Source organism: Alkalibacillus sp. S2W (assembly GCF_046764385.1).
Taxonomy (GTDB): domain Bacteria; phylum Bacillota; class Bacilli; order Bacillales; family Alkalibacillaceae; genus Alkalibacillus; species Alkalibacillus almallahensis.
In genome coordinates, this window is record NZ_CP177234.1 from 633,989 (window position 1) to 864,674 (window position 230,686).

Here is a 230,686-nt window from a genome sequence, read left to right on the forward strand (position 1 = left end):
GGTTACGAAGAAGCGGATAATCGATATTTATTTTTGCTACATGAGGTTGTTAAACGACAGGCCAAGACGATTAGCCAGTGGCAATTAGTCGGCTTTGTACACGGCGTAATGAACACAGATAATATGACGATCAGCGGTGAATCGATCGATTATGGACCGTGTGCATTCATGAATACGTATAATCAGGAAACGGTGTTTAGTTCGATTGATTTTTATGGACGGTATAAGTATGGGAACCAACCGAAAATCGCGGCCTGGAATTTAGCACGCTTTGCAGAGACGTTGTTGCTTTTAATTGGTGATGAGGATGATGAAACGTTAGGCAAAGCAGAAAATGTCGTTCATCAATTTTTTGATTATTACCAGGATGAGTGGATGAAAGGGATGCGCCGTAAGTTAGGCTTACAAACTAGCCAGGCGGGAGATGAAACATTAATAGATGAATTATTAACGTTAATGAAAGACCATGAAGCTGATTTTACGAATACATTCCGTGATTTAACGTTAGGAAAGTTTGATGAGTCGACTTGGTTTGGAACTGAAGATTTTAAAGCCTGGTATCAGAAGTGGCAGGCCCGTTTGGAAAGTGAAGACGCTACTAATGAACAAATTAAAGCCGTTATGAAGCGAGCAAATCCTTCGGTCATACCTCGCAACCATCAAGTTGAAGCAGCGATACAAGCAGCAGATGAAGAGGGCGATTTATCAGTGATGGACGATTTATTACGCGTATTAGCAGATCCTTATGCTTACTCAGAAGCACAAGAAGCTTATACAGATCCACCTGAGGAATCCGATGATGACTTTGTAACGTATTGTGGAACTTAGTAAATAAAACCAGGCAATCGCTAAGGAGATGATTAGCGATTGCCTGGTTTTTAACTTTTGCAGAACATTGTTTAACATTCTAGCTGGATTATTAAACAACCTGATTAACTGTTTAACAAAGTCAGGAGATTGTTTAACAATGTTAGACGTTCAATAATTCTCGGATGTCGTTCTCGGTTAAGTTTTGGAACGTTGTTTCGCCAGGTTGGATCACGTTTTCGATGAGTTCCCGTTTGCGTTGTTGCAATTGGTGAATTTTCTCCTCGATTGTCCCTTTCGTCACTAAGCGGAATACTTGGACGACGTTTTGTTGACCCATGCGGTGAGCACGTCCTGTCGCTTGTTCTTCTACAGCTGGATTCCACCAGAGATCATACAAGATGACGGTGTCTGCACCAGTTAAATTAAGTCCCGTGCCACCTGCTTTAAGTGAAATTAAAAAGATATCTTTCTCGCCTTCATTAAAGCGATTGGCCATATCAATTCGGTCTTTCGAGTGCGTTTGACCGTCTAAATAAAAGGCATCGACGCCCATATCGTCAAGCTTGGTTTGAATAATTTGAAGCATACTTGAAAATTGCGAGAAGATCAGCAAACGCTGATTGCTTGCTCGGGCTGTTTCAACCATTTCTAATAATTGATTGAGCTTTCCTGATTCGCCGTCGTAATCTTCAATGAATAGCGATGGATGACAACATAACTGACGTAAACGAGTTAGTCCAGCTAAAATTTTCATCCGATTCTTTTGAAATTCTTCTGTCGATAATACATTCGCAGCTTCGCTTTGAATTTGTTCTAAATAACCGAGATAGAGTTGCTTCTGTTTCGTTGTTAATTCAGAGTGCTGTACAGTTTCGATTTTATCCGGCAATTCTGTTAGAACATCTTCTTTAAGTCGGCGCAAGATAAACGGACGACTCATTCTTGCGATTTGTTTCTCAGGTAATTGTCGGAATGCCTTTTTAGCTGGAAATAGGCCTGGTAACAACACATCGAAAATCGACCATAATTCATCGAGTGAATTTTCGATCGGTGTGCCGCTTAAAGCAAATCGTCTTTGAGATCGAATCGTACGAATGGCCTTAGCTTGCTTTGTTAAATGATTTTTGATTGCTTGAGCTTCATCTAATATCATCGTTGAAAATGTAAGATCGCGGTATAACGCTTCATCTTGTCGGACAGATGGATATGAGGTCACGATTACGTCATAATGATTGCTTTCTTTTAAGACCTTCTCACGATCACTGGCAGCGCCGTGAGCGATTGCGACACTCATATGTGGTGCGAACTTCTCGAATTCTGCTTGCCAGTTATAGACGAGTGAAGCGGGCGCGACGATAAGCGCAGGCTTACCACGATCATCAGCTGCTCGATCATCTTGTTCAGACACTAAAAACGTGATACTTTGCAGTGTCTTACCAAGTCCCATATCATCCGCTAATATCCCGCCAAAGTGATAACGACTAAGTGATTTCATCCACTGAAAGCCAAACCGCTGATAATCGCGCAAGTCTGCCTGAATGGTCGTTGGCACTTCAGCTTCGAACATTTCAGGTTGCTTAATATCTTGAATGAGTTGCTCAAACGCTTTATTATATTGTGTTTTTAAACCATCAGCAATTTCATCGATTTGTAAACCACGATAAGCTGGCAGTTGAACGGATTCCTTTTCTAAATCATCGGTACTCAAATTTAATTCATTAACAATGGAAGACACTTGTGATAAATGATCGTCATCAAGTGGAACAAAGGCGCCATCAGGTAGACGATAGAATCGCTTCTTCTCCTGAACAGATTGAATCATTTGGCGAATATCATCTGGCTGGATATCCCCGAAGTCAAATTGTACATCTAACAAATTCTCACCAGAATCAAGATCGACTTGAACGGTTGGAGTCTGTAGATCGTCTTTTAAGATGTTTTTGACGGGCTGTGTTGAATAAATGTTGATATCGTCTTGAAATAATGGTAACTGATCATATAAAAATGAGAAGATATCATGGTCATCGTCAAGGTATAGTGTTTGACCATTAAACTTAAATGCTGATTGTTCAATCATATTCATGATTTCTTGTTCTTTGGCAGTATCACGAATTAAAATTTGCTCCGTTTCACCAGGCCCCTCATTAGTTAAAGGGTCAAATGTGTGATCATCATATTGATATTTCAAATTTGCTGTTAACCGATCCTCTGAAAAATCGAGATGCATCGTCGCATGAAGCGGTGGTTGAATCATTTTTTCTGACACTTCTTCAGTTAGTGTGACCTCACCGACTTCTTCTAATTGTGGATAAACTTCAGACATAAATGAGTCTATCTGCTGGTTAGAAACCGAAATAGCAGGTTCAGTTTGTCTAGCTAAGATTTGTTCTATATCCGATAAAGTTCTCATTTTCTGCTGGTCGACAGGATAAAAATAATTGTCGTACTTCACTAAGTCATACTCGTTATAAATCGTAATGTGTTTAAAATTATCAAATCCAAATAAATACTGATTTTCGTCTTGATAAATCTCATATTGAAAAGGTAATTCATCGTTGTGCCAATGGATGTCTTGATAAGATTGGTGCGGATCTTCTAAACGACAAACACAATAAGATAATGCTTCAATCAGTGGTTTAGCAAGAACAGGTGTTACGGTAATGCCTTTTGAATTGGGTGGTGTCTGGAAATGACCATCATAAAAGACATCGTTTCGATATAGTTGCAAAAGCAAATCAATCACGCGCTGATCCTCTTCCGAAAACACGTGTTCACTTGGATCGTATTGAAAGTTAGGCGTGAATTCATGTTCTTCTCCTCGGTCTAAGCTCTCAAGGAATTTACGCATACTTTTAACGACATACAACCGATTTGTTCCAACCTTCATTTCAATCGATAACTTATCATCAAATCTAAGTTGGCGGAAATGCCGTATCGTGAATTCGACTTTTAATGTTTCTCGTTGATGTTTATTTGTCGTTGGTCGATTGGACAGCGCTTGGATCAATTCACTCGAATAATCACGTTTTTGATTGGCTCGTTGTTCTCGCTGACGTAAAAACTGTTCATAGTCAGATTCATGACTTTCTTCTTTTGCGTTTGTATCTTTGGCCATCTTAATTAGAACAGCGGCCACATGTTTGCACGGAGGATTGTCTTCAAAAGCAGGGCAGTTACAACTACAATTCACTGTGCTGTTCTCTATTGCAGCTCTTACTTGATAAATTTTACTTCCTGAGACCCAGGCATGATAAGTATTTTCTTTGGGATTGTGTTTAAAATGGATGATGTTTCCTTGATGGTAATAGTTTAAGCCGCGTGAATATATATGAGACGGGATCTCTTTTTGTATTTCTGATATCGAAAGCATAAGTGTTCATCCTTTGGTTAAATAATGCATATCTTAACTATTCTACCATATATGAGGCTTGAATGTTGAATTGAATCCAAAGATAAAAAGATCACCACCTTAAAAATAACTAGCGGATTTTGAATTTTATTGTTATAGTAAAATAGGACTATGAATTTGGTGCGATGAAATCGTTTACAATGAGGGATGACCATGCTGAAACAACATAAAATCCTAATAGGTAGCATTGTGTGGATAGGGATCTACTTTCTTTTAATTGCTGGTTTATTAGATGATTCAGCAGTAAGACAAATGATAGGACCAATAAGCGTCGCTATTGCTGCAATAGGTGTGTCTTTTTGGTTATTTCGCCAATATTGGTTGCTTACCACGCAAAATCGGTATTTTTGGTTATTATTAAGCTTTGGCATGATGCTGTTTGGTTTAACTAACCTTTATGACGTGATCAGTTTTACGGTACAGTCAACTGACCAATTCACGCTCGCAACTAATTGGTTATGGGCATTCAGTTATTTAGTCTTTTTTATCGCATTGATTTATAAATTGTTAATTCTAACAAGTTACTACACAAGTCAACAGCTCGTCTTTAACATCTTAGTCTTTTTGACTTTTGTTTTAGCATTGGGCTTACATTTTATTATAATGCCTCTATTTGATTTGAGTCAGCAGTCAATTGGGTTTGATAGTATTGAGATCATTTATCCGCTTTTAGATTTGAGCATTCTGGTTACGGCTTTTATATTACTTAATTTGACGTGGCAAACGGAAAATGTGAAGTGGTATAGTATGTTCGGATTGCTTATATTAATCTTAGGGGATTTACTTTACTTTTATTTTGTGACATTAGAAGGTTTTATAGAGACTATCTATATTCAACCTTTGTGGTTATTGGGAGTTGTTTTGATCGGTGTTTCTGGATTTTACGCTCGCGACCATGAAGGCGTTCACTTATCTCAGCATGGTCATCAGTTCTCGTTACAACAAGAAATTCTATCTTACGTCGTCATCTTTATTCTGATAATGTTTGTTTTTTATAGTTATGGTTGGGAGTTAAATAGTCTGAGTTTAGGACTGGCATTTATTCTTGTCATCACGATTATTCGTAATATCTTCTTAATCAGACAAAAATTAAGATTAGTAGCCCAATATCAGTATCTAGCTTACCATGATTATCTAACAGGATTACGGAACCGTTCGAAGTTCAATAAAGATTTAACCCAGTTGGTGAAGCAGGCTGAGCAAAAAGGTGAGCGAATGGGTTTAATTATGATCGATTTAGACAATTTTAAACCCGTTAATGATGATTTCGGTCATCAAATTGGAGATGCATTGTTACAGCGTGTCGTTAAACGGCTCACTCAAGGGCTTCGAGGAGATCAAGGGATACTTTATCGTTTAGGTGGTGATGAATTTATTGTATTAGTACCTCGATTAGAAAATGATGTCGATCACTTAGTGGGTGAGATTTTGAGTCAGTTTGATGCCCCGTTTGATTTGGGTGAAACAGAGCTTCAAATGACGCCGAGTATTGGTGTGAGTATTTATCCAGATGATGGCGAATATGGTGATCTTTTATTGCAACTAGCTGACACGGCTATGTATCAAGTTAAACGAGACGGCAAAAACAATTATTAAATTCACCCATTAATGGATCGTTAATCCTTATACTCTGCAAGTGATTCAGGGACATTGAAAACAAAGAACAAAATGCCAGCTAATAATATCATGCCAGCTTCACTTAATGTAACGAATGCTCGTCGTGGCGTGTTAGAGTGCCAATATTCGAAATGAGCTGTTGTAAGTAATTCGATAATACTATAAGTTACAATTAAACTGATGAAATAATATAAAAAATGTATATTTGAGAGTAGACTAGCTAACGGAAACACAAACAAACCTATAAAAGCAGCTGTTAACCGTATCCATATAATGATTGATCCGTGCCTGTCATTTATTCGATAAGGTCGAAACGGTTTTATTTTTCTTTTAGAAACACCTAAAGTTCGACGCACAATCATTTTTACCGTTTCGGTTAAAACGATGAAAATAGCTATTGCGATAAGAATATATGTGACAACCAAAGTGATCCTCCTAGCGGCAACAATTTTATATTAGTTTAACAATAAACAAAAAAGTAGACCAGCTAAAGTTTAAACTTCAGCTGGTCTATTATATTAGCCAACGTCTTGACTTGTTGTGTAGCTCTGGATCATTGGGGTTAAAGCAGCGCGCTCGGTATCATTCAATGGAATGAGTGGGAGACGGACGCTTCCGACAGGTACTCCGATTTGATTAAGTGCTTCTTTAACGGGAGTTGGACTTGGTGCTGAGAACATCGCGTTCATAAATGGCATGATATAGCCATGCATTTTAGCCGCATAGGCAGTATCACCATTTCGATGTGCGTTTAACATGTCTTGCATTTCATTGCCGAGAATATGCGATGAAACAGATACAACACCAATCCCGCCAACTGCGAATGTAGGCAGTGTTTGGCTGTCCTCACCTGTATAAAGCGTGAAATCATCACTAGTCTGATTAATGATCGTTGTGACTTGATCAAGATCACCACTCGCTTCTTTAATAGAAACAATGTTATCAACTTGTGATAAGCGAACAATCGTATCAGCTGTCATTCCAACGGCACTACGTCCTGGGATATTATAAAGCATCACAGGTGTTTCAATGCTTTCAGCGATTGTGCTGAAGTGTTGGAACATCCCTTCTTGAGAAGGTTTGTTGTAGTAAGGTGTCACGAGCATGACTGCATCGACACCAATGGATTCAGCTTCTTGTGATAACTGGATAGAAGCACGCGTATTATTAGAACCTGTATTGGCAATGACGGGAACGCGGCCATTAACTTCTTCAGTTACAAAACGGAAGAGCTGTAATTTCTCTTCATGTGTTAATGTCGGTGATTCACCTGTCGTACCGGCTACGACCAAGCCGTCAGTACCATTGTTTAGTAAATAATTAATCAATGAACGTGTTGCATCAAAATCAACATCACCATGTTGATCAAATGGGGTTACCATAGCTGTTAATACTTGTCCGAAATTCATCTAATCACACACCTTTTGTTAATATTTTTCCTGTCCTTCTAGGTGTGGAGGACCAAAAAAGCAACAACGAAGCGACTGGGCCCGTTGTTGCTTTAGAACGTCAAAATGTCCTAAGTCAGATAGCCCTCCATATAGTCGCCTATATGACAGCCCTGCACTTCTTTAATGCAGAACCAGCTTCATGATTGTGAGGATCATCAAGCTTCGGCAAATCCCCCTTTCCTCATGCATCGCAAGAGCTCACTCTCCTCAACATAAGTACTTATGGTGTTTGCGCCTCTATCCTTACTTTAAATTCGTTTAAAATAAGAACGTTTAAGTTGTAATTTTACTGTACCAAAGTTCCCGTACTAAAACAAGTTATTTCCCTGAAAACTTAACGCTTTTATGACAAGCGAGCATGGAATAAATGAAATATGTTAAACTTTGAATGATTAGATGACAGTAGAAGGAAATAGGAGGTAGTAAGATGGACCAACACATCGTCTTTTTTGACTTAGATGGGACATTGCTTGATCGTTCTAAAAGTGTACCTGAATCAGCACGACAAGCGGTCCAAACGTTAAAGAATAATGGGCACATCGTCGCGATTGCAACTGGACGTGCTCCGTTTATGTATGAACATGTAAGGAATCAATTAAATATTGATACATATATTAGTTTTAACGGGCAATATGTAGTGTTAGATGGAGACTCAATTTACCGCAATCCACTTAAACCTGAAAGTTTAGAACGTATGGTGAACCAAGCAAATACTAACGATCATCCAATAGTTTACCTCGACCAAGAAGATATGAAAGCCAATGTTCAATCGAGTAGTTATGTGTCTGAGGCGATTGCGACATTGAAACTTGGCCAAATAGCTGATTACGACCCGACGTATAAAGAACGTGATATTTATCAAGGGTTACTGTTTTGTAAAGCGGGAGAAGAGCAAGAGTATGAAGCGGCATACCCTGAGTTTGATTTTCTCCGTTGGCACCCTTATTCAGTTGATGTGATTCCTCAAGGCGGATCAAAAGCAGAAGGGATCCAACATGTGCTAAAGCAAGTTGAATTACCAGAAGATCGCGTCGTTGTCTTTGGTGATTCCTTGAATGACTTAGAAATGTTAGCGCAATTCAAGCACAGTTTTGCCATGGAGGACGGTCACGACCGCGCGAAAGAAACCGCATCATATATAACGCCTGATGCTGATCAAGATGGTATTGAGCAAGGTTTGAAAAAAATGGGCTTGATATAAAAAGGAATCCTTTGGGCTCAATCACATTTAGAAGAAATAACCTAATAAATAGTAAACTTAAGCGCTCAGATACTTTTATGAGCGCTTTTTAATGGTAAGATTCAAACTTCTATAGTATTTAATCAAGCTGAAAACACTTATGAGCATGGGGATGGCGACAATAGCAGCTAATATATACCTTGGTGCCCCGTCTAATGTGAATATCGTAGGGTCATAGAAACTTCTAAAATATAAAACGCCCACTGTCACAGAACTTGGTACCATCGCAAGTAGAAACAAAGAAACCCAATTCTTTATATTTAATTCTGAAAGGTCAACTCTTAAACCAAGAATAGTAACTACAATCCACAAAATGAACATGGATGGGAAGCCAATTAATTCTAAAAGTGATACATTAAGTGGATCATTTAAAAGATTGTTAATAAAGACTAGTGAAAATATGACTATTATAAAATTTATTAAATGTTTGGTATCTTCTTTTGTTGATACGGTCATGACAGAATCGAGTGCTTTAGCATATGTTTCAGGAGATTTACCCAAAATATCTTCAACTGACTTGCCGTCTTTCTCACCTTCGATTAAATGCACCTTTGCCGTTTCCAATAATCCCTCGATTTCTGCATCGGTCTTTCCTTTAGAAATTAAATAACTACGCATTTTTTCTATAAAACGTTCGCCTTCTTTTGAAATCATATTTCCATCCCCTTTCCTTTAAGCACTTTGTTTACACTGCAATTTAACTGTTCCCATCGCTCAATAACTTGCAATACCAAGTATATAAATAAAACAGAAATAACTTGTTATTTAGAATATATTTACATTATATCTATATCAACTTGTAATACAAAACATTAATGCCAAATATTTGGTTGTTTATAAACTTTGTGCTTTGTTTAAAGGCATTTTCCAACTGTAAAACTAGCATCATAAACAACAATCAATTTGGCAGTGATGGTCGTGCAAAAGTAGGGAGAGTTTAAATCTATGTATTCTTAGTATTTGCTTGTTCATTAATGTTTTACATAGCCTTATCAGTAATCACATAGCTTTTTACAAGTGTTGAAATAAATATTTTGAACTGTGCGATTCAGTTCTCACGCCTATGTATTTAATTTATAAATTCAGATAAAAAGAAAATTATGTTAAAATTGTCACAAAAATTGTGAAAGTATGTTCTGGAGTGGTTGTATTTAACAAGTTATTGAGTTGAAAAAGGGGGGGATAAAATGGAGGAAACAGATTGGGATATAGAAGAAGTTAAACATTTAAAAACGAAGCAATTAATCCAAAGCAATCTTGTGATGCTGTTGTTATTCGTGCTGATCGGTTATTTTGCTGAGAACGGAAATATATTCGTCCTTTATGGAATGTTTTGTGTATTATTATGGCTAATAGTAGCTGTCACTTTGTACATCCTAACGACAGGAAAGTTTGTTGGTACAAAGACAAATAGGCGGGTGCAGGAGTTTGATAGAACTCAATTAGGAGAGAAACGTTGGAGGAGAAGGAAAATAATCGAACTTGTTTTCATGAGTCTGTTAAGTGTCATTGTTACAGTTTTGACGTTTGTTGAGGATTATGAAACTGCAATCTTTAACTTTCCTATCGATGCTTTTCCGTTTATGGGTGCTTGGTTAGGCTATAATATAGGAGAAATGATCAGAATACACAATTTGTAAAGGTGATCTGAATACTGGAATAACCCTTGTTCAAGTAACGGGTACTGTCATTGTATATGGAAAATAATGATTACATAAAAAACGCTCAGAATATTTTCTGAGCGTTTTAGTTTGTTATTTATAAAGCGAAGAGAGTGGACGAATTGGTTAATACTTAAGTTGTTGTAGCATTCGCAATCGCTTCATTTAATTGACTAACGATATCATCGCCTTCTTCAATACCGATTGAAATACGAACGACGTAATCATTAATGCCAAGATTTTCGCGTTCTTCTTCTGTTAAAGCTCGATGTGATGTTTTGCTCGGGTAGGACACAGTTGTTTCCACACCAGCTAATGTTGGAGCAATTTTAATCCAACCAAGTGATTTAAAAAATGTCGCTACATCGAGGTTGTGAGCTAATTCAATTGTGACGATCGCACCATTGCCACGAGTTGAAACATTTTCAGGATAATAGACTTGCTTCACACTATCATTTTCCTCGAGATGCGTCGCCACTTGTTTAGCATTGGCTGATTGCTCACGCATACGTAAAGCCAGCGTTTTTGCCCCGCGTTCTGTTAACCACGCCTCAAAAGGACTTAAATTCATGCCTAGCCCGACAACTTTTTTATTAGCAAGAGCGATTAAATCGTTATGTCCTACTAAGACACCTGATGTCACATCACTATGGCCACCAATGTATTTCGTGGCACTATGTACGACTAGATCCACTCCTGATGTATAAGGATTTAATAGATATGGGGTTGCGAATGTATTGTCGACCATTGTTTTTAGATTATGGTTTTTCGCGATTTCTACCAGTATTTTTAAATTTTCGACTCGTAGAAATGGATTTGTAATGGATTCTGTTATTAATAATTTTGTGTTTGATTGAATTGCTTTTTCAATAGCATCAGAAGAGCTGAAGTCGACTAATGTATAGTCGATTCCTAAGCTTGATAATTGTTTGGTAATTAATTGTTGCGTGCCGCCATATAGATCCTGTGCCGCGACAATGTGTTCGCCTGCTTGAATGACGGATAAAATGCCGGCCATAATCGCTGAAATGCCAGAAGAGGACGCGACACCTGCTGGAGCTTGTTCAAGCTGGGCAATGGTTTGGCCTAATTCCGCGGTATTTGGATTATTTTCACGTGTATATAGATAAGGAACCTCGCCCTCATAATACTGTTCGATATGGTCAAGGTCGTGAAACGTAAAGGCTGACGTTTGATAGATTGGCGTTGTTTTCGATGTCGTTGCTTCAGACTGATTAATTTGTTGATGCACGATTTGTGTATGGAATGATTGTTTGGTCATTTGTTTCACCTCGTTGTCGTTATACTATGATTTATAGTATAACCGATACGACTAAGTCGCTGTCAAAAGTTAATCACCGTTACGAATCGTATTGTTAACCATGACATAATCCACTGTTCTTAGTGCTTCGAGAGTTGTGCCACCTGCATAAGAGATCGCTGACTGTAAATCTTCAGTCATGCTTTGTAAAGTGTCTTGTAGAGCGCCTTTATAAGGGACGTGGAGCTTCTTACCTTCGACATTTTTTCGTTCGCCTTTTTGAAATTCAGAAGCAGAACCGAAATAAGTCTTAAAGGTAGTACCTTCTAGAGTAACAAGTTCACCAGGGGATTCATCATGTCCTGCGAAAAGTGATCCAATCATCACCATAGATGCGCCGAAACGAATTGATTTCGCGATATCACCGTGAGTACGGATGCCGCCGTCCGCGATAATCGGTTTGGTTGCCACTTCGGCACACCACTGAATAGCGTTTAATTGCCAGCCCCCTGTACCGAAACCTGTTTTTAACTTCGTGATGCAAGCCTTTCCAGGTCCAATACCAATTTTCGTGGCATCAGCACCTGCTTCTTCTAATTCTTTTACACCCTCAGGCGTGCCGACATTACCCGCGATCACAAAGCTGTTAGGTAATTCGCGTTTAATCGTCTGAACCATATGAATGACTGCGTCTGAATGCCCGTGAGCAACATCAATTGTGATATAGTCTGGTTCGAGTTCTGCAGCAGCTAAATCTTGGATAAGCATGATCTCTTCTTCTTTGACACCAACACTTATAGATGCAATTAGCCCTTGTTGTTTCATCCTTTGCACGAAATTGAAACGACGTTCAGGGTTAAAACGATGCATGATATAGAAGTAATGGTTGTTAGCTAGTTTTTGAGCTAAGTCTTCATCGATTACCGTCTGCATATTGGCTGGTACGGCAGGAAGACGAAACCAGTGTGGACCAAATTGAATAGACGGATCACATTCTTTACGGCTTTGGACAATACATTTATTCGGGATTAATTGAATATCTTCATAATCGAAACATGTGTTCATGATAAATCACTCCTAAAAACGAATGTTTTATAATCTTTGTTGGTTTTTATTCGCTCCAAGTAATACGATAACGGATTGAGTATAATAATTCAATAGGCTTGAGGTAAAAAATGAACTTTATTATAAGTTTAATTAAAATCGTTCGGTTTTTAATCAAAAAACCTACATCTAGTTGAGATGTAGGTTAGTTAGGTTGCCAAATTCTTTCTATTGTAGTATCCGTTTCAGAAATCGTTAATAGATGAACATCTGGATTTGTTAGACGAGAGAAGGCAGCCCCGTAACCGAAATGGTGGAAGAGCAAGGGAATGATACCGCCGTGAGACACAATGGCTGTTGGAGTGTTAGACTCCTTCTTAATATCTTCTATAGCCTCAATCGCACGCTTTCGTTTATTTTCTGGCGAATCAGTTTCGATTGGTGTGAATGAGACATCTTGAAATTGATTGTTTAAATGCGTGAGCCATCGTGAAAATTGTCTCTCATTAATTAATCCTTCGCTAATTCTTCGATCTAGTTCAATCGGATAACCGTGTTCTTGGGCGAAGGGTTCAATCGTATGGACAGCACGTATAAATGGACTGGTTACAATTCGGTCAATCTCGTATTGATTTAAAAATTTTGCTAAACTGTCTGCTTGATGTTCACCTATTGTCGTTAACGGTGCTTCAGGTTCTTGACCAGTCGCTTGTGCATGACGAATGATATAAATATGTTGTGTCATTTGATCACCTCAGTATCTGATTATTTCCCGATGGAGCTAAAGGCTAAACGTTGTGTTGTCATAACAATTATGTAACAATTAAACTATCATTTTTGGATAGAAAGGCGGATATTTGATGTTGCAATGGCAAGAAGAGCGAGTGATTCCTGTCCATATTGACTATGTTTGGGCGTTATTTCAACCAGACCAACTTCAACGAATTATGCCAAATGTCGTGAAGCACGAATTAATTGAAGGTGAGCCTGGTGAAGTAGGAGCAAAATACGAACAATCTTACCAAGAAGGGAAACGTATTGAGACATATATTGTAGAAACAATTAAACATAGCGACCAACCAGATGATAAAAATTGGCGGATTCAGTTTTCGATTGGGAAGGCATTTAAAATCGAAACTGAATATACACTGAAAAAACAAAGTGAGTCAGAGACACTATTTATCTATGAAGGACAAAATGAAGGGACTAATTGGTTCGGAAAGTTGATGATGAAGCTAATGTCTCGAAAAAGTAATGATCAAGTACTGACGACGTTTATGGAACGCGTCGAAGAAGAAGCTAAAAAAGAAGCGGGAGAAGCGTAGTCATTTGGCTACGCTTTTGTATTACCCGATCACTTTTGCCATAAAATTGCGATTACGTGGGCCGTCAAATTCGCAAAAATAGAGCCCTTGCCAGGTGCCTAAGACGAGTTCACCTTGATCAATAATCAGTGTTTGGGCATGGCCAACTGTGCTTGTCTTCATATGTGCAGCTGTATTACCTTCCATATGACGGTCTTGTGAATCATTCCAGGGATAAAGTTCACGGAACCGTCTAAGCATATCCGTTTTGACATCAGGGTCGGCGTTTTCATTCACGGTTAAACCAGCTGTGGTATGCATGGAACTAACAACAATAACGCCGTCTCGTAAGCCAATCTGCTTGATCCATGATCTGATTTCGTTTGTGACATCAATCATTTGGTCATGGTGGTCTGTTTTGAGGTGGAATGTTTTTAACATATTGATTTCTCCTTTAGAAAAAGTTTGATTTTATCTTAACATGAATGAGGGTTAAATGAGGTGAGGTTTGATGACAGGTTTAGTAATTTTATTTGTGATCTTAGGTGTTGTGAGCTTGTTGCTTTATTTAACACCAACATTTTTTGCGGTCAAAAATCAGCATCCGCATCGCACCTTGATTGTCGTTGCTAATCTATTAATTGGATGGACGTTAGTAGCCTGGATTGGTCTACTAGTATGGTCGATGAAACCTGAATGGCAGTTTTAATAGTGCTATTTTTTAATGACAACCTTTGTTAAAGTCCGTTGTCGAGATTGTGATACGCTCCCGGTGGACGCTTTCTGCGGGCACGGCTCGAGCCTCCTCGCCCAAAAAGCGCAGCCTGTGGGGTCTCGAGACTCGTGCTATTCCCGCAGGAGTCGCCACCTTCGCTTCTCACAATTCAACAACTTAGTGCTAGATTAATAGAAAATCAATGCTAAACTTTAACAGAGCCGAACGATAAAAGACATTTGAATAACTTACCAAAAAGCTGTGAAATCCTGTTGTGTCAGGGGTCTGAATGATTCTGAGTGACATCCATAATTTGGATTCCTTAATACCCTTGTCCTGTTGCGAGGTCACCTCCATACTGATAGGCGTTGGGGGTCAACAAAAAGGAGGAAATTTTAAATGTTAAGAACAACAGGATTAACGATCTTAATGATCATGTTGTCAGTGGTGTTTGTTGTCACACCAAGTTCAGCTGATATTGAACGACAGTATGAACAAGTACAATTCAATAATACAAATTGGTTCAATGTTTGGGATTGGTTTAACCAGTATGAGCAGAATCAAAACAATGATCAAACAGGACAACAAGAAAATACTCAACAAGATGAGAGTAATCAACAAGAAACAGAACAAGAACAAGCAAATGATCAAATAGAAGAATCTAATCAAACAGAAAATGAACAAGCTGATCAGTCAACTGAAGGGCATTCTTTCGAAGAACAGGTTGTCAATCTAGTAAATGAAGAAAGAGAGAAACGCGGATTACAGCCTTTAACACTTTCAGGAGAACTAAGTAACGTTGCTCGCGATAAGTCACAAGACATGGCGAATCAAGGTTACTTCAGTCACCAGTCACCGACGTATGGTTCTCCATTTGATATGATGTCAGATTACGGGATCGATTATCGTCGTGCTGGAGAGAATATTGCGCAAGGACAACGCTCTCCAGAGTCTGTTATGCAAGGTTGGATGAATAGTGAAGGGCACCGCGGAAATATTCTAAATAGCCAATTCACGCATATCGGCGTTGGCTATGTAGAATCACAAGGTACCACGTATTGGACACAAATGTTCATTACTAAATAGAAGCTCATAGAATGAGGATGTGCTAATAGGCGCATCCTCTTTAATTTTGAAATAACTTCTCTAAGTTATTTCAAAACTATGCTGATTTATGAGATAAGTTCGATTGATTATTTCATAACTGAGGGGAAATTTGAAATAAATTCAAAATCTCCCTAGGTTCTTTAAAGCGAATGAGTCGTATGCTATAATACTTCTGGAATTGAATACGGGGCATTAGCTCAGTAGGGAGAGCGTCGTGCTGGCAGCGCGAAGGTCATCGGTTCGAGCCCGATATGCTCCATCGACCAACACAAGCCGAACAATTTGGCTTGTGTTTTTTATAACACCACAAATGACTTCCTCGTACTATAGGGAGAATTGATGACAATTCAGCTAGTCTATCATCATCTCGATACCAAGTCCTCCCACTCGTGCATCATTTTTTCGATTTCCCAAGCTTTTCATGTTAATTATAGGAGAAAATAGCGTATAATGTAGTTAGTTACTATACAGAAGGGGCCATAACTATGATTAGAATGTTGTTGGTCGTAGCCATCGTTTTCGGAATTTTATATTTCTTTCCGGTTCAACAGCTCATTACAGATGGGGAAGACCGCGTTACGATAGGTGAAGCAACTGAAGATGCGCAAGAACGCTTTTCGTCGATTGATTTCGAGTCAGTGGCTTTGCAGGTTGTTAATACAGTAGACGATATGGCAGATAGACTAATGAACCTCGATCAAGAGGCGACACCAACGTTTAACCCAAGTCAGATGGAAAACCAAGAAACGACGAATGATATAGATACGGCTGATTTTGAGATTCAGGAATTAGAGGAAGAAGTTCATAAACTTGTGAACGAAAAACGAGCAGAACATGATCTGAATCGCTTAGAATTCTCAGAAGAAGCAAGTGTTGTAGCCCGAGAAAAATCTCGTGATATGGCAGTCAATAATTACTTCGCTCACGAATCGCCGACTTATGGAAGTCCATTTGATATGATGGACGAATTCGGATTAACTTACCGGCAAGCTGGAGAAAACCTAGCGAAAGGTCAGCGTACAGCTGAACAAGTCATGGAAGGTTGGATGAACAGCGAAGGTCACCGTGAGAATATTCTACATGAAGACTTTACTCATATTGGGATTGGGTATGTGAAAGACGGTGGTCAAACTTATTGGACACAAATGTTTGTTGGTAAATAAAGAAGTCGCATCCGTTTAAGGGTGCGACTTCTTTCGTTACCGAGGAATAATCGGTAAAAGGATATGTGAAGGATGTTTATCATCATGATAGATAGTTTGTTTGGCGATTTGAGTTTTGGTCGTATCTTTTAAAGTTGCGCCTGTATTTGGGTTCACATCATACACAGGGAAGTTGCTTGATGAAATTTGGATGCGTATGGCATGCCCTTGTAAAAAGACCTGACTTGTAGCCCAAAGATCAATCTCGAATAAAGTTATATGATTAGCTTTAAAATCAGGATGTTGGTGTGTGGCACGAACAATTCCTTCAGTGACATTGATTGAACGGCCATTTGGCAATACATCAGTTAATTTCACAGTAAAGTCTGTATCAACTGCGTCTGATGATGCGTGAATATAAGCTTTAACAGGTCCTGTTATTTCAAGAGGTTTAGTTAAAGTTTCGCTTGTAAACACAAGCACATCATCGCGTGATTCTATATTTTGTTGATCTAGCGGTCCTGTATTAACATTATGCATTAATAACGTTGGACCACCTTTTGTTGGTACTGGATCTTCTGGGGCGTAATCATATGTTGAATAACTAAAAGTCTCATTTGGATGTTGAAAGTCTAATCCATCATTGGTGACATATAACGGTTTGTAATTCGTTCGATTAAGTGGCCATTCATATTCAGAACGCCATTGATTATCCCCCATAACAAATAATTGAATAGGAGCTTCACGGTCTACTAAATCATTAGAAATTCCTTTTAACCAATAATTAAACCATTCAATATGAAGTGACGTTAGATCGTATTGACCGTTTACCTGGTCATCTGATGCTTTTAATCCGAAATAACGCTCACCGAAAAACGGACTGAAAACACCATGCCCCCAAGGACCGATGATTAATTTTTGATTGTCATTTTGAGGGTGCATTTTAGCATAATTATCAATGGTTTGATTGAGAAAACAATCATACCAACCAGCCAAATGTAGTCCAGGAATATTCACATTCTCAATAGAAAATTGATCCTCATTCTTCATTAGATTATTGTTCATATAACGAACGTATAAATCATATAAAGCTGGGTGCTTCTTAGCAGGAGGCCATGCCTCATATGGTGTATAAGAGTGCCACTGGAAAATTTGCTCTAGATCGTTTAATAGTAATTCTTCTGTTTTTTCGTATTCTGTGTTTGACTGTTTGCGTTTTAAATAATCAGAGGCAACGGAGTCCAATAGCCAAGTTTGTAGCTTGCCTAATTCGACTGCGCCATCTCGATATGAGAACCCATTCGCGATGTCATGTCCTGTAAATGCAGGGAATATTGCTTTTAACGAAGGGGGATTTGTCATCGCAGCAAATAGTTGTGTGAAGCCATAATAAGATAGGCCAAACATACCGACATGACCATTACTATAGGGTAATGAAGCAGCCCATTCAATACTATCATATCCGTCATAGAATTCTTGTTGAAAGGGGTGGAATTCACCTTCAGATGAAAAACGACCTCGTACATCTTGAATAATGACGACATAACCAGCTAATGCTATTTTAATGGGATCAATATAACGATGAGAGAAATTTGGTAGGTTTTTATTATAGGGTAATCGAGTTAAAAGAGCTGGCCACTCACCGTCTTGATTCGGCCGATAGACATTTGCATATAATGTTGTACCATCACGTAATTCACATGGGATGTCACGTTCGATTATGATTTGTTCAGACATCATGTCACTCCTTCATAGAATTTGATAGTAAAAGGTCTGCCTTGTATTAAGGCAGACCAATTTTTATTATTTAATGGGGGAGCTTAGTTACCTAGCATTTCGTCAACTTTATCTTGGTTGTTATCGATCCATTCTTGTGCCACTTCTTCTTCATTTTGCCCGTTTTCGATTTTGACAATCATTTCTTCGACATCTTCGATAGGAATACTCCAGTTAGAAAGGAAGTCGTATACGTCAGAATGATCTTCGGAAACTTGATTGTTCGTAACAACGTGAATAGTTGATGATTCGAAAAATTCACCTGATTCATCTTCAATTACTTTCAGATCAAATTCATTAAACATCGTGTGTGGTCTCCAACCATAGAAAATAACTGGTTCTTCGTTGCTGATTTTACGTTGAGCTTCAGCGATCATACCGCCTTCAGATGAGTTAACTTGTTCGAAATCAAGATTGTTAGCTTCAATAAAGTTATCGATCTCTTCTGTTGCACTTGCACCTTCTTCAATACCGTAGATTTCGTTGCCAAACATGTCTTCCTTGCCTTCAAGATCAGCAGTCGTTTCAATACCTTCAACATATGTTGGAACGACTAGACCTGATGATGCGTCTTCATAACTAATAGATGTACTCTCGATTGAATCTTCATATTCATCAAAGTAGTTTTGATGAACTGGCATCCATGAGTCCATGAATACATCAATGTCACCGCGAGAAAGTCCCATGAAAATTGAACTTACATCAGCTTGTGTCTCCTCAACTGTGTAACCCATATCTTCAATAATTAATTTTGCGATCTTTGTAGGAGGGACGGTACTTGTCCAAGGGGTAACTCCCATTGTAATAGTACCTTTATCTTCTGATGAGCCATTGTCACTACTGCCTTCACCGTTGCTGTCGCCAGATCCGCCACACGCAGCAAGAGCGATTAGAGCGAAAGCTGTTAACGTTATTGATAGTTTCTTCATGAAAAATCTCTCCTTCATAGTTTAATAGTTTTATCTTGTATTTTGGCCGATTCCTTGAGTGATTCGGTCAAGAATAATCGCTAGTACAACAATTCCTAAACCACCGACAAGGCCGAGGCCAATATTAACACGTGAAATAGATGTTAATACTGTTGCTCCTAGTCCAGGAGCGCCGATCATTGAGGCGATTACCGCCATTGATAGGGATAACATAATGGTTTGGTTAACACCTGCCATTATGCTTGGTACTGCAAGTGGTAATTGAACTTTAAATAAAAGCTGTTTCGACGTGGAGCCGAATGCTTTGGATGCTTCGATCACTTCTTTTGGTACGTGTCGAATACCTAGGTTTGTCATACGGACAGCAGGAGGAGCTGCGAAGATAAATGTCGCAATCACTGCTGACACGCCACCTAAACCAAATAGTAAGACGGCTGGAATTAAATAAACGAAACTTGGTAGTGTCTGCATGAAATCCAATGTTGGTCTTACAATTGCTTGAATCTTATTATTCATGGCACTAAAGATGCCGACTGGAATACCGATCACTAATGAAACAAAGGTTGATACAATTACGATCGATAGGGTATTCATCGATTCTTCCCAAATATCGACGGATCCAAGGTAAAGCATGCCAATCAAAGTGAAGAAGGCGAGACCTTTACCTCCTAGTCTCCACGCGATTAAAACCAGGATTAATGTAAATAATTCAGCTGGAATGAACAATAGTGTATTAGTAACGAAATCAACGAAACTATTTAAAACAACACTAATCGATTCAAATGCACTACTGAATGTTGGTAAAAACCATTCATTAACAAATGTATTTGTCCATTGTTCTAACGGAAAGTAGAAATAGTTCATGCTTCAGTCACCTCCTCGTCATGTTCTTTACCTAGAACAAGCCCTGAAAGAATAGAGACGCGTGAAATAATGCCTAGTAGTTTGTTGTCTTCATCGAGGACAACAATCGGGTACTTCGTTTCTACAGCAATCCCGATTAAATCATTCAAAGGTGTATCAGGTGTTGTCTTATGAATATCTTGTTTTAATACATCTTCCATAGGTATGTCTTCTTTGTGTGAGCGGATCGCATCATCAATCGTTAATAAACCTTGAAAACGTTCATCACGGTCGACTACGAAAATACTTGATGCTCCGAACTCTTCCATTTTACGGACAGCAGTGCGTGGTCCGTTTTTATATGTTGTTAATACTTCAGGTCTTCTCATGACTTGTGATGCATCTAATACTTTGGAACGGTCAACATCTTTTACGAAGTTGCTTACGTAATCGTTTGCAGGGTTTTCTAAAATTTCTTCCGATGAACCAATTTGTACAATTTGGCCATCTTTCATAATAGCAATTCGATCACCTAACTTAAGGGCTTCGTCCAAATCATGTGTAATAAATAACACGGTTTTGCCGAGTCGTTTTTGTAAACGAAGTAGTTCATCTTGCATGTCTTTACGAATAAGTGGGTCAAGTGCGCTGAACGCTTCGTCCATTAATAATATGTCCGTATCATTAGCTAAGGCGCGGGCGAGCCCGACACGCTGTTGCATCCCACCACTTAATTCGCTTGGGTAACTGTTTTCGTACCCATTTAGACCAACGTCTACGATCGATTGTTTAGCTTTTTCAATTTGTTCTTCTTTCTCTACACCTTGAATTTCTAAACCGTAAGCAACGTTTCCAATTACAGTACGGTGAGGGAATAGGCCAAAGTTTTGGAAAACCATGCCTAGTTTCTGACGTCGAGCTTCAATCAAGTCTTCTTTATTCATGTTGGTAATTTCTTCATCATCGATATACACTTGACCAGATGTTGGTTCAATCAGACGGTTAACAAGTCTGATGAGTGTTGATTTACCACTACCAGAAAGACCCATGATAACGAATATTTCGCCTTCTTCTACATTGAAGGAAGCTTGGTTTACACCAACAGTATTGCCTGTATCAGCTAAAATTTCGTCTTTTGAATAACCTTGATTTAAGCGTTCTAATCCTTGTTTTGGGTTTTGACCAAAAACTTTTGTAATTTGACTTACAGAAATTTTACTCATAAACATTCTCCTTTATCGAAAGGGAAGAGGAGGGATTATTGTTGACGTTTAATCCCAATCGTTCTTCCGGCTTGTTTCGGTTTGTCTAAATGTTCATGTTCACGCCAAATGGATTGGATATTGGCTTGGACTGGTTCGATAAACGGTGCTGGTTTGCCGGTTGTTTGATCGATTCCCATCAGCATTTGTTCACTTGTTGCAATCAGTTCGTTTTGTTCATTAATCATGGAAAATAACACATGTAATCGTTTAGCGTCATAATCCATTAATTGCACTTCTACGCTTAATGGTTCATTTTCGTGTGCTTCTTTTAAGTAGCAAAGATGGGTTTCGAGTGTGAAAATGGTATAAGCTTCCTGTTCAATAACTTCTTTGTTTAGTCCGATATGGTCCATAAATGCATCCACAGCATGACTGAACATTCGAGCATATTCGGCATCATTCATATGACCGTTGTAATCGACCCATTCTGAATGAACATGATCTTGGTACTTGAATGGTTGCATGATTTCACCTCGCTTAAGGCCAATAATCTTCTACTAAATCAATGAGTTTAACGAGAAATTCATTGCGTTGTCGTTCTAATTCAGCTACGGAACGATCACCAGCGTGCGTTTCACAACCTGCAATGACTCGTTCTTGAAGTTCTTCGGTCAATTCAGGTGCTTCTAATTTAGTCCAAGGTAGTTTTAGGGCAGGACCAAACTGTTCAAGCATATGGCGCATGCCTTCTTGACCACCCGCTAAATGGAAGGTCATGAATGGGCCCATTTGCGCCCAGCGAAGCCCTGCACCGTATGTGATCGCTTTGTCTACTTCCTCAGTTGTAGCAATGCCGTCATTAACTAAATGTAATGCTTCTCGCCATAAAGCTTCCATTAGACGATCAGCTACAAATCCTTCAATTTCTTTTTTTATAATCATTGGTTTCATGCTAGCTGACTCATAGAATGTATAAGCTTGTTGCTCGAATTCTTTTGCTGTTTCTTCACCGCCAACAATTTCAACAAGTGGTAATAGGTAAACAGGGTTAAATGGATGAGCAACAACAAATCGTTCAGGGTATTTCATCTTTTCTTGTAGTTCAGTTGGTTTTATACCTGAAGTGCTTGAACCGATTATGGCAGTTGATTTTGCGAATTGGTCTATTTCTGCCAAAACATGTTGCTTTAGTTCTGTTCGTTCAGGTACATTTTCTTGAATTAAATCCGCATCAAGTACAGCTTCTTCTAAGGAAGAAACAAATGTTAAGCGATCTCGACTGGCATCTTCATGGAGGCCGAGTTGTTCAACGGATTCCCAAGCATTATTTATTGATTGTCGAGCGCGATTTTCCGCACCATCTGCAGGATCAAATGCCACGACATCGAATCCATTAGCGAGAAATCGAGTAATCCAGCCATTACCGATGACACCAGTTCCGATGATTGCGACTTTTCTAGATGTTTGTTCGTTCGACATATGACTTGCCTCCCTATGGTTGTCTTAGGTTGTATTTTTCACGTGCTTCTTGTGGTGTCATGATTTCAATATTGTTTGTTTGAAGTTGTTGGACAGCTTGATCGACGAGTTGTTCATTAGTTGCTAAAACACCTTTTTTCAAGAAGATATTGTCTTCTAATCCAACACGAACATTTCCACCTAGTAGAGCAGCTTGAGTCACCATTGGTAACTGCATTCGTCCAATGCCAAATGCTGACCAATCAGCGTTTTTTGGAATACGACTTTTCATATAGCTGATTGTTTCAACATCTGATGCAGCACCCCAAGGAATGCCTAAACAGAATTGATACATTGGATCACCGTCAATTAGTCCTTCTTGAACGAGTTGATTTGCAAAACGGATATGCCCAGTATCAAAACATTCTAATTCAGGTTTGACGCCACTATCTTTAACAAGCTGGGCTTGTTCTCTTAGCCAATCAGTTGGACTCATATAAATCATGTTGCCGAAGTTTGTACTTCCACAATCAAGCGTGCACATTTCAGGTAATAATTCACCAACTGGTTCATGGCGTTCCTTTGGTGTTTGGATATCAGTGCCATCACCACCAGCAGCTGGTGTATCTAAATTTGGAATAAAATCCCCGCCACCGCCAGAAGTGATATTAATCAAAACATCAGTCTCTGATTCGCGAATGCGATCGACAATTTCACGATAATGATCAATATTATGGCTTATGCCGCCAGTTTCAGGATCACGAGCGTGAACGTGTGCAACTGTTGCACCAGCTTTTGCTGATTCAATCGCAGATTCTGCTATTTCTTTAGGTGTTACAGGGACGTTCGGATTTTTCCCAGTTGTATCGCCAGCACCTGTGACAGCGGAAGTTAACATTACTTTTTGTGCCAATTGAATCCTCCTCTTATATATTGTTCTGTACGTACGACTTATTTACTTTACCGCCCGGACGGTATGAAACTCTGTTTTGTACTTTACCATCTGGACGGTTTTTAATCAACAGCTAATGTTGAATTTTTGAGAATATTGTCGATAGTGAAGTCGAGTGAAGTGTTGATCTGCAAGGGGTTTGGAAGGGGGGAGGAAAATATAAAAAAACCACTGCTAATTAGCAGTGGTCGGTTAAATTGAACGTGAATTATGAATGGTGTTCGGATGAAATATACATGTCTTGGATCCACTTATGAAGTCTTTTATAAACTTCTTTCTTCTGTTCTGGGTCGATTTGATAAGTTTCGAATAGTTCTGATAACCAAATGCCATCAGTGGCTAAACGAATAATTGTAGCATCAATTGGGTCTAATCCGTCATTCTCAATGTTGGTTTGCCATTCTTCATAGGCATCATGAAGAGGTTCTAATAATTCGGGTTTTACAGCTTTTGCTGCTAGTAGACCAGAATGCATTTCTTTATTCGGATAGCCTTGATTAAAAGTGACATTTAAGAAAGCGCGAGTCCATTTGCCTTTATCGAGCGGATCATCTTCGACGTTTTGGGCTATTTTGGTGCGGTAGTTATTAGCTAAGTGATCCACCATCCCTTGAACTAAGGCTTCTTTTGAAGGGTAGTGATAAAGAAGGCCGCCTTTACTAATGCCTGCTTCTTTTGCTACGGATTCAAGTGTTAAGTTAAAAATCCCTTTGTCATCAACAATCCGCGATGCCGCGTTCAAAATTTCAATCTTTCTAGAGTTTTTCCCCATAGCATCATCCCTTTTTGGTAAATAGCTTTATCCCTTTCAATACTATACTATCTGGACGGTTTGGTTTCAATTATTTAGGATAAATTTTTAATATTTCATTTGGAAATTATAAGAATTTATAGTTTTCCACCCCTATATTAACTAAATCTCTGATAAAGTTTAGTATTAAATTTGAAAGGTTTAACACTGGGCTATAGCAAATGTATCTTTAAAAGTTATTTGAAACTATTTAGGGTCTTGAGATGCATTCAACTTCAATAAATCAATTATTGAGAATTGTTCATGGTGTAAGTTTTCTTTGGCCGGGCCTTCAATCACTTCACCTTTACATGTGAAACGTGAACCATGACAAGGGCAATCCCAAGTATTTTCGGCACTATTCCAATTCACTTCGCATCCTGCATGCGTGCAAGTAGTATCGACTATATAAAGTTGATCAGAATCGGCTTTATAAACCCCTTTACGTTGGCCGTGCAATAACATGGTCGTTGCCTGACCAGGATTTAATGACTCTAAATCCCCTTTAGGATGACTTAATTTATCTTTGAGCAAGTGTTTCGTTACATCTGTGTTTTCTTTAATGAACGATGTTAACCCTTTAGTCACACTGGATCTGGAAGGTGAAAAGATATTTTGTTTAGGGTCTGGTTTGTTTAATACATCATCAGTCATCATCTTAGCAGCTGCTGTACCATTAGTCATGCCCCATTTCCGGTAACCAGTCGCTAATAATATATGAGGTTGTTCTTTTGAAACTGGACCGATATAAGGAATTTTATCCACGGTAACAAGGTCTTGAGTCGACCATTGATAATCAATGGGTTGTTTGGAAAAAATGGCTTTAGCATCCCGTTTTAACGCCTCATAATGCGTTGACATATCTTCTCCTTGTCCTACCTTATGACCCTCACCACCAAACAAGATGTATGACTGGTCATTGATTGTGGTTTCTCTAATTGAACGTTTAGGTGAATCGATATTTAAATACATACCACCTGGGTAAGGATCTGCTGTTGGAAAAGCGATCACGTATGATTTCTCAGCATGAAGCCGAGTTGAAAACAATTTATTTTCGGTATAAAAAGGGAAGTGCGTACAAATGAGAATTCGATCGGCTGTTAATTGCGTATTGTCCTCCATAATCACAGATTTTTCTTCGATCGTCCGACCTGCTGTATGCTCGTATAATTTAGTACTCCCTTGATCCAACCGTTGTATTAAATAACTTAAGTAAGCAGTCGGATTGAATTGCCACTGATCTTTCATTATTAAAGCCTTCTCAATTTCTAAATTAAATGGAATACTATCCGCTAATTGACTATTGATGTTAAGTCGGTCATAAGCCTCGAATTCCTTTTCAATTTTGGCGACTCCTTCTGTTGATTCAGTGTAGAGATAGGCATCGTGTTGTTGTAAGTCACAATTAATTTGTTCATCTTGAATAAGTGACTGAATAAGCTGCATGGCTTCGAGGTTAGCTTCGTAATAATGTCTTGATGTTTGGTAATTGTAGCTGTTGATCAATTGATCATATATTAAACCATGCTGTGCGGTGATTTTGGCTGTGGTATGTAGTGTTGTCCCGTTTAAAAGACGTCCTTGATCTACGAGGGTGACTTGCTTACCTGCTTTTTGGAGTAAATAAGCGGCCGTAATACCCGTGATGCCTCCGCCAACAATAGCGACTTCTGTTGATTCATCTTGAGAGAGGGGAGGGTATTGTTTTAAGCTACGAGTTTGATTCCATATGGGTTCATGATTCTGTGCGTTCATAAAGTCAATCCTTTCACGAGTGTAATTCTATATACTCATTAAGGTTGTCGAAAATGTGTCAATATATACTTGTTTGTGAAATTTATCGAAAGATGTCAAAAACTTTTAAACTACTTATACACTCCAAATGGTAGCGAATACATAGATTTTATTTTACAATAGGTAGTAATAACTATTAGAATGTAGTCTGGTTTGTTATGGCTAGCTATTGTTTAGTTTGTTGGAGGATTTATATGCTAGATAAACAGCTCTTAAATCAAGTGGTTCAAAGTGGCTTCGACAATTTAATATTCTTGATGCGTGTGGAGGGTCATAACCTATTCTATTACGAAATGGTTAATGATCTAGCTAAAGAGAAAACAGGCATTACTGACAAAGATATAGGTAAAGAATTGCAAGAAGTTCTATCTGAAGAGCATTATTATAAAATGTACCCTGAGTATGTAAAAGCAGTGGAAATGAATGAAAAAGTAGTATATGAGGATTACTTCCATTCGACTAGTTACAATGAATTAATTAGCGAAACAACATTAATGCCATTAGTGAATGAAGATGGTCAGTGTACTCACATTCTTGCTTCTGTGCGTGATATTACGGATTATCGTCATGCTGAGTTAGCGAAGGAACAGTCCAAACGTCATATTCAATTAAGTGAACAACGCTATAAATCATTGTTCGCTGATAATAGTGATGCGATTGTTTCAATAGATCTACAAGGTACGATGTTAGAAATGAATCAAGCCTTTGAACAATTGACGGGTTATCATAGAGGGGAATTATTAGGGAAGCCATCAACTATTATTACGGACGAAGAACAACGTAAATATGGATTTGCGGCGTTCGAAAGAGTGTTAGAGAAACAGGCTCAATCTTTTGAGTTAAACACGAATTTTAATGGTTATCAACTAGATTTAGATATTAAAATGACACCAATTATTGTGGAAGAAGAAGTTGTTGGAGTTTATGTGATCCTAAAAGATATCACAGAACAAAGACATGCCGAGCGGACTCTAATGAAGAATCAAGAACGTTTCCAATTAATTGCTGAAAGTTCTCATGATTTAATTACGCTTGTAGACGATTATGGCATTATTCAATATGCATCCCCATCGTACAGAACCATTTTAGGTTATTCTGAAGATCAATTTATTGGAGAATCTCTTTTGCATAAATTGCATGAAGAAGACGGTAGTCGTATTCTAAACGCCTTTGATCATGCTAAACGAACGGCTCAACCAATTGCGATGGATTTCCGTCAGCAACATATAAACGGAGAATGGTTGTGGTTCGAGTTACAGGCTAAGCCGATATTTGATGAATATGGTCATTTTTATCAAATGGTCGTAGTCACCCGAAATATTTCCGAACGTAAAGCCTATGAAGACGAATTGAAATCATTTGCTTATCATGATCCGTTGACTAATTTGCCTAACCGTCGTAAATTTAAACAGAAAATACTTGATTACTTAAATGAAGACCGTCGCGGGGAACAATTTGCTGTTCTCATGTTTGATATTGACGATTTTAAACCTATCAATGATACACATGGACACGATTTTGGTGATGAAGTGATTAAGGAGTTTGGCAGGCGGATTGAGTCCAATTTACGAGATGGTGATTTAGTAGCCCGAATGGGTGGAGACGAATTTATAGCATTACTTACAGGGCTTCACTCAGAAGATGATGTCATACAGGTTGTTAGACGGATTCAAGTTACACTGGAAGAGGATTGGTATATAGATCATAAGATTATCAATTTAACAACAAGTATAGGGATTGTTTTTCCAAATCATGATCAAATTACTGATGAAGATTTAATCAAAATGGCTGATAACGCGTTATATGGAGCGAAAGCACTTGGGAAAGATACGTATCAATTAATGACGGTAGACTAATTAGAGACGGTTTAAACCGTCTTTTCTTTTTTAATGCTATAATGGCAACAAGAAAGGGGAAATGGAGAATGCTTTGGATTACGTTGTTATTGTTAGCTGTGTTATTCGTCATTGCCTTAGTCATGACGCTTCAAGTGGCGAAACAGCAAAATCGTGAAATAGAGAGTCGTGAACAACGAGGCATGACAGCTGAAGATGAGATTCAACAATCCCAACAATATGAGACAGAATCTCTAAGGAAGAACATCCCCAATTTAATTAAAATTTATATTGGTTTATTCGTGATTGTACTTGGCTTCATCGTTACTATTTTAATTATTTTGTAAATTGTAACATTTGTCATATATAATTAATTTTTGTGTAACCACAATGTTGATCAACACGTGTTATATTACTAATAAAGCTCGTAAATATCTCCCTATAAAAATAAGCAAGCGATACGGATCCGTGTCGCTTGCTTATTTTTTCGTTTTACGTTTACTTTTTTGAGGGCCACTTATTTTTTGATTAAGTAACTTCATTAAGTCGGCATGCTCTCGTTTGGATACGAGGATGTATAAAAAGTCGCCTGCTTTAATCTCGGTATCACCATATGGTGTGACGAGATCATCGCCTCTTACAATAGCTGCAATTGAAGCCTTTTGGGGAAAATCAATCTCATGTAATTTATAACCGACGATCGCATTATCACGGTTCGTTTGGAATTGCACCATTTCAGCGTTTGCCTTAGCAATTGAAACAAGTTCGATTGAATGGTGTGGTGTGTCTTTTTTAGGTCCCATCAAGCCAAGTTTTTCTGCTACGTAAGATATGGTAGACCCTTGTACTAACGCCGATGTTAAGACAACGAAGAATATGATATTAAAAAATTCATCTGCTCCATTAATTCCAGCCACAATCGGAAATGTCGCTAAAACAATCGGTACAGCCCCGCGTAAACCTGCCCATGATAGGAATAGCCTTTCACGGAATTTGTAATTGAGCCAGATAGTTGAGATGAACACAGCAATAGGTCTTGCGATAAAAATAAGTACGAATGAAATGGCTAGACCTGCGAAAATATTACTTGGGTGAAAGACTTGTTCTGGAAAAGATAAAAGTCCTAAGATGATAAACATCATGATTTGAGCGGTCCAAGCAATTCCTTCATTAAATTGAAAAATAGAATAGCGATAAGTAAGCTCAGAGTTACCAATCACAAGTGCTGCGACGTAAACAGCAAGAAAACCACTTGAATCAATGACTGAAGCAGTACTATAGGTTATTAATGCAAATGCAATCGCTAAGACGGGATAAAGGCCTCCTGATTCTAAATTGATTCGATTAATAGCTAATGAACCTAATTTACCAAACACAAGACCTAAAGCGAGCCCTATTCCCATTTGCCAAAAGAAAGAGGGGATCATTAACCATAGGCTGGTGCTTTCATTGGTAATTAATTCAATGAACATGAGGGTTAAGAAAATCGCCATTGGGTCGTTTGTACCTGACTCTGCCTCGAGTGTCGCACCCATTTTAGCTTTAATATTTCGTTCTTTTAATGTCGCAAATACGGCAGCAGCATCTGTTGAGCCTACGATTGCCCCGAATAGAAAGGCCTCAAGCCAAGAAACGTCGAGTACAAAGTAAACAGATACCCCTGTTAGCATCGCTGTCGCAAGTACACCTAATGTGGCAAGGGAAATGGATGAAAATGCTACTGAGCGGACTGTAGCCCACTTCGTTTGTAGACCACCTTCAAATAAAATAATAATAAGTGCAAGAATACCGATGAGTTGTGCCATTTCTACATCATCGAAATAAATAATACCCAAACCATCACTACCAATAATCATTCCAACAGCAATAAAGAGAACGAGTGACGGGAGGCCTAAACGGCTAGAGAATTTAGCAGCAATAATACCACTAAGAAGCAATAATGCAACGAGGAAAATAACGCTGTCATTACCGAAAGATTGTAAGAACATCGCCTACCCCCTTTGATTACTAATATAATTTTATCACAAATGTGACATTTTATCGTGAGATGTGCTGTGGATATGAGGAAGCTCTTATATTGTAAACATCTGTACGAGTATTCATGTGTATTTAAGCAATTTTGAACCTATGATAAGAGAGAATGAGGTGAGTTTATATTTAGGCTTTGTTAAAGCCCGTTGTTGAAATTGTGATCCGCTCTCGGTGGACGCTTTCCGCGGGCACGGCTCGAGCCTCCTCGGCAACTGAAGGAACTTCGGCTAAGTGCCGGACGTCAATCACAAACGCCGAAGTGACCCACATCTTGTGGGCCTCTGGGGGTCTCGAGACACGTGCTATTCCCGCAGGAGTCGCCACCTTCGCTTCTCACAATTCAACAACTCAGTGTTACATCAGTTGAAAATGAACACTAAACTTTAACAGAGCCTATATTTAAAAAAAAGAGTCATTTGAAATGTTAAAGCTATTGATTAGATAAATAAATCCCCACAAAAATCATTTTGTAGGGATTGTAAAGCGTTTATCTATTTGCTTTTTGTAATTTGTGAATCATTTGTAGTGATTTACCAGTTCCAACTGCAACACATTCAAGTGGATTTTCAGCAATGTGAACGGGAACATCAACTTCGCTTGATAACCACTCAGACATGCCATTTAACAAAGCGCCACCGCCAGTTACAGTAATACCTTGGTCGACAATATCACCGCTTAATTCAGGTGGGCAATTCTCAAGTGTTGCTTTAATGGCTTGTAAAATGTTTTCGAGTGGTTCACGAATAGCTGATTGAATTTCATGTGAATCCAATGTCACAGTCTTAGGCAGTCCTGCGACTAGATCACGTCCACGGACCTCAATAATAACAGGTTCGTGTTCAACGAGAGCATATCCAATTTCTGTTTTAATGTTTTCAGCCGTTCGTTCACCAATAAGCACATTATATTGTTTACGAACATATTGAATAATCGCTGAGTCAATATGGTCACCGCCCACGCGAATGGACTGTGCAGAAACGACACCACCGAAAGAAATAATGGCGACCTCACTTGTGCCCCCACCAATATCAACAACAACACTTGAGATTGGTTCGTCTACTGGTAGACCTGCTCCAATAGCTGCTGCGAGTGGTTCTTCAATGATATGGACTTGTTTTGCCCCGTATTCTTTAATCGCATTTTCAATTGCACGACGCTCAACGGAAGTTGATCCGGTTGGTGCACAAACAATGACATTCGGTTTACGCATCGACATACCTAGTTTTTTACTAACTTTTTTCAACATTTCACTTAACATTTGTGATGTGACTTCATAATCCGCAATCACACCATCTTTTAAAGGGCGAATTGATGTAATATTGGCAGGTGTTTTACCAATCATATCTTTCGCTTCATGTCCCACTGCTAAAACGTTACCAGTTTGTGAATCAACGGCAACAACAGATGGTTCATTAAAGACGACGCCTTTGCTTTTACTATATATTAACAGGTTTGCAGTTCCTAAGTCGATTCCTATTTCTGCGTTTGCAAACATGATGATGCCTCCATCTCTATTTTTAATCTATCTATACATTTCGTAAGTGTATCATGATTTATGAACCTGTGCGTTTAAGAAATTTTGACAAAAAAATTACAGAGGCTCTGACCTCTGTAACATTTTACTTTTGCTTGCTTTGTAACACGTTTGCAAGTGTAGATGCGTCATATTTCTCTATTTTACGACCTTCATAATTACTAATGCCTAATTTCTTAAGCTCAGATACGTACCAACCTTTTGTGCCTACGTACATGATCAAGCCCTCCTTCTTCACGTTAAAAGTATGCAGAGATAATTCTACCATCAAATCTTTACAGACAAAAGAGTTAACCGTAGAATTTATTAGGTATTGTGTCGATTGATTCGTTATAATGAAAACAAATCAAACACCAAAATAAACTATAACACGAATTCACGTCGATGAAAATAATAAAGTTTAGAAAGGTTAATGTTATGTCACATCGTTCACTTAAAGACGTGCAAACCCGTCTTGAAACGCTTCAAACTTACGAATTAGATGAAGGGGAATTTGAAGCGAAGCAGGAAGAAGCCAAGACTTATAATCAGCCCCAAGATCAACTTGTTGCTGGTTACCATAAATTACTTGCTGAAGTATCAAAGCAGATGGACCAAATGGACAATCATATGGGAATGTCACCGACTTGTTTTATGGGTTGTGCGTTTTGCTGCTATTTTCCGATAATCGTCACGCGACTAGAAGCGGATTTACTAAAAACAGCAATCGATCAAATGGAACCGGAGCGTCGAGATCATATTAAAGCGCATTTGAAGCAGTATTTCGACACGTATCAAGATAAGTTAGCACATGTCGAATCACTTGATTTCGACGATGAACAGTTTAAATTTGATTACCGTAAACAATGGTTACCTTGTCCTCTATTAGATACTGAAACGAATATATGTCTCGCCTATGAATCACGACCACTTCCTTGTCGTACGTATGTGAATTATATGGATCCGAAAATTTGCGAACACAATCTTGTGCCAGAAGAAACGGTAAGCTTCGAATTTCTTTACCAAGATTATATGGGCAATTTAAATGAACTAGCTCAGGACATTGCGACAGAGTGCGACGGCGTCATTGATTATCCAGATGATATTTTTGAATATAATCTTCTACCAGTATTTTTAAGAGAATGGGTTGAAGAATTTTCTTAATTAAAGGTTGCTCAACGTTTCAACTAGTTTCAGTCGATTGTCATCAACAGGCTTAACTTGCGTGTCTGTTAGCCATAATGCTGACATTCCTAATTGAAGAGCTGGGGCGATTTCGTTCATAAAATTATCGCCAATCGAAATAGCGTTCTCTGGTGCAACTTGATAGCGATGTAATACATCTTCAAAAATTGCTTTACTATAAACGGGTTTTTTCGCACTTGGAATTAATTCTGTAAAATACTCTTCAAGTTCAAGAAACTCCAATAATCGTTGAGCGTCAACTTCATCACTGTTCGTACAAACAATCAGGGTATAATCATTCACAATGGAAGCTAGATAATCTTTTAATCCTGGTGTTTGTTGTAGGAATCCATCAAGTTCGGACATTTGTTTCTTAGTCTTGTTATAAGAATCTTGGATTGTGTCAGGAGATAGCCCAAAATGGCGTGCGATGGCGTAAGGTGGCCACCAGCCGTCACCAATTGGTACCCAATTGAAGAAGTCGAACTCTTTAGCTGGAATATATTCTGGCGCGTCGCTTACGGTAACGAGATTGTCATTCCAGTCTTTCGCCTCGGTTAATTCGGCGGTAAATGGGTCCCATGTCCAAATCAAGTCACGTTTTCCGTCATAGACTTTCCCGATTTGTAAAGGGTGATGTCCATTTAACACTTGTTCATAAATGGTTTCGAATTGTTGTTGTTCTGTTGTGTTTAAGTAAGCTTTAAGATTATTGGTATGTAGTCGAAAATGTTCTCGCCCTTCATAAAGTGTGCCATCAAGGTCGAAAATCATTAAATTATGTTGTTCGATAAATGCACGGTTCATAGGGTCACCTCATTCAATGATTTAGTATCATTCTATCATAGTATTCTAACATCAACTTAAGTCGATCTATAATTTTTCATGGATGGAGTGACGAAAAGGTTTAAGGTATACGATAAAAGGTTATTATATTAGAATATAAGACAATAAGATATTGTAGGTGATGAAGATTTGATTAAGGTATTATTTATTTGTTTAGGTAATATTTGTCGGTCGCCAATGGCTGAAGCCGTTTTTGCGAATTTAGTAAGTCAAAAGGGGTTAGATGAACATTTCGTCGTTGATTCAGCTGGTACTAGTGATTATCATATTGGTGAACCACCACATAAGGAGACGTTAGAGCAGCTCAAGCTACATGGTATCAATGCCAATGGCTTAACGGGAAGACAACTGAATGAAGATGATTATGTTCATTTTGACTACATGATTGTGATGGACGAAAGCAACTTAAATAATGTCAAATTAAGACATAATGGATCAAGCAAGCCAACCATCAAGAAATTACTAGATTACTTACCAGAAGAAGGTATTCAGGATGTCCCTGATCCTTATTTTGAAGGTGGGTTCGATTATACGTATGATTTAGTTTCAAGGTCCTGCAAGCATTTATTAGATGATATACTAGCAGAAAAAGATCTTTAAAATTCTAGGAGGTTATTTAGATGCGATTATGGCAAAAAGGGATTGTAATTGGAGCACTAACAGGATTTTTATTAAGTTTAATTCAAAAAGATGAACGTCAGCACGTCTTAGATCGTTCGAAGCAAGCAACAGGTAAAATGAAACAAGTTTACCAGCATCCTTCTGACTCCGTTAGACAATTACGTATGAAGTTGAATAATATTATGGTCAATATGGATAAATTCGTTCAACAATTAGATCAAGTTGAACAAAAGATTGACGAGCGAATTGAAGACAAAAACGAACAGTAGGTGACGTGGGTGGTTTTTGAGAAGACGTTTTGGAAAGAGTTGTTTCGACATTTTCAAGATGATGAGATTCCAACGTTAGCAGCAAGCCTAGCTTATTTCTTTCTACTGTCTTTATTACCGTTTTTAATTTTCTTATTAACGTTACTAGGTTTTTTGCCCATTAATGAACAGCAAGTGTTCGATTTAGTCGATTCATATCTTCCAGGAGATACGATGTCACTAGTGAATAGCAATATTAATCAATTAATGGAAGACCAAAACGGCGGCTTATTATCGCTCGGTATCATTGGTACGATTTGGTCTGCTTCAATTGGAGTTAATGGCTTAATGCGCGCGTTCAATCGAGCATATGAAATAGAAGAGGAGCGTTCTTTTTTCGTAGCGCGAGGATTATCAATCGTATTAACGATTTTACTCGTTTTAGCTATTGCGGTTGCTTTAGCATTGCCGATTTTTGGCCGGTTAATTGGGGAATATATTTTTTCTTTCTTAGGTGCTTCGGAGGCATTTTTAGCCACATGGGAAGCTTTTCGCTGGGTTGTATCGGCACTCATGATGATTTTCGTCTTAACGTTGTTATATATGCTAGCACCTAATGTAAGGGTTAAAATCAGACATGCACTGCCTGGTGCTATAGTTGCTATGTTAGGTTGGCAATTAGTTTCGTTAGGATTTTCTTATTATGTGACTAATTTTGCTGCTTACTCGGCTACTTATGGGAGTTTAGCTGGTGTGATTATTTTAATGATCTGGCTATTTTTATCAGGCATGATGATCTTAATTGGTGGCGAAGTTAATGCGATTTTAAATATTCATAAACGGCGGTTTTTATTTCGTTAATCACAAGAATCCCTCGGTTTATTTATCTGAAACCGAGGGATTTGTTTTATGTTGATGATTTTTTAGCGAAAAAAGTGTGAGCGATCATGAAGATGAATATTAGGCTGACAAACAAGACAATCACATAGAAAAAGCTGAATTGCGGGAAGTAGTCGATAAAACTACCACCCAATAAAGGCCCAGCAATACTGCCAAAACTGAACATGACACCACATAAGATATTCCCAGCTGGTAACAATGTGTTAGGCAGTAAATCGGTCATATAAGAAACCCCTAATGAATAAAGCGAGCCGACTAACATACCAGCAATGGCGAAACTTATGATCAACCCAACCACGGACTGCTCAAAAAAGGTAGCTCCAATAAAGGTGATGCTCCCCCCAATAAGTACGCTCTTTAATACAATAGGTCGACCGATACGATCGCTCAACATACCAAGCGGAATTTGTGAAACGATGCTCCCTGCAGCGAAAAATGGAATGATATAGGAAATGGTTGAAACGTCATGACCAAGTCGCATCGCGTAAACTGGAAAATTACTATGCAAGGTCGTTTCTAAAAAGCCATATGTAAACGGAGCTAACAAAGCGATCCAGGCATATTTCATAGCATCCTGAAAACGTTTGGTCGTATTAGTAGTTGTCACTTGTACATCACCATCAGATTCAGGTAACTCATTCTTCACCCAGAACATGAATGACCAGACGATGACACATAAAAGAGAACTTGCGATAAACGGAAGCGCTGGATTAATTTCAACTAAAGGCGTCATGAGTGGTCCGATTGTAAACCCTAAACCGAATGATAATCCGTATATGGCAATTGACCGACCTCGTTTAAATTCTGGAGTAGTCGTTGTAATCCATGTTTGTGTTCCGAAGTGTAAAATATTATCTCCTACACCAACGAGCAATCGCAAAATAAACCAGAACCAAATCGATTCCCAAATCGTGAAGAAAAAGATCGATGAAAAGACGAGCGCCCCACCTGCTAAAATCATCGGTTTATAGCCATACTTGCGAAGTGGTGGTTCTAGAAATGGTGAAATAATTAAGATACCAATATATAATGCAGTTGCGTGTAAACCATTAAGCGTTGATGAGACACCTTCACTTTCAAGTAAAACAGAAATAAGCGGGAGTAACATCCCTTGCGAAAAGCCGGAAATACCAACTAACCCAACAAGGACAGCAAAACGTTGACGTGTTGACATGAGAGAACCTCCCCCCCCAAAACAAGATGGTGTTATTGTATCGTAACATCGTGTTAAAATAAAAGTCGGACAAACAAGTAAAAGGAGTGTGCTAAGATGAAATTTAATGTAACAGATGAACATATTACGACTGATTTACCGTATGAACAAATGACGATTTCTGGCGATGAAGATGAAGGTTTTCGACCATTCCAACTCATGGTATCATCATTAGCGGGTTGTAGTGCGCTTGTTTATAAACGTATTTTAGGCAAACAGAAGGTCGATTATGATGAAATGACGATTGAGGCGGATGTAGAACGTAGTGAAGATGCCGTGAATAAAATCGAAAAAGTTCACTTACACTTTAAAGTAGTCGGAAGTGATTTAAACGAAGACAAACTACAAAAAAGTCTAGAAACAGCTTCTAAGAACTGCTCAATGGTTCAATCTGTCGTTCCAACGATTGAAGTCAATGAGACAGTTGAAGCGATTGAGAAGGAGTCGTAACATGACAGACGAGAATCATCTAGAATCAGTGAAAGCAAGGTTACAGCACTTGCTTGATCAAATTGAAACAGCAGATCCTGAACAACTGACTGTTGAGGACGTCGATCGCTATTTAAGCTTGTTGAATGAAATGGAAGACAAACTAAAGCAATAAAATAATCAACTCCCGCATAAATTTTTTATGAGAGGGGGTTGATTTTTTAATTAGCATATTTTATTGTGATAAAGTGTTAATGAAATAAAAGAAAGGGAGAACGAAACGATGGCTATTGCAGTTATAATATCTGTTATATTAATGAGTGTTTTAAGTTTATTAAAAGTCAATGTGTTATTGGCAATTATCATTTCTGCCATGTCAGCTGGTTTGATAGCTGGATTACCATTCACAGAAATTGTATCGATCTTTACATCGAATATGGGCGGTAGTGCTAATACAGCTCTAAGTTATGTGTTACTTGGTGGATTTGCGATTGCAATCTCGTTAACTGGAATTACGAAAGGACTTGTTCAAGGGTTGCGGAGCGTGATGTCTGGGCAACGTGTTGCTTTAATGGTTCTAATCGCTTTAATTGCATCCTTATCACAAAACGTGGTGCCAGTGCACATCGCCTTTATTCCAATTCTAATTCCGCCATTGCTTGCGTTATTTGATCGAATGCAAATTGACCGACGTGGTGTTGCAACGGCATTAACGTTTGGTTTGAAAGCGCCGTATATTACACTGCCATTCGGATTTGGACTTATTTTCCAGGGTATTGTTCGTGATAATATGGCCGAAAACGGAATTGATATCACTCTAGGTAGTGTTACTCAAGCCATGATTGTGCCTGGTTCAGGTATGCTTCTTGGTTTAATTATTGCACTCGCTATTACGTACCGGAAAAAGCGTGATTACAGTCAAATTGAGCCAAAAGGGCAACCTAGTGACATAGAAGATGATGATACACCGTTTAAATTTGAGTTAAAGCATGCGATGACGATTATCGCAATTTTAGCTGCTTTGGGTGTGCAATTTGTTACAGAAGAAATGGTATTAGGTGCTTTAACTGGCTTAGTCTTAATGTTCTTACTTGTTGCTGTACCATATCGTCAAATTGAGAACGTCATGAGTCGTGGTATAAGTATGATGGGGATGATTGCCTTTATTATGCTTGCGGCATCAGGCTTTGCTGGTGTATTAGAGGAAACAGGTTCAGTTGAAGCATTAGTTGATGCGTCATCTGGCATGTTAGAAGGTAACCCTTGGATTATTGCAACAGTTTTATTACTCGTCGGGCTTTTCATTACGATGGGGATTGGAACGTCATTCGGTACGATCCCAATTTTAGCTGTTTTATATGTACCGATTGCGACAGCTGCTGGCTTCTCTCCGCTTGCGATTGCGGTCTTAATAGGTACCGCTGGTGCATTAGGTGACGCAGGTAGCCCAGCATCAGACAGTACACTTGGTCCAACAGCAGGACTGAATATGGATGGTAAACATGATCACATTTGGGATACATGTGTACCAACCTTCTTACACTTCAATATTCCGATTTTCATCTTCGGCCTAATTGGTGCTGTGATGCTATAAATCATGTGACCTCCCCTTTTTGGTAAAGGGGAGGTTTTAAATTGTTAAACAATCCCCTCACTTTGTCTCATAATTGAGCATCTTTGTTTAACATTATAGCCCAATTATTAAACAATATTAGCGGATTGTTTAACAATTGAGGTTTTGGTTGAAGTGCGGTGAAACCTTCCAATTATAATTTTCGTTAAATCATGGCAAAATAATAATAGCATGCAACAATTGGGAGGAAATTTCATGAAAAAAATAACACTGATCATAATTAGTTTGATCTTATGGTCACCACTTATTCAAGCAGAAGAAATATCAAATGAATCGTATGGTTATGGTTATAAAAAACAATATAACGAAGAGCCACCTGATTTAGGTTTTTATGGTCCTTTGATTGAAAAGTACAATGGATTTTACATGGGCGATGATTCTGATAAAACCATATATTTAACATTCGATAGTGGCTATGAGTTAGGTTATATGGAACAGATGCTGGATGTATTAGAAGACAAACAAGTTCCTGCTACGTTTTTCCTATCAGGTCATTATATTGATGACCAGCCTGAATTAGTCGAACGAATGGTGAACGACGGACATATAATCGGGAATCACTCAGATGACCACCTCGACTATACGAAAGCGAGCGAAGAGGAAATACGACAAGATTTAAAACGGTTAGATGATAAAATTAAAGAAACGACTGATCAACAACATGTCACGTATTTCCGACCAGCTAAAGGTGTTTTTAGTGAAAGAACCTTAAAGTTAACCGATGAACTTGGTTATACGAATATCTTTTGGTCGGTCTCGTTAGTTGATTGGGAAGAAAGTCAGCAAAGTAGTTGGCAACAAGCCCTAGATGATGTACTGAAACAGGTTCATCCAGGTGCTATTATGCTGATGCATACGGTCACAGAAGATAATGCTGAAGCACTCAGTCATTTGATTGATGAATTACGGGAACGAGGTTACCAATTTGAATCACTTAATGATCTCGTCTGGCAAAAATACGTACCTTTTGGATAGTCTTAATTTTTTGCGAAAAGGGTAAGTAAAGTTGTAAACTGTATGTATTGAAGCAACCACACAATAAAGGGAGAGGTCATGATGTGGAAAGAGTACTACCATGCAGCGGGGTTATATGATTTTGATTATTCACTGCAACGTTTAAATATGGATCCTCTTATTAACGTAAATTTACGCGAACGATGGGTAGATGTACCCGTCAGACTGGAAAATGGGGATCAGTGTGTTGTTCGTGTTAAAGGAGAAGGGACAACAGAAAAACCGGTCTTTTCTGTTATGTCTGATTATGATGAAGAACAAGATGTCATCTTTGAACATATCCGTAATTTATTTCAGTGGGACCGTGATTTACAAGATGTAGTCGATTTCTTTGAAGATACACGATTAGCGAGATTGTTTTTCGTTCATCCTGGGACACCAATTGTCCGTGATTTTGCTTTGTATGATTCGCTTATGAAAGTAATTATCCATCAACAACTGAATATGAAATTTGCTTATACACTTTCAACGCGATTCGTACAGAAATTTGGTGAAAAGATGGATGGCGCTTGGTTTTATCCGACACCTGAAAAAGTTGCGCAACTGGATTATCAAGACTTAACGGATCTTCAATTCAGTCAACGAAAAGCTGAATACGTGATTGATACGTCACGCGCGATTGTGAATGGTGAATTGGACTTACCAGGAATGGCGAAGATGACCAACCAAGAGGTGATGAAATCGCTTGGAAAAGTACGTGGCATTGGCCCGTGGACTGTCCAAAACTGGTTACTATTCGCACTCGGACGCGAAGATCTCTTCCCAGCTGCTGATATTGGCATTCAGAATGCACTTAAACACGCTTGGAAACGAGAGGAAAAACCGAAGAAAGCAGAAATTGAAGCGGCTGCTGAAGAATGGTCACCATACCGTAGTTATGCAGCGTTGACGCTTTGGCGGAGTATTGAAGGTTAACCTAAGTAAAAGCCAGGTAACAAACGTTACCTGGCTTAAATTATTTAATAGTCAACTTCATCTAATGAAACAGAAGTATCAGACCCATTGCTATCTTCGCCAGAATTTGGTGGTTCTATGCCATCGCATTCTGGAATCAAGTTTGGTTGGGCTCCATAATTAACATTATTACTGTCTGGGTTTGTAGAGATGTCGCCATTTGCGTTTTCAATAACTAAATCACCACCTGCCATATTTATGCTACCGTCAACTGTGTTTAAATAATTGACTGCACTTTGTGTTCTGTTGTGTTTAATCGTTAAATCATTATTTGCTGTAACTGTTGAACCGTCTAATAGAATTCCGTTTTTTAGTAATGTATCATCACCAAAAATGACGGGTCCTTTTTCGTTAAAGAATAAATCATCAGACACGGTATAATGATTCACTTTATATCCACCTTTATAATTAGTTCTATCTTTTAAGCGGACATTTCCACAAGCTAGAAATTCACTATTTGGGTTATTGCCACTTGTTAATGCACCTTCAAAATGTGCATTCCTTTTAATGAAAACTTGAGACAGTCCAGTCATATCCAAAGAATCAAATTTGGCTTGTCCTTCAACAGTGAGCGTATCATTATTTCCGAATGAAAGATTGTTATTAACATAAAGGTCATTAAAGGTTGGACTACATTTGATTGATCCACCATCATTGAGAATGACAGATTGACCATTTTCAATGCAATTTTTCTTTTTGAGATCTACTGATTCATTGATGACCTGGTCTGGGTTTTCAGGCTTATTAGGTACGGTATTACTTTCTTCATCCCATCCTTCGAGGCTGTCTGGTCCTTCACTTCCCATTGAAACACTGAATCTCAATGTTAATGATTGACTAACATCTCCGTCGTAACCACCTACTGTCATCATCAAGACTTCTTGCCCGCCTGTATTTTCTACGGTAAAACCTTCATCAATCATGTATTCTACATCTGGTCGATCTTCGTCGATGGTCACTTGACTAATTTGATCTGTTAAATGATTTTCTAAATTATTTAAAGTGCTTCGATCTGTTGAGAATTCATTTTCTTCAATGTATTGTGCTATTTCTTTTTCTATAAACGTTGCGCCCATTTCAGCAACATGTGTTGCTCGGTAATTCGTTTCGATAATTTCATTTTGGTTTGCGGTCGATAAAACGCTGTTCATCATGACAGTAGCAAAAAACATCATAAAGACAATTGTTAGGAGAACGACGACTAAGATCGCGCCACGTTCTTGATTAATATAACGAGTCATGAATCGTCACCTCCCGCTTGGATTCGAGAAATAGATGAATTTACTTCTAACGGATTAAACCGATCATTTCCTTGTTGTCGTACGACCACGGTAATATCGAAACTCGTTTCTTCAGTAGGGTCAATTGTTTTTGAATCATTTAATGGAATCGAGTCAATAGTAATCTCATATTGAAAGGGTTCACCATTAAACGAAACCGAGGACACCTCATCATTGGTGGGGTTAAGTGAGATTTGAGAGTTATTTGTTTGGTTAATTGTATAAGTTGAACCTGATTGATGCACAGTTGTAATTTGAAATAATAAGCGATTAACATCTGTCTGAGCTTTTGATCTTAGTTCGGACTGTTCATAGTTGTTTAGTGACTGTGATAATATAGAGAAAACAAGACTTCCGACAATAAACGTCAAAACAATGACTGCTAAGACTTCAATGAGTGTAAAACCACGTCGATTATTCATTGTTTGTCACCTCAACATAGGTATAGGTATGTGCAACACGACGGTCATCCTCATTTAGTAGATTAATCGTTACTTTTAAAAGATTATTAGTCTCAGTTTCTTCTTTAATTTCGATTGTTGCGAAAAAGTCGTTATTTGCTACAATTTGTCCGTTATTTTCGACTGATGTTAAATCTAGACTATCAAAAGACTCATAATATCCTGTATCATTAGAGGAAAAGGTTAACTGCTTAACATCTTCTCGTACAATATTAATCAAATTAGATGCTTGAACTTCTTCTTCAGTAACATTTTGCATAGAAGACGTCTGGGTGAACATTGAGAAAAAACCAATAAGAATTAGTGATAATATAACAAGCGCACCAAGTACTTCAACAAGAGAAACCCCGTCACGTTGTTTTAAGATAGTTTTAAGCATTTAGACACATTCCTCGATTTTTGTCATTAGGACTTATATAATATGAATGATAAACGATTGAAGACTACTATGACAATAATTTTGATAAATCATGAATGTTAGTTAATAGAAAGGACGTTATCTGTGCCACGTAAACAAAGGTTACGTATAGGTGAATTGTTAAAACAAGAAGGCTTTATCAATGATCAACAACTGAGCCAAGCACTTGAAGAAAAATCGCCTGATCAAAAATTAGGAGATAAGTTGATTCAGGAAAGTTACATAACAGAGTTGCAATTGATCGAAGTCTTGCAACAGCAACTGGATATCTCACATGAACGTTTGAATAACTATCCATTTGACCGATCTATTTTAAATCTAGTGCCTAAGCAGTTTGCGATTGATAACAGTGTGATTCCTCTTAAACGTGATGGTAATCAGTTGTATGTCGCCACGGCTGACCCACTTGATTATTTCGTGATTAATAACTTAAGACTGCAAACAGGTTTTAAGATTGAGCCAGTAATTGCGATTAAAGATGAAATTCGTCAAAGCATCATGAAAATGTATGAACGTGAAGATTTTACAGATGAATTTGCCGAGCAAGCACCTAAAGAACAACGTCAAGATTTGTCATTAGAAGAGGAATCTTCGCCGGTTGTTAAGTTAATGAATCAACTGATTCAACAAGCCGTTGTTGAAGGAGCAAGTGATATTCACGTTGATCCACAAGAAGAACAAGTCGTTGTACGATTACGAGTTGATGGTGCTTTAAGACATGAACAATTTTTGGCTAAAAGTGTCCAGTCCTCACTAACGACACGTATTAAAATTATGGCTAATCTAGATATTACACAACAAAAAATTCCTCAGGATGGACGAATTAAACGGTTAGTCGAAGGGCGCGATGTTGATTTACGTGTCAGTACCTTACCAACGATATTCGGCGAAAAAGTAGTCATCCGTGTCCTTGATACGATGTCGGTTTCGAATCGAATGGATCAAATCGGCTTCGAACCGGATAATTTAAACAAGTTCCGCACGATGATTGAAAAGCCATATGGCATTGTCCTTTTAACAGGTCCTACCGGCTCTGGTAAGACGTCGACTATGTACGCAGCACTCACGCACTTAAACGAAGAAGAATCGAACCTAATTACATTGGAGGATCCTGTAGAGTATGAGTTAGAAGGTGTTAACCAAATTCAGGTCAATTCCAATGTTGGTTTAACATTTGCTTCTGGCTTACGGTCCATTTTACGTCAAGATCCCGACATTATCATGGTCGGTGAAATTCGTGATGGCGAAACAGCGAATATGGCTGTACGAGCGTCGATTACAGGCCACCTTGTTCTGAGTACCCTTCATACAAACGATTCAACTGGTGCGATTAATCGTCTCGTCAATATGGATGTGGAAATGTTTCTAGTTGGAACTTCGGTAAATGGGATTGTAGCACAACGACTCGTTCGAATGATTTGTCAGGACTGTGAAACCACACGACCAACCAGCCAGTTAGAGCGAGATGTGTTTAATCGTTATGGTATTGATTTAGATGAGGTGAAAAAAGGTAGTGGCTGTGCTACGTGTAATAATACAGGCTACCGCGGCCGGACAGCCATTCATGAAGTGTTGTTAATTGATGAGGTTATACGGGAAGCAATTTTAGATGGCAAAACCAAAATTGAAATCGAACGAATTGCGAAACAGCAAGGGTTCACACGATTGTTCGAGGATGGATTACGGAAGGTTGAACGCGGTGAAACAACATTAGAAGAGGTTTATCGTGTTGCCTCAGAGTAATAGAGTGATGGGGGAATCATAATGGCTTCTTTTAAATATGAAGCCGTTGATTATAACGGTGAGCATCGAAAAGGTAAGCTTGATGCGTATAATGCAGAGTTGGCTAAAGCCCGTTTACGCGATGAAGGGTTGCGCATAGAAATAATTGAAGAAATCCCAAGCACGATTTGGAATAAGGACATTTATTTTGGAAGTCCAGTGAAAAATCGAGATTTTGTTGTGTTTCTACAACAATTCGCTGCCTTGTTAAAAGCAGGCTTAACGATTGTAAAATCTTTAAGTATTTTACGTGAGCAAACAAAGCAGAAATATTTAAAAGAAGCATTATATTATATCGAAATTGATATGCGCCAAGGGAACTCCTTAACAGCTGCGTTGAAAAAGCATCCGCATATTTTCTCCAATATCTTTATCAATATGGTCCATAGTGGTGAAAGCAGTGGATCATTACAAGCAACATTAGAAAAACTAGCAAGCTATTATCAAAAACAATATAAAACCAAGCAAAAGATTCAATCGACTTTTGCTTATCCAGCAACTGTATTTGTCGTAGCTATTGTGGTTGTTATATTCCTAATGATCTATGTCGTTCCGGAGTTTGTCACCATGTTTGAACAGTTTGATGCTGAACTTCCATTGATCACGCAATTTGTTTTAGGAACTAGTGACTTTATGACTAGTTATTGGCACATACTTATGTTATTATCGATTTTAGTCATATTAATGTTTATATTGCTGTTTAAACGGGAACATAGTCGATATAAAATCGATTATTACTTATTGAAATTTCCAGTTTTTGGGACTTTAGTAACAAAGTCTAATATGGCACAAATGTCTCGAACACTGAGCTCATTATTGTATAATGAAGTGCCAATTATCCAAGCCCTTGAATTAACACAACAGACTATTCGAAATCGTGTTATACGAGAAACACTAGACGAAGCACAAAACACACTAAAAAAAGGGCAATCGATTGTGACCCCAATGCGAGACCATTGGGCGTTTCCATACTTAGTGACACAAATGATTGAAGTCGGAGAGCAAACGAATGCTTTACCTGACATGCTTGAACAAGTCGCAGACTTCTATGAAGAAGATGTGGACACTGCGACAGAACAATTTAAGTCATTACTAGAGCCTGTCTTAATCGTATCTTTATCGTTAATCGTTGGAGTCGTTGTACTAGCTATTGTGATTCCAATGTTTGATTTATTTAACCAAATTAATTAGGGAAAAGGGAGAGTTTTATTGATGTTAAAACGCATCTTAAAGAATCAGAAAGGTATTACACTAGTTGAATTACTAGCTGTGATTGTTATTTTAGGTATTATTGCACTTATTGCTGTGCCTGCGATTGCTAATGTTATTGAGGATTCACGTTATGATTCTGTGAAATCAACTGCAATTAACGTGATTGAAGCGGGAGAGTTGTATGCGACGACTAATGATGTGGACTCTGTAAGTCTTTCAGATCTAGAAGCTGATGGATATATTGACTTGTCCGGGTATGGTTATGGTAACGATGATGAGGTAGTTGTTTCTGCGTCAAATTCAACGATTGATGCAACAATCGATAACGAAGGTGACGTTTCAGTTTCATTTAATAATGCTACAGTACAAGATATTAACTCAACAGATGCTTCAGCATTAAGAAATGGTAATGTTAGTGCAATTGGTTCAGGAGCAGATACATCAGGAAGTAGTAATTAAAAGCGCGGTCTAACCGCGCTTTTTTACCATAACAAACTCTCAATCTATTAAATCATACAGGACTGATGACAGGTGATTTGGATAACACTTTACATATTTGTTTTAGGCCTTGTATTAGGCTCGTTTTATAATGTGGTTGGTATGCGTGTGGCTGATGGTGAATCGATTGTGACGCCCAGGTCGCATTGCCCGAGATGTGGTCATGTACTTAAAAGTTATGAACTTATCCCCGTATTATCTTATTTATTTCAAAAAGGTCAATGCCGACAATGTGGCGTGAAGATTTCACCTGTTTATCCGTTTTTTGAAGTGTTAACAGGTGGATTGTTCGTTTACGCTTTTTTTCATATTGGTTTTCACATTGAACTTTTTTTAGCGTGGTTACTCATTAGCTTGCTGATCATTATTACGATTAGTGATTGGTATAAGCAGTTGATCCCTGATCGTGTATTAATTGCATTTGCTATCATCATTTTGGCGTGGCGAATCTGGATGCCAACTGAACCTTGGTATGATAGTTATTTGGCAGCATTACTAGGGTTTGGTTTATTGCTACTTATTGCGATTGTCAGTCGCGGTGGCATGGGTGGCGGTGATATTAAATTATTTGCGGTGTTAGGGCTTTTTTTAGGTGTTCAAAAGACATTACTGACTTTGATGCTTGCCTCAGTTATTGGCACAGTGATTGGCTTAGTTTTAATGGGATTAGGTCGTGTGAAAAAAGGAAAACCAATTCCTTTTGGTCCGTTCATTGCGTCAGGGGCTTTAGTAGCTTATTTTTATGGTGATCCATTAATCAATTGGTATTTATCTTTAATGTTATAGGTGGATGAAATATATGACTAAGAAACAAATCGTTAATCTTGAGATTAGAGATTATGTGATTCGTTATACAGAAAATCGTCGAGATAAAACTCAAGTCGAGCGGATGGGGGAACATTATATTCCAGCGGGCATCATTAGAGGTGGCGTCATTGAAGATCGTGAGCAATTTGAACGCGTGTTAAAAACATGTGTAAAAAAATGGCGTTTAAAACGAAAAACAGTTCGTCTCATTATGCCAGATTCACTCGTTTTTATTCGCCGCGAAGTGTTATCACTTAACATTGCCAAAAATGAAATCCGGAATCATATTCAGTTTCATTTAGGGGATACGATCCATTTGCCTTTTGATGAATCCGTTTTTGAGACAGTTTATATTCAAGAATTAGAAGATGGACATGAAATTAGTTTAATCTCGACTGATCGCTCGATTGCGAATCAATACACTCAAACTTTAAATGATTTAGGCATGCGTGTGGAATCCATCGATATTTCACCACTGAGCTTTTATCGGGTTCTCTATAGTCACAGTGTTGTTTCGAATGAAGATCATCTATTATTAATTAATTATAATGTGGATCAAGTCACATTTAGCGCTTTTCGTTTTCATACGCCGATTTTCTTGCAAGAATTTGATTTAGATTCCAGTGACCAAACAATTGATCAACTAGGTCCTACATTGTCGAAGGAAGATTTTCATGAAGAGACTGTGATGGATGAATTGGAAGATTTGATTATAGAAGTCGAACGAGTTGAACGTTTTTATCAATATATGATTCAAAACTATGAACAGCAGTTTACGCAGATTGCAATCACTGGTGACCATCCTTATTTAGAGGACATTATGGTGACGCTTGAAGAGAGGTTTGAGACACCTGTTGTAACAATTCAAGATGAACAAGTCGTCGGACCTAAAGGGATGACAGTGGCTTCACGTTTTCATATGGTCTATGGCATGGCATTAAAAGGTGGTCTATAATGTTACCTGATATTGACTTACGACCCAAAAAAGAAAAAAAGAATCGCACTGGATTATTTCCGATCATCTTCATACTCGTGGTGACATTGATGGTTGTAGGTGGATTTGGTTATTGGACTTGGACGCTGGAGCAAGATAACGCTTCATTAGAACAAGCATTACAACAACAAAAGCAACAAAATGACGCGTTTCAGTCTGAATTAGAAGGTGATGAGTCCGAACAACAGTCTGAGCAAGTGGAACCATTAGTGACACAAATGGGAGCAGCTATTGTTGAAATGGAGCCCATTATGAAGACGATTACGGGTTATATCCCTCGTAATGGTGATTTAATAGCGTTTAATGAACAAGAAGGTGTCATTGAATTAACAGTTCAGACTGAATCAAATGAAAACGCAGTAGCATATTATCAGGATTTAAGTGGGGTTGAGTCGTTCCATGATGTCATGATTCGAACCATTGATTATATGGAATCAGAAGATTATTATTTAACGAATTATACAGTGTACCTCCAAGCGGAAGAGGAGGAAAACGATGACGAAGCAGAATAAGCGGATGATCTTAGTCGGAATAGCAGTCTTGTTATTGGCTGCTGGTGCATTCTACTATTATGTTATTTTCGACTTACAACAGACGAATCAGGAATTATCAGATGATCTAGATTTTGAAGAACGACGGCAAACTGCACTTAGTGATTCACTAGAGAATCAGGAAGCAGAGGAAGACGTAAATGTCGATACATTGCGCGATCAATTGCCAGAGTCACTAAATGAAAATGGTGTCATTCGTTTATTAAATGATGCAAGTGGTGCCACCAATACTACGATTGAAACAATAAACTTTGTACAAGATGATCGAGTTTCAGCGAATGAATGGTTCAGCGACGTGAGCTCGGAAGAAATGATTGACGTTTTATCAATTGAATTGAGTGGGACATCGGGTTCCCATCAATTGTTTCAGCAGTTCATTAATAGAATCGAACAAGACGCGAGATTAGCGCAATTAAATAATGTGCAACTCCAGCAAAATGAAGGGGACTACACGTTTCAAGTGACGATGACAGTTTTTGCTTATCCGCTTGAAGAAGAATAAGAAGGCTTTCGCTACGAATTTGGGCGAAAGCCTTTTATTTGGTAGCATAATTAACATTTCCACCTAGTTATTTAACAGTTCTTTTAGATTGTCTAACATTCTCGTTGGATTATCGAACAAAGGCGGCACATTGTTTAACAATGCGCCGATTTTGTTTAACAATGTTAGTGCATTTCCTGTCTTTTGAGCAGGATAATGGATAACCATAATAATAGAAGACTGATGATGATGGCGATTCCTGTACTGAAATAAAGGTCCGTTTCGATTTCACCTGAGAAAATGTAGGTGCCAATATAATCTGAAATTAACATCGGGCTCCAAGTAATGACATGATCAAAAATAGACGTGAGGGCATTTAATACAACGACTGTAAAAATAGATAGAAATGCCACAAGCCCAGGCGATGTTAGACAACTGTTAAAGACCATCACGATGCTTAAAATAAGCATGAAATAAAATATATAAAAGATCGCGCTAGTCAACAATTGAGTAAAGGCAAGATCTCCAAATAAAACGGTGACATAATACCAGCCTGTAATGAGTGCCAAGATGATCGACACGCTTAGGAGTGTCATCATAGCTGTGAATTTAGCTGTCATATAATGGCTATAACGAACAGGCTTAGATAAGATTAGCTCATAAACCCCCGTACTGAGTTCTCGTGAAATCAGTCCCATTGATATGACAACAGCTATTAAGACACCTAACATATTCAATTGACTAAAACTCATGATCATAGCTTCACCAACGGAAGGGGTTGGGATATCAATCGTAGCCCCTTCTGGAACATTACCAGCTGATTCTAATATAATGGGCATAAAATAAGCAGTTAAAGGGTCCATGACGGCGAATAAGATAAAGACAATAGGAACCCAAATCCACTTGAAATGGCGCCAATGGTCGAGCATTTCTTTCTTGTAAATGGTTTGCCATTGCATTATTCAGTCACCGCCTTTATGAATATATCTTCAAGTGAGGCAGATAGGACTTCGAATTTCGTCAAATTCCAACCTTCTGATTGAATCACCTCTAGTAATTGTGCCCTTGCTTCATTGACGTCATGAACGGTGATAGCGAATCCAGCATTCTCCCGTTTAATATTAAATACTGAATTAATCTCTTTTAGACGTTCTTCAATAAATTTAGGCTCGTCTTGAAACGCTAGATAAATGGTTTTCGTTTCTTGTTGACTATGTATCTCTTGAATTGCGCCTTGTTTTAGAAGTTTACCATGGTTTAAAAGTAAAATATCATCACTAACCTCTTCCGCATCGTTTAAAATATGAGTTGAAAAAAGAATAGTTGCATCCTTTTTCAGTTCTCGGATTAGATTGAGTACCTCACGGCGACCAATCGGGTCCAATGATGAAACGGGTTCATCTAGAATAATTAATTGGGGATCGTGCATTAGTGCTTGTGCAATCCCAAGTCGCTGCTTCATGCCACCTGAATATTTCCCAATCCGTTTCTGTTTATCATCGCCTAGTCTGACAAGGTCAAGCAGTTCATGTGCCTTTGCTTTAGCCTCGTTTTTGGATAGAAAAGCAAGTTTACCTACATAAATTAAGAACTCTTCTCCAGTCATCCAATTATGAAAGATAGGATACTGTGGTAAATAGCCAACATAGTGACGAATATCCTTCGTAAACTGTTCTTCGTCAAATCGAATATTACCCTGACTGGGTTTAATAAAGCCAGCTAACATACGAAGTGTTGTGGTTTTACCAGCACCGTTTGGGCCGAGTAAAGCCACACATTTTCCAGGTTCTAATGTAAATGATAAATCATCGACAACTGTATGACCTTGAAATGTTTTCGTAAGATGGTTCGCAGACATAATCGACATTATTTACCCCTTCCTTCCCACGATAAAATAAATAATCGGCCCAGCGAGATTTCCGAATATAATAATCAAGATCCATACCCATTTGGGCCCTCGTGTTGCCTCGACACGACGCAGATCAATTAGGGCAACAATGATTAAGATTAGTTGTAAAATCACTAATGGCAGAATTAACTGTATGATCAAATCGTCCAAAAGAATCTCCCCTTTTAGTTCCATTATAACCGATAATGCTGAAATTTTTTCAATATTATTGGCAATTAATATAAAAAACCTTCCTACTCCAAAGTAAGAAGGTTATCATTTATGCTTCTAATTCACTAATTTCAGCTTGATGTTGATCATTTAAGTAGAACATAAAGGCCTCTTTATAGACTGCGAACAGGTCATATTCTTTCTCCCCTTGGTTAATCCGTTCATAAACTTGAGGATACGTGTCATTCGCTTGAGTAGCATAGCCTAATTTATGGACCGCTTTGATGGACCGGTGATTGATTTTATTCACCTTCAAAAAGACCACTTCTATATCACATTGTAAGAATACTTCCGATAAAAATAACTCTTTCGCATATTGATTATATCCTTGGCCGAAGAAGGGTTTACCTACCCAAGTAGCCAAAAATCCTTTTCCGTCCTCAATATCGTAAAGTGAAATAGCACCAACTGGCGACTCGAATTCATCTAAAATCGTACGAGAAATTAATTCACCGTTTTCTTCACGTTGATTCATTTGATTAATAAAAAAGTAATATTCCTCGGTGGACTTTGCGGTTTCCCGTACAAAAGGTTTAACAGCTTCATCATTCAAAAGTGGAAAAAGTGTTGGCACATCATGTAATTCACGTTTTTTAAGCATAAAAAATACCCCCTAAACAGCATAGTTTACGAGGGTGATGCTTACGACAGGTGTAGGCAGTGGGTGCGATCACCCTCGAATTTTTATTAATTGCACATCTTAATCAAGAAGTTGCATTCAATGCACATAAACAAAAATCCGGGGTGGGAATCGAACCCACTAGAACCACTCATATTCGAGCAGTGGCGCACCATTTGCCTTCCCTTTACTTTGACTAAACAAATTTTACAACAGGTTTGCCATTTTGCATATAGGTATTTATCATTTTTTGAAAAAATTTTTTGATCATTCTTCAGTTTATTGATAGATCTCCTCTAAAGCTTCTTTTAGAGTTGGAAAATGGAAGGTATAACCTGATTCAAGGAGGACTTTTGGATAAACGTATTGCCCTTCTAATAACAGTGTACTCATGTCACCCAATGCTGTTCGAATAGCGAATGATGGTGCAGGGATCCAATGTGGGCGTTTTAACGCTTGACCAAGCACTTTTCCAAATTCCTTATTACGTTTCGGATTAGGAGCAGTAAAGTTAACAGGGCCTTTAATATCACTGTGTTCAATCACCCAGTCGTAGCCTTTAACCACATCGTAAATGTGAATCCAAGACATCCATTGTTCACCTGAACCAAGCGGACCACCAGCGAATAATTGATACGGTAAGGCCATCTTCGGTAGCGCACCATCATGACCATCTAATATGAGTCCAAAACGTGTTTTAATCACACGAATATCTAGCGATTTAGCTTCGTCAGCTTCTTTCTCCCACATATCACATACTTCAGCGAGAAAATCATTTCCGGGTTGTTGAGTCTGTTCAGTAAAAATATCCGTTTCTGATGTGCCATAATAGCCGACAGCTGAAGCATTAACAAATGTGTGGGGAGGCTGTTGCATCGCTCCCATGATTCGAATGAGCTCACGTGTTGTTGTCATACGGCTTTCTAAGATACGTTCTTTTCTTTCCTCAGTCCATCGTCCACTGTTCAATGATTCACCAGCTAAATTAATAAAAACATCAGCATAGCCGATTTCAAGTTCTGGTTGACCATTTGGTGTTAACCATTCGATGTAGTGGATGTTATGATCTGACTGATACTTATTAGGATTACGCGTCAAAATAATAATTTCATCGTCTTTTGAGCTGAAATGATCGACGAGATGTTGCCCTACAAAGCCTGTTCCGCCTGCGATTACAATTTTCAAACGGATGTACCTCCTTTGAATCGTGTATTATAATAGGTGTAGTAAAACGTTAGGGGTGACCTGTCTGATGGTCAAGATAAGTAAAATTACGCAACAAAAAAAGCATCAAGATCGCTTCAATATTTTTATTGAACGACAAGGCAGTGAAGTTTTTGCTTTTGGTGTCCATGAAGATCTATTAGTTCGCTATGCCTTGAGAAAAGGGATGGAACTATCAGATGATGACATGAACGAAATCCAAAAACAAGATGCCATGTACAGGTACTATACCCTGTCTATCAATTATTTAAGCTACCGAATGCGTGCAAAATCAGAAATCAGTGATTATTTAACCAAAAAAGAAGCGAGCCAACAAGATATTGACTATGTTTTAAATCGATTAGAACAAGAGGGCCTTGTTGATGATATGGCATTTGCCGAAGTTTATGTGCGTTCAAAAATGAACACTTCATCAAGTGGTCCTAATAAAATTAGACAAGAGCTTAAACAGAAGAAATTGACCGAGGAGCAAATTGAACAAGGATTATCCCAATACTCCCAGGAAGATGAAGTCGACAAATTAGTCAATTTGATTAATAAAAAAATGCAATCCAATTCAAAGAAATCATTTCGAGAACAACTTAACCAAGCTAAACAAGCCATGATGCAAAAAGGTTTTACGCGTGAAGCAATAGATCTTGCTGTTCAATCAATTGATTTGTCAGCTGATGAAGATGACGAAAAAGCAGCTGTTTACTACCAAGGTGAAAAGGCTTGGCGGAAATATGCACGCAAACATGAAGGCTATACACTTGAACAAAAAGTCAAAGCATCCTTATTTCAAAAAGGCTTTCAAGGTGAGCACGTTCAACAATTTATTGAAGAAAAAAAGCAGGAAGAGTCGTCATAACTCTCCCTGCTTTACTTTATTCAACGTGGATTTCAGCACGGCCATCATCTTTTTCAACAATTTGCTTTGCATAATCATCAGGTGAAGGAAGGACTGATGGATCGTCAATATAGTCGCTGTCATCCCAGAATGGTGTGTTCATGCCCCCCATATAAACAGCTGAAATAGCGATGTTTTCGTCAGCTAATTCTTTTTGTAAGCTTTCTGTAAAACCACGCTGAGCGAATTTACTGGCGCAATAAGCTGATTCTTGAACTTTACCGTAAAGACCAGCTGTTGAAATGATATTTAATATACGACCGTTCGCTTGAATAACGTGATCTAATAAATGTTTGGTCGTATAGATTAAACCATTCACATTAACGTTAACCATTGTGTCAATTTCCTGTTTTTCGAGGTCGTCGATGGTATTAAAGAATCCGATACCTGCATTATTAATCAATAAGTCAATCGGTCCAACTTGTTTAGCAAGAGATTGGACTGAATTCCAATCAGTAATATCGGCAGTTAATGTTTCAGCTTGTCCGCCTTGCTTTTCAATTTGTTCTTTTGTATCAGCTAATTTATTTTCAGTACGTCCGACTAAATAGATCGAATATCCTTGTTTAGCGTAGCGTAAGGCTAAAGCCTGTCCTAAGCCAGAGCCGCCCCCCGTAATAAGTGCTTTCTTCATGATCATGCCTCCTTGATTCATAAGTATTTTTATTATGCCTTGAATTTGATAAGATGTAAATGAAGTTGAAAGGAGAATTATGATGCAACGTCGCTATAGTCAATATACAGTTCAGCAATTGCGTGAAGAAATTGCTGACTTAACAGAAAAAGCACAGAAAGCTGAACAACTTGGGATGGTCAATGAATACGCCGTCCATCAACGGAAAATCGTGATGGCTAAATCATACATGCTGAACCCACGTGAATATCGTCGTGGCCAAGTTTATGAAATCAATGGCTCACCATCGGAAAAATTTGAGATTGCTTATATGAATGGCGTTTTTGCTTGGGGCACAAGAAAAACAAAACAGGACGAAATTGTAAACGAAGAAGAAGCTCTCCCAATCGCACTCTTAATCGATCGGTTAGATTAAATATTCAAACTGATGACCTATAATTGGTTGTCAGTTTTTTTCTGGGGAAATAGTGTTGGGTAAGATGGGAATTGTGCGAGATTAACGGTTAATTGAGCGAGCTATAATATATTTGTGTGACTTTGGTTAATAATTGAGCGGGAAGCTGATGTAAATGTGCGAATTAGAGGATTATTGTGCTAAAGCGTTTGTAATTGAGCGACCCTTCTAACAAACCGAAAAAAACCAGCCAAAATTACTTTGGCTGGTTCATATTAAGTCAGTGATTCAAGTTTTTTCTGTAATTTCTCTTCGGAATAAATCCAACCCGTATAAGATGTTAAAATATTATAGAACTTATCTAACGTGACGACAGCGACGAATGGATAATGGCCGTCTGTGCGATAGCGTAAATCGATAAAGCGAATTTCAGTATAATCATCATGACGTTCAATCTCATACCGATAAACGGGTGAGAAATTTCTAAACGATTTAACGTTATCATCTTGAAAGGCTGCATTCATTTCAGTTGAATCTGGGAAATCCCGTTTTTTAAAGGTGTCCTTGATGTCGATATGACCGTGATCATAATCGGCAACAAAATAAAATTTAGGTGTCTCAATAACAACACGCCATTCATTATGTCTAATAGTAGGCTGTGTGATGATTTTCGTCGCACTTGGGAAATGCTTCTGTAAAATATCGGTGATTTCTTTTTTATCAAGAAATCGTTTAATATAGTATAAGAAAACAACAAAGAATATTGCCCCATAGGTAATGACAGGGTCCGCTCCTAGTAACCAGGCAATGGCTCCAGCTGAAAATAAGCCAAATATATACGGATCAAATGTACTGATCCAGCCAAGCGCTATCCATTTATTCACAAAAGGCTTTAACGCTTGAGTTCCATATGCATTAAATATATCGACAAACACATGAAGTATGACGGATAATAAAATCCAACCCCAAAGATGGCTGAATGATGCATCTTGGAAGATTAGAAATAATGGTAACGATACAATCAAACTCCATAATAAAACAGCTAATGGAGAATGCGATGATCCACGGTGATGGCGTATATATGTGGCATTATCTTTAAATTTAAAAAATGTATCAAAATCAGGAGCATGTGAACCAATGATGGCCCCAATAAAAACGGCGTGAAATAGCTCGGGGTTTTGTTCAACGGCGGGGTCGATTGTAGCCAACCCACCGATGGCGACGCCCATAGTGATGTGGGTTGCCGTATCCAATGGTTTATACCTCCTTAGAATAAGTTAGGTGATAAGTATGTCTAATAAATCCTCTATATCCATACCCGTTTTATTTGATGGTCAAGCATTCAGAAATGATTTGATTAACTGGTACTACGATCAGAAGCGGGATTTACCTTGGCGCCGAACACAAGATCCTTATCATATTTGGGTGTCAGAAATTATGTTACAGCAGACACAGGTCGACACAGTTATCCCTTATTTTAAACATTTCATGAATCATTATCCGACTGTGTATGAACTGGCTCATGCAGACCAACAAGATGTATTAAAGGCGTGGGAAGGGTTAGGTTATTACTCACGTGCCCGCAACCTTCATGATGCTGTAAAAGAAGTAGTGTCTACATATAACGGGCAAGTACCAAGTGATAAAAAAGAATTAAAAAAATTAAAAGGCGTCGGTTCTTATACGCAAGGTGCGATTTTAAGTATTGCGTTTAATCAACCAGAACCTGCAGTTGATGGCAATGTTATGCGTGTGATGTCACGTGTTTTAGAGATTGATGAAGATATTGCTAAGCCGAAAACAAAAACGGTATTTGAAGATATAATTCGTGACATTATTTCAGAGGAAGATCCTTCAGCTTTTAATCAAGGATTAATGGAATTAGGAGCATTAATTTGCCAACCTAAAAACCCGAGATGTGATCAGTGTCCTGTCCAATCACATTGCCAAGCCTTTGCTAAAGGAATCCAAACTGAACTTCCTGTTAAAACAAAGGCGAAAAAACAAAAACAGGAAACTTACTTTACTCTTATTTTACGTGATAACACGGGAAATTATTTGATCGAAAAACGACCTGATGATGGATTGTTAGCCGGTCTTTGGCAATTTCCATTATATTCTCAAGAAAAATTTACTGAAACATCATTAATTAATTGGTTTAAAGAACATTACGGTGTATCAATTACGTTAACATCTCATCTTGGACGAGTTAAACATGTGTTTTCACATGTTATATGGGAAGTCGACATTTTAGAGGCTGAAATCATTGATCAAGACCGTCCGAATTTAAATGGTGAATGGGTTGATGATGAGTTAATTAGAACTTATCCATTACCGAATGTACAACAAAAGGTGCTCAATAAGCTGATTTGAAATTAGATTTTTTTGGAAATGATATTTTGGATAACACACCGCTATTTTGGTTAGATTAATCAATGCGGAGGTGATATCAATGGCTAAGAAGAACCAACGTCAAGCGCAGCAACAACCAAACCAGCAAGCTGCGCAAACTAACGCACAACAAGTTAAGCAACAAAACCAACAATCTCAGCAAGCTCAACAAGGTCAATTTCAGCAAGAATTTGCTTCTGAGACAGACGCACAAGAAGTGAAGCGTCAAAATCAGCAATCTCAACAAAAGAAACAGCAGCAAAATCAGCAAAACCAAAAAAACCAATAATGACATGATTTAATCATGCATCATGTGGGAAGAAGCACTCCTGGTATATGGAGTGCTTCTTCTTTATTTTCACGCAACATAATCGAATTCAGTCGATTGATATGGTACAATGTCGATATTGGAATGACGTTGTCAATGAAAGTTAATAAAGAAGGAAGGGTTAGCGATGATGATTCCTGAAGACGGAGATGAAATCGAAATTCGCAGCTATAAACATAACGGCTCATTGCACCGTGTTTGGGAAAAAACAATCGTTTTACATAGCGATGAAACAACCTTAATCGGTGGCAACGATCGTGTGAAAGTGACTGAAAGTGATGGTCGCACGTGGCGAACGCGTGAGCCTGCTATAACTTATTTCACAACAGATTATTGGTTTAATATCATTTCCATGATGCGACAAGATGGCATTTATTATTATTGTAATATCAGTTCACCATATGTGGTCGATCATGAAGCGTTGAAATATATTGATTATGATTTAGATATTAAAGTATTTGCTGATGGCTCTTATAAGATTTTAGATGAAGATGAATATGATATTCACCGTAAGAAAATGAATTATCCTGATGTTTTACAACAAATCTTGTATAAACAATTGCAGATATTAGAACAATGGGTACAAGGAAGAAAAGGGCCTTTCGATGCGGCGTTTGTGGAAAAATGGTATGATTATTATCGTAGAAATTACAAGTAATCAGTGAAATAACAATCGTAACGTAGAACGCTTGTCCTATGACAAGTGTCTTTTATTTGTTAGGCAACGAAAGAAGGTGACAAGAAATTGGATAGTATTAAACGTTATTTGCAGTTTGTAAAGCCTTATAAATGGAAAATAGCGTTAACCATATTAGTCGGTATTTTAAAGTTTGGTATACCTTTAATTATGCCGCTGATCACGATGTATGTGATTGATGATATTTTACGTGCAGATGATTTAACAACAGCCGAGCAAATAGACAAATTGGTTTGGATTATGGGAATTGCTTTCTTTGTCTTTTTAGTTTTACGTCCGCCGATCGAATATTTCCGACAATATTTAGCGCAGTATGTGAGTAGTAAAATTTTATATGACATTCGTGATCATTTATTCGACCATATACAACGTTTAAGTTTGAAATTTTATTCAAAAACTAAAACGGGTGAAATTATTTCACGTGTGATTCATGACGTAGAGCAGACCAAAACATTTGTGGTAACAGGTCTAATGAATATTTGGCTTGATATGGGAACGATATTAATTGCGCTTGGTATTATGACCTACCTTGATCCTCTATTAACGCTTACAGCTATTGTGTTATTCCCGGTTTATGGTTTTTCAGTGAAGTATTTTTATTCTAGACTGCGAGAGTTAACCCGTGATCGTTCACAGGCGTTAGCTGAAGTACAAGGACACTTACACGAGCGTGTGCAGGGGATGCCAGTTATTCGTGGTTTTGCCTTAGAGGATCATGCTCAAAATGAATTTGACGAACATAACGGAAAATATTTAGATCGAGCGCTGCGATTTACGAACTGGAACGCTAAATCATACGCCGTCACTCATACAATTACGGATTTAGCGCCATTAGTTGTCTTAGGATTAGGTGGTTATTTTGTGTTAGAAGGCGCTGTAACGATTGGTGTTATGGTCGCGTTTGTTCAGTATATGCAACGTGTGTATAATCCACTGCGTCGTCTAGTGAATAGCATGACTCAACTTACACAAGCACACGCTTCAATGGACCGTGTCTTTGAGTTTATGGACGAAGAATATGACATAGTCGACCGACCAAATGCTAAAAAATTGGAATCGGTTCATGGTGACGTCACGTTTGAAAATGTATCATTTAAGTATGATGATGAAGAGGAATTAGTTCTTAAAAATGTTGATCTATCGGTTAAGAAAGGTGAGACCGTTGCACTTGTAGGAATGAGTGGGGGCGGTAAGTCAACGCTTGTTAGTTTGATCCCTCGTTTTTATGATGTGGTCGATGGCGCGGTTAAAATCGATGGTTATGATGTCCGCGATCTTCAAGCTCGTTCATTACGTGATAAAATCGGAATGGTTTTACAAGATAGTATTCTTTTCAGTGATTCGATTGAAATGAATATCCGCATGGGAAATCCAGATGCGACAAATGAAGAGGTTATTCAAGCGGCTAAAGCTGCCAATGCGCATGAGTTTATCATGGAATTTCCAAATGGCTATAATACATTAGTTGGTGAGCGCGGAGTGAAATTGTCTGGTGGTCAAAAGCAACGTGTCGCTATTGCACGTGTCTTCTTGAAAAATCCACCATTATTAATTTTAGACGAAGCAACCTCAGCACTTGATTTAGAAAGTGAACACTTGATTCAAGAAGCGATGGCAACATTATCTGATAGTCGGACTACCTTTGTTGTGGCTCACCGCTTATCGACGATCACACATGCTGACCGAATCATTTTAATGAACGATGGAGAAATCAAAGAAGAAGGAACACACGAAGAATTAATGCAACAACGAGGTTTATATTATAATTTATTTACTGTACAAGAATTAGACCAGCATGAAGTAAATCATGTTTGATTAGAAGGACCTGACTATATGATCATATAGTCAGGTTTTTTAAATATTTATCTTACGCAAAGAGCCTACCTTAAGTTAGTTAACTACCTTCGTATCAAAGCGTAATTTTTAGAAAAATATGGATAAAGTAATGAATGAATAATGATTCATAGCCATTTTTATGTTAAAGTATTTTTGTAATATAATTAGTCTGAAAAATATGATGATTGTGACAAGGAGGGTTCATGATGGCAATTGAACAAGAGATACATAAAATTAAAGAACAAATTGGTCAGGTAATCATGGGTAAGGATGAGACGATTGAGTTATTAATGAACGCATTTTTAAACCAAGGACATGTGCTCTTAGAAAGTGTGCCTGGTACTGGTAAAACGATGCTCGCAAAAGCCCTAGCGAAATCAGTTGAGGGTGATTTTCAACGAATTCAATTCACGCCAGATGTCTTACCATCAGATGTGACAGGGATACAGTATTTTAATCCGAAAGATCAGCAGTTTGAAATGCGTGTGGGACCTGTTTTAACAAATGTGCTATTAGCTGATGAAATCAACCGTGCTACACCGCGTACGCAATCATCTTTACTTGAAGTAATGGAAGAAAAGCAAGTGACGATTGATGGCGAAACGGTCAATATTCCACAACCGTTTATCGTAATCGCTACGCAAAACCCCGTGGAATCACAGCAAGGGACATTTGATTTACCGGAAGCGCAAATGGATCGTTTTTTCATGAAATTGGACCTTGGTTATCCTTCGTTTGCAGATGAAAAACGGATGATGCGTGAGCATAAAGAGACGAATCCACTCGATGCGTTACAAGCGATTTTAACAAATGATATGTTAACAAAGTTTCAAGAAGAGGTGAAAGCCATTCACGTTTCTGAAGATGTTGAAGCGTATATTCTTTCAATCGTTCGCGCGACACGCGAGCATCAAGATATCGACGTTGGGGTGAGTCCACGTGGAACTTTAGCCTTCATGCGTGCTGCACAAGGTCGTGCGGTCATTCAAGGACGGAATTATGTTACACCTGATGATGTCAAAACGATGGCACCTTATGCGTTACCGCACCGTTTAGTCTTAAGTTTAGACGGAGCAACCTTAAAGTCACAGGATGAGGTGTTACGTGAAGCGTTAGAAACAGTAGAAGTACCAGCTGAATATGGAGTTACATCGTCATGACGTTTCAAAAGTATTCGCAGGATAACAAAACTTTCCCGACACTTGTCTTGATTGGGACGTTTATATTATTTGCTGCTTTTTTTATTAGTTTCGAGCAAATATATATGCTTGTGTTGTTAGCTATTTTAGTTATGTTGCTATATGGCATGAGCGTATTTTATGAAAAACATGTTGATGATTATCTAAGTATTGAATTTCCTCGTACTAATATTAGGCATTATCAGGGCGATCAAGGAGAATTAGAGGTCACGATTGAACAGAAAGGTATATTACCTCTATTTAACGCTATATTAACGGTTGAAATGGATGATATTGTTCATTTTGAAGGAGGACGTCATGTTCGTAGACGTTACGCAACAACTTTTCAACAGGCATTTAATCTGATGTTCTGGGAAAAGCGAACATTTAAAATTCCTTATTCAACGGAAAAACGTGGTGTTGCACGAATTCATCATGTAGAAATCAAAACACCTAATATGTTTGGGTTTGGCTCAATCTTTATGCGAAGTCTAACAAGATTTAAACAGGAAGTTATCGTTTATCCTAAAAAGTCAGCTGTTGCTAATATCGATTTAATGGCCCCGAAGCGGATGGGTTATCACCGTGCGAATCATTCCTTGTTTGATGATCATACCTTGCCAGTTGGTACAAGAGACTATGAACCGGGTGATGCATTTAATCGTATTCATTGGAAAGCATCTGCTAAGGAAGGAAATCTTCAAACCAAAGTCTTCGAGAAAGCAAGTCAAATTTCTTGGTGTTTTTTAGTCAATATACATGACGAATATGGTCGCGGTGTTCATGAAAACATTGAGCATTTGCTGGAAAAAACGGCTTATATGATGCATTACGCGACAACGCATCAGATTCCTTATCGATTATTTATCAATGTTTCATCGATTGATCAAATTCCTTTCATGCACTTACTTGAAGGAGAAGGGCAGAAACATTATCAACGATCACTTGAACTTCTGGCTCGTTTGAAGTTACTGACATTCACGGCTAAGTATGAACGCTTGTTGCATTTTGTTGATAAACATGAATCACCACCTGCCTATATCATTCATGTTGGTCATGTTAGAGCTTCTCAACTCGCCTATTTAAAACGGTTTGAAAGAAGAGGTTCTGCCCTATACTTCTTAAACGAAGAAGGGCTTCATAAGACGTACCAAGGGGAGGTGGCGATGCATGGCTGATTTCTCCTTGAAGTATTTGCGTTGGTATCAATATGTATTAGAACTATTTCCATTATGGCTAGTGTTAGCCTACAACTACATTGCACGGCAAATTTACCCACCATTAATCGAATTTTTAATTATAGCACTTGTGATTGCGCCGTTATGTGCTATTGTTTTAAATAAAATGGGCGGTCATAAAGCGGTTTATGCAGCTTTTCCGATTTTGCTTGCGATCAGTTTTATGTTTGGTTTCCATATTATTTTGGCAATTATTTTAGCTGGTTTTTTAACGATTAGAATGGAAAATCGTTATATTAAGCCTGATCAGGATAATGAAGCAGTTGTGTTAGTCATCACATTTTTATTAGCGATTGTAACTTATATGGTACAAGCTTCAACGTCTGATGGCTTTTCGGCCTATTATTTAGGTTTATTTGTCGTCCAAGTCTTCGTGTGGTTGGCAGGTCGCTTAGGTTACTTTTACATGCGTGATGAACAGACCAGGAGCGAGGCAACGAAGAAGAAGTTATTAGTCATTTTAGCGAGTTTAGGAACGTTGGGTGGTCTGACTTGGTTAAGTTATACCTTGTTTCCATATATTAAATTTGTCATCAACACGGTTATTTATTGGGCATTGTATGCTTTTTCTTGGGCGGTAAGCCCTTTACTCAACTTTGTCGGCGGAATAAATATCGAGCCGCCTGAAGTTGAAGATGAAAATAATGGTGCTCCACCTACTGAATTTGGTGAAATGGAATCTGCTCAGGATTCTTCCGTTGCTGCGGTAGTCTTTGATTATTTGACTTATGTTGTCATAGGAGCAATGATCGTGGCTGCGATCATAGGTTATATCATGTACCGTCGAAAATTATTGGCACATCAGGATCAAATCCGTCATCAATATGATGAGCAAGTCGATAAAGAAAAAATCAATCATCGCAAATGGTTCAAGCGTAAAGAAAAAATTTCGCCACCTGAACATGAGATTCGTCGAGCTTATTTTGATTTAGAAAAATGGGCAGCTAAACATGACCTAGGCCGATATCAATTTGAGACGACATATGAGTGGTTGAACCGGTTAGAAATAGCTCAAGAAATCGATTATGCGACTATTCGTGAATATGAACAAGTTCGCTATGGTGATGTTCAGGATGTAGGAGGAGATTTAAAACAATTCAAGCAAAAGCTAGAAGGCTTAAAGGGGACTATGAAACAACGATTTATCGATGAAAATTGAGGTGACAGTAAATTTATTAAATAAATAAGGTGATTAATGAGATAAGTGCATGCACTTATCTCATTAATGGATCTGATTATCTAGTAACTAAGCATGATAATCCGAATTCAAAAAACCGCTTAGCTGATTATTCCTATAATCAGCTAAGCGGTTTTAATTTTAGTTATGTGAACTAGTTTGGTAACTACTCAACAAACGTTTAAGTCGTAATAATTCGTGATGATAATCCATTAGAGTAGAAGCTAGGGGTAATAGTTTCAAGCGGTCTTCGTCGTCTTCCTCATAGACCGTGAGAAGTTGGTCGACGAGCGCTGGTATATCAGGCTCTGAGATTTTTTCTAATGGATCGGTTTCTTTTTTACGAATTCTTCCTAAATACATCAGGATCAGTTTTTCATGTGTGTGTAATGTCTTGTCGACTTCTTCAATAACTTGTTCATTAATCTTTCTAGGGATGTTCTCAATATCATCATCCATACGATGTAAAGTATTTAGAACCTGAAATGATTTATTTGAAGTATGAATTAATTGTCGAAATAAAACAAGTTTCCGAGCGCGCTCGTACCAGCGTTTTTGTGAATACGTACGTTCTTCCGAAAATAAATTATAGGTCTGCTCAACACTGGATAAATCATTCCCTAGACGATTAATCTCTTTCTTAAGTGCAGGTTGGTCAGATAAGTGACGCGTTGTCACACGGATCCATTGTAAAATATCGGATGTTGTATGATTGATATCCTCAAATAATTTGGTTTCGTATTTTGGTGGTAAAAACGCTAAGTTAACTAAGAATGCAGACAGAATTCCAATGGAGATCGAACTGAATCGGACACCTGCGAATTCAAAGAAAGGCATTTGCGTTGTATCCATAATCGCAATAACTGCGATGATCGCAATGAATGTTGTGTCTTCTTTCATTCGTAATTGAATACAGATAGCGATCACAGTTACGATTGCAAAGCCAATGATAAACGGTTCATTACCAACTGTTAAAACAAGAATAATACCTAATGCGACACCAAGAATATTGGCTTGAATTTGTTCAACAATCGTCTGGATTGATCGATAGATTGACGGTTGAATGGAGGAAACGGCAGCAATAGCAGCAGCGAATAAGCCAGCTTCTAAGCCGAAAGCTAGTGACACGTAAAAAGCAACTGCTGTAGCAACGCCTGTTTTAAATGCTCTTGCACCCACGCGCATGATTTAATCTTCCTTTCTAACTATGAGCTAATATACGGTTGAGTTTAATATTGTAATGTATGTGCTGAGAAGATAAACCTATCATAACAAAAAAAGAGCTCCCGCAACATATACCGGGAGCTGAAATCTGGTAAAACCAGAAAGGAAGGGAGTTTCATAACATCATGTTCCTTAGATAAGGGATGATCAAAAAATTCTGAATTATCTATATTTTAGCATATTAAGTTTAAATAACAACCGTTTTTTGAATATTTTTTAAATTAATATTTTCTAAGATCTAAATGGATTTCTGTGCCATTTGTTTAAATGATTTTTCGACAGCTATTAAGGTTTGGTCGATGTCATCGTCAGTGTGAGCTGTTGTTAAGAACCAGGCTTCGAATTTAGATGGTGCGAGGTTTATGCCTTGTTCGAGCATCAGATGGAAAAACTTTGCAAATTGTTCACCGTTCGTTGCTTCAGCTTCATCGTAGTTCGTGATGTCGTGTTCAGAGAAATAGACCGTTAGCATACCTTTAAGACGATTGATTTTCACTGGAAGTCCATACGATTCGGCATGTTTTAAAATGCCGTTTTCGAGTTTTTCGCCAAGTCTGTCCATTTCGTCATAAACATCGTCTTGTTGTAAGACTTCTAAGCAAGCAATCCCTGCAGCCATAGACGCAGGATTTCCTGACATGGTACCAGCTTGGTAAGCTGGGCCGAGTGGTGCCACTTGTTCCATAATATCAACACGGCCACCATATGCTCCGATTGGCAAGCCACCACCGATGATTTTGCCCATCGCCGTCATATCAGCTTCTACACCTGTCATTTCTTGCGCACTACCATAATGGAAACGGAAGGCGGATATGACTTCATCAAAAATTAACAAGCTACCATTATCATGTGTTAAAGCCTTAACCGATTCTAAAAATCCTGGTTTCGGTTCAACTAAGCCGAAATTTCCGACAATCGGTTCAATTAATACAGCTGCAATATCATCACCATACGTTTCGAGTGCCTGTTTTAGAGATTCTGTTTCATTGAAAGGAACCGTAATGACTTCTTCAGCAATATTACGGGTAACACCAGCTGAATCAGGGCTTCCTAATGTAGAGGGGCCTGAACCAGCAGCAACTAAAACAAGATCAGAATGGCCGTGATAGCAACCAGAAAATTTAATGATTTTGCGACGGTTAGTATAGGCCCTCGCAACTCGAATCGTGGTCATGACTGCTTCAGTTCCTGAGTTTACAAATCTGACTTTTTCTAATGAGGGAATAGCGCTGGTTAACATACGGGCAAATTGATTTTCGAGTTTTGTTGGTGTGCCATACAAGACACCATTTTCTGCAGCGTGTTGAATCGCTTGAGTAATATGTGGATGTGCGTGCCCTGTGATAATTGGGCCGTATGCTCCTAAATAATCAATATAATGATTCCCATCTACATCGGTGAAATGAGCACCCTTACCATGGTCCATAAAAACAGGTGTGCCACCACCAACACCTTTAAATGCTCTGGATGGTGAGTTAACACCGCCGACGATTAAATCTTCTGCTTCTTGGTATAATTGTTCTGATGTTGTTCGATTCATTTTAGTGCCTCCAACTTCCATATTCTATAAGTATTTTATCATATAAACCGTGTATCGTTTCATGGTTTGTCCTTTTGTATCATATGAATAATTAAGCCAAACGTAAAGAGAGGTGTGAATCATTCATCTCGTTACATTAGTTCTTGTCATGACGATTTTATCAAGTAGTCTATATACGTTTATGCGTTATTATCAAGATATGCGGGGATCTTTTTCACGCGAGTTATTCTCTGCTTTTATTGCATTGTATGTCATTTTAATGCTCAGTTTTGCGTTAATCTATTTTAGTTTGGCTGAAATCGGGTATACCTTATTACAAGGAGAGTTGTTACAAGTAGGTTCAGTCATCGAACGGTTTTTTCACGCGATTTATTTTAGTGGAGTGACCTTGATGACCATTGGTTATGGGGATATCACGCCAGTTGGAATTGGACGAGCGATTGCTTTGGTCGAGGCATTTATTGGCTTTTTGCTCCCGGCAGCTTTCTTTTATAAGTTGTTTCGTTAGGGAGTACAAATGTGAAAAAATCAAGAAAATCATGAATTTGATTTGTCATGAGCCAAATTATTCGGTAATCTAAAAGTAAAAGTTCTTGTAGGAGGAATGGAAAGATGTCAGCAGAGGTTGGTCAGTCAGCACCTGATTTTACCTTGCCAGCCAATCATGGTGAACAAGTCTCGTTATCAGATTTTAGAGGAAAGAATGTTGTGTTGTATTTTTATCCGAAAGATATGACACCGGGTTGCACGACAGAAGCGTGTGATTTCCGAGATCGTTATGAACACTTTCAGGATTTAAACACAGTCATTCTAGGTGTGAGTCCTGACCCACTGGACCGTCATGAGAAATTTATTCAAAAACATGACTTACCGTTTGTTTTATTATCAGACGAGCAAAATGAAGCCGCTAAGAAATATGATGTATACAAGCTTAAGAAAAACTTTGGCAAAGAATATTATGGAATTGAACGGTCAACATTCATCATTGACCCAGAAGGAAATATCGTTAAAGAATGGCGCAAAGTGCGTGTTAAGAACCACGTAGAAGAAGCTATGCAATATATTGAAGAAAATTTAACTTAAATCAACCAGAGGAAGGAACAGCTTAGATAGTTGTTCCTTCTGTTCTACATAAGGAGAGAACGATGGTGAATGTACTAACGACATGTAAAGTGAAATCGAGTATTAAAACGCATTTCGAAGAACAGTTTCCTGATATTTATTTTAATTGGCAGGAATCGATTGATGAAGCAAGACCCCATTTATCTGAAGCGGATATTCTGATCACATACGGCGAAGATTTAAGTGCTGATGATATTGTAAAAGCTGAGCGTCTGTCTTGGATCATGGTGATTTCAGCTGGCTTGGATAAAATGCCGTTTGATCAAATTGAAGCACAAGGAATCAAGGTCACTAACGCCCGAGGAATTCATGCCATTCCAATGGCGGAATATGTGATAGCTATGATTCTGCAGGTGAGTCGACAAGCGAAAACACTAATGGAACTTGAAGAAGACCATAAGTGGGACCGTTCTATAAAAATGACAGAAATCACTGGTGGAACGATGTTAATTGTAGGAACAGGAGCAATTGGTCAAGAAGTTGCAAGGTTAGCCAAAGCTTTCCGTATGAAAACGATAGGAATATCACAAAGTGGTCAACTGAAAGATCATTTTGATGAGTGCCATCCAAATGAATCGTTGCACGATTACTTGCCTGAAGCGGATTATGTCATTGGAATATTACCTGCAACAGTAGAAACGCATCATTACTTTGATTCAGAAGAATTTAGCGCGATGAACGAAACGGCTATCTTTTTAAATATGGGGCGTGGGCAAACAGTTAATGAAACAGCTATTGTTCAGTCACTAAAAGACGGGGATTTCTATCATGCCGTGTTAGATGTGTTTGAGGAAGAGCCTTTAGATGATCAGTCACTGCTTTGGGATTTAGAACAATGTACGGTCACACCTCACTTATCAGGAATTTCAAGACATTATCAATCACGTGCTTTTGATATTTTTGAAACGAATTTGAAGTCATATTTAGAAACGGGTCAACTTGTTGAAAACGTGATTGACCCAGACAGGGGGTATTAAGATGCGCATTTACACAAGATCAGGGGATAAGGGTGAAACGTCATTAATTTATGGTAAACGGGTTAAGAAGTATGATATTCGCGTCGAAGCATATGGTACTTGTGATGAGGCCAACTCAATGGTTGGAATTGCGAGAAGTCATTTGACTGAAGCATCGTTTGAAGGTCGAGAAGGTGTGATTGATGCACTACATCAAGTACAAACAATTCTTTTCCATGTTGGAGCTGAGCTTGCAACGCCAAGAGGTAAAGAGGTCATGTGGCAGCTTAAGCAGGAGCATATTGACATTCTTGAAAAACAGATTGATGAGTGGGATCAAGCGTTAGAACCACTTAATAATTTCATTTTACCTTCAGGCCATCCAAGTGCAGCGGCCTTACATTCAGCTCGTACAATTGTTAGAAGAGCAGAAAGAGTTGTCGTGTCTCTGGAAGATGAGTTAGAGAATCAACTAGTGGTCCAATATTTAAATCGATTATCAGATTTCCTGTTCGTAGCAGCTCGGTATGTCAATCAAGCTATGGGTGGGGAAGAATTACCACTTAAGACGGATGTTTAAGCTAATTGCTCTGTTAAAGTTTAGTGCTGATTTTTAATTGATATAGCACTGAGTTGTTGAATTGTGAGAAGCGTAGGTGGCGACTCCTGTGGGAGAAGCACGCGTCTCGAGACCCCGCAGGCCACGCGTTTGGGCCGAGGAGGCTCGAGCCGTGCCCCTGCATAGAAAACACTGTGAAAAACGAACGTAGTGAGATTGAACAGATGTTGCACTTGTGCCCTATGGGTAAAAGCGTCCACCGATAGCGGATCACAATATCAACAACGGACTTCACCAAAGTTAAGCTAATCAAAAGACGATTAAATTGACAAAAACAAACCGACCGTTTTACACTAATTATAAGAATTCTAAAGTAATAATATTATTTTGTTGGAAAGAGAGGTGCATGACGGTGACTGAAGAAAGAATGCAAGAAGCATTAACAACATTAAAATCATCAGGTGTGCGCATTACGCCACAACGTCATGCAGTGCTGGAATATCTCATGCACTCAATGAATCATCCAACTGCGGACGAGATTTATAAAGCACTTGAAAGCAAATTTCCTAACATGAGTGTTGCAACGGTTTATAATAATTTACGTGTCTTTTTAGATATTGGCTTAGTCCGTGAGTTAACTTACGGCGATTCATCTAGCCGATTTGATTGTAATATGTCAGACCATTACCATATTATTTGTAACTCATGTGGGAAGATTGAAGACTTCCATTATCCGTCATTAGACGAAGTCGAGCAGTTAGCAGAACAAGTGACAGGCTTCAATGTGACGGATCACCGTATGGAAGTTTACGGAACATGTGATGCATGCCAAGCAGAAGTGAGTCACTAAATAACAAGGATTTTAGTCGGTCTATAGGAATAGGCCGATTTTTTTGTGTCTAAAAAGAACAGGAGAACTGTAATGATCTCAGCTCTCCTGTTCTTTTTGATATTGTTTAGAATTGTATTTCTCATCAAACTCTTTACCTTCAAGGTCTTTATCTAAGGTGAGTGGTTCTTTACAAAACATACAAGCGTCAACGCGCCCTAACATTTTCGTCTGCTTGCCACATGATGGACATTCGACTGGAACAGCTCGTGTTGAAAGCATCCCAATCCAGAAATAAATAACGGTACTCAAACCGATTGCAAGTACACCTAATATCATAAATGAAAGCATAAGCCATTCGGTATCACGGAAAAACAACCCAATATACATGATGATCATGCCTGCAAAAACTAACCCTAACGCAATGGACCGTATTTTATTGATCTTATTACTATATTTTAATCCCACTCGTTTCACTCCTTCGTCGAATCATATTTATAACCATTATAAATGAAATGATGATTCTTTTCATATTGTAAGTTTTCATATAGTACAAGTATAGCATTATTTTTTGACACATCTGTGAATGAACAAGGAATTTGCTTAGTTTTGTCGAATTAAAGTATACAAGGAAATTCGAGGAGGAGCAGAGGATGGAAAATGTTTTAAGACCTATTTATCAAGAACGAGCTAGTCATGCGAATACTTTAGGGATATTAATGCTTCAAAAAAACGACAGTCATCTTTCAGTGACGGATCAATTTGATTGTATTTTATTAGTGATAGTGAAAGAAGCCCAAGACCCATGGTATGTGAAGCATTATGAATTTAATGATCAGCAAAAAGCAGCCATGCATGTTGTTTCAGAAACATTATTACATGAATGGATTGACACGAGTGGTTATCGAAAGATTGTTGAATGGTTGACGAAAGGATCTATTATCTATGATCGCAATGACTATGTTTCTGAGTTGAAGAACATGTTACGCGATTTCCCTGAACAAAGTCGCAAACTTCGAAAAGTCATTGAATTTGCTAAACTCGTCCGTTCTTACCGAGAATGCAAGGAACTCTTTGAAACAAAACACTATTTAGATGCCAATAGTTTAATGATCCGGTCACTACATTATTTGGCACGCTTAACCGTTATTGAAAAAGGCTTTCATCCTGAAAATATGGTATGGAACCAAGTTCAACGCATTGATTCTGAAGTTTACAAATTGTATCGGGAATTAATAGATGGTGACGAACCAGTGGAAAAACGGATACAGCTTATGATTCTGGCGAGTGATTTTGCGATTCATTCAAGAGCAGAACAAAGTGTAAAACATTTATTGGATGTCATGCGTCAAAGTAATGAACCATGGACTTTTGGTGATTTGAAACTACATCCTGAGGTTAGTCACTATGCTTTAGACTTATCAATCTTATTAGAATACTTAGTAGAAAGAGGTATTGTTGAAACTCACTTACTTAAAACGAAAGGAAAGCAAGTTTTTCATCGTTGTTACCATGTTGCAGAAAAAGGTGATTAATAAAGGTTGAGTTTTTCGAAAATAATGATATTGAAGAAGTATGAATAAAGTTATTGACGGTAGATGAACCCCCGTGCTATATTAATAAACGTCGCATTAACAACCGAATGATTCCGAGTTAATGATTCGTAGTTGTTATTTGCGATTATGTATTGACGTTTCTAATTTCAGTTGATACATTAATAAAGTCGCTTTTTAAAGAGAAGCGAAATCATTTGATTAAAATAACTATTGACTAATGATGTTTATAGTTGGTATATTAATTAATGTCGCTTTGAAAGCAAAATCGATTTAAACAATCGATTAAAAAGATTAATAAAAAGTTGTTGACTTTCGGTTTTTAACTTGGTATATTAGTCATTGTCGCTTTCGAACGCGACACACATCGAACCTTGAAAACTGAACAAAATAGCCTGTCGTCAATTCGTTTTTCTTCTTATTTGTTAATAGGAAGAAAGCGGAGACGAAATTAAGAAACAATAAGCCAAATCAAACACTTTAATTGGAGAGTTTGATCCTGGCTCAGGACGAACGCTGGCGGCGTGCCTAATACATGCAAGTCGAGCGCGGGAAGCGAGCTGAAGCCCTTCGGGGTGGACGCTCGTGGAACGAGCGGCGGACGGGTGAGTAACACGTGGGCAACCTACCTGTGAGACGGGGATAACTCCGGGAAACCGGGGCTAATACCGGATAACGCATCGAACCGCATGGTTCGATGATCAAAGATGGCTTCTAGCTATCACTCACAGATGGGCCCGCGGCGCATTAGTTAGTTGGTGAGGTAACGGCTCACCAAGGCGACGATGCGTAGCCGACCTGAGAGGGTGATCGGCCACACTGGGACTGAGACACGGCCCAGACTCCTACGGGAGGCAGCAGTAGGGAATCATCCGCAATGGACGCAAGTCTGACGGTGCAACGCCGCGTGAGCGATGAAGGTCTTCGGATCGTAAAGCTCTGTTGTGAGGGAAGAACAAGTGCCGTTCGAATAGGGCGGCACCTTGACGGTACCTCACCAGAAAGCCCCGGCTAACTACGTGCCAGCAGCCGCGGTAATACGTAGGGGGCAAGCGTTGTCCGGAATTATTGGGCGTAAAGCGCGCGCAGGCGGTTCCTTAAGTCTGATGTGAAAGGCCACAGCTCAACTGTGGAGGGCCATTGGAAACTGGGGAACTTGAGGACAGAAGAGGAGAGCGGAATTCCACGTGTAGCGGTGAAATGCGTAGATATGTGGAGGAACACCAGTGGCGAAGGCGGCTCTCTGGTCTGTAACTGACGCTGAGGCGCGAAAGCATGGGTAGCGAACAGGATTAGATACCCTGGTAGTCCATGCCGTAAACGTTGAGTGCTAGGTGTTAGGGGGTCCAACCCTTAGTGCTGCAGTTAACGCAATAAGCACTCCGCCTGGGGAGTACGGCCGCAAGGCTGAAACTCAAAGGAATTGACGGGGGCCTGCACAAGCGGTGGAGCATGTGGTTTAATTCGACGCAACGCGAAGAACCTTACCAGGTCTTGACATCTTCGGACAGCCCAAGAGATTGGGTCTTCCCTTCGGGGACCGAATGACAGGTGGTGCATGGTTGTCGTCAGCTCGTGTCGTGAGATGTTGGGTTAAGTCCCGTAACGAGCGTAACCCCTGATCTTAGTTGCCAGCATTCAGTTGGGCACTCTAGGATGACTGCCGGTGACAAACCGGAGGAAGGCGGGGATGACGTCAAATCATCATGCCCCTTATGACCTGGGCTACACACGTGCTACAATGGATGGTACAAAGGGAAGCCAAACCGCGAGGTCGAGCTAATCCCATAAAGCCATTCTCAGTTCGGATTGTAGGCTGCAACTCGCCTGCATGAAGCCGGAATCGCTAGTAATCGTGGATCAGAATGCCGCGGTGAATACGTTCCCAGGCCTTGTACACACCGCCCGTCACACCACGAGAGTTGGCAACACCCGAAGTCGGTGGGGTAACCTTCACGGAGCCAGCCGCCGAAGGTGGGGCCAATGATTGGGGTGAAGTCGTAACAAGGTAGCCGTATCGGAAGGTGCGGCTGGATCACCTCCTTTCTAAGGAATATAGGAGGCGACAGTGCTATTTTGTTTAGTTTTGAAGGATCGATGATCCTTTGAAAAGTACCTTGAAAACTAGATAAGATGAGATACCAAAGCATCGAAAAGCAAGTAAAGACACAAGCGTCTTTTCACGCATAACTTGATGGTTCGCCATGGAGTTAAGAGTTAGTTAAGTGAACAAGGGCGCACGGTGGATGCCTTGGCACTAGGAGTCGAAGAAGGACGGGACAAACACCGATATGCCTCGGCGAGCAGTAAGTAAGCGTCGACCCGGGGATGTCCGAATGGGGAAACCCACGACCCGTAATGGGGTCGTATCCATGGCTGAATACATAGGTCATGGAAGACAACTCAGGGAACTGAAACATCTCAGTACCTGAAGGAAGAGAAAGCAACCGCGATTTCCTGAGTAGCGGCGAGCGAAACGGAAACAGCCCAAACCAAGGCGCATGCGTCTTGGGGTTGTAGGACACGCCATACGGAGTGATCAAGATACACGGTAGATGAAGCAACCTGGAACGGTTCGCCAGAGACGGTAAAAGCCCGGTAATCGAAACGGTGTATCCTCCGGCGTGGATCCTGAGTACGACGGAACACGTGTTATTCCGTCGGAATCCGGGAGGACCATCTCCCAAGGCTAAATACTCCCTAGTGACCGATAGTGAACCAGTACCGTGAGGGAAAGGTGAAAAGCACCCCGGAAGGGGAGTGAAATAGAACCTGAAACTGTGTGCCTACAAGTAGTCGAAGCCCGTTAATGGGTGACGGCGTGCCTTTTGTAGAATGAACCGGCGAGTTACGAGGACGAGCAAGGTTAAAGAGCAGATCTGGAGCCGCAGCGAAAGCGAGTCTGAACAGGGCGTATCAGTTCGTCATCGTAGACCCGAAACTGTGTGATCTACCCATGTCCAGGGTGAAGGTCAGGTAACACTGACTGGAGGCCCGAACCCACGTATGTTGAAAAATGCGGGGATGAGGTGTGGGTAGCGGTGAAATGCCAATCGAACACAGAGATAGCTGGTTCTCTCCGAAATAGCTTTAGGGCTAGCCTCAACGTAGCGAGTCTTGGAGGTAGAGCACTGATTGGACTAGGGGCCCCTATCGGGTTACCGAATTCAGTCAAACTCCGAATGCCAATGACTTACCGTTGGGAGTCAGACTATGGGTGATAAGGTTCATAGTCGAAAGGGAAACAGCCCAGACCGCCAGCTAAGGTCCCTAAGTATGTGTTAAGTGGGAAAGGATGTGACGTTGCTCAGACAACCAGGATGTTAGCTTAGAAGCAGCTATCATTTAAAGAGTGCGTAATAGCTCACTGGTCGAGTGACGTTGCGCCGAAAATTTACCGGGGCTAAACACATCACCGAAGCTGCGGATTGTCCGCAGGACAATGGTAGGAGAGCGTTCTAAGGGCTTAGAAGTCAGACCGTGAGGACTGGTGGAGCGCTTAGAAGTGAGGATGCCGGTATGAGTAGCGAAAAAGAAGTGAGAATCTTCTTCACCGTAAGCCTAAGGTTTCCTGAGGAAGGCTCGTCCGCTCAGGGTAAGTCGGGACCTAAGCCGAGGCCGAAAGGCGTAGGCGATGGCCAACAGGTTGAAATTCCTGTACCACCTCCTTTCCGTTCGAACGACGGGGAGACGCAGGAGGATAAGGGAAGCGTGCCACCGGATGTGCACGCCCAAGCAGAGAGTGTGATGGATAGGCAAATCCGTCCATCGGACGCATGATCTGTGATGGGGAGGGAACATAAGTACCGAAGTCCCGGATTTCACACTGCCTAGAAAAGCCTCTAGTGAGGAAAGAGGTGCCCGTACCGCAAACCGACACAGGTAGGCGAGGAGAGTATCCTAAGGTGATCGGGAGAACTCTCGTTAAGGAACTCGGCAAAATGACCCCGTAACCTCGGGAGAAGGGGTGCTCATCTAGGCTACGGCCTAGGGAGCCGCAGTGAAAAGGCCCAAGCGACTGTTTATCAAAAACACAGGTCTCTGCGAAGCCGTAAGGCGAAGTATAGGGGCTGACACCTGCCCGGTGCTGGAAGGTTAAGGGGATGCGTTCGTCCTTCGGGACAAAGCGTTGAACCGAAGCCCCAGTAAACGGCGGCCGTAACTATAACGGTCCTAAGGTAGCGAAATTCCTTGTCGGGTAAGTTCCGACCCGCACGAAAGGTGCAACGACTTGGGCACTGTCTCAACGAGAGACCCGGTGAAATTATACTATGCGTGAAAATGCGCATTACCCGCGACAAGACGGAAAGACCCCGTGGAGCTTTACTGTAGCCTGATATTGAATGTTGGTACAGCTTGTACAGGATAGGTGGGAGCCTAAGATGCCGGAGCGCAAGCTTCGGCGGAGGCGCCGGTGGGATACCACCCTGGCTGTACGGACATTCTAACCCCGAGCCGTGATCCGGTTCGGAGACAGTGTCAGGTGGGCAGTTTGACTGGGGCGGTCGCCTCCCAAAGAGTAACGGAGGCGCCCAAAGGTTCCCTCAGAATGGTTGGAAATCATTCGCAGAGTGTAAAGGCAGAAGGGAGCTTGACTGCGAGACTTACAAGTCGAGCAGGGACGAAAGTCGGGCTTAGTGATCCGGCGGTTCCGCATGGAAGGGCCGTCGCTCAACGGATAAAAGCTACCCCGGGGATAACAGGCTTATCTCCCCCAAGAGTCCACATCGACGGGGAGGTTTGGCACCTCGATGTCGGCTCATCGCATCCTGGGGCTGTAGTCGGTCCCAAGGGTTGGGCTGTTCGCCCATTAAAGCGGTACGCGAGCTGGGTTCAGAACGTCGTGAGACAGTTCGGTCCCTATCTGTCGTGGGCGTTGGAAATTTGAGAGGAGCTGTCCTTAGTACGAGAGGACCGGGATGGACACACCGCTGGTGTACCAGTTGTTCCACCAGGAGCACTGCTGGGTAGCTACGTGTGGTCGGGATAAGTGCTGAAAGCATCTAAGCATGAAGCCCCCCTCAAGATGAGATTTCCCATTGCCTCGAGCAAGTAAGATCCCTCAGAGACGATGAGGTTGATAGGTCCGAGGTGGAAGCGTGGTGACACGTGGAGCTGACGGATACTAATCGATCGAGGACTTAACTAACGGTTAAGACGCCTGGTCGACGTTGCACGGTATCATCTTATCTAGTTTTGAGGGTACTTGTACCCTTTTTAAGAGGAATTAAATTTCATTTTAACCTTGAAATTTTCTTCGAAGGTGAATATAATTAAACATGTCGCCATGAAGTTGGTACATAATTATTTGTCCGGTGATTATGGCAGAGAGGTCACACCTGTTCCCATGCCGAACACAGCAGTTAAGCTCTCTAGCGCCGATGGTAGTTGGGGTTCTTCCCCTGCGAGAGTAGGACGTCGCCGGGCTGATCAATTCTCCTTCAAGGACAGTTGAAAATATTCCAGCGTAGCTCAGAGGTAGAGCAATCGGCTGTTAACCGATTGGTCGCAGGTTCGAATCCTGCCGCTGGAGCCATTTTTTTGGAGAGCTGTCCGAGTGGTCGAAGGAGCACGATTGGAAATCGTGTAGGCCGCTACCGCGGTCTCGAGGGTTCGAATCCCTCGCTCTCCGCCATTAATTATACGGCCCGTTGGTCAAGCGGTTAAGACACCGCTCTTTCACGGCGGTAACACGGGTTCGAGTCCCGTACGGGTCATTCCTGATCGGAGGATTAGCTCAGTTGGGAGAGCACTTGCCTTACAAGCAAGGGGTCGGTGGTTCGAGCCCGCCATCCTCCACCATTGAAATTATTAGTTGACTTTCATTTTAAAAAATCGTAAACTAATAAACGTGTCATCTTTCTAAACTTAATCTGTTTTCAATATGAAAAGCAGACAATATCGCGGGGTGGAGCAGTCTGGTAGCTCGTCGGGCTCATAACCCGGAGGTCGTAGGTTCAAATCCTACCCCCGCAACCAAAAGGTCCGGTAGTTCAGATGGTTAGAATGCCTGCCTGTCACGCAGGAGGTCGCGGGTTCGAGTCCCGTCCGGACCGCCATTTTAAAATTTAAATAGTAGTACATATGGCTCGGTAGCTCAGTCGGTAGAGCAACGGACTGAAAATCCGTGTGTCGGCGGTTCGAATCCGTCCCGAGCCACCATTTGTTTTGGAGGGGTAGCGAAGTTGGCCAAACGCGGCGGACTGTAAATCCGCTCTCTCAGAGTTCGGCGGTTCGAATCCGTCCCCCTCCACCACTTATAGGGGTATAGTTTAATGGTAAAACGAAGGTCTCCAAAACCTTTGATGTGGGTTCGATTCCTACTACCCCTGCCATATGGCGGTCGTGGCGAAGAGGTTAACGCACCGGATTGTGGCTCCGGCACTCGAGGGTTCGAATCCCTCCGGTCGCCCCATTTGACATTGGGCCATGGCCAAGCGGTAAGGCAACGGCTTTTGGTGCCGTCATGCGTAGGTTCGAATCCTACTGGCCCAGCCACTAGCGGAAGTAGTTCAGCGGTAGAACACCACCTTGCCAAGGTGGGGGTCGCGGGTTCGAATCCCGTCTTCCGCTCCATTTTTTTAAGTTTAGACTTCTCGAATAATCCGCTTTAGATGGCGGCATAGCCAAGTGGTAAGGCAGAGGTCTGCAAAACCTTTATCACCGGTTCGAATCCGGTTGCCGCCTCCAAAAATTTTTATATGATTACATAAGCCAAGTTGGTAGACAATCTGTTTATCAGCTTTTTTTTATTATAAATTTACTTTTATCTTTTGTTAGGAATTCGATAATGATCTAAGTACGTATTTTAACTATTATTGTTCTAACGTAATTTGTAACGAGATGAGTTTATTTTTAAAAATGCTTAATAAATAAAGTGCTAAAAATCTCTTGTGTTTTAAATGATTATTAGTTAAACTCTATATATAGTTGTTTTTATTTAATTTAAAACTACATATTGTATTCAGCTTATACGGATGCCTTTATGAGGCTTAATAGGGAATTTGGTGAGAATCCAAAACTGCCCCCGCAACTGTAAACGTGGATGAAATGGGTTTGCCACTTTATAAGATTAGTTAATGCTGCTTATAAGGGAAGGCCCATAGTAAAGTGAAGCGTAAGTCAGGAGACCTGTCTGTATGAGCCGAGTTACATTGTCTTCGGGGTGAAAGAGAATGGAACGACACAGGTGATTACAGGTAGGCTAAGAATCCTACTATTGTCATATAGGTCGTTTTATTCGCTTTCAACCTCGTTGGAAGCGAATTTTTTTGTTTAGGGAGGCGTGACAGAATGGATACAGTAACTAAAGTAGTAACGAAAGTGGTCACAGGACAAAATCAGGAAACATTTTTAGAAGAGCGTTTACGGGGGTTTATTGAACGCGTTACAAAGGGGTACGATCATTTAGACGTAGAGCTTTACGAAGACAAAGTGTTGACGGCTATTGGTAGCAAGGACGAAGTGACAAAAGCTCAAATAACAAATGAATTATTATTGCGGGGCCTTGATTTAATTAGCCCAGAGGAACCTGACTGGACTTTTGTGTGTGCCAATATTTACTTAGAACAGTTATACAAAGAAGCAGGACAAAACAGAGAATACGAGGCGAGAGAGCGTTATGGTTCTTATTATGACTTACAACATGTATTAACTCAAAAACAAATTTACAGTGGTGATATTTTAACGTCATATACGGCTGAAGAACTGAAGCAAGCTGAGAATATGATTGATCCAGAACGAGATCGTTACTTTACGTATATAGGATTGAGAACATTGGCTGATCGTTATTTGGCAACGGATCATGAAGGACGCGTTTATGAATTGCCTCAAGAACGCTTTATGACGATTGCATTGACGTTAATGATGAATGAGCCGGAATCGAAACGTATGGAATGGGTTGAAGAAGCGTATTGGGCTTTGAGCAATCTTTATATGACCGTTGCAACACCAACATTAGCAAATGCAGGTAAATCATATGGTCAATTGTCTAGCTGTTTTATCGATACCGTTGATGATAGTTTGCAAGGGATTTATGATTCGAATACGGATATAGCGAACCTATCGAAAAATGGTGGCGGCATAGGTGTTTATCTGGGCAAGATTCGTTCACACGGTAGTTCGATTAAAGGCTTTAAAGGTGTTTCAAGTGGTGTGATGCCATGGATGAAGCAATTAAATAACACGGCAGTTAGTGTTGATCAACTCGGTCAACGACAGGGTGCTATTGCGGTTTATTTGGATATCTGGCATCAGGATATATTTAAGTTTTTAGATGCGAAACTAAATAATGGTGACGAACGTCAACGTACGCATGATTTGTTTACAGGTGTGACATTGCCTGATCTTTTCATGGAGAAAGTGGAGGCACGTGAAAATTGGTACTTGTTTGATCCGCATGAAGTTCGAGATGTGATGGGCTTTAGTTTAGAAGATTATTATGATGAAGAACAAGGTGCTGGGTCATTTAGAGAGAAATATGAAGCGTGTGTGAACCATCCTGATTTAACAAAAGAGACGGTTCCTGCGATTGATGTGATGAAACGGATTATGGTGAGTCAATTAGAAACAGGGACACCTTATATGTTTTACCGTGATGAGGCAAACAGGCAAAATCCGAATAGTCACGCTGGCATGATTTATTGCTCGAACCTTTGTACTGAGATCATGCAGAATCAAAGTGCAACGACCGTCGATGAGCAACATACTGAAGACGGGAAAATCGTTGTGACGAAATCGCCTGGAGACTTTGTTGTTTGTAATTTATCGAGTATCAACTTAGGTAAAGCAGTCCCTGCAGATGTTCTTGAGCGTTTGATTCCGATTCAAGTCCGTATGTTAGATAATGTGATTGATTTGAACAATATTCCTGTGTTGCAGGCACAAATGACGAATCAGAAATATCGTGCTGTCGGATTAGGGACGTTTGGGTATCATCATTTACTCGCTCTAAACAAAATTGCTTGGGAGTCTGAAGAAGCCGTGCAGTTTGCGGATGAGTTATATGAGAAGATTGCCTATTTAACGATTCAAGCAAGTATGGAGTTAGCGCAAGAGAAGGGGGCTTACCCATTGTTTGAAGGTTCAAAATGGCATGATGGACGTTATTTTGACAATAAAGATTATACGGGTGATGCATGGAATAAGTTGAAACAGGACGTGCAGACATATGGTCTTAGAAATGGCTATTTAATGGCTGTCGCACCGAATTCAAGTACGAGTATTATTGCAGGTAGCACGGCAAGCATTGATCCGATTTTTAAAAAGTTTTATTCCGAAGAAAAGAAAGACTACAAGATTCCGGTTACGGCACCTGATCTAAGTCCGAAGACAGTTTGGTATTATAAATCAGCTTATGATATCGACCATCAATGGACGATTGAGCAAAACGCCAAACGACAAAAACATATTGATCAATCGATTTCGTTTAATTTCTATGTACGAAATACGATTAAAGCGAAAGAATTGCTCGATTTGCATATGTCAGCTTGGAAATCAGGTTTTAAAACGACGTACTATACACGCTCGACCTCTTCAGACATTGAAGATTGCGTAAGCTGTGAGTCATAAAGGAGGCTAATCATGGAAAAAACTATGCATGAACGACAATTATATGATCTTAATGCACCCAATAAGTCAACAGGGATTATTAATGGTGAGAGTTCCAATGTGCTTAATTGGGATGACGTACGGTTTAAATGGGCTTATCCTATGTATAAAAACATGCTAGCTAACTTCTGGACGCCATTTGAAATCAATATGTCGAATGATCAGAAACAGTGGCCTGAATTAACTGAAGATGAACGTGAATCATTTAAAAAGATTATTGGGTTATTGGCGTTTTTAGATTCTGTACAAACAGATTATTCTGCAAAAGTCGCAGATTTTTTAACCGATTCAAGCTTGGCAGCGCTCATGCAAGTGTTATCGTTTCAAGAAGTCGTTCACAACCAGTCCTATTCGTATGTCCTGTCATCACTAGTGGACAAACAAGAACAGGATGAGATCTTCGAGTATTGGAAGCATGATGAGATCCTAATCGAACGGAATCAATTTATTGCCGATGGATATGAACGGTTCGTTAAAGAGAAGTCACCACAAGCATTTTTAGAATCGGTCGTATATGATGTCGTCTTAGAAGGATTGTTTTTCTACGCAGGGTTCGCGTTTTTCTATAATTTAGCTCGTAATCAAAAGATGGTATCAACGAGCACGATGATCAACTACATTAATCGTGATGAATTATTACATGTGAATTTGTTTGCTCATATTTTTAAAGAAACGTTAAACGAAAATCCAGAACTGAATACAGATGAAAACCTACAATTCGTGACGGATACATTTCGCGAGGCGGCAGCACTTGAGGTGAAGTGGGGCGAACATATTATAGGTAATAAAATCGACGGAATCAATATGGATGAATTAGAACAATACATTCAATATACAGCGAATAAACGGTGTAAGTTAATGGGTGTACCTGTTCCATTTCCGGATGTGCAAGATAACCCGCTTAAGTGGATCAAAGCTTATAAAGATGCCGATGAAGGCAAGTCCGATTTCTTTGAGCAAAAATCCCGTCAATACACAAAAGTGTCGGATGATAATGGATTTGATGAATTGTAAATTTGAGTACTTTTAGTACCTTGACAAACAAGCTGATTCGTCATATTATGGTTAATGCACGTGAAAAACGTGTCCATGCCAGTGTGGCGGAATTGGCAGACGCGCGTGACTCAAAATCACGTTCCTACTTGGAGTGCCGGTTCGAGCCCGGCCACTGGTATTATAGAACTCGCAAATGTTGATTAATCAATGTTTGCGAGTTTTTATTTTAACTATCAATCAAACCGTTCACCCCAATAACGGGGTGAGCTGTTTAATATCGATAAGCACTAGCACATGTATTAGCTTGTGGTTCGTAATAACAGTGCTCTTTGTATCGTCCGGTAATTGGTTGACCGAACCATGTAGGCGGGCATTCGCCATAAGGGTTAAAGTACCAAAGTGCATATTTAGCAGGTTGTTGTCTCCAGTACTCGATAACTTGCCTTGCTAATCTTTTCTCTGCTTCTCTTGCTGATTGATAAAATAAATTACCCTCTTGCACGGCTTCAAAAGAATAATTTCCACCTTGAATTTGGAAAATCACGTCACGTATCGATCTCAAATCTTCAAAATCCAGACAATTAGCCCGTGTTCGATTTATAATAACATTTCCGACCATTAGCATACCTAATCGGCCTTCACCTACAGCTTCCGCCCTCATTAATCGGGCAATTAAATCAACGTCTTTTTCGGTATAAGCTACTCTTGCCACACATATCACCTCTTAAGGATTTTATGAATAAAAGTTTGAAGATATGAATCTTGAAATAAAAAATTAGTTGTCGAATTAGAGATTTTAAATAGCTACTATTAGTTATTGGTGTTGAGATATGTTCATTTGTGGTCTTAAGTATCCCGATAAGTAATCATTGGGGGAATTCACCATTAAAAGACTCCTATTTTTCTCCAGTTACTTTATGGTCGTGTCGAACGGTTAATGTAAGCATCACAATATTAAATACGATAGAAATTAATGCGCTAGCTATGTGTAGTCCAATAATTAAGTTGAGCTTCTTATCCAAGGTATAAGCACTCCTTTTATTTGTTTGCTGTTAGTCTTATCTTGTATTAGTAAATTTATTATTAGAAATATACGTTTTAAGTTTCTGTTTCAAAGTACAGCAGCCTCGTTTTACCGGAAGTATTAACTGTTTTTAGATCAACTTTGATTCCTTTCATTAATTTCTCTTCGACCGTAAAGTTCATTTAATTAGTTTTTTAGTAAATGATGTACAATATCATCAATTTTGACATGTTCAAAAAGTATATATTAATATATGAATATATACTAATATTCATTACAGAAGGGGTGAAGCCCTAATGACTGACGATCAACATATTAACCTAAATCATAAAGCTTTAGACGAAGAGACACTTTTTGTCGTGTCACAAACATTTAAAGCGCTTGGTGATCCGACAAGAATTCAGATTCTTCATTTGTTGTTTAACAAGGAATATTCGGTGAATGGTATTGCCAATGCGTTGGACCTTAAGCAAGCAACGGTCTCGCATCAGCTTCGAGTTTTAAAAAATTTACGCTTAGTTAAATATCGCCGAGAAGGTACAACACTATATTATTCTCATGATGATGAACACGTGATGAAAATGTTAGAACAAACGATTGAGCATGCTAGTCATAATTAAGTTTGTCCGAAGTTTGATCTGGAGGTATTGAAATGGGACACGATCATGATCATACACATGGCGCTAATAAAAAAGCTTTATTAATTAGTTTCTTAATCACGACAGGGTTTATGATTTTAGAAGCGATCGGTGGCTTTATCACTAATAGTCTTGCTTTATTATCTGACGCTGGTCATATGTTGAGTGATTCTATATCACTTGGTGTTGGTTTATTGGCGTTTACGTTTGGTGAAAAAGTAGCTGATTATAGTAAAACATTTGGCTACAAACGGTTTGAAATATTAGCAGCTGTTTTTAATGGTATAACCTTAGTATTGATTGCGTTTTATATCTTTTATGAAGCTTATGGGCGTTTTGTGAACCCACCTGACGTTGCATCAACAGGTATGTTAATCATTGCGATCATAGGGTTATTTGTTAATATATTAGTCGCTTGGATTTTGATGAAGCAAGGTGACACGGAAGAGAATTTAAATTTACGAGCAGCATTTCTTCATGTCTTAGGGGATTTATTAGGCTCTGTAGGAGCTATTATAGCTGCGTTATTAATCATTTTCTTTAATTGGGGCTGGGCAGATCCTATTGCGAGTGTGATCGTTGCTGTCTTGGTCTTAATTAGTGGCATAAGAGTGACGCGTGAATCGATTCATGTCCTTATGGAAGGCAAACCTAAAAATGTTGATTTAGATGAGGTTGTTCGTATCATCAAAGAAATTGAGGGCGTCCAAAATATTCACGACCTGCATGTTTGGAGTATTACAAGTGGTAAAAATGCGCTATCGTCTCATGTCGTCGTTGAAGGTGATTTATCGATTAGTGAATGTCAATCACTACTTCGACAAATCGAACGTCAATTAGAACAGCAAAATATCGGTCACGTGACCATTCAGTTAGAAAATGATGATCATCCTCATAATGATTCGTTAATGTGCCAACTTGATTCGAATTCTCATGAACATAGCCATCATCATGACTACTAAGATAATTCTTTGGAGTGGATAAAAATGTTTGATTTGTTTATATCGTTAAGCCCAGCTATGCAGGCATTAATTGCAACGTTATTTACGTGGGGGATGACTGCTTTAGGAGCTGCGCTTGTATTTACTAAGAAAACGATGAGCCAAAAATTACTCGACGGCATGTTAGGCTTTGCTGGTGGTGTCATGATTGCCGCCAGCTTTTGGTCGTTACTGGCACCTGCTATTGATATGGCTGAATCCGATGCTATGCCAGCATGGGTCGCTGCTGCGTCAGGTTTTCTAACGGGCGCCTTTTTCCTATGGGGCATTAATAAATTGATTCCGCATTTGCATCCTAATACGTCAATGACAGATGCAGAAGGGTTGAATCCTAGTAAAAGAAAGCGAAGCACCTTGTTAATTTTAGCGATCACCCTTCACAATATTCCAGAGGGCTTAGCTATTGGCGTGTCTTTTGGAGCGGTGGCAGGTGGTTTTGATTCCACATCGCTAGCGGGTGCTGTGACGTTAGCGCTCGGAATTGGAATTCAGAACTTTCCAGAGGGAACAGCCGTCTCCATGCCACTTCGTCGTGAAGGGATGTCACGCAGAAGAAGTTTCATGTATGGACAGTTTTCCGGCATGGTTGAACCAATATCAGCTGTTGTCGGTGTGTTAGCGGTGACGATTATGGAGCCGTTATTACCATTTGCTCTTAGTTTTGCAGCAGGTGCAATGATATTCGTCGTCGCTGAAGAAGTAATCCCAGGTTCGCATGAGAACGGACATAAAGATTTAGCATCATTGAGTTTAATTGTCGGTTTTACGATTATGATGATGTTAGATGTGGCGCTTGGATAATGTATGATTTGTTTAAAACAAACTTTTAAAATAATTTATTGATTAATCATTCGGTTTTTGTTACATTGTAATTATCGAAAGAGAAAACAATTGACGTTCTTAATCAATTAACGAACTTTATCAAAATTTAATAATGATTCGATCTATATGTTTTTCATATAATAGCGGGGATATGGCCTGCGAGTTTCTACCAGTTTACCGTAAATAAACTGACTATGAAAAGCAGTACAGGGTGTAGACTATCTATGTTGATTCGTGGATCAGTGTCGTTAATACAGCTCGTCGTACATGCTTTTCAGATGAAAAGTATGTGTGGCGAGCTTTTTATTATGATTAGAAAATCAAGAAGGGATGGGGTCTGTTTGGAACAATTAAATGAAGCGAACGATGTGCTTTCTAAGGATGAAGAAGAGGAGAACACTTCAACAGGAAAGTCGTTATTTCTTGGGTTACAACATGTATTGGCAATGGACTTGTTTATTCCACCTATCATTTTAGCAGGACTATTGTCGTTATCAGTTGGTGATACCGCCTTACTAATTCAAATGACATTTTTAGCGTGTGGGATTGCAACATTAATTCAGGCAGGTTTTGCGATGAAGTTACCCGTTATGCAAGGGCCATCGTTTGTGCCGTTGAGTGCTTTAGCTGCTATCGGTACCACTTCAGGTATTGGAGCTATGATCGGAAGTTTAATGCCAGGCGCTTTATTGATTGCTTTATTAGGCAAGCCACTTAAATTGTTTAGTAAAGTGGTCATGAAATTTATTCCACCAATTGTGGCAGGAACGGTGATTGTTGTCGTTGGTATTTCGCTGATGCCAAGTGCGATCAACTCGATATACAGCGCAGAGGGAAGCTTTAACGTGAATTTCTTTATCGCCTTTTTAACAGCTGCCATATTGATTGGAAGTATGTATATCGGAGAAAAAACAGCTTCCCGGTTTAAGTTTATAAAATTAATATCGGTTATTTTATCGCTTGGGATTGGAACAATGACGGCTTCATTCTTTGGATTAGTCGACTTTTCTTCAGTTGCTTCATCATCATGGTTCGCATTGCCGAGCGTGTTTGCATTAGGAACGCCAACATTTGAACTGGATGCGATTCTAATCATGATGCTAATTTATGTCATTGTTGTGATTGAAACAACGGGCACATGGTTTACTGTTAGCGAAGTGTCAGATCAAGAGCTAGATGATAAACGGCTTAATGGAGGTGCTTTTGGCGAAGGATTAGGTTGTTTCGTCGGATCGTTCTTTGGTGGTACACCAGTAACGGGTTACTCTTCGAATGCGGGAATTATTGCAATTACAGGTGTTCGTAATCGTAAACCAATCCTAGCTGGCGGTATGATTTTAGTTGCTTTAGGCATGATGCCGAAATTTATGAATGTGATTGCTAGTATTCCTGGTGTCGTTATTAATGGGGTGTTTGCAATCTTATGCGTTGTCATTATGATGAACGGCTTTAAAGTCATTAAACATTCACCATTTACTGAACGGAATATGATCGTCATTGGTGTACCCGTGATGATGGCTATGTTTGCGGTGCTCATTCCAGCTGAGGTGTCGAATTCGCTTCCGAATATCGTCATGTATATCGTGTCGTCTGGTACAGCGGTTGGCGCCATTAGTGCGCTCGTTTTAAATATTGTGTTGCCAGAAAAATCGGATGATCAAGTGATGACAACAGAAAGGGAGATGAATTATGCGACAAGATAAATTATGGAATCAGTGGCATCCTGTATGTAAAGCAGATGAAGTGGCAGATGAACCGAAGCAAGTGCATGTATTAGGCGAACCTGTTGTGTTGTTTCGCAATGAGAAAGGCGTGCATGCCTTTAAAGATTTATGTGTACATAGGGGTGCGTCACTATCGCTTGGGAGTGTCGTTGATGGGCGATTAGTATGCGCTTATCATGCGTGGGAATATGAATCTTCTGGCGCTTGCGTCAAAATTCCAGCACTCCCATGTGAGCGTCCAATTCCTAAAAAGGCAAAAGCAGTCGTTTATCATTGCCAGATACACTTAGGTCTGATATGGGTTTGTTTAGGTGATAAGCCAGAAGCAATAGCAGATTTTCCTGAGTATCATTTAGAGGATCATCGTACAGTGATTTGTGGTCCTTATGATGTAAAAGCGAATGCGCCAAGAATTATTGAAAATTTCCTTGATGTGTCTCATTTAATGTTTGTGCATGAAGGGATGTTAGGTGATGCTGATCATGCTGAAGTCGTTGATTATGACGTGAATTTTGTGGATGGTCGATTTATCACGAGTAAGATTCCCGTTTATCAACCAGATGCAGATGGACGTGGACAAGGTGGTTATACGGATTATGTTTATGAAATTTTAACCCCAACGGTTGCTCAGTTTACGAAAACGACGGAAGGCTTGGATGAGGCCCTGACGATTTTTACAGCTGTGAATCAATTGGATGATGAGCAATGCCAGGTGTTCATGTTATTAACACGTAATTATGAGCTTGATCAACCAGATGAACCATACCGTGACTTTCAAGACACGATTTTTTATCAGGATTTAGATATTGTGGAAAGTCAAAAGCCAGAGTTGCTCCCGTTAGATTTACAAGCTGAAATGCATTTGAAATCAGATGCACTCACGATTGCGTATCGTCGTTGGTTAGATGAATTGGGTATTGAAAACGGCACGATGCCGAAGGACTTGTCACAGTAATAACGATTTAGTTAGGATGTTTGAGTAATGCCGAATTGGTATTACTCTTTTTTGTTATTTTTAACGTTAAGTTGGGTAACACTAAGTTCAGCCTTATTTTACAACGGATTGGAGTGTTTATAGAAATGGCAGTAGATAATCAGAATGCCCGGTTAACCGCTTCAGAAATCACGAACTTATGGACAACTTATATGAACGATAGTGGGGCGATTTGCCAATTAAAGTTTTTTGAAGAAAAATGTGAGGATGAGGATATTAAAACAGTGGTGGATTTTATAATGAACTTAGCCACTTAAGTCATAAAAAACGCCATGTGAATTTCATGTTATATTGAAGTTAACCACAACACTCAATAAAGGAATGAAATCACATGACGCCATTTAATGATAACATGCCCCGCACTAAGGGCAAACACTTAAGCGCGGATGAACGGTCAAAAATCCAAGTGTTAAAGCAGGAAGGCTATTCTCACCGTCAAATCGCCAAAGTATTAGGCTGTGCGCCGCAAACAATCAATAATGAGATTAAACGGGGTTCGGTGACGCAAGCAAGAGAACAGAAACAAAATGGCAAAACATACCGCTATACGCATCCCGTTTATTTCCCAGATGTCGGCCAACGTCAGTACGAAGAAAATCGGTTAAACTGCGGGCGTATACCGAAATGGGTTGGTATCCCTACATTCATAGAATGGGCGGATACCAAGATGCTTCAGGACGGATGGTCTCCAGACGCTGTCGTCGGTTATTTGAAAGTCCATTTTCCGTATGCCCAAGCCTTACTACCGTGCACTACCACACTCTATCATTGGATCAACATCGGCATTATGCGGACGAAGAATATTGACCTGCTTGAGAAAGTCAGTCGCGCACCTAGAAAGACCGGGCGGCACGGTAAAGAAAATAAGCGCAAGTTAGGTACTTCCATTGAAGAGCGGCCGAAACATATTGAAGACAGAGCAGAGTTCGGACACTGGGAAATTGATACGGTACTGGGCGTTAAAGGTGAAGATGATGAGGTATTACTCACCTTGGCCGAGCGTAAAACACGGTTTGAATGCGTTATTAAAGTCGACCGAAAGGATGCATCATCGATTTCAAAAGCCGTTCAGTCACTGGCCGAGCGAACCGGCACAGACATGCGCGCCATGTTTAAAACCATCACGTCAGATAACGGGTCGGAGTTCAGCACGTTAGAAACGGATTTAAAAGAAACGACCCAAGTCTATTTTAGTCATCCCTATGCATCTTATGAACGCGGCACCAGCGAAAATCAGCACAAATTGATTCGACGGTTTATACCGAAAAGTCACCCCATCAGTCAAGTGAGTCAGCAACAAACCTTACGCGTACAAACGTGGATGAATACCTATCCGCGGAAACAGCTCAATTATCGCACGCCACAGGAAGCACTCATGACAGAGGTCAAGGCAATAGCTTAGATAGTTGTGACATTTCGCTCCCCCCTAGGGGGGAGAGCGTCAACTCTCTTCATCTATTCACAATCTCCCCATAGCAGGGGCTGGCCCAGTGGCTAACTTGTACTTGAAATTTAGGATATTAAAACAGTTATTCAACAAGCCATCACATTATCTGAAAGCCATATTGATAAGATAACCGAGATCTTTAACCAAGAAAATTATCCGATTCCTCATGGTTTTAAGATAGAAGAGGACGTGGATCTTACCGCAACTCGATTATTTACGGACTCATTTGTCTTAAATTATCTTGAGCAATTAGGAATACTTGGTCTCAATACTTACAGTATGAGCTTGCCTTATTCACCTCGGGAAGATGTGTATAACTTTTTTAGTAACTGCCTCCAAGAATCAGATCAATTATTGCGACAGGCAACGGACTTGCTAATGGAGAAAGGTATATTTAATAGAGGATCTTATCTACCAGTTCCTGAAGGTATAGATTTCGTCCAAAAACAAAGCTTTCTTACAGGATACTTTGGTAATAAACGACCGCTTACAGGCCCTGAGATCACAAACTTAGAAGGGAATTACAAAAGAAATGCCTTAGGTACAGCTATCTTAATTGGTTTTAGCCAAGTTGCGAATAGCAAGGAAGTAAGAGAGTACTGCCTACGCGGCAAAGAGATCGCAAAGAAACATTGCGAGATATTTGGTTCAGTATTGGGTGACAATGATATCGATATTCCACCGACATCAGAGACTGAAGTGACCGACTCGACGACGTATACATTTTCAGATAAATTAATGATGTTTTATACGACGTCATTAATTGCGATCAGTGTCGGGTACTACGGGGCAAGTATGTCGATGAGCCCGAGAAGAGATGTAGCTGTTCACTATGATCGTTTAATTCATGAAACATTGTTATACGCTGAGGATGGGGCTAATATCATGATTAAACATGGTTGGTTAGAAGAGCCACCTAGAGCACTAGATCGCGAGGAATTAGCGAAGAAGAAATAAGACACTTAAGTCAGGACTTCATAAATTTAAATGGGCCGGAAACTAATATTGGTTTCTGGCCCATTCATTTTGGGGATTAAATTCACCTGTGTTCAGTACGCTTTTTGTCATAAGTAATTTGAGATAAAACAATACCTACTAAAATGAGAGTTGATCCTGTAATCACACCAATCGTCAATTGCTCATTCAGTAATAAACTACTTAAGATTAAGCCGAACATTGGAACTAACAATGTCGAGATTGTGGCTGTCACCATATCGACTGTACTCATGATGACATACCACACAGTAAAACATAATGCCGAAGCAAGTACGCCTGTGAATAGTATGTAATATATACTTTCGGTGTTAAAAATAATCGGTTGACCAGATTCCATGACAAGTGTCGCGATGAAAATACCGAGTACACCGAATAGCATCTGAAAGGCTGACGATTGAAGTTTGGGAAGGTCAGACACATTTAATCGGTAATAAATATTTGCGACTCCCCATGAAATGGCACTAATAATAATTAATAACTCTCCAATAATGACTTCAATATTTTGTCCGAGCCAAATATCCCACCCCAGAATTGTTAGTAGACCAAGCATACCTGAAATGAGGCCTGCTATTTTCCATCTTGATAAGTGTTCTCCTAATAATTTCACCGCGAGTAAACTACTCCACAAGGGCATGGAATAAAGAAGGACGGATGATTTTCCCGCATCTACAAACATTAATGCAAACATGACCAATGTAAATACAACCGTTGTTTGTAAGAATCCGATGATGATTAAGTGTTTAATATAACGTTTGGGAGGTAGTCCTAAGCGAGCGATCCATACAAAGAATAGTAATGTTAAGGCCCCCGTACCGAAACGAAAAGATGAAAATGTAAAGGGCCCCATATAATCAAGCGACGCTTTCATTAAGACCCATGCATAACCCCAAATGAGAGTGATCGCAATAATGAGCCCCCATACACTTCCTTTATTAAGTGAAATACCTGGTTGTTTTGTCTGTTCATCCCTGTCCATGGTCTGCCTCCAAAGGTAAGTTACTTATTATCGTAACATAACAATAGACAGGTTGCTGATTGAATTGATAAGTTGGTTCGTCAGGCCTGCTTCTGTAAGTCAACATACATCTTCTGATAGACTTCTGACTCAGCTTTTAAACCTTTTTCAAGATAAGTTTTCGACAACCATTTTAATGGTTTAGAGTCATCTGGCCTTAATTCAGATGCCATGCTAAAGCAATCAAGTGCTTGATCCCATTGTTTGAATTCAAAATACAACTCGCCTAGTGATTGAACATGGTCCAAGTCGTTATATAGCGTATAAATACGGTCAAATTTGGCTAAGACGTTTGAATCCGGATTTAAATCACGGAATGGTTCTAACCAATTATGCAGTTCATTTATATTATATTGACCGAGCAAGTTGCTTACGAAAGGGTATAATAATCTGTCTGCTTCTTGAGGGCTAAATTCGATTAATTTAATCAATAGTCGTTGTAATCCTTGGGGATGCGCAGTTAAGTTGTTATCTGTTTGCCGAGTGATGATCTCTGTCAGTTGTTTTGCATCTTGAGCATTTAAATCAAGATCATGCTTCAAAACGATACTGGATAATTGGTTGAGATGGCCAAATTCGATACATTTTTTAAGTAAACGGTTTTGGAGAGGATTGAATGAATTGAAACTAGCCAATTCATCATAAAGTTTTAATAAGTCTTCATCAGATAACGCCTTAGGAAAGTTCTTTTCGAAAGTTTTTAAAATAGCTTCTGTTGGGGCGGTTTTCAATTGATGATACTGAATCATTGTTAACTCGATTAATCGATCTTCAGCTTTAAGGTGGTCCATGTAGTAATTGAAATAGTGCTCAGGTTCATTGAACATAATTTTTTCCGATTCAATGACATCGTGTTGGAACAGTTTCTCATTTTGGTCTTGGTACATCGTAAAATACTTTTTGAAAATACGGTCGTTTATTAATGATTTAACAAAGCTATGGTTAGGGGTGAAATCTTTCATAATTTGAATCGTTTGATAAGCGGAAAATAGGTGGCCTTCACGTCGGTCTTCATAAAACATAGATTTAAGATGGTCGAAAAGTTGTTGTTTTTTAATAAATGATTCAAACATGGTGAGGATGTACGCTTGATCATGCTTTGAGTATTTGTCGTTGAGTTTTCGAAGTAGCTGTTGGTTATTAATCATTTTCATAGTAGGATTCGCGCTTAGAAAAGCTTTAATGAATGGGTGAGGTGCGTGATGGACGTGACCGTAGCTGAAGGCTTTTGCGGTAAAGGAAAACCGTTTAAGAGTCGAGGTTGTTTTGGCAGTAATAAACTTTCCTTTATAGAAAAACAAATAATAAAACTGTTGTGTACTGTCTATAGCTTCGATGATTTGCGCACGGGCATAATTCGTCAGTCGTAACGCATTCAGTGTGACAGGGTGTTGTTTGTGATTGTAAATCGTTATGGGCTGTTCAATCATTATGAAACCCTCCTTGTTATTTTTAGCATATCATAATTTTATTTTATTGAGTATATGTATGCCACATGATATTATCAGAATAATTAAAAATAATTACTAAAGGGTTGATTTTAATTAAAAAAATCATGAAAGTTGTCGTGATTGTTGCTCTGTCATCTGCGGGGATTTATTTAATGATTGCGCACGGCTTAACGCTTTTAGGGCCAGTTCAAGAACCAAAAGATCAAGCATCAGACTTAAACTTTAATCAAATTGAAGTATCAGATGATCAAGTGCCCGAATTAGAAACATATGAAACGCGTGACGATACCGAATTATCCTATCGGCATTATTCATCCGAGGCTGATCAAGTGCTTATTCTTTTGCATGGATCTGGCTATCACAGTCGCTATTTGGCTCCACTTGCCAATCATTTGGCTGAAGCGGGTGTCGCTACGGTTTATACGCCAAATTTCAGGGGGCATGGACCAAATCCTGAAAATCGTGGGCAAGTAAATTATATTGGGCAACTTGAAGACGACTTAGATGATTTAATTGATGAAGTGAAAGTAGAATATCCTGACAGTAAAATCATTCTGGGTGGTCATTCGAGCGGGGGTGGCACGGTTATCCGTTATGCTGGTGGTGACTCTGCACATGACCTTGCGGGATATTTGCTGATAGCTCCTTATATTCATCATGATTCAGATGTATATAAAAGTGAAAGTGAATGGGCAAATATTAGTTTACCGCGTATGATTGGTCTTTCGATGTTGAATCAAGTAGGGTTATCTTATTTGAATGGGCAATCCGTGATTTCATTCAATATGCCTGAAACCTATAGAGATGGCACAGAAACGTTGAGGTATGACTATCGTCTGCAAACATCAATGCATCCACGTTCAGATTATCAGTCTGATATTGACGGATTGGATGAAGATACGCTCGTTGTTGCAGGTTCAGATGATCAATCCTTTCATACAAACGCCTATGAAGATGTTTTTGCTTCAAATGATTTAGTTGATGTGAGTATCTTAGATGGCTTATCTCATTTTGGTGTTCTTCGCGATCAAGAAGCGCAAGAGTTAATGGGCGAATGGTTAGTTGAGTAATTAATTGTGGTTGATTAAAATTACTAAGCGTTAATTCATCATAAACTGTTATAAACGACCAAAACACGTGTTGATCATCAAATCTGGTATTGATGCAGCATGTGTTTTTTAGTTCATGATCGGAAAGATTCTATATTAATACTGATTCCTTTTGATATACTAACTACAAACAATGATAAATGGGGAGAAAACATGTTTAACCATCAATCAGAACATAGTGACTACTTTAGAGAATCATTACCACAATCAATAAGCAAGGAAATTTTGCGGAAGATCATGAAAGGGGAACTCGTTTCTGGTGATAAAATTGTTGAAGAAAACATAGCATCAGAGTTGGAAACGAGTCGTGCTCCTGTGCGTGAAGCTTTATATTTGTTACAAGTGAACGGCATCGTCGATCGTATTCCACGAAAGGGAACGATTGTAAAATCATTTACACGTGATGATATTTCAGATTATGTAGAGGTCATGGTTCACATTATCCAATACGGTATTGTTGCCGTTTCGAGAGTATGGAATGACGCTCATAGTGAAAAATGGCATCAGTTATATGAGGATGTGCTGACGTATTATGGACGCCAAGATTTGATTCATTATCAGCATAGTGCTGAATTGATGCTCAGGTATGTAATGTATTTAGCAGATAACAAGGCCTTGATGCGATTTTACGAAGAGGCAAATCAAATCCTTAACGTATTCGCCCAAGTCCAGTGGAATCAAGAAACAATGGTTCAATTTCATAAGCAATTTGCTAAGTTTGTGGAAGCTTTGGCTGAAGCAAATTTTGAGGAAGCCAAACAATTTGCTAGATATGCATTGAAAGAGGGGGAAGTTTAACAATGTTGTGAGTTTATTTCATAATCTCATAACATTGTTAGACAAATCGATAACTTTATCTCACAAAGCGCTCAGATTGTTTAACAATTTGAGCGCTTTGTTTAATAATCTAGGACGATCTAGCGATATTTTAAAATTCAAAATTGTCGACAATATACAAGCGTTTTTGTTAAAGTAGAATTTTAACTGATTACAAGAATGCTAAGCTAACTTTTAAAAGCAAAAAGGAGAGGTGTCTTATGCAAGGGAAAACAGTTTTAATTACAGGCGGAGCTGGTGGCATTGGTATGGAAACAGCCAAGGCTTTTTTAGATGATGGAGCTAATGTTGCACTAGTCGATATTAGTGCTGATGCCTTGAAAAATGCGAAGGACAAGCTAAATCAGCCGGATAAAATTTTAACGATTGAAGCGGATGTTACCAATGAAGCTGAAGTGAAGCAGTATGTCGATGAAACTGTTGAAACTTATGGATCAGTTGACGTGTTCTTTAATAATGCTGCTGTTGCTGGACCTGCAACGCCAATTAAAGAGCTCGAAAAGGATACGTTCGAACAGATTATGGGCATCAACACAACAGGTGTCTTTCTAGGAATGAAACATGTCATTCAACAAATGGAGAAACAAGGCTATGGTGCAATTATTAACGCAGCATCGAATGCGGCTTATATTGGTTCTGCGAATATGGTCGGATATATTGCGTCGAAACATGCTGTTGCTGGTATGACGAAGACAGCTGCCTTAGAAGAGGCAAGCCATGGTATACGTATCAATGCGGTGGCCCCAGCAGCAATCGACACGAATATGCTGACAGGCATCCAAGAAAACTTGAGTCCAGAAGATCCAAATGCTGCGGCAGAGGCGATTAAACAAGCCATTCCAGTCGGTCGTTTTGGTACGCCAAAAGATGTCTCAGCTGTTGTTAAATTCTTAGCATCAGATGAGGCAGCCTTTGTGACAGGTTCACTTTACAATGTAGACGGTGGTATGCAAGCTGATTAATTAGAGCATTTTTATAAGCTTCTCATGGGAATCTCATCCTATGAGAAGCTTTTTTATGGTCAAAATAATTCATGCTGGTTTATGCTAGAGGTAGGCTAATCATTAAAGGGAGTGACAGCATGATTCCTATTAGTATATTAGATTATTCACCGATTTTTGAAGGCTCAAATGTTCGTGAAGCCTTATTACATACAGAAGAGCTCGCCCAGTTAGCTGATACATTAGGCTTTAAACGCTATTGGGTCGCGGAACATCACCATGTTTTCTCTGTCGCAGGAAGCACACCAGAGATGTTAATGATGCAGTTAGCAGCGAAAACTGATCGAATTCGACTTGGCTCAGGTGGCATCATGTTACCCCATTATAGCCCTTATAAAGTTGCTGAGAACTTCCGCATGCTAGAAGCATTTCATCCGAATCGGATTGATTTAGGGATTGGCCGTTCGCCAGGATTTCCAATGGTTAATCGTGCTCTAAATGAGGAGCGAGGCCACCGGGTATCTTTTGATCAACAAGTGAAAGATCTTTATAAATATTTAACTGATGACTTGCAAGAAGACCACCGATTTTCGGAATTAATAGCAACACCACAAGTCGATACCATGCCCGAAATATGGTTACTCGGTCGTGGCGGCCGTAGTTCTCGAGTCGCGGCAGATCTTGGGGCAAGCTATGCCTTTGCTCATTTTGCACCGTCTTCAAAAGCAAACGGTCGTGATATAACCGATGATTACCGACAACGTTTTAAAGCGTCCTCGGTACAAAAACACCCGTACGTCATGGCAGCCGTGTTTGTGGTTATTGCCAATACTGAGGAAGAGGCTGAGACATTAGCTCAAACCTTTGATTTATGGGTGTTAGCAGTTGAAACTGAGGACCAGCCACCTTATATGCCATCAGTCGAAACTGTCGTAGAACGCGGGTTCACGCAAAAAGAGGTAGAACGCATTCAAGAGAACCGTGATCGCGTTGTGATTGGAACGCCTGAACAAGTTAAAGAAGGACTAAACACGCTAGCTCAAAAAGATAATGCTGATGAATTGCTTGTGATCCCTCAATTCTATGGTGAAAACAACCGTAAACAAGCGCTCGAGTTGCTAGCAGATGTATGGTTTTAAACTTGACTCTCACAGTTTTAGCCAATGCTAAGATAAAATTAATTCAATGATCTATAAAAAGGTTAATGTTTTATTTCGAAGACATTTAAATTCATAACTAAGACTATAAAAACACCCCTACTAATAACAGAAAGGGGTGATATGACATTGATGGATTTTCAATTAAGCTTTTTGTTTATTAAGTTTTACAATAATTGTTATGACATTACCTAAAAAGACAGAAGCCATCCAGGTAGCAATTAAAATTTCTACTTGATCGATCGTTGGATCAACCAAAGTGAAGAAAAACGCTTGAAAAATGAATCCGACCATCGTAATAAAGAGTGCTACTTGTGAAGCGCTAGTCAGTATTTCTTGCCCTCTTTCATCTTTTCCCTGGCTAGCAACAAAGAATATGTAATAGATAAAACTTATTGATATTATTAAATATAATACTAAATTCAAAATAGTCATTTAAGGTGGATTTTATAATGAACTTAGCCACTTAAGTCATAAAAAACGCCATGTGAATTTCATGTTATATTGAAGTTAACCACAACACTCAATAAAGGAATGAAATCACATGACGCCATTTAATGATAACATGCCCCGCACTAAGGGCAAACACTTAAGCGCGGATGAACGGTCAAAAATCCAAGTGTTAAAGCAGGAAGGCTATTCTCACCGTCAAATCGCCAAAGTATTAGGCTGTGCGCCGCAAACAATCAATAATGAGATTAAACGGGGTTCGGTGACGCAAGCAAGAGAACAGAAACAAAATGGCAAAACATACCGCTATACGCATCCCGTTTATTTCCCAGATGTCGGCCAACGTCAGTACGAAGAAAATCGGTTAAACTGCGGGCGTATACCGAAATGGGTTGGTATCCCTACATTCATAGAATGGGCGGATACCAAGATGCTTCAGGACGGATGGTCTCCAGACGCTGTCGTCGGTTATTTGAAAGTCCATTTTCCGTATGCCCAAGCCTTACTACCGTGCACTACCACACTCTATCATTGGATCAACATCGGCATTATGCGGACGAAGAATATTGACCTGCTTGAGAAAGTCAGTCGCGCACCTAGAAAGACCGGGCGGCACGGTAAAGAAAATAAGCGCAAGTTAGGTACTTCCATTGAAGAGCGGCCGAAACATATTGAAGACAGAGCAGAGTTCGGACACTGGGAAATTGATACGGTACTGGGCGTTAAAGGTGAAGATGATGAGGTATTACTCACCTTGGCCGAGCGTAAAACACGGTTTGAATGCGTTATTAAAGTCGACCGAAAGGATGCATCATCGATTTCAAAAGCCGTTCAGTCACTGGCCGAGCGAACCGGCACAGACATGCGCGCCATGTTTAAAACCATCACGTCAGATAACGGGTCGGAGTTCAGCACGTTAGAAACGGATTTAAAAGAAACGACCCAAGTCTATTTTAGTCATCCCTATGCATCTTATGAACGCGGCACCAGCGAAAATCAGCACAAATTGATTCGACGGTTTATACCGAAAAGTCACCCCATCAGTCAAGTGAGTCAGCAACAAACCTTACGCGTACAAACGTGGATGAATACCTATCCGCGGAAACAGCTCAATTATCGCACGCCACAGGAAGCACTCATGACAGAGGTCAAGGCAATAGCTTAGATAGTTGTGACATTTCGCTCCCCCCTAGGGGGGAGAGCGTCAACTCTCTTCATCTATTCACAATCTCCCCATAGCAGGGGCTGGCCCAGTGGCTAACTTGTACTTGAAATTTAGGAATAGTCATTTAACCTTATTCCTCCTTATTCATAATAGGTGAATATTTCATTTATTTCTTTACCAAACAACTTTGATATTTTGAAAGCTAATATTAAAGAGGGACTATATTTATTTGCTTCCAGTGAGTGAACTGTTTGCCTTGTAACTCCTAGTTGTTCAGCAACATATTTTTGTGTCCATTTATTTTCGGCTCTTAATACAACTATATTATTAACAAGAATTTCCGATTTGTTTTTCAAATAATACTCCTTTCATTCATTATTTGATGTTAATTTATTTTGTTTAATTTCAAACTAAATGCAACACTCTCCACATGTTGAAATTATTGATGAACACTAAAAATTTTTAAAGTAAGTAAAAAAAACTTTACATATGTAATATAATTTTTACATAGTTATTTGTCAATACAAAATCAATAATGATTGGTATTAATTTGAATAAGTGTTTGAAATATACGGTAAATATCTATAAAAAGGTCAATGGTTATTGATATTTCTCAATAAATAACTCGATTTCTTTCCAAGCTTCTTGGCTTTCTGGAATTTCAGGGTGACTAATATAAAAATTATGAAATAAACCTTCGTATTCAATGAATTGTACTGTTGTTCCTGCAGCTTTTGCTTTGTCATAGATGGTCTGGCTATCGCTTAACAATAACTCTTCACGACCTGTTTGAATCAAAATAGGAGGAAATTGATCGTAATCTCCGTAAGCAGGGGATAAATATGGATCAGTTAAATCGTGATCCCCTGCATAAATGACCGGAACTGGGAATTCCGGCGCGGTTTCTGGGTTAGGCGATCCGAATAGCGCATCATCTTGAATCTTGGTTTCATATGAATCCCCATTTGCTGCTAAATCAGTCCATGGTGAAGCCAATATGAACATGCTTGGTAACGCTTGATCTTGATTACGCAGTTTTAAGCCCATCGCTAAGGCAAGCCCGCCACCAGCTGAATCGCCTACTACGACAATATCATCAACATCATAACCTTGATTGATTAACCATCTATAGCCTTCCATGGCATCATTTAAAGCAGCAGGGTGCTCGTGTTCAGGTGCTGTACGATAATCGAGTGAGAATACATCAGCATCGTTGTAAACATTGGAATAACGAACGGCTGTCTCATTGTATCGATTTGAAAAAGGGTTAATATAAGCGCCACCATGCAATTGATAGACAACATGATCTGATGAGCTCTCGTTATGCGATAATAGGTATCCTTTTGATTGTGACAGTTGGATTTGTTCATTTTCGTAAGTCTTAGGTGGATCCCAACTTTGAAAATTATAGGGTAGAGAATTAAATGTTCGTCTTTCATTCGTCAGTCTTTGTTCTATGAAATAGTTGAATTTTGTAGTTTCATTAATAAAGTGTCCTTGAAAGGAAACAGATAAATCAGGTCTGCCATAAACTAGAGTCAGGGTTAGGACCAAAATTGAAGCAATCCAAATCAGGACATTTTTACTGGTTGAAAAACGTTTATAAACCCAAGCAATAACAGCAATAGATAAAGCTAAAATTATATAGCTGAACCAGTGATGATCTAAGGTGATAAAAAGAAATAAAAATGCTAGAAATAGGCTGGTTAATAAAATATAGAAAATAATGTTTTTAACTGTATGGGTACGAAACCGTGTCAAAATATCACCGCATTTCAATCAAAATATGATCTACAAGTTAATAGAAATAATTACTTTATACGATCGTGAAATTCAAATTATAGGTAAATGTTCTTTCAAAATAAAAAAAGCGTTATGATAAAATATATCATGCAGTCATCATAGCATAGGAGTGAACGCATTGAACAAAAAAGATGTCGCAAACGTACGCAAACAATTCAAAGCTGATAATGATCGCTTAACGATTCATGAAATTTTTAATGTGTATATTATGAAAGAAACAAACGAAATCTATCATCACCAAAGCATGCCGTTTGAGATGCTTGAAGCCGAACAGCAAGAATTGTTCTATCAAAACTTCAAAAAAGTATTAACAGGTCAACTCGACGAGAAATTATTTGAGTTGAAATTTAAACGAGACGTCGAAAATAGTAGTCAGCTCATTCTTCACCAAGGTCTATTAGCACAGGAAACAGATGCTTGGAAGGCTGATATGTTGAAGCTTGTTGAGAAGATGTTAAGTGGAGACCCTTATGACGTAGATATTGTGGTGACATTTATCAAAGCAGAATTCCGTGATCCGTCTAAACAAGTGAGTGAGGAGGCGAAAGAGAGCAGCCACGATAAGATGTACGCTCATCCGTTCATTTTATGTAGCGTTAACAAAACACAAGATCCGAAAAAAGAATTGCTTTTTGATTACGTTGAGAAAGAGTTTAAATATAATATCGTGGTCGATCCGGTTATTAATTTACAAGCACCGATTTCAGGCTTCTTATTTCCGGCCATAACAGATAATGCGAGTGATGTTAATCATGTGCTTTACTCTACTGGTAAAGCGAACGCATTAAATGAACATTTTATCGATGACGTGTTAAATGCGGAAGAAGCAGTGACAGCTGAAGAGGACAAAGCTGTCTTTGAAGAGGTTCTCAAGCGTGTCGCTGGTGAACAAATTAATACTCGGACTCTATCGAACGTATATGAAGAAGTGAATCGCGTCGTTGAAGAACACGAGGAAGAGGAAGCCCCGACTTTGGATTACAAAGATATAGGTCAAGTCTTTGAAAACAGTGGGGTGAAAGAAGCTAATCCTGAAAAAGTACAGGAAGCATTTAAGTCGATTATCGATGACGAGTCGTATGAACTGAAGGCAAGTAGTGTTGTACCGAAATCAAATTCAAAATCGATTAAAATTAAAACAAAAGTGGCGGATATTGCCTTGAAGCCAGAAGACCTTAAATATGTGCGCCAAACGATTGTCGGTGGCAAACTCAATTTAATGATTGAAGTTGAGGAGAATACCGTTGTTGAAGGCTTCGAAATGATTCCTGAGGCATTGATGCAGAAGGCCGAGGATGAGCAATAAGATTTAAGTGAGTCATGATCAATTGGCTTAAGAAAAAGGGAAAACCACGTAACCAATTTAGAACTGGTTACGTGGTTTTATTTATTTATCTATGCTTAATAACTTCGCATTAATCGCTACGATGACGGTACTTAAGCTCATTAAGACGGCACCAACTGCTGGACTTAGTAGGATACCAATCGGAGCTAAGATACCTGCTGCGAGCGGGATAGCTACAATGTTATAGCCTGCAGCCCACCATAAGTTTTGGACCATTTTGCGATACGTTTTACGTGATAAATTAAATAGTGAAACGACATCATTTGGATTGCTTTGGACTAAGACAATATCCGCTGATTCCATCGCAACATCTGTACCAGCGCCAATCGCGATCCCTACATCAGCTGTGGCTAAAGCTGGTGCATCGTTAATGCCATCACCTGTCATAGCGACGCGTTTGGATTTTTGTTGAATTGTTTTAATATATTCTGCTTTATCATCTGGTAATACTTCAGCATAAACTTTATCGATCCCGATTTGGTTCGCTACCCAGTGAGCAACTCGTTCGTGATCACCTGTTAACATGACAACTTCGATGCCGTTGTCATGTAGCTGTTGAACGGCTTCTTTTGCTTCATCTTTGATGATATCAGCAAGGGCAATCATGCCAATTAAGGTATCGTCTGCTATAACAGAAACGACCGTCTTACCTTGATCAGATAGTTGTTGTAATCTGTCATCATCATAATCTATGTCATGTTCTTCTAAATATTTTGGACTGACGATTTTAACTTGTTGTCCGTTAACTGTTCCTTCGATTCCTTCACCAGTTTTGGCTTGGAAATCTTGCGCGTCTTCGAGTGATAGATCTTTTGATTGAGCATAGTCAACAATGCCTCGTGCAAGTGGATGCTCTGATTGTTGTTCAAGACTTGCGGCTAATTGAATTAATTGGTCTTCGCTATAATTTTCTTGTGGTAAAATATCTGTTACCCCGAATTCGCCTTTTGTTAGAGTGCCTGTTTTATCAAAGACAACGGTATCAACACCACGTGCGTTTTCGAAGTTTATGCGATTGCGGATCAACAGTCCTTGTTTAGCTGATAACGATGTCGATACAGCGACGACTAATGGTGAAGCTAGACCGAGGGCGTGCGGACATGTAATAACCATAACCGTCACCATTCGTTCTAATGAATGATCGAAAGGGTAACCAAAACTTAACCAGATGACCAAAGTGATTACACCTGATAGAACAGCAATATAGAATAACCATTTAGCCGCACGATCGGTGAAATCTTGTGCTTTTGACCGAGATTGTTGAGCTTCTTGGACGAGATTGATGACTTGTGATAAATAAGAGTCCTGTCCAGTTTTTTCAACAGAAATCGTTAAGGAACCTTCTTGAGCAATGGAACCACCGATTACTTCATCGTTTTCATGCTTTTCAATTGGAACAGACTCACCCGTAAGCATGGATTCATCGATACTTGATTGTCCTTTAACAATTGTGCCGTCAACCGGAATTTTTTCACCAGGTCTGACTAGAACATGGTCGCCAGCTTGTAGTGAATCAATCTCAACTTCCTCAGTTTCACCGTTGTCATGAACTTTAGTGGCTTTATTAGGCATTAATTTAACGAGTTCTTCTAAGGCATTAGAAGCGCCCATTACTGAACGCATTTCGATCCAGTGGCCTAGTAACATTATGTCAATGAGCGTTGCTAACTCCCAGAAAAACTGGCCACCTTCAAGGCCGAAGACAGTTAGAGAGCTATAGACATAGGCGACCGTGATCGCTAAGGCGATGAGCGTCATCATGCCTGGATTCTTCTGTTTAAGTTCATCGACGGAGCCGGTTAAAAATGGCCAATCCCCGTAGAAGAAGATGGCTGTTGCTAAAACAAAAATAATATATGAACTAAAAGGGATCTCCCAATTCACACCAATAAATGACTGGATCATAGGTGAAAGTATTAAGATAGGAATCGTGATAATAATAGAAATCCAAAGACGTTGTTTAAAATCTTGTACCATCTGTTCGTGATGGTTGTGATGATTTTCATGGTTATCGTGGTTGTGTTCTCCGTGATGCTCGCTATGATTGTGTTCCATAGAATCCCTCCTTTTAGAATGCGTTAATATTCACATTCACTACTAGTTATTTGCTTAAACATAAGACCCTATGATGAGAGGTGATCATAGAGGAGGAGAGATGTTATTTTATGTGTTTAATGGTGGATCAGGTTGTTTTAAATATTGGCTCTTTTAAAGTTTAGTGTTGTTTTTCAAATGGTGTAGCACTGAGTTGTTGAATTGTGAGGAGCGAAGGTGGTGACTCCTGGTCGACTAAGTTCGGTCACGTCCTGTGACCAACGTCGACATTAGGCCGTCCTGGCCTTCACAGGAACAGCACGAGTCTCGAGACCCCCAGAGGCCCACAAGATGTGGGTCACTTCGGCGTTTGTGATTGACGTCCGGCACTTAGCCGAAGTTCCTTTAGTTGCCGAGGAGGCTCGAGCCGTGCCTGCGGAAAGCGTCCACCGGCAGCGGATCACAATATCAACAACGGACTTTAATAGAGCCTAAATATTAAAAGCCTTTAATCGGCGAATAACCTGAGAAATTGGTAATCCCATCACGTTATAGTAGTCCCCGTGAATCCGCTTCACAAAACGGGCGCCAATACTTTGAATGCCGTAAGCTCCAGCCTTATCATAGGGTTCGTCTGTGTCGATATACCATAAGATTTCTTCTTCAGATAAGGGCCAGAATTCGACTTCTGTTCGTTCAACGAATAGATCCTCTTGATTAGCAGAGCGGAGCATGACTCCTGTGAAAACAGCGTGTGATTGTCCACTTAATTGCTTCATCATTTGATAGGCATCATCACGAGTGTTCGGCTTTTCAAAGATTTGATCATCAAAGCCAACGACTGTATCAGCTGATAAAATGATTTCCTGATCGTTTTCAATTGGAATGTGGCGTCCTTTGATGTTGGCCAGTTGCTCAACTTTTTCAACGGGATTAGGTGTCTTAATCACAGATTCATCAACATCGGGTTTCCGAATTGTAAATGGCTGCTCAACTTGTTGTAATATCGCTTGTCGCCTTGGGGATGATGACCCTAAAATTAAATCGCCCATGATTTGATGCTCCTTTTTTGGGTGTAGAGTTTGCAGTATGGTGAAACTATAACATATCATAGATATAGAAACATGACGCAGAGGAAGCGATCGAATGAAACAAGAAACGATTAGAGTGTTAGACGTTGATGTGTATTGTGAATATGAATGGCATAATAAGCCTGTGATGATCTTGATTCATGGTTTTTTATCTTCAACTTATTCATTTAGCGCCATCACGCCCGAGTTATCAAAACATTATTCCATTTTGGCGCTTGATCTGCCTGGCTTTGGTCAAAGCGAAAAGTCGGAAACATTTGAGTATTCATTTAAGCAGTATCGTCAGTTGATTGTTGCGGTGATGGATCATTTTGATATTAACCGTGCTCATTTAGTGGGTCATTCAATGGGAGGTCAAGTGGCATTAAGTGTTGCCAAGGCCTCACCAGATCGAGTTAACACATTGATGTTGCTGTGTAGCTCAGGCTATTTAAAACGGGCCAAAACATGGTTGCGTTATAGTTCCTATATGCCATTCTTTTATCGATTTGTTTATCGATATTTTAAACGAAAAGATGTACGAAACGTTTTGGAAAAAGTATTGTATCGGCATGAATTAATTACCGATGAAATGATGGATACTTATACGAAGCCGCTTCTCGATATTAATTTTCATAAATCTTTAACACGGTTACTAAGGCAGCGAGAAGGCGATTTGTCTACAGAAGAGCTACAACAAATAACAGTCCCCTCATTGTTGATTTGGGGACGTGAAGATGAGATTGTGCCACTAAAAATTGGTGAGCGATTAGCGGATGATTTGCCGAATGCCCAATTAGAAGTGTTTGATGAAGCGGGTCATTTAGTAGCTGATGAACGACCGAATGATGTTATTAAGGCGATGAATCAATTTATTGAAAATCAACAAGCCGGAGCGACGTCTTCTAAGTGACGTGACTCCGGCTTAAATTATGTGGAATTTTGTTGATTGTTGGTATGAAGTTAATTTAATAAATCAGCGCCTATCAAGCATTTGCCCGTTTAAAGCTCAATGTAGCGATAGCGACGACAATCACAGTAAAAGCTAAAATAAATAAGATTTCTTCAAATACAGTGACCTGACGTCCAAACAAAGTGAGGTTCAACCCCATTGTTTCGCGCACGGTCATTGATAATTGGTCGATATCGATCATAATCTTTTTCATGACGTCGACGCCATATGTAACTGGGTTAAGTTTGACGACAACATCGAGCCAACCTGGCATACCGCTAATCGGGAATAGCGCACCGGATAAGAACACCATCGGTAGGACAACGATATTCACGATTAATTGAAAGCCTTGTGTAGAATTAATCACACTGGCAAATAACAGCCCGATTCCTGATAAAGCAGCGCCAAGTAAGAACATAAACGGAATGACCTGGATTATTGACATAAAATCATAACTCAGGCCGAGAAGCGGAATGAGTGCAAATAACATAATACCTTGAATAGTCGAAACGGTTGCAGCACCAGCCATTTTGCCGACTGCGATACTAACACGCGAAATCGGTGATACTAAAATTTCCTTCATATAACCGAAGTCTTTATCTTCAATAACTGACATTGCGGAAAAGACGGATGTCATCAGTAATGTCATTGATACGATTCCTGGAAAAACAAATTGGACATAATTAAAACTTTCATCGACATCAATATTCTGAGTCATCATCGTTTCCATTGTGCCACTCAGGCCGCCACCGAAGATGAGTAAAAATAAGATCGGCATTGTAAACGACCCGAATAATCGAGCTCTATCACGGAAAAATTTGATTAAATCACGTTGCCATATGGCCATAATACCTTCCATATTGTGTCACTCCTATTCTTCGCCTGTTTGAATATTGCGTCCTGTAAAAGCTAAAAAGACGTCATTTAATGTGGGTTTGCGAATATTTAATTTAGTAATGGGAATATCAAGCGTTTTAATAAAGTCTGAAATAAATGCATCACTACTTTCGACTTTAAGGTGGATGGTGTCACCGCTAACCGTTACATCAGCGCCGGTTACTTTTTCTTGGATTTCTTCGATTGCTTGATCATTATCTTCAGTCGAAAGCTCAATTAAGTCGCCACCTAATTCATCTTTTAATACTGTTGGTGAATCCATCGCGATAATCTCGCCTTGGTCCATAATGGCAATGCGATCACTAACTTCAGCTTCATCTAAATAATGTGTCGTTAAGAACATCGTGATGCCTTCTTGTTCTTTTAATTTCAGAATGTATTTCCATAAATGAGCTCTCGTATTAGGATCTAGTCCAACAGTTGGTTCGTCTAGAAATAAGACTTTCGGATAGTGTAATAAACCACGTGCGATTTCTAAGCGTCGTTTCATTCCACCAGAAAATTCTTCGACTCGTTGGTTTTGAACCTCCACTAAATCAACAATTTGTAAGACTTCTTGAATCCGGGAGTGGCGTTTTTCCTTTGGAACATTGTAAAATCGACAATGAAGTTTTAAATTTTCGTTCGCGGTTAATTTCTCATCGAGCGTATTTTCTTGAAAGATAATCCCGATACTACCGCGAACTTCGTCTTTTTGTTTATGGACATCATAGCCGTTAATGATGACAGAGCCTGATGTTGGTGGTAGCATGGTACAAATCATATTAATCGTTGTACTTTTACCAGCACCATTAGGGCCTAGAAAGCCAAAAATTTCTCCTTCTTTAACGTCGAAATTAATGCCTTTAACGGCGTTAACATTTTTATATGTTTTAACGAGATCATTTACTTGAATGACTGAATTCATCGTTATCCCCCTTTGTCACAGATAGTTATGTTATAATAACTATCAATTATTATCAGCTTAAATGATGAGAATGTCAAATTGTTATGAAAAGTTTAAGGAGGTTAACTACATGAGTGGGTCAACAAACGACCTTGTAGATCAAGTATTAACGGCATTGCCCTATATACCGAAAAAAATCTTCGGCCCTTATCATCTTTTAGAAACAGAGGATTTACATCCATCGCATTTCCATATCTTGCATACAGTTGAACAATTTGGACAGGTTCAAATGTCTGAGATTGCTCGCAGTTTATCCATTAATAAATCAAACTTAACGCCGCTAATCCAAAAATTAATAAGTCATGATTTGATTCAAAAGGAGAAATCAGAGCTTGATCGTCGTGTAACGTATGTGTACTTAACAGACAAAGGCGAAACGTTTCTATCGGTACAAAAACGTCGCTTAGAGGCAGTTGTTGAAGAACGGCTATCCACACTGTCACAAGATGACCAACGACAATTAAAAGAAGCCTTTCAATCGATCAGTAAGATCTTATCAACACTCGATTAGTGTGCATGAACCCTTCTTCTAGAGTGACAATAATGGATATAGTCATTAGAGGAGTGGTGGAATGCCATATATCAAGTATCGAAATCAAAAATTGTATTATCGGAGCCAAGGGAAGGGTGAAACGATCGTTTTTATTCATTGTCCAGTGTTTCCGAGTCCTGTCTTTAAAGGGCAAATAGATAGCTTATCGAATCAATATCAAGTCGTTGGAATGGATTTGCGCGGGCACGGTAGAAGTCAGTCAAGTAGCGAACCATGGGATTTTACTGATATATGTCATGATCTTATCGAATTGATTGAAACCAAAGTGCAGAAGCGAGTTTGGTTGGTGGCTTATTCAGCAGGGTGTAGCATTGCGTTTGAACTAGCGCTCACAAGACCTGATTTAGTTAAAGGATTAATCCAAATTGGTGCTGTCGATTGTGTTAACACTTTGATCTTATCAACACTTGTTAAAGGTGGTATGGCTCTCGCTAAGCGGGGATGGTCTAATTCAATTGCTTTCTTTGGCACATTTAGTAATACGAAAAATCCATTGATCGCTGTTCCGTTGATATCATCTGCTTTTCGAACAAATTCACGAGATGCCTATTATTTTTACCGTGCTTATTTGACCTACCAATGTCAACAACGATTGTTTCAGTTAGATCAACCAACTGTGTTAATTTATGGTGAACATGATAAACTGCTCAGTCGTCATGGTGCATCGATTGCTTCGAAAATGCCGAACTGTTCGATTCGCATGGTTCAACATGGCAGGCACCAACTGCCAGGCAATCAAATCAATAAAGTTAATCAGATCATAGATCAGTTTATTAAGTCGCATTAGAAATGGGGGATAACACGTGAAAGAAGTCGTTACAGCTAAGGATCGGTGGATGGTGCTAATCGGTTATGTTTTACCTATTGTTTTTCCATTAACCTTATTTAATATTGTCGTAACAGTTGTGTATTGGTATGTAGCGCCGTATCAATCGCCTTTTTTTGATCACCATATGCGCGAGAATATTAATGCACAAATTTCTTACCAGATATATCTGCTCCTTAGTTTTGGGTTGTTTTTATTACTTGGGTGGATCGGTTCCATGAACTTAAATTGGTTACCCGATTTAGCCCATCTATCAATTCCATTGTTTGCGATGGGGCTTGTAGGAATTATTTTTATCATTATTATAGCATGGTGGGTTGTCTTTGTTATTGCGATGATCGCTGCTATTGCTAAGAAATATTTTCGTTTTCCTCTAATCATTCGTTTTATCAAGTAAATCCATAAGCATTTCACAAAACAAATAACCAAACGTTTGATACACTAACTGAGGTAGAGGAGAGGTTTAGAGTGTTTAAAACATTTTGGCAAGCCTTATGACCAGCACAAAAACTTGCATTCCTGGGAGGAATCATATTTGTGGTTGGTACGATTATTACGAATTATTTAAACTAGCCGATTTGGTGATATGCCAATCGGTTATTTTACTGTGGGAACCTTAAGGAGGAATAGTATGGGGAATATCAAGATCGGGATTAAAGAGAATGTTTTGCTTTTCAGCATTTTTGTTGTGATGAATTTCTTTGTCGGTGCCATGGTCGGGGTTGAACGAACGGTCTTACCGATTATTGGTGAAGAGCAATTTGGATTGGCTTCAACGAGTGCAGCATTATCCTTTATTGTAAGCTTTGGCTTTTCGAAGGCGATTATTAACTACTTTGCCGGAGCTATTGCTGATCGGTTTGGACGGAAGCGTGCACTAATTGTAGGTTGGATCGTTGGCTTGTTTGTACCCATTTTAATTATTGTCGCTCACGCGTGGTGGGTGATTGTCGTTGCCAATATTTTATTAGGCATTAATCAAGGGCTCGCTTGGTCGATGTTAGTCAATATGAAAATTGATGTCGCCAAATCGACTCAAAGGGGCACAGCCGTCGGGTTAAATGAATTTGCCGGTTACTCAGGCGTGGCTGTTTTCGCAGCACTTTCAGGTTATATTGCACAAAATGTTTCACTACGTCCGGAACCGTTTTTCTTGGGAATCGTGATCGTGTTAATTGGACTTATTTTATCTATATTTGTTAAAGATACCGAGCCATTTATCCAGGAGCAAATGAAGGCGGCTTCTAATAATGGTCAAGAGAAGCGCAAGTCAGCAGGGGAAATTTTTGCTCTATCAACTTGGCGCGATAAAAATTTATCTAACTTCAGTTTCTCTGGTTTAACAACAAATTTAAAAGATGGCATGGCCTGGGGCTTATTCCCGTTATATTTTGCAACGGTAGGTCTTAGTGTCAGTGAGATCGGCATTATCGTAGCGGTTTACCCAGCAGCATGGGGGATCTTTCAGTTATTCACAGGTGCTCTTAGTGATAAATGGGGACGTAAACGTTTAATTGCTTTAGGTATGTATTTACAAGCCTTGTCTCTATGGATGATTCTTTTAGTTGATGGATTTGCCTTGTGGTTTATAGCAGCTGGTTTACTTGGGTTAGGGACAGCGATGGTTTACCCGACGTTACAAGCTGCGATCAGTGATGTTGCCGCACCAAGTTGGCGAGCATCATCAATGGGTGTCTATCGTTTTTGGCGAGACACTGGGTATGCTTTCGGAGCGTTATTAGCGGGCTTATTTGCCGATATGCTTGATGTGTCATGGGCGATTGGCCTTGTTGCTTTGATGCCCTTTATAGCAGGAATCTTAGCCCAGTTCACAATGGATGAAACATTACAAACTGAATAAACACAAGTGATCTTATGCATGGGATTGACATAATCGGAAAAGCTATCCGTGATGAATCATGACGGATGGAGGTTTATAAATGTCAATTAGTCATGCCAAATTAACAGCTCCTGAACTATCACAATTGTGGGAGGACTGTCTAAGTGATTCTTTAATCTTATGTAAATTAAGACACTTTGAGAAACATGTTGAGGACGAGGATATTGCAGCTGTTATTCAAACTAAAATTGAAAAAACACTACAACACATGGCGTTGATCGAGGAAAAGTTTCATGAAATCGGATATCCGATTCCCGTTGGTTTTAATGAAAATGAAGATGTAGATGTCAAAGCTGAGCGCTTATTTACGGATCATTATATGTTAGAGTTTTTAAGGCAGCTCGGACACATTAGTATGGAGGCTTATGGTGCGGCAATTGCTTTTTCTACACGTTCAGATATGCGTCAATTTTTTTTAGAGCGTTTGCAAGATGCACAACAGTTAAGTGATGAAGCGACTAACTTAGGTGTTGCTAAAGGTTATGTCTCGTTACCACCATCTTTACCGATCCCACCTAAACCAGATTTTGTGAAAAAGAAAAGCTTCCTGACGGGTTGGTTTGGTGAGCGACGACCTGTGACAGGACGCGAAATCACCTTTTTATTTTCGAACATACAACGTAATGCACTAGGGGTAGCCACGATGATGGGATTTGCCCAAACGACAAACTCCAAAACATTGCAACGTTACTTTCAACGAGGGAAAGATATAGCCAATAAACATATCGAAATTTTCTCGTCTATTTTGAAAGAAAATGATTTGCCTATTCCGATTACATGGGATACTGAGGTGACTGATCAGACATCTTTTGTTTTTTCAGATAAGTTGATGCTTTATCAAACAATAGTTTTAAATAGTTTAGGTTTGGGTTATTACGGGTTGAGTATGGCCAATAGTCCGCGACATGATTTAGGCGTTCATTATACACGGTTAATGGCTGAAATTGCACAATTTACTGAGGACGGAACAGAGCTGATGATAGATCATGGCTGGTTAGAGCAACCTCCTCAAGCAGCAGACCGTAGGCAATTAATGAACGAGTAAAGGCTTTATGAATAAAAATAAACGCGTCGAGGCAATTGTATGGAGTATTGCTCTACCTGGATTTGCTCAATTACTCAACCATCATTATATTAAAGGGATTTTTTTCGTGCTCTTAGAAATCATCATTAATGTGCAAGCGAACTTTAATCATATTATTATTCCGAGTTTTCATGGTGAGATTGAGGCAGCGATTGAAATGACTGATTATCAATGGATTATGTTTTATCCTTGTTTATACATGTTCGCGATGTGGGATGCTTATAAATCGGCTGGTGGAGGCGATAAACCCTATGCTTATATTCCCTTCGCTCTAGCAGCATTTGTTGGTACAGTAGGGGTGATTATATCGCCCATTTTCCAAATTGCGAGTATTGCGTTAGGACCGATCTGGTGCGGCATTCTTTTTCATATCATAGGGTTTATAGTAGGAGTTTGGCTTATGAAACAATTAAGACAAAAGCTACCACTAGACGAAGAAACAGTCGAGTTATAATTAACCCGACTGTTTCTTTTTACGTCGTTTGAACCAAATAAAGCCTCCAACAATTAATAAAGGAATTAAAATGGGAGATGTACCTGCAATAAATACGACAAGATAAGATCCTAATTGAATAAGCGTATTGATCGTACTCATAAAGACTTGTTGTGTTCGTTCAAAAGTGTTCAGAGATTTTTCGTTTTCAATGTTAGGGATGTTAACCTTCTTCTCTTCAATTTGAATGGTAACAGTAGCATAGGCGCTGTGGTTTTCTAAGTATTCCATTTGGCCTTTTAATTGTTCAATTTCTTCCTGTACATTTGCTAAGTCGTTTGAGATCTCTAATAGACTTTCGGTGTCATTGGATTCTTCTAAAAAGTCTAATAAGCGTTGTTCGACTGTTTCTTTTGACTTTAACCGAGATTCTAAATCAACATATTGCTCCGTAACATCTTCGCCTTGTGTCGATTTCTCCACGATATGAATGTTTTCACTGTCTAATTGATTCATAAAATCTTGAAAGGACTCTTGAGGTACTCTCGCTCGTATATGGCCTGAGCGATGCTCTTCATCTTGGTTACGAGTCGATGATTCGACGATATAACCATTTAGGTTCTCTATTTTGTTCGTGAGTTGGTTATGAGCTTCGTCATAGTTGGGAACTTCAATTGAAAGCCGTCCCGTGTAAATGACCATGCGATCGGAGTTTGAGTCCTGTGCTTCATCAGTTGATGGTTCTGATTCAGATGATTGGGTTTCACTTTGTTCAGTCATTTCTGTTTGCTCTTGTGAACCAGCTTCTTGTTGTACATCAGCTGCATCATTGTTGCTCAATTTTTGATTGGATTTTGAATCATCATTAGAACATGCACTTAATATAATAGCGCATACCATAATTAATATAACAATATATTGACGCATGAACAGAAGACCCCCTGTTTTTGTAAGTGCTACATTAGACGTCTTAATTCCGAAGATGTTACAAAAGTATATGTATGATTGAAGAAAAGAATTATCGGGAATAAATGATTCATAACGATTTGTAAGGGTGAATGCTTGTGGAACGTGTATCGATCTGGAAAGTAACCATTGTATTAACCGCTATTTTAGCTTTGTTGTGGCTTAATTATGTTGTTATTGACATCACCCCAACTGAAATTCGACAGATGATTTATCAAGCTGGATGGTTAGCACCCGTTGCTTATCTTGTTATTTATAGCATTCGTCCATTAGTTTTATTTCCAGCGTCGATTTTTTCAATGGTTGGTGGTTTAGCGTTTGGCGTGTTATTCGGTGGGTTTCTAGCTTTAACTGGCGCTACATTAAGTGCAGTAGTGGCCTTTTTAGTGACGAGGAAATTTGGCCACAAGGCTGTCCAATTTAAGGAAAAAGATAAAATCGAACAATATCGTCAGAAGTTCGAAAGCAAAGGGTTTCTGTATATTTTAATGTTACGCTTAGTACCAGTGATCAACTTTGATTTCATTAGTTATACAGCAGGATTGGCTCGAGTGTCACTTAAAGACTTTGTTAGAGCGACTGTTATTGGCATTATTCCTGGTACAATCGTTCACAGTTTCGTCGGTGCAAGCATTGCAGAAGGAAGCTCAACAAAATTGATTATTGCTGGAACTTTATTGGTTATCATGCTCCTTATTCCAGTTATCTGGAACCAACAACTCTTACAAATGATCGAACGAATGAAAACGAATTAATGGACTAGGAGGATATGAAGATGAATCAACTAAAATCATTACTTCAAAAAATCGACCAAAAAAGCTATAAAGGTTACAAAGATGTTCAAGGAAGTTACCCATTTGACGACTACACATTATATTTAGATTATGCCCAAGGTGACCCGTTTGCAACGCCGTCTAAAATTCGTTTGTTTATAAGTAATCAAAGACAGTCTGTTCCTCAAAAATGGCTTGATTCCAAACGTCGTCGTGTGTATGTGGAAGATTATTTGGCACGCATCGTTAACCAAGCTGTCTTAAATAATAAAATAACGATCAACGGAAGCGGTAAGAGTGGCATGATCGCAATTGATGCTCCAGACCAAGAGATATTAGAACGAACGGCTGTATCTGTAACTGAACAAGGTATTACGGTCTGTTTATCGGTTGGCTTACCAGCAAATGGCCGCAAAATTAATGGCAAAGAAGCAGAAAAACTCTTCTTCCAAGCCTTGCCTAAAATTATGTCTGATTCCGTATTATCGTTAGATCATAATCGTCTTGACCATTCACTAGAATTAGCTGACCAACATGAAGCTATTCGTGACAAGATGAATGAAGAAGGTTGGATTGCTTTCGTCGCAAATGGCTCTGTTTTACCAAGAGCGAGCGGGATTAGTTCTAAACCGTTAAAACAAGCGGTTCCATTTGAAAGCCCGAAAGAAAATGAAGTATCATTTTCGATTCCACACCGTCATGAGCCAATCTCAGGTATGGCGATTAAAGAAGGTATTACCTTAATAGTGGGTGGTGGCTATCATGGTAAAAGTACACTGCTCGAAGCGCTTGAGCTTGGCGTCTATGATCATATTGCAGGAGACGGTCGAGAGTACGTATTAACTAACCGTGATGCTGTAAAAATCCGTGCTGAAGATGGTCGCAGTGTTTCTAATGTCTCGATTGCGCCATTTATAAATAATTTACCAAACGGAACAGACACGCAAGCATTTTCAACCGAAAATGCAAGTGGAAGTACTTCGCAAGCGACTAATGTGATGGAAGCATTAGAAGCAGGCGCTTCAACATTATTAATTGATGAAGACACAAGCGCGACGAACTTCATGATACGTGATGAACGGATGCAACAGCTTGTCGCACCTGATCAAGAGCCAATCACCCCATTTGTTCATAAAGTAAAACAATTACGAGATGAGCGTAATGTGTCAACTGTCCTTGTCATGGGGGGTTCTGGTGATTATTTTGACGTGGCTGATGATGTGATTATGATGGATCACTACCACCCGATTAATGTTACTGAACGTGCACGCCAAATTGCCAGGGGGGATCCTAAAGCTTATGGACAAGCCGATGTGTTCGGCGAATGGTCTCATCGTACCGTAAAAACTCAATCGCTAGCCAAGCCAATTGGTCCAAAAGGTAAGGTCCAAGCTAAAGAAAAAACAACCATTATGTTAGGAAAACAAGTTGTTGATTTAGCGCTTGTAGAACAATTAGTCGATGATTCCCAAACAAGAATGATCGCAAATATGTTAAAATATATGGCGGTTAAATACGAAAATGACACACCGAAAACAGTGGCAACATGGTTAGATGCTTTAGAGCAAGCAATGGATGAAGAAGGGCTAAGCTTCACTCAAGGTAAACGCCGATATGAACACCCTGGAGATCTAGCTCGTCCACGTCGCTTTGAAATAGCAGCAGCACTTAATCGTATTCGCCACTTACAAACGCGTTAAGTTAAATAGAAAGGAGGGGTTGTGTTGGATATTAACCAGCTTAAACAAGAATTAAAGGACTATTGTAATGAAATTAATGTTCAGAAGATCGGTTTTGCATCAGCTGAGACCTTTGACACATTAAAACAACGATTGATCACACAACAAACGTTGCAATATCACTCTGGTTTTGAAAAAGGTTCTGTTGAAGAACGCACAACCCCGACATTATTACAACCCAAAGCCAAATCAATTATTGCGATTGCACTTGCATACCCGTCCAAGCTGCATGATGCACCTAAGAATCAAAAGGGAGCACGTCGAGGCCAGTTTGCACGAGCTTCATGGGGGCGTGATTATCATGATGTATTACGCGAGAAGTTAAAGTTAATTGGTGAATTCTTAGAAGCCCGAGTTGACGATGTGACGTATACTTCGATGGTTGATACAGGTGAGTTACATGACCGAGCGGTTGCTGAGCGAGCTGGCATTGGTTTTACCGGTAAGAACTCGACGCTAATTACAGTAGAGTATGGATCTTATGTTTATTTAGGGGAAATGATTACAAACATTCCGTTTGAACCAGATGAACCAATAGAAGAGGGATGTGGCGACTGTAATATATGTGTCGACACTTGTCCGACTGGTGCTTTAGTTCAAGGTGGACAATTAAATGCCAGTCAATGTATTGCTTATCAAACCCTCACGAAAGATTACTTAGGTGATGAATTCCGTTCGAAAATTGGTAATCGCCTATATGGATGTGATACTTGCCAAGTCGTTTGTCCGAAAAATAAAGGTGTCGATTTTCACGTTCATCCTGAATTTGAACCAGATCCTGAACGAGTTAAGCCGAAGTTAGAGCCATTACTTACCATGTCTAATCGTGAATTTAAAGACACATTCGGTGAGATGGCTGGTTCATGGCGTGGCAAGAAACCTATTCAACGTAATGCCATCATCGCTCTAGCTAATTATAAGGAAACATCAGCAGTCGATACATTGAATCATGTCATGCATCAAGACCCTCGACCAATGATCCGTGGAACAGCTGGCTGGGCAATCGGGGAAATTGGTCGTGAGGATAGTCAGACTCTTCTATTAAACGCCTTAGAACATGAAACAGATGAGGGTGCACGCTATGAAATGAATAAAGGCTTGGAGCTATTGACTGAAAAGGTGGGGGAATAGATGACCATTTATGTGACAGAATATCAATCACCTGTTGGTCCATTATTTATTGGCGGAACTGAAGATGCGTTATATTGGGTGAAATACGGTACAGAACATGACTTAAGAGATCGCTTCGACCGTTGGTTAAACCAACATTTCGGAAATGAAACATTTGTATCTAATGCCGAGATGCTAAGCGATGTTACAGATCAATTGGATCAATATTTCCATGGGGATTTAACGGACTTTGATTTGAATTTTGCTTTTCACGGTACAACGTTTCAACAAGAAGTCTGGCAAGCTTTATTAACAATCCCTTATGGCGAAACATGGTCCTATCTTGATATTGCCCAAGCAATCGGCCGTCCTAAAGCTGTACGAGCAGTAGGTGGTGCAGTCAATCGTAATCCATTTACGGTCGTTGTTCCTTGTCATCGTGTCATCGGCAAAGACGGTTCACTTGTAGGATATGGTGGAGGTTTAGATAAAAAGAAAACATTATTATCAATCGAAATGGATTCAGACTCAACATCGCTTCATAATATGCTATAATAAGCCATGTTTGAATCATTTTAATAGCTGAGGTGGAAAAACAGTGGGTATACATGTTGTTTTATATCAACCAGAAATTCCTGCTAATACTGGTAATATTGCTCGAACTGTACTAGCAACAAAAGGATCGCTTCATTTAATACGTCCTTTAGGTTTTTCGACGGATGATAAGATGCTAAGGCGTGCAGGATTAGATTATTGGCATGATGTCGATATTCGATATTATGAATCTTTGGAAGAACTGTATCAATCGTATCCAGAAGGCTCTTATTATTACATCGAGAATTTTGGAGAGAAATATTATTCAGACTTTGATTATAGTAATCAAGACGAAGACATCTTTTTTGTATTTGGTCGTGAGACAGACGGGATTCCGCATGCGTTACTTGAAGGTAAAGAAGATCGATGCTTGCGTGTCCATATGACAGAGCATGTACGATCGCTTAATTTATCAAATACAGCGGCAATTATCGTTTATGAAGCCTTACGTCAACAAGGTTTTCCGCATGTCCATTAAAAAGCACGCATTGGAATTCCAATGCGTGCTTTTTGATATTAGTTTAGACGTTTTATTTGCGTGGTTCACCTGGTGTTGCATCATATCCAGCAGCAAACATAGACACTAAGAACGTCACACAAATGGTCATAATAATAGGTGCATCCATGGAGAGTCCTCCTTTATGAAATTCACGTTTGTACAATCATTATAACTTAAAACTTAAATGTTGTGAATGAATAAATCATTTGTTCAAAAAAAGTTCTTGTTCCGTCAATCGTATAATATCCTTAACCACTCGAATAAATTATAGCAAAAACGGGTGGAGGGGATTCTGTGTCAGAATTAACATTAGCTCAATATGTTGATTTAATTAAAAATAAAAAAATAAAGCCTTTAATAGCACATGAGCGTCTTTACCGTGCGTTCATGTGGGGACAGGAAAGAGGAATGTTTTCTCACTTAATTGGGATGGAACATATTCTTGAAGAATTTGAACAACGATTTTTATTACCAGCCGCTAAAGGTTATGATACACAGAAACGACTATGGTTATTCGTTGGTCCTCCAGGAAGTGGGAAGTCGACCTTTGTCCAAACATTAAAACAAGTTCTTATTGAATTTTCGAAAACAGATGAGGGAGCAATTTATCGTTTGAAAGGTTGCCCCATGCAAGAAAATCCTTTGTGGGCATTGCCTAAGAATGAACGAACGAGCATAAAAGAAGAAATCGGGTTAACTATACGTGGGACGCTTTCACCCTATAATCAACAACGACTTGAACGGGATTATCAAAGCGATTGGCGTCAAATGCCTGTAGAACGGTTTGAACTTTCAGAGCAAGAACGATTAGGGATTGGAGCCTTTATGCCGGGTGATTGGTATACGCAAGACTTATCAGATTTATTGGGTGATATCGACTATGCGAAGGTCACACAATATGGTACATCATCTGATCCCCGCGCTTACCGTTATGATGGAGAAATTCAAGCAGCTAATCAAGGGTTATTAGAATTGCATGAAGTATTGAAGTGTCGTCATGATTTGCTTTATCCTTTCCTAACTTTAGCTGAGCAATCAATTTATAAAGTATCCCGACAAGCGATGATATTTAGTGACTTGGTCATGATCGGGCATTCCACTTTATCTGATTGGCGAACATTCGCTGAGGACGAGAGGAATCACAGCCTTTTAAAACGGATGAGCGTATTATTTGTTCCATATAACTTAAACCTACAACAAGAAATCACGCACTATAAGCATTACATACATCATGGAGATCAAGATCAATTTGCTCCGAAAGCCATTGAATGTGTCGCGTTAACTGTTATTTTATCTCGATTTCAGTACAGTGAGAATCGACATATTTATCAAGAAATAGCTAAATTGAAGTCAGGAGAGGCTCTTTCTTTTCAAAAAGATGACGGTCTAGATGGTCTTGATACGCGTCTCATTTACCGTGTGCTGGATCGATGTATCTCCGTGGATGGTAAAATTACTGTACAAGAGCTGTTAAAGGAACTTCGTCTTCAAATTGAAGATGATTTAACCATATCTGAAGCCTCTAAAGCCTGGTATGATCATTTAATTACTTGTGTCCTTAATGATTTCAAAACTGAATTAATTCATCGATTTGAAACTGAAATCATCAATGATTATCAACAGGAACTAAATGACATAGTCGAAAAAGCTAGCCAGTCACCTGAACTATTAAAGCAATGGTTCGGTTTATCTAATGATGTGATCGCTAGTTTTGAAAATCAATGCAACGTAATACAAGAACAAAATCTTTTCACTAATTTAGATTCAGAATATCAAAAACTATTTCAACAAAAACTAATGCAAAATGTGCTACACATTTTAAATGATGAAGATCAGTTAAGAATGGCATTAGCAAAATATTTAGAGGCAATTGAAGATGGACGATATTCACCATATTTTTCAGAATTGATAAAGTTGGTGAATGAGCGTTATATTATTCATAGGTAGATTAATACATTAGAACATGTCGAAACTAATCACTTCATTGTAATTTTTCATGCGCTAACCTTTTCTATTCAACAATTTTCATATATACTAATTGAAGGTATATGATGTTTTGACATGGGACACTACTGAACAGTTTGTTTTGCCTTAGAATAGGGTATTATAAGAGGTAGATGTTCTTTATAAAACGACAATAAACTTGAAATCAATTTTCTAGAAAGTGATGGGGGTAGTAAATAGTGGCAATCCAAGGGTCTAACGACAATGTTTGGCATGCTTTTCATGGGCCTAACATGGGTTATGTGGAAGAACAGTATGAGTTATTTCTAGATGACCCTGATGCAGTTGATGAATCATTGCGTCAAATGTTCGAACAATATGGTGCTCCTGATTGGATGGAATCGAGTAACGTACAGACTTCAAGTGGAGGTCAATCCAGCATCAATGACTTGAAGAAGTTAACATCAGCGATGAAGTTAGTTGATGCGATTCGACGTCATGGACACTTAGAAGCAGACATATTTCCAGTTGGAAAACAAGATGATCGTGCGACACCATTAGTTGATCCAAAAACATATGACTTAACAGAAGCTGACTTAAAGCAAATGGACGCCAAAGTGTTAATCGCCAATGTACCAAGTCATGTCAACACGGCTTGGGATTTGATTCAACATTTGAGATCCCGCTATTCAGGCACAGCTTCATTTGAATTCAACCATATCCCAGATGATGATGAACGGGAATGGTTATATAATCATGTAGAAAATGGCGCGATTGACGTCTCGTTAAGCGATGATTATAAGAAAGATTTATTGAAACAACTAGCTGAAGTAGAAGGATTCGAACAATTCTTAGGTAAGACATTTGTGGGTCAGAAACGTTTTTCCATTGAAGGTATAGACGTTATGGTCCCGATGATTGACCGATTAGTGAAGAACGGCAATCAAGATTCGGTTGAACATATCCTTATGGGCATGGCTCACCGTGGTCGTTTAAATGTCTTAGCTCATATTCTCGGAAAGCCATACGAGAAGATCTTTTCGGAATTTGCACATTCACCTGATAAAGAATTGGTTCCTTCTGAAGGATCTACAGGTATCAATTATGGATGGACAGGTGACGTAAAATATCACTTTGGTGCTGATCGTGAATATGGTGATGAGAACTCGACTAAAGTGACATTAGCACATAATCCTTCTCATTTAGAGTTTGTTAATCCTGTAGTTGAAGGTTATACGCGAGCTGTACAAGACAATCGCCATGAAGCGGGTTATGCTGAGCCTAATTTCGATAAGGCATTTACTATCCAAATTCACGGTGATGCAGCTTTCATTGGTGAAGGTGTCGTTGCGGAAACACTTAATATGTCACAATTAGATGGTTATGAAACAGGTGGTTCAATCCATATTATTGCGAACAACTTATTAGGTTTTACGACAAACCATAAAGACGGCCGTTCACCGAAATATGCGAGTGACCTGGCAAAAGGTTTTGAAATGCCAATTGTTCACGTCAATGCTGATGATCCAGAAGCATGTATGTCAGCGATTGAACTAGCGTATCAATACCGTAAGAAATTCCAAAAAGATGTCATCATCGATCTAGTTGGTTATCGTCGTTTTGGTCATAATGAAATGGATGAGCCACGCGGAACTCAACCTAATCTATATCGTGAAATTGACAATCATAAAACAGCTTATGAGTTGTATGCTGAGACTTTAACAAATGACCAAATTATTGGTGAAGAAGATGGCAAACCCTATAAGGATCAAGTGTTAGAAAGTCTGCGTGAAACTTATAACAGTATGAAAGAAAATGAAGACGTTGAACACACGATTCCGGATATACCGGAAGAAGTCGTGAATGGTTTAGACAAGATTGAAACAGCTGTTGATGAATCAACGCTTAAGAAATTAAATGAAGATATGCTTAAGCGACCAGAAGGGTTTAATGGCTTTAAGAAATTAGAGAAAATCCTAAAACGTCGCGAAAATGCATTTGAAGAAGGCGAAAAAGTTGATTGGGCCTTAGGTGAAGCCTTAGCTTATGCGTCGATTTTAAATGATGGCACACCAATTCGTATGACAGGTCAAGATACACAACGTGGTACTTTCGCCCATCGTCATGCTGTCCTGCACGATACAGAAAAACAAGAAACTTACAGCCCGTTCCATGGTTTAGAAGATGTAGATCGAGCATTCAGCATTTATAACAGTCCATTAAATGAGACAGGCGTATTAGGATTTGAATATGGTTATAGTGTTCAATCAGATGAAACACTTGTCCTTTGGGAAGCACAATTCGGTGACTTTGCTAATGCTGCGCAAGTGATTTTTGATCAATTTATCGCATCTGGTCGAGCAAAATGGGGACAAATTGCAAGTTTAGTGATGCTCCTGCCTCATGGTTATGAAGGCCAAGGTCCAGAACACTCAAGTGCGCGTTTAGAGCGTTTCTTGCAATTATCAGCTGAAAATAACTGGACAGTGGCTAACGTGACATCAGCCGGACAGTTTTTCCACTTACTACGTCGTCAAGCAGCGATTGTAGGTACGGAAGCTGCTCGTCCACTCGTTGTCATGTCACCGAAGAGTTTATTACGTAATCAACGAGTTGCTGTTGATCACGAAGAGCTTTCGGAAGGTAAGTTTAAGCATATTCTAGAACAGCATAATACAGGTGAGGACCCTGAAGCTGTTAAACGATTAGTTCTTGGTAGCGGTAAGGTGATGGTGGAATTAGAAGAAGAGATGGAGAAACGTGATCCGTCTGATGCGATTCACTTTGCAAGGGTTGAACAGATTTATCCGTTCCCTGAAAAAGAACTGCAAGAACTACTTAAGACGTATAAGAACGTAGAAGAGATTGTTTGGCTACAAGAAGAGCCGAAGAATATGGGTAGCTGGGATTTCGTTAAAGAACGAATTCAAGATATAAAGAAAGTTAAGCAGAAGCTTCATTATGTAGGTCGTCCACATCGTTCCTCTCCAGCTGTGGGTGATCCGAATGTATCGAAAGCAGAACAAAGTCGCATTTTGAATGAAGCGTTGAAGCTAGATTAAAGGAGGAGAATGACGTGAAGGAAATTATTGTTCCAGAGCTTGCCGAATCAATTACTGAAGGTACGGTAGCTGAGTGGTTAGTCCAAAAAGGTGATCAAGTCCAAAAAGGTGACGCAGTCCTTGAATTAGAAACAGATAAAGTAAACGTTGAAGTTAACGCAGACACAGCAGGTGTGATCGCTGAATTACTTGTTGAAGAAGGCGATGACGTTGAAGTTGGTGACGCGATTGCGAAAGTAGACGAAAACGGTGAAGCTTCCGCAAGCTCTGATGATGGTTCAGAAGCTAAGTCTAAAGAAGATGACAAGGCAGAAGAATCGAAATCAGAATCTAAAGAAGAAACAAAGCAAGAAGCAAATGAAGTAAGCGAACAAGCACAGGAAGAAACATCACAACAAGATGCTGAACAACCTGTTGCTTCACCAGCGACACGTAAGCGTGCTCGTGAGTTAGGCATTGACTTAAACGAGATCAAGCCGAAAGATCCAGTTGGTCGCATCTCGAAAGAAGACGTAGAAGCGGCAGCAAAAGAAAAATCTGAAGGTAGTAAGAAACAAGAAGGTAAGAAAGAAAGCAAGAAAGACGATAAATCAGCTGAGAAGACAGAATTTGAAAAACCAGTTGATCGTGTGAAAATGTCACGTCGTCGTCAAACAATTGCGAAGCGTCTTGTTGAAGCGCAAGAACAATCCGCAATGTTAACGACATTCAACGAAGTCGATATGACAAATATTATGAATTTACGTAAAGAACGTAAAGACGAATTCGAACAGAAGCACGGCATTAAGCTTGGTTTCATGTCATTCTTTACGAAAGCCGTTATCGGTGCGCTTAAAGAATTCCCATTACTTAATGCGGAAATTCAAGGTGACGAAATCGTCATGAAGAAATTCTATGACATCGGTATGGCTGTATCGACTGAAGAAGGTCTTGTCGTACCAGTTGTTCGCGATGCTGATCGTTTAAGCTTCGCAGGCATTGAAGGTCAAATTATGGATGTGGCTAAGAAAGCACGTGACGGCCAACTATCCATGGGTGACCTACAAGGTGGTTCATTCACCATTACTAACGGTGGTATTTTCGGTTCATTACTATCAACGCCAATCCTAAACACACCACAAGTTGGTATTTTAGGTATGCATAAGATTGAAAAACGTCCGAAGGTTATGCCAGATGACAGTATTCAAGTACGTCCAATGATGTATCTTGCGGTATCATATGATCACCGCATTGTTGACGGTCGTGAAGCTGTGCAGTTCTTAGACCGCGTGAAACAAATGGTTGAAGACCCGTATGACTTATTACTAGAAGGTTAATGAATAACCAATACGCACCCTCGCATAAATTGTTGCGAGGGTGTTTTTTTTATGTAAAAGAGGTGATAAATGATTCATTATCATAGCCGTTATTACATTCATGGTCATACGGATTGGCAGCTAATTGAACAAAATCATGAAAGAGGTAATCAAAGTGCGCAACCATTAAATGTTGATGCTCCCTTATCAGAACAAGATTTAATCCAATTTATGGGTTCTAATAAACGAAAATCACAATATACTTATCGAACCAATAAACGTCAAACTTGGCTTAAGCATTTCCGTACATCGAAACCTCTTCCAAACTGCAAAATGCGACAACCGATTAAAATTAAACAAACAGATGTTAGATCCGTGCTAATGATTGATAGTTCTCGTTCTATGCGGCAAGGGAATATATTGGAGTGGATAGATCATCGTGATTTCACAAAGTACCATCATATCTTTCTTCATCGGGAAAATCTTTATCCGTATCCACATGAAGGGTTAACCGAGAAACACTTAGAAGGAGGTACTTCGTTTATAAAGCCTGTTCAGATGTTGACCACTGTGGCTAAACAGTGTAACTTATTAGTCCATTTAGATCACGTAACAGACGGTCATGTTGGCGAAGCAGAGCAGACGAGGTTAAATGATGCTCTTGTTAAACCTATTTTATCTTACCGACAAATCAAGCCATAAGATAAATTGTCGCATTATTCAACAATGATTTGAGCAAATAATCTAAAATTTACTAAAAAGATGCAAAAAACAAAAGTTTTCGAGAAAATTTAGGTCTATATGATTGCGTTTTCATAAACTACTTGATAAAATGCAATAGCATAACTGTTAATTATTTATTTTTATAGGGGGAACAGAAATGGATATAATTTTAGGTTTGATAGCTATTTTAGCTGTCATTGGACTGGCTATGCTAATGTCCAATAATCGTGGTAAGATTCCATTCAAAGGAATCGGTATCATGATTCTATTGCAACTTTTAGTTACATGGTTCATGTTCCAGACAGAGATTGGTCAAAACATTATCACGGGTATTGCAGATGTCTTTAATAAGTTGATTGAATTTGGTACATACGGTGTTAACTTTGTCGTTGGTGGTATTCAAGTTGGAGAAAACGGTGTCTTCTTCTTTGACGTTCTTTTAATTATTATATTCTTTGCAACGATCTTATCAGTTTTAACGTACCTCAAAGTGTTACCGTTACTTATTAAGTATATAGGCGGTGCGCTTTCATTCTTAACTGGTTTACCGAAGATCGAATCATTTACAGCGGTAAACAGTATGTTCTTTGGACAGTCTGAAGCGTTAATCGCGGTTCAATCGCAGTTCCATCGAATTACAGAAAATCGCTTGTATATCGTATCAGCTTCTGCGATGGGGTCTGTATCAGCATCAATCATTGGTGCCTATATGCAAATGCTTCCAGAGCAATATGTTTTAGTAGCTATTCCGCTTAACATGTTCAGTGCTCTAATCGTTGCTTCAATCATCGCACCACCAGTTGTGGAAGATGAAGATGATGATGTTGATATTGATGACGTAAGTGGAGCAAAAAGTATATTTGAAGCGATGGCAAATGGTGCCCTTGATGGTGGTAAAATTGCCTTAATCGTTGCGACAATGTTAATTGCATTCCTAGCATCGTTAGAATTAGTGAACTATATTGTTGGTGTAGTAATCCCTGTTGAAGGGGCATCACTAGAAGCAGGTTTAGGTTACCTATTACTACCATTAACATTTCTAATGGGTATTAACCCAGGTGAACTAGTTGATGCTGGTAGTATCATGGGTCTGAAAATTGTCACGAACGAATTCGTTGCAATGTTAGAACTAGTTGACATGCAAGGTCAGTTCTCTGAAAAGACAATGGGTATCGTATCTGTATTCTTAACAAGCTTTGCAAACTTTGGTTCAATCGGTATCATTGCCGGTACTGTTGCTGGTATTGATTCTGAAAAAGGTAAGACTGTTTCTCGTTTCGGTCTTAAACTATTAACGGGTGCGACGCTAGCATCAATCCTTTCAGCAACAATCGCTGGTTTATTCCTATAAACCTATCAATATTGAAAAGATCCATCTTCACATGATGTGAAGATGGATCTTTTTTGATTGAATTAAGATTGTTTAACAGTCTCTGCGGAATGTTTCACAATCTTGAAGGAATGTTTAACAAACTTGATCAAATGTCTAACAATCTAAGTGGATTGTTAGACAATTACAGTTTGGGAGCTATATTTGTTGTTTTTGGTCGTACCGTCTAAACATATAAAACAAGCGCACAATTAGAATCATAGCACCAACAGCTAATCCAACAATCAATCCCACCCAGTATCCGAATGCATCGAGTGATGTCCACACAGACATGGCAATTCCAGACGGTAGACCAATCACCCAGAATGAGATAAACGCGATGACTAAGGTTACGTTCACATCTTTATAGCCACGCAGTGCGCCTTGGATAGGTGTCCCAAAGCCGTCTGAAATTTGAAAGAAGACAGCAAAGATCAGAAATTGCTGCATTAAGCTAATGACTTCAGGATGATCACTGTAAAGCTGAGCCACTTCTTCTCGTAAGAAAAAGATAAAAGCACCACTGATTAAGGCAACCGTCAATCCAGAACTAATACCCATCAAACTATATTGTTTAGCATCATTCATGCGCCTGCCACCGACTTCAAAACCGACAGCAATCGTAAGAGCCATAGCTATGGCTAGAGGCAGCATGTAAAAGATCGTCGCATAGTTCATTGCGGCTTGGTGGGCTGCTACGGTATATGTATCATAGCGACTAATCATTAACGTCACAGCCGCAAAAATGCTTGTTTCAAAGAAAATCGTAAAACCAATTGGCACGCCAATCTTCAGCTGTTCCTTCCATGCAGTAAGTGAAGGCTTAATCCAATTACGAAACACTTGATATCGCCTGAACGGCAACACACGATGAATAATCATCACGGCCACAATAGATGAAATCATATAAGATAAAGCGGATGCGATCCCTGCACCAATTCCACCCATTTCAGGCATACCAAACTCACCGAAAATAAACATATAATTAAACAACGCATTGAGTGGTAGGGCTAATAATATAATGAACATAGAGATTTTCGTCTGGCCTAATGCATCGATAAACGATCGTAATAAGTTAAATGAGAATAAGAAGATCATCCCACAGCCTAAGGCGACTAAATAATATTTCGCAATATGCTGAACCTCAGCTTCTAAACTGAGTAATCCCAGCACAGGATCTAAAAATATCACTCCTGTCAGAAAGATAATAATGGACATTCCAGCTGCTAAATATAACCCTTGTTTGACTTTGTATGGAATCCTCTCCTTATCACCAGCACCTAATAATTGAGCGGTAATCGGTGAAATGGCAATTAAGATTCCATTAGTGCCTGTTAAGATCGGCACCCAAAGTGAAGAGCCAACCGCAACGCCAGCTAAGTCTTCTGCTGATGCTTGACCAGCCATGATTGTATCGAAAACATTCATAAAATAAATACCGACTTGCGTAATTAGTATCGGAATTAAAATGCGAATGAACAGTTTGAATTTATCTGAAATCGAGTCTGTCGGATACATTTTTTGCTCCTTCCTATACTCGTTGGCGTAAATCTTTGCTAATATGTCATTATAGCGTATATTGTGTGATGTGAATAGAAAGGACGTTTGCATAATGAGTAAAACTGAAACAATTGTATTTACAGGTGGCGGGACAGCAGGCCATGTCGTCGTTAATTTAGCCTTAATGCCTGAGTTTATTGAAGAGGGATATGACATTCATTATATTGGCTCTTATGAAGGGATTGAACGAGAGCTGATTGAGGGCATGGATGGTGTCACATATCATGGAATCGCAACTGGAAAGCTACGCCGCTACATGTCATTAGAAAATATGAAAGACCCATTTCGTGTCTTAAAAGGGTTATTTCAAGCACGCCAATTATTAAAAAAATTAAAACCGAAAATGGTGTTCTCTAAAGGTGGATTTGTTTCGGTACCCGTGGTTATGGCATCTCGGTTAACAGGTGTACCGTCAATCATTCATGAATCAGATTATACACCAGGGCTTGCGAATAAAATTGCGAGTAATTTCGCGAAGTATGTGTTAACGACGTTTCCTGAAACGGATCGCCATTTACCAGAAAAGAAAACGGTTAACATTGGAGCCATTGTGCGAAATGAATTGTTCGAAGGTGATCCAGATAAGGCAGCTCAATTTACAGGGTTAAACAAAGATCAACCAACTTTACTCGTAATGGGAGGTAGTGCTGGTGCACAAAGTATTAATCAAGCTGTGCGTGATGCCCTTCCCCAACTATTAAAACATTACCAAGTGGTCCATTTATGTGGTAAAGGTAAGTATGATGAACAAGTGAAACAGCCAGGTTATGTGCAATATGAGTATGTAACTGATGAATTAAAAGACTTACTAGCCATGTCAGATCTCGTTGTTTCTCGTGCTGGAGCCAACTCAATCTTTGAATTCTTAGCACTAAGAAAGCCAATGGTGCTCATTCCTTTATCGAAGCAAGCCAGTCGTGGTGACCAATTACTTAATGCTGAATCCTTTAAAAAGCGTGGCTATGCCGATGTGTTAGAAGATGAGTCAGTTAATGATTCAACTTTAACCGAAGCTGTTGACCAACTGTATTCACAAAAAGAACACTATCACGATAACATGACGTCCTATCAGCCAAAACAGACAAAAGAAGACGTAATTAACATGATCAAGCGTACGATGAAATAAATAAAAAATGAGGTTGTGACAAAAGTATCATCAGCTAGGCAAAAGACAAATGTTTGAAAAAGTATAGGTAAGCAGTAATGAAGCGGAATCAAAACATGTAGACGCCTGCGGGAACAGCACGCGTCTCGAGACCCCGCAAGCCCCGCTTTTGGGCTGAGGAGGCTCGAGCCGTGCCCGCGGCAAGCGAAGTGTTTTGATGGAGCGTGGTTCAAGCAGAAAACTCTAACGATTTATTTTTCAATTAAATCGTTAGAGTTTTACTTTGTATTATTAATTTTTGTCCCAGCGCCATTTATTTTATTGAACAATACCAAATCGTTTAATTTCAGTTGAAACATTATAGTTAACTTCGATATTAGGAAACAAATCCTGCCACTGGTCACGAGTTAATTCTTCACCACGAGTTCGGTTATTATATTTTACGCCAAATCCAAAGACATCAGCGTTAACTTCTTGGGATTTTTTTACGACACTTTCTATTTTTTCTTCTATTTTTTTATTGACTTCATCCTCTAATTTTCTTAATGGTGCAGTTTGGTCTAAGTTCATTCGTTGAGACTTTTCAATAATACGACCATGTATATTCACATCTACTTCATAAGTTAAATTTTCAACATTTGTTAAGTTTATTCTGGAATTGTTCTTGAGTTGATCAATGACAACATACATTTTATCTCTTCGACTATCACCTTGGTATTCTTTAATAAAATCTTGAAAAGGTTCTGTTTCTAATTCTAAGTTGAGTCGTCCTTCATTGAATTCGTCTCTTAGTAATCTAACAAAAAAGACCTCTTTCATTGAGTAGTTACCGACATGGACATCACCCTGCATTATGCCGATTTCTTCAATTGCTGCTTTATTTTGCTGTATAGAAATGATTGGAACTAAAGGTTCTTGTCCGACTTGAGAATAATCTCTCATAAATTCATGGAATTTACTGCTCACAATCTTTTCGTCAAGGACGGCTGTATCAACAAGGCGGTTTAAATAGACACCTATATTGGGTGCCTCTTCATAATTAGAAGCAGCTAGTATATCGCGCGCAGGTTCTTCGGAGATTGTGACATAAAGCATATCAGATATTGCTGCGTCTCGTTCAATTGTGTCTAAGTAAGGAAAAACCCCCTGTTCAGCAATAGATGGGCCGAATAGTAACGTTTGTATTTTACCGTTTACGATTTTATAACCTGATTTTTTATTAGCATTCGATTGGACCATATTGAAAGTTTTACCAGTACTGTGAATGATTTGTGACGCATTAGTTATATCGGGATTGAATTGATATAAGACGGTAGTCCCTTCTAATACTTTTTCGTCATTTTCATCAAATCCGTAAGCTGATACAACGCCTAATTGTTCAATAACATCTTTTGAATGACTGCAACTTGGTATGATTATCATAGATAGTAAGCCGACGATTAAAAGGGTGATTTTACGATTGTTTTGCATGCTGTTTGGCTCCTTTCCGTCGGTAATACATGGCAAACGGAACCAATAGTATCGGAAAGACAAAACCGAAAATAGCACCAGCTTGACCGACATAATTCGTAAAGAAATTAACATTATATCGACTATCAAAGAAATATTGAGCAATAAAAGCTAAGGAACATACAATAATCATGTAATAATTCTCCTTGCCGCCGAAAACGCGTTTAGCACCCATACTTGTCATCCAACAAAATAAAATGAGGTTCGATAATATAATGATCATCCACAAAGCAACTGTAACAATATCAAAACGCTCAAACATAGGGAACGAAATAATTTTAATAGTGGATAGCAGAGGCCATATCTTGTCTTCTAGTTGATTATTGCTATAAAAACCAATTGAAACAAATGTAATAAAGAGAACTGATAAAATTGTGAGTGACATCGCTAATTGACTATATCGATGAACTTTATTTTTGTCTTTTAAATATGGATATAAAAACCAAAGCAGTTCAAACCCGATGATTGTATAAGAAGTCTTGAGCGCACCACTCATTAGCTCACGTGGTGATGCTTCAAACATCGGTAGGTAGTTATCATATTGAATATAGGTAATAGGTTCAATGAGTAACCCAAACATCCAAGCTGATCCAAAAAAGAACACAATACATGCCCCAACCGCCACTCTTACACCACCTAATACAGCATATAAGACGAGTGAGAGTAAGCAAAGTGAGATAAACCACGAAGACATGTCAGGGAAAATAAATGCGTGAACAAATTCAATATAGTTAACTAAGACGCTGATAAACAATAAAAAGAAATATATGACAAACAAAAATGTTATGAGTTTTCCGAGCCATTTTCCAAAAAATTGACCTAGAATTCCATGCAAATCTTGACCATCAAAACTTCTTAACACGTATACAATACAGGCGATTGCAATATGCAGGGCAATAGCAGCAATTATTATGGAAATAAAGCTATCTCGGCCAGCTTCAAGAAATACAACGCGTGGATGTCCAGCAATACCAACACCTATTTGCATCGTGTGTAAAACGATAACTAAATAAATAGCTTTAAGTTTTTTATGATCAGGAATATTGAGATTTTCTGGCATAATAGCACCTATTCTAATTAGTTTATCGTCATGAGAATTGTGGTATTAGCGATTGGGTTTTTTGAAACGACGGATTTTTTTGGGACGATTTGAATACGCTCGTTTGTAACTCCATAGAAAAGGTAAACGAATAAATGAGTTATCTAAGTCACGAGGTTGAAATGGATATATTGGAACAAAATAAGGAAAATTTAAAGAACGCTGCCTAATTAAATGAATCGTAATGAACGCAAAACTGAACATGATCCCAAGGAATCCCCAAAATCCAGCTAATATAATAAGTGGAAAGCGAAGAATACGTATAGCTGATCCCATTAAGTAGCTGGGTGCTGTAAATGATGCCAGAGCACTCAGTGCCACTATAATGATTAAGATATTACTTGTGAAACCAGCTTGAACGACTGCCTGTCCGACGACAATACCACCTACAATACCCATTGTTTGACCAACTTTTGTGGGAAGCCTGGCCCCGGCTTCGCGAATTAATTCAATTAGGAATTCCAGTATCAACGCTTCTAACAAGGGTGGAAATGGAACACGTGACCTAGAATGTCCGAGTGAGACGAGTAAAGCATCAGGAATGATTTCATAATGATAAGTCAAGGCTGCTACATACAAAGGTGTTAGAGTAATTGATAAAAACATACCTACAAGACGCATTAAGCGAATAAATGAACCCATATTCCATCTTGTATAAATGTCTTCTGTTGTTTGAAAGAAACTAAGAAATGAAACGGGTGCTATGACAGCTGAAGGACTCTTATCAACAAGTAATCCGACACGTCCTTCTTTCAAAGAATAACAAAAACGATCAGGTAATTCTGTGACAAGAAATTGCGGGAATATCGAATAAGAATTATCTTCAACATATTGTGTTAAGGCTGATGAATCTAAAACATCGTCGACTTGTAAAGAATTCAATCTACTCCGCATTTCTTGTACGGCTTCATCATTTGCGATATCAGATAAATATATTAGTCTTACTTCACTTGGAATCTTATCGCCAATGATGAATTTTTCGGCGGTCAGTGTCTTCGTATCTAGTCGTTTATGAATGAAGTTCATATTCACATCAATCGAATCAGAGAATGAGATCTGTGGACCGAAGATAAGTGATTCTGTTTCAGCCTTAGCTGGCTTCCGTTGATCAATTCTTGGAACAGGAATGACAATACAGTGTTTTTCTTTCTCTATGTAGACACATACATAGCCTTCGAGTAGTGCCCCACCGATTTCATCTAAAGTTTTCAATTCCATGATATCAGTAACAGGAACTTCACTTTCGATTGTTTGGTAATCTAATTGTTTGGCACCTTGAACTTTAGAGGTGATATGGTTATAGACTTCTTCTTCTCTGACTAAGTAATCCATATAAATAATCAGTGCTTTTTTTCCCTCAACATTAACTGTTTTACTAGCTAAGTCAGGTGAGGAGTTGAAGAAGTCAGTGAATAAGTCTTGTTGTAATGTTTCGATTTTACATGGAAAATAGCTCGACTGACGAAATCGACGTTTCATATTGAACTCCCTTACATATCTGTTTAGCGTTAGTATGTGATGAATTGCTAGAAATATGTACACACTAAAGTGCAAATAGATGCATGAGGTGTGACGAAGTATGAGTATGCAATTAATTGAAGTTTATATACCAAAGGAACAATACGATAACGTCAAACCAGCGTTAAACGGTTTTTCACAACAAAGTGTGTGGAAAGCGTATGAATTAGAAAATCGCATCCTATTACGAATGATTGTAGATGATGATGAAGTAGAGGATGTCTTAGATTATTTAGAAGCGGTATCAACCCTTTATGATGGCTTTGAAACGATTCTTTTTCCTGTGAACACTTATATCTCAAGGGAAACAATTGAGGAACGTGATAATCCTGATGAACAACAAGAAGATGATGAAGATGATCAAGGTAAATTATTACGTGCCAGCAGGCAAGAGTTGATGCACACGATTGAGAAGAAAAGTCAATTCACGATGAACTACGTGTTATTAATTGTATTCTCAGCCATGGTTGCAACGGGTGGATTTATTAATGACAGTGAAGCAGTCGTTATTGGGGCTATGGCTATTGCACCTTTAATTGGCCCTGCGATCTCGGTATCATTTGCAGCGGTGTTAGGTGATGTTTTTCGTTTGTGGCGCGCATTTGTGACGTTATTATTTGGTTTTATTATGATAGTGCTAATTGCTGCAGGGTTTGGTTTTTTATTTGAAGCTGGTACTCAGACAACGCAGTATACATCACGGACAGTTGTTTCATTAGCAGATGTGATTATCGCGCTTGCTTCTGGTGCGGCTGGTGCACTGGCTTTATTAAATCGTGTTTCAAGTGGGATGGTCGGTGTCATGGTAGCTGTCGCATTACTGCCACCGACAGTGACGTTTGGGATTTCAATTGGTCAGACATTGTGGATTGATACGTACTGGTCATTTTTACTTATTATGACGAACGTCACTTGTATCTTTTTAAGTGGGATCATTATTTTCTTCCTAAGTGGCATTCGTCCGATGAAGTGGAAGGAAGAAGTGACGATTAATGTATCACGGCTCCTCTCATTTATTGTAGTTGGTGTTATCTTTATCACGCTATTAGTTGTGTTGTTTTTAAGCATGTAAACAGTTTGTAATCGCATTGTTATACATGTGAGCAGATATATTTGATATAATCCAAGACAGTATACCTTGCGTCACAATTGGTTAGGCGATATGCTTAAAGTCAATACGTTAAGCAATCGAGGGATATTTATGCAAGATGACGATAAACGACTCGAAACAGAAGATGAATCTGATTTATATGAAGACTTGAATGAAGATGAGATTAAAGAATTATTAAATAAAAAACGATATACTGAAAAAGAACATGAACCTAAAACAAAACGTAAACGACGAATTCCTAAATGGTTTTTTTGGCTCATTGCGTTGTTTATGGTGATTAATATATTCGCTACCTTACCCGTGATGGTGTCTATTCCAGCCATTGATTTTTTGAAAACCTCGGCACAATTATTAGCTGATGATGAAGTGCAATCTTACCGAGAAGCAATTGCAACCATTGATGCTGGGGATAGTCGCGGAACGGGTTTTGCTTTTGCGGATGGTCAAAAAGTACTGACAAATGACCATGTGATTGAAGGCCATCAGCGTCTACAAATTTATTTCAAAGAAGACGGTCCTTATGGCGCGTCTGTGCAAGAACGTTATCCAGAGCTAGATTTAGCGGTCTTAGACTTACATGAGGAAACGCGAAGTGATACTTTGCCGTTAGCTGGTGAAACAAATTATACCCGAGGTGAGCCTTTTTATTTTATCGGTAGTCCACTTGGATTCAGTGGCATTGCAAACGAAGGTGAAATTATTGGTGAAACGTCTTCAGAGGACATTGAATCACCAGTGCTCATGTTAGATGCGCCGATCTATAGCGGGAATAGTGGAAGTCCAGTCATTAATCAATCCGGTGAGGTTGTGGCTGTTATATTTGCCACTAGACAAGATGATGAACGAGGACGAGTTGGACTTGCTATTCCAATTGAAGCCTTTCATGAAATGAATGAATAATAAGTCCCCAAAAAATGGTGGACAATTACGAAAATATATAATAGTTGGGGGTGATGAGGGGTGTTACAACGTCTAAAAAAGACAGAAGACGTTCCCCTCGAAGAACAGGTGTTATCTGTTCAGCATGGGGATGAAGAAACCCGTCATCATCTGTTATCGAGTTATCAGCCGTTTATCGCCAAATGTGTATCCAACGTGTGTAAACGTTACATTGACCAGGAACAAGATGATGAATTTAGTATCGGCCTTATTGCATTTAATGAAGCGATGGATACTTATTCTAAGGACAAAGGAAGCTCTTTTTTAACGTTTGCGAAATTAGTCATCTCCAGAAAAGTGATCGATTTTATTCGCCAACAAACCGATCATTTTCATTCCGTATCACTTGATCAGGTAGAAGACGATGATGAATCGCAAACGGCTGAATGGCGTATATCACAAGTATCCAAAGATGAATACGCCAAAACACAAGACAATTGGTACAGACAAATCGAAATACAAGAGTATAATGAGCGACTTAAGGAGTTTAAGCTCTCATTTGCGGAATTAGCAGATTTCTCACCGAAACATGTGGATGCGAGGCAATCAGCACAGGAAGTGGCGCGTTATGTTTATGAAGATGAAGCATTACGTCAATATGTCCTCGATAAAAAACGACTCCCCATTAAACAAATAGAACCACATGTTTCAGTGAGTAAAAAAACAATTGAACGAAATCGCAAGTATATTTTGGCTGTATTTGTCTTGCTGTGTGAAGACTTTACGTATTTGAAAGAATACGTTCAGGGGGTGAGTTAGTGAAAGGCATAGTTGTTGAACGAAAGAAGCGTTATGCGATTGTAATGACCGCTGAAGGTGGTTTTTATAAAACAAAAATCGATTCAAGTCATGCAATTGGTGAAGAAGTTCAGTTCACACCTTTAAATGAGCAATCAGGGTTGTGGTCAATATTACGTTCGTATGTATCATCACCCCAACTTAAAGCGGCTGCCGCAATCCTGTTGTGTTTAGCTATTATTTCTCCATTATTATCGTGGACGAACGGTTCATCAGAGACATATGCTTACGTCAACATCGATATTAACCCAAGTTTTTCATTTGAAGTAAATGATTCATATCAAATTATAAACGCCCAAGCTTTAAACGAAGACGGATCTGAGTTGTTGTCAGAAATGGGTGATTTACAAGGTGAATCATTACAAGAAATCTCCACTTCAATTGTGACATTAAGCCAAGAGAAAGGTTACTTAGATGTTGAACGTAATATATTATTAGGAGTTAATTATGCGAGTAATCAATCCAATAATAATGATACTTACTTAGAGTCATTATCTAATGACTTAGCAAAGGAATTTAATCAAGATTACGAGTTTGCTTGGTTTGAAGTGCCAGATGAAATTCGTGAGCAAGCCGAACAAGAAGGTACTTCTATGAATATTCTCTTTGCTTATAACCAGCTGATGAACCAAAATTCAGCTGAAACTGGTCAAGATTCTGATCAAACTGAATCATCCAATAATAATGAAGAGTCCAGTGATGGAAATCATGAATCTGATGAACAAACCAACGTTAATGCTTCATCATCTGAGAAACAAGATTCTAATCAAAAACAATCTTTGAACGAAAAGTTTAAGAAATTCTTTGAACGAATGAATCGTGATGAGCTCCCGCCAGGTTTACGAGACAAATTCACAGATACTCAATCTGAGGGAAATGAACAAAAAGATCCATCGAAGGAAACACAGAATAAGGGAAGTCAAAAATCAGATGGCCACCCTGTTTTCAGAGATGATGGGCCACCAGGTCAAAGCAAGAAGGAAGAAGACTCCCAAAAGAATAAGGGTAAGGAAAAATCAGATAGTCATCCAGTGTTCGGAGATGACGGCCCACCTGGGCATAATAAAGACGAGAATGAATCTAAGAACAAACAAAATACATCTGATCAACAAGACCGAGAAAGAGATTCGAATGATGAGAAATCAGATGAAGAAAGAAAAGACCAAAAAAAAGATAACAAGTCAAAAAAGTCAGATGATCATCCAGTGTTCGGAGATGATGGCCCGCCTGGACAAAATAAAAACAAAGATGAATCAGAAGAAAAAGAACAATCATCAGAAGACCGTGATCGAGAGTCGGATGAAAAAGAATCAGATCAAGAAGATAGCGAAGAAGATGGTCACCCCGTGTTTGGGGATGACGGGCCACCAGGTCAAAACAAAGATGAAGATTAATGGTTAACAGTGCGTCTAAAGGCGTACTGTTTTTGTTTTAGCTATTCTTAACGCAGCTTGTTAAACATAGTATAATGAAACTATTCTATAACAAATAAGGATGATTTGATGGCAATAAAACAGTGGCTATATGATACATTCTGGAACAAAACTTGGAAGAAGATTGCCTTAAGTCTGACCATAATTCTAATTGTTACGGTTATAACCATTGTTATGTGGGCCTATCAACATCCTTTAACGAATTATATTGAAGCAGAACAAGAAACACTTGACCAAATAGAGGACCATTTTTGGATTGATCAACCAATTCGTTCATCTATTAATAATCAACTAGCATCAGACCCCTCGATCACTAATTTTGAAATTGGCTTAGTGGGGTCATCTAGTTCAAGTCAGTACCAGACCATGACTAGTTTGCTTATGTCTACCACAATGTCTGCTGAACGGAAAATGAACCCCAACATCCCCCATGCTCAATATGACTGGGATATTTCTACACTTGGCCTTAATTGGTTAGAGGGCTCGGTTTATCAAGATGAACAATTAACAGTACTTAATATAACGGATTGGCTCGATTATGCTGTAGGCTTTGATGAAACAAACGTGTCTTACATTCCAACACTTTATAATCAAAACAAATCTTCTAGTGATGAGGGAGAAAGAACGGGTCTTAGTAGTGTTCAAATATTTATGGAATTTCTTCAAGAGTTAGAGGTTGAAGAAACGGCATTAAATCATCAAGAGAACCAAATTGACCTGACATTAAGCGAATCACAAGCGAATGAAGTGTGGCAGCAAGTGGTCACAAACAGTGATTTACAACAAGAACAATTAAAATCATTTCAAGTCGATGGTGAGATGGTGTATACAGCAACGTATGAAGATGATTTTGTTTCGGATAGAACATGGGAAACGACGGTAGTTAATGGTGAGCAAGTGTATGATGTTCAAGTTTCCATACAATCTAATTCTTCAAATGGTGGTATGGTGGTTGATGGGCAAGTTCTCGTTACAAATGAAGAAAGGGACACTATATTAGACATCCGACTTGATGCTTCTAGTGATGAACTGTTAGATGGGCAAATTAAAAGTGAGCAAACCTTAATCATAGACTATCCTATATCGGAATTTGCTGAGGGTATTCGGCTGGATTGGCAAACTAACGCTACATCTGATGAAAGTGAAACAAGTTTTGAAGTGAAATTGGCTAATAATGAAGTCTCACAACTGGCAAGTGGTCAGTTGGTCAATCAGTATAGTAAAACTGACGAGACCTCGACACATGATACAGAATTATCCGTGTCCATTGAGGATCAAGACGCAATCAATCAAGAACTCCCTTTTAAAGATTGGGAACTATCGATTGATCGAGGGCATCAATTCTCTGAAGAAGTTAATATTCAATCTGTTGATCGAGGTCAAGTAGAGATGTTCGAACCAGACATGCTAAAAGAATGGGAGAAGACGTTAAAGGATTTAACGGAAAATCCAGAGCAATTGTTTGAGGATCAATTAGAATTGCCGTTTTAATGAGAGAGGGGGAAGGCGATTATGATTTGGCATTACTTAATTTGGGAATGGAAGCGTGTGTTAAAATCGCCTATCCTATGCTTAACTGTTCTATTATTTCCATTACTCATTCTTTCGGTGGTTGGTTTAATTATTTATCACACCGCACAATCTGAAATAGATGATGTAGAACTCGTGGTTATTGATGAAGATGATACATTTGAAACGAATGCGCTTATAGAACAATTAGCTAGTGATGATTCATTGAATGATTACATAACATTTCAAAAAGAAACAGGTGCAGTCGAATCATATCTAAATAACGAAAATGTAGCTGCCGTTTTGCATGTGCCTGAAGGTTTTACAGAACAATTGCGACAGGGTCACAATCAGCCTATTAATGTCCATTTAAATCAAGGACAACCCTTCTCCTCTAGATTGGCACAATTACTTTTAGAAAGTGGCGAAGACTATATCACAGCAGCGCAAAGTGGCGTCAATACAGTATTACATTTTAGTGATGTCCATGATCGACAGGTCTTGATTCAAGACATGACCCTTCATTTTACCTGGTTAACCTTAGGTCGAAATCAATTGTTTGATGAACAATATTTATCGGATCATTCCGTCTTGTCTTGGCAAGAACAAGGCTATATTGCAATGAAAGCCTCAGTGCTTCTTATGATGTTTTTATTCTTCGTCTTAGTTTTTAGACCTAGACATTTTCAAATTGTACAGAATCGTTTTCGATTATTAGGTTTCACCTCATTTAAGCAGGGGATTAGCCAAGCCCTGTTTTATAGTTCGTTTATGTTTCTGTACATAGTAGTTTTAGTTGGTATCACGACTTTAAGGATGGATTTCAATCCGATTTATGTGAGTATCCAATGGTTATTAATCATGATGATTATGGTATTTATTTATTTAATCGTTGAGAAGATATGGCGAACAGCGACAGTTGTTCTCATGTTGAGTGCGTCGTTTAATATCATTCTGTTAGTGATGTCAGGTGTCTTGTTACCTGCTGCATACTTACCGAGTTACTTAAGAGTGGAAGGGTTACAGATTGTGCAACATAGTTTTTACACATTGTTCAACAGTCATGATGTTCCATTTAAAGAATGGAGCTTGTTATTAGGTTTGGTAGTAGGGTTAGTGATCGTGCTGTGGTTATTAACTTATAAAAGGGGTGAGCGACTATGATGATTGTTAAATCAATGCTCTGGCGTCGTTCCACCTTGTTGACACTTTTAGGTCTACCACTACTTATTTTGATTGTTATTCTTCCTTTTGTTGAAAAGACGACAGAGAACACTCAAGTCAGAATTGATGTCGTTGATCCTTATAATCAGTCTTATGTCGAACAGATGGTTAATCGATTGAATGATCGTGAATCCTTCGCATTGAACTTAAGGGATCAATTAAATTTAAGTCAGCTAGAACGTGGTGATGTTGAAGCAATTTTTGTCGTCGAAAATCAGTTACAGGAGAAGGTTGAAAAAGGTGAAACCGAGAATTTGCTGACATGGTATCGGCATGAGCATAGTCTAGTTGATGGCTTATTTAAAGAGTATTTTGCTTCTACACTAATGGAAGACATTGTTCGTTCTGAAGCGGCTAATATCGTAACAGACGAGACGGAAATGGCAACGTGGGATGAAGTTTATCAATACGGGAATCAATTCTTTCGACCTGAGCCATTGTTTCAAATGAACTTCACGACATATGAATCCAATGTAAGTAAATTTGAAGATTCATCAAACTGGCCGATTGCGTTAGTTTGGGCATACCTCGTGTTAATTATTGTTTATTTTTCCTCATGGTTATATGAATGGCGAAATAGAGGTGTCTTCGAGCGATTAGCTGTATTTTCTCGTGGTAAACTTCGTTTGCATTTAACTTGGGTTAACGTTGTATTAAGCACGATTTTAATTACTTTAGTAGGTTTCGTGGGAATTAATGAATGGTTAAGTTTAATTGCTTTAGACCGTAGTCAATATGGGATTTTGGCATTGGTCAGTGTATTATCTTTAATCATCATTTGGTTGTTTAGTCTTATTATTCATTCACGTCACGTTTTAGTAGCTATAACAACGATTTATACAGTAATAAGTGTGGCATTAGTGTTGCTGGTCGAATGGGATATGCTAACCTTTCAAAATTGGTATCTTATTTGGCTTCCATTTTGGTTGGTAAGTTGAGGTGTTTAGATGTTGGTATTAAATAATGTGACTTATAAAAGAAAAAAGAATGAATTGATCAAAAATATATCAGGTGAGATTAATCAGGGTGAATGTATTAGTTTGTTTGGACCGAATGGTGCGGGTAAATCTACATTACTAAAGCTAATGGCTGGTTTAGAAACGCCAAGTTCTGGTACATGCGAAAATAAGAGTCAGGAAAAGGTTACAATAGGTTATGTGCCGCAACAGTTAGCTCTATTTGAGCACATGACTGTTCGAGATCATTTAACTTATTACCAGAAGATGACAAAACAGACTAATCAACACTATGTAAATGAAATGATCGATGTCTTGGGTTTAAAAGACATACTTGATTACCAAGTGCAAACATTAAGTGGTGGAATGGCACGTAAATTGAATTTAGCTGTTGGTTTAATTCATGAACCTCAGCTTATCCTATTAGATGAAGCTTTTGTTGGTGTTGATTTAGCGACTAAACACGATATGCTGACGTGGTTACATCAATTAAATGAACAAGGCTCAACGATTGTCTTGATTAGCCATGATTGGCATGTGATTGAGCACATTGCCCAAACGATGTGGGTTTTAGATGATGGAGAACTTATTGATCGCTTTCCTATTTCTCAAGTTGATCTAAAACAAAGAGAATACAGTCGTTATGCTGGTTCTGATTTACGAAAAATGTTTGCCTTACGTAAGTAGAAATAAATGGAATTAACTCATCAGCATAATGTTAGCTTCTTATTTCCATACTAACGATTGAATAAGTTGGAAAGGAGGCTGATTTTATGCGACGGATGTTTGTACTTTCGTTTGTTCTGTTGTTTACGCTTTTAGCAGCATGTCAGGGTGATGACACGGGTATGATGGATAATGACGGGCAAACAGATTATCAACAAACAAGAGAGAATGAAGCTTTAGATCGTAATCAGAGAGAAGAACCAATGGATGTAAACGATACAGAAAATGACTACAATCGTCAAAATCAAATCAATCGAACAGAACAAAACAATCGAAATGGAATGAATCAAAATAATAATCAAAACCGTTTCGATGTAGCAGAGGATGCGGCAGAAGAAGTAGCTAGTCAGGTTGAAGAAGTAGATCGTGCTTATGTTATGACTGGCGATACTAATGCATATGTAGCAGTTGTCATGAATAATAATAATCGTGAAGAGGTCAGTGATGAAGTTAAGAAAAAGGTTTCTGACGTTGTTCAATCGGAGAAATCAGATTTAGATAATGTTTATGTATCTGCTAATGCTGATTTCTTTGACACGGTTAATGATTATGTTGAACGTGCTGATGAAGGCGATCCAGTTGAAGGATTCTTTGAAGAATTTAACTCTATGTTAGATCGCGTTTTTCCGAATTTAGAACGATAATGACGCAAAAGATGGAGCTCAGTCTTGCTCCATCTTTTTATTTGGAAATTTTTGTTTAAGTCCGTTGTTGCTATTGTGATCCGCTGTCGGTGGACGCTTTCCGCGGGCACGGCTCGAGCCTCCTCGGAAGGAAAGCACTTCCTGCGGGGTCTCGAGACACGTGCTATTCCCGCAGGAGTCGCCACCTTCGCTCCTCACAATTCAACAACTAAGAGCTAAGTCATATAATCAACAACACTAAACTTTAACAGGCCTATGGGAAAGAAGGGATTATTTGCAAATGGTGGATCATGAATGGTTGGAAGCAGCAGTCGATCTTGGTCTGTCACCTCAACCATTTCATATTGAAACGGTATCTTCGGCTTCATTAGATGAATTGCAACAAAAAGGTTACGCCAAAAGACTGACATTACATAAACCTTCTCATGCATCAACTGAAGTGACCGAATTGTTTGATATTGTCGATCAAACGGTTTATATACGTGATAACCAACCAGAACACATCAAAATACTGATTACCGCACATTGCTTAGCGCATGCAGATTTTATAAATCAAAACCATTATATAGTCACCATGATACAAGCATTTAAAGAACAATATCCTGTCATGCGACGACAATTTGAACAAGCAAGAGAAAAACTAAGTGATTATGATTTCTTATCGTTAAATTGTTCTTTATACGATTTATATCAATTCCTACATATTCGTGATGAAGACGTCGAATGGATTCTAACTAACATGCATTTGAATGAGCCACTTGTGAAGTTATGGCGTGTATTTAATTTTGAGAATAGCTTATTTAGAACGATAGGCCAAACAAGTCTCATGAATGAAGGTTGGGCTACCTTGTATGAGCGTCTTTTATTAAGACATAATCATTCATACACCCCTGCCGTAGAAAAGGTAGTCAATGAAAAGAATCGCCCGTATCCTACTGGTATTAATTTATATCGTTTAGGTGAGCAATTATGGGAGGAAGTTGATGAAGGTCTGCGGTTTAGAATACGCTCAATAGCGACTGACTCATCTTTTTTAGAGCGATTTTACTCACCAAACATTCACTATAATGATCTTATATCAATCCTTCATCCCAGTCTAAAAGAAGTAAGAAATAACTATCCGTTTGTTAAACAACAACTTCTAGCAACAACTCGTTATCAAGGAAAATTGCGAGTTGAGTTAGATCGTGAATCTACATTAAATACTAATGAAGTCACTTTTCGCTACCCAAAAGAACAGTATCATGACATTAAAGTTCGAACAGTCATTCAGTCGTTAGAAGCGTTATTAAAACACCGTGTTTATATTAAACCAATTTAATGGTCATTCACTAAGACTAATAGCCTGTGGTTAATGATTGGATTTTAAGAAAAAATGCTCATAAAACATTGTCAATTAGACCCCCCTATGCTAATCTTAAGAAAGAATTGTCGAATTTAGAAAATTCATCATTCAATGAACTTTTGGATTATTAAAGATTATCGGCTAAATGATTGATGGGTAGGAAACTAAAAAAGGGGGCGTTACAATGGGGAAGTTACAAAATTGGCGAGAAAAATTACCTAAGATAGGAAGGCGACGACCAAAAGCAGAACGTGAAACGGAAAGGGATATACATAAAAGAAAAGTTTTTTCTAATTTATCAATTGGTAAGAAGTATGGTTTAGTCCTTATTTTTACTTTATTACTGTTTACTATTGCTTCAGGGATTGTTTTTATGCAAGCTTACAATTCCGATCAGACTATTAATGAACAGGTAGGATTAAGTGAAGCAGCTATTGAAGTAGGTGAAATGGAATCCCTATTTCGAGGGAAAGATATTAGAATTAGTGATTATGTGATGTTGAAAACCAATGACCATATTAATGAATATCGTAGTATGAACGAAGAATTTGTGACTATAGCTGAAGATGTTGGAAATCGTCTAGGTTCTGAACAGCAAAGCCTTCTAGATCAAATCTTAACGAACAATGAAGAAATTACGAAAATTGTTGAAGAAGAAATTGTTTATGCTATTGGTGAACGTGACGAACAAGCAGCATTAGGTGGTCGTTCAAAAGTTGAATCTATTCGTACTGAAACGACTGGGATGATTGACGAACTTCGTCAAATGGTGATTAATGATTTTAGCGCTTCAGCTGATGATACGCGCTCAGCTATGCTTGAGATTCAAACAGTTTTAGTAACGGGGATTATTGTTGCTACAATTATTGCTATAATAGCACTAGTCTTAATTAGTCGAAATGTTAATAAAAATATACACTCTGTTGTTGAAGTCGCTGATCAAATTTCAGAAGGTGATTTATCGGTTGAAGATGTGCAATATCAAGGAAATGATGAACTAGGAAGACTAGCATCGTCGATTAATACGATGAAATCGAATTTACGTAAAATCATTTCAAGTGTTTCCACTGCTTCTGAATCCGTGACAAATAAAGGGGAAGCTATGACAGCATCTGCTCGAGAAGTTAGCGAGGGTAGTGAACAAATCGCTTCAACTATGCAGGAACTTTCGTCTGGGACTGAAACCCAAGCCCAAAGTGCTTCTGCATTATCGGAAATGATGGAACAATTAGTACGGAAAGTACAGACTTCATATGACGGTGGTGAACATGTTTCACACGCTTCAGAAGAAGTGTTAGAGATGACACAAGAGGGTCGAACGATGATGAGTGAGTCGGTTACTCAAATGAGTCAAATCCATCATATTGTTGAAGATGCTGTCGAGAAAGTCAAAGGTTTGGATCGACAATCAAACGAAATTTCTAAATTAGTCCAAGTGATTGAGGATATTGCTGATCAAACTAATCTTCTTGCATTGAATGCAGCGATTGAAGCGGCACGTGCAGGTGAACATGGGAAAGGTTTTGCAGTTGTTGCTGATGAAGTCCGTAAATTAGCTGAGCAAGTCAGCCATTCTGTCGGTGATATCACAGGTATTGTTGGCTCTATACAAACAGAATCGAAACAAGTCACTCAGTCATTAGAATCGGGTTATCAAGAAGTCGAACAAGGCTCAGAGCAAATCAAACACACAGAGCAGACCTTTATTCAAATCAACGACGCTATTAATAATGTCGTGAGTCAAATTCAAGAGATTACGTCTAACTTAAAAGATGTATTAAATGATAGCCAAGAGATGAATAAGTCAGTCGAAGAGATTGCATCGATCTCAGAAGAATCAGCTGCTGGTGTGGAACAGACAGCATCATCAGTTGAAGAAACGAATAGTTCAATGGAAGAAATATCTCGGGCCGCAGATGATTTAACGAAATTAGCAGAAGACTTAAATAGCCAAGTCCAACAATTCAAGCTATAATAGGAGGAGAGACTGAAAATTCAGTCTCTCCTTTCTAACATTTTAAAGCGAGGTGATGGTGTGCGACTCGTATCGATCTGTCCCAGCAATACGGAGATCTTAGCGTATTTAGAAGCAACTGATCAATTAGTGGGTGTTGATGATGATAGTGATTGGCCTGAAGTTGTCAATGAATTACCTAGAGTAGGTAGAGATTTAAACATTGATATAGAAGCGGTCCGTGCATTGGAGCCTGATTTAGTATTGGCTTCATTAAGTGTACCTGGTATGGAACGCAATATCCAGAAACTAGATGAGGCTCAAATTCCTTATATTATTCTCGATCCTAATTCATTAGACGAAATTGCACAGGATTTACTGACAGTAGGGAAGGAAATAGGAAAAGAGGCTAAAGCACAAGCAGTTTACGACCAATTTAAGTCCCACTTAGACAAATATCGAGCCATTTCCCGGGAAATAAAATATCCGAAAGCGTTATATTGGGAATGGTGGCCGAAACCATTATTCACACCAGGCAAACTAAACTGGCTATCTTACATAAGTGAATTAGCGGGTGGTTATAACGTTTTCAAAGATTATGATCAGGCGAGTGTACAAGTAGAATGGGAAGAGGTATTAGAGCGAGATCCTGATGTCATTTGTATGGTATGGGTTGGTGTTCAAGAAGCTAAGATGAACCCAGCGATTATAAAAAAACGGGAACAAGCTAATACCTTATCAGCGATTCAAAACGAGAATATTCATGTGTTGGAGGAATATTTATATTGCAGGCCATCACCACGATTAATAGAAGGTTTAGAGAAAATTGCCTACTTATTACATCCGACCCATTATCCCAAACCAACTACAGATTAAGATGAGAGCAGGTGTCAACATGGGGGAAACATCAATGATGACAGATGAGGGAGTTGAACAATCAAAACTACTAGCGATTAAGCGAGGTTCTTTTGCTGGTTTTCCTATCTTTTTAGGTTATTTACCCATTGCGATTGCTTATGGCGTCTTAGCACAACAATCTGGTTTAACAACATTTGAGACTACGATGATGAGTGTTTTAGTCTTCGCAGGGGCAGCGCAATTCATGGCAGCAAATATGTTTGCTCAAGGGGCTATGCTCGTACAAATTGTCGTTGCGACATTCGTTTTGAATTTTCGTCATTTCATTATGAGCATGTCTTTTATTAATAAGATTCGAGAATTTCCGATGCGATGGAAATTTGGATTAACACTAGGTTTAACAGATGAAACATTTGCCGTATCATCCTTAAATGGTCATGAAGCTAAAAAAGAACATAGTACTTTTTATTTTTTAGCTTTAATTTTAACAGCTTACATAGGATGGGTGTTTGGAAGCTTTTTAGGAGCTATATTAGGTGATGCTTTACCTGCAACATTAAGTGATAGTATGGGGATCGCTTTATACGCAATGTTTATAGGATTGTTAGTGCCATCGATTAAAAAAGAATGGCGTGTTGGGATCATTGCAGTAGCTGCAATGTGTGTTAATTATGTTTTAATGAATATACTTGCAGTTGAAGTAGGCTGGGCTATTGTCATTTCAACGATCTTAGCAAGTTTACTTGGAATTGTCGTTATGAAGGAGGATGAGGCATGATTATAGCAACAATTATAGGTATGGCGATTGTGACGATGGTGCCTCGTTTTATTCCGGCTTTTATTATGGAGAAGGTTCAACTTCGTCCTTGGCTCAATCGTTGGTTAAATGCGATTCCATTTGCAGCATTAGGGGCTTTGATTTTTCCTAGTATTCTAACGGTAATACCAGACCAGCCTTGGATTGGTTTAGCGGGAGGTTTAATAGCTGTTGTTATTGCATTATTTAATGTAAATGTTATCTTTGCAGTGTTAGGTGCAATTGCGACCGTATTTTTATTGACTTTTTAAAAAAGAGTGAGGGATACTCATGAACATAAGACGAGCACGTGTTGAAGATGCTGAACAAATAGCAAAGGTTCATGAACAAACATGGATTGAAACATATCAACCGATCATTGAACAAGATGATTTGCAACAAATAACATCATTTGAGTACCGTAAGATTATGTGGGAGACCGCATTACAAACGAATCATCACGTATTTGTTTTAGAAACGTTATATGAAGAGATTGTAGGCTTTATTGCAGGAGGTAAAGTAAGGACAGATTACTTAGAAGTTGAAGGAGAAATTTATAATATATACGTGTTACCTGATTATCAAGGTGGTGGCTATGGAAAAGAACTACTACGTACTTTCGTAGAGGAATGTGAGACGATCGGCTATCAATCGCTACTCGTGTGGATCCTAACCGATAACCCGAATGGAGAATTTTATGTGCGATTGGGTGCGCGGCCTATGGAGGCAGAAAACGTGACGATTGGAAAGGGTACCTATGAAGAAACGGCTTATGGGTGGTATGATCTCCAGAAGTTAAAGCAACTTTTGGCATCTTCACATTCTAAGTCTTGAATTTTATGCTCATAATAAGATTTAATATTAAACCGTGAGAACAATTTAATAAAATTGCTAAAACTTACTAGTCCTAAGCTAGTAAGTTTTTTTAGTTTGCCTGGCATGGGTGAGCTCTAACGGGTGAAAGTCCTGAGTGCGACCTGGTAGTGGTAAGCACATAGTCGAAGGCAAGGGTGTCCATGGTGACATGGAATCTGAAGGAAGCCCTAGACAAATCTCTGGTCTGACGAATAGAAACTATATAAGAGGCAACGTATGAGGATAAGACTGCTAAAGAAGTTGAAGTCCTATAACTACTCATATCATGCGGTGTAAATATAGCAGATAGATGGAGAGAAAGAGCTCGCACCTTAACCAGGGAGGTCTCATTATCTACATCAAAGACTTGTAGTGATATAAGTTTGGATGATGAGAAGTCAGCTGAAGCCGTAGTAGTGAAGACATCTAACGAAAGTTAGAAAGAGCGAAGGGCTGAACAATTTTATGGTTACGGAAATCTCGATTGGAAGAGGAAAAAGACCACTGGCATACCGCGTTAAAGTGGATACCATCTTTACGAGAAAGAAAGGAAGTAACAAGCATGTACGATGAAAAACTGTTGGACTTGATTCTTAGGAAAGATAATCTTGACGAGGCACAAAAACGCGTCATTAAAAACAAAGGTGCTGCTGGTGTGGATGGCATGACGATTCAAGAGTTGCCATCATATATGGTGGAAAATCAAAAGAATATCATCCGCCAAATCAAACGAAGAGAGTATCAACCAGCACCAGTCAAAAGGGTTGAGATTCCTAAAGATAATGGGGGAGTTCGCCTACTAGGCATTCCAACTGTGGTTGATCGGGTTATTCAACAAGCAATAACACAAGTTCTAACTTCCAAGTTTAACCCACAATTTCATGAACATAGTTATGGGTTTAGACCAGGACGAAACGCTGAAATGGCGATACGTCAGTCACTTGAATTTATGAATGAAGGTTACGAATGGGTGGTGGATATAGACCTTGAACGTTTCTTTGATACGGTCAATCATGACCGTCTTATGAACCTTATTTCGAGAACGGTGAAAGATGGCGATGTGATCTCACTCATTAGAAAATTTCTAGTAAGTGGGGTGCAATTAGATGAAGGGTATAAGGAGACCATCATAGGAACACCACAAGGTGGCAATCTATCCCCGTTGTTAAGTAACATTATGTTGAACGAGTTAGACCAAGAACTCGACAATCGAGGCCTTCGCTTCGTTAGATACGCTGATGATTGTATCATTATGGTCAAAAGCGAGATGTCCGCGAATCGCGTTATGCGCTCGGTATCAACATTTATCGAAGAGAAGCTTGGCCTGACCGTCAACACAACGAAATCAAAAGTAACCAAACCCAATAACCCTGATTTGAAGTTTCTTGGTTTTGGCTTCTTTATAGATTACCAAAGTCATGAGTATAAAGCAAAGCCACATCAGACATCCATCGAAACGTTCAAATATAAACTGAAACAGTTAACCAAAAGAAATTGGAGTGTTGATACGAAGTATCAAGTGGAACGGATTAACCAACTCATAAGAGGTTGGGTTAATTACTTTAGGATAGGTTATATGAAAAGCCTTTTGGACCGTGTTGACTCCCATACGAGGATTCGCCTAAGAGCGTGCATATGGACAAAGTGGAAAACACCTAAGAACAGGAGAAAGAATCTAATTAAATTAGGCATGAGTAAATACAATGCTTACAGAAACAGCTATACAAGTAAAGGTGCGGTTCGCACCGCTTACTCCTGGATTCTTACAACCACAATAACCAACAAGAGACTAGCCCAATTCGGGCTAGTCTCCTCTGCACAACATTATAAGAAAGTACGTGTTTAAATAAAATTGAACCGCCGTATACGGAACCGTACGTACGGTGGTGTGAGAGGTCGGAGGTTAATCACCTCCTCCTACTCGATTGTGAAATTAAAAATTATATATAAAAAATTGCATAAATTTTCTTACAACCCCCAACAATGATTGGTCGAATTTCGTAATGTATAAGTAATAATACATAGAAAGGATGATTACATGAAAATGAAATCTTTTGTCTACTCATTATCAGCCGCAACGCTAACGGGAGCTCTCTTTCTATCTCCAATCGGCACATTTGCGAACGAAGGTGTAGATGATTCTGAAACAACTGAACAAGAGCAGGATGAGCAAGAGGAAGAAAAGGCAATTGAAGAGCAATTATTTACTTATTACACACAATTATCTGAGGAATTGTCAAAAGCCATCGAGAATGAAGACACTGAATTAGCTCAAGACATTTTAGCTTGGTCAGTAGAAGAACTCGAATCTGCTTATGAAGCTTATGAATCAGGCGATCTTGAAACAGCGCAGACAAAACTAGATGAAGTTTTAGCTGTATTAGAGGAAGCAAGACAAGCAGACGAATCTGAAGAATCAGATGAAACAGACAATGAAGAAGGCACAGAAGAAGAGGAAGAAGACGACGAATCATCTGAGGAAGAAGAGCAAGAAGAAGGTGATGAGGAAGAATCTTCTGATGAAGAACAAGTTGGACAAAATGTATTGTCTCTAGCAACAGCAATGGAAGATAAGAAGAACCCAGTTGCTAAAGCGGCCCTAAAACGTAATATTGAGCGTTCTTTAGAGCGTTTAGAATCGAAATATGATGACGATCGTTTAGCATCATTATACGAGTCATTAAATGAAATTACTGATGAATTTGCAGAAGATAACAGTGAACAAGATGAATCAACTGATAATGAAGAAGAAAATAACCAAGAAGGCTCAACTGAAGAAGAGCAAAACAACGATGAAGGCACAACAGAAGATAAACAGAACGATGATGGAACTGAAGATGATGAAGAAAATGAAGAAGTAGCTCAAGAAGAAAAGAATAAATCAGATGAAGAACAAGACGAAACAAAAGATGACGTCACACAAAATCAATTAGTGGAAACAAATGATGAAAAAGAAGAACAAAAAGAAGAAAAAGGTAAACAAGGACCGCCAGAATTTGTGAAAGAAAAGAAAGAAAAAGCTTCAGAAAACAAAGCCCAAGAAAAATCAAAAGGTAAGGGCAAAGCTAAAGGCAAAGGCAATGGTAAAGGCGGACCGAACGGCAAATAATTGCGGATCACTTTGCTAGGCAAAGTATCTATATAACACCTCTCTCCCAATAAACTAGGCCCTGACGTTCTTAAACGTCAGGGTCTTGTTTTAGATAAAAAATTTGGTTAAAACCTAACACACGAAAAGAAAATTTGAATAAATTACATTAAAGGTTCAGAAAATTGTTGCAATTATCTTAATAATTTAGGATAATAGAAAAAAGGAGTAAGGGGGAAGGGGCCATGAAAAAACAAGTTACCTCTTATGTACTCGTGAAAAATCAGTTTCCAAGTGAGACTACATTCAAAGCGCGTCGTGACATTCCTTATGAGGTTAAGTTGGCATCACGTTTATTCTTAGATGAAATAACTTATACCTTTAACAAACAACGTCTCGAAGAACAAATCAATGATGCGCTTGACACTGGCGATGTTCAGTCATTCATTGAACTTAGCCAACAGTATGGTAAATATGTAAAATAAGCTGAAATGGACTCAGAAGCTGCCTGATTTTAGGCAGCTTTTTATTGTGAAATGAGTACGAATTTGTATGACGTATGTTAAAATTGTGTCGTAAATCATCAAAACTTAACAATGTAAAAAACATTGAAGAGTGATTTGAATTTGGCTCTGCTTTAATTTAGTGTTGATGTTTAAATGATGTAGCGCTTAGTTGTTGAATTGTGAGGAGCGAAGGTGGCGACTCCTGTGGGAACAGCACGTGTCTCGAGACCCCGCAGGCCACGCTTTTCGGCCGAGGAGACTCGAGCCGTGCCCACGGAAAGCGTCCACCGAAAGCGGAGCACAATATCAACAACGGACTTTAACAAAGCTTAGAATTTAAAAAGAAAATGATAGGGGAATGATTGTGAAACGTATTATAGGCATCTTTGGTATGGTATGCATCATTGGTGCGATGAGTGCATGTCAAACAGAATCCGAAGTGAAATCAGGACAAGAAGTAGAAGCAAGTGAAGAAGCCTTAGAGAACAAATCTAATATTGAATTATCGGGTGATGATGAAACAAATGAAGCTAATAATGATGAAGGATCAAATGAAACTACTGACGAACAAGAATCAAATGATACAAATGATGGAGGTGTGACAGTAGTTGATGAACCGACGGCGATGGATGTTATTGTTAATAAGCAACGAAAATTACCAGAGGGTTATCAACCACCTGATTTAACAACACCAAATGTTGAATTTCATGTTGTGAATAATGAGCGCAAATATATGCGAGCTGAGGCCGCTAAAGCACTAGAAGATTTTTTCCAAGCAGCTGAACAGCAAGGTCATCAATTAGTTGGCATTTCAGGCTATCGTTCTCAACAAACACAAGCTGCAGTATTCGCTTCTAATGTTGATCGAAATGGTCGTGAACATGCCCTGCAATATTCCGCTCAACCAGGTCATAGTGAACATCAGACAGGATTAACCATGGATATTTCAACAGCACAAAATGATTACGCTCTTACAGAATCATTTGGTAACACAGCAGCTGGACAGTGGGTGGCAGAGAATGCGCATAAATATGGTTTTGTCATTCGTTATCCTGAAGGAAAGAGTGATATAACAGGCTATGGTTATGAACCTTGGCACTTACGTTATTTCGGTGAATCAATTGCAACAGAAATTCACGAGACGGGTGTGACAGTGGAAGAGTATTATGGTTTAGTTGAGTAAATCGTTTAAATTCACAGTAAAAATGCTTATAATAAATAGTGGTTATGTTCGTAAATTTAAAGGAGGATCTAATCATGGAATATCGTATTGAACACGATACATTAGGTGAAATGAAAGTACCAGCCGATAAGTATTGGGGAGCACAGACGCAGCGTAGTTTACAAAATTTCCCGATTGGTAATGAAACAATGCCAAAGGAAATTATTGAGGGTTTTGCTGTTCTTAAAAAGAGTGCTGCTCGGGCGAATGAATCACTTGGTTTATTAGATCAGGATAAGGCAGATGCTATTGCACATGCTGCTGATCGTGTATTAGCAGGGGAATTATTTGACCATTTCCCACTTGTTGTGTGGCAAACAGGTAGTGGAACACAATCGAATATGAATATGAACGAAGTGTTAGCTTATGTAGGGAATGAGTGGTTAGAACAACAAGGAAAAGATACACGTCTACATCCGAATGATGACGTCAATAAATCACAAAGTTCTAATGATACGTATCCGACTGCACTACATATCGCAGCCGTTAAAAAGGTTGAAGATCATGTATTACCAGCTTTAGTACAGATGAAAAACACATTAAAAGAAAAATCTGATGCATTTTATGACATTGTGAAAATTGGTCGTACGCATTTACAAGATGCAACACCACTAACTTTAGGCCAAGAAATTAGTGGTTGGCATCGTATGTTAGAGAAAACAGAATCTATGATCAATGATTCATTAAAATATGTACGTGAAATTGCATTGGGTGGTACAGCTGTTGGGACAGGCATTAATGCTCATCCTGATTTTGCAGAAGTCGTTGCTGGTAAAATCAATGACGAAACAAATGGCGAATTCATCTCAGCACCGAATAAATTCCATTCTTTAACGAGTCATGACGAACTTGTGCATACACATGGAGCGCTTAAAGGTTTAGCAGCTGATGTGATGAAGATTGCTAATGATGTGCGCTGGCTTGCTAGTGGCCCGCGCTGTGGTATAGGTGAAATTGAGATTCCAGCGAATGAACCAGGAAGCTCAATTATGCCGGGTAAAGTTAATCCAACACAGAGTGAAGCGATTACAATGGTTGCAACACATGTCATGGGTAATGACGCTGCCATTGGTGTTGCCGCAAGCCAAGGTAACTTTGAGCTTAACGTTTTCAAACCTATGATTGCTTATAACTTCTTGCAATCTTGTCAACTTCTTGGTGACAGCATGAAGTCATTTGACGAGCGCTGTTTAGTAGGACTAGAACCGAATGAAAAAGAAATTAATAAAAATGTTAACGATTCACTTATGCTAGTGACCGCATTGAATCCTCATATTGGTTATGAGAACGCAGCAAAAATTGCCAAACATGCTCATGAGCACGATCAAACGTTGCGTGAAGCGGCGGAAGATACAGGATTGCTCTCGGGTGAGGAATTTGATCGCCTTGTTAATCCTAAGGAAATGACAAAACCTAACGCAAAATAACAAGATTTACCGTTATAATTGAGAGCCTCCTGTTTACAATAAAGGTTACACAGGAGGTGAACAACATGGCGCAAAACAACAATTCAAATCAACTCGTTGTACCTGGTGTTTCACAAGCTTTAGATCAAATGAAAACGGAAATCTCTCAAGAATTTGGTGTACAGCTTGGACCAGATTCAACGTCACGTTCAAACGGCTCTGTTGGCGGTGAAATCACAAAACGCCTAGTTCAAATGGCTGAACAACAAATGGGCGGCGGACCACAAGCCTAGCCATGAGAAGCGGATTGAATAAGATGAGGAGGGTCTTACTAAAATAAGACCCTCCTTTTCTATTGTGATAACGAATAGCACAATTAAAAGCCTGATAATCAGAGGGAAATATATACTTATACAGCGATTTTAGTTGATATACGGCGAAAACTGGCCTTATACGGCGATTTTAAGATGATATACAGCGAAAATCTGGGTTAATACAGCGAATTACAAAGTATATACGGCGAATACGAAAATCGGGTGAAAATCATAAAATTGAGCTAGGCCGCGGCCTAGCTCTCATTATCATCTGCTTTTGCAAATGGTTTATTATTTCGACGAATGTCGTGAGATTGTTCAATTTGACTTTGGCCATCTTTAGGATTGACCTGACCACCAGCTAACCCTTCACTTAACATACGTTCGACATCTAAATCGAATTCGCTTCGTGGATCTTTTTCTCGGTTGTTCTTAGATGCCATCTAATACCCTCCTTTATCGTTTAGGTTAACCTGATACAAAAAAATCATGTGTGTAAAATCGCAATGCTAAACCAAATATGCTACAGTGTGTAAAGTGAGATTTGTTATGAAAGCTGGTGATGATATGACAGTACTTTTAGTGCTAATGATGATAGTTGTAGGCGCATTAATAGGTGGGATGACGAATCATTTAGCGATTAAAATGTTATTTAAACCATATAAGGCGAAATATATTGGCCGTTTTCAATTACCATTTACGCCAGGATTAATTCCGAAACGCCAAGAAGAGTTAGCTGAACAACTGGGCTATTTAGTAACATCACATTTAGTGACACAAGACGCTTTAAAAGAAAAGTTAGTCAATCCATCGTTCAATCAACAAGTGACGGAAGCTGTATCTCTTAAATATGATGAATGGTGTGAATCTGAAAAACGTACGATCGACCTTCTAAATAATGTGAAATCAGACTGGTCAGCGGAGCAAATTGAGGCCAATTTAACGAAGAAGATTGCTGAACAAATACGCCACATTTATGACCGTGAACAAACGAAGACTTTGCATGAAGTATTACCTGATCAACTTACGCAAACAATCGATGATTCTTTGCCTGAAGCAACACGATATATATTAGATCAAGTCGACCAATACGTGAATAGTCGAGAAGGTCAAAGAAAATTGTCTGAAGCTGGCTCTAGTTTCCTACAAAGTCAAGGTTTCCTGGGGAATATGGTGTCGAATTATTTAGGTGAAGAAGGTCTTGTTGAGAAAATAACACCTGCGATTAATCAATTCATCCGTTCAGATGATACACATGAGACGGTGGAAACCATGCTTAGAGCCGAATGGCATAAATGGCAACATCTTGATCTTGCAAGTATGCGACACAAGTTATTGCATGATCAGATTGAAGATAAAATGGCAAGCTTTATCGTCAATGAATTAGACATTAGGAAATACTTACATGAACCTGTTTCAACCTGGTTAAAGACATTCGAATATCAGGCAAAACACGATATCATCCCTAACCTCGTCACGCTCATGCTTAATCAAATAGCTGATCATCTTGAAACCATTATGAAGCAAATCGATTTAAGTCAAATGGTAGAAAAGCAAGTCAGTCAATTTGATGTGAAACGCTTGGAAAAAATGGTCTTAGATATTTCAAGACGTGAATTAAAGATGATCACGTATTTAGGAGCTTTACTGGGTGGTACAATCGGTTTAGTACAAGGGTTGATTGTGATTTTTGTCGGATAATTGAGTTTTGACTATACATGAGGATGAATCTCTGTTAAAGTAGGGTTCGAATATGTGCAAAGTTTCTAGGAGGTATATTGTGTCAAATATTTATGATTTAGCTTACGATTTAGAAAAAGGACTTCGCGAAAGTGAAGAATTCCAAGCGCTAAAAGAAGCGTATGAGAAAGTAATGAACGATCCAACAACGAAGCAAATGTTCGATAACTTCCGTGATACACAGCTTGAATTGCAACAAAAGCAAGCACAAGGTGAAGAAATCACACAAGAAGAAGTTGAGAAAGCTCAACAAGTTGTTGAACTTGTTCAACAAAATGAAGATATTTCTAAGCTTATGGAAGAAGAGCAGCGCCTTAATACATTAATTGGCGATGTAAGTAAGATTATTACGAAACCGTTAGAAGAACTTTACGGCGAAGATGAACAACAACAATAAATATTGATAGGCTGTCGCAGATGCGGCAGCCTCTTTTTGTCTTATCGGTGAAATAACACTAGACGTCCATCTGGTGATACACAACGATGAGTCGTGTCTTGATAGCCGTGTTCAGCTAGACGCTCTTTACCAATCTTTGATGCTTCCTCATCATTTTGCGCTTCAATTGTATCGTCTAATAAGTTCTCTCCCTTTTGTGAAAAAACCGTTAAAAAATAAGTCTTCATGTTTGTCCTCCTCAAATATAGTTAGGCTACTTTAACTATATGGAATTTCAGGAGTTTTGTAAATAGTCTGACGCCTTAAACATTTGATAGTTATCGAACGTGCATTCGCTTTTATCTTTTGGTAAAATACATAATAAGGAGGATCACGATGAAACAGCCGATTCGATTTATACATACAGCCGATTTACATTTAGACAGCCCTTTTAAAGGGATGCGTGAAGTACCAGAAAATATCTTATATGATGTGCAGAACGCGACGTTAAAAGCGTTCGAACGTTTGATTGACCTCGCCATTCATGAACAAGTTGATTTTGTAGTAATTGTTGGCGATCTATTTGATGTTCAGTCCGCTTCTTTAAAATCACTTGTGACGCTAAAACGAGGGTTATCACAACTAAATGAGTACGGAATTAACGTTTTCATCAGTTTTGGTAATCATGATTATGGTATGATGCGCAAAGTGGACTTAACACTGCCTGAAAACACCTATGTTTTCCCAAGTGAAGAAGTGACAGTGACAACATTCAAAAAAGGGGAAACCGAAGCACATTTATATGGATTCAGCTATGAATCAAGAGCCGTAAGAGAACCCAAAGTACATGAATACGAGCGAATTGACAGGCCAGGTTATCATATTGCGACTTTACACGGGAGTTTAAAATCGAATGAAGAGCACGATCAATACGCGCCGTTTCAGTTGGAAGAATTGAAGGCAAAATCATTTGATTATTGGGCGCTCGGTCATATTCATAAGCGTGAACTATTAGCTCAAAGACCTTATATCGTCTATCCAGGTAATATCCAAGGTCGTCATATGAAGGAAACAGGGGAGAAAGGTTGTTATGTTGTGGAATTAACGGAGCAACAAACTAATCTTTCCTTCCATTCATTACATGATGTGCTTTTTTTAGATGAACAAACGACCGCCTCATCAAGTGATAAAATCGACGATCTTGTCAAAGTGCTGGCTGATTATAAGGATCAATTAAGACATCAACATGGCAAGGTTTGGCTACGTCTTCAAGTCATTGTGCCAGATGTTCTTCAAGGCTATGAAATAGAGTTGTTACAGTGGCTAAATGAGCAGGAAAATCAAGTTAACGACTGGGTTTGGTTAACGCATTTAGAGTTAAAAACGAGTGTTTCCTACGATCGTAATCAGCTTAAACAATCGAATCAATTTGTCGGTGAAGTGATAAAATTATCAGATGAACATGATAAAAACCATGTGACGACTTATTTAACCGATTTACTTCAACATCGCCAGTTCAAAGATCATATCGGAACATTTAGTGATGAGGAACTATCAGATATTCAAGACCAAGCAGAACAATTAGTCATCAATCAATTACTGAATGATAGAAGGGATTAATGTGTGGATAAAGCAATTAGAAGTGGTGTCATTTGGGAAATGGCATCAAAAAACGATCGATTTAACAAGTGGATTTAATTATTTATACGGTACTAACGAGTCAGGTAAATCATCACTACGATCATTTATCACGTATATCTTATTTGGATTATCAGCTTCTGAGCGTGAACAATATACGTCATTATTGGATGGGCAACTAGGTGGTCGGCTCATTTTAACAGATGGAGTAAAAAAATACACGATTGAGCGATTTTCTCATCGTAATCGAGGTAAGAGAGTAGGGTATTTAGCTGGGGAAATCGTTCAGGATAAAGAAATCGAGCGGTTATTGAATCATGTCGATCATTATATTTATCAAGCCATTTTTTCTTTTCAGGATCGTGATCTCGAAGCCATTCGACATCAACAATCAGATGATATTGGAAAAGTCCTATTCAATTTAGGCTTAACAGGTTCTGAGGATATTGTTGAGATTGAACAAGGCTTAACGAAAGAGAGCGATAAACTGTTCAAGAAACAAGGTCGCAAACCTCCTATTAACCAAGCTTTGCAGCAATTAAAGGCTATTAATGAAGAAATTGAGAAAGCACAAATAAAAGAACAAGAACACGCTACACTTTATCAAGAAGCCAAACAATTGGAATTAGATATCCAAACATTAAAACATGAAGATGAACAGTTAAATCAACAAATCAAAGACTATCAACAATTGCTTCAAGTATCTTCTTCCATTGATCGTGTTCAATTACTTGATCAGGAAATGGCATCATTGCTTAATCATTCACATTTGTCCCAAGATGTCATTGATCGATATGAGGATGTTAAAGCGAAACGTCAAACCTATGATGATCGCGCTCGAGCGATTATGGCTAAGATGAGTGAAGCGAAAGAAGAACGCAATCGGCTAATGGCTCAATCAAAAAAAGCCCATTTTCCATTCACACTTGATGAGATTCAAGCTTGGACGGTGGAATGGGAACATAAGAAACAGCAATATGATGATTTATCTAACCAAATTCAGTCAAAGCGTTCACAATTACAAAAACTGAATTTGCCAGTTGATGAAACTGAATTAAGATCATTATCCATTAGTGATTATACGAAACAAACATGGTCACGAATTGCTTATGACTTACATGCGAATGCAGAAAAATTAAGTGATTTAGAACGTCGTAAACGAATAAAATTAGATGAATTGAGATCATTAGAATCTAAGCAGCAAGATAATCAAAAGAGATTACTGACAGAAGAGGAACGTGCCGCGACCTCACGGAAACTTGAGCACGTTAACCAACAGATTTTTGTCGATCAAAGTGGTGCCTCACGTGGTAGCTCTTCACGTAATCATCAATCATCTTTAGAACAGTCGTCATTTATGATAGGTAAATGGTTGGCTCTTGCTTTAGCGGTTGGGTTTGTTTTAGCTGGTGTCATGGGTTGGATGAATGTTTTTAGTTATGTGTATGCTGGCATCAGTGGCATAGCATTTTATGCCCTACACAATCGATTGCAACGAACTAATGGTCAAGAGGCAAGTCAATCAGATAACTCAGAAAAGGTTTCTTTAGAACAAGAAAAAAGCGAATTACAACGTATCATAGAGAATGATGATCAGCTTATCAATGATAATCGCGATCTTCAAACCAAAATCGATTACGTGAACAGTGAATTACGTCAAGTTGAAAGCGAACGATTGTCGATTGAAGAAATCATTGATGATCTAGAATTCAAACAAAACCAAGAAATTAATCAACATTCATGGCTAGAACGCTATGAACTCGAGCAATGGGAAGATATTGCCCAACAATTGATTAATGCCAAACATATATTGAGTGATATCGATCAATTAGTTGACTCGCAGCAAACGGTCGAATCCTCGCTCGACTATATCAAGGAACAAATGCAACGCTTTTTATCTTATTATGTGAATGATTTGAATTGGCGTGACGACCAAGCTGGCTTATCATTAGTGCGTGAATATTTAAATCAAGAACGTGATATAACAAATCAAATAGATCAGCATCATCATTGGTTAGAAGAATTAGAGAAGCAATTACAAGAGTTAAAAGACGAATATGCCCCGTATGAACAAGCAATGGAGGATATGTTGTCGGAAATTGATGTAGAAAATGAAGCGGAGTTAGAAGATGTCATTCAGGCGTTTGCCACTTATCGAGAGAAAGACCAGAAGAGGACCGAAGCATACGAAGCTGTTAAACAATTATTCGGTGACAGTACAGACGAGGTGATTGCTCAGTCTTATAACTGGGATCACTTACAAGAGTCGCTTCAGGACAATCGACATCGAAAAGAGACAGGAGAGGCACAGTTAGAGGACAAACGACAACGACTAGCTGATTGTACGGCACATATTAGGCAAATAGAAGAAGATGGACGTTTATCTGACCTTATTCATAAGCGATCCAAAATTGAAGATGAAATTAAAACATTGTCAAAACAATGGGCAGCTTTAAAAGTAGCTAAAGGACTTATTCAAGATACAAAGTCAAAGTATCAATACGATTACTTACCTCATGTATTGACTCAAACCTCTCAATTATTTAATAAGTTGACTCAAGAAATCTATCAAACCGTTCGATTTTCCCAAGAGGAATCGTTAATGGTAAAGCGATATGATGATGTATGGTTTGATGTGAGGCAATTGTCAGACGGGACTGCTGATCAACTCTATGTTGCTTTAAGGTTCGCTTTAAATGAGTCTTTAAGAGATACCAAAGCATTTCCGTTTATATTGGATGATGCGTTTGTCCATTTTGATCATGAACGCAAACAAGAAATGATGAGGATCCTATCCCAACAAGCAAAGAAACAACAAATTATTTATTTTTCATTTGAAGAGGGACCATCATCTACACCTTATCATGTGATACATTTAAATTAGCGAAGAAGATAATAGTTTAATAAAAGGAGTGCGATGATATGACACAAGGCGTAGCTAACCGAGAAGTTGGAGATCAATTTGAAGGTTACTTATTAATTAAATCCGTTGATAAAGGAGTTGCGAGTAATGGCAAACCCTTTTTAACGATTGTGTTTCGGGACTTAAGTGGTGAAATCGAGGCAAAATTGTGGGAAGCAGCGAAAGAAGACGAAGAAACGTTTCTTGCGGAATCAATCGTTCATGTGCAAGGTGAGATTCGTCAATTTCGCGGGAAGCATCAATTGAATATACGCCAAATTCGTCTGGCTAATGAGATGGATGGTGTTAAAGTAGAAGACTTTATCGAGAAAGCACCCGTCGATTTGGAGGAAATGAAAGATTATTTAACACAAACCATCTTTGCATTGGAAAACCCTAATATTCAACGGATCGTCAGACAGATTTTGAAAAAGTATAACGACGATGTGTTTGTTTACCCAGCTGCAACAAAGAATCATCACGAATATGCTTCTGGACTGATGCACCATGTTATTAGCATGCTTAAAATCGCTCAATCACTCAAGACGCTCTATCCTGATTTAAATATGGATTTATTGTATGCGGGTATTATTTTACACGATATCGGTAAAGTCAAAGAGCTATCCTCACCAGCTTCACCATCTTATACACTTGAAGGTAAAATGCTTGGTCATATTTCAATGATGGTCGAAGAAATTAAAGTGACGGCTCAAGAATTAGGGATCGAAGGTGAAGAAGTGATGCTACTACAACATCTCGTTTTAAGCCACCACGGTAAAAATGAATGGGGAAGCCCGAAAACGCCGATTGTTCGTGAAGCTGAAATATTGCACCAAATTGATATGATTGATGCTAAGATGAACATGATGAATCGGGCACTTGAAAAAGTGGAACCTGGTGAATTTACTGACCGTATTTTTCCAATGGAGAACCGTCAATTTTATAAGCCAACAATTTAGGTATATAAAAAGTTCCGAAACAGCTTTTAGACATGTTTCGGAACTTTTCTGTGTTAACTATATTATTCGTCTTCACTTTCGTTTTCTGAATCAAAGATATGGTCTAAGTCATCGTCTTGTATGGACACATCAGCTTCATTCATCACGTCATCAATAATTGAATTGAGTTCATCTTGTGAGACTTGAGAAGCTAATAATGACTCTCGAATTTGACTTTCCATGTTTTCGAAGGAATCTAATTCCACATCGGCTTCGCGCTTGTCCTCAACTAGAATGACATGCCAACCATGCTGTGTTTCGACAGGCTCACTAATTTCACCTACATCTAGTGAGAAGGCTGCGCGTTCAAATGGTAATACCATGTCACCGCCAGTGAAATAGCCAAGGTCACCACCTGAGCTGGCAGAACCATCAGTTGAGTATTCTTCAGCAAGAGCTTCGAATTCTTGACCATCTTCATATTTTTGAATGACTTCTTCTGCAGTGCTTTTGTCCTCAACTAAAATGTGGCGCGCTTTTACTTCTTGTTGCATATTTTCATAACGCATGCGCACATCTTCATCTGAAACATCTAGGTCATCCGTTGCTGCTTTGAATTCAAGCTGACTCATATAAAAGTCGTTACGGAAATCTTCTTCATTTTCATAACCTTGTTGAGCTAGGAATTGTTCGAATTGAGGCCCTAATTGCGATTTGAATTCTTCTATATCTTGGTCAATCTCTTCTTGAGACACGTCGTATTGCGATTCAAGAACCATTTCTTTCGTAATTTGCTCTAAGACTTCCTCGCCGTGACGCTCCTTCAATTCATTATAGAACTCGTCCTTTGTGATATTACCTGTTTCAGATTCTACAACTACTTCCTCCTCTGATTGACAGGCAGTAATAAATAAAATACTTGCTAAGAGTAGTACGATCAGTTTTTTCAACTCTGATTCCCCCATTTTTCTATATGTACAATCATAACTATACCATAAATATTTTAAAGTGGCATTAATCAAATTGACACATGCCTATTCGTTTGAGCTTTCACAACCATACAATAAGATAGATATGGATTAGGGGGTGAAAAAATGAGTTATGGAAAAGATTATTACAGCGGATTTTCTTTAATTGTTGTGTTGTTCATTTTACTCATCATTGTGGGCGCCGCTTGGTTCTAAAAAACTCACAAAAAAGGTTGATCTTCATTTGAAGATCAACCTTTTTTTATAGAAAATTCACTTCATAGTAAGATGAGATGAGTAAGACAAGCATTGAAATGTTAATCATACGATAAACTTTAACGCTTTTTTCGTTAGACATCTCAGATTTTGTACAGAATTTCTGGGTCATAGTATTAAATGCGTAAAAAATAAACAACGCAAATGGTACATAAAACAGTAGCAATGTTTCCCCCTCCTAATGACTTACGATCATACTACGCTTGTGGAGACTGAACGAGAATATCATAATTGTGTTTTGACTTTTCTACAATACATTGTTTTGGTGCTCTAATAAAGAATGATAACATTAACCAATCTGTAAGGGAAATACCCAGATGAATTGCAGTAAATACAATCAAGATTGGATAAAATGTCGGTAATACGATTGCGCCAGCTAACAATGGTAATGTCAATACAATGGTAGGTGCTAACATCATAATAATGGATGTGCGTTTCGATAAACTTGAACGCATCTTAAATTTTAACATTGGTATATAGCGGTATTTAAAATACCATTTTAACGTAAATTCCTTACTCGTAAAGGTAAGTGGAAATGCGTGAGCTAATTTATGCAAAATAGGTAATGTTAATAGCCCTAACAAAACTTGCCAAAGCGCGGGTTCATGTAACGACACATTATGGTGAATAATCGAAAATGGAACAAATAGGACTATAAATGACATAATACTGAAAAAAACCGATAAGATTTTCAGTCGATTATGGCCGAATTCTCTTGAAATGTTGATCGTTTTCCAACAAGTCATGATAGGGCCTCCTTTATCATTGAATTTAGGCGTTGCGTTGCCTTGTAACGTCTATTACAAGGGTGATAATACGCCTTACAAAGAAAAAATTCAACCCTTTTGACAAAAAAATTACACCTTCTTAATATTCCGCTTTAATACTTGCGATGGAGCGGTCTAAAATGTCTAGATATTCTTCGCCATAAATCTCTTTCACAATAGCTTCTAACTCTTGGAATTCGGGAAATCTACCATATAAATCTTTTAAAGGTAATGAAGCTTGCATAACGGTGTTTTTATCAGTTCCTTGAGCATGCGCTTCCATTGTTTCTTCAAAAAGACGTTTGCCAGACTCTGTTAACTCAATATACGTATTTCGTTTATCTTCTTCTCGCTTTGAAAATGTTAGGAGCTCACGTTCTTCAAGCTTTTTGGAGAAATTAAAAGCTGTAGACACATGCATAATCCCGAACTTAGATATTTCAGAAATGCTTGCGCCATCTAAATGATAACAAATCCATAGTATATGATGTTCGTTTAAGTTTAAGTCGAATGGCTTTACCCAGTTTTGCCAATCTTTTTCGATTTGCTTCCAAACAGCTTTCGTTAACTGTGCCATTTTGTGTGAATAAAGAATAGCTTCTTGTAATGAATAATTTTGTTCACTCACGACAACGCCCCCTTTTTATTGGTATTAAAGTATATCTTTATAGCTTACCCGAAATAACTCATGGAGTAACGCTATTTAATGATAAAGTTTAAATTATGACTCAAGTGTATATAACTTGAGTTTTGTTATAGTTTAACATAATATAAAGAAAACGAGTTGTAGGAATTTTTTAACACCTAACAACTCGCTGTAAAGATTATTTAGTATTCTTTATGTAAATCGTTAAAAACATCTTCTAGTGCATCATGAAATTTCAAGGCTTCTTGTAATTTTAGATTGGTTTGTTTATTTTGAGCTGAATCATTACAGAATTGCTTTTCAATTTGCTCCAAATTAGATTTTTGCTTAGCAATGGCTTCAAGCCAACGGTTAACATAAGCGTTCATAAACTTCTCATAGAGATCCTTTTCAGCTTGGTATAAGTCTTTTCGAACACCTTTTTTCCAAACACGTTCTACTAGGTTGAAGTTCAGCAAGGTGTGAATGGCATTACTCATAGCAGTTTTACTTTTTCCAAGAGCATTTTTCATATCATCCAACGTCATCGGCTCTTCACTTAAGTAGAGAATAACAAATAATTGTGATTCTGTTGTGTTTAAGGAAAACATTTCTAACGTTTTCGAAAACTCGCTAATCATATTGTAATGAAAAGCTTCAAGTGCTTCGTCCCTTTCTTGTGTACGCATACCAATAAGCCTCCTTAGGACTTCTGGTTTTAATTTACACTACTTTCTTACAAAAACAAACCAGTAAAATAGATAGTATTTGCTAGTATAAGAGAGAAAAATTTAGTATTTCGTCTGATAAGTTTGTTCAGTTTTAACTTTACGGACTAAATAGAGCTATGTCGCTTTATGTCCAAGTTGAGTTTTTTTGTCGAAAGTAATATAGTTAGAAGAGTGATTGTTACAAAGTGATTACAACATAAGTTATATGATTAAAGTGATTGAGGAAGAGAGAGGTGTAAACTAGTGCCGATTAAAGTCGAAAATTTATCGAAGATTTTCGGTAAGAGAACAAAAGAGGCAACGAAATTATTAGACGAAGGTTACTCCAAAGAAGAGGTCCTCGATAAAACTGGTTGTACTGTCGGTGTTAACCGAGCAACTTTTGAGGTAGAAGAAGGAGAAGTCTTCGTAATCATGGGTCTTTCAGGTAGTGGTAAGTCGACATTAGTACGACTTTTAAATCGCTTGATTGAACCGACAGAAGGTAGCGTTGAAATCGACGGACAAAATCTAGCTACCATGAATAAAGAAGATTTACGTGAAATCCGTCGTACGAAAATGAGTATGGTATTCCAACGTTTTGCTTTATTCCCATTTAGATCTGTGCGTGAAAACGCAGAATTTGGCCTAGAAATTCAAGGTATGGATAAAGAAGAACGTTCTAAAAAAGCTGAAGAAGCACTTGAACTTGTTGGTCTAGGCGGTTATGTTGAACAGTTGCCAAGCCAATTATCAGGTGGTATGCAACAACGTGTAGGTCTTGCACGTGCTTTAGCGAATGATCCAGAAGTTCTTCTAATGGATGAGGCATTCTCAGCATTAGACCCACTTATTCGTAAAGACATGCAAGATGAGCTACTAGATCTACAAGAAAAAATGCAGAAAACGATTGTCTTTATTACACACGACTTAGACGAAGCGTTACGTATTGGTGATCGTATTGCATTAATGAAAGACGGTTCGATTGTTCAAATTGGTTCTCCAGAAGAAATTCTGACTAACCCAGCGAACGATTACGTTGAGAAGTTCGTAGAAGACGTCGACCGTTCAAAAGTTTTAACAGCAGAACATATTATGAAACGTCCTGAGACTGTTGACTATGATAAACATGGTCCACGTGTTGCGCTAGAAAGAATGCGTGAACAAGGGCTTTCATCGATCTTTGTAACAGACCGTTCTCGTAATCTTAAAGGTTATGTAACAGCGGATGAAGCACGTCAAGCACGTGAAGATGGTGTTCAGAAACTTAGTGAAATTATGAAAACTGAGGTTCCATCTGTCGATAAAGAAACACAAATTAATGAGATTTTTAATATTATTCACGATTCACCCGTACCAGTCGCCGTGACAGAAGACGGAAAACTTCGCGGTATTATCGTACGTGGTGCTGTAATCGCAGCATTAGCTGATGGAAATGAGGTGGACGCAGACGATGCTTGATAATATACCACAAATACCAGTAGCAAAATGGATAGACCTTGGAGTAGACAAAATTACAGATTGGTTTTCATTTATTTTCGACCCTGTTCAAGAAGGGTTTGGGTGGTTGCTTGATACATCTGCTGAATATCTAAGCATGGTACCACCGATTATAATTATTATTCTTATTGCACTTATTGCCTTTTTCTTATCAGGCAAGAAGTTTGGTTTAGCAGCATTTTCAATTGTTGGTTTGATTTTTATTCATAACCAAGAACTTTGGGAGCAACTTATGTATACCTTCACATTAGTCTTCTATGCCAGTTTAATTTCTGTCATAGTTGGTATTCCTTTCGGGATTCTAATGTCGAAGAGTAACATAGCTCAAAATATAATTACACCGGTACTTGACTTCATGCAGACAATGCCGGCATTCGTTTACTTAATTCCGGCCGTTGCCTTCTTTGGTATCGGAATGGTTCCAGGTGTGTTTGCATCATTCGTATTCGCAACACCACCTGTTGTTCGTTTTACAAACTTAGGTATCCGCCAAGTTTCAGACGAATTAGTAGAGGCTTCAGACGCTTTCGGTACAACTGGAAGTCAGAAGCTCTTTAAAGTTGAATTACCAATGGCGAAAACAACGATTATGGCTGGTGTGAACCAGACTGTGATGTTATCACTATCAATGGTTGTTATCGCTTCGATGATCGGTGCGCCAGGCTTAGGCCGTGACGTACTATCTGCACTGCAACGTGCTGAAGCAGGAACAGGATTCGTTGCCGGTTTCGGTATCGTAATCCTTGCGATTATCATCGATCGCTTTACCCAAAGCTTAAATAAGGGTAAATAAATTAAGGAAGCTCTTCTCTCCTGTAATGGGAGAGGAGTTCCAATATATTATATTAAGGTAAAGGGGAGTTGTTTTAACATGTTAAAAGGAACATGGAAAAGCTTAGGCCTTGTAGCTATGCTTGCGTTAATCATGGTGATTGCCGCTTGTGGTAGTAGCGATGAAGGTTCTGGCTCAGATTCAGAAGGAAATGGTGAAGACACAGAACAATCAGAAGATAGCGGCTCAGATTCAGAAGGTTCAAGTGAATCTGGCGACATCACTCACGAAGGTGAAATTGAGCTAGTTTACGTTGAGTGGGCAACAGAGATTGCATCAACTCACGTAATTGGTAAAGTATTAGAAGATCTAGGTTATGATGTTACATTAACTCCACTAGATAACGCTGTTATGTGGCAGTCAGTTGCAAGTGGAGACGCTGATGGTATGGTAGCTGCTTGGTTACCAAATACTCACGGTAATCTTTACGAAGAGCATTCAGATTCAATGGTAGAACTTGGCCCTAACTTTGAAGGTGCTAAAATTGGTGCTGTTGTACCTGAATATGTGGAAGCAGACTCATTAGAAAACCTAGGTGAGTATGGTGATGAGTTTAATGAAACATTCACTGGTATCGAACCAGGTGCTGGTGTTGTACAAGCTACAGAAGATGCAGTGGAAACTTATGAAGGCTTAGATGGCTGGTCAGTCCAAACTTCTTCTTCTGGTGCAATGGCTACATCATTACAAGAAGCATATGAAAACGAAGAGCCAATTGTTGTAACAGGTTGGTCTCCACACTGGAAATTCGCAGAAATGGATCTTAAATATCTAGAAGATCCTGAAGGCGTTTATGGTGATGCTGAAACAATCGAAACAATGGTTCGTGAAGGCCTAGAAGAAGATATGCCGGGTGCTTACCAAGTACTTGACAACTTCAAATGGGGCGAAGAGAAGTTCAACTCAGTTATGTCTGAGATTCAAGCAGGAACTAGCCCTGAAGATGCAGCGGCTAACTTCGTTGAAAACAATCAAGAGTTAGTTGATGAATGGACTACAATGGAGTAATTTACTCACAATAAAGGAGACTCTAACATACATGAACTTTAAAAAGGGAATGTTAATGTTAGTAGCATCCCTGGTCCTCACGCTTGTTGCGTGTGGATCAGATGATGCTTCTAGCGACGAAAATTCTAATGAAGGTGTCAATTACAGTGAAGAAGTAGAGCATACCATTATCGGGATTGAACCTGGTGCTGGTATTACGGTTACAACAGAAAAAGCAATTGAAGAATATGATAGCTTATCAGGCTGGAATTTAGAAGCGTCATCAACAGCTGCAATGATTACAGAATTAGAAGAGGCAATCAATGCAGAGGAACCAATCGTTGTTACTGGTTGGAATCCGCATTGGATGTTTGCTCAATTTCCAGATATGAAGTATTTAGAAGATCCTAAAGGGGTTTACGGTGAAGCTGAAAACATCGTAACTCTAGCACGTCAAGGATTGGAAAGTGATCATCCAGAAGCATTTAAATTGATCGATCAATTTAAGTGGTCAGTTGAAGATATGGAGCAAATTATGTATGACGCAAACCAGAATGATGAAGAAATCAGTACTGTTGCTGAAAAGTGGATAGAAGACAATGAAGATAAAGTATCTGAATGGACAGATGGCGTTGGTGAAGGTGATGGTTCGACTATTACCCTTGCATCAACACCATGGGATTCAGAACGTGCTTCTTCAAGTGTTTTAAAAATTGTTCTTGAGCAACAAGGGTTCGAAGTTGATGTAACACCTGTAGATCCTTCAATTGTGTTTGAATCAGTTGCGAACGGTGATGCTGATGCAACAGCAGCAGCTTGGTTGCCATTCACGCATGCTGATTTCTACGAAAGTGTTAAAGATGATGTAGTCGATTTAGGTCCGAACTTAGAAGGTGCTAAAATCGGTCTTGTCGTTCCGAGTTATATGGATATAGATTCTATTGAAGATTTGGAAGCAGCTGAATAATTGGATGACATTAGAATGATTGATATTTTGCTCTCTCTAACTTCGGTTAGGGAGAGTTTTTTTGTACACAATGAAGCAAAATAAAAACCTGCTCACCAAATGGTGAGCAGGTTAACAATCATGTCTGATTAGCATTTTGTTCTTTCATCTTTTCCTCTAATTCTTTAATACCTTCTTCGATCTGACGAAGGTGTTCTTGAAGATTTTCTTGATGGGGTTCAACCGTTGATTTCCAACTTTCGACGGATGTTTTAATATCTTGAGATAGGTCTTTAAGAAGTTCTGCACCTTCTTTAGATGTCTGTGTTAGTTGTTCTTTAAGGTCAATTCCATTTTCCTTCAATTCCTGTGTGATTTCACGTAACCGTTCACTTTGCTCTTTGACACGTAAGCGCATATCACTGCCTGAGGAAGGTGTTGTTAATAGAGAGACAGATGCTCCAATCAATCCTCCTGTAAATACACCTAAAATTAATGACTTACTGTTTGGCATTGCGATTTCTCCTTTCGTCATCTACTGCTATTATATATGATATTCCCTGTCTACTTGCGCAATAATCTCTCTTATATCTCGTTTGAAATGGATTGTGCAATGTTTTGAAGTTGTTCTGGCGTGTAGTCATCACCGTGTGTCTGCCATTTAGATTTAAATCCGTCTGATTCATCGTAGCGTGGAATTAAATGAAGATGAACATGGAAAACACTTTGATCAGCAAATGAACCATTGTTATTAAGCATATTTAAGCCTTGTGGATTGAAGGCTGAACGGATTCCTCGAGCAATTTTAGGAACCGCTTTAAACAATTTAGCCGCTGTATCTTCATCTAAATCAAAGACATCTTCACAGTGTTTCTTTGGGATGACGAGTGTGTGTCCCTCTGTTACTTGGCTAATGTCTAAAAAAGCGTATACATCATCGTCTTCATAAATTTTGGCAGATGGAATCTCACCATCGAGAATTTTACAAAAAATGCAATCTGACATGGTCATCCTCCTAAGAAATATTCTTTCTTTTATTGTAACGTAAACATGTGTCGAATGTAAGAATAAACCGTCTAAACTAGTGAATTGTCTCAAAATTTTGGTATGATAGGGAAAGAGTTAGAGAAAAGAGGGATGGTATGAGTGACTTATTACAAATTGACGGACTTGTAGGTGGATATACACAACAAAATGTATTACACGATATTTCGTTTTCGGTTAAACAGGGCGAAGTAGTTGGTTTAATCGGATTGAACGGAGCAGGTAAAAGTACCACAATTAAACATATAATCGGTTTAATGAATCCGAAACAAGGTTCGATCACGATTAATGGTAAACAAATGAATGAAGATTTAGAAGCCTATCGTCAGGAGTTTGCTTATATTCCAGAAATGCCGATGCTTTATGAAGAATTAACATTAGAAGAACATTTACGTTTAACCGCAATGGCTTATGGTTTGGATGAGGAAACATATAATAGTCGAACTGAATGGTTGTTAAAAGAATTTCATTTAGATAAAAAGCGAAAATGGTTCCCTGTTCATTTCTCAAAAGGGATGCGCCAAAAAGTGATGATTATGTGTGCATTTTTAGTGGAACCATCACTTTATATTGTGGACGAGCCATTTGTTGGTTTAGATCCATTAGCGATTCAGTCTTATTTAGATACGATGGAAGAGATGAAAGGGCGCGGGGCAGGTGTACTTATGTCTACGCATATTCTGGCAACAGCCGAGAAGTACTGCGACCGATTTGTCATTATTCACCATGGTAAGATTAGAGCTTATGGTACATTAGATGAGTTAAGAACTGAATTCAACATGCCTGGATCAAGCTTGGATGATATTTATGTGCAATTAACAAAGGACGATGCTTAATATGGATACCAATCAGTTATGGAAAGAGCGGTTTCAGTCTCATATCAAAATGGTCAGCCGTTATATGCGATTAATTTTTAATGATCATCTAGCGTTTGCGATGATTTTCTTTGTGGCTGCCTTCGCATACTTTTACCAGGCATGGCTAGAAACAGTACCCGATACGTTTCCGGTTGAATGGATTGTTGTTGGGATAGTCGGGGCATTATTAACATACAGTCCAGTGCGAACATTTTTTAAAGAAGCGGATACCGTGTTTCTATTACCAGTTGAAAATAAACTGAAACCGTATGTTAGAAATGCGGTCATCTATAGTTTTGTCATGCAAAGCTATTGGATTGCGATTGCGTTATTTGCGTTAGCGCCATTGTATTTGCAGATTTATGATCATGTCAGTGCGAGCTATATCTTGGTGATGATCGTTTTTGCGTTAATGGTGAAAGTGGGCAACTTGTTTGCTACTTGGTTTATGCAAAAAACGCGAGATATGCGATATCATTATTTTGATATGGCGATACGATTCATTATTAATGCATTTATTATGTACTTCTTAGCATTAGGCGTGCCGTATTATGCGTTAATTGGAGCACTTTTAATGGTTGGTGTTTGTTTTCTAAACTACCATAATCTTTATAAAGGATTTACGCTGCCTTGGGATCGATTAATCGATCAAGAAGATGCGAAATTGCAATTTTTCTATCGGATTGCAAATATGTCGACAGATGTACCAGATTTAAAACGGAAACCGAAGAAGCGTCACGGTTTAGTTCGACTGATTACTGGTCGCATGCCGATTAGCCGAAAAGAAACATTCAAGTATTTATATGCGATTACGTTTATCCGCAGTGGTGATTATTTCGGAATGTATCTGAGGTTGGTCGCTTTAGCGTTGTTTTTCGTGTTCTGGGTGCCAGCATTTTGGGGCAAAGTGTTGTTTGCGGTGTTATTCTTGTTCATGTCAGGTTTTCAGTTTATCGCGATCTACAATCATCACCGAACAGTGGAGTGGTTGAGATTGTACCCAGTTGCGGTTGATGTGCGGCGTAAAGCGGTTCATCAGTTGATTTTAGTTATTATGGTTGTTCAAGTTGTGATCACGACGATCGGATTTGTGTGGGCCAGTGATTGGGTGAATGCACTAATTTACTTAAGTATTGCCGCAGCGTTTACCGTACTATTTGAAGCTTTTTATGTGCGTGGACGAATTCCAGCGTTTAAGGGGTAAAGAAAGGAAAAGCATGTCCCAAGGGGATGTGCTTTTTTTATAGTAAATTTTAAAAAATACCAAACGATTTCTAAATTTCATCGTCTAATGCTTAGAAAGAGGTTGAAAAGGGGGAAGTAGGGCTTGCGTGATCGAACAGAAGATGAACAGTTTATTGCTGTGGTGCAAGCATATCGTCAAGATTTATATCGAACGGCTTATGCTTTTTTGAAATCTGAAGAAGCAGCACTTGAGGCACTGCAAGAAGTGACCTATCGAGCTTATAAAAAACGTAAACAAATTCGCCAGTCTAACTATACTAAAACATGGCTGATTCGTGTGATGATCAATTATTGCCAAGATGTTTTGAGGAAACAGACTAGAAAACCGACAATGGCCTATTATGATGAAATGACAGATGGATCAAAAGACTTCTCCGAGACGTTATTGTTAGACTGGGCGATTCAAGAATTGCGTGAAGATGAGCAAACCTTAATTTTCTTAAAATACTTTCACGGATATACATATGAAGAATTGGCTAAGCATTATGAGGTAGCTGAGGGTACACTGAAATCCCGAATCCATGTTTGTTTAGATAAATTAAGAGAGTTGTTAAATGAGAAGAAAGGGGGACGTCATGATGGCTGATCTCGAAAAAAAGTTAAATGATTGGGCAAATGAAACCGTAGATGAATGGCCTTCAGATGAACGATTGAATCAGTCAATTGCAGATGGGTTGAAAATAAAAAAGAAACGTCATCAACGCCTAAAGCGAACGTGGCGTTCTACTATAGTAGCTGCAGTTGTGATGTTTATGTTTGTGATTGGCGTTAACACATCACCTGTTTTTGCTGAACAAGTCTCTAAAGTGCCAGGTTTCGAACATTTAGTTGAGTTAGTTAAATGGGATAAAGGTCGACAAGCAGCTTTATCAGAAGGTTATTATGAAGAAATAGATCGATCAGTTGATTATGGAGACGTGACATTAACGATTGATGGAGTCATTCGTGATCAATATGGTATGGTTGTTTACCATACAATTGAAACAGAGGAGCCAATAGAAAGGTTGAATTTTTCGGATGTATCCATTAAACGTCAAAATGGCGAGGGTTTACCAGTAAGTTCCCTTGGTTTTGGTATGCCTTCTCAAAGCGAGACGAATTCGTATACGCATGAAACGGAGATATTTTTTAACGAACCAGTTAAGGATACAAAATTTGTGATAGAAGGCAAGGTCAAAGGGCGAGGATTGAATAAATCATTTATGATCTCATTCGAAGCAGAGAATAAAGCTGAACCAGTTCACTATGACGTCGATCAACCTTTTCAAGTTGGAAGCGAACAGTATCGAATTTCGGAAGTGATCGTGAATCCTCTTCGCACAGAAGTAAAAGTAGAGGTTCCTGAAAACCCTGAATGGGCGCTATTAAATTTCGAAGACCTTCGACTAATTAATGAGGAAGGTGAAGTGTGGGCAAGTATTCGAAATGGTGTGACTGGAACTGGCAGTTGGCGATCAAATGAATATGACGTTTTTTCTGTATTTTTGCAAAGTCATTATTTTGAACCGAATGATTCTCTGACATTATTATTTAATGAGTTGCAAGCTGTACCTATTGAAAATTCATATATTAAATTGGATTTAGCAAATGAGGAAATTTTGCACGATCCATTAGGTCAATTTGAGGCTGTAGAGAGATCGGGGAATGGTTTTAGAATGACAATCAAGGATCCTGAAGAACGATTTGGTTTTGGTCCATTCGGCCAGGTTCATGCTGAGAATGGTGATAAGATTGATAGTTCAGGGCAGTATATGCGTATGGAAGAAGAAAAACGAATACTTGGGAAAAAATTAGATCAAAATGTGTCAGCAGATATGAATCCAATCAAAGTTGAATTAAACTATTACCCGAATTGGATTCAAGAATCAACACGAATTGAGATTAAATAAGAGGAGAAAAGCTTCCGAGTGGTTCTAAGGGGTTCCGTTTTCTTGGAGAAAATTGCAAAACACATGAATAAACACAATATTTTTTAAAGCATAAAACACAAACATTAACATCATTGACCTGATAGGGTTTTATACCTATCAGGTCTTTATTTAGCACCCTTTTTCACATTGTATTTTTAGGTTTTTATCAAAACTAAAATTTTTTAGTAAGTATATATTGGTTGAAAAATTGGCTGTGATTTTGGGTGTGAATTACCATGTGATTTTAATAGTTTTTTTATACAGTTTAATGTAAGGAGTCACTACTAATTTCCCATATTTTTCTACATAAACATTAAAATGTGGTAAGGTTAAATTATTAGTTATTCAACTAACGGGCAGGTTAGTTGAATAAGGGTAGCAATAACACGAACGTTAGTTTATTAAGGTATTTACATGCTAAAAGAACTTAGAAAAAATAAAGTGTACCGTATAGAGTAAACACTTTGAAAAAAGGATGGCTTTATGTGTAACGGGTTCCGTTGTGAGGTGCAAAACAGTATAATTTACGTATGATATAGCATGTGAAGTTGAAGAAATGAATGAAGACATACAACAAATTATTGACGAGTTGTTAAGAGAACACGAAGATGAAATTGAAATACTAAGCCTCAGTTTAATTAAGGGGGCGATTATTAAAAAGGAAGTAGATACAATGAAAAAGAAAGTAATTTTTTCCTCTGTAATAATTGTTACATTGGTTTTAACGACATTGGGAGTTATTAAATACATAGATTTCAACAAAACTTGGGCAGTAGAATCATTTAATTTAAATGATAACGATTTTCCCCTTAAAGAGGAAAAAGCAATTAGAATTGCCGAACGATACACAGAGGGGTACTTAAGAACAAAGTTTAGTAGTGGGGTTGATGAATCCCCTTGGGACCCAGTTCCGGGTATTAAATGGTCTAATGATGAACATGAAGATATCGATGTAGTTCAAGATGAAGGGAACTATTTTAAAATTGAATTTCGTCATAGAGGAGACTTCTGTAAACAATTATTTATTAATATTGAAAAGGAGTCTGGTAATATTCTTAAAAAGGAAAGTGGCGATAGTGGTTCTAAAGCTTGTGAATAAGAAATCAAACTATAGCTCAGGCAATATAGTTTTTCTTATTTCATTAACGGGGGTGTTATTTGAAGAAGAAGCATCGCTATTAGTATTATTTAAAAATATAAATCATATTACAAAAGAGGTGCGAAAAGCATCTCTTTTTTGTTGTTATTTTTGGTCTATTTTATACATAAATCAAAGTGAAAAAACCGCTGTGATTTAGTTTGTGAATTAAACTTTTCTCCAAAGTAACGGAACCCCTTAGACTGAGTCGGAAGCTTTTCTCTTGTGCAATAAAGTAATGAGATTAATACCTCTATTTATGAAATAAGTCTGCTTACTTTTGAAATAACTGCACTCTTTTTTGAGATAAGTTGAGCATTAATGAAATAACTCGTTTGAGTTATTTCATTAATGGAGCGAATAATGAGATTAATAGGACTTTTGCCCATTAATGCGTTCACATGCTGATGTTCACAAAGTAGGACAGGAGTGTTAAAATCATTTGGGTTATCATAGAGAAAGAAGGGACAGCATCATGGTCGGACAGAAAAAGAAATCTGAACTATCCATAGTCGAACAAATTTTATACATTATAGTCGGATCCGTTATTGTTGCGTTTGCCTATAATGGTTTCTTATTACCGAATTACGTTGCAGCAGGTGGCGTTAGTGGTATTAGTACATTACTTGAAGCGCTATTCGGACTTGAGCCTGCCTATGTTATTTGGGGTATTAATATCCCGCTTTTATTCGTTGCTTACTATTTCCTTGGTAAAGGCTCTGCATTTCGTTCATTGACAGGATCTATTGCTTTACCATTTTTCGTTTATCTATCTCGAAATATGGCACCGTTTGTGGATGATCCGTTATTAGCGGCGCTTTTCGGTGGATTAGGTGTCGGCGTTGGTTTAGGGATTGTCTTTTTAGGCGATGCATCAACTGGCGGGACAGCCTTGGGTGCACAGCTCATTAATAAGTACACGAACTTATCGCTTGGTGCAAGTATTGCTATGATTGATGGCTTGATTGTCTTGTCTGCGATTATCGTATTTGATATCGAACTTGGTTTGTATGCTTTAATGGGCGTATACGTCACCAGTAAGGCGATTGACCTGGTTCAAACTGGCTTTAATAAAACGAAAACAACGCTCATTATTTCGAATGAATATGTTGATGTTCAAGAAGCAATCTATACACGAGTGGACCGCGGCGTTACGCGTTTGGCAGCACAAGGTGGTTTTACAGAGGTGGAACGCCCTGTCTTAATGTGTGTCGTTAATCAATCAGAAATGGCTATGCTAAAACGAGCGGTGAAAGATGTCGATCCTGAAGCGTTTGTCATCGTAACGGACTCAGCGGAAGTATTGGGTCGCGGATTTTATGATCCCGCTTAATGTGATCGTTTAAAGCATTCGGGTGGGTTGCTACAATTTTCGTCAAAATACAAAAGTGTGATAAGATTAATCTTGAACTTATCTATATTATTCGAGGGAGCGTTTTAGGATGCAAAAGAACGCTGGATTAGCAGCTGTTTTATCATTTTTATTTTCTGGTTTAGGTCAGGTATATAATGGTGAAATCGGAAAAGGCGTCATCTTCATGGTGGCTTATGCGATTTCTGCTTTATTAATAATTGTTATCATTGGCTTTATTACAACGCCAATTATCTGGATTTGGGGCATGATCGATGCACACAAATCAGCCGAACGGATTAATCGTAGGTACGAATCAGAACAACGTATTTCATAATTTAAAAGTTTTTTTATTAGGCGGCTCATTTTGTGAGTCGTCTTTTTATTTAATAGAAATTGGTTTGATCGAAATATGATTGAATGGAGCGACATTAAGCAATAAATGATCGAATAAAAAAGCCTAGCTTTTTATAAGCTAGGCGAACATGTATAGGTTTATGATTGGTGATCTTCTTGATAGCGTTTGACGCCATGAACAAGTGCTTTAGCAGCAGTTGGTAAGGCGCGCTCATCAAAATTGAATTTCGGATGATGGTGTGGATAATCATGGCCTTCGATATTCGCTCCTGTAAAGAAGAAGGCGCCTGGGCGTTCTTCTAAGTAATAAGCGAAATCTTCGCCACCCATGACGGGATCGACTGCTTCAGATTCAGTGACGCCAGGAATGTCTGTCGCATCGTCAATATAATATGATGCTTCATTTTCGTGGTTCACAACTGGTGGGTAGCCTTTCACGTAATCGAGCTCATAGCTAGCCCCGAAGCTTGTAGCGATTCCGTCTAAAATATTGTGCATCTCTTGAATGATATCGTCTTGTACCGATTTATCCAAAATACGGACAGTTCCAGTTAGAGACGTCGTATCAGGAATGACGTTAAATGCATTACCGCCTTCAATTTTACCAATACTTAAGACAGCAGGTTGAAGTGGGTTGATGCGACGACTAACAATTTGTTGTAATTCTACTATTGCTTGGCCTGCCATTGCGACGGGATCTTTGGTTTGGTGTGGCATTGCGCCGTGGCCACCTTTACCTTGGAATGTGACTGTAAATCGATCAGCCCCAGCCATAAATGCTCCATATGTCGCTTCGATTTTGTTCAGCTTACTTGTTGCCCATAAATGGGTGCCAAATACAGCATCAACACCTTCTAGTGCACCATCGTCAATCATTGGCTTAGCACCACCTGGAGCGAATTCTTCAGCAGGTTGGTGTAAAAAGACGAGTGTACCAGGGATTTCATCTTGGAATTCGAGTGCCGCTTCAGCAACTGCAAGTAATGAAGCTGTGTGGCCGTCATGTCCACATGCGTGCATCACGCCGTCGACTGTTGATTTATAAGGGACTTCATTTTCCTCGTGTATTGGTAAAGCGTCGAAATCAGCGCGTAGTGCCACTGTTTTACCTGGTTTGCCGCCTTCTAATGTCGCGACTAAACCATAACCTCCAATATTGTCTTGATAAGGTATACCTAACTGGTCATAACGATTTTTAATAAATTGAGCTGTTTCTTTTTCTTCAAATGACAACTCAGGATGTTGGTGAAGGTAACGACGATCTTCTACCATTTGGTCGTACATTTGATCAAGTTTTTCGTAAAATTGTTCCCACATATCATTAGCTCCCTTCTCTCTGAACGTTAAAGCTATTATAACAGATTTTTCGTGACACGTAATAAGTTTTTAGCATGAAAAAAGGCAACTCCCTTATAAAAGGAAGTTGCCTTTGATTCCAACACGACTTATTTGAAACTTGGATCATCTAAAAGACGTTGAATGTCTTCTTTATGCTTCGTTTCATCTGAAATCATATCTTCTAATTTAACAGCTAATTCAGTGTAACCGAGTTGATCAGCTTGCTTCTTGCGTTCTTCATAGCGGTCGATCGTATCTTTCTCAGCAGCTAATGCATCTTCCAACATAGGTTTAACATCTTCATATCGTTTAACTTCAGCTGGGGATGTGGTTGGATCGCCACCTAGAATTTTAATTTTCTCTGATAAGTATAAAGCGTGACCTGCTTCATCCTGAACCTCAGCTTCGAAAAACGGTTTTAAAACTTCACGGTATAAACCAGATACAACTGCTGCATTGTAAGTATAACGAATCATCGCACCATATTCTTCTGCTAAGTCTTTGTTTAAACCATCAATTAACTTTTGTACATCTTGTTCCATTATTGATCACCCTTCCTTTGTGAGTATCTATAATTACAATACCCGAATAATATTTTTATTAAACAAGCTAGTTAAACCTGAACGTAAATCTTTTGTCGAAATTCGTCCACTATAATATAATAGTGTAGGGTTTTACCGAACTGAACAGAATAATAATTGAGGTGGCATTATGGCCGTTATGAATAAATTAAACCATTTCCTTGGTAAATGGCGTTACCTGGTTTATGGTGTGGTTCTCTTAGTGTTGTTAAGTTTGTTTGGTTACTTGGCCATTGTGCTAGGAGGTCGATTTGTTGTAGATGAAGAACATTTCGTTTTCGATGAATCGACGGTCTTAACAACCGAAAACGGAGAAGACATTATAAAATTATATGATGAAAATAGAACCTATGTCCCGCTGGATACGATGCCTGATCATGTGACTGAGGCCTTTTTAGCAATTGAAGATCACCGTTTCTATGATCATAATGGTGTTGATTTTTGGGCAGTAGGCCGTGCTGTTTGGCGTGACATAGCAACCATGAGTAAAGCAGAAGGTGCGAGCACAATCACGCAACAGCTTGTTAAAAATGTGTCCCTTACGAATGACCAGACTTGGATGCGTAAGACAAAAGAAGTCATGGGTGCGATTTATCTCGAACGACAACGGACAAAAGATGAAATATTAGAGTACTACTTAAATGAAATCTATTTCGGTAATGGCATTCATGGGATTGAAGAAGCGGCTCAAGCCTTTTATTCGAAATCTGTATCAGAATTAACCTTATCAGAAGGGGCAACACTTGCTGCGATGCCCAAAGCGCCTAATTATTACGATCCTAGTGAACATCCAGAGCGAGTTGAAGAACGTCGGGACGTTGTACTGAGTCAAATGGAGAATCATGGTATGCTTCAAGCAGAAGAAATGCGGCAAGCGCAAGGTCGTACGCTCGGTCTTGATGTAGGCGATACGGAATCAAAACCTGCCTCCAATAGTTACGTTGATCTCGTTCTGGACGAATTAGAACATGATTATCATTTGTCACGGGATGAAATATATACAGGTGGATATGAGATTACAGTTGGATTAGATCCTAGCATGCAAGAAACCGTGCATAGCCGCATGCAACAAGAGGACTATTTTCAGGGTTCTACTGATCAGGTAGAAGGTGCGACTGTTTTAGTCGATCAAACTAATGCTGTGATTCGAGCGGCTGTTGGTGGACGTGACCGTGAACAGGGTGATTTGAATCGTGTGCAAGTGAGGCGACAACCTGGTTCGACGTTTAAACCACTTGCTGTTTACGGGCCAGCTTTAGAAGAGAGTTTATACCATCCCTATAGTTTAATCCCTGATGAACAGAGAGATTATGATGGTTATAGTCCTGAAAATGTGGATGGTCAATATGCTGGTGAAGTGACGATCTATGATGCGTTAGTTCAATCGAAAAATGCACCAGCTGTTGCACTGTTAGATGAGCTTGGTATTACTCAAGGATTGTCTTATCTCGAGGACATTGGCTATTCAATTGAAGATAATGGCTTATCTGTTGCGCTTGGAGGTTTAGAGAAAGGTTTAACACCAATTGAATTGGCAGGCTTATATCGAAGCTTTGCTAATGAAGGGAGATATATTGAGCCTTACACCATTCTAGAAGTTAAGAATCGTCACGGTGAAATTATGGAGGCGCCAGATCGAAACAGCCAACAATTATTCTCACCACAGACGTCATGGAATCTAACGAGAATGCTTGAAGCTGTTGTAGAAGATGGGACGGCTAGTGGTGGTCAGTTTAACAAAGATTTAGCTGGTAAGACGGGCTCTACCCAGCATCCGCATGTGTCTGGTGGTGTAAAAGATGCCTGGTTTGTCGGATTTAATCCTGATTATGCCGTGGCAAGTTGGATTGGTTATGATGTCAGTAATGAAGAGAACTACTTAACAGCTGGTAGTCAGCTTGCTGTGTCATTGGTTGATGGTGTGATGTCTGACTTGGACCAATCGCATGACCTGACAGCATCATTCACGGTGCCTGAAGGTGTAGATGATTTAGAAGGCCCGATTCGACTGCCTCAAATTGATGACCTAGAAGCAAGTGTGTCTCTAGGGTTTTTGAGTGGTGTAGATGTCCAATTAACTTGGACTCATGACGATGATCGGGTGCGATTTGACGTATATCGCGTAAAAGGAGATCAGGTTGAAAAGATAGGTTCAGTCACAGGGGAAAATACCTATCAAGTCAATGATACCCAAATGTTTAACAATCCGTCATATTACGTGGTACCTGTGAACCCTTTAAACGGTTCAGAAGGCGACCCGTCTAACCGTGATCAAGCGTTCTAGATCAGAGTGAGGCAAATTGATGACAATTCAGTGCTGTTACTATACACACTGCGAAAATTGATTTATATTGTAACTAGATGGAATAATGAAGGGTGAGTCGAATGACGGAGTTCAACGATACGATTTTAAAAGCTTATCATGGTGAAAAAACGGACTACACGCCGTTATGGTTTATGCGCCAAGCGGGACGTTCGCAGCCAGAATACCGTAAACTGAAAGAAAAGTATTCTCTATTTGAAATTACGCATCAACCCGAATTGTGTGCGTATGTGACAGAACTGCCAGTGATCAACTACAACACAGACGCGGCTATTCTCTATAAAGATATCATGTCGCCACTTCCTCCAATGGGTGTTGATGTCGAAATTAAAAAAGGTGTCGGACCGGTGATTTATAATCCGATCCAATCGAAAATGGATGTCGACAAGTTAGATGATCTAAACCCAGAAGAAGATGTGTCATATGTTTTAGAAACGATTCGGATTTTGACGGAAGAGAAGTTGAATGTGCCGTTAATCGGCTTTAGTGGTGCACCGTTTACGTTAGCAAGCTATATGATTGAAGGCGGTCCGTCGAAACAGTACAATAAGACAAAGGCGATGATGTACGGGGATCCCGAGACATGGTTCGCATTAATGGACAAGCTTGGCGATATGATTATCACATATACGAAAGCACAGATCGCTTCAGGCGCTAAAGGTATTCAAATCTTTGATTCATGGGTCGGTGCTGTTAGTGCACAAGATTACCGCGTCTTTATTAAGCCAGTGATGGAGAAGATCTTTAATGCGCTAAAAGAAGAAGATGTGCCGACGATTTTATTCGGAATCGGCGCGAATCATTTGTTGCTTGAGTTTAATAGTCTACCATGTACGACAGTTGGCTTAGATTGGCGTACATCGATTACAGAAGCGCGTGATATGGGAATCACAAGTTCGCTTCAAGGAAACTTAGATCCAGCTGTGTTATTAGCAGATTGGGACGTCATCGAAAAGAGGACGAAAGCCATTTTAGATCAAGGAAAAGATATTCCAGGCTATGTGTTTAATCTAGGACATGGCGTTTTTCCAGAAGTGGATCCAGAAACGCTGAAACGCTTAGCGGCGTTTGTCCATGACTATACTTCAAAGTAAGAGGAGTTGAATGAATGATGGCAGAGAAAACAGTAGGACTACTCGTCATGGCGTATGGTACGCCTTACAAAGAAGAGGACTTAGAACGTTATTACACACATATTCGTAAAGGGAAGCGCCCGACCGATGAGATGATTGAAGATCTCCGTAGTCGTTATGAAGAGATTGGTGGCATTTCTCCATTGGCACGTATTACACGTGAACAAGGTGAATCGTTAGAAGCGAAACTGAATGCCGAACAAGATGATGTTGAATTCAAACTTTATCTCGGACTGAAACATATTGATCCGTTTATTGAAGACGCGGTTCAACAAATGGCAGAAGACGGCATTGATGAAGCAGTTAGTATTGTATTAGCGCCGCATTATTCGACGTTTAGTATTAAGTCTTATAATGGCCGAGCCCAAGAAGAAGCAGACAAGCATGGGATTCAGTTGACATCAGTTGTCGACTGGTACGATGAGCCTGGCTATATCGAATTTTGGGTTGAACAGATCAATAAAGTATACGGTCAAATGACAGAAGAAGAACGTCATAACGCATGCTTAATCGTCTCAGCGCATAGCTTGCCAACGAAGATTATCCAAGAAGGTGACCCTTATCCTGAGCAATTACAACGCACAGCGGATCTAATTGCTGAAGGTGCAGGCATCCAGGATTATGAAATTGGTTGGCAAAGTGAGGGGAATACGCCAGATCCATGGTTAGGCCCTGATGTGCAAGATCTAACACGCGATTTATTTGAACAAAAAGGATATACAACATTTGTTTACGCCCCTGTAGGTTTCGTAGCTGATCACTTAGAAGTGTTATATGACAATGACATCGAGTGTAAACAGGTATGTGATGAGGTAGGTGCATCCTATTATCGTCCAGAAATGCCAAATGCCAATCCGAAGTTTATTAACACACTATCTAAAGTCGTTCTCGATACGATGAAAGGGTAATGTCTTATGGCAGAGCGCAAACAAATTGCGATTATAGGCGGCGGGATAACGGGATTAACCGCCGCTTACTATTTGCAGAAGAATAATGTGGAAGCTGATGTCACACTGTTTGAAGCGTCTGATCAATTAGGTGGCAAAATTTCAACTATTGAACGTGATGGTTTTACGATTGAGCGTGGCCCGGATTCATTTTTAGAACGGAAAAAGACAGCGAAAACGTTAGCACAAGATTTAGGGTTAGGCGATCGACTCATTCGAAGCGCGACAGGAAAAGCGTTTATTTTATCTCAAGATGAGTTGCATCCCATGCCAGCTGGAGCTGTTATGGGTGTTCCTACGGATATGAAGACGTTCATGCAGTCAACGTTGTTTACGGCTTCAGGTAAATTGAATGCCTTAAAGGATTTCGTTACGAGTAGAACTGAGGTGGACGGCGATATTTCTGTTGGACACTTTTTCCGCCGCCGATTAGGTGATCAAGTGGTTGATCGTTTGATTCATCCACTGATTTCAGGAATTTATGCGGGCAATATTGATAATCTAAGCTTGAAAGCAACGTTCCCACATTTCTTACAGACGGAACAGAAATACGGCAGCTTGATTCGTGGCTTACAAAAAACAACGCCAAGCCAGCAAACGTCTGGCAAGAAACAAGGGATGTTTTTAACATTGGATGGCGGTTTGCAGACACTTGTGAACGGTTTGGCGGATGCGCTTGAGTGTGAGGTGCGGACGTCGACCCCGATAGAAAATGTGTCGAGGCAGGATGGTCGATATGTGATTGATGTTGAGGGAGAAGAGGATTCTTTTGAAGCGGATTATGTGATTGCGACAACCCCTCATGAAGTCACAGCTCAGATGTTTGCTGATGTGTCGTTTATGGACGATTTCCAACAGACGAAGAACACGTCAGTTGCGAATGTGGCGATCGCGTTTGACGAAGAGTCAGTGAAGAATTTGCCTGACGGAACAGGTTTTGTTGTGTCACGTAAAGAAGGCTACCGAATTACAGCATGTACATGGACGCATAAGAAGTGGCCACACACAACACCAGAAGGTTCGGTTCTCTTACGTGCTTATGTTGGAAAACCTGGTGATGAAGAGGTTCTTGAATTATCAGATGATGAAATTGCTGATTTAGTTATTGAAGATTTGAAGAAGATCATGACAATCGAAGGGGAACCTCGTTTTCATATCGTGACGCGCTGGTACAATGCGATGCCACAGTATACAGTTGGCCATTTAGATCGCGTCAAAAAACTAGAAACACAGCTAGACAATGAGTTGCCAGGCGTGTTTGTTATTGGCAATACCTATCGAGGCGTAGGATTACCTGATTGTATGGACCAAGCGATTCGTACAGTTAAAACAATCGAAACACTCGAATCCTAGCTTGGCTTGTTAATTTATTAAATCAGTTGAATTTATTAGATCATTCAACTGATTTATGAGATAAATGATGAGTAATTAAATAACTTCGGGAAGTTATTTAATTAATGGCTTGATTTTTGAAATAAATAGAGGCATTTATTTCAAAAGTTAAGCGTAAGCCCCTTATAACACATAAAAAAGTGCTCTAACGTGAATTAGAGCACTTTTTTAATAGATGGTTGCAGTTGGGTTACGAAATCGGGTCACATTTCTCACATTTGTTTGTGTAGCAATCAGCCTGTTCGTTCATGTCCCGTTTACAGACAGTACATTGCTTTTTCGGTAGGTTACGGAAAAATTGGACAGGTGACATTAACATGAAACGACCTCCTCAAGATTTTGAGTTTTTAGACAATTTCTTTATACTTATACTATACTGTATTAATACAGATTTGTGAACCGTATATCTGTTATATAACGAAAAATAGGAGGAAATACCTATATGAAATGGACGGCCATTGGAACTTGGGGAGCCTATCCTGAGGCAGAAAGTGCGACATCATGCTATTTAGTTGAAAAAGATGGTTTTTCAGTCGTCATTGACATGGGAAGTGGTGCGTTATCAAGACTGCAACAGTATATAACAGTAAATGAAATAGATGCGATTGTTATATCACATTTTCATCATGATCATGTGGCAGACATTGGTTCATTCCAATATGCCTGTCTTGTTAATGAACAGATCGGAACATTGAATGGACCCGTTCCAATCTATGCTGCTGCAGATGGTGATACAGATTTCGATGTGTTAGACCACGTAGCGACAGCTGGGCGTGGATACGATCCGAATAAACCATTACATCTCGGGCCGTTTACCTTTAAGTTTATGAAAACAAAACATCCTAAAACGTGTTATGCCATGCGCGTGACAGATGGTGAAACAACAGTTGTCTATACGGCTGACACAGCTTTTTTCCCTGAATTAACTGGCTTTGCGAAAGACGCTGACTTACTGATTGCGGAAAGCAGTTTTTACGACGGGATGGATGGGAGTGGTCCAGGCCATATGACGAGTACAGAATGTGGCAGATTAGCTGAGGATGCTGAGGTGAGAAGACTTTGGCTCACCCATTTACCCCATTTCGGGAAGTTAGCGGATTTGGTAAGTGAGGCTAAGACAGTTTATAATGGCGAGGTCGAGCTAGCGCGTGAAGGGTTATGTTTTAATTTGCGAAGATAGGCGAATTTGCTTATACTTTTAATAGATATATAAAATGAAGGGAGCTTCACCATGTTATATTTTATCGATAACCAAGGTAATAACGATCCTTATTTGAATTTAGCGATTGAAGAGTACGCTCTAAAACATTTGAACATTGATGATGATCAACAATATTTATTGTTTTACACGAATAGTCCTTCGATTATTATTGGTAAAAACCAAAACACAATCGAGGAGATTAACACTGATTTCGTCGACGAGCATGATATTACAGTCGTCCGTCGCCTATCAGGTGGTGGCGCCGTTTATCATGATTTAGGAAACATAAGTTTTAGCTTCTTAGCAAAAGACGAGGGCGATAATTTTACCAACTTCAAGAAGTTTACTCAGCCAGTAGTGGACGCGCTTCAACAACTTGGAGTTAATGCCGAATTGTCCGGTCGTAATGACATTACAGTAGATGGTCGGAAAATTTCAGGTAACGCTCAGTTTACGACGAAAGGGCGCATGTTTAGCCACGGAACGCTCTTATTTGATTCTGAAATTGAAAAAGTGGTTCGTTCATTACGCGTGAAATCCGAGAAAATCCGTTCTAAAGGAATTAAGTCGATCCGTAGTCGTGTAGCGAATATCTCGGAATTTCTTGAAGACGATATAACGCTTGAAGACTTTAGACAATTGCTATTGAAATATATCTTTGATGTAGAAGATTTGAATGACGTACCAGAGTACAAGTTGACAGAAGATGATTGGGCTAAGATCCGTGAGATTTCAGAAGCACGTTATCAGCGTTGGGACTGGAATTACGGAAAATCACCTGCATTTAACATCCAGCATACAAAACGTGTGGAAGGTGTCGGCTCGTATGATGTCCGTTTAGACGTGAAGAAAGGCGTTATTCAGGATGTAAATATCTTTGGTGACTTCTTTGGAATTGGTGAAGTGAGCGAAGTAGAAGATGCCCTTAAAGGCGTTCGCTATGACCGCGCGGCGATTGAAGAAGCGTTACGTGACATCGATGTTCAGCATTATTTAGGTAAAATTCCAGACGAAGAATTTATGGCATTAGTTTATTAAGATTAAATGGTAGGAAAACCCCGCCAGCGCACTGGCGGGGTTTTCGATTATATAAGATTGTTAGACAATGTTAAGACATTGTCTAACAATCGGTCCAATTAACCATTATGAGTGGTGGTTCATCGCGTCTTGCTTTGTTTCGTGAACGGTGCCACGTGGGTGTTCAGGTGGAGCATAAATCGAATACAATTTAAGTGGTGAACGTCCAATATTTGTTAAGTTATGCCATTTGCCAGCCGGAATAAAAATGGCATCATTGTCACGAACTTCGCGTTCGAAATTCGGTCGGTCTCGGTGGTCGCCCATTTGAACTAGGCCGCGTCCACCTTCAATGCGAACAAATTGGTCATGGTTTTGGTGACGTTCTAAGCCAATATCATCCCCTGGTGCAATGCTCATCAGGGTCAATTGTAAATACTCACCCGTCCATAGTGCCCGTCGGTAATAAGGATTCATCATTGTCGCGCGTTCTATATTGACGACATATGGATTTGGTCCGTAGTCAACACGGTCTTGTGGCGGTTGCCAACCTCCGCCTGGTTGATTATTCCAGCCTGATCCCCATCCTTGTTGATTTGGGCCGCCCCAGTCTTGCTGGTTGAATCGAAAATCATAATAATTCGGGTCAAAATACATATTATGCTAAACTCCTTTCTAGATCGTCTCTTGTTTAACCTATGCACATGTCTTGGCGAAAGGGATAGAAATTGGAGAGAATAGGCGAGTGTAGCAGTGGTGATTTGGCGAGGAGAAGCATGTTATGTGACAAAGTTACTCTTTTATTTAACAAATAATCGATATTGTTTAACATTTATGATAGATTGTTTGACACAGTTCTAAGATTATCAAACAAAGTTGCAAGATTGTCTAACAATCTTGTTGAGGAGGAGGTGTTATGATGAGTGGACAAAAACGTGAAGCGATTAAACCAGGAGCTAAGGTCGACATCGTCTTAAAACAGGATCAACGTTCAGGCAAATTAACCCGCGGTGTGGTAAAAGATCTTTTAACCAAATCAGCATCCCATCCACACGGGATAAAAGTTCGTTTAGAAGACGGCCAAGTCGGGCGAGTAAAAAACATCATCACAGATTAGTTTTAACTTGCTTAGATAACCGAAATAATTTATAATAAATTCAGACAATTTAATGAATGATTATTCATTAAACATTGTGCCCAAGATTGAAAGGGCTTACATATCTAAGGGAGGTTGCAAGATGAATTTAAGTGATCAACTATCATTAACCGCAAAAGATCATCTATCGAAACCGGCTTATATTTTCAATGGGGAAGCGACAGACTACAAGACATTAGAGGGTTCTGTGACGAAATTCGCCTCAAGTCTTGAATCTCTAGGCTACCAAAAAGGAGACCACGTCGCGCTAGTCGTCGGCAACACACCTCATTTCGTGATTGGCTTATACGGTGCGCTCCGCCTCGGGTTAACTGTCGTCCCAGTGAATCCACTTTATACAGGGAATGAACTATCTTATATTTTGAATAATGGTGATGTTAAAGGGGTTATCACGCTTGATGTCTTGCTTGAAAAATTTGAAGCAATCGATGACCAACTGAACATCAAAGATTATATTGTCGGAGAAACCGATCCACAACTTAGAGATCGCCAGTCACCACTAGAAAATAAAATGCACTCTTTCATGAATCTCGTGCAATCAGGCAGTTTAGAATTCAATCGTCCAACGTTAGACGATGATGATACCGCCGTCATTCTTTATACGTCAGGGACAACGGGCAAGCCTAAAGGCGCAATGCTCACACATAAAAACTTATACTCAAACGCAAAGGATACAGGCAACTACCTTAAAATTGACGAAAATGACCGCGTGATCGCAGCATTACCGATGTTCCACGTGTTCTGTCTAACCGTTGCACTGAACGCACCATTAGTCAGCGGTTCAACAGTATTAATTGTGCCTCAGTTCTCACCAGAAACAGTGTTTAACATCACGCGTGAGCATAGTGCAACTGTGTTTGCTGGGGTGCCGACGATGTACAACTATTTACTCCAATATCCTAATGAAGATGAAAAAGACTTCTCAAATATCCGTCTCTGCATCTCGGGTGGTGCATCGATGCCTGTCGCATTATTAGAGAAGTTCGAACAACATTTCGACGTGCAAGTGTCAGAAGGTTATGGTTTATCTGAAGCTTCACCCGTGACAGCATTTAACCCACTTGATCGTCCACGCAAAGCTGGTTCAATCGGCACGGATATTACAAATGTGACGAATAAAGTCGTCGATCAAAATGGTGAAGAAGTGCCCCGTGGAGAAGTCGGTGAACTTGTTGTACAAGGGCCTAACGTCATGAAAGGTTATTACAAGATGCCTGAAGAAACACAAGCCTCGATCAAAGATGGTTGGCTTTACACAGGAGACATGGCACAACAAGATGATGAAGGGTATTTCTATATTGTTGACCGCAAAAAAGATCTAATCTTAGTCGGCGGTTATAATGTCTATCCGCGTGAAGTCGAAGAGGTGCTCTACAGTCATGACAATATTACCGAGGTCGCTGTAATCGGTGTTCCAGATGAGAACTTAGGAGAAGCGGTTGTCGCCTTTGTTGTCTCAAATAATCCAGAACTAACCGAAGCAGAATTACGTGAATTAAGCGAGGCCCAACTTGCTAAATACAAACAACCGAAACAAATTAACTTCTTAGATGAATTACCAAAAAATACAACCGGTAAAATTTTAAGACGAAGCTTACGTGACCACGTCGCAACAAATTAATAAAGGAAGCGTTTACACGGATTCTCTGGCTAATCAAGCTAGAGAATCTTTTTTATATTAAGGGTTGATTTTCCCCAGGCGCTCTCATATAATGATAAACAATATTCCGAAAATCTTTAACACATCAAAGCGTGTATGCAAAAAAGGGGAGAGCTAATTTATGAAGCGTTTATTGTTAATGGTAGTGATGGTCAGCACCTTAAGTTTAATTGTCGCGTGTGGTGGCGACAGTGAGTCAAACAGTGACTCAAGTGATAGTGAATCGAATGGAGGTAGCTCTGAAGAAAGTTCAGGTAACAGTGGCGTATCGGAAGAAGAAGCCGATTATGTTGTCGGGGTCTCACAAATTGTTGAGCACCCGTCACTCGACCGAGCAACAGAAGGGTTCCAAGATGCACTTGATGAAGCAGGCTTAAAAGTATCATACGATGTATCCTTAGCTCAAGGCGATAATCAAAACGCGCAACTGATCGCTGAACAATTTGTCAGTGATGAAGTTGATTTAATCTTCGGCAATTCCACACCGAGCGCCCAATCAGCCGTCAATGAAACAAGTGATATTCCGATTGTTTTCACATCTGTAACCGATCCAGTTGGTTCAGAGTTAGTCGAGTCGATGGATAATCCAGGAGGTAATGTGACAGGTACAGCCGATTCCCATCCAGAATCTGTTCCGAAAACAGTTGAGCTTATTAAAGACATGGGCAACGAATCAATTGGCCTTATTTATAACTCGGGTGAACAAAACTCCGTAACACAAGTTGAAAACGTGAAAAGTGTTGCAAGCGAGCATGATCTCACAACAGAAGAAGCAACGGTTTCCTCCTCATCAGAAGTCATGCAAGCCGCTCAATCATTAGCAGGAGATGTTGATACGTTCTTAATCGTGACAGATAACACGGTCGTTAGCGCACTAGAGTCCGTCTTATCCGTCGCACAAGAAAATGACGTTCCTGTATTTGCAAGTGAACTAGATTCTGTATCACGCGGGGCGTTTGCTGGATTTGGTTTCGATTATTACGATATCGGTTATGAAGCAGGCGAAAAAGCCGTTAAAATTTTACAAGATGACGCCAACCCTGGTGACATCGAAGCCAATTATCCACAAAATCTCATGCTCCACATTAACGAAGATGCTGCAAGCGAAATGGGCGTAGAGTTAACAGATGACTTAGAAGAACGAGCAGCGGAGATTGTGTCAACGGAAGAAGGTGAGTAAGTCATGTTACAAGCATTATACGGTGCAGTTGAATCAGGATTAATTTACGCGTTAATGGCATTAGGTGTCTATATATCCTTTCGATTGCTTGATTTTCCAGACTTAACGGTGGATGGCTCCTTTGTGACAGGGGGAGCTGTAACCTCAGTCATGGTCGTGAGTGGTGTCGATCCATTTACCGCGACTTTAGCTGGCGCAGCGGTCGGTTTTGTCGTCGGTTGTATTACGGGGATTCTGCACACGAAAGGCAATATTAATCCGTTATTAGCGGGTATTTTGATGATGGTCGCCCTTTATTCGATTAACTTGCGGATTATGGGTCAGCCGAATATACCACTTTTAAATGAAACGACTGTATTTACGGTGGTGGAAAATTGGTGGCAAGCACTCAACTTGCAAGGAATCGTCATGGCACCGTTTGAAGCGCTTGGCATTGCCGCTTACGTTCCGAGTTCATTAGATGTGCTTGTTGCTGCAACCATTCTTATGGTCATTGTGAAAAAATTACTCGATTTCTTCTTACGTACAGAAGCGGGTACGACATTGCGCGCAACAGGTGATAACCAGACAATGGTACGCAGTTTCTCAGCAAATACGAACGTCTATATTGTCGTTGGCATGGGCGTATCTAACATGCTTGTCGCCTTCAGTGGATCGATGGTAGTCCAACATAACGGATTCGCAGACATCAACTTAGGCGTAGGTATGATCATTATTGGTCTTGCTTCTGTGATTATTGGTGAAGTGCTCTTTAGTTTTGGCTCGGATAAAATTGTTCGTACGACACTTGCAGTCATCTTAGGTGCCATTGTATACCGCATGATTTATGCGATTGCTCTTCAAGTTGATTTCTTAGAGGCAAGTGATATGAAACTCATTACAGCACTAATTGTTGTCGCAGCGCTCGTCGTCCCGAATTGGCTCGGTCAAACGAATGCGAAACAGCAATATAAAAAATCGAAAGCAAACGCAGCAAAACAAGAAGCACGTCAAGCTGATGCGGAAGGGGAGAGAGGCCATGTTACAGCTCAATCAGATTCATAAAACGTTCTACCCGAATACGCCAGATGAACGCCAAGCGCTCGTCGATTTGCATCAAGAACTTTCAGGCGGTGATGTCGTCACAATTATCGGCAGTAACGGGGCTGGTAAATCGACACTGTTAAACACGATCGCTGGCTCGATTGTGCCTGATGAAGGCGATGTCGTCATTGACGGAAACGACGTCACGAGGCTTTCCGAACAGAAGCGCGCAGCCTATATCGGCCGCGTCTTCCAAGATCCGAAAGCAGGCACAGCACCAGGCATGACAATTGAGGAAAACATGATGATTTCACTCGGCCGCACGAAACGACGCAGTCTATTCCGTGGCGTGACAAAACAACTACGCCAACAATTTCGCGAGCACTTAGCGACACTCGAAATCGGTCTCGAAAATCGTTTGAACACGAAAGTCGGCTTATTATCTGGTGGTGAGCGACAAGCGTTGTCACTCTTAATGGCAACCTTTACCGAACCAAAGATTCTCCTTCTCGATGAACACACAGCAGCGCTTGACCCGTCGAAAGAAGAATTGATTTTACGCTTAACCCGCGATTTAGTCGAACACCATCAACTGACGACCGTCATGGTCACACACCAAATGGAGCAAGCGATCGCATTCGGCAATCGCCTCTGGATGATGGATGAAGGCAAAGTCATTTTCGAAGCCAATGACGAGGCGAAACAAGACCTAACAGTAGAAGACCTCCTCGATCAGTTCCAAGCGATTCGCGGCAAGAAAATGGCAAACGATCGTGCGTTGTTAACGAAATAGGAAATATGAACGTCCGGCTAGGGTTAGTCGGGCGTTTTTCATGTTTCAGACCGAAATGATTCATCAAATTTTAATCAATTGTTGATTTTTAGCTCACCAAGTGATTTACTATCTATATAGAATCAGAGGAGGTGAGGGGGTTGTTTTCTAAAATATTTAAGATTACCCAACTATCAACTATAAGATTAATCGTTCTATTTTATGGATTTGCAGTGCTGTTAGCTATGGCAGTATTAGCGCTCCCCATCTTTCAAAATGAAGGTGTTAATTTATCTTTCATCGATTTACTATTTACGGCAGTTAGTGCTATCAGTGTTACTGGATTAACAGTGGTCTCAACTGCAGAAACCTTTAATGCTGCAGGTAGTATTGCTTTGGCCTTCTTATTACAATTTGGTGGCATTGGAATAATGACACTTAGTACTTTAATTTGGGTCTTGTTTAAAAAGAAAATTGGGATTAAAGGCAGAGAGCTAATCAAGATCGATCAAAATAGAGCCACATTAGGCGGCCTAGTAAATTTACTATTAAATGTGTTTAAAATTATCTTAATTATTGAACTTATTGGTACAGTTGTATTAGGCACATATTTCTTGCAGTATTTTGATACATGGCAAGAAGCCTTCTTACAAGGTTTTTTTGGATCAGTTAGTGCTACGACTAATGCCGGTTTTGATATCACAGGTTCCTCGCTAATACCATTTGCAAACGATTACTTTGTACAGTTTGTGAATATGTTGTTAATTATTTTGGGGGCAATAGGTTTTCCTGTCTTAATAGAAGTGCGCGATTTATTATTAAGTAAAAAAGAAGACGTTAATCCAAAGTACAACTTTTCGCTATTTACTAAAATAACGACGGCTACTTTTTTAGCTTTAGTCCTAATAGGTTGGGTCTTAATAATATATTTAGAGAGAAATGGGACATTTTTCAGTGATAAAGCTTGGCATGAGGTTCTATTTTATGGTTTGTTTCAAAGTATCACAACAAGAAGTGCCGGACTATCGACCATGGATGTAAGTGAATTTACCGACTCAACTTTGACGATGATTTCTGCACTCATGTTTATCGGTGCTTCTCCGAGTAGTGTTGGAGGAGGTATTAGAACAACAACATTTGCTCTTATGCTCATTGCTATATTTAATTATGCTAAAGGACGACAATCGATAAAAGTATTTGGTCGGGAAATTGATAATATCGATGTCATGCGCTCATTCGTGGTTATCAATACAGCGACTATCTTATGTTTGTTTGCTGTTATTACACTTGCTCAAATTGAAGATTTTTTATTACTACCTATCGTTTTTGAAGTTTCATCTGCTTTTGGAACAACTGGCTTATCAATGGGAATCACTGCAGATTTAAGTACTGCAGGTAAATGCATTATTATCTTCTTAATGTTTGTTGGTAGGATTGGCATATTTTCATTTTTATTTTTACTAAGAGGTAAAGTAACAAAAGACAGATATCATTATCCAAAAGAAAGAATTACGATTGGGTGATAAGTGATTAAGTCATAGTCCTTCTAATTAAAGCAATGAATAAGAATTGATTTTACGCTTAACCCGCGATTTAGTCGAGCGCCATCAACTGACAACCGTCATGGTCACACACCAAATGGAGCAAGCGATCGCATTCGGCAATCGCCTCTGAATCAGTTCCAAGCCATTCGAGGCAAGAAAATGACCAACGATCGTGCATTGTTAACGAAATAAGAAATGTGAACGTCCGACTAGGGTTAGTCGGGCGTTTTTTGATGTGTTTTTTCTTTAAAAGATGTGTTAATGAAGAAAAGGGGAAGAAGAGGTGTCTTGAGGCCTTTATCATTGGAAATGTATCATAGAATTATCACTAATTATAAATCCTCTTTAGATGCGAGTATTAGGTATAGAATTTAATTTTCGAATAGTGAAAAATTTAAGATTATCAAAAATTGAAAATTATGTTAGGATTTGTTTCAAAGTAATGACTGTTTTAGATGAGAGGATGATTTAAATTGATTCCAAAAAGTTTAAGAAAAATTGGGTTTTATGTTAGCCCTGCTATAAGTTTAATTGCTATTCTGGTCGGTTTTGTTATAATAATTGCTTTTGTTTACTTGTATAACACAAGGTCTGACTTAGGAGTTCAATATTATGTGGTATTAATCCTTTTAGAATTTTGGACGATCAATATGTCATTAAAACACTGGGGAGATGGATTTAAAAAGTTAAAAAGATATAAAAGACATGCAAGGCGGGTGAAAGCAGCAAGGGAGCATGGACGTTAAGGTTTTTTTAATGTTTTTATGAACAGTCACGCTCTATGTCTCTATTAGAAAACTTTCACATAGGTTATGCATCTTTCTCGTTATTTTGCCATTTTACATAATTGTAAATTAAGTCTATGATCACTGCACAAAAGAAAACAATGCCAATAATTAAATATACTTTAGATGCTAAATTAGTTGACCAATATAAAAAAAGTAATAAAATGCAAGCAAAAGGAAGCATCCACAGATTTCGTATAAACCTTCTTCTGTAAGTTAATTTATGATAAATAAAAACAAAACCTTTATCTTGCTTATCTACATCCTTATACATGTGTGACATCACTAAGCTAACAATTAAAGATACTGAAACAATGATAATAAAGGTTACAATATTCATACGATTCCCCTTCCATTATAATCATTCGGGTCAAATATTAATTAAACAGGAGGTGTTAAACAATGGGAAAAACTGAAGGAATAGAGAGCAGGCGTGATTTCTTGGTTTTGTCTGTTCTTATTTATTTTATATCTGTTTCAGAACTACTGGGTCATTTTTGGTTACTTCTTATAAGTGGGACAATAGCCATTTATTTAATTGGATATGTTTGGAACCCATTTAATGAAGAGGAAAATACCCATGATTCTATTACTGGATTGATTTCATTGTTCTTATTAATGGCTTCTGCTATTCAGGGCAAATCTTTTTTATTTATTTCAAGTCTGATTATAACAGTTTTTATGCTTAATTTTGTGTGGAGTATATCAAGAAAAGGAAATAAATCTTTTAAGATATCATTGAACGGATTGTTAGCGATCCTTTTTATAACTGTTGTTGCAACTATATACAGAGCTTTGGTTTAATAATGAAGATGTTGAAAAGGACCATTGGAAGCAGTTCAGCTTTGGGTTACACTATCATGGTTGATCGTTGTAAAAACTTCCCCTTCGTTTTATAATAGATTTAGAATAAAACGTCGAGGAGTGTCTGATTATGACTGATGAACAAATGAACACCATCATGCAAGCGATTAAAGAGTTATCTGATGGACAAAAGGAACTATCTGATAATCAAAATGAATTATTTAAGGGCCAAAAACAACTAATTGATAACCAAAAGGAAATCAATGATCGATTAACACGAATAGAAGAAAAAATGGAATTTATTCAGCACAAGTTAATTGAGCATGATGAACAAATTTATACGCTACGAAAAAAGCATATAACTTCTCAATAATAAATCTATAAAATAATCCACCAATTATTCAGCATGTTTTATCCAAAGACGCTCGTTTAGTCAGACGGTAATATTTCGTTTACTAATACATGAAGTTGTTCCTCGCTAAGCTCTCCTAAATAGTGACTTTCCATTGAACCATCAGGATTTATAAAATAGGTAGTCGGTAAATTCATAACCATATAATCTTCCATGACTTGTCCATCATTTAATAAAATAGGAAAATCAATCTCAGGAAAACCTTCCAAAAAATCTGTGATTGTATCTTCTGATTCATCTACATTGATGGCGATAACCACTAAACCATCTTCTTTATATCGTTCATATACTTTTTGAATTGCGGGCATCTCGTTTCGGCATGGCTTGCACCAACTAGCCCAAAAGTTCACGACTACACCTTTACCTTGCAGTTCGTTTAACTCTAGTGAACCATCATCAAGTTTATTTAGCTTAAAATTTGGAGCTGAATCTTCGTCGAATTCAGAGTTAGTGTGGCCTTCTGTTATTTCTGCGGGTGATGTTGAATCAAATACTTCGAAATGGTCTATGATGACGATTGCCAAAGCAGAAATGAGTGCTATAGAAATTATAATTTGTAATACCCTCTTCATAATTTGTTCCCCTTATTTTTCAAAATAAAAAAGGTAATCTACTATCTAAGCATACTGTTTCCGCTCTCATTTGATGAATTTAAAATCAAGATTTCACTAAATCCTCTTGGTTCTCCCTTTGATTCTGTGTCTTTTTAATTTTGATGAAGATCAAGATTAGAATAACAATCATGATTAGATTGATAAATATGCTGATATTTTCAAACGAGAATAGTGGGTATGGGTTGTTAACTATAATAAAAATTTCGCTGATTAAACCAATAGGGGCGAAGATTAACCCTGCTATTATTAATTTTTCAATGTAATCTAAAAAACTCATATAAATTCTCCTTTCCATTGGGAGTGTTAATAATCAATCCAATCTTCATATAATTCCCTTGATAACGTTATATTCTTCAAGTTCAAAGTACCATCATATTCAATAATCTATGAGGGATTTTTATCTTTTTTATAATCCGATATAGATGAATATAGAACATATGGTATTAGACCGAACACTACAATAATTTGTATGGGTCCCAGGAAAGATAGCCCCTCATTCCAAAGACCAATTATAAGCCAACCAATACCCCATAAAGAAAAAATAATTGAAGCAAATAAATCATAGTGGAGATTTTTGTCCGTTTTTTTATTAACGATTACTATAGTTGTTAAAAGAATTAGCGTAATAAGTAATAACCAAGAATAAGTGTCCATTATTTATGAATCCTCCTTTATTAACAATAGCCTCAGCATGCTCAGTTTCAGGTGCCTTAGTGACTATATCCATTGACGCCCCTCCCTAGGTTTCAGTCTTCAATCTTACTGAACTGTGATAATAAAAAATGAACGTTAGAGCTATTGTTAATAATAGTGATCCACCAAAGATATAAACGCCACCCCAGTAAGTAGACATGCCTGTTACAGTCCATACTTGATAAGGAATGAAAATGATCAGAGTGACGATAAACGTTCCCCATAGCATAGATATGATATTCTGTTTAGCTTCTTTTAGTACAGAAAATCCGTCAGTATAATTGATTTTAGAAAGTTGCCTCGTTGCGATTAATAATAAAGTGATTGCGGCGATAAGCAAGACATAATCCATTCACTGTACCCCCGATTAACATTCTTCTTACACCATTTTTACATTTTTTTCCTTTAAGTCCAGTCCTTATTATAAAAACAACCCATAGCCTATAGTACCTAATATAAGTATTAACAGAATAACCAGCGTTACTTTCCAGTTTAAACCACCGACCAAATCCACCAGACTTCCAAATTCAGCTCTCTCTGATGAATCTTTCAAATTACCAAGGGGATTACCTTGCCATTCATCTTGTCTTATTCGTTCTCTTCTTTCTTCTGGTGTTTCTTTGTCTTCTTTCATTTCGCACACTCCATTCAATGAGATATAAATTTATACATATGATTCTTCCACTTAATGATTGTTTGAAATAAATTTTCCAAAGAGTAATAGATGTAAATATAACAGTGAAGCTATGATGCCGAATACAAAAATATTAAATGTTGTACTTGAAAGCCCTGTAGATGATAAGCCAATAAACAGCATGACATTACAAACGATTCCGCCAAACAGATATAAGGTCACTGAGAAGATGTATTGATACGATTGAATACGTTGAATAAGATGGTCTGCAACGATCGAAAAGGGTGTGCCAAATATGAGACAAATAGTGGCTGTCACTAAGAAATAGCCCCAAAAATATTCCCAAACATTTCCGAATGCCGATAAACTGATCGAAAAAATAATAGCTGTTACTAGACCAACAGTGACTCTTTTTAAGATTTTCACCATTAACACGCCTCTTCTAAAAGTTACCGACATTTTAACATAAAATAACAATTAATAAGCTTCATTATTAAAATCTATGCGCTAAAAATTGTAGAAGAAGCAGTTTCGTTTACATACCTATAGGGGGTATGATACTCTTAGTTTAGATAAGGTGGTGACGATATGAGTCAAACTGAAACATTGCAGTCAATAGAAGAGGTTAGAGCGTTTGTCGCGGAGAACGATAATGCGTTGTTATTTATATCGAGCCAAGGGTGTAGTGTGTGTTCAGCGTTATGGCCGCGCATACAAGACGAATTAGAAACGTATGACAATATCGCCCTCGGGTATGTCGACGTGGATGAGGTAAAAGAAGTATCAGGCGAATATCTCGTCTTTACGGCCCCGATTACGTTGGTGTTCCAAGATCAAAAAGAAGTGATGCGTGAAGATCGCTTTATGCGAATGGAAGCGTTTAGCGAAAAGATGGACTTGATGTTAACGTAAAAAATTTTAACCATTTAAATACTATACGGGGGTATAGTAAAAGGAAGGATGTTTATCAAATGAGCGAATATTTACATGACGAACCTGTTGTACCGCGAACGGATGATGAAAAAGAAAAGCTTATGAACCGTCTGAAGCGAATCGAAGGGCAAGTGCGCGGTATTCAAAATATAGTCGAAGAAGATCGCTATTGTGTCGATATATTAGTCCAAATTAGCGCGATTCAATCAGCGCTTAAAAACGTCGGTTTCTCCGTCACCGAACGTCATATTAACCACTGTGTGACTGATGCGATTCAAAAAGGGGAAGGCGACGAGACGATTCAAGAGTTAATGGACGTCTTAAAACAGTTTTCGAAGTAAGGAGGGACAACTATGAGTGAGAAAGAACATGCAGATTTAACCGTGACAGGGATGACGTGTGCAGCTTGTTCGACGCGTGTTGAAAAAGTCCTCAATAAAATGGACGGTGTTGATGCGCAAGTGAACTTAACGACGGAAAAAGCAGCGGTCGATTATGACCCTGAACAAACGTCGATGGATGATATTACGAATAAAATCGAAAAAGTCGGCTATGGCGTGCTAAAAGAAGAAGCGGACCTCGATGTGTACGGCATGACGTGTGCAGCTTGTTCGAGCCGGATTGAAAAAGTGTTAAATAAACAAAACGGTGTTGAGACAGCGAGTGTGAATTTAACGACAGAATCTGCGTCGATCCAATACAATCCAGGTATCATTGATCCAGATACGTTAATCGAAAAGATCCAAAAGCTCGGCTATGACGCTGCCCCGAAAGCGGAAGCTGAGGAGAAAGAATCGTACAAAGAACAAGAACTCAACAAACAGAAGACGAAGTTAATCGTATCAGCAGCGTTGTCAGCGCCATTACTCCTGACGATGTTTGTGCATTTATTTAACATGTCGATTCCAGCGATTTTTATGAATCCATGGTTTCAGTTTGCCTTAGCGACACCCGTTCAATTTGTGATTGGCTGGCAGTTTTACGTCGGTGCGTATAAAAACTTACGTAACGGCGGGGCGAACATGGATGTGCTTGTTGCGTTAGGTACGAGTGCGGCTTACTTTTACAGTTTATCAGAAGGGATTCGCACGATCGGCAATCCTGGTTATGATCCGCATTTGTATTATGAAGCGAGCGCCGTCATTATTACGCTCATTTTATTCGGTAAATATTTAGAAACGCGTGCGAAAACGCAAACGACAAACGCGTTGTCGTCGTTATTGAGCTTGCAGGCGAAAGAAGCACGTGTTTTACGTAACGGCGAGGAAGTGATGACGCCAGTAGAAGATGTGGTTGTTGGCGATCATCTGATTGTGAAACCAGGTGAGAAGATACCCGTAGACGGTACGGTCGTCAGCGGCTCGACGTCGATTGACGAATCGATGATTACAGGTGAATCGATGCCCGTTGAAAAAGAGACGGATTCGACCGTGATCGGTTCGACGATCAACCAAAACGGTGTGATTGAAATGGAAGCGACGAAGGTTGGTAAAGATACCGCTCTTGCGTCGATCGTCAAAGTCGTTGAAGATGCACAAGGGTCAAAAGCGCCGATTCAACGTTTAGCTGACGTTATTTCCGGCTATTTCGTACCGATTGTCGTCGGGATTGCCGTGGTCACGTTTATCACGTGGATCACACTTGTTCAACCTGGTCAGCTCGAACCAGCACTCGTGGCGGCGATTGCGGTGTTAGTGATTGCGTGTCCATGTGCGCTAGGCCTTGCGACACCGACGTCTATTATGGTCGGGACAGGGAAAGCTGCTGAAAATGGTATTTTATTCAAAGGTGGCGAACATTTAGAGCGCACGCATGAACTCGACACCATCGTACTTGATAAAACGGGTACGATTACGAAAGGGAAGCCTGAAGTAACAACATTTACAGGTGACCACGAGACGTTACAGTTACTCGCAAGTGCCGAGAAAGGCTCTGAGCACCCGCTCGCCCAAGCGATTGTGGCATATGCGACAGAAGAAGAGGTCATGTTAAGCGACACTGAACAATTTCAAGCTGTGCCTGGGCATGGCATTGAAGCAACAGTGTCAAACAAAACCATTCTTGTCGGTAATCGCAAACTGATGCAAGATCATAGCGTCGTAATTGGTGATGCTGAACAAACGTTAATCGAAATGGAAGAAGCGGGTGAGACCGCGATGTTGATCGCCGTAGACGGAGAATACCGTGGTATCGTCTCTGTGGCGGACACGATTAAAGAAACGGCCCCTGACGCGATTAAAGCATTACAATACCAAGGGTTAACGGTAATGATGCTGACAGGTGATAACGAGCGTACGGCTCGAGCGATTGCGAAACAAGTTGGCATTGACGACACGATTTCTGAAGTCCTGCCAGAAGATAAAGCAGAAAAAGTGAAAGAACTCCAACTTCAAGGTCACAAAGTCGCGATGGTTGGCGATGGGGTGAACGACGCACCAGCCCTTGCGATTGCGGATATCGGAATTGCGATCGGTACCGGAACCGAAGTTGCGATTGAAGCGGCCGACATTACGATTTTAGGCGGCGAATTGCAGCTGATTCCGAAAGCGATCAAGATCAGTCATGCGACGATCCGCAACATTCGCCAAAACCTATTCTGGGCATTCGGCTATAACACGGCAGGTATTCCTGTCGCAGCGATCGGTCTCCTTGCTCCCTGGGTTGCAGGCGCTGCCATGGCATTAAGCTCGGTTAGTGTTGTGACGAATTCGCTAAGACTTAAACGTTCTAAGATATAAGATACACCCCGTTCAGCTTCAGCTGAACGGGTTTCTTTTAGTGGTTTGAATTTATGAGATAAATGGATGAATTTATTTCATAAGTTCATCCATTTATTTAATAAGTAGCGGAACTAATTTAAAAAGTGAGCGCTGCGCATAGAATAAAAAGGAATTGAATTTAACTGAAAAGTATGTCATTTTATAATAACAAAAGACACACGCACAGGAGGGGATAAGGTTGGACCATGCGAAAACGATTGCGTCCTATATTGATGCTAAACAGGATCAGTTCATTCAAATGAGTGATGATTTATGGGCATTCGCGGAAACGGCTTTCGAAGAAGTCGAGTCTGCCCATTATATTGCAAGTAGCCTTGAACAAGAAGGATTCACTGTGACACGAGGGATTGCAGGCATGTCGACTGCGTTTGTCGCAGAATACGGATCAGGGGAACCCGTTGTCGCATTTCTAGGCGAATATGACGCGTTAGAAGGGTTAAGCCAAGAACGCGGGGCGACAGAACACCAGCCGATCGTACAAGGTGGCAGTGGCCATGGCTGTGGTCATAATTTACTCGGAACAGGCTCTTATGCGGCGGCGATTGCGGTTAAAACGTATATGGAAGAACACGGTTTAGAAGGAACCGTCCGTTATTACGGTTGCCCTGCAGAAGAAAGCGGGGACGGGAAAGCTTTTATGGTAAAAGAAGGCGTGTTTGATGATGTCGATTTTGCGCTCTGTTGGCACCCCGCCCCAGTAAATTCAGTGTTACGCCTTAATGTGCTAGCCGTCCAACAAGTATTTTTCCGGTTTAAAGGACAATCCGCGCACGCTGCGGCGAGTCCACACTTAGGTCGAAGCGCGCTCGATGCCGTCGAACTCATGAACGTTGGCGTCAATTACTTACGCGAACATATCGTCCAGAACGCGCGTCTACATTACGCCGTAACGAATACAGGTGGAAATGCACCGAATGTGGTGCAATCTGAAGCGGAAGTACTTTATCTCGTTCGCGCCAGTAATGTCAAAGAAGCACATGACATTTTCGAACGCGTGAAAAATGTCGCAGAAGGTGCCGCGCAAATGACCGAAACCGAAGTCGAAGTCCATTTTGACAGTGGATCGAGCGACCTTGTTCGAAACGACACACTCGATGATGCGATTCAAGCAAGTCTAGATACGATCGAACCACCGACTTACTCAGAAGACGAAAGAACCTTTGCCGAAACGATTCGCAGCACCCTATCAGAAGCCGAGCAAAACACATACTGGGCAAATGACTTAGACGGCCATACCCTTACCGATTTCATCGTCGACCGCAAACAAATTCACGAACAAACCGGATCAACCGATGTCGCTGACGTCAGCTGGGTCACCCCAACCACTCAATGCCTAACAACCTGCTTCGTCAACGGCACATCACTCCACTCCTGGCAAGCCGTTTCACAAGGTGGTACATCTATCGGCCACAAAGGCATGTTGTACGCCGGCAAAATTATGGCCGCCGCTGCGATTGATGTAATGCAAGATAAAACGAAACTAGAGAGAGCGAAGGAAGAGCTACAACAAAGAACCGCGAAACAAGGGTATATCTCGCCAATTGGTGATGGTGCTAAGCCTGGGCCAGTGATCTAAAATGAACCGACCTAATGGGAGTTAGGTCGGTTTTGTCATTGTTAAGGTCCACCATTAAAACTTATTAGTGGTGGATTTTATAATGAACTTAGCCACTTAAGTCATAAAAAACGCCATGTGAATTTCATGTTATATTGAAGTTAACCACAACACTCAATAAAGGAATGAAATCACATGACGCCATTTAATGATAACATGCCCCGCACTAAGGGCAAACACTTAAGCGCGGATGAACGGTCAAAAATCCAAGTGTTAAAGCAGGAAGGCTATTCTCACCGTCAAATCGCCAAAGTATTAGGCTGTGCGCCGCAAACAATCAATAATGAGATTAAACGGGGTTCGGTGACGCAAGCAAGAGAACAGAAACAAAATGGCAAAACATACCGCTATACGCATCCCGTTTATTTCCCAGATGTCGGCCAACGTCAGTACGAAGAAAATCGGTTAAACTGCGGGCGTATACCGAAATGGGTTGGTATCCCTACATTCATAGAATGGGCGGATACCAAGATGCTTCAGGACGGATGGTCTCCAGACGCTGTCGTCGGTTATTTGAAAGTCCATTTTCCGTATGCCCAAGCCTTACTACCGTGCACTACCACACTCTATCATTGGATCAACATCGGCATTATGCGGACGAAGAATATTGACCTGCTTGAGAAAGTCAGTCGCGCACCTAGAAAGACCGGGCGGCACGGTAAAGAAAATAAGCGCAAGTTAGGTACTTCCATTGAAGAGCGGCCGAAACATATTGAAGACAGAGCAGAGTTCGGACACTGGGAAATTGATACGGTACTGGGCGTTAAAGGTGAAGATGATGAGGTATTACTCACCTTGGCCGAGCGTAAAACACGGTTTGAATGCGTTATTAAAGTCGACCGAAAGGATGCATCATCGATTTCAAAAGCCGTTCAGTCACTGGCCGAGCGAACCGGCACAGACATGCGCGCCATGTTTAAAACCATCACGTCAGATAACGGGTCGGAGTTCAGCACGTTAGAAACGGATTTAAAAGAAACGACCCAAGTCTATTTTAGTCATCCCTATGCATCTTATGAACGCGGCACCAGCGAAAATCAGCACAAATTGATTCGACGGTTTATACCGAAAAGTCACCCCATCAGTCAAGTGAGTCAGCAACAAACCTTACGCGTACAAACGTGGATGAATACCTATCCGCGGAAACAGCTCAATTATCGCACGCCACAGGAAGCACTCATGACAGAGGTCAAGGCAATAGCTTAGATAGTTGTGACATTTCGCTCCCCCCTAGGGGGGAGAGCGTCAACTCTCTTCATCTATTCACAATCTCCCCATAGCAGGGGCTGGCCCAGTGGCTAACTTGTACTTGAAATTTAGGAAAACTTATTAGTTTCATTAACTAGGTAATCAACGACACTTTAGGTGATTTTATCTATTAAAGGCTTTAACCACTTAACTAGAAATTTTCATTAAACTTTAAAAAATGAGCATTATTGTTTAAACAATCTCTAAATTTACTAAACAAATGACTACAAATTAGGTCATTTTTGAACAAATTGCGATTTTACTTTTGAAAGTAATTTAACTAATATAAATATAAATTTATATTAGGGAGAGGTTCATGTGAGAATTGAAGAAGAAGCTCGAGTAAGCACTAAAACGATGGCGGTATTACCTTATGAGTTTTCAGAAGGTATTTATGGTTCTTATGTTGTTGATCAAGATGATGAATTTTATAGTTATTCGACACCCAAGCAATTAATAAATGAAGCCTGTCATTACTATTTTTGTAGTTTAAAAGGCCGTCTTGAAGGGACAAGGAAAGTGTTCGGTATTAATAGAAAACTTCCTATCGTCATTGAACCATCATGTAATATGTATTTTATGCCGACAACGTCACCGCTTTCACATGACTGTGCTTGGATTTCGCATGGTTATGTGGAAAGCTTGGAAAGACTATCGACTAAAGAAACGTGTATTAAGTTTAACGGAGGCAAGGCGTTAACCGTTCCATATTCTTATAATTCATTAAATAATCAACTGTTTAGAACTGCTCAGTATCGGCATATGATTACTGATCGTTTGTCAAAACCATCTCTATAAACAGTTAAAAAGTAACAAAAACCGTGTGATAATCATATAATTGATCTATCACACGGTTTTATTATTTAATCGTAATCCCATTCAAATACCTTCTTACTTCTCCATCAATTTTTTCTTCATCATACAACTCATCATACATCACCGTCTCAAATACTAACCCATGGATAAAGATTGTTAATGTATTCGCGGCTTCATCGATTGATTCGTCCTCACTTAAGTACCCATTCTCACTCAGCATGGTCACAATCTCTTTGGCAAAGCTGTAGTTGACTTCGCGGGATTTGTTTTTGGCTTCATGGTAGTCGGGGTTCATGGTGGCCATGATGGAGAATTTCATCCAGATATCGTTTTCCATGCGTTCTTCTTCGGTGCTGGCTTGGACGATTTGTTTGATCATACGGACGGCGTTGTCGAAGACGCTTTCGTCGTTATGTTGGTCGATTTCATCCATGCGGGCTTTGAACCGACTGTAAATCTCTTCGATTGCATCAATATAAATATCCCCTTGTTTCGGGAAGAAGTGCTGGACAGATCCAAGTGATAGGTCAGCTTCTTTGGCGATTTCTCGTAGTGTTGCTTTCTCGAAGCCAGAGCGGTGTACGATGCGGAACATCGCTTCTATAATATGATCTTTTCGTTCGGTGTGATCGATTTTTTTTGGCATTGAAAAACGCTCCTTGCTTTTTTAAGTCAAACGTATTATAATAAATTTAGGTCAGTTGACTTAAATAAAAGGCGGTGATGGTATGGAAAATGTAATCCTTCAAGTGTTGTTTGTGTTCTTTGTTAGTATGGTACCGTTTTTGGAAGTAGCTTTAACTGTCCCAATGGGGATTATCGTCTTTGACTTTTCACCACTCGTAACGCTCACAATCGCTGTGCTCGGTAATGCGGTCAGTGTGCTAATCTTTATCTTTTTCGGATCGACCATTAAAGCTGGTTTCCATAAACTGAAACAAAAATGGCGGAAACGCGAAACGACTTCGGCTGCGGTCAATCCTAAAATAAAAGCGACCTTCGAACGTTACGGTGCACTTGGCGTTTGTTTCGTCTCGTCACTCCTGTTTAGTAGCCAGGTCGGTGCGAGTACCGTTGCGACATTCGGCATATCGAAACGCAAAATATTCGTCTGGACGAATCTTGGTATGATGACCTTAGCTGTCACTATGGCAACCTTGTCCGTCTTTGCTGAAGAATTCGTCGTCACCATCGTCAACTTATCATAAATTATAGAAGAAAAGCGGATGGAAAACAATGTTCGGCCATATAAAAACGCTCAGACTCGCTCTGAGCGTTTTACATATAATGAGATTAATCTTCGTTAGGTAGCAAGACGACTTTGCCGAGTTTGCCTGATTCTTTAAAATAAACTTGAGCATCTTGCGCTTCTTCTAATGGAAAGGTTCGATCTATAACAGGTTTGATTTGGCCATCTGAAATCGCCTGAAGCATCCGTCGGTATTCGTCTCTTCTCCCTAAGACGGAACCGTACATCGTAATATGTTTTAAATATAGCGTTCGAAAATCTAGGTTCGTCGTTTGACCACCAGCAGATCCTGATATGCAGAATTTGCCGCCCTTCTTGAGTGCCTCGAGCGACGTTGAGAATAAAGGATCCCCCACCACATCTAATACCGAATCAATCGGTCCACCATTGCTGTCTATAATGTCATCAACAAGGCGATCGGATCGATAAGAAAGAACATGAGTAGCGCCTAACGCCTTCATCTCATCGGCTAAACGTAAATCTCCTACAATCGCAATCACCTTAGCAGAGAACACGTTCGCAGCGATTTGAACGTTCAAAGAGCCAACGCCGCCATTAGCACCTGTCACCATGATGGTTTCGCCAGGTTGAATGTCGAGTTGTTCGTTCATATGCCATGCGGTTAAACCACTCACTGAAAACACCGCACTTTCCGTATAGTCAGGTAGTGGCATGTTAAAACATAATTCCGCTGGCCACACGACATATTCCGCATACCCACCATCATACTCTGATCCGATGAAAGACATATCATTAGCGATATGTTCAGATCCATCGTCGCCACTCGATGTGAAAGGGAAGAGAACGACATCTTTTCCGTTCATAGACGAATCAACAGCATCCCCGATATCGACGATTGTTCCCGCTATATCAGAACCTGGTATCCGAGGGAATTGCACGCCTTCAGGTCGCCAACCTGATGCTGAACCAGCCCCATAAGCTCCTTCTCGCATCCAGATTTCGGTATTATTTATGGCGCAAGCTTTGATTTTTACTAATACTTCATTCGCTTTTGGTATTGGCACATCTTTCGTTACGGTTTGTAGTTGCTCAATCCCACCATATCCCGTCACTTGTACAGCCCTCATTATTGAACGCCTCCTTACACACTAGTATCATGTTTAGTATTGATGAATGAAAGCGAATTATGTGTGAAGGATAACTGATAACCCTCGGCTTCGAGTCAGTACGTTGGATAAGCAATTTAGGATTTAAGTACAAACATTTAAATTGTGAGCGATGACTTGTCTAGCACTCTGCTCTTCATTATTTATTGTTATATCAATTTTTATTTGCTTCATAAGTACCATTCACACAAAAGTATTGAAGGACTGCAAATGATGTATTTTGCAAGAGAAAAATACATAGTTTTGCAATCAAAAATACATAAGATTGCCAGCCCTTTTTCGCTATTCTTGATTAGATAGTGCGTGCTTCACTCTAAAGCTATCTCCAGTGAAGTTTAGTACATGCGCATGGTGGATCACGCGATCCACTAAGGCAGCTGTTAAACGTGAATCTGAAAATATCCGGTTCCATTGACTAAATTCTAAATTGGACGTGATCATTAAGCTTTTTTGTTCATACCACTCAGAGATGAGTTGAAATAACAGCTCTGCTCCTTCTTTTCCGAATGGAATGTATCCCATTTCATCTAATACGATTAAATCAACCGTTTTAAACTTGTTCCTAAAGTTTCGTAATTTTCCGTCTTGCCACGCTCTATCTAATTGATCAACGAGATCTGAAACACGGAAGAATCGGACCTCAAAACCATTTCGACAAGCCTCCCGGCCTAACGCTGTTGCTAGATGGGTTTTACCTGTTCCTGGTGCTCCTGTTAAGATGACATTTTCGACGCGTTTGATAAAACTGAGGGAAATCAGTTCATCTTTATCTAATTGTTGAGGAAAATGGATATGGCTTCCCCAATGATAATCATCCAGTTCTTTAACATGTAAGAACTTCGCCTTCTTCATTAAGCGGTCCGCTCTGGCTTCCTCCCTTAAAGCGAATTCCTTTTCAAATAGCTCTTTTAAAAATTGCTCTTTTGTTTCAAATGGTATTGATTCATAAACGTCTGCTACATACGCTAATCTTAGTGACTTGCACATGGCTTTAATATCCCGCGTCATGTTGACTCACCCCTTGGAATGTTTTGATCATAAAGGCTCCAGTCAACATCATATGGATGGTCGTCGTGTTCAGGTTGTAGATCGTTATCTATTAAGTCATAAAATTGATCATTAATTTGTTCCATATCATGTTGGGCCAATTGATGAATCAACCAACGCAGCCTTTCTTTTCTTAAACGATGATCCTCAATCCGGATATATTCAAATATTCGAACCGGCAAGTATGGTTGGTAACGTGAATACTCTATGGCTCTTGGCTTATCCAGCCAAGAGGATAGAATACCTTGCCAAGGAATTTGTCTTCTTTTATGCATATACGGTCTAACATCTTTCATAAGGATCTCTCCGTTAGGAGATGTGACTTTAAATTGATCCCAATAAAGCACTAATCGAACTTGTCCAAAATTATAGCTCTTAGGTACATGTACTTTGACTTGGTCGACCACAATTTCCCCATATTTATTAGCTTTCACCCATTTTTCTTTAAATATCGGATAATCTTGATCAGGAAGATGAAGCATGTGTTGATGTTCATCTTGATAAAGGTCTTCAATTGTTTGTTGTTTTACATAATGTTGGCGTTGGCGATCTTGTGTCAGTTGGTCCTCCAACCAGTCTGTGAGTTGTTCATATGACGTCATGACAGGTGCAGGTGTTGTGAAATTATATCGAATATAACCAACTTTATTTTCGACATGACCTTTTTCATGGCCACTATAGGGATTACAAGCTTGAATCTCACAACCATAATATGCTGAAAATTGATGGAGTTCATGGGTGAATTCAACTTCCTGATGGCGTCCCCTAGGTTTAATAACAGCTGCTTTTAAATTATCAATTCTTAGCACTCTAGGAACGGCTCCCATTTGTTTAAAAATAGTTTCTAGCCCTTTTAAGAAACATTCTTGGTTTTCACTTGGTAACGGAACACAAAAAGTTGCGTTGCTATAAGGTAAACTAAGGGACAAACCATGAACATCGACATATTGACCATCTTTAACAGCTTCTAACAAGCCAAAATCAACTTGCGCTTCACCTGGAGGATGTTGTAACCTTTCGTACCCCTTATCCTTCGTGGAATCATCGTTGATCTTTCCTTCACGCCAGTCTTTAATAAAATGGCAAACGGTACGATATGAGCCTTCAAAGCCAATGGCTTGTAATTGTGCAAAAATAGCTTTATTCGTACGACGCTTTTTGTAAGGTAGTTTATAATCTTCTATAAGCCAATCCGATACGATCTCACCCCATCCTTCTTCATGCATCATGCCTTGTTTGGGTTGCACGTTTTCTTGAGGCACCCAATCCTTATCGGCGTACTTTTTAGCTGTACGCCAATTAATACCAAGCATTTCAGCGATTGAATTGACGGATTTTGATTTTTGATTTCGTAAAACTTTGATACAATTAATTTCAGACATTGCCAGCATTCCTTTCAACCTCCACTGTTTAATTGATTCGACACCAATAACAGTAGTGGTATTTGATTGGGCTGGCAAGTCTTTTTTTTTGATTGCAGTGTTGTGTACTTTTTAGTTGCAAACTTCTGTACTTTTATTTTGCATTACACAACAGTGACGATTTAGCAGCTGGCTTTAAATATATAAAGAATTCTTTAGTGCCTAAAATGATTTTCTCAATTGTGTTCGTTAATATTGCTATGGCTATTATGACGACAAATCTTCCTGCATTTTCTCTATTAAAAGGGGATGGACTAGAAGCAGTTTACGGTACTTATTTAGCATCAATGTCCCTTGGTATTATGGTGGGAACGATGATTACACCGAAGTTGAAAGATATAGATTTTGGGAAACTGATAATATTTGCATACTTCGGGACAGGGATTGTTTGGATTGGAACAGCTATATTACCGATGGTGGTATCCATTCCGTTATTTAGTATTGGAGCAATTTCAATTGGTGTACTTAATATATGTGTATTTTCTTCGATTCAAAAGCAAGTGGAAACCGAGTACATTGGAAGAGTGATTACTCTGATGACAAGTGCAGCCTCTTTAGGTATACCTTTAGGAGGATTAATTGGTGGTGTATTAGGTGACGTTTTTACACCTATTATTCCAGTATTAATATGCGGAGTTTCCATGATCATATTTAGTATAATGTGGGGCAGTAGCACAGTGTTACGTAAATTACCTAGCATTGATCATGTTAACTTATTTAGAAGTAGTGAAACAAAATAGATTGGTAAAGAAAAACTACCTTGCTTTGCCAAGCAAGGTAGTCAGAACGAAAACACCAAAGATTAATCACAACCTACACCTTGTAGCGTTTCGGTTGCTCAGCAGGATGTTCGCAGCATCCTGCTTTTTTAGTTTATGCGTGTCTAGAACGTTGTATACGTATTTTCTTATCTAATAAAAATATACTGTTTCTTTGATTTATTGTCAATATATAAGGGAAGAACACTTTGATAATGAGTCTAAAATAACCTCACGATGAAAATAATCAAAAATTGTTTAATTAGTTAACCGTTATTATTTCTCCATCGCTCATTTTCACCACTCTGTCTGTATACTCTAACATTTCTTCTTCATGTGTAACGATTAATGTCATCATTTCTAAAGAGTGTGTTAATTCTTGAATTAACTGCATGATATCGTTTGATTTTTTGGAATCTAGACTTGCAGTCGGCTCATCCGCAAAAAGTACTTTTGGTCTATGAATGATGGCGCGAGCCACAGCTATTCGTTGTTTCTCACCACCTGATAGTGAAGCAGGGTAGGCGCTTTGACGATGAGTCATTTCAACTTTTTCTAATACATTTTTTATTTCGTTTTGTTTATCGTATTTACTTCCTTTTACTTCAGCTATATCTAACATCAAAGAAAGTTGTTCTTCGACGGTTAAAAAAGGAACGAGATGAGATTGTTGAAAAACAAAACCGTATTGCTGAGCTCTAATTTTTCTTATTTGTTCAGGCTTTAATTCTACTAAGTTTTGATGGTCGAATATGATGCGTCCTTTCGATAAGGGTTGAAGGCTTGCTGCTATTGAAAGGATTGTACTTTTTCCTGAGCCAGAAGAACCTATCAGTGCCGTTACTTCTCCTTTGTTGAGTGTTAAGTTAACTCCTTTTAATACTTCTTCTTCTACTTCCCCGTTCATAAATGATTTTCTCACTTGTTCTAATTGTAATTGACTCATAGTTAAGCCTCCCCTTGTTGTATTGCTTGTAATGGATCAATTCTTTTAATTTGAATTCCTGATAGAGTCGCTCCCATAAATCCTACGACAATGAATAAGATTGATAGTTGTATAGTTGAAGTTAGTGGTAAACTATATGGCATAGAAGTAGGTGCTATGGATTGAAACACTTGGCTCAATAAGGCAGAACTAATAAGTGCACTTACTGTAATTATCCCCATCTGAGTCCATATCATGGTATATAGAGTATTTGTGCGAATACCTAAGGCTTTAAGAATTCCATACATCCCCAATTTCTGGACATTCATCATATAAAAGAATATAGCAAATAACATGCCACTAATAATTATTAAAAACCATACAATCATATTAAGAGTCATTTGCTCTGCTTGGTAGCTCGGTATAGTGTTTAAAAATTCACTATTACTGTATGCATTTAAACCATCAATGTCTTTATTAGAGATAGGACTAAAGACGATCTGAAATGCTTGGGTTCTAAACAGGTTATTAAAATCGTTTTGGTTGATTAATACGACTGGCGAATGATTAAATCTCGCATCATCTACAAAACCGGCGACTTCAAAACTGTTTTCAGACTGTCGGAAGGATAACTGGTCTCCAGCCTTTATCCCTTCCTTTTTTAATGAATGGTCAAGAACAATCTCTCCATTATCTATATTTTGATAATACTTGTTATCAGTATAAGTCATGAGTGAGACGTTTTTTTGTTTATTTGAATCAATCTTTAAATTTCCCATTTGAAGCGAAAATGCGAAAGAGTCTCCGCCATTTTCTAACAACTGCATCTGTTTCTTTTCATCTATACGCGATTGTGCGTAGGAATTATTAGAATCCTCGGCCATATAAAACGTTCCATCCGGGAAATTTTTTATCAAAGACATGTTATCCTGAGATAGCCCATTCGCTAAACCCGATATGATAAATGTCAATAAACTAATAAGTAATATAATAGACCCTACTATAGAAAACTTCGCTTTATTGTTCTTTATTTCTTTCCAAGCTAAAATCACTATGATCATCCCTCTCAAAAAAACCTTTTGTTTTACTTACTGATTATGATAAATCAGCTAAGTGAACAAAAGGTTAATAAAATATTACAATCGTGGAAAGATGATTTTAAATGTTGTGCCTTTCTCTAATTGACTATAAATATAGATGTTCCCTTCATGTAGTTCGATAACTTCTTTAACTATGGATAAACCTAATCCTGTACCTTGGTTTGTCCTAGTTCTGGCTGAGTCACCACGGTAGAAACGGTCAAAGATTTGACTTTGCTCATTTGACTTAATCCCTACTCCTGAATCAGTAAATTCAATTGCTAACTGATTGTTTGTTTTTTCCGCCTTAATTTCAATAGATCCACCAGGTTCATTATATTTGATGGCATTAGTCAATAAGTTTTCCCAAACCGTATATAACAGATCAGGGTTTCCTTTTACTGTTATATCTTCAAGAGAGTAGGTCAAGGACAATTCATTCTCATTTATAAGCCAATAGTATTTATGAAGAAGACTTTGTATTTGTTCAGAAATATTAATCTCCTTTATAGAATACGTGTGACTGTTTGGTTCAAGTGATGATAATGTCAATAACTGTTTAGATAATATGGACATTCTTTCTGTTTCCTCTTGAATCACTTCTAAATATGAGTTTTTCTCTTCATCAGACAATGTACTATTTTTCAAGAGACGACTGTATCCTTGAATGTTTAATAATGGGGTTTGAATATCATGTGAAACATTGGATACAAATGATTTTCTAACTTCATCTAAGTCTTCGAGTCGTGAAGTCATGTCCTTGAAGTTTTGTGCTAATTGGCCAATCTCATCATTTCTATGAATATCTAGGTTAACATTAAATCCATTTTCGCCTATTTCATTTGTTGCATGAGATAATTGACGCACAGGACGTATAAGAATAGCTGCCCAAATTAAAACAGCTATCAAGCTAAGTATAAATATAGCTAAAGCCATCCAACCTAACAAAATGTGGAGTTCATTGAATAAAAGTTTAATGTTGGGTCTCAAGAAAAGTGCGTATTGTGTACCATTATGACGAAAAGGTACTCCTACAGAGTTTTGTAATTCGTTTGCGAAGAACCCTGTTACAAAAGTGCCTTTAGGAAAATCTCTCATTCCATGATAAGAATCACCATTGAGTACTTTTTCTATTGCTTTTGTTGGTAAATTCTTTTCATCAAATTGCCCTCCATAAAATTCTTTGTCCCCTTGTTGGTTCACGACTAGCAATTGATAACCAGTTGAAGCAGTGTGTGTAAAAAACTGGTTAAGATCATCTTGAGTCTCAGCGTAATTTGCTATACCAGTGACAATCTCCATGTTCTTTGAATCGTTCTCAGGCTTTAAGCTATTTTGGTAATAACTATTCGCAATGAAAAATCCTATAAGTGAACTAGCAATCATGATAAGCAGAGTGATAAATAAAAATTTAGTATATAAAGATTTCATCATGAAGCCACCTCTAATTTATACCCAACCCCACGAACCGTTATGATTTCTATGGTTGATGTAACCTTTTCTAACCTTTGTCTGATTCTTTTTATATGAACATTTACAGTTCTTTCGTCACCTTCAAACTCAAGCCCCCAAATATTTTCAATTAAGTAATCTCGATTAAATACTTGGTTAGGTCGTGAAGCTAATAATGCTAATAACTCAAATTCCTTTAAAGGCATGATCATACGTTGATTGCCAATTTGTACTTCATAGTTTCTTTTATCAATTTTTACATCATTTATTTGGATCACATCATTACTGAGGTTGTTGTATCTTCTTAGAACTGCTTGAATCCGAAATACGAGTTCTTTTGGTTCAAATGGTTTGACGACATAATCATCTGTACCCGAAATGTATCCTTTTTCTTTGTCGTGTAACTCCCCCTTTGCCGTGAGTAATATGACAGGAATATGATACATATTTTTGATTTTTTGAGTCAGTGTGAACCCGTCCATTTTTGGCATCATCACATCTACTATCGCAAGGTCTATGGGAGTTTGTTCAAAAATATCCAATGCTTCAAAACCATCTATTGCTTTGTAGGTAAAAAAACCAGAATCTTTTAAAGTCACCTCTACAAGATTGAGTATATAAGGATCGTCGTCAATAATTAAGATATTAGTCATTGTGATCACCCTTTCTATTCCATATTAAATATAGGTTCTATTGGACTATCTTACAGCCTAAAAGTGAACAGAAGATTAATTAGAAAGTAAAAATTATCACAGTAAATGATTAAATCTTACCAAAAATATGGCTCTTCACTATTAATTGTAGTTTTTTCTCCCTCTAACGACAAATTCCTTTAAAACAACTGAGATTGATGAAGTTGATGAGTTTTTATCGACAAACAATCCTGCATGGAGAGAGTGATAGTGTAACTGAATAGTCATTTAATTGATATTTTTTGAACGGAGGTTTAATAAGTTGATACATAAAATAGTGTGGGAGCATTTAGAAGACTTTGAAATGGTGTATATATCTGTTCCGAGTTTAGAAGCCTCTAAAGTAGAGCAAAGTTATACTATCTACAGCGTAATGGAAACATTGGGGAGTTCCTGTATCCAAGTTACGGCTTTGAATCAATTATTTACGTGGATGATAATGGATTTGTTACGTTTTATCCTGAATTATTTGAACGCAGATTTAAGCTTGAAACGTAATTTTTCCATCATATTTAATCAGATCATGTTTTATATGAAAAGTGAAGTGAAAAAAATGAACCAACATTGGACGAATATTTATTACCACCTACATTATCCACATGATGAGAAGATAACGCACCAAGTGATTCGTATTCTTCAGCATGTGCAAAAACAGCCTAATGTAGGGGTTAATGATATAGCAAATTATATTAATGTGTCACAGAATACCGCTTCAGAACATGTTAAACGAATGATCGATAAAGGCCTTTTGAAGAAAAGCAGGAGTCAATCGGACGAACGGAAAGTGATACTCTGTTTAACTGAGAAGGGAGAAGAAGTTTTGTTTAGAAATACGAGTCTAGACGAGGAGAAATTGAATCATATTTTTAAGTCATTAAGCACTGAAGAGAAGGAATTGATTACAGAAGCATTTGAAATTTTAGGGGAGAGATCAAAGCAATGTTTGTCGTCATGAAGATATTAGTATCTGCTATAGCAATTGGTATTGTTTCAGAGATTGCAAAAAGGTTTCCTGTATATGGTGGCATTATTGCTGCATTACCGTTAGTCAGTTTGTTAAGCATTTTTTGGCTCTACTTACAAGGAGAAGGGAATACAACGCTTGGTAAATTTGCCTTAGGTGTACTTTGGGGTTTTCCTGCAACCGCAGTTTTATTATTAATTCTCTATTTGTCTTTAAAGCAATCATTACCACTTGCTGTGTCTTTTGGACTGGGGGTAGCAGGGTGGGGAATCTTTTTACTTATTCAAGATGTTGTGATTAAAAATTGGAATGTGTTTTAAGTGAGAAAATTAATAATCAATTCACTGGTAGTTAATGTTAATGTGGTTCACCACAACTTGTAGTGATAAACCAATATATAAAGATACATTATCATCAATCTGATGGTATAATTTAGAAAAATTTAGATAGGGTGTTGATAATGCTAAAAAGAAAGTTCGGAAATCGTTCAGAGTGGAAAAGGATTATTAAAAGTAAATATTCACAGTCTTATCTTAATACTAAAGAATTTAAGGGTTACATAACTTTATTAAATACAATACAAGTAACAGAACCGTTATCGGTAAGCTATGGAGAAAAAAAGGTGAAAATTGTTGATGATGGCTATATGTGGCTTCAACAATTTCCCTTAGAGAAAAACCATGCTGTAACTACAATGTTTAATGTGAATGGCGAGATCGTTCAATGGTATATTGATATATGCCTAGGTAATGGAATAGAAAATGGGATTCCATGGATGGATGATTTGTTTTTAGATCTTGTTCTATTACCATCTGGAGAGATCATTGATAAGGATGCCGACGAGCTTGAGGATGCTTTATCAAAAGGAGTTATTGATAAAAACCTTTATGATTTAGCTTGGAATGAAGCGGGTGCCATTAAAAGTTTAGTGAGAACAGGTGAATTTGACTTGATAAAATTGTCGAACAGTCACAGGGACTTCTTATTTAGTACTTTAAAATAGCTATTATTCGGTTTAAGAATAAACTAGTGAAGTAGAGGAGAGGTTTTGGATAAACTATTGGCAAGGATATTCACAAATTTCAACATCTACTAGTACTTATGGTAGAAATAATATGTTCGTTAGATTAATAGATCAATTTTTAAAAATATATCCAATCACCTTTAAGTTTAGTGATTTAAGGAGAGATCAACATGGAAATAAGAGAATTATATCCAAATGATGCTGAAGAGTACCTGACTATAAGGCTCGAAGCATTAAAAAATAACCCGAGCGCTTTTGCATCAAGTTATGAAGAGGAAAAGAATGTTTATGCAGAAAAATACAAAAGTAGTTTTAATAACAAATCAAGCGCGATTACTTTTGGTGCTTATGAAGAATCACAACTTGTTGGTGTTGTGACATTAGTAAAGGAGCAACCATTGAAGTTGAGTCATAGAGCGAATATTGTAGCGATGTATATTAAACCAGAAAAACGAGGTTATGGAATTGGAAAAGCTCTTGTTTTAAGTGTGATTGAACAAACAAAAAACATAGGTGGTATTGAACAAATTTATCTAACAGTTGTAACAACGAATGTTCCAGCTAAAAAAATGTACGCTTCTTGTGGATTCGAAGTATTTGGAATAGATAGAAGAGCATTAAAGGTTGATCATACATATTATGATGAGGAGCATATGGTATTGTATTTATAAAGATGTTATTCAACACCAAAACAAAGGGGATTTTAAAGTGATCGAGACTATCACAAAGTGTAGGAACGGATTAGGGGTTCGTATACCTCATGACATTGCTCATCAACATGGCCTAACAAATGGTTCAAATGTAACGATTAGAGCTACTGAAACTGGTATTGTCATAGAGCCTGTAGACAAAGACCTATCATTAGATGACATGTTAAGCCAAATTAATGACTCTAATCGTCACGATGAAATTGATTTTGGTAATCAAGGGAAGGAATTATTATAAACATGGAAAATCCAAGTAAAGATGATCTTATTTATATAAATTTCAATCCACAAGCTGAGACAAGACCAGCCATTGTATTATCACCAGAAACGTTCAACAAAGAAACAGGTTTTGCTATTGTCTGTCCAATCACAAACCAACAAAAAGGTTATCCGTTTGAAGTCACTATTCCAGATGATCAAGAAACAATAACAGGTGTTGTGTTAACTGATCAAGTTAAAAGTTTAGATTGGAAGGCAAGAAATATTAAAGTGATTGAACAAACGAAACCTCATGTTGTGAACAAGTGTATCAGTAACATACGCAAGATCCTTCCTTTAGAAGATTAACAATAATAAAATGAAGTCCACTGTATCACTCTTCTTTGTCATCGCGTTAAAACGTATTCACTACTTCTGCTTCATAACCAATCGATGCTTTTTGCATAGCTTCAACCATATCTACCCAATCATTTGTCTTAACCATTTTATTTAAATAATAGTGTGAGTATTCAGGTGTCGTTATTCCTGTCCAAGTTTGGTCTGTATCGACACTTCTGTTATTAAGGTATTCCTCATCAATAAGATCAGCGTCCAATCCTTCGATATGATTAAATACTGCTTCTTTCCATTCTTTATTAATGTCGTTCATGAGCTCAAGTTTTGATTGTTCATCTTGGGTTAATTCTCTAACATCATTATCCGTGTTCGATTTATTCAAATCATTCTCTATATAGCGGGCGAATTCATAAGCCATAAATGTTGGAAAGGGACTGTTATTATAACTGTAACTCATCTCTTGTTTATCTAATCTATCTAACCATTGAACAGCCAAATCAACGACTGTATCCCCAGACTCGTGCATGACTTGATAGTTTTCCTGTAAAATCACGATTTGTTTTTGCGTGATTTCTTCTTCATCTAATATTCGGTTTAAATAATAATCATTAATTGCGATGGTTGAAGCGAGTTTTAGGGTGTTATTGTATAGGATTTCGGAAGTATAATTGTCGTAGTTAGATTTCACGGTTGTGATATTGTACGAGTAAATACTCAAAGCAAGGATTGTGACAATTAGAGCGGTAGTGATTAAGTTTTTTCTTAGTATTTTTAAAAAGGAGCTCACCATTGTGGTATCACCGCTTTCTATTGGGGTGTTATGATCTACATTAAAGTGAAATTATTTCCATTATTAAGGATTAGTATATCAATAAATAGAAATGTCAAAAAGCCTTAATGATAGTCTTGTTACACGACAATCTGAACTTTAATTGGTTTTTTTATATGAAATTGTAGACTGATTTGTAGAGCAAATCGTAATTATAATTGCAAAGTAAAATATGGGGAATTAAAGATGTTTGTTTTTTCATGGTAAAATGAGCCCAAGAATGATATTCAATAATCTGACCGGATAGTAGAGAATAAGAACAGTAATATAAATATGATTCTCAAAGGAGGATATTATGCAAAATAAAATTTTACTAAGTATTATTGCTTTTGTGGTCCTATTCATCGTTATTGGTTGTTCATCTGGTGAAGAAGCATTGAATCTTGAAGGCGTTACTGGAGAAATTGTAGAAATTAATGATGGTTCATTTCTAATTCAAGGTGATGGTAAAAAAGTGGATTTAAAATATGCCAACGATACCGTTTTTGAAGGTAAAAGTCGTAATGAATTAGACATTGGTGATCAAGTAAACACCTGGTATAAAGGTGAGGCTCTAGATTCTAGCCCAATACAAGCAACTGCTTCAAAAATTGAATATATTAAATAGACATTATTGCTGCATTACCGTTAGTCAGTTTGTTAAGTATTTTTTGGCTCTACTTACAAGGAGAAGAGAATACAACGCTTGGTAAGTTTGCCTTAGGTGTGCTTTGGGGTTTCCCAGCAACCGCAGTTTTACTATTAATTCTCTATTTGTCTTTAAAGTAATCATTACCACTTGCCGTGTCATTTGGACTAGGTGTAGCAGGATGGGCAATTTTTTTATTTATTCAAGATGTTGTGATTAAAAATTGGAATGCGCTTTAAATGATAGAATTAATCATCATTATGAGATAAACTAGTTTAATAAAATATTAAATGATTGAGTGAAATTGCATTTAAGGTGCTTTTAGTTGGTAATCATCTAGATTAGGAAAAATTCAAATTATTTATACACAATGATCAACTTAGATAATAGTGAAAAAGAGACTTTCAATCATTTGAAAAGAAAAGGTATGAGATAACTTTAGTGATAAATTTAGCAAAATAGCGGGAGTCTTTTATGAAAGAGAATTTCGAAAATTGATGTATAATTGCATCTAGAAAAGTTTGGAATTATTGTTTCAGATATAATAAGAAAAACTATTGAAAGAATAGGAAGTTTAAAGGTTAATAAAAGTCAATTCCCAGATTATATAATAGTATAGAAGTATTTCATAAAACATAATATTAGGCGAAAAAATTGTTATCCATCAGCGTTTATTTTAGGTAATAATCCAGCAACACTCCTGATATAATTAATACAAAACCAGTTATAAAATGTACTTTTTTTTCACTAATTTTAGTCCTCTCAAAAATCATAATAAACAATAAAATTGAGCCTATAAATTGAATCGATGACAATAAATAACCACCGTCGTGTAAGTATAACCAGCCAAATCTCTGATAAATACCTGACAACAATCCAATGGTGATAATAAATAATGGGATTCGTAATTTCATAAGTATTTTCCTCCGAAAATAAAATTATTTCTGGGTATAAGTCTATACGAAATTTTAATTTTTATGTTTAATCATATTCTGTATGTCTAACAGTGTACACAACTTTTTGAGCATCAACATAGTCTAGGTTTAACTGTGTTCTAAGTTCGTAGTTAAGTACTACTATTGCAACTCCATTTGTACCGATTCCATTCAGAGTATAATCACCTTTAGCTCTAGCAAATGATCCTGAAGAAGTTGCATTTTTCTTAACAATGCTTGTGCTAGCAGGACTGATCGAATATGGGAAAATTGATCCAGTTCCTGACTTAGAGGTGCTTGTAATTTCAATACCACTTCGACTAAGTTCATAGTTAGTATTTAGTTGGAAAACAGGGTCGGGGTATAATGCTGCGTAAAAAGTACTTGTATGCACATTTCTATAACTTCCAAAATAGTTTCTAATTAGTGGTTGCACTACATCTTCTGGTTTATCAAGCTTTATAATTTCAGAAGTTGTTTTAAAAAAACTCCCATCATCCATAACCACTATATTTTCATCGACTACTCCAGATTCCGTTGAAGAAATAGTTACATCTCGAGAACCTTCATTTGCCTCTTTTAACTTTTTAGATACTTTCTCTTCATTAGTAACATCTAAGCTACTTAGGTACTCTGAAAATAATTGAGGATTATTATCAAATAGTTCCTTGTACTTTTGAACTAAATCTAATTCACCAATCTTTTCTTCTTTACCTTCTTCAACTAATTCTAGCATCTGACTTTGCATTAGTTGAATCTCTTCTTCATCATAATCACTGGATTTTTCCTCTGCATTCACTGAAATTCCAATTAATATGACTATCGATAGTAACAAAAACGAAAAAACGAATTTTCTCATAGCGCATTCCCCCATTATTTTATTTACCTAGCAAATAATTCCATACAATAATAAACGATACTATAGTTACAGGTAAAGTATGGTATTAACTTAAATGGAAGGAATATATTCATTTAAATCTGATAGTACTGTATATAAATAGCTTTTCCTTAAAATTGCCAATAAAATATAACTATGGTAATATATTTAACTTGTAGAGGATCCCAAGTTTTTCTGCAAGCTGAACATACTAGTAGTTTACTTCTTTTTCAACGGTCAAGAATGCTTTTGTGTCACCAACGGTGATAAAATCCCAAATAACAACGGTTTGAAATTTCCCAAAAATAACGGATGAACATTTTATACCTTAATACTTAGGAGTGTAGAATGATAATTCAGATTGGAGAATTTTTTGGTTCTAAGTCAAATGTTGGGGTGCCCAGTTGAGAGCACTCCCTATTTATGCCATTTGTCCTTGTATATCTTTATATTGATGATGCAATAATACTTTTCGCCGCATTCCATCAAATCGCCTAAACCCAAATGCTTGGTGCTTAATGACCTTGGTTTGATTATTAATCCCCTCTATATAACCATTATGTAAGTTATAAGCAAAACTGTTCATGATTTCTTTCTGCCAATTTTGGAGCGTGTCAATCGCTTTCTCAAATTCGGGTATCGCTGATGCCTTAACCGTATCATAAAAATGATACAAGCCTTGTTTGATGTTATTTTAAGTGTTTGCCCCTAAACTTTTTTAGTACTGTCAAACCAATCGTTGAACCATTCTTTAAGCAAGTAGGCATCAGTCAATAAGTCTGATTTATGATTTATCGCAATAGTGATGGAGATCCCATTCTTGTTTAGCGCTTAACGTGTCAGCCTGTTTCATGAAGACTTGTCGCATGCGCTTACACTTCTTAAGATCATAATCATCAAAAACGCTTTGAACGCGACCTCTAACACGATCCAATGCCCAGTAAATATAACGTAAAAAATGAAAGCGATCAGCCACAATAATCGAGTGATTCAACGCTTGATCGACCGCCGCTTTATACGAAGGACTCATATCCATTACAACGACATCAACGGTATCAGCGTAATCTTTTAAGTAGTCATAGACGGTGGCCTTTTGACGATCCTTCAAAATATCGATCGGCTCTCGCTTGATGGGAACGATCACAATCGTTTGAAAACGTTCATCACCCTTATCGCTTTTATAATCATCAATCGCAATGATCGAAGGCAACTGTTGCGCTTTCGTTAAAAGCGGTTCACTTATCTCGTCCTTGACTCCTTGAGTAGAATATTTTTTTGAAAAGATAGTACATTACAAAAACCACCATTTGAGATGAAGGTGATAACTCTTCAAATTATTTGACGCTCAATAGATCATATAATACTTTGCATATACAAATGAAGATGTAATGACACTAAACAATAAGAAGGAATATGATGCAAAAATGAATACTTTTCAAGCATTAGTATTGGATAAAGCGAATGATCAAATGGAATTAGATATTAAACAATTAAGTATGGATGATTTACCAGAAGGAGAAGTAACCATCCGTGTAGCTTATTCTAGTGTAAATTTTAAGGACGGTATAGTAGCTTATCAAGGTCAGCTTGTAGAGTCCTATCCTTTAGTCCCAGGGATCGATTTAGCTGGTACGATCATTGATTCAACAGATAATCGGTATAAAAAAGGTGATGAAGTCATCGTAACTAGCTATAAATTAGGAACAGGGCATTCTGGCGGATTTAGCGAGATAGCTCGTGTACCTGCAGATTGGGTTGTTCCGCTTCCGGAAGGTTTGACTTCAAGAGAAGCTATGATCCTTGGAACAGCTGGGTTTACCGCAGCATTATCTGTTCAAAGACTTGAAGACAATGGATTAGAACCTAGTCAGGGACCTGTTTTGGTGGCTGGTGCTACGGGTGGTGTCGGTAGTATTGCCGTCAATATGTTAGCTAACAAGGGCTATGATGTTGTAGCTAGTACAGGAAAATCTAATGAAGAAGCCTATTTAAAAAGATTAGGGGCCAAACAGATAATTGATCGTAATGAAATTTTAGATACTGAACAAATCCCGATGCGTGAAGAAAAATGGACTGGGGCTATTGATCCAGTAGGTGGAAAAACTCTTCAATATATACTAAGTACCTTGAAATATGGAGGATCTGTAGCTACAAGTGGTTTGACAGGTGGGGTAGAAGTTTCCACAACTGTTATTCCTTTTATTTCAAGAGGGATCAATTGGCTTGGTATTGATTCTGTTGAATGTCCAATGAATAAGCGATTAGAAGTTTGGGATCGTCTGAATAGTGATTTAAAACCAACAAACTTGAATGAAGATATGGTTAACGAAATATCATTACAAGAACTACCAGAAGTATTAGGAAATATTTTAGAAGGAAAAGTACGTGGAAGAACACTTGTAAAACTATAAAGTGCTCAGATCAAAGCACAATAAAGAGATACAAGGTTTTGATTTGATAAACATATATAAGTATTGGAAAGGACTGCTCAAATTGAGTAGTCCTTTTTTAATTTGAAAAGGTGCTTGTATCACCAAACCGGGGGCTTTTCTCTAATAAGAGAGCATCTTTTAAATTTTAACTTATGAATTCTTTGATATAATTCGACGTCCTTACAATAATAACTGTGGATACCATTGATATAGTGGCAGGAGTTAGATCATCATTTATTTTTTTGTGAATGACCATACCAATAAAAAGATTAATATTTTTTAACCTAAATTTGCCATAGGTGTTTATTATTATGATATTATGACCTTAAATGTATGAATATTTGTAAAAGGCCGTTAATTTTTGTTGATTATGAAAAGAAATACATTAACCAAATTTGGGTGTCAAAAGGAACAATCAGCGGAGAGGCGAGAAGTTAAAGCAACTTTGAGTATATTATAGGTTGGCAGAAAGGTTTGTCTGTGGGCATTTTTACACAAGTTCTTCTTGGTAATTAAAATATAGAATCTGTCTAAATATAACTATTTTTATATTTTCTAAGATAATCTAAGAAAATGGGAGTATATATTACCTGATTTCTTTAAATGACGTTTCATTGGAAACACAAAAGGTTAAATGTCTGTGGTACCGTGAATGCGGTACAGAATAATGAAATCGTTTACTGTTAGATGTATGGTTGTTCAGTTAATTAATCACACTGATAGATTATTGTAAAGTGGGAGGTCAATTGAATTTGCGTTTGCGTACAAAGTTTCTATTGATTGCTAGTATTACAAGTAGTTTGATGATCTTAATGTTAAAGTTTTTTCATTGGACGCTGAATGAGATGTTGAGTTCATTTCAATTTTTCGTCTTCTCAACATTTGCTTATAGTGCATTTTTGATTGTGGCTGCTATAGCGCTAGTCGTTTTATTAGCCCATAGGGACTGGAAGCACCTGGTGATTCAAGGGGGCGCCGTGATGTTGTTTTTTCTAATTCCGTTTGATCAGGTCGTGTTAGAAGCTGATTATCACTCGACTGAGGAAGAAAGAGCTACGGTTATTGAAATGGTTTTAAATGATGAATTAGCACCTACAAATTCTGGGCATGTCGGATCTATTATTGAACTGCCTGATCAATATAAGCATCTGTCGGTTGATGGAGAAGTTTATATTGAGACTGAAGAAGATCGAACTTCTTTATTATTTCTGTCTGATGGTGGATTTCTAGACTCGTTTGCAGGGATTGTTTATTCCTCAACGAATGAAGAACCTCAAACGGGTGATTTTAATGGTCATTATCGAGCAGTGAATAAATTGGAGGATAACTGGTTTTCGGTAAGTGCAGGGTGATGGGGTTAGTAGAAGGTTGATTTATGAGGTTAAATTCAGGGAAAACTTAAGATGTAGCAATTCATATTAATTAAAGGGGTTTTTAACATGACGCGTCGGCTATTTATTATTACATTAATGTTCGTAATATCCTTCACAGCAGGATGCACAGGCGGAGCAGAAGCACCTGAGCATTTCTTGTCGGAAGAAGAAGGGAAGTATAGCATTGTGTCTGTACTAGAATCAACTTCAACACCAGGATTTAATGAAGCTTTTACCTCTGACAACTTATACCTATCTCAAACCTTTTTCTCAAAATCCCACAGTGACTTGGATGGTTTGGATGTTGGTGGTGAAGAACTGCCTGTATTCTTCGTTTTTGACCATGAAGAAATGGTTTTGAAGACGAGTGATGAAGCGGAAGTAGTTGAGGTTTTGAAGTCTTAAGGTGGGGATGATCCTTTTAAGCTGTTTGATTGAAATGGAGTGAATAAAGATGGTCTTTGAAGAAATCAATCTAAACAAGCATCAGAATAGAGTGATTGAATTTCGGAGAGATACTTTTATAACAAGTTTTGGAGACGATTCGGCATTTGAAGAAGATGATTATTTGAGTTGGTTAAATGAGAAGATCAAACAGTTTCCTAAGGGATTTGTTTTAGCAAAAGAAGACGATTGTTATATCGGACAATTGGAATTAACGATTCGCGAATATGAAGGTTATGATATTGGCTATGTTCATTTGTATTATTTAATACCTGAAATGCGCGGAGTGGGTAAAGGAACAGCATTGCACAACTATGCAAAAGACTTTTTCGGTAAATATGATGTTAGTGAATACCACTTAAGAGTTTCTCCTTCAAATATGGCTGCACGTCAGTTTTATCACAAAATCGGTATGGAAGAAGTGGGTTCAGAATTTAATGGAAAGGTAATTAGAATGAAAGGATATTTATAAATAACTCTTCCATAGCTGATTAAGATAGCATGATGTGCCAGCAATTAGAATTCATGAAAGGTGTGATGCGATATGACATTTAATCGATCAGGTGATGTTTTTAAATAGTCTATACAAAGGGGATTTCACATTTGAAAACGGAAAATGAATTATTTGAATATGTATCAGAAACAGAAAGATTAGTATTAAGACCACTTAAAAAAGCTGATTACGAAAATTGGTTAAATGGATTTAAAAGACGTTATCCATCGCAGCATCGACATGATACAGGCAGAACAGACATGAGTGATTGTACAGAGGAATGGTTTGATAAACTTATAGATAACCATCAAAATTTAGCTTTAACGGATACCGCATACATTTTTGGCGTGTTTAGACAGGAAGATGGTACACATTTAGGAATGGTTGACTTATCAACTATAGAGAGAGGGGATTTCCAATGGGGACGAATAGGATACTCGTTCCATAATCAATATTGGGGAAAAGGATATGGCAGGGAAGCCGTAAACGAAGCCCTTCATACAGCTTTCAAACATTTGAACTTTCACCGTATTGAAGCCCATATCAATATTGATAATCCCGCTTCAATCAAACTAGCAGAAAATGTAGGTATGGAATATGAATGTACCCGAAAAGGATTTATTTTCGAGTTTGGAGAATGGACAGATAATCTGATTTATTTTAAAAACTTAGTGAAATAAGTTTTTTACAAACTTCAATTGAGGTTGTGACATTAGTCCTCATTAGACTGAATAGTAATGATACATAAAATCATTTAGGGATACAGATAAGGTGAAGTGCAATTTGTCAGGCAAGGAGGGGGGGCAATGGTCGTAGGTTTTATAGGAGTTATATCTATTACGTTATTAATTTTGTGTTTTTCTTATACTCTTCATTTTGTAGAGAACTTAAATAAGGGTGATGAACGTATTGCTAAACAATCCAAAAAAGTAGCGATAGTATCTTTGGCTTTGGCACTTGTGATTCCGTTTGTGTATAGTTTAATTTTGTTTTGATATTGGATCAGTGGAAGTTTATCGTTGGTATTTTTGAATAGCAGGTTAACAAAGTGTGAAATTAATGTTTTAACTAAGTTATAAGTATTGAGGTGAACTGTATTGCAAAAATGCGAGAATTGTCATGCACAATTTAGTTGGAGTGAAATTTATAAATCAATCTGGGCTAATTATCGCCCTATTAAATGCAACGAATGCCGTACGAAGCATGAGATAACATTTCTTAGTAGAACAATTGTTGCTTGTCTTATAACTCTTCCGATTTTAATTCCCTTTATATTTCTGTCACCTGCTAATGACGTTACTTTGATTTTTGGGATAGCTACCTTGTGTATAATACTGGTTTCATTAATTGTTCCGTTTTTTGTTACTTATAAAGATTGTTTGTGAATCAAGGTGCACAAGCAATTGATATTAAAAAAGGTGTTCAAAGGCTTCTATTAGCAGAAAAGATCATTTTAATTAAAAGAAAATAAATATTAACCCAATGAAGTCATAATTACAGGAAAATTAATTCCAAATGTTGAAACTAATGATATACTTATGTACATAAAATTCCGAATTTTAAGATTATATTTTCGATTTGGAGTGATAAAATGAGCAAAAGCAAATTTTGGTTATATATGGGGTTAGGTATAATTAGCGGTATTTTCTTAACCGGGATTTTAGAGTGGTTTAATTTAGGTATATCCTTAGGGGATATTTTTCAGGTTGTGCCAGGTGAACCTAATTCTATCTCAGTTATTATTGTATTAGTAGTCATTTTACTATTTTCGTATTTTGTAATAAGCAGCCTTTATAAAAAATTTGTATAGTCTTAAATTGGGAATGATTTTTATAGGCCTTTGGTGGAGAAGATCAAGATGAAATCTATATCAAATCTTAAATAGGTTTGTCGATTCTGCTATGAGACATCTATTGGAGGTTGAAATATGAAGATTGAGGTGAAGAAATACGTAGGTAAAGAAGAACCTCAGGTGAAAAGATTATTGAATTCGTGTTTTGAAGAAGAAAACTTGATTAACATCTTGGAGTCAAATCAGTTGAATGCTGCATACTCAGCTTATTTGGAAAATGATTTAGTTGGGATACTGCTTGCCTGGAAAAGTCGAATTCATCCTTATTGCCTTTATTTTCGTATCCTCATTGATCCCTGTTATCGACACTTAGATATTCATGAACAACTACTTTTTAAACTTGAAGAAATCAAAGAAGAAGGGCTACCTTTACAATCCTCATCTTGGGAAACTTCGAATAAACAGGTTAATATGTATTTACATAAT

General features: G+C 38.7%; 234 protein-coding genes, 15 tRNA genes, 3 rRNA genes, 3 pseudogenes and 3 riboswitches (2 of these 258 cut by a window edge). Of the genes and pseudogenes, 172 read left to right on the forward strand and 83 right to left on the reverse strand.

What is annotated here, in order from left to right; translation table 11 throughout:
- Positions 1–828 carry the 3' portion of a protein adenylyltransferase SelO gene (locus ACKXGF_RS03425; protein ID WP_411954871.1) on the forward strand. Its footprint begins 630 nt before the window's first position, so the window shows 828 of its 1,458 coding nt (coding positions 631–1,458); its start codon lies off the left edge, out of view; it ends in the stop codon at positions 826–828.
- A gap of 142 nt (positions 829–970) precedes the next feature.
- Here ACKXGF_RS03425 and ACKXGF_RS03430 read toward each other — a convergent pair whose 3' ends face one another.
- A complete protein-coding gene (locus ACKXGF_RS03430) occupies positions 971–4,180 on the reverse strand; it encodes an SNF2 helicase associated domain-containing protein (protein ID WP_411954872.1) in 3,210 nt (1,069 codons plus the stop codon).
- Positions 4,181–4,372: 192 nt separating this feature from the next.
- Here ACKXGF_RS03430 and ACKXGF_RS03435 point away from each other — a divergent pair, with 192 nt between their 5' ends.
- Positions 4,373–5,815 (forward strand): diguanylate cyclase domain-containing protein, encoded by a 1,443-nt coding sequence (locus ACKXGF_RS03435; protein WP_411954873.1) that lies wholly within the window; start codon positions 4,373–4,375, stop codon positions 5,813–5,815.
- A 20-nt stretch (positions 5,816–5,835) separates the two neighbouring features.
- On the opposite strand, the gene ACKXGF_RS03440 is transcribed toward ACKXGF_RS03435, so the two are convergent.
- Together ACKXGF_RS03440 and dapA are read right to left on the reverse strand one after the other, a co-directional pair.
- Positions 5,836–6,261, reverse strand: coding sequence for a hypothetical protein (locus ACKXGF_RS03440; RefSeq protein WP_167261712.1), 426 nt, complete (start codon positions 6,259–6,261; stop codon positions 5,836–5,838).
- Between the two features lie 93 nt (positions 6,262–6,354).
- Positions 6,355–7,245, reverse strand: coding sequence for a 4-hydroxy-tetrahydrodipicolinate synthase (dapA, locus tag ACKXGF_RS03445; protein WP_411954874.1), 891 nt, complete (start codon positions 7,243–7,245; stop codon positions 6,355–6,357).
- 112 nt (positions 7,246–7,357) lie between these two features.
- Positions 7,358–7,535, reverse strand: a riboswitch (Lysine riboswitch).
- A gap of 179 nt (positions 7,536–7,714) precedes the next feature.
- Here dapA and ACKXGF_RS03450 point away from each other — a divergent pair.
- Positions 7,715–8,488, forward strand: coding sequence for a Cof-type HAD-IIB family hydrolase (locus ACKXGF_RS03450; RefSeq protein WP_411954875.1), 774 nt, complete (start codon positions 7,715–7,717; stop codon positions 8,486–8,488).
- A gap of 75 nt (positions 8,489–8,563) precedes the next feature.
- Here ACKXGF_RS03450 and ACKXGF_RS03455 read toward each other — a convergent pair whose 3' ends face one another.
- Complete coding sequence (locus tag ACKXGF_RS03455) at positions 8,564–9,181, reverse strand: HAAS domain-containing protein (protein WP_411954876.1); 618 nt, start codon at positions 9,179–9,181, stop codon at positions 8,564–8,566.
- Positions 9,182–9,714: 533 nt separating this feature from the next.
- On the opposite strand from ACKXGF_RS03455, the gene ACKXGF_RS03460 reads away from it, so the two are divergent.
- Complete coding sequence (locus tag ACKXGF_RS03460; RefSeq protein ID WP_411954877.1) at positions 9,715–10,167, forward strand: hypothetical protein; 453 nt, start codon at positions 9,715–9,717, stop codon at positions 10,165–10,167.
- Between the two features lie 154 nt (positions 10,168–10,321).
- On the opposite strand, the gene ACKXGF_RS03465 is transcribed toward ACKXGF_RS03460, so the two are convergent.
- The 3 genes from ACKXGF_RS03465 to ACKXGF_RS03475 all read right to left on the reverse strand — a co-directional run bounded on the left by ACKXGF_RS03465 (position 10,322) and on the right by ACKXGF_RS03475 (position 13,238).
- Positions 10,322–11,470, reverse strand: coding sequence for a trans-sulfuration enzyme family protein (locus ACKXGF_RS03465; protein WP_411954878.1), 1,149 nt, complete (start codon positions 11,468–11,470; stop codon positions 10,322–10,324).
- Between the two features lie 69 nt (positions 11,471–11,539).
- Positions 11,540–12,514, reverse strand: coding sequence for a GMP reductase (locus ACKXGF_RS03470; protein ID WP_411954879.1), 975 nt, complete (start codon positions 12,512–12,514; stop codon positions 11,540–11,542).
- A 184-nt stretch (positions 12,515–12,698) separates the two neighbouring features.
- The gene (locus tag ACKXGF_RS03475) at positions 12,699–13,238 is read right to left on the reverse strand and encodes a histidine phosphatase family protein (protein ID WP_411954880.1); all 540 of its coding nucleotides are present in this window, start codon (positions 13,236–13,238) and stop codon (positions 12,699–12,701) included.
- 115 nt (positions 13,239–13,353) lie between these two features.
- On the opposite strand from ACKXGF_RS03475, the gene ACKXGF_RS03480 reads away from it, so the two are divergent.
- The gene (locus tag ACKXGF_RS03480; protein ID WP_411954881.1) at positions 13,354–13,818 is read left to right on the forward strand and encodes an SRPBCC family protein; all 465 of its coding nucleotides are present in this window, start codon (positions 13,354–13,356) and stop codon (positions 13,816–13,818) included.
- A 21-nt stretch (positions 13,819–13,839) separates the two neighbouring features.
- On the opposite strand, the gene ACKXGF_RS03485 is transcribed toward ACKXGF_RS03480, so the two are convergent.
- Positions 13,840–14,238 (reverse strand): secondary thiamine-phosphate synthase enzyme YjbQ, encoded by a 399-nt coding sequence (locus ACKXGF_RS03485; protein ID WP_411954882.1) that lies wholly within the window; start codon positions 14,236–14,238, stop codon positions 13,840–13,842.
- A 70-nt stretch (positions 14,239–14,308) separates the two neighbouring features.
- On the opposite strand from ACKXGF_RS03485, the gene ACKXGF_RS03490 reads away from it, so the two are divergent.
- The 4 genes from ACKXGF_RS03490 to ACKXGF_RS03505 all read left to right on the forward strand — a co-directional run bounded on the left by ACKXGF_RS03490 (position 14,309) and on the right by ACKXGF_RS03505 (position 16,782).
- Positions 14,309–14,506: a superinfection immunity protein gene (locus ACKXGF_RS03490; RefSeq protein ID WP_411954883.1), complete on the forward strand. Its 198-nt coding sequence runs from the start codon at positions 14,309–14,311 to the stop codon at positions 14,504–14,506.
- A gap of 405 nt (positions 14,507–14,911) precedes the next feature.
- Positions 14,912–15,598, forward strand: a complete 687-nt coding sequence (locus ACKXGF_RS03495) for a CAP domain-containing protein (protein WP_411954884.1) — start codon at positions 14,912–14,914, stop codon at positions 15,596–15,598.
- Positions 15,599–15,805: 207 nt separating this feature from the next.
- A tRNA-Ala gene (locus ACKXGF_RS03500) sits at positions 15,806–15,878 on the forward strand.
- Positions 15,879–16,104: 226 nt separating this feature from the next.
- Complete coding sequence (locus ACKXGF_RS03505) at positions 16,105–16,782, forward strand: CAP domain-containing protein (RefSeq protein WP_411954885.1); 678 nt, start codon at positions 16,105–16,107, stop codon at positions 16,780–16,782.
- Positions 16,783–16,818: 36 nt separating this feature from the next.
- Here ACKXGF_RS03505 and ACKXGF_RS03510 read toward each other — a convergent pair whose 3' ends face one another.
- The 9 genes from ACKXGF_RS03510 to ACKXGF_RS03550 form a co-directional block, all read right to left on the reverse strand.
- Positions 16,819–18,498, reverse strand: coding sequence for a CocE/NonD family hydrolase (locus ACKXGF_RS03510; protein ID WP_411954886.1), 1,680 nt, complete (start codon positions 18,496–18,498; stop codon positions 16,819–16,821).
- Positions 18,499–18,581: 83 nt separating this feature from the next.
- Positions 18,582–19,466 carry a glycine betaine ABC transporter substrate-binding protein gene (locus ACKXGF_RS03515; protein WP_411954887.1) on the reverse strand — a complete coding sequence of 295 codons (885 nt, stop codon included), beginning with the start codon at positions 19,464–19,466 and terminating at the stop codon, positions 18,582–18,584.
- A 30-nt stretch (positions 19,467–19,496) separates the two neighbouring features.
- On the reverse strand, positions 19,497–20,330 hold the full coding sequence (locus ACKXGF_RS03520; RefSeq protein ID WP_411954888.1) for an ABC transporter permease: 834 nt from the start codon (positions 20,328–20,330) through the stop codon (positions 19,497–19,499).
- Positions 20,327–21,532, reverse strand: coding sequence for a quaternary amine ABC transporter ATP-binding protein (locus ACKXGF_RS03525; RefSeq protein ID WP_411954889.1), 1,206 nt, complete (start codon positions 21,530–21,532; stop codon positions 20,327–20,329). Before ACKXGF_RS03525 ends, ACKXGF_RS03520 begins: the two co-directional genes overlap by 4 nt.
- 35 nt (positions 21,533–21,567) lie before the next feature.
- The gene (locus tag ACKXGF_RS03530; protein ID WP_411954890.1) at positions 21,568–22,038 is read right to left on the reverse strand and encodes a thioesterase family protein; all 471 of its coding nucleotides are present in this window, start codon (positions 22,036–22,038) and stop codon (positions 21,568–21,570) included.
- Between the two features lie 13 nt (positions 22,039–22,051).
- Positions 22,052–22,993 carry an L-carnitine dehydrogenase gene (locus ACKXGF_RS03535; RefSeq protein WP_167261677.1) on the reverse strand — a complete coding sequence of 314 codons (942 nt, stop codon included), beginning with the start codon at positions 22,991–22,993 and terminating at the stop codon, positions 22,052–22,054.
- 13 nt (positions 22,994–23,006) lie between these two features.
- The gene (locus tag ACKXGF_RS03540) at positions 23,007–23,885 is read right to left on the reverse strand and encodes a 3-keto-5-aminohexanoate cleavage protein (RefSeq protein WP_411954892.1); all 879 of its coding nucleotides are present in this window, start codon (positions 23,883–23,885) and stop codon (positions 23,007–23,009) included.
- Positions 23,886–24,132: 247 nt separating this feature from the next.
- Complete coding sequence (locus ACKXGF_RS03545; RefSeq protein WP_167261673.1) at positions 24,133–24,696, reverse strand: TetR/AcrR family transcriptional regulator; 564 nt, start codon at positions 24,694–24,696, stop codon at positions 24,133–24,135.
- Between the two features lie 225 nt (positions 24,697–24,921).
- Positions 24,922–26,469 (reverse strand): FAD-dependent oxidoreductase, encoded by a 1,548-nt coding sequence (locus ACKXGF_RS03550; RefSeq protein ID WP_411954893.1) that lies wholly within the window; start codon positions 26,467–26,469, stop codon positions 24,922–24,924.
- 233 nt (positions 26,470–26,702) lie between these two features.
- Here ACKXGF_RS03550 and ACKXGF_RS03555 point away from each other — a divergent pair, with 233 nt between their 5' ends.
- A complete protein-coding gene (locus ACKXGF_RS03555) occupies positions 26,703–28,364 on the forward strand; it encodes a PAS domain S-box protein (protein ID WP_411954895.1) in 1,662 nt (553 codons plus the stop codon).
- A gap of 68 nt (positions 28,365–28,432) precedes the next feature.
- Positions 28,433–28,690: a hypothetical protein gene (locus tag ACKXGF_RS03560; protein ID WP_167261668.1), complete on the forward strand. Its 258-nt coding sequence runs from the start codon at positions 28,433–28,435 to the stop codon at positions 28,688–28,690.
- A gap of 132 nt (positions 28,691–28,822) precedes the next feature.
- Here the strand turns inward: ACKXGF_RS03560 and ACKXGF_RS03565 are convergent, their stop codons facing one another.
- The 3 genes from ACKXGF_RS03565 to ACKXGF_RS03575 all read right to left on the reverse strand — a co-directional run bounded on the left by ACKXGF_RS03565 (position 28,823) and on the right by ACKXGF_RS03575 (position 32,125).
- Entirely contained in the window at positions 28,823–30,331 is a 1,509-nt protein-coding gene (locus ACKXGF_RS03565) for a potassium/proton antiporter (RefSeq protein ID WP_411954896.1), read from the reverse strand.
- Positions 30,332–30,861: 530 nt separating this feature from the next.
- Positions 30,862–31,869, reverse strand: coding sequence for a rod-share determining protein MreBH (gene mreBH / locus ACKXGF_RS03570; RefSeq protein WP_411954897.1), 1,008 nt, complete (start codon positions 31,867–31,869; stop codon positions 30,862–30,864).
- A gap of 124 nt (positions 31,870–31,993) precedes the next feature.
- The gene (locus ACKXGF_RS03575; protein WP_306976545.1) at positions 31,994–32,125 is read right to left on the reverse strand and encodes a DUF2639 domain-containing protein; all 132 of its coding nucleotides are present in this window, start codon (positions 32,123–32,125) and stop codon (positions 31,994–31,996) included.
- 200 nt (positions 32,126–32,325) lie between these two features.
- Between ACKXGF_RS03575 and ACKXGF_RS03580 the strand changes: the two genes are divergently transcribed.
- Positions 32,326–33,051 carry a YkgJ family cysteine cluster protein gene (locus ACKXGF_RS03580; protein WP_411954898.1) on the forward strand — a complete coding sequence of 242 codons (726 nt, stop codon included), beginning with the start codon at positions 32,326–32,328 and terminating at the stop codon, positions 33,049–33,051.
- On the opposite strand, the gene ACKXGF_RS03585 is transcribed toward ACKXGF_RS03580, so the two are convergent.
- Complete coding sequence (locus ACKXGF_RS03585) at positions 33,052–33,879, reverse strand: HAD family hydrolase (RefSeq protein ID WP_411954899.1); 828 nt, start codon at positions 33,877–33,879, stop codon at positions 33,052–33,054.
- Between the two features lie 168 nt (positions 33,880–34,047).
- Between ACKXGF_RS03585 and ACKXGF_RS03590 the strand changes: the two genes are divergently transcribed.
- Genes ACKXGF_RS03590 through ACKXGF_RS03600 form a run of 3 tightly spaced genes read left to right on the forward strand, consistent with a single transcriptional unit; the run spans position 34,048 to position 35,648 of the window.
- Positions 34,048–34,518, forward strand: a complete 471-nt coding sequence (locus ACKXGF_RS03590) for a low molecular weight protein-tyrosine-phosphatase (RefSeq protein ID WP_411954900.1) — start codon at positions 34,048–34,050, stop codon at positions 34,516–34,518.
- 20 nt (positions 34,519–34,538) lie between these two features.
- Entirely contained in the window at positions 34,539–34,808 is a 270-nt protein-coding gene (locus tag ACKXGF_RS03595; protein WP_167261654.1) for a hypothetical protein, read from the forward strand.
- A 9-nt stretch (positions 34,809–34,817) separates the two neighbouring features.
- Entirely contained in the window at positions 34,818–35,648 is an 831-nt protein-coding gene (locus ACKXGF_RS03600; protein ID WP_167261652.1) for a YhjD/YihY/BrkB family envelope integrity protein, read from the forward strand.
- Positions 35,649–35,694: 46 nt separating this feature from the next.
- Here ACKXGF_RS03600 and ACKXGF_RS03605 read toward each other — a convergent pair whose 3' ends face one another.
- Positions 35,695–36,861, reverse strand: a complete 1,167-nt coding sequence (locus ACKXGF_RS03605) for an MFS transporter (RefSeq protein WP_167261650.1) — start codon at positions 36,859–36,861, stop codon at positions 35,695–35,697.
- Between the two features lie 96 nt (positions 36,862–36,957).
- On the opposite strand from ACKXGF_RS03605, the gene ACKXGF_RS03610 reads away from it, so the two are divergent.
- From ACKXGF_RS03610 to ACKXGF_RS03630, 5 genes are all read left to right on the forward strand, one after another.
- A complete protein-coding gene (locus ACKXGF_RS03610) occupies positions 36,958–37,350 on the forward strand; it encodes an OsmC family protein (RefSeq protein WP_411954901.1) in 393 nt (130 codons plus the stop codon).
- Between the two features lies 1 nt (position 37,351).
- On the forward strand, positions 37,352–37,504 hold the full coding sequence (locus ACKXGF_RS03615) for an SE1561 family protein (RefSeq protein ID WP_167261646.1): 153 nt from the start codon (positions 37,352–37,354) through the stop codon (positions 37,502–37,504).
- 108 nt (positions 37,505–37,612) lie between these two features.
- On the forward strand, positions 37,613–38,923 hold the full coding sequence (locus ACKXGF_RS03620; protein WP_411954902.1) for a Na+/H+ antiporter family protein: 1,311 nt from the start codon (positions 37,613–37,615) through the stop codon (positions 38,921–38,923).
- A gap of 234 nt (positions 38,924–39,157) precedes the next feature.
- Entirely contained in the window at positions 39,158–39,937 is a 780-nt protein-coding gene (locus ACKXGF_RS03625) for a polysaccharide deacetylase family protein (RefSeq protein WP_411954903.1), read from the forward strand.
- An 81-nt stretch (positions 39,938–40,018) separates the two neighbouring features.
- Complete coding sequence (locus ACKXGF_RS03630) at positions 40,019–40,891, forward strand: DNA-3-methyladenine glycosylase family protein (protein ID WP_167261634.1); 873 nt, start codon at positions 40,019–40,021, stop codon at positions 40,889–40,891.
- Between the two features lie 44 nt (positions 40,892–40,935).
- Here the strand turns inward: ACKXGF_RS03630 and ACKXGF_RS03635 are convergent, their stop codons facing one another.
- Genes ACKXGF_RS03635 through ACKXGF_RS03645 form a run of 3 tightly spaced genes read right to left on the reverse strand, consistent with a single transcriptional unit; the run spans position 40,936 to position 43,050 of the window.
- Positions 40,936–42,171 carry a hypothetical protein gene (locus ACKXGF_RS03635; RefSeq protein WP_411954904.1) on the reverse strand — a complete coding sequence of 412 codons (1,236 nt, stop codon included), beginning with the start codon at positions 42,169–42,171 and terminating at the stop codon, positions 40,936–40,938.
- Entirely contained in the window at positions 42,168–42,632 is a 465-nt protein-coding gene (locus ACKXGF_RS03640) for a type II secretion system protein J (protein WP_411954905.1), read from the reverse strand. The genes ACKXGF_RS03635 and ACKXGF_RS03640 overlap by 4 nt, the downstream gene beginning before the upstream one ends.
- Entirely contained in the window at positions 42,625–43,050 is a 426-nt protein-coding gene (locus ACKXGF_RS03645) for a hypothetical protein (RefSeq protein ID WP_411954906.1), read from the reverse strand. Before ACKXGF_RS03645 ends, ACKXGF_RS03640 begins: the two co-directional genes overlap by 8 nt.
- A 123-nt stretch (positions 43,051–43,173) precedes the next feature.
- On the opposite strand from ACKXGF_RS03645, the gene ACKXGF_RS03650 reads away from it, so the two are divergent.
- The 7 genes from ACKXGF_RS03650 (at position 43,174) to ACKXGF_RS03680 (ending at position 49,435) form a co-directional block, all read left to right on the forward strand.
- Positions 43,174–44,832, forward strand: a complete 1,659-nt coding sequence (locus ACKXGF_RS03650; protein ID WP_411954907.1) for a GspE/PulE family protein — start codon at positions 43,174–43,176, stop codon at positions 44,830–44,832.
- A gap of 21 nt (positions 44,833–44,853) precedes the next feature.
- Positions 44,854–46,062, forward strand: a complete 1,209-nt coding sequence (locus ACKXGF_RS03655; RefSeq protein ID WP_411954908.1) for a type II secretion system F family protein — start codon at positions 44,854–44,856, stop codon at positions 46,060–46,062.
- 21 nt (positions 46,063–46,083) lie between these two features.
- The gene (locus tag ACKXGF_RS03660; RefSeq protein WP_411954909.1) at positions 46,084–46,542 is read left to right on the forward strand and encodes a competence type IV pilus major pilin ComGC; all 459 of its coding nucleotides are present in this window, start codon (positions 46,084–46,086) and stop codon (positions 46,540–46,542) included.
- Between the two features lie 72 nt (positions 46,543–46,614).
- The gene (locus ACKXGF_RS03665) at positions 46,615–47,367 is read left to right on the forward strand and encodes a prepilin peptidase (protein ID WP_167261620.1); all 753 of its coding nucleotides are present in this window, start codon (positions 46,615–46,617) and stop codon (positions 47,365–47,367) included.
- A gap of 13 nt (positions 47,368–47,380) precedes the next feature.
- A complete protein-coding gene (pilM, locus tag ACKXGF_RS03670; protein ID WP_411954910.1) occupies positions 47,381–48,343 on the forward strand; it encodes a type IV pilus biogenesis protein PilM in 963 nt (320 codons plus the stop codon).
- Positions 48,343–48,894: a hypothetical protein gene (locus ACKXGF_RS03675; RefSeq protein WP_411954911.1), complete on the forward strand. Its 552-nt coding sequence runs from the start codon at positions 48,343–48,345 to the stop codon at positions 48,892–48,894. Before pilM ends, ACKXGF_RS03675 begins: the two co-directional genes overlap by 1 nt.
- On the forward strand, positions 48,878–49,435 hold the full coding sequence (locus ACKXGF_RS03680) for a hypothetical protein (protein WP_411954912.1): 558 nt from the start codon (positions 48,878–48,880) through the stop codon (positions 49,433–49,435). The genes ACKXGF_RS03675 and ACKXGF_RS03680 overlap by 17 nt, the downstream gene beginning before the upstream one ends.
- 164 nt (positions 49,436–49,599) lie before the next feature.
- Here ACKXGF_RS03680 and ACKXGF_RS03685 read toward each other — a convergent pair whose 3' ends face one another.
- From ACKXGF_RS03685 to ACKXGF_RS03705, 5 genes are all read right to left on the reverse strand, one after another.
- Positions 49,600–50,373 (reverse strand): ABC transporter permease, encoded by a 774-nt coding sequence (locus ACKXGF_RS03685; RefSeq protein ID WP_411954913.1) that lies wholly within the window; start codon positions 50,371–50,373, stop codon positions 49,600–49,602.
- Positions 50,373–51,281 (reverse strand): ATP-binding cassette domain-containing protein, encoded by a 909-nt coding sequence (locus ACKXGF_RS03690; protein WP_411954914.1) that lies wholly within the window; start codon positions 51,279–51,281, stop codon positions 50,373–50,375. Before ACKXGF_RS03690 ends, ACKXGF_RS03685 begins: the two co-directional genes overlap by 1 nt.
- A gap of 3 nt (positions 51,282–51,284) precedes the next feature.
- The gene (locus tag ACKXGF_RS03695; protein WP_411954915.1) at positions 51,285–51,473 is read right to left on the reverse strand and encodes a PLDc N-terminal domain-containing protein; all 189 of its coding nucleotides are present in this window, start codon (positions 51,471–51,473) and stop codon (positions 51,285–51,287) included.
- Between the two features lie 109 nt (positions 51,474–51,582).
- Positions 51,583–52,134, reverse strand: coding sequence for a GNAT family N-acetyltransferase (locus ACKXGF_RS03700; protein WP_411954916.1), 552 nt, complete (start codon positions 52,132–52,134; stop codon positions 51,583–51,585).
- Between the two features lie 297 nt (positions 52,135–52,431).
- A complete protein-coding gene (locus ACKXGF_RS03705; RefSeq protein WP_411954917.1) occupies positions 52,432–53,337 on the reverse strand; it encodes a TIGR01777 family oxidoreductase in 906 nt (301 codons plus the stop codon).
- 67 nt (positions 53,338–53,404) lie between these two features.
- On the opposite strand from ACKXGF_RS03705, the gene recX reads away from it, so the two are divergent.
- Positions 53,405–54,226, forward strand: a complete 822-nt coding sequence (gene recX, locus ACKXGF_RS03710; protein ID WP_411954919.1) for a recombination regulator RecX — start codon at positions 53,405–53,407, stop codon at positions 54,224–54,226.
- Between the two features lie 16 nt (positions 54,227–54,242).
- Here the strand turns inward: recX and ACKXGF_RS03715 are convergent, their stop codons facing one another.
- Positions 54,243–54,899, reverse strand: coding sequence for an SDR family NAD(P)-dependent oxidoreductase (locus tag ACKXGF_RS03715; protein WP_411954920.1), 657 nt, complete (start codon positions 54,897–54,899; stop codon positions 54,243–54,245).
- A gap of 82 nt (positions 54,900–54,981) precedes the next feature.
- Here ACKXGF_RS03715 and ACKXGF_RS03720 point away from each other — a divergent pair, with 82 nt between their 5' ends.
- Entirely contained in the window at positions 54,982–55,314 is a 333-nt protein-coding gene (locus ACKXGF_RS03720; protein ID WP_411954921.1) for a YfhH family protein, read from the forward strand.
- 254 nt (positions 55,315–55,568) lie between these two features.
- Here the strand turns inward: ACKXGF_RS03720 and ACKXGF_RS03725 are convergent, their stop codons facing one another.
- Positions 55,569–56,546 carry a metal-dependent hydrolase gene (locus ACKXGF_RS03725; RefSeq protein ID WP_411954922.1) on the reverse strand — a complete coding sequence of 326 codons (978 nt, stop codon included), beginning with the start codon at positions 56,544–56,546 and terminating at the stop codon, positions 55,569–55,571.
- Positions 56,547–56,583: 37 nt separating this feature from the next.
- On the opposite strand from ACKXGF_RS03725, the gene mutY reads away from it, so the two are divergent.
- The 7 genes from mutY to ACKXGF_RS03760 all read left to right on the forward strand — a co-directional run bounded on the left by mutY (position 56,584) and on the right by ACKXGF_RS03760 (position 64,120).
- The gene (mutY, locus tag ACKXGF_RS03730; RefSeq protein WP_411954923.1) at positions 56,584–57,666 is read left to right on the forward strand and encodes an A/G-specific adenine glycosylase; all 1,083 of its coding nucleotides are present in this window, start codon (positions 56,584–56,586) and stop codon (positions 57,664–57,666) included.
- 79 nt (positions 57,667–57,745) lie between these two features.
- Positions 57,746–57,973: a gamma-type small acid-soluble spore protein gene (locus ACKXGF_RS03735; RefSeq protein ID WP_167261593.1), complete on the forward strand. Its 228-nt coding sequence runs from the start codon at positions 57,746–57,748 to the stop codon at positions 57,971–57,973.
- A 166-nt stretch (positions 57,974–58,139) separates the two neighbouring features.
- On the forward strand, positions 58,140–58,670 hold the full coding sequence (locus tag ACKXGF_RS03740) for a DUF402 domain-containing protein (RefSeq protein ID WP_167261588.1): 531 nt from the start codon (positions 58,140–58,142) through the stop codon (positions 58,668–58,670).
- An 87-nt stretch (positions 58,671–58,757) separates the two neighbouring features.
- The gene (locus tag ACKXGF_RS03745; RefSeq protein WP_411954924.1) at positions 58,758–60,524 is read left to right on the forward strand and encodes an ABC transporter ATP-binding protein; all 1,767 of its coding nucleotides are present in this window, start codon (positions 58,758–58,760) and stop codon (positions 60,522–60,524) included.
- A gap of 227 nt (positions 60,525–60,751) precedes the next feature.
- Complete coding sequence (locus ACKXGF_RS03750) at positions 60,752–61,705, forward strand: AAA family ATPase (RefSeq protein WP_411954925.1); 954 nt, start codon at positions 60,752–60,754, stop codon at positions 61,703–61,705.
- On the forward strand, positions 61,702–62,901 hold the full coding sequence (locus tag ACKXGF_RS03755; RefSeq protein ID WP_411954926.1) for a DUF58 domain-containing protein: 1,200 nt from the start codon (positions 61,702–61,704) through the stop codon (positions 62,899–62,901). Before ACKXGF_RS03750 ends, ACKXGF_RS03755 begins: the two co-directional genes overlap by 4 nt.
- Positions 62,894–64,120 carry a DUF4129 domain-containing protein gene (locus ACKXGF_RS03760; RefSeq protein ID WP_411954927.1) on the forward strand — a complete coding sequence of 409 codons (1,227 nt, stop codon included), beginning with the start codon at positions 62,894–62,896 and terminating at the stop codon, positions 64,118–64,120. Before ACKXGF_RS03755 ends, ACKXGF_RS03760 begins: the two co-directional genes overlap by 8 nt.
- 159 nt (positions 64,121–64,279) lie before the next feature.
- Here ACKXGF_RS03760 and ACKXGF_RS03765 read toward each other — a convergent pair whose 3' ends face one another.
- Together ACKXGF_RS03765 and ACKXGF_RS03770 are read right to left on the reverse strand one after the other, a co-directional pair.
- Entirely contained in the window at positions 64,280–65,323 is a 1,044-nt protein-coding gene (locus tag ACKXGF_RS03765; RefSeq protein ID WP_411954928.1) for an FUSC family protein, read from the reverse strand.
- A 277-nt stretch (positions 65,324–65,600) separates the two neighbouring features.
- Positions 65,601–66,902, reverse strand: a complete 1,302-nt coding sequence (locus tag ACKXGF_RS03770; RefSeq protein ID WP_411954929.1) for a glutamate-1-semialdehyde 2,1-aminomutase — start codon at positions 66,900–66,902, stop codon at positions 65,601–65,603.
- A 148-nt stretch (positions 66,903–67,050) separates the two neighbouring features.
- Between ACKXGF_RS03770 and ACKXGF_RS03775 the strand changes: the two genes are divergently transcribed.
- The 5 genes from ACKXGF_RS03775 to perR all read left to right on the forward strand — a co-directional run bounded on the left by ACKXGF_RS03775 (position 67,051) and on the right by perR (position 70,389).
- On the forward strand, positions 67,051–67,410 hold the full coding sequence (locus tag ACKXGF_RS03775) for a potassium channel family protein (RefSeq protein ID WP_167261575.1): 360 nt from the start codon (positions 67,051–67,053) through the stop codon (positions 67,408–67,410).
- A 104-nt stretch (positions 67,411–67,514) separates the two neighbouring features.
- On the forward strand, positions 67,515–67,985 hold the full coding sequence (gene bcp / locus ACKXGF_RS03780) for a thioredoxin-dependent thiol peroxidase (protein ID WP_411954930.1): 471 nt from the start codon (positions 67,515–67,517) through the stop codon (positions 67,983–67,985).
- A 62-nt stretch (positions 67,986–68,047) separates the two neighbouring features.
- Positions 68,048–69,001 (forward strand): D-2-hydroxyacid dehydrogenase, encoded by a 954-nt coding sequence (locus ACKXGF_RS03785; protein ID WP_411954931.1) that lies wholly within the window; start codon positions 68,048–68,050, stop codon positions 68,999–69,001.
- A gap of 1 nt (position 69,002) precedes the next feature.
- Entirely contained in the window at positions 69,003–69,560 is a 558-nt protein-coding gene (locus tag ACKXGF_RS03790; protein WP_411954932.1) for a cob(I)yrinic acid a,c-diamide adenosyltransferase, read from the forward strand.
- Positions 69,561–69,945: 385 nt separating this feature from the next.
- Positions 69,946–70,389: a peroxide-responsive transcriptional repressor PerR gene (perR, locus tag ACKXGF_RS03795; RefSeq protein ID WP_167261568.1), complete on the forward strand. Its 444-nt coding sequence runs from the start codon at positions 69,946–69,948 to the stop codon at positions 70,387–70,389.
- A gap of 78 nt (positions 70,390–70,467) precedes the next feature.
- On the opposite strand, the gene ACKXGF_RS03800 is transcribed toward perR, so the two are convergent.
- The gene (locus ACKXGF_RS03800; protein ID WP_411954933.1) at positions 70,468–70,836 is read right to left on the reverse strand and encodes a YgzB family protein; all 369 of its coding nucleotides are present in this window, start codon (positions 70,834–70,836) and stop codon (positions 70,468–70,470) included.
- Between the two features lie 185 nt (positions 70,837–71,021).
- Here ACKXGF_RS03800 and ACKXGF_RS03805 point away from each other — a divergent pair, with 185 nt between their 5' ends.
- From ACKXGF_RS03805 to ACKXGF_RS03900, 20 genes are all read left to right on the forward strand, one after another.
- Entirely contained in the window at positions 71,022–71,903 is an 882-nt protein-coding gene (locus ACKXGF_RS03805; RefSeq protein ID WP_411954934.1) for a nucleotidyltransferase-like protein, read from the forward strand.
- A gap of 499 nt (positions 71,904–72,402) precedes the next feature.
- Positions 72,403–73,967 (forward strand): 16S ribosomal RNA (locus ACKXGF_RS03810).
- A gap of 173 nt (positions 73,968–74,140) precedes the next feature.
- Positions 74,141–77,070 (forward strand): 23S ribosomal RNA (locus ACKXGF_RS03815).
- 162 nt (positions 77,071–77,232) lie between these two features.
- Positions 77,233–77,348 (forward strand): 5S ribosomal RNA (rrf, locus tag ACKXGF_RS03820).
- The 16S, 23S and 5S rRNA genes sit together here with 13 tRNA genes alongside, the layout of an rRNA operon.
- Positions 77,349–77,382: 34 nt before the next feature.
- A tRNA-Asn gene (locus ACKXGF_RS03825) sits at positions 77,383–77,457 on the forward strand.
- A gap of 7 nt (positions 77,458–77,464) precedes the next feature.
- A tRNA-Ser gene (locus ACKXGF_RS03830) sits at positions 77,465–77,556 on the forward strand.
- Between the two features lie 10 nt (positions 77,557–77,566).
- A tRNA-Glu gene (locus ACKXGF_RS03835) sits at positions 77,567–77,638 on the forward strand.
- Between the two features lie 9 nt (positions 77,639–77,647).
- Positions 77,648–77,723: transfer RNA gene (locus tag ACKXGF_RS03840), tRNA-Val, on the forward strand.
- A 100-nt stretch (positions 77,724–77,823) separates the two neighbouring features.
- Positions 77,824–77,900, forward strand: a tRNA-Met gene (locus ACKXGF_RS03845).
- A 3-nt stretch (positions 77,901–77,903) separates the two neighbouring features.
- Positions 77,904–77,980 (forward strand) — tRNA-Asp (locus ACKXGF_RS03850).
- 27 nt (positions 77,981–78,007) lie between these two features.
- A tRNA-Phe gene (locus ACKXGF_RS03855) sits at positions 78,008–78,083 on the forward strand.
- 8 nt (positions 78,084–78,091) lie between these two features.
- Positions 78,092–78,177, forward strand: a tRNA-Tyr gene (locus ACKXGF_RS03860).
- A gap of 5 nt (positions 78,178–78,182) precedes the next feature.
- A tRNA-Trp gene (locus tag ACKXGF_RS03865) sits at positions 78,183–78,256 on the forward strand.
- 4 nt (positions 78,257–78,260) lie between these two features.
- A tRNA-His gene (locus tag ACKXGF_RS03870) sits at positions 78,261–78,336 on the forward strand.
- An 8-nt stretch (positions 78,337–78,344) separates the two neighbouring features.
- Positions 78,345–78,419 (forward strand) — tRNA-Gln (locus tag ACKXGF_RS03875).
- A 3-nt stretch (positions 78,420–78,422) separates the two neighbouring features.
- A tRNA-Gly gene (locus ACKXGF_RS03880) sits at positions 78,423–78,497 on the forward strand.
- A 40-nt stretch (positions 78,498–78,537) separates the two neighbouring features.
- A tRNA-Cys gene (locus ACKXGF_RS03885) sits at positions 78,538–78,611 on the forward strand.
- A 268-nt stretch (positions 78,612–78,879) separates the two neighbouring features.
- Positions 78,880–79,075: riboswitch (cobalamin riboswitch) on the forward strand.
- Positions 79,076–79,214: 139 nt separating this feature from the next.
- Entirely contained in the window at positions 79,215–81,491 is a 2,277-nt protein-coding gene (locus ACKXGF_RS03890; RefSeq protein ID WP_411954935.1) for a ribonucleoside-diphosphate reductase subunit alpha, read from the forward strand.
- Between the two features lie 12 nt (positions 81,492–81,503).
- On the forward strand, positions 81,504–82,544 hold the full coding sequence (locus ACKXGF_RS03895; RefSeq protein ID WP_411954936.1) for a ribonucleotide-diphosphate reductase subunit beta: 1,041 nt from the start codon (positions 81,504–81,506) through the stop codon (positions 82,542–82,544).
- 77 nt (positions 82,545–82,621) lie between these two features.
- A tRNA-Leu gene (locus tag ACKXGF_RS03900) sits at positions 82,622–82,704 on the forward strand.
- Positions 82,705–82,797: 93 nt separating this feature from the next.
- Here the strand turns inward: ACKXGF_RS03900 and ACKXGF_RS03905 are convergent.
- The gene (locus ACKXGF_RS03905; RefSeq protein ID WP_411954937.1) at positions 82,798–83,238 is read right to left on the reverse strand and encodes a cell wall hydrolase; all 441 of its coding nucleotides are present in this window, start codon (positions 83,236–83,238) and stop codon (positions 82,798–82,800) included.
- A gap of 184 nt (positions 83,239–83,422) precedes the next feature.
- Positions 83,423–83,548 (reverse strand): hypothetical protein, encoded by a 126-nt coding sequence (locus tag ACKXGF_RS03910; RefSeq protein WP_411954938.1) that lies wholly within the window; start codon positions 83,546–83,548, stop codon positions 83,423–83,425.
- Between the two features lie 298 nt (positions 83,549–83,846).
- Here ACKXGF_RS03910 and ACKXGF_RS03915 point away from each other — a divergent pair, with 298 nt between their 5' ends.
- The 8 genes from ACKXGF_RS03915 (at position 83,847) to ACKXGF_RS03950 (ending at position 91,133) form a co-directional block, all read left to right on the forward strand.
- On the forward strand, positions 83,847–84,170 hold the full coding sequence (locus tag ACKXGF_RS03915; RefSeq protein WP_411954939.1) for an ArsR/SmtB family transcription factor: 324 nt from the start codon (positions 83,847–83,849) through the stop codon (positions 84,168–84,170).
- A 32-nt stretch (positions 84,171–84,202) separates the two neighbouring features.
- On the forward strand, positions 84,203–85,150 hold the full coding sequence (locus ACKXGF_RS03920; RefSeq protein ID WP_411954940.1) for a cation diffusion facilitator family transporter: 948 nt from the start codon (positions 84,203–84,205) through the stop codon (positions 85,148–85,150).
- A 24-nt stretch (positions 85,151–85,174) separates the two neighbouring features.
- Positions 85,175–85,990 (forward strand): ZIP family metal transporter, encoded by an 816-nt coding sequence (locus ACKXGF_RS03925; protein WP_411954941.1) that lies wholly within the window; start codon positions 85,175–85,177, stop codon positions 85,988–85,990.
- Between the two features lie 134 nt (positions 85,991–86,124).
- Positions 86,125–86,226: riboswitch (purine riboswitch) on the forward strand.
- A 126-nt stretch (positions 86,227–86,352) separates the two neighbouring features.
- Entirely contained in the window at positions 86,353–87,714 is a 1,362-nt protein-coding gene (locus ACKXGF_RS03930; RefSeq protein ID WP_411954942.1) for a nucleobase:cation symporter-2 family protein, read from the forward strand.
- Entirely contained in the window at positions 87,701–88,690 is a 990-nt protein-coding gene (locus tag ACKXGF_RS03935; protein ID WP_411954943.1) for a Rieske 2Fe-2S domain-containing protein, read from the forward strand. Before ACKXGF_RS03930 ends, ACKXGF_RS03935 begins: the two co-directional genes overlap by 14 nt.
- Before the next feature lie 125 nt (positions 88,691–88,815).
- Positions 88,816–88,986, forward strand: a complete 171-nt coding sequence (locus ACKXGF_RS03940) for a DUF3231 family protein (protein ID WP_411954944.1) — start codon at positions 88,816–88,818, stop codon at positions 88,984–88,986.
- 74 nt (positions 88,987–89,060) lie between these two features.
- A complete protein-coding gene (locus ACKXGF_RS03945; protein WP_411953264.1) occupies positions 89,061–90,131 on the forward strand; it encodes an IS30 family transposase in 1,071 nt (356 codons plus the stop codon).
- 117 nt (positions 90,132–90,248) lie between these two features.
- Entirely contained in the window at positions 90,249–91,133 is an 885-nt protein-coding gene (locus tag ACKXGF_RS03950) for a DUF3231 family protein (RefSeq protein ID WP_411955554.1), read from the forward strand.
- 82 nt (positions 91,134–91,215) lie between these two features.
- Here ACKXGF_RS03950 and ACKXGF_RS03955 read toward each other — a convergent pair whose 3' ends face one another.
- Positions 91,216–92,148: a DMT family transporter gene (locus tag ACKXGF_RS03955; protein WP_411954945.1), complete on the reverse strand. Its 933-nt coding sequence runs from the start codon at positions 92,146–92,148 to the stop codon at positions 91,216–91,218.
- An 80-nt stretch (positions 92,149–92,228) separates the two neighbouring features.
- Complete coding sequence (locus tag ACKXGF_RS03960; protein WP_411954946.1) at positions 92,229–93,617, reverse strand: hypothetical protein; 1,389 nt, start codon at positions 93,615–93,617, stop codon at positions 92,229–92,231.
- A gap of 173 nt (positions 93,618–93,790) precedes the next feature.
- Between ACKXGF_RS03960 and ACKXGF_RS03965 the strand changes: the two genes are divergently transcribed.
- From ACKXGF_RS03965 to ACKXGF_RS03980, 4 genes are all read left to right on the forward strand, one after another.
- Complete coding sequence (locus ACKXGF_RS03965; protein ID WP_411954947.1) at positions 93,791–94,708, forward strand: alpha/beta hydrolase; 918 nt, start codon at positions 93,791–93,793, stop codon at positions 94,706–94,708.
- 192 nt (positions 94,709–94,900) lie between these two features.
- Entirely contained in the window at positions 94,901–95,545 is a 645-nt protein-coding gene (locus ACKXGF_RS03970; RefSeq protein WP_411954948.1) for a GntR family transcriptional regulator, read from the forward strand.
- Positions 95,546–95,784: 239 nt separating this feature from the next.
- On the forward strand, positions 95,785–96,546 hold the full coding sequence (locus ACKXGF_RS03975) for an SDR family NAD(P)-dependent oxidoreductase (protein WP_411954949.1): 762 nt from the start codon (positions 95,785–95,787) through the stop codon (positions 96,544–96,546).
- Between the two features lie 119 nt (positions 96,547–96,665).
- Complete coding sequence (locus tag ACKXGF_RS03980; RefSeq protein ID WP_411954950.1) at positions 96,666–97,664, forward strand: LLM class flavin-dependent oxidoreductase; 999 nt, start codon at positions 96,666–96,668, stop codon at positions 97,662–97,664.
- Between the two features lie 162 nt (positions 97,665–97,826).
- Here ACKXGF_RS03980 and ACKXGF_RS03985 read toward each other — a convergent pair whose 3' ends face one another.
- Positions 97,827–97,976, reverse strand: coding sequence for a hypothetical protein (locus ACKXGF_RS03985; protein WP_411954951.1), 150 nt, complete (start codon positions 97,974–97,976; stop codon positions 97,827–97,829).
- Between the two features lie 250 nt (positions 97,977–98,226).
- Here ACKXGF_RS03985 and ACKXGF_RS03990 point away from each other — a divergent pair, with 250 nt between their 5' ends.
- A complete protein-coding gene (locus ACKXGF_RS03990) occupies positions 98,227–99,297 on the forward strand; it encodes an IS30 family transposase (RefSeq protein WP_411953264.1) in 1,071 nt (356 codons plus the stop codon).
- 140 nt (positions 99,298–99,437) lie between these two features.
- On the opposite strand, the gene ACKXGF_RS03995 is transcribed toward ACKXGF_RS03990, so the two are convergent.
- Positions 99,438–99,653, reverse strand: a complete 216-nt coding sequence (locus ACKXGF_RS03995) for a helix-turn-helix transcriptional regulator (protein ID WP_411954952.1) — start codon at positions 99,651–99,653, stop codon at positions 99,438–99,440.
- A gap of 244 nt (positions 99,654–99,897) precedes the next feature.
- Positions 99,898–101,058, reverse strand: coding sequence for an alpha/beta hydrolase (locus ACKXGF_RS04000; protein ID WP_411954953.1), 1,161 nt, complete (start codon positions 101,056–101,058; stop codon positions 99,898–99,900).
- A 160-nt stretch (positions 101,059–101,218) separates the two neighbouring features.
- On the opposite strand from ACKXGF_RS04000, the gene ACKXGF_RS04005 reads away from it, so the two are divergent.
- Positions 101,219–102,406: a DUF4317 family protein gene (locus ACKXGF_RS04005; RefSeq protein ID WP_411954954.1), complete on the forward strand. Its 1,188-nt coding sequence runs from the start codon at positions 101,219–101,221 to the stop codon at positions 102,404–102,406.
- 81 nt (positions 102,407–102,487) lie between these two features.
- Here the strand turns inward: ACKXGF_RS04005 and ACKXGF_RS04010 are convergent, their stop codons facing one another.
- A complete protein-coding gene (locus ACKXGF_RS04010) occupies positions 102,488–104,500 on the reverse strand; it encodes a heavy metal translocating P-type ATPase (protein WP_411954955.1) in 2,013 nt (670 codons plus the stop codon).
- A gap of 470 nt (positions 104,501–104,970) precedes the next feature.
- Positions 104,971–105,531, reverse strand: coding sequence for a Maf family protein (locus ACKXGF_RS04015; RefSeq protein WP_411954956.1), 561 nt, complete (start codon positions 105,529–105,531; stop codon positions 104,971–104,973).
- A gap of 94 nt (positions 105,532–105,625) precedes the next feature.
- On the opposite strand from ACKXGF_RS04015, the gene ACKXGF_RS04020 reads away from it, so the two are divergent.
- Positions 105,626–106,462, forward strand: coding sequence for an alpha/beta fold hydrolase (locus ACKXGF_RS04020; protein WP_411954957.1), 837 nt, complete (start codon positions 105,626–105,628; stop codon positions 106,460–106,462).
- Positions 106,463–106,535: 73 nt separating this feature from the next.
- On the opposite strand, the gene ACKXGF_RS04025 is transcribed toward ACKXGF_RS04020, so the two are convergent.
- Together ACKXGF_RS04025 and ACKXGF_RS04030 are read right to left on the reverse strand one after the other, a co-directional pair.
- Positions 106,536–107,360: an ABC transporter permease gene (locus ACKXGF_RS04025; protein ID WP_411954958.1), complete on the reverse strand. Its 825-nt coding sequence runs from the start codon at positions 107,358–107,360 to the stop codon at positions 106,536–106,538.
- 12 nt (positions 107,361–107,372) lie between these two features.
- Positions 107,373–108,305, reverse strand: coding sequence for an ATP-binding cassette domain-containing protein (locus tag ACKXGF_RS04030; protein WP_411954959.1), 933 nt, complete (start codon positions 108,303–108,305; stop codon positions 107,373–107,375).
- 109 nt (positions 108,306–108,414) lie between these two features.
- On the opposite strand from ACKXGF_RS04030, the gene ACKXGF_RS04035 reads away from it, so the two are divergent.
- The 6 genes from ACKXGF_RS04035 (at position 108,415) to ACKXGF_RS04060 (ending at position 113,161) form a co-directional block, all read left to right on the forward strand.
- On the forward strand, positions 108,415–108,855 hold the full coding sequence (locus ACKXGF_RS04035; protein ID WP_411954961.1) for a MarR family winged helix-turn-helix transcriptional regulator: 441 nt from the start codon (positions 108,415–108,417) through the stop codon (positions 108,853–108,855).
- A 61-nt stretch (positions 108,856–108,916) separates the two neighbouring features.
- Positions 108,917–109,684: an alpha/beta fold hydrolase gene (locus ACKXGF_RS04040; protein ID WP_411954962.1), complete on the forward strand. Its 768-nt coding sequence runs from the start codon at positions 108,917–108,919 to the stop codon at positions 109,682–109,684.
- Positions 109,685–109,700: 16 nt separating this feature from the next.
- Positions 109,701–110,120, forward strand: coding sequence for a DUF4870 domain-containing protein (locus ACKXGF_RS04045; RefSeq protein WP_411954963.1), 420 nt, complete (start codon positions 109,701–109,703; stop codon positions 110,118–110,120).
- Between the two features lie 234 nt (positions 110,121–110,354).
- A complete protein-coding gene (locus ACKXGF_RS04050; protein ID WP_411954964.1) occupies positions 110,355–111,584 on the forward strand; it encodes an MFS transporter in 1,230 nt (409 codons plus the stop codon).
- Positions 111,585–111,663: 79 nt separating this feature from the next.
- Positions 111,664–112,668, forward strand: coding sequence for a DUF3231 family protein (locus ACKXGF_RS04055; RefSeq protein ID WP_411954965.1), 1,005 nt, complete (start codon positions 111,664–111,666; stop codon positions 112,666–112,668).
- A 7-nt stretch (positions 112,669–112,675) separates the two neighbouring features.
- Positions 112,676–113,161 carry a hypothetical protein gene (locus tag ACKXGF_RS04060; RefSeq protein ID WP_411954966.1) on the forward strand — a complete coding sequence of 162 codons (486 nt, stop codon included), beginning with the start codon at positions 112,676–112,678 and terminating at the stop codon, positions 113,159–113,161.
- On the opposite strand, the gene ACKXGF_RS04065 is transcribed toward ACKXGF_RS04060, so the two are convergent.
- The gene (locus tag ACKXGF_RS04065; protein WP_411954967.1) at positions 113,162–114,067 is read right to left on the reverse strand and encodes a DUF4349 domain-containing protein; all 906 of its coding nucleotides are present in this window, start codon (positions 114,065–114,067) and stop codon (positions 113,162–113,164) included.
- Between the two features lie 137 nt (positions 114,068–114,204).
- On the opposite strand from ACKXGF_RS04065, the gene ACKXGF_RS04070 reads away from it, so the two are divergent.
- The 10 genes from ACKXGF_RS04070 to ACKXGF_RS04115 all read left to right on the forward strand — a co-directional run bounded on the left by ACKXGF_RS04070 (position 114,205) and on the right by ACKXGF_RS04115 (position 127,196).
- Positions 114,205–114,861, forward strand: a complete 657-nt coding sequence (locus ACKXGF_RS04070; RefSeq protein ID WP_411954968.1) for a TVP38/TMEM64 family protein — start codon at positions 114,205–114,207, stop codon at positions 114,859–114,861.
- 20 nt (positions 114,862–114,881) lie between these two features.
- The gene (locus ACKXGF_RS04075) at positions 114,882–116,579 is read left to right on the forward strand and encodes an ABC-ATPase domain-containing protein (RefSeq protein WP_411954969.1); all 1,698 of its coding nucleotides are present in this window, start codon (positions 114,882–114,884) and stop codon (positions 116,577–116,579) included.
- A gap of 24 nt (positions 116,580–116,603) precedes the next feature.
- Positions 116,604–117,749, forward strand: a complete 1,146-nt coding sequence (gene queG / locus ACKXGF_RS04080; protein WP_411954970.1) for a tRNA epoxyqueuosine(34) reductase QueG — start codon at positions 116,604–116,606, stop codon at positions 117,747–117,749.
- Positions 117,750–118,283 carry a methylated-DNA--[protein]-cysteine S-methyltransferase gene (locus tag ACKXGF_RS04085; protein WP_411954971.1) on the forward strand — a complete coding sequence of 178 codons (534 nt, stop codon included), beginning with the start codon at positions 117,750–117,752 and terminating at the stop codon, positions 118,281–118,283.
- Between the two features lie 43 nt (positions 118,284–118,326).
- Entirely contained in the window at positions 118,327–118,800 is a 474-nt protein-coding gene (gene trmL / locus ACKXGF_RS04090) for a tRNA (uridine(34)/cytosine(34)/5-carboxymethylaminomethyluridine(34)-2'-O)-methyltransferase TrmL (protein WP_411954972.1), read from the forward strand.
- Positions 118,801–119,115: 315 nt separating this feature from the next.
- Positions 119,116–120,768 (forward strand): hypothetical protein, encoded by a 1,653-nt coding sequence (locus ACKXGF_RS04095; protein WP_411954973.1) that lies wholly within the window; start codon positions 119,116–119,118, stop codon positions 120,766–120,768.
- Between the two features lie 236 nt (positions 120,769–121,004).
- Positions 121,005–123,827, forward strand: coding sequence for a 2-oxoglutarate dehydrogenase E1 component (locus ACKXGF_RS04100; protein ID WP_411954974.1), 2,823 nt, complete (start codon positions 121,005–121,007; stop codon positions 123,825–123,827).
- 14 nt (positions 123,828–123,841) lie between these two features.
- Positions 123,842–125,143, forward strand: coding sequence for a 2-oxoglutarate dehydrogenase complex dihydrolipoyllysine-residue succinyltransferase (gene odhB, locus ACKXGF_RS04105; protein WP_411954975.1), 1,302 nt, complete (start codon positions 123,842–123,844; stop codon positions 125,141–125,143).
- A 69-nt stretch (positions 125,144–125,212) separates the two neighbouring features.
- Entirely contained in the window at positions 125,213–125,824 is a 612-nt protein-coding gene (locus ACKXGF_RS04110; protein WP_411954976.1) for a hypothetical protein, read from the forward strand.
- Positions 125,825–126,002: 178 nt separating this feature from the next.
- Positions 126,003–127,196: a NupC/NupG family nucleoside CNT transporter gene (locus tag ACKXGF_RS04115; RefSeq protein ID WP_411954977.1), complete on the forward strand. Its 1,194-nt coding sequence runs from the start codon at positions 126,003–126,005 to the stop codon at positions 127,194–127,196.
- Positions 127,197–127,373: 177 nt separating this feature from the next.
- Here ACKXGF_RS04115 and ACKXGF_RS04120 read toward each other — a convergent pair whose 3' ends face one another.
- Entirely contained in the window at positions 127,374–128,732 is a 1,359-nt protein-coding gene (locus ACKXGF_RS04120) for an MATE family efflux transporter (protein WP_411954978.1), read from the reverse strand.
- A 94-nt stretch (positions 128,733–128,826) separates the two neighbouring features.
- Between ACKXGF_RS04120 and ACKXGF_RS04125 the strand changes: the two genes are divergently transcribed.
- Positions 128,827–129,900 carry an undecaprenyldiphospho-muramoylpentapeptide beta-N-acetylglucosaminyltransferase gene (locus tag ACKXGF_RS04125; RefSeq protein WP_411954979.1) on the forward strand — a complete coding sequence of 358 codons (1,074 nt, stop codon included), beginning with the start codon at positions 128,827–128,829 and terminating at the stop codon, positions 129,898–129,900.
- A 297-nt stretch (positions 129,901–130,197) separates the two neighbouring features.
- Here the strand turns inward: ACKXGF_RS04125 and ACKXGF_RS04130 are convergent, their stop codons facing one another.
- The 3 genes from ACKXGF_RS04130 to ACKXGF_RS04140 are packed head-to-tail and all read right to left on the reverse strand — an operon-like array spanning position 130,198 to position 133,966.
- Entirely contained in the window at positions 130,198–131,349 is a 1,152-nt protein-coding gene (locus ACKXGF_RS04130) for a Ger(x)C family spore germination protein (protein ID WP_411954980.1), read from the reverse strand.
- Entirely contained in the window at positions 131,333–132,448 is a 1,116-nt protein-coding gene (locus tag ACKXGF_RS04135; protein ID WP_411954981.1) for a GerAB/ArcD/ProY family transporter, read from the reverse strand. Before ACKXGF_RS04135 ends, ACKXGF_RS04130 begins: the two co-directional genes overlap by 17 nt.
- A 45-nt stretch (positions 132,449–132,493) precedes the next feature.
- On the reverse strand, positions 132,494–133,966 hold the full coding sequence (locus ACKXGF_RS04140) for a spore germination protein (protein WP_411954982.1): 1,473 nt from the start codon (positions 133,964–133,966) through the stop codon (positions 132,494–132,496).
- 100 nt (positions 133,967–134,066) lie between these two features.
- Between ACKXGF_RS04140 and ACKXGF_RS04145 the strand changes: the two genes are divergently transcribed.
- The 9 genes from ACKXGF_RS04145 to ACKXGF_RS04185 all read left to right on the forward strand — a co-directional run bounded on the left by ACKXGF_RS04145 (position 134,067) and on the right by ACKXGF_RS04185 (position 143,345).
- Positions 134,067–135,077: a TIGR00341 family protein gene (locus ACKXGF_RS04145; RefSeq protein ID WP_411954983.1), complete on the forward strand. Its 1,011-nt coding sequence runs from the start codon at positions 134,067–134,069 to the stop codon at positions 135,075–135,077.
- A 129-nt stretch (positions 135,078–135,206) separates the two neighbouring features.
- Positions 135,207–136,016 (forward strand): serine protease, encoded by an 810-nt coding sequence (locus ACKXGF_RS04150; protein ID WP_411954984.1) that lies wholly within the window; start codon positions 135,207–135,209, stop codon positions 136,014–136,016.
- Positions 136,017–136,076: 60 nt separating this feature from the next.
- Positions 136,077–136,814 carry an RNA polymerase sigma-I factor gene (gene sigI / locus ACKXGF_RS04155; protein WP_411954985.1) on the forward strand — a complete coding sequence of 246 codons (738 nt, stop codon included), beginning with the start codon at positions 136,077–136,079 and terminating at the stop codon, positions 136,812–136,814.
- Complete coding sequence (locus ACKXGF_RS04160; protein ID WP_411954986.1) at positions 136,814–138,247, forward strand: anti-sigma factor domain-containing protein; 1,434 nt, start codon at positions 136,814–136,816, stop codon at positions 138,245–138,247. The genes sigI and ACKXGF_RS04160 overlap by 1 nt, the downstream gene beginning before the upstream one ends.
- Before the next feature lie 108 nt (positions 138,248–138,355).
- On the forward strand, positions 138,356–139,777 hold the full coding sequence (locus ACKXGF_RS04165; protein WP_411954987.1) for a hypothetical protein: 1,422 nt from the start codon (positions 138,356–138,358) through the stop codon (positions 139,775–139,777).
- Positions 139,778–139,798: 21 nt separating this feature from the next.
- On the forward strand, positions 139,799–140,959 hold the full coding sequence (locus tag ACKXGF_RS04170) for an ABC transporter permease (protein ID WP_411954988.1): 1,161 nt from the start codon (positions 139,799–139,801) through the stop codon (positions 140,957–140,959).
- Complete coding sequence (locus tag ACKXGF_RS04175; RefSeq protein ID WP_411954989.1) at positions 140,956–141,957, forward strand: ABC transporter permease; 1,002 nt, start codon at positions 140,956–140,958, stop codon at positions 141,955–141,957. Before ACKXGF_RS04170 ends, ACKXGF_RS04175 begins: the two co-directional genes overlap by 4 nt.
- 9 nt (positions 141,958–141,966) lie before the next feature.
- Positions 141,967–142,662 carry an ABC transporter ATP-binding protein gene (locus ACKXGF_RS04180; RefSeq protein WP_411954990.1) on the forward strand — a complete coding sequence of 232 codons (696 nt, stop codon included), beginning with the start codon at positions 141,967–141,969 and terminating at the stop codon, positions 142,660–142,662.
- A gap of 86 nt (positions 142,663–142,748) precedes the next feature.
- Positions 142,749–143,345: a YhcN/YlaJ family sporulation lipoprotein gene (locus ACKXGF_RS04185; RefSeq protein ID WP_411954991.1), complete on the forward strand. Its 597-nt coding sequence runs from the start codon at positions 142,749–142,751 to the stop codon at positions 143,343–143,345.
- A gap of 18 nt (positions 143,346–143,363) precedes the next feature.
- On the opposite strand, the gene ACKXGF_RS04190 is transcribed toward ACKXGF_RS04185, so the two are convergent.
- Entirely contained in the window at positions 143,364–143,546 is a 183-nt protein-coding gene (locus ACKXGF_RS04190; RefSeq protein WP_411955555.1) for a hypothetical protein, read from the reverse strand.
- Positions 143,547–143,625: 79 nt separating this feature from the next.
- Here ACKXGF_RS04190 and ACKXGF_RS04195 point away from each other — a divergent pair, with 79 nt between their 5' ends.
- The 12 genes from ACKXGF_RS04195 (at position 143,626) to ACKXGF_RS04250 (ending at position 155,668) form a co-directional block, all read left to right on the forward strand.
- Positions 143,626–144,666 (forward strand): hypothetical protein, encoded by a 1,041-nt coding sequence (locus tag ACKXGF_RS04195; protein WP_411954992.1) that lies wholly within the window; start codon positions 143,626–143,628, stop codon positions 144,664–144,666.
- Between the two features lie 208 nt (positions 144,667–144,874).
- On the forward strand, positions 144,875–146,665 hold the full coding sequence (locus ACKXGF_RS04200; RefSeq protein WP_411954993.1) for a methyl-accepting chemotaxis protein: 1,791 nt from the start codon (positions 144,875–144,877) through the stop codon (positions 146,663–146,665).
- Positions 146,666–146,725: 60 nt separating this feature from the next.
- The gene (locus ACKXGF_RS04205) at positions 146,726–147,520 is read left to right on the forward strand and encodes a cobalamin-binding protein (RefSeq protein WP_411954994.1); all 795 of its coding nucleotides are present in this window, start codon (positions 146,726–146,728) and stop codon (positions 147,518–147,520) included.
- A 19-nt stretch (positions 147,521–147,539) separates the two neighbouring features.
- Positions 147,540–148,280, forward strand: coding sequence for an AzlC family ABC transporter permease (locus ACKXGF_RS04210; protein WP_411954995.1), 741 nt, complete (start codon positions 147,540–147,542; stop codon positions 148,278–148,280).
- A complete protein-coding gene (locus tag ACKXGF_RS04215) occupies positions 148,277–148,570 on the forward strand; it encodes an AzlD domain-containing protein (protein ID WP_167262814.1) in 294 nt (97 codons plus the stop codon). Before ACKXGF_RS04210 ends, ACKXGF_RS04215 begins: the two co-directional genes overlap by 4 nt.
- A 19-nt stretch (positions 148,571–148,589) precedes the next feature.
- Positions 148,590–149,132, forward strand: a complete 543-nt coding sequence (locus ACKXGF_RS04220) for an N-acetyltransferase family protein (RefSeq protein ID WP_411954996.1) — start codon at positions 148,590–148,592, stop codon at positions 149,130–149,132.
- A gap of 505 nt (positions 149,133–149,637) precedes the next feature.
- Entirely contained in the window at positions 149,638–150,999 is a 1,362-nt protein-coding gene (ltrA, locus tag ACKXGF_RS04225; protein ID WP_411954141.1) for a group II intron reverse transcriptase/maturase, read from the forward strand.
- 192 nt (positions 151,000–151,191) lie between these two features.
- On the forward strand, positions 151,192–152,262 hold the full coding sequence (locus ACKXGF_RS04230; protein ID WP_411954997.1) for a hypothetical protein: 1,071 nt from the start codon (positions 151,192–151,194) through the stop codon (positions 152,260–152,262).
- 224 nt (positions 152,263–152,486) lie between these two features.
- The gene (locus ACKXGF_RS04235; protein WP_306976747.1) at positions 152,487–152,726 is read left to right on the forward strand and encodes an IDEAL domain-containing protein; all 240 of its coding nucleotides are present in this window, start codon (positions 152,487–152,489) and stop codon (positions 152,724–152,726) included.
- Positions 152,727–153,105: 379 nt separating this feature from the next.
- On the forward strand, positions 153,106–153,930 hold the full coding sequence (locus ACKXGF_RS04240) for a D-alanyl-D-alanine carboxypeptidase family protein (RefSeq protein ID WP_411954998.1): 825 nt from the start codon (positions 153,106–153,108) through the stop codon (positions 153,928–153,930).
- Between the two features lie 74 nt (positions 153,931–154,004).
- The gene (gene fumC, locus ACKXGF_RS04245; RefSeq protein WP_411954999.1) at positions 154,005–155,396 is read left to right on the forward strand and encodes a class II fumarate hydratase; all 1,392 of its coding nucleotides are present in this window, start codon (positions 154,005–154,007) and stop codon (positions 155,394–155,396) included.
- A gap of 65 nt (positions 155,397–155,461) precedes the next feature.
- Positions 155,462–155,668: an alpha/beta-type small acid-soluble spore protein gene (locus ACKXGF_RS04250; RefSeq protein ID WP_167262802.1), complete on the forward strand. Its 207-nt coding sequence runs from the start codon at positions 155,462–155,464 to the stop codon at positions 155,666–155,668.
- 275 nt (positions 155,669–155,943) lie between these two features.
- Here the strand turns inward: ACKXGF_RS04250 and ACKXGF_RS04255 are convergent, their stop codons facing one another.
- Entirely contained in the window at positions 155,944–156,132 is a 189-nt protein-coding gene (locus tag ACKXGF_RS04255) for a hypothetical protein (RefSeq protein ID WP_411955000.1), read from the reverse strand.
- A 124-nt stretch (positions 156,133–156,256) separates the two neighbouring features.
- On the opposite strand from ACKXGF_RS04255, the gene ACKXGF_RS04260 reads away from it, so the two are divergent.
- On the forward strand, positions 156,257–157,390 hold the full coding sequence (locus ACKXGF_RS04260) for a DUF445 domain-containing protein (protein WP_411955001.1): 1,134 nt from the start codon (positions 156,257–156,259) through the stop codon (positions 157,388–157,390).
- Between the two features lie 79 nt (positions 157,391–157,469).
- The gene (locus ACKXGF_RS04265) at positions 157,470–157,826 is read left to right on the forward strand and encodes a YlbF family regulator (protein ID WP_306976754.1); all 357 of its coding nucleotides are present in this window, start codon (positions 157,470–157,472) and stop codon (positions 157,824–157,826) included.
- 41 nt (positions 157,827–157,867) lie between these two features.
- On the opposite strand, the gene ACKXGF_RS04270 is transcribed toward ACKXGF_RS04265, so the two are convergent.
- On the reverse strand, positions 157,868–158,053 hold the full coding sequence (locus tag ACKXGF_RS04270) for a YhzD family protein (protein ID WP_411955002.1): 186 nt from the start codon (positions 158,051–158,053) through the stop codon (positions 157,868–157,870).
- Positions 158,054–158,201: 148 nt separating this feature from the next.
- Here ACKXGF_RS04270 and ACKXGF_RS04275 point away from each other — a divergent pair, with 148 nt between their 5' ends.
- From ACKXGF_RS04275 to yhaM, 3 genes are read left to right on the forward strand one after another with little or no spacing between them, the layout of a single operon-like run.
- Positions 158,202–159,425 (forward strand): metallophosphoesterase family protein, encoded by a 1,224-nt coding sequence (locus ACKXGF_RS04275; protein WP_411955003.1) that lies wholly within the window; start codon positions 158,202–158,204, stop codon positions 159,423–159,425.
- A 1-nt stretch (position 159,426) separates the two neighbouring features.
- Positions 159,427–162,327: an AAA family ATPase gene (locus tag ACKXGF_RS04280; protein ID WP_411955005.1), complete on the forward strand. Its 2,901-nt coding sequence runs from the start codon at positions 159,427–159,429 to the stop codon at positions 162,325–162,327.
- A 38-nt stretch (positions 162,328–162,365) separates the two neighbouring features.
- Positions 162,366–163,304 (forward strand): 3'-5' exoribonuclease YhaM, encoded by a 939-nt coding sequence (gene yhaM / locus ACKXGF_RS04285; RefSeq protein WP_411955007.1) that lies wholly within the window; start codon positions 162,366–162,368, stop codon positions 163,302–163,304.
- Positions 163,305–163,366: 62 nt separating this feature from the next.
- Here yhaM and ACKXGF_RS04290 read toward each other — a convergent pair whose 3' ends face one another.
- On the reverse strand, positions 163,367–164,233 hold the full coding sequence (locus tag ACKXGF_RS04290; RefSeq protein WP_411955009.1) for a peptidylprolyl isomerase: 867 nt from the start codon (positions 164,231–164,233) through the stop codon (positions 163,367–163,369).
- Positions 164,234–164,377: 144 nt separating this feature from the next.
- Here ACKXGF_RS04290 and ACKXGF_RS04295 point away from each other — a divergent pair, with 144 nt between their 5' ends.
- Positions 164,378–164,467 (forward strand): YjcZ family sporulation protein, encoded by a 90-nt coding sequence (locus ACKXGF_RS04295; RefSeq protein ID WP_167262790.1) that lies wholly within the window; start codon positions 164,378–164,380, stop codon positions 164,465–164,467.
- A gap of 46 nt (positions 164,468–164,513) precedes the next feature.
- On the opposite strand, the gene ACKXGF_RS04300 is transcribed toward ACKXGF_RS04295, so the two are convergent.
- The 4 genes from ACKXGF_RS04300 to ACKXGF_RS04315 all read right to left on the reverse strand — a co-directional run bounded on the left by ACKXGF_RS04300 (position 164,514) and on the right by ACKXGF_RS04315 (position 166,608).
- Positions 164,514–164,693 carry a hypothetical protein gene (locus ACKXGF_RS04300; protein ID WP_167262788.1) on the reverse strand — a complete coding sequence of 60 codons (180 nt, stop codon included), beginning with the start codon at positions 164,691–164,693 and terminating at the stop codon, positions 164,514–164,516.
- Positions 164,694–164,724: 31 nt separating this feature from the next.
- The gene (locus tag ACKXGF_RS04305; RefSeq protein ID WP_411955010.1) at positions 164,725–165,273 is read right to left on the reverse strand and encodes a DUF3267 domain-containing protein; all 549 of its coding nucleotides are present in this window, start codon (positions 165,271–165,273) and stop codon (positions 164,725–164,727) included.
- A gap of 121 nt (positions 165,274–165,394) precedes the next feature.
- On the reverse strand, positions 165,395–165,922 hold the full coding sequence (locus ACKXGF_RS04310) for an HTH-type transcriptional regulator Hpr (RefSeq protein ID WP_167262784.1): 528 nt from the start codon (positions 165,920–165,922) through the stop codon (positions 165,395–165,397).
- Positions 165,923–166,122: 200 nt separating this feature from the next.
- The gene (locus tag ACKXGF_RS04315; RefSeq protein ID WP_411955011.1) at positions 166,123–166,608 is read right to left on the reverse strand and encodes a GbsR/MarR family transcriptional regulator; all 486 of its coding nucleotides are present in this window, start codon (positions 166,606–166,608) and stop codon (positions 166,123–166,125) included.
- Between the two features lie 285 nt (positions 166,609–166,893).
- On the opposite strand from ACKXGF_RS04315, the gene ACKXGF_RS04320 reads away from it, so the two are divergent.
- The 4 genes from ACKXGF_RS04320 to ACKXGF_RS04335 all read left to right on the forward strand — a co-directional run bounded on the left by ACKXGF_RS04320 (position 166,894) and on the right by ACKXGF_RS04335 (position 170,915).
- A complete protein-coding gene (locus tag ACKXGF_RS04320) occupies positions 166,894–168,090 on the forward strand; it encodes a betaine/proline/choline family ABC transporter ATP-binding protein (protein ID WP_167262782.1) in 1,197 nt (398 codons plus the stop codon).
- Positions 168,083–168,922 (forward strand): ABC transporter permease, encoded by an 840-nt coding sequence (locus ACKXGF_RS04325; RefSeq protein WP_167262780.1) that lies wholly within the window; start codon positions 168,083–168,085, stop codon positions 168,920–168,922. Before ACKXGF_RS04320 ends, ACKXGF_RS04325 begins: the two co-directional genes overlap by 8 nt.
- Before the next feature lie 78 nt (positions 168,923–169,000).
- Positions 169,001–169,969 (forward strand): glycine betaine ABC transporter substrate-binding protein, encoded by a 969-nt coding sequence (locus ACKXGF_RS04330; protein WP_411955012.1) that lies wholly within the window; start codon positions 169,001–169,003, stop codon positions 169,967–169,969.
- Between the two features lie 31 nt (positions 169,970–170,000).
- A complete protein-coding gene (locus ACKXGF_RS04335) occupies positions 170,001–170,915 on the forward strand; it encodes a glycine betaine ABC transporter substrate-binding protein (RefSeq protein WP_411955013.1) in 915 nt (304 codons plus the stop codon).
- A gap of 118 nt (positions 170,916–171,033) precedes the next feature.
- Here the strand turns inward: ACKXGF_RS04335 and ACKXGF_RS04340 are convergent, their stop codons facing one another.
- A complete protein-coding gene (locus ACKXGF_RS04340) occupies positions 171,034–171,408 on the reverse strand; it encodes a YtxH domain-containing protein (RefSeq protein WP_167262774.1) in 375 nt (124 codons plus the stop codon).
- Positions 171,409–171,479: 71 nt separating this feature from the next.
- The gene (locus ACKXGF_RS04345) at positions 171,480–171,899 is read right to left on the reverse strand and encodes an HIT family protein (protein WP_167262772.1); all 420 of its coding nucleotides are present in this window, start codon (positions 171,897–171,899) and stop codon (positions 171,480–171,482) included.
- A 137-nt stretch (positions 171,900–172,036) separates the two neighbouring features.
- On the opposite strand from ACKXGF_RS04345, the gene ACKXGF_RS04350 reads away from it, so the two are divergent.
- The 7 genes from ACKXGF_RS04350 (at position 172,037) to ACKXGF_RS04380 (ending at position 178,776) form a co-directional block, all read left to right on the forward strand.
- The gene (locus ACKXGF_RS04350; protein ID WP_411955014.1) at positions 172,037–172,774 is read left to right on the forward strand and encodes an ABC transporter ATP-binding protein; all 738 of its coding nucleotides are present in this window, start codon (positions 172,037–172,039) and stop codon (positions 172,772–172,774) included.
- Between the two features lies 1 nt (position 172,775).
- On the forward strand, positions 172,776–173,999 hold the full coding sequence (locus tag ACKXGF_RS04355) for an ABC transporter permease (RefSeq protein WP_411955015.1): 1,224 nt from the start codon (positions 172,776–172,778) through the stop codon (positions 173,997–173,999).
- A gap of 123 nt (positions 174,000–174,122) precedes the next feature.
- Positions 174,123–174,626, forward strand: coding sequence for an RNA polymerase sigma factor (locus ACKXGF_RS04360; protein WP_411955016.1), 504 nt, complete (start codon positions 174,123–174,125; stop codon positions 174,624–174,626).
- Positions 174,619–175,929 (forward strand): DUF4179 domain-containing protein, encoded by a 1,311-nt coding sequence (locus tag ACKXGF_RS04365; RefSeq protein ID WP_411955017.1) that lies wholly within the window; start codon positions 174,619–174,621, stop codon positions 175,927–175,929. The genes ACKXGF_RS04360 and ACKXGF_RS04365 overlap by 8 nt, the downstream gene beginning before the upstream one ends.
- Before the next feature lie 577 nt (positions 175,930–176,506).
- Entirely contained in the window at positions 176,507–177,049 is a 543-nt protein-coding gene (locus ACKXGF_RS04370; protein WP_411955018.1) for a hypothetical protein, read from the forward strand.
- 514 nt (positions 177,050–177,563) lie between these two features.
- Entirely contained in the window at positions 177,564–178,421 is an 858-nt protein-coding gene (locus ACKXGF_RS04375) for a YitT family protein (protein ID WP_167262760.1), read from the forward strand.
- Positions 178,422–178,530: 109 nt separating this feature from the next.
- The gene (locus tag ACKXGF_RS04380; protein ID WP_411955019.1) at positions 178,531–178,776 is read left to right on the forward strand and encodes a hypothetical protein; all 246 of its coding nucleotides are present in this window, start codon (positions 178,531–178,533) and stop codon (positions 178,774–178,776) included.
- 158 nt (positions 178,777–178,934) lie between these two features.
- Here the strand turns inward: ACKXGF_RS04380 and ACKXGF_RS04385 are convergent, their stop codons facing one another.
- The gene (locus tag ACKXGF_RS04385; protein WP_411955020.1) at positions 178,935–180,113 is read right to left on the reverse strand and encodes a M20 metallopeptidase family protein; all 1,179 of its coding nucleotides are present in this window, start codon (positions 180,111–180,113) and stop codon (positions 178,935–178,937) included.
- Between the two features lie 128 nt (positions 180,114–180,241).
- Complete coding sequence (locus tag ACKXGF_RS04390) at positions 180,242–180,676, reverse strand: ferritin-like domain-containing protein (protein ID WP_167262754.1); 435 nt, start codon at positions 180,674–180,676, stop codon at positions 180,242–180,244.
- A 178-nt stretch (positions 180,677–180,854) separates the two neighbouring features.
- Between ACKXGF_RS04390 and ACKXGF_RS04395 the strand changes: the two genes are divergently transcribed.
- The 4 genes from ACKXGF_RS04395 (at position 180,855) to hemY (ending at position 186,471) form a co-directional block, all read left to right on the forward strand.
- Complete coding sequence (locus ACKXGF_RS04395) at positions 180,855–182,999, forward strand: transglycosylase domain-containing protein (protein ID WP_411955021.1); 2,145 nt, start codon at positions 180,855–180,857, stop codon at positions 182,997–182,999.
- A gap of 101 nt (positions 183,000–183,100) precedes the next feature.
- Positions 183,101–184,132 (forward strand): uroporphyrinogen decarboxylase, encoded by a 1,032-nt coding sequence (gene hemE / locus ACKXGF_RS04400; protein WP_167262751.1) that lies wholly within the window; start codon positions 183,101–183,103, stop codon positions 184,130–184,132.
- 17 nt (positions 184,133–184,149) lie between these two features.
- Positions 184,150–185,079: a ferrochelatase gene (hemH, locus tag ACKXGF_RS04405; protein WP_411955556.1), complete on the forward strand. Its 930-nt coding sequence runs from the start codon at positions 184,150–184,152 to the stop codon at positions 185,077–185,079.
- Positions 185,080–185,085: 6 nt separating this feature from the next.
- Positions 185,086–186,471, forward strand: a complete 1,386-nt coding sequence (gene hemY / locus ACKXGF_RS04410; RefSeq protein WP_411955022.1) for a protoporphyrinogen oxidase — start codon at positions 185,086–185,088, stop codon at positions 186,469–186,471.
- Between the two features lie 229 nt (positions 186,472–186,700).
- Here the strand turns inward: hemY and yhfH are convergent, their stop codons facing one another.
- Positions 186,701–186,829, reverse strand: coding sequence for a protein YhfH (gene yhfH / locus ACKXGF_RS04415; RefSeq protein WP_306976808.1), 129 nt, complete (start codon positions 186,827–186,829; stop codon positions 186,701–186,703).
- 123 nt (positions 186,830–186,952) lie between these two features.
- On the opposite strand from yhfH, the gene ACKXGF_RS04420 reads away from it, so the two are divergent.
- Positions 186,953–187,690: an MBL fold metallo-hydrolase gene (locus ACKXGF_RS04420; RefSeq protein WP_411955023.1), complete on the forward strand. Its 738-nt coding sequence runs from the start codon at positions 186,953–186,955 to the stop codon at positions 187,688–187,690.
- 51 nt (positions 187,691–187,741) lie between these two features.
- Positions 187,742–188,749 carry a lipoate--protein ligase gene (locus ACKXGF_RS04425; protein WP_411955024.1) on the forward strand — a complete coding sequence of 336 codons (1,008 nt, stop codon included), beginning with the start codon at positions 187,742–187,744 and terminating at the stop codon, positions 188,747–188,749.
- 105 nt (positions 188,750–188,854) lie between these two features.
- Here the strand turns inward: ACKXGF_RS04425 and ACKXGF_RS04430 are convergent, their stop codons facing one another.
- Positions 188,855–189,385 (reverse strand): cupin domain-containing protein, encoded by a 531-nt coding sequence (locus tag ACKXGF_RS04430; protein ID WP_411955025.1) that lies wholly within the window; start codon positions 189,383–189,385, stop codon positions 188,855–188,857.
- A gap of 262 nt (positions 189,386–189,647) precedes the next feature.
- Here ACKXGF_RS04430 and ACKXGF_RS04435 point away from each other — a divergent pair, with 262 nt between their 5' ends.
- The 8 genes and pseudogenes from ACKXGF_RS04435 to ACKXGF_RS04470 all read left to right on the forward strand — a co-directional run bounded on the left by ACKXGF_RS04435 (position 189,648) and on the right by ACKXGF_RS04470 (position 196,809).
- Positions 189,648–189,845, forward strand: a complete 198-nt coding sequence (locus ACKXGF_RS04435; protein WP_411955026.1) for a YwbE family protein — start codon at positions 189,648–189,650, stop codon at positions 189,843–189,845.
- 121 nt (positions 189,846–189,966) lie between these two features.
- The gene (locus ACKXGF_RS04440; protein ID WP_411955027.1) at positions 189,967–191,505 is read left to right on the forward strand and encodes a fatty acid--CoA ligase family protein; all 1,539 of its coding nucleotides are present in this window, start codon (positions 189,967–189,969) and stop codon (positions 191,503–191,505) included.
- Between the two features lie 160 nt (positions 191,506–191,665).
- Positions 191,666–192,724 (forward strand): ABC transporter substrate-binding protein, encoded by a 1,059-nt coding sequence (locus ACKXGF_RS04445; protein ID WP_411955029.1) that lies wholly within the window; start codon positions 191,666–191,668, stop codon positions 192,722–192,724.
- Positions 192,725–192,727: 3 nt separating this feature from the next.
- A complete protein-coding gene (locus ACKXGF_RS04450) occupies positions 192,728–193,768 on the forward strand; it encodes an ABC transporter permease (protein WP_411955030.1) in 1,041 nt (346 codons plus the stop codon).
- Positions 193,743–194,540, forward strand: a complete 798-nt coding sequence (locus tag ACKXGF_RS04455; RefSeq protein WP_411955031.1) for an ABC transporter ATP-binding protein — start codon at positions 193,743–193,745, stop codon at positions 194,538–194,540. The genes ACKXGF_RS04450 and ACKXGF_RS04455 overlap by 26 nt, the downstream gene beginning before the upstream one ends.
- 140 nt (positions 194,541–194,680) lie before the next feature.
- Positions 194,681–196,042 carry a TrkH family potassium uptake protein gene (locus tag ACKXGF_RS04460; RefSeq protein WP_411955032.1) on the forward strand — a complete coding sequence of 454 codons (1,362 nt, stop codon included), beginning with the start codon at positions 194,681–194,683 and terminating at the stop codon, positions 196,040–196,042.
- Positions 196,043–196,085: 43 nt separating this feature from the next.
- Positions 196,086–196,190, forward strand: a pseudogene (locus ACKXGF_RS04465) (ABC transporter ATP-binding protein); the annotation flags it as partial.
- Between the two features lie 346 nt (positions 196,191–196,536).
- Positions 196,537–196,809 carry a hypothetical protein gene (locus ACKXGF_RS04470; protein ID WP_411955033.1) on the forward strand — a complete coding sequence of 91 codons (273 nt, stop codon included), beginning with the start codon at positions 196,537–196,539 and terminating at the stop codon, positions 196,807–196,809.
- Between the two features lie 64 nt (positions 196,810–196,873).
- Here the strand turns inward: ACKXGF_RS04470 and ACKXGF_RS04475 are convergent, their stop codons facing one another.
- Positions 196,874–197,188, reverse strand: coding sequence for a hypothetical protein (locus tag ACKXGF_RS04475; RefSeq protein WP_411955034.1), 315 nt, complete (start codon positions 197,186–197,188; stop codon positions 196,874–196,876).
- Between the two features lie 62 nt (positions 197,189–197,250).
- Here ACKXGF_RS04475 and ACKXGF_RS04480 point away from each other — a divergent pair, with 62 nt between their 5' ends.
- Both ACKXGF_RS04480 and ACKXGF_RS04485 read left to right on the forward strand, forming a co-directional pair.
- Positions 197,251–197,652 carry a hypothetical protein gene (locus ACKXGF_RS04480; RefSeq protein ID WP_411955035.1) on the forward strand — a complete coding sequence of 134 codons (402 nt, stop codon included), beginning with the start codon at positions 197,251–197,253 and terminating at the stop codon, positions 197,650–197,652.
- A 130-nt stretch (positions 197,653–197,782) separates the two neighbouring features.
- Positions 197,783–198,025, forward strand: coding sequence for a hypothetical protein (locus ACKXGF_RS04485; RefSeq protein ID WP_411955036.1), 243 nt, complete (start codon positions 197,783–197,785; stop codon positions 198,023–198,025).
- A 56-nt stretch (positions 198,026–198,081) separates the two neighbouring features.
- Here ACKXGF_RS04485 and ACKXGF_RS04490 read toward each other — a convergent pair whose 3' ends face one another.
- The 5 genes from ACKXGF_RS04490 to ACKXGF_RS04510 all read right to left on the reverse strand — a co-directional run bounded on the left by ACKXGF_RS04490 (position 198,082) and on the right by ACKXGF_RS04510 (position 200,434).
- Complete coding sequence (locus ACKXGF_RS04490; RefSeq protein WP_411955037.1) at positions 198,082–198,636, reverse strand: redoxin domain-containing protein; 555 nt, start codon at positions 198,634–198,636, stop codon at positions 198,082–198,084.
- An 85-nt stretch (positions 198,637–198,721) separates the two neighbouring features.
- Complete coding sequence (locus tag ACKXGF_RS04495) at positions 198,722–198,955, reverse strand: hypothetical protein (protein WP_411955038.1); 234 nt, start codon at positions 198,953–198,955, stop codon at positions 198,722–198,724.
- 462 nt (positions 198,956–199,417) lie between these two features.
- Positions 199,418–199,723 (reverse strand): hypothetical protein, encoded by a 306-nt coding sequence (locus ACKXGF_RS04500; RefSeq protein ID WP_411955039.1) that lies wholly within the window; start codon positions 199,721–199,723, stop codon positions 199,418–199,420.
- 69 nt (positions 199,724–199,792) lie between these two features.
- Positions 199,793–200,005, reverse strand: a complete 213-nt coding sequence (locus tag ACKXGF_RS04505) for a DUF6366 family protein (RefSeq protein WP_411955040.1) — start codon at positions 200,003–200,005, stop codon at positions 199,793–199,795.
- A 51-nt stretch (positions 200,006–200,056) separates the two neighbouring features.
- Positions 200,057–200,434, reverse strand: coding sequence for a hypothetical protein (locus ACKXGF_RS04510; RefSeq protein ID WP_411955041.1), 378 nt, complete (start codon positions 200,432–200,434; stop codon positions 200,057–200,059).
- 159 nt (positions 200,435–200,593) lie between these two features.
- Here ACKXGF_RS04510 and ACKXGF_RS04515 point away from each other — a divergent pair, with 159 nt between their 5' ends.
- From ACKXGF_RS04515 to ACKXGF_RS04540, 6 genes are all read left to right on the forward strand, one after another.
- On the forward strand, positions 200,594–200,917 hold the full coding sequence (locus tag ACKXGF_RS04515; RefSeq protein WP_411955042.1) for a thioredoxin family protein: 324 nt from the start codon (positions 200,594–200,596) through the stop codon (positions 200,915–200,917).
- Positions 200,918–200,976: 59 nt separating this feature from the next.
- The gene (locus tag ACKXGF_RS04520; protein ID WP_411955043.1) at positions 200,977–201,279 is read left to right on the forward strand and encodes a metal-sensing transcriptional repressor; all 303 of its coding nucleotides are present in this window, start codon (positions 200,977–200,979) and stop codon (positions 201,277–201,279) included.
- Positions 201,280–201,291: 12 nt separating this feature from the next.
- A complete protein-coding gene (locus tag ACKXGF_RS04525; RefSeq protein WP_411955044.1) occupies positions 201,292–203,676 on the forward strand; it encodes a heavy metal translocating P-type ATPase in 2,385 nt (794 codons plus the stop codon).
- 220 nt (positions 203,677–203,896) lie between these two features.
- Positions 203,897–205,294 (forward strand): M20 family metallopeptidase, encoded by a 1,398-nt coding sequence (locus tag ACKXGF_RS04530; RefSeq protein ID WP_411955045.1) that lies wholly within the window; start codon positions 203,897–203,899, stop codon positions 205,292–205,294.
- Positions 205,295–205,468: 174 nt separating this feature from the next.
- Positions 205,469–206,539: an IS30 family transposase gene (locus tag ACKXGF_RS04535; protein ID WP_411953264.1), complete on the forward strand. Its 1,071-nt coding sequence runs from the start codon at positions 205,469–205,471 to the stop codon at positions 206,537–206,539.
- A 360-nt stretch (positions 206,540–206,899) separates the two neighbouring features.
- The gene (locus ACKXGF_RS04540) at positions 206,900–207,379 is read left to right on the forward strand and encodes a competence protein ComK (RefSeq protein ID WP_167262708.1); all 480 of its coding nucleotides are present in this window, start codon (positions 206,900–206,902) and stop codon (positions 207,377–207,379) included.
- Between the two features lie 61 nt (positions 207,380–207,440).
- Here ACKXGF_RS04540 and ACKXGF_RS04545 read toward each other — a convergent pair whose 3' ends face one another.
- On the reverse strand, positions 207,441–208,043 hold the full coding sequence (locus ACKXGF_RS04545) for a TetR/AcrR family transcriptional regulator (protein WP_411955046.1): 603 nt from the start codon (positions 208,041–208,043) through the stop codon (positions 207,441–207,443).
- 82 nt (positions 208,044–208,125) lie between these two features.
- On the opposite strand from ACKXGF_RS04545, the gene ACKXGF_RS04550 reads away from it, so the two are divergent.
- The gene (locus ACKXGF_RS04550; RefSeq protein WP_411955047.1) at positions 208,126–208,605 is read left to right on the forward strand and encodes a hypothetical protein; all 480 of its coding nucleotides are present in this window, start codon (positions 208,126–208,128) and stop codon (positions 208,603–208,605) included.
- Positions 208,606–208,690: 85 nt separating this feature from the next.
- Here ACKXGF_RS04550 and ACKXGF_RS04555 read toward each other — a convergent pair whose 3' ends face one another.
- The 3 genes from ACKXGF_RS04555 to istA form a co-directional block, all read right to left on the reverse strand.
- Positions 208,691–209,734, reverse strand: coding sequence for a zinc-binding dehydrogenase (locus ACKXGF_RS04555; protein ID WP_411955048.1), 1,044 nt, complete (start codon positions 209,732–209,734; stop codon positions 208,691–208,693).
- A 321-nt stretch (positions 209,735–210,055) separates the two neighbouring features.
- On the reverse strand, positions 210,056–210,781 hold the full coding sequence (gene istB / locus ACKXGF_RS04560) for an IS21-like element helper ATPase IstB (RefSeq protein ID WP_411953787.1): 726 nt from the start codon (positions 210,779–210,781) through the stop codon (positions 210,056–210,058).
- Entirely contained in the window at positions 210,778–212,280 is a 1,503-nt protein-coding gene (gene istA / locus ACKXGF_RS04565; RefSeq protein ID WP_411953786.1) for an IS21 family transposase, read from the reverse strand. Before istA ends, istB begins: the two co-directional genes overlap by 4 nt.
- 14 nt (positions 212,281–212,294) lie before the next feature.
- Here istA and ACKXGF_RS04570 point away from each other — a divergent pair, with 14 nt between their 5' ends.
- Positions 212,295–212,981: an MFS transporter gene (locus tag ACKXGF_RS04570; RefSeq protein WP_411955049.1), complete on the forward strand. Its 687-nt coding sequence runs from the start codon at positions 212,295–212,297 to the stop codon at positions 212,979–212,981.
- A gap of 280 nt (positions 212,982–213,261) precedes the next feature.
- On the opposite strand, the gene ACKXGF_RS04575 is transcribed toward ACKXGF_RS04570, so the two are convergent.
- From ACKXGF_RS04575 to ACKXGF_RS04590, 4 genes are all read right to left on the reverse strand, one after another.
- On the reverse strand, positions 213,262–213,945 hold the full coding sequence (locus ACKXGF_RS04575) for an ABC transporter ATP-binding protein (protein WP_411955050.1): 684 nt from the start codon (positions 213,943–213,945) through the stop codon (positions 213,262–213,264).
- Between the two features lie 2 nt (positions 213,946–213,947).
- Positions 213,948–214,976, reverse strand: a complete 1,029-nt coding sequence (locus ACKXGF_RS04580; RefSeq protein ID WP_411955051.1) for an ABC transporter permease — start codon at positions 214,974–214,976, stop codon at positions 213,948–213,950.
- Positions 214,977–215,060: 84 nt separating this feature from the next.
- Positions 215,061–216,434: a sensor histidine kinase gene (locus ACKXGF_RS04585; protein WP_411955052.1), complete on the reverse strand. Its 1,374-nt coding sequence runs from the start codon at positions 216,432–216,434 to the stop codon at positions 215,061–215,063.
- Positions 216,434–217,108, reverse strand: a complete 675-nt coding sequence (locus ACKXGF_RS04590) for a response regulator transcription factor (RefSeq protein WP_354220007.1) — start codon at positions 217,106–217,108, stop codon at positions 216,434–216,436. Before ACKXGF_RS04590 ends, ACKXGF_RS04585 begins: the two co-directional genes overlap by 1 nt.
- Before the next feature lie 301 nt (positions 217,109–217,409).
- Here ACKXGF_RS04590 and ACKXGF_RS04595 point away from each other — a divergent pair, with 301 nt between their 5' ends.
- The 6 genes from ACKXGF_RS04595 (at position 217,410) to ACKXGF_RS04620 (ending at position 220,409) form a co-directional block, all read left to right on the forward strand.
- Entirely contained in the window at positions 217,410–218,102 is a 693-nt protein-coding gene (locus ACKXGF_RS04595) for a transcriptional regulator, SarA/Rot family (protein WP_411955053.1), read from the forward strand.
- The gene (locus tag ACKXGF_RS04600; RefSeq protein ID WP_411955054.1) at positions 218,087–218,431 is read left to right on the forward strand and encodes a DUF3147 family protein; all 345 of its coding nucleotides are present in this window, start codon (positions 218,087–218,089) and stop codon (positions 218,429–218,431) included. Before ACKXGF_RS04595 ends, ACKXGF_RS04600 begins: the two co-directional genes overlap by 16 nt.
- 140 nt (positions 218,432–218,571) lie before the next feature.
- Positions 218,572–219,114, forward strand: a complete 543-nt coding sequence (locus tag ACKXGF_RS04605) for a DUF402 domain-containing protein (protein WP_411955055.1) — start codon at positions 218,572–218,574, stop codon at positions 219,112–219,114.
- A 191-nt stretch (positions 219,115–219,305) separates the two neighbouring features.
- Complete coding sequence (locus ACKXGF_RS04610) at positions 219,306–219,806, forward strand: N-acetyltransferase family protein (RefSeq protein WP_411955056.1); 501 nt, start codon at positions 219,306–219,308, stop codon at positions 219,804–219,806.
- A 37-nt stretch (positions 219,807–219,843) separates the two neighbouring features.
- Positions 219,844–220,080 carry an AbrB/MazE/SpoVT family DNA-binding domain-containing protein gene (locus tag ACKXGF_RS04615; RefSeq protein ID WP_411955057.1) on the forward strand — a complete coding sequence of 79 codons (237 nt, stop codon included), beginning with the start codon at positions 219,844–219,846 and terminating at the stop codon, positions 220,078–220,080.
- 2 nt (positions 220,081–220,082) lie between these two features.
- The gene (locus ACKXGF_RS04620; protein ID WP_411955058.1) at positions 220,083–220,409 is read left to right on the forward strand and encodes a type II toxin-antitoxin system PemK/MazF family toxin; all 327 of its coding nucleotides are present in this window, start codon (positions 220,083–220,085) and stop codon (positions 220,407–220,409) included.
- Between the two features lie 46 nt (positions 220,410–220,455).
- Here ACKXGF_RS04620 and ACKXGF_RS04625 read toward each other — a convergent pair whose 3' ends face one another.
- On the reverse strand, positions 220,456–221,085 hold the full coding sequence (locus ACKXGF_RS04625; protein ID WP_411955059.1) for a hypothetical protein: 630 nt from the start codon (positions 221,083–221,085) through the stop codon (positions 220,456–220,458).
- A 436-nt stretch (positions 221,086–221,521) separates the two neighbouring features.
- Here ACKXGF_RS04625 and ACKXGF_RS04630 point away from each other — a divergent pair, with 436 nt between their 5' ends.
- Entirely contained in the window at positions 221,522–221,833 is a 312-nt protein-coding gene (locus tag ACKXGF_RS04630; RefSeq protein ID WP_411955060.1) for a DUF3221 domain-containing protein, read from the forward strand.
- A 2-nt stretch (positions 221,834–221,835) separates the two neighbouring features.
- Positions 221,836–222,093: pseudogene (locus ACKXGF_RS04635) on the forward strand (hypothetical protein); the annotation flags it as partial.
- 432 nt (positions 222,094–222,525) lie between these two features.
- Here the strand turns inward: ACKXGF_RS04635 and ACKXGF_RS04640 are convergent.
- From ACKXGF_RS04640 to ACKXGF_RS04650, 3 genes and pseudogenes are all read right to left on the reverse strand, one after another.
- A complete protein-coding gene (locus ACKXGF_RS04640; protein WP_411955061.1) occupies positions 222,526–222,768 on the reverse strand; it encodes a hypothetical protein in 243 nt (80 codons plus the stop codon).
- A gap of 67 nt (positions 222,769–222,835) precedes the next feature.
- Positions 222,836–223,648 (reverse strand): hypothetical protein, encoded by an 813-nt coding sequence (locus tag ACKXGF_RS04645; RefSeq protein ID WP_411955062.1) that lies wholly within the window; start codon positions 223,646–223,648, stop codon positions 222,836–222,838.
- Positions 223,649–224,087: 439 nt separating this feature from the next.
- Positions 224,088–224,876, reverse strand: a pseudogene (locus ACKXGF_RS04650) (ISL3 family transposase).
- Positions 224,877–225,090: 214 nt separating this feature from the next.
- Between ACKXGF_RS04650 and ACKXGF_RS04655 the strand changes: the two are divergent.
- The 9 genes from ACKXGF_RS04655 to ACKXGF_RS04695 all read left to right on the forward strand — a co-directional run.
- Positions 225,091–226,077, forward strand: a complete 987-nt coding sequence (locus ACKXGF_RS04655) for an acryloyl-CoA reductase (protein WP_411955557.1) — start codon at positions 225,091–225,093, stop codon at positions 226,075–226,077.
- 773 nt (positions 226,078–226,850) lie between these two features.
- Complete coding sequence (locus tag ACKXGF_RS04660; RefSeq protein ID WP_411955063.1) at positions 226,851–227,450, forward strand: hypothetical protein; 600 nt, start codon at positions 226,851–226,853, stop codon at positions 227,448–227,450.
- An 87-nt stretch (positions 227,451–227,537) separates the two neighbouring features.
- Entirely contained in the window at positions 227,538–227,876 is a 339-nt protein-coding gene (locus ACKXGF_RS04665) for a hypothetical protein (protein ID WP_411955064.1), read from the forward strand.
- A 49-nt stretch (positions 227,877–227,925) separates the two neighbouring features.
- Positions 227,926–228,387, forward strand: coding sequence for a GNAT family N-acetyltransferase (locus tag ACKXGF_RS04670; RefSeq protein ID WP_411955065.1), 462 nt, complete (start codon positions 227,926–227,928; stop codon positions 228,385–228,387).
- 131 nt (positions 228,388–228,518) lie between these two features.
- Complete coding sequence (locus ACKXGF_RS04675; protein WP_411955066.1) at positions 228,519–229,088, forward strand: GNAT family N-acetyltransferase; 570 nt, start codon at positions 228,519–228,521, stop codon at positions 229,086–229,088.
- Positions 229,089–229,214: 126 nt separating this feature from the next.
- Positions 229,215–229,403, forward strand: a complete 189-nt coding sequence (locus ACKXGF_RS04680; protein WP_411955067.1) for a hypothetical protein — start codon at positions 229,215–229,217, stop codon at positions 229,401–229,403.
- Between the two features lie 102 nt (positions 229,404–229,505).
- Positions 229,506–229,793 (forward strand): TIGR04104 family putative zinc finger protein, encoded by a 288-nt coding sequence (locus ACKXGF_RS04685; RefSeq protein ID WP_411955068.1) that lies wholly within the window; start codon positions 229,506–229,508, stop codon positions 229,791–229,793.
- Positions 229,794–229,999: 206 nt separating this feature from the next.
- Complete coding sequence (locus tag ACKXGF_RS04690) at positions 230,000–230,218, forward strand: hypothetical protein (protein ID WP_411955069.1); 219 nt, start codon at positions 230,000–230,002, stop codon at positions 230,216–230,218.
- Between the two features lie 117 nt (positions 230,219–230,335).
- A protein-coding gene (locus tag ACKXGF_RS04695; RefSeq protein ID WP_411955070.1) for a GNAT family N-acetyltransferase crosses the window boundary here: on the forward strand, positions 230,336–230,686 show its 5' end (the start). The gene runs 540 nt beyond the window's last position; only the first 351 of its 891 coding nucleotides appear in the window; the start codon lies at positions 230,336–230,338; its stop codon lies beyond the right edge, outside the window.

Excerpts from the sequence above, each read along its gene's own strand:
- ACKXGF_RS03430 (WP_411954872.1), bottom strand. The coding sequence starts at position 4,180 with ATGCTTTCGATATCAGAAATACAAAAAGAGATCCCGTCTCATATATAT.
- ACKXGF_RS03435 (WP_411954873.1), top strand. The coding sequence starts at position 4,373 with ATGCTGAAACAACATAAAATCCTAATAGGTAGCATTGTGTGGATAGGG.
- dapA (WP_411954874.1), bottom strand. The coding sequence starts at position 7,245 with ATGAATTTCGGACAAGTATTAACAGCTATGGTAACCCCATTTGATCAA.
- ACKXGF_RS03450 (WP_411954875.1), top strand. The coding sequence starts at position 7,715 with ATGGACCAACACATCGTCTTTTTTGACTTAGATGGGACATTGCTTGAT.
- ACKXGF_RS03455 (WP_411954876.1), bottom strand. The coding sequence starts at position 9,181 with ATGATTTCAAAAGAAGGCGAACGTTTTATAGAAAAAATGCGTAGTTAT.
- ACKXGF_RS03460 (WP_411954877.1), top strand. The coding sequence starts at position 9,715 with ATGGAGGAAACAGATTGGGATATAGAAGAAGTTAAACATTTAAAAACG.
- ACKXGF_RS03465 (WP_411954878.1), bottom strand. The coding sequence starts at position 11,470 with ATGACCAAACAATCATTCCATACACAAATCGTGCATCAACAAATTAAT.
- ACKXGF_RS03470 (WP_411954879.1), bottom strand. The coding sequence starts at position 12,514 with ATGAACACATGTTTCGATTATGAAGATATTCAATTAATCCCGAATAAA.
- ACKXGF_RS03475 (WP_411954880.1), bottom strand. The coding sequence starts at position 13,238 with ATGACACAACATATTTATATCATTCGTCATGCACAAGCGACTGGTCAA.
- ACKXGF_RS03480 (WP_411954881.1), top strand. The coding sequence starts at position 13,354 with ATGTTGCAATGGCAAGAAGAGCGAGTGATTCCTGTCCATATTGACTAT.
- ACKXGF_RS03485 (WP_411954882.1), bottom strand. The coding sequence starts at position 14,238 with ATGTTAAAAACATTCCACCTCAAAACAGACCACCATGACCAAATGATT.
- ACKXGF_RS03490 (WP_411954883.1), top strand. The coding sequence starts at position 14,309 with ATGACAGGTTTAGTAATTTTATTTGTGATCTTAGGTGTTGTGAGCTTG.
- ACKXGF_RS03495 (WP_411954884.1), top strand. The coding sequence starts at position 14,912 with ATGTTAAGAACAACAGGATTAACGATCTTAATGATCATGTTGTCAGTG.
- ACKXGF_RS03505 (WP_411954885.1), top strand. The coding sequence starts at position 16,105 with ATGATTAGAATGTTGTTGGTCGTAGCCATCGTTTTCGGAATTTTATAT.
- ACKXGF_RS03510 (WP_411954886.1), bottom strand. The coding sequence starts at position 18,498 with ATGTCTGAACAAATCATAATCGAACGTGACATCCCATGTGAATTACGT.
- ACKXGF_RS03515 (WP_411954887.1), bottom strand. The coding sequence starts at position 19,466 with ATGAAGAAACTATCAATAACGTTAACAGCTTTCGCTCTAATCGCTCTT.
- ACKXGF_RS03520 (WP_411954888.1), bottom strand. The coding sequence starts at position 20,330 with ATGAACTATTTCTACTTTCCGTTAGAACAATGGACAAATACATTTGTT.
- ACKXGF_RS03525 (WP_411954889.1), bottom strand. The coding sequence starts at position 21,532 with ATGAGTAAAATTTCTGTAAGTCAAATTACAAAAGTTTTTGGTCAAAAC.
- ACKXGF_RS03530 (WP_411954890.1), bottom strand. The coding sequence starts at position 22,038 with ATGCAACCATTCAAGTACCAAGATCATGTTCATTCAGAATGGGTCGAT.
- ACKXGF_RS03535 (WP_167261677.1), bottom strand. The coding sequence starts at position 22,993 with ATGTCGAACGAACAAACATCTAGAAAAGTCGCAATCATCGGAACTGGT.
- ACKXGF_RS03545 (WP_167261673.1), bottom strand. The coding sequence starts at position 24,696 with ATGGGGAAAAACTCTAGAAAGATTGAAATTTTGAACGCGGCATCGCGG.
- ACKXGF_RS03550 (WP_411954893.1), bottom strand. The coding sequence starts at position 26,469 with ATGAACGCACAGAATCATGAACCCATATGGAATCAAACTCGTAGCTTA.
- ACKXGF_RS03555 (WP_411954895.1), top strand. The coding sequence starts at position 26,703 with ATGCTAGATAAACAGCTCTTAAATCAAGTGGTTCAAAGTGGCTTCGAC.
- ACKXGF_RS03560 (WP_167261668.1), top strand. The coding sequence starts at position 28,433 with ATGCTTTGGATTACGTTGTTATTGTTAGCTGTGTTATTCGTCATTGCC.
- ACKXGF_RS03565 (WP_411954896.1), bottom strand. The coding sequence starts at position 30,331 with ATGTTCTTACAATCTTTCGGTAATGACAGCGTTATTTTCCTCGTTGCA.
- mreBH (WP_411954897.1), bottom strand. The coding sequence starts at position 31,869 with ATGTTTGCAAACGCAGAAATAGGAATCGACTTAGGAACTGCAAACCTG.
- ACKXGF_RS03575 (WP_306976545.1), bottom strand. The coding sequence starts at position 32,125 with ATGTACGTAGGCACAAAAGGTTGGTACGTATCTGAGCTTAAGAAATTA.
- ACKXGF_RS03580 (WP_411954898.1), top strand. The coding sequence starts at position 32,326 with ATGTCACATCGTTCACTTAAAGACGTGCAAACCCGTCTTGAAACGCTT.
- ACKXGF_RS03585 (WP_411954899.1), bottom strand. The coding sequence starts at position 33,879 with ATGAACCGTGCATTTATCGAACAACATAATTTAATGATTTTCGACCTT.
- ACKXGF_RS03595 (WP_167261654.1), top strand. The coding sequence starts at position 34,539 with ATGCGATTATGGCAAAAAGGGATTGTAATTGGAGCACTAACAGGATTT.
- ACKXGF_RS03605 (WP_167261650.1), bottom strand. The coding sequence starts at position 36,861 with ATGTCAACACGTCAACGTTTTGCTGTCCTTGTTGGGTTAGTTGGTATT.
- ACKXGF_RS03610 (WP_411954901.1), top strand. The coding sequence starts at position 36,958 with ATGAAATTTAATGTAACAGATGAACATATTACGACTGATTTACCGTAT.
- ACKXGF_RS03615 (WP_167261646.1), top strand. The coding sequence starts at position 37,352 with ATGACAGACGAGAATCATCTAGAATCAGTGAAAGCAAGGTTACAGCAC.
- ACKXGF_RS03620 (WP_411954902.1), top strand. The coding sequence starts at position 37,613 with ATGGCTATTGCAGTTATAATATCTGTTATATTAATGAGTGTTTTAAGT.
- ACKXGF_RS03625 (WP_411954903.1), top strand. The coding sequence starts at position 39,158 with ATGAAAAAAATAACACTGATCATAATTAGTTTGATCTTATGGTCACCA.
- ACKXGF_RS03630 (WP_167261634.1), top strand. The coding sequence starts at position 40,019 with ATGTGGAAAGAGTACTACCATGCAGCGGGGTTATATGATTTTGATTAT.
- ACKXGF_RS03635 (WP_411954904.1), bottom strand. The coding sequence starts at position 42,171 with ATGACTCGTTATATTAATCAAGAACGTGGCGCGATCTTAGTCGTCGTT.
- ACKXGF_RS03640 (WP_411954905.1), bottom strand. The coding sequence starts at position 42,632 with ATGAATAATCGACGTGGTTTTACACTCATTGAAGTCTTAGCAGTCATT.
- ACKXGF_RS03645 (WP_411954906.1), bottom strand. The coding sequence starts at position 43,050 with ATGCTTAAAACTATCTTAAAACAACGTGACGGGGTTTCTCTTGTTGAA.
- ACKXGF_RS03655 (WP_411954908.1), top strand. The coding sequence starts at position 44,854 with ATGGCTTCTTTTAAATATGAAGCCGTTGATTATAACGGTGAGCATCGA.
- ACKXGF_RS03660 (WP_411954909.1), top strand. The coding sequence starts at position 46,084 with ATGTTAAAACGCATCTTAAAGAATCAGAAAGGTATTACACTAGTTGAA.
- pilM (WP_411954910.1), top strand. The coding sequence starts at position 47,381 with ATGACTAAGAAACAAATCGTTAATCTTGAGATTAGAGATTATGTGATT.
- ACKXGF_RS03675 (WP_411954911.1), top strand. The coding sequence starts at position 48,343 with ATGTTACCTGATATTGACTTACGACCCAAAAAAGAAAAAAAGAATCGC.
- ACKXGF_RS03680 (WP_411954912.1), top strand. The coding sequence starts at position 48,878 with ATGACGAAGCAGAATAAGCGGATGATCTTAGTCGGAATAGCAGTCTTG.
- ACKXGF_RS03685 (WP_411954913.1), bottom strand. The coding sequence starts at position 50,373 with ATGCAATGGCAAACCATTTACAAGAAAGAAATGCTCGACCATTGGCGC.
- ACKXGF_RS03690 (WP_411954914.1), bottom strand. The coding sequence starts at position 51,281 with ATGTCGATTATGTCTGCGAACCATCTTACGAAAACATTTCAAGGTCAT.
- ACKXGF_RS03700 (WP_411954916.1), bottom strand. The coding sequence starts at position 52,134 with ATGCTTAAAAAACGTGAATTACATGATGTGCCAACACTTTTTCCACTT.
- recX (WP_411954919.1), top strand. The coding sequence starts at position 53,405 with ATGGTCAAGATAAGTAAAATTACGCAACAAAAAAAGCATCAAGATCGC.
- ACKXGF_RS03715 (WP_411954920.1), bottom strand. The coding sequence starts at position 54,899 with ATGAAGAAAGCACTTATTACGGGGGGCGGCTCTGGCTTAGGACAGGCT.
- ACKXGF_RS03720 (WP_411954921.1), top strand. The coding sequence starts at position 54,982 with ATGCAACGTCGCTATAGTCAATATACAGTTCAGCAATTGCGTGAAGAA.
- mutY (WP_411954923.1), top strand. The coding sequence starts at position 56,584 with ATGTCTAATAAATCCTCTATATCCATACCCGTTTTATTTGATGGTCAA.
- ACKXGF_RS03735 (WP_167261593.1), top strand. The coding sequence starts at position 57,746 with ATGGCTAAGAAGAACCAACGTCAAGCGCAGCAACAACCAAACCAGCAA.
- ACKXGF_RS03740 (WP_167261588.1), top strand. The coding sequence starts at position 58,140 with ATGATGATTCCTGAAGACGGAGATGAAATCGAAATTCGCAGCTATAAA.
- ACKXGF_RS03750 (WP_411954925.1), top strand. The coding sequence starts at position 60,752 with ATGGCAATTGAACAAGAGATACATAAAATTAAAGAACAAATTGGTCAG.
- ACKXGF_RS03755 (WP_411954926.1), top strand. The coding sequence starts at position 61,702 with ATGACGTTTCAAAAGTATTCGCAGGATAACAAAACTTTCCCGACACTT.
- ACKXGF_RS03760 (WP_411954927.1), top strand. The coding sequence starts at position 62,894 with ATGGCTGATTTCTCCTTGAAGTATTTGCGTTGGTATCAATATGTATTA.
- ACKXGF_RS03765 (WP_411954928.1), bottom strand. The coding sequence starts at position 65,323 with ATGCGCGTGGGTGCAAGAGCATTTAAAACAGGCGTTGCTACAGCAGTT.
- ACKXGF_RS03770 (WP_411954929.1), bottom strand. The coding sequence starts at position 66,902 with ATGAATCGAACAACATCAGAACAATTATACCAAGAAGCAGAAGATTTA.
- ACKXGF_RS03775 (WP_167261575.1), top strand. The coding sequence starts at position 67,051 with ATGACGATTTTATCAAGTAGTCTATATACGTTTATGCGTTATTATCAA.
- bcp (WP_411954930.1), top strand. The coding sequence starts at position 67,515 with ATGTCAGCAGAGGTTGGTCAGTCAGCACCTGATTTTACCTTGCCAGCC.
- ACKXGF_RS03785 (WP_411954931.1), top strand. The coding sequence starts at position 68,048 with ATGGTGAATGTACTAACGACATGTAAAGTGAAATCGAGTATTAAAACG.
- ACKXGF_RS03790 (WP_411954932.1), top strand. The coding sequence starts at position 69,003 with ATGCGCATTTACACAAGATCAGGGGATAAGGGTGAAACGTCATTAATT.
- perR (WP_167261568.1), top strand. The coding sequence starts at position 69,946 with ATGACGGTGACTGAAGAAAGAATGCAAGAAGCATTAACAACATTAAAA.
- ACKXGF_RS03805 (WP_411954934.1), top strand. The coding sequence starts at position 71,022 with ATGGAAAATGTTTTAAGACCTATTTATCAAGAACGAGCTAGTCATGCG.
- ACKXGF_RS03890 (WP_411954935.1), top strand. The coding sequence starts at position 79,215 with ATGGATACAGTAACTAAAGTAGTAACGAAAGTGGTCACAGGACAAAAT.
- ACKXGF_RS03895 (WP_411954936.1), top strand. The coding sequence starts at position 81,504 with ATGGAAAAAACTATGCATGAACGACAATTATATGATCTTAATGCACCC.
- ACKXGF_RS03915 (WP_411954939.1), top strand. The coding sequence starts at position 83,847 with ATGACTGACGATCAACATATTAACCTAAATCATAAAGCTTTAGACGAA.
- ACKXGF_RS03920 (WP_411954940.1), top strand. The coding sequence starts at position 84,203 with ATGGGACACGATCATGATCATACACATGGCGCTAATAAAAAAGCTTTA.
- ACKXGF_RS03925 (WP_411954941.1), top strand. The coding sequence starts at position 85,175 with ATGTTTGATTTGTTTATATCGTTAAGCCCAGCTATGCAGGCATTAATT.
- ACKXGF_RS03935 (WP_411954943.1), top strand. The coding sequence starts at position 87,701 with ATGCGACAAGATAAATTATGGAATCAGTGGCATCCTGTATGTAAAGCA.
- ACKXGF_RS03940 (WP_411954944.1), top strand. The coding sequence starts at position 88,816 with ATGGCAGTAGATAATCAGAATGCCCGGTTAACCGCTTCAGAAATCACG.
- ACKXGF_RS03945 (WP_411953264.1), top strand. The coding sequence starts at position 89,061 with ATGACGCCATTTAATGATAACATGCCCCGCACTAAGGGCAAACACTTA.
- ACKXGF_RS03955 (WP_411954945.1), bottom strand. The coding sequence starts at position 92,148 with ATGGACAGGGATGAACAGACAAAACAACCAGGTATTTCACTTAATAAA.
- ACKXGF_RS03960 (WP_411954946.1), bottom strand. The coding sequence starts at position 93,617 with ATGATTGAACAGCCCATAACGATTTACAATCACAAACAACACCCTGTC.
- ACKXGF_RS03965 (WP_411954947.1), top strand. The coding sequence starts at position 93,791 with ATGATTGCGCACGGCTTAACGCTTTTAGGGCCAGTTCAAGAACCAAAA.
- ACKXGF_RS03970 (WP_411954948.1), top strand. The coding sequence starts at position 94,901 with ATGTTTAACCATCAATCAGAACATAGTGACTACTTTAGAGAATCATTA.
- ACKXGF_RS03975 (WP_411954949.1), top strand. The coding sequence starts at position 95,785 with ATGCAAGGGAAAACAGTTTTAATTACAGGCGGAGCTGGTGGCATTGGT.
- ACKXGF_RS03980 (WP_411954950.1), top strand. The coding sequence starts at position 96,666 with ATGATTCCTATTAGTATATTAGATTATTCACCGATTTTTGAAGGCTCA.
- ACKXGF_RS03985 (WP_411954951.1), bottom strand. The coding sequence starts at position 97,976 with ATGGTCGGATTCATTTTTCAAGCGTTTTTCTTCACTTTGGTTGATCCA.
- ACKXGF_RS03990 (WP_411953264.1), top strand. The coding sequence starts at position 98,227 with ATGACGCCATTTAATGATAACATGCCCCGCACTAAGGGCAAACACTTA.
- ACKXGF_RS04010 (WP_411954955.1), bottom strand. The coding sequence starts at position 104,500 with ATGGAACACAATCATAGCGAGCATCACGGAGAACACAACCACGATAAC.
- ACKXGF_RS04015 (WP_411954956.1), bottom strand. The coding sequence starts at position 105,531 with ATGGGCGATTTAATTTTAGGGTCATCATCCCCAAGGCGACAAGCGATA.
- ACKXGF_RS04020 (WP_411954957.1), top strand. The coding sequence starts at position 105,626 with ATGAAACAAGAAACGATTAGAGTGTTAGACGTTGATGTGTATTGTGAA.
- ACKXGF_RS04025 (WP_411954958.1), bottom strand. The coding sequence starts at position 107,360 with ATGGAAGGTATTATGGCCATATGGCAACGTGATTTAATCAAATTTTTC.
- ACKXGF_RS04030 (WP_411954959.1), bottom strand. The coding sequence starts at position 108,305 with ATGAATTCAGTCATTCAAGTAAATGATCTCGTTAAAACATATAAAAAT.
- ACKXGF_RS04035 (WP_411954961.1), top strand. The coding sequence starts at position 108,415 with ATGAGTGGGTCAACAAACGACCTTGTAGATCAAGTATTAACGGCATTG.
- ACKXGF_RS04040 (WP_411954962.1), top strand. The coding sequence starts at position 108,917 with ATGCCATATATCAAGTATCGAAATCAAAAATTGTATTATCGGAGCCAA.
- ACKXGF_RS04050 (WP_411954964.1), top strand. The coding sequence starts at position 110,355 with ATGGGGAATATCAAGATCGGGATTAAAGAGAATGTTTTGCTTTTCAGC.
- ACKXGF_RS04055 (WP_411954965.1), top strand. The coding sequence starts at position 111,664 with ATGTCAATTAGTCATGCCAAATTAACAGCTCCTGAACTATCACAATTG.
- ACKXGF_RS04060 (WP_411954966.1), top strand. The coding sequence starts at position 112,676 with ATGAATAAAAATAAACGCGTCGAGGCAATTGTATGGAGTATTGCTCTA.
- ACKXGF_RS04065 (WP_411954967.1), bottom strand. The coding sequence starts at position 114,067 with ATGCGTCAATATATTGTTATATTAATTATGGTATGCGCTATTATATTA.
- ACKXGF_RS04075 (WP_411954969.1), top strand. The coding sequence starts at position 114,882 with ATGAATCAACTAAAATCATTACTTCAAAAAATCGACCAAAAAAGCTAT.
- ACKXGF_RS04085 (WP_411954971.1), top strand. The coding sequence starts at position 117,750 with ATGACCATTTATGTGACAGAATATCAATCACCTGTTGGTCCATTATTT.
- ACKXGF_RS04110 (WP_411954976.1), top strand. The coding sequence starts at position 125,213 with ATGATTCATTATCATAGCCGTTATTACATTCATGGTCATACGGATTGG.
- ACKXGF_RS04115 (WP_411954977.1), top strand. The coding sequence starts at position 126,003 with ATGGATATAATTTTAGGTTTGATAGCTATTTTAGCTGTCATTGGACTG.
- ACKXGF_RS04120 (WP_411954978.1), bottom strand. The coding sequence starts at position 128,732 with ATGTATCCGACAGACTCGATTTCAGATAAATTCAAACTGTTCATTCGC.
- ACKXGF_RS04125 (WP_411954979.1), top strand. The coding sequence starts at position 128,827 with ATGAGTAAAACTGAAACAATTGTATTTACAGGTGGCGGGACAGCAGGC.
- ACKXGF_RS04130 (WP_411954980.1), bottom strand. The coding sequence starts at position 131,349 with ATGCAAAACAATCGTAAAATCACCCTTTTAATCGTCGGCTTACTATCT.
- ACKXGF_RS04135 (WP_411954981.1), bottom strand. The coding sequence starts at position 132,448 with ATGCCAGAAAATCTCAATATTCCTGATCATAAAAAACTTAAAGCTATT.
- ACKXGF_RS04140 (WP_411954982.1), bottom strand. The coding sequence starts at position 133,966 with ATGAAACGTCGATTTCGTCAGTCGAGCTATTTTCCATGTAAAATCGAA.
- ACKXGF_RS04145 (WP_411954983.1), top strand. The coding sequence starts at position 134,067 with ATGAGTATGCAATTAATTGAAGTTTATATACCAAAGGAACAATACGAT.
- ACKXGF_RS04150 (WP_411954984.1), top strand. The coding sequence starts at position 135,207 with ATGCAAGATGACGATAAACGACTCGAAACAGAAGATGAATCTGATTTA.
- ACKXGF_RS04165 (WP_411954987.1), top strand. The coding sequence starts at position 138,356 with ATGGCAATAAAACAGTGGCTATATGATACATTCTGGAACAAAACTTGG.
- ACKXGF_RS04170 (WP_411954988.1), top strand. The coding sequence starts at position 139,799 with ATGATTTGGCATTACTTAATTTGGGAATGGAAGCGTGTGTTAAAATCG.
- ACKXGF_RS04175 (WP_411954989.1), top strand. The coding sequence starts at position 140,956 with ATGATGATTGTTAAATCAATGCTCTGGCGTCGTTCCACCTTGTTGACA.
- ACKXGF_RS04180 (WP_411954990.1), top strand. The coding sequence starts at position 141,967 with ATGTTGGTATTAAATAATGTGACTTATAAAAGAAAAAAGAATGAATTG.
- ACKXGF_RS04185 (WP_411954991.1), top strand. The coding sequence starts at position 142,749 with ATGCGACGGATGTTTGTACTTTCGTTTGTTCTGTTGTTTACGCTTTTA.
- ACKXGF_RS04195 (WP_411954992.1), top strand. The coding sequence starts at position 143,626 with ATGGTGGATCATGAATGGTTGGAAGCAGCAGTCGATCTTGGTCTGTCA.
- ACKXGF_RS04200 (WP_411954993.1), top strand. The coding sequence starts at position 144,875 with ATGGGGAAGTTACAAAATTGGCGAGAAAAATTACCTAAGATAGGAAGG.
- ACKXGF_RS04210 (WP_411954995.1), top strand. The coding sequence starts at position 147,540 with ATGGGGGAAACATCAATGATGACAGATGAGGGAGTTGAACAATCAAAA.
- ACKXGF_RS04215 (WP_167262814.1), top strand. The coding sequence starts at position 148,277 with ATGATTATAGCAACAATTATAGGTATGGCGATTGTGACGATGGTGCCT.
- ACKXGF_RS04220 (WP_411954996.1), top strand. The coding sequence starts at position 148,590 with ATGAACATAAGACGAGCACGTGTTGAAGATGCTGAACAAATAGCAAAG.
- ACKXGF_RS04230 (WP_411954997.1), top strand. The coding sequence starts at position 151,192 with ATGAAAATGAAATCTTTTGTCTACTCATTATCAGCCGCAACGCTAACG.
- ACKXGF_RS04235 (WP_306976747.1), top strand. The coding sequence starts at position 152,487 with ATGAAAAAACAAGTTACCTCTTATGTACTCGTGAAAAATCAGTTTCCA.
- ACKXGF_RS04240 (WP_411954998.1), top strand. The coding sequence starts at position 153,106 with ATGATTGTGAAACGTATTATAGGCATCTTTGGTATGGTATGCATCATT.
- fumC (WP_411954999.1), top strand. The coding sequence starts at position 154,005 with ATGGAATATCGTATTGAACACGATACATTAGGTGAAATGAAAGTACCA.
- ACKXGF_RS04250 (WP_167262802.1), top strand. The coding sequence starts at position 155,462 with ATGGCGCAAAACAACAATTCAAATCAACTCGTTGTACCTGGTGTTTCA.
- ACKXGF_RS04255 (WP_411955000.1), bottom strand. The coding sequence starts at position 156,132 with ATGGCATCTAAGAACAACCGAGAAAAAGATCCACGAAGCGAATTCGAT.
- ACKXGF_RS04260 (WP_411955001.1), top strand. The coding sequence starts at position 156,257 with ATGACAGTACTTTTAGTGCTAATGATGATAGTTGTAGGCGCATTAATA.
- ACKXGF_RS04270 (WP_411955002.1), bottom strand. The coding sequence starts at position 158,053 with ATGAAGACTTATTTTTTAACGGTTTTTTCACAAAAGGGAGAGAACTTA.
- ACKXGF_RS04275 (WP_411955003.1), top strand. The coding sequence starts at position 158,202 with ATGAAACAGCCGATTCGATTTATACATACAGCCGATTTACATTTAGAC.
- yhaM (WP_411955007.1), top strand. The coding sequence starts at position 162,366 with ATGACACAAGGCGTAGCTAACCGAGAAGTTGGAGATCAATTTGAAGGT.
- ACKXGF_RS04295 (WP_167262790.1), top strand. The coding sequence starts at position 164,378 with ATGAGTTATGGAAAAGATTATTACAGCGGATTTTCTTTAATTGTTGTG.
- ACKXGF_RS04305 (WP_411955010.1), bottom strand. The coding sequence starts at position 165,273 with ATGACTTGTTGGAAAACGATCAACATTTCAAGAGAATTCGGCCATAAT.
- ACKXGF_RS04315 (WP_411955011.1), bottom strand. The coding sequence starts at position 166,608 with ATGCGTACACAAGAAAGGGACGAAGCACTTGAAGCTTTTCATTACAAT.
- ACKXGF_RS04325 (WP_167262780.1), top strand. The coding sequence starts at position 168,083 with ATGCTTGATAATATACCACAAATACCAGTAGCAAAATGGATAGACCTT.
- ACKXGF_RS04330 (WP_411955012.1), top strand. The coding sequence starts at position 169,001 with ATGTTAAAAGGAACATGGAAAAGCTTAGGCCTTGTAGCTATGCTTGCG.
- ACKXGF_RS04335 (WP_411955013.1), top strand. The coding sequence starts at position 170,001 with ATGAACTTTAAAAAGGGAATGTTAATGTTAGTAGCATCCCTGGTCCTC.
- ACKXGF_RS04340 (WP_167262774.1), bottom strand. The coding sequence starts at position 171,408 with ATGCCAAACAGTAAGTCATTAATTTTAGGTGTATTTACAGGAGGATTG.
- ACKXGF_RS04345 (WP_167262772.1), bottom strand. The coding sequence starts at position 171,899 with ATGTCAGATTGCATTTTTTGTAAAATTCTCGATGGTGAGATTCCATCT.
- ACKXGF_RS04350 (WP_411955014.1), top strand. The coding sequence starts at position 172,037 with ATGAGTGACTTATTACAAATTGACGGACTTGTAGGTGGATATACACAA.
- ACKXGF_RS04355 (WP_411955015.1), top strand. The coding sequence starts at position 172,776 with ATGGATACCAATCAGTTATGGAAAGAGCGGTTTCAGTCTCATATCAAA.
- ACKXGF_RS04365 (WP_411955017.1), top strand. The coding sequence starts at position 174,619 with ATGGCTGATCTCGAAAAAAAGTTAAATGATTGGGCAAATGAAACCGTA.
- ACKXGF_RS04370 (WP_411955018.1), top strand. The coding sequence starts at position 176,507 with ATGAATGAAGACATACAACAAATTATTGACGAGTTGTTAAGAGAACAC.
- ACKXGF_RS04375 (WP_167262760.1), top strand. The coding sequence starts at position 177,564 with ATGGTCGGACAGAAAAAGAAATCTGAACTATCCATAGTCGAACAAATT.
- ACKXGF_RS04380 (WP_411955019.1), top strand. The coding sequence starts at position 178,531 with ATGCAAAAGAACGCTGGATTAGCAGCTGTTTTATCATTTTTATTTTCT.
- ACKXGF_RS04385 (WP_411955020.1), bottom strand. The coding sequence starts at position 180,113 with ATGTGGGAACAATTTTACGAAAAACTTGATCAAATGTACGACCAAATG.
- ACKXGF_RS04390 (WP_167262754.1), bottom strand. The coding sequence starts at position 180,676 with ATGGAACAAGATGTACAAAAGTTAATTGATGGTTTAAACAAAGACTTA.
- ACKXGF_RS04395 (WP_411955021.1), top strand. The coding sequence starts at position 180,855 with ATGAATAAATTAAACCATTTCCTTGGTAAATGGCGTTACCTGGTTTAT.
- hemE (WP_167262751.1), top strand. The coding sequence starts at position 183,101 with ATGACGGAGTTCAACGATACGATTTTAAAAGCTTATCATGGTGAAAAA.
- hemH (WP_411955556.1), top strand. The coding sequence starts at position 184,150 with ATGGCAGAGAAAACAGTAGGACTACTCGTCATGGCGTATGGTACGCCT.
- hemY (WP_411955022.1), top strand. The coding sequence starts at position 185,086 with ATGGCAGAGCGCAAACAAATTGCGATTATAGGCGGCGGGATAACGGGA.
- yhfH (WP_306976808.1), bottom strand. The coding sequence starts at position 186,829 with ATGTTAATGTCACCTGTCCAATTTTTCCGTAACCTACCGAAAAAGCAA.
- ACKXGF_RS04420 (WP_411955023.1), top strand. The coding sequence starts at position 186,953 with ATGAAATGGACGGCCATTGGAACTTGGGGAGCCTATCCTGAGGCAGAA.
- ACKXGF_RS04425 (WP_411955024.1), top strand. The coding sequence starts at position 187,742 with ATGTTATATTTTATCGATAACCAAGGTAATAACGATCCTTATTTGAAT.
- ACKXGF_RS04430 (WP_411955025.1), bottom strand. The coding sequence starts at position 189,385 with ATGTATTTTGACCCGAATTATTATGATTTTCGATTCAACCAGCAAGAC.
- ACKXGF_RS04435 (WP_411955026.1), top strand. The coding sequence starts at position 189,648 with ATGAGTGGACAAAAACGTGAAGCGATTAAACCAGGAGCTAAGGTCGAC.
- ACKXGF_RS04440 (WP_411955027.1), top strand. The coding sequence starts at position 189,967 with ATGAATTTAAGTGATCAACTATCATTAACCGCAAAAGATCATCTATCG.
- ACKXGF_RS04445 (WP_411955029.1), top strand. The coding sequence starts at position 191,666 with ATGAAGCGTTTATTGTTAATGGTAGTGATGGTCAGCACCTTAAGTTTA.
- ACKXGF_RS04450 (WP_411955030.1), top strand. The coding sequence starts at position 192,728 with ATGTTACAAGCATTATACGGTGCAGTTGAATCAGGATTAATTTACGCG.
- ACKXGF_RS04455 (WP_411955031.1), top strand. The coding sequence starts at position 193,743 with ATGTTACAGCTCAATCAGATTCATAAAACGTTCTACCCGAATACGCCA.
- ACKXGF_RS04475 (WP_411955034.1), bottom strand. The coding sequence starts at position 197,188 with ATGAATATTGTAACCTTTATTATCATTGTTTCAGTATCTTTAATTGTT.
- ACKXGF_RS04480 (WP_411955035.1), top strand. The coding sequence starts at position 197,251 with ATGGGAAAAACTGAAGGAATAGAGAGCAGGCGTGATTTCTTGGTTTTG.
- ACKXGF_RS04485 (WP_411955036.1), top strand. The coding sequence starts at position 197,783 with ATGACTGATGAACAAATGAACACCATCATGCAAGCGATTAAAGAGTTA.
- ACKXGF_RS04490 (WP_411955037.1), bottom strand. The coding sequence starts at position 198,636 with ATGAAGAGGGTATTACAAATTATAATTTCTATAGCACTCATTTCTGCT.
- ACKXGF_RS04495 (WP_411955038.1), bottom strand. The coding sequence starts at position 198,955 with ATGAGTTTTTTAGATTACATTGAAAAATTAATAATAGCAGGGTTAATC.
- ACKXGF_RS04500 (WP_411955039.1), bottom strand. The coding sequence starts at position 199,723 with ATGGATTATGTCTTGCTTATCGCCGCAATCACTTTATTATTAATCGCA.
- ACKXGF_RS04505 (WP_411955040.1), bottom strand. The coding sequence starts at position 200,005 with ATGAAAGAAGACAAAGAAACACCAGAAGAAAGAAGAGAACGAATAAGA.
- ACKXGF_RS04510 (WP_411955041.1), bottom strand. The coding sequence starts at position 200,434 with ATGGTGAAAATCTTAAAAAGAGTCACTGTTGGTCTAGTAACAGCTATT.
- ACKXGF_RS04515 (WP_411955042.1), top strand. The coding sequence starts at position 200,594 with ATGAGTCAAACTGAAACATTGCAGTCAATAGAAGAGGTTAGAGCGTTT.
- ACKXGF_RS04520 (WP_411955043.1), top strand. The coding sequence starts at position 200,977 with ATGAGCGAATATTTACATGACGAACCTGTTGTACCGCGAACGGATGAT.
- ACKXGF_RS04525 (WP_411955044.1), top strand. The coding sequence starts at position 201,292 with ATGAGTGAGAAAGAACATGCAGATTTAACCGTGACAGGGATGACGTGT.
- ACKXGF_RS04535 (WP_411953264.1), top strand. The coding sequence starts at position 205,469 with ATGACGCCATTTAATGATAACATGCCCCGCACTAAGGGCAAACACTTA.
- ACKXGF_RS04545 (WP_411955046.1), bottom strand. The coding sequence starts at position 208,043 with ATGCCAAAAAAAATCGATCACACCGAACGAAAAGATCATATTATAGAA.
- ACKXGF_RS04550 (WP_411955047.1), top strand. The coding sequence starts at position 208,126 with ATGGAAAATGTAATCCTTCAAGTGTTGTTTGTGTTCTTTGTTAGTATG.
- ACKXGF_RS04555 (WP_411955048.1), bottom strand. The coding sequence starts at position 209,734 with ATGAGGGCTGTACAAGTGACGGGATATGGTGGGATTGAGCAACTACAA.
- istB (WP_411953787.1), bottom strand. The coding sequence starts at position 210,781 with ATGACGCGGGATATTAAAGCCATGTGCAAGTCACTAAGATTAGCGTAT.
- ACKXGF_RS04575 (WP_411955050.1), bottom strand. The coding sequence starts at position 213,945 with ATGAGTCAATTACAATTAGAACAAGTGAGAAAATCATTTATGAACGGG.
- ACKXGF_RS04585 (WP_411955052.1), bottom strand. The coding sequence starts at position 216,434 with ATGAAATCTTTATATACTAAATTTTTATTTATCACTCTGCTTATCATG.
- ACKXGF_RS04590 (WP_354220007.1), bottom strand. The coding sequence starts at position 217,108 with ATGACTAATATCTTAATTATTGACGACGATCCTTATATACTCAATCTT.
- ACKXGF_RS04600 (WP_411955054.1), top strand. The coding sequence starts at position 218,087 with ATGTTTGTCGTCATGAAGATATTAGTATCTGCTATAGCAATTGGTATT.
- ACKXGF_RS04605 (WP_411955055.1), top strand. The coding sequence starts at position 218,572 with ATGCTAAAAAGAAAGTTCGGAAATCGTTCAGAGTGGAAAAGGATTATT.
- ACKXGF_RS04610 (WP_411955056.1), top strand. The coding sequence starts at position 219,306 with ATGGAAATAAGAGAATTATATCCAAATGATGCTGAAGAGTACCTGACT.
- ACKXGF_RS04620 (WP_411955058.1), top strand. The coding sequence starts at position 220,083 with ATGGAAAATCCAAGTAAAGATGATCTTATTTATATAAATTTCAATCCA.
- ACKXGF_RS04630 (WP_411955060.1), top strand. The coding sequence starts at position 221,522 with ATGCAAAATAAAATTTTACTAAGTATTATTGCTTTTGTGGTCCTATTC.
- ACKXGF_RS04640 (WP_411955061.1), bottom strand. The coding sequence starts at position 222,768 with ATGAAATTACGAATCCCATTATTTATTATCACCATTGGATTGTTGTCA.
- ACKXGF_RS04645 (WP_411955062.1), bottom strand. The coding sequence starts at position 223,648 with ATGAGAAAATTCGTTTTTTCGTTTTTGTTACTATCGATAGTCATATTA.
- ACKXGF_RS04655 (WP_411955557.1), top strand. The coding sequence starts at position 225,091 with ATGAATACTTTTCAAGCATTAGTATTGGATAAAGCGAATGATCAAATG.
- ACKXGF_RS04665 (WP_411955064.1), top strand. The coding sequence starts at position 227,538 with ATGACGCGTCGGCTATTTATTATTACATTAATGTTCGTAATATCCTTC.
- ACKXGF_RS04670 (WP_411955065.1), top strand. The coding sequence starts at position 227,926 with ATGGTCTTTGAAGAAATCAATCTAAACAAGCATCAGAATAGAGTGATT.
- ACKXGF_RS04680 (WP_411955067.1), top strand. The coding sequence starts at position 229,215 with ATGGTCGTAGGTTTTATAGGAGTTATATCTATTACGTTATTAATTTTG.
- ACKXGF_RS04690 (WP_411955069.1), top strand. The coding sequence starts at position 230,000 with ATGAGCAAAAGCAAATTTTGGTTATATATGGGGTTAGGTATAATTAGC.